The organism is Thermococcus aggregans (assembly GCF_024022995.1).
Lineage (GTDB): Archaea > Methanobacteriota_B > Thermococci > Thermococcales > Thermococcaceae > Thermococcus_A > Thermococcus_A aggregans.
In genome coordinates this window covers 443,101-666,708 of the sequence record NZ_CP099582.1, presented here as the reverse complement: position 1 = coordinate 666,708, position 223,608 = coordinate 443,101, and the positions used below count along the sequence as shown (strand labels likewise).

At 42.8% G+C, this 223,608-nt stretch carries 239 protein-coding genes, 3 tRNA genes, 1 other RNA gene, 4 pseudogenes and 1 CRISPR repeat array (2 of these 248 cut by a window edge); of the genes and pseudogenes, 99 read left to right on the top strand and 148 right to left on the bottom strand.

Going from position 1 to position 223,608, the window contains the following annotated elements:
- On the bottom strand, window positions 1-944 hold the 5' portion of the coding sequence (locus NF865_RS03775) for an HAD-IA family hydrolase (RefSeq protein WP_253305262.1). Its footprint begins 379 nt before the window's first position; 944 of the gene's 1,323 nt are visible here — the first part of the coding sequence; the start codon lies at window positions 942-944; its stop codon lies off the left edge, out of view.
- 78 nt (window positions 945-1,022) lie between these two features.
- On the opposite strand from NF865_RS03775, the gene NF865_RS03770 reads away from it, so the two are divergent.
- On the top strand, window positions 1,023-1,922 hold the full coding sequence (locus NF865_RS03770) for an MraY family glycosyltransferase (RefSeq protein WP_253305531.1): 900 nt from the start codon (window positions 1,023-1,025) through the stop codon (window positions 1,920-1,922).
- On the opposite strand, the gene cas6 is transcribed toward NF865_RS03770, so the two are convergent.
- On the bottom strand, window positions 1,891-2,628 hold the full coding sequence (cas6, locus tag NF865_RS03765) for a CRISPR-associated endoribonuclease Cas6 (RefSeq protein ID WP_253305261.1): 738 nt from the start codon (window positions 2,626-2,628) through the stop codon (window positions 1,891-1,893). The two genes, NF865_RS03770 and cas6, sit on opposite strands and share 32 nt — an antisense overlap.
- Before the next feature lie 198 nt (window positions 2,629-2,826).
- On the opposite strand from cas6, the gene NF865_RS03760 reads away from it, so the two are divergent.
- The 5 genes from NF865_RS03760 to NF865_RS03740 are packed head-to-tail and all read left to right on the top strand — an operon-like array spanning window position 2,827 to window position 6,688.
- Complete coding sequence (locus tag NF865_RS03760; RefSeq protein ID WP_253305260.1) at window positions 2,827-3,282, top strand: 30S ribosomal protein S15; 456 nt, start codon at window positions 2,827-2,829, stop codon at window positions 3,280-3,282.
- A gap of 33 nt (window positions 3,283-3,315) precedes the next feature.
- Entirely contained in the window at window positions 3,316-4,743 is a 1,428-nt protein-coding gene (gene gan / locus NF865_RS03755; RefSeq protein ID WP_253305259.1) for a GINS-associated RecJ family nuclease, read from the top strand.
- Window positions 4,733-4,978, top strand: coding sequence for a KEOPS complex subunit Pcc1 (locus NF865_RS03750; RefSeq protein ID WP_253305258.1), 246 nt, complete (start codon window positions 4,733-4,735; stop codon window positions 4,976-4,978). The genes gan and NF865_RS03750 overlap by 11 nt, the downstream gene beginning before the upstream one ends.
- Before the next feature lie 16 nt (window positions 4,979-4,994).
- On the top strand, window positions 4,995-5,597 hold the full coding sequence (locus NF865_RS03745) for a 30S ribosomal protein S3ae (RefSeq protein ID WP_253305257.1): 603 nt from the start codon (window positions 4,995-4,997) through the stop codon (window positions 5,595-5,597).
- A 35-nt stretch (window positions 5,598-5,632) separates the two neighbouring features.
- The gene (locus tag NF865_RS03740; protein WP_253305256.1) at window positions 5,633-6,688 is read left to right on the top strand and encodes an SPOUT family RNA methylase; all 1,056 of its coding nucleotides are present in this window, start codon (window positions 5,633-5,635) and stop codon (window positions 6,686-6,688) included.
- A gap of 46 nt (window positions 6,689-6,734) precedes the next feature.
- Here NF865_RS03740 and NF865_RS03735 read toward each other — a convergent pair whose 3' ends face one another.
- From NF865_RS03735 to NF865_RS03710, 6 genes are all read right to left on the bottom strand, one after another.
- The gene (locus NF865_RS03735; RefSeq protein WP_253305255.1) at window positions 6,735-7,439 is read right to left on the bottom strand and encodes a DUF92 domain-containing protein; all 705 of its coding nucleotides are present in this window, start codon (window positions 7,437-7,439) and stop codon (window positions 6,735-6,737) included.
- Window positions 7,440-7,527: 88 nt separating this feature from the next.
- The gene (locus tag NF865_RS03730) at window positions 7,528-7,977 is read right to left on the bottom strand and encodes an Lrp/AsnC family transcriptional regulator (protein ID WP_253305254.1); all 450 of its coding nucleotides are present in this window, start codon (window positions 7,975-7,977) and stop codon (window positions 7,528-7,530) included.
- A 110-nt stretch (window positions 7,978-8,087) separates the two neighbouring features.
- A complete protein-coding gene (locus NF865_RS03725; protein ID WP_253305253.1) occupies window positions 8,088-8,387 on the bottom strand; it encodes a MazG nucleotide pyrophosphohydrolase domain-containing protein in 300 nt (99 codons plus the stop codon).
- A 25-nt stretch (window positions 8,388-8,412) separates the two neighbouring features.
- A complete protein-coding gene (locus tag NF865_RS03720) occupies window positions 8,413-8,790 on the bottom strand; it encodes an ArsR/SmtB family transcription factor (RefSeq protein WP_253305252.1) in 378 nt (125 codons plus the stop codon).
- 64 nt (window positions 8,791-8,854) lie between these two features.
- A complete protein-coding gene (locus NF865_RS03715; RefSeq protein WP_253305251.1) occupies window positions 8,855-9,223 on the bottom strand; it encodes a Mov34/MPN/PAD-1 family protein in 369 nt (122 codons plus the stop codon).
- Entirely contained in the window at window positions 9,207-9,833 is a 627-nt protein-coding gene (locus tag NF865_RS03710) for a hypothetical protein (RefSeq protein WP_253305250.1), read from the bottom strand. The genes NF865_RS03715 and NF865_RS03710 overlap by 17 nt, the downstream gene beginning before the upstream one ends.
- A 71-nt stretch (window positions 9,834-9,904) precedes the next feature.
- Between NF865_RS03710 and NF865_RS03705 the strand changes: the two genes are divergently transcribed.
- Complete coding sequence (locus NF865_RS03705) at window positions 9,905-10,498, top strand: NTP transferase domain-containing protein (protein WP_253305249.1); 594 nt, start codon at window positions 9,905-9,907, stop codon at window positions 10,496-10,498.
- Here the strand turns inward: NF865_RS03705 and NF865_RS03700 are convergent.
- On the bottom strand, window positions 10,495-11,010 hold the full coding sequence (locus NF865_RS03700) for a biotin transporter BioY (protein WP_253305248.1): 516 nt from the start codon (window positions 11,008-11,010) through the stop codon (window positions 10,495-10,497). The genes NF865_RS03705 and NF865_RS03700 overlap by 4 nt on opposite strands.
- Before the next feature lie 176 nt (window positions 11,011-11,186).
- Here NF865_RS03700 and NF865_RS03695 point away from each other — a divergent pair, with 176 nt between their 5' ends.
- A complete protein-coding gene (locus NF865_RS03695) occupies window positions 11,187-11,975 on the top strand; it encodes an energy-coupling factor ABC transporter ATP-binding protein (protein WP_253305247.1) in 789 nt (262 codons plus the stop codon).
- Complete coding sequence (locus NF865_RS03690; protein WP_253305246.1) at window positions 11,972-12,730, top strand: energy-coupling factor transporter transmembrane component T family protein; 759 nt, start codon at window positions 11,972-11,974, stop codon at window positions 12,728-12,730. The genes NF865_RS03695 and NF865_RS03690 overlap by 4 nt, the downstream gene beginning before the upstream one ends.
- Here the strand turns inward: NF865_RS03690 and NF865_RS03685 are convergent.
- Window positions 12,722-13,372, bottom strand: coding sequence for a hypothetical protein (locus NF865_RS03685; RefSeq protein WP_253305245.1), 651 nt, complete (start codon window positions 13,370-13,372; stop codon window positions 12,722-12,724). The two genes, NF865_RS03690 and NF865_RS03685, sit on opposite strands and share 9 nt — an antisense overlap.
- 428 nt (window positions 13,373-13,800) lie before the next feature.
- Between NF865_RS03685 and NF865_RS03680 the strand changes: the two genes are divergently transcribed.
- The 9 genes from NF865_RS03680 to NF865_RS03640 all read left to right on the top strand — a co-directional run bounded on the left by NF865_RS03680 (window position 13,801) and on the right by NF865_RS03640 (window position 19,491).
- The gene (locus tag NF865_RS03680) at window positions 13,801-14,022 is read left to right on the top strand and encodes a hypothetical protein (protein WP_253305244.1); all 222 of its coding nucleotides are present in this window, start codon (window positions 13,801-13,803) and stop codon (window positions 14,020-14,022) included.
- Window positions 14,022-14,519 (top strand): DUF7344 domain-containing protein, encoded by a 498-nt coding sequence (locus tag NF865_RS03675; protein WP_253305243.1) that lies wholly within the window; start codon window positions 14,022-14,024, stop codon window positions 14,517-14,519. Before NF865_RS03680 ends, NF865_RS03675 begins: the two co-directional genes overlap by 1 nt.
- Before the next feature lie 162 nt (window positions 14,520-14,681).
- A complete protein-coding gene (locus NF865_RS03670) occupies window positions 14,682-15,257 on the top strand; it encodes a DUF1102 domain-containing protein (protein WP_253305242.1) in 576 nt (191 codons plus the stop codon).
- Window positions 15,257-15,802, top strand: coding sequence for a DUF1102 domain-containing protein (locus NF865_RS03665; protein ID WP_253305241.1), 546 nt, complete (start codon window positions 15,257-15,259; stop codon window positions 15,800-15,802). The genes NF865_RS03670 and NF865_RS03665 overlap by 1 nt, the downstream gene beginning before the upstream one ends.
- 66 nt (window positions 15,803-15,868) lie before the next feature.
- Window positions 15,869-16,375 carry a DUF1102 domain-containing protein gene (locus NF865_RS03660; protein ID WP_253305240.1) on the top strand — a complete coding sequence of 169 codons (507 nt, stop codon included), beginning with the start codon at window positions 15,869-15,871 and terminating at the stop codon, window positions 16,373-16,375.
- Entirely contained in the window at window positions 16,372-16,815 is a 444-nt protein-coding gene (locus tag NF865_RS03655; RefSeq protein ID WP_253305239.1) for a signal peptidase I, read from the top strand. Before NF865_RS03660 ends, NF865_RS03655 begins: the two co-directional genes overlap by 4 nt.
- A complete protein-coding gene (locus NF865_RS03650) occupies window positions 16,794-17,438 on the top strand; it encodes a hypothetical protein (RefSeq protein ID WP_253305238.1) in 645 nt (214 codons plus the stop codon). Before NF865_RS03655 ends, NF865_RS03650 begins: the two co-directional genes overlap by 22 nt.
- Window positions 17,435-18,439: a COG1470 family protein gene (locus NF865_RS03645; RefSeq protein ID WP_253305237.1), complete on the top strand. Its 1,005-nt coding sequence runs from the start codon at window positions 17,435-17,437 to the stop codon at window positions 18,437-18,439. Before NF865_RS03650 ends, NF865_RS03645 begins: the two co-directional genes overlap by 4 nt.
- 26 nt (window positions 18,440-18,465) lie before the next feature.
- On the top strand, window positions 18,466-19,491 hold the full coding sequence (locus NF865_RS03640) for a DUF5305 family protein (RefSeq protein WP_253305236.1): 1,026 nt from the start codon (window positions 18,466-18,468) through the stop codon (window positions 19,489-19,491).
- A gap of 178 nt (window positions 19,492-19,669) precedes the next feature.
- On the opposite strand, the gene NF865_RS10380 is transcribed toward NF865_RS03640, so the two are convergent.
- Entirely contained in the window at window positions 19,670-19,801 is a 132-nt protein-coding gene (locus tag NF865_RS10380; RefSeq protein WP_301281865.1) for a hypothetical protein, read from the bottom strand.
- A 208-nt stretch (window positions 19,802-20,009) separates the two neighbouring features.
- Between NF865_RS10380 and NF865_RS03635 the strand changes: the two genes are divergently transcribed.
- From NF865_RS03635 to NF865_RS03610, 6 genes and pseudogenes are all read left to right on the top strand, one after another.
- Window positions 20,010-20,801, top strand: coding sequence for a DUF63 family protein (locus NF865_RS03635; RefSeq protein WP_253305235.1), 792 nt, complete (start codon window positions 20,010-20,012; stop codon window positions 20,799-20,801).
- A gap of 93 nt (window positions 20,802-20,894) precedes the next feature.
- Complete coding sequence (locus tag NF865_RS03630) at window positions 20,895-22,466, top strand: M1 family aminopeptidase (RefSeq protein ID WP_253305234.1); 1,572 nt, start codon at window positions 20,895-20,897, stop codon at window positions 22,464-22,466.
- Window positions 22,460-22,600, top strand: a pseudogene (locus tag NF865_RS03625) (oligopeptide ABC transporter ATP-binding protein); the annotation flags it as partial. The gene NF865_RS03630 and the pseudogene NF865_RS03625, both read left to right, overlap by 7 nt.
- Before the next feature lie 43 nt (window positions 22,601-22,643).
- Window positions 22,644-23,177 carry a hypothetical protein gene (locus tag NF865_RS03620; protein ID WP_253305233.1) on the top strand — a complete coding sequence of 178 codons (534 nt, stop codon included), beginning with the start codon at window positions 22,644-22,646 and terminating at the stop codon, window positions 23,175-23,177.
- Window positions 23,155-23,916, top strand: coding sequence for an NAD+ synthase (locus tag NF865_RS03615; RefSeq protein WP_253305232.1), 762 nt, complete (start codon window positions 23,155-23,157; stop codon window positions 23,914-23,916). Before NF865_RS03620 ends, NF865_RS03615 begins: the two co-directional genes overlap by 23 nt.
- Window positions 23,917-23,928: 12 nt before the next feature.
- The gene (locus NF865_RS03610) at window positions 23,929-24,762 is read left to right on the top strand and encodes a DMT family transporter (RefSeq protein ID WP_253305231.1); all 834 of its coding nucleotides are present in this window, start codon (window positions 23,929-23,931) and stop codon (window positions 24,760-24,762) included.
- 8 nt (window positions 24,763-24,770) lie between these two features.
- Here the strand turns inward: NF865_RS03610 and glnA are convergent, their stop codons facing one another.
- Entirely contained in the window at window positions 24,771-26,093 is a 1,323-nt protein-coding gene (glnA, locus tag NF865_RS03605; RefSeq protein WP_253305530.1) for a type I glutamate--ammonia ligase, read from the bottom strand.
- Between the two features lie 223 nt (window positions 26,094-26,316).
- Between glnA and NF865_RS03600 the strand changes: the two genes are divergently transcribed.
- From NF865_RS03600 to rnpB, 4 genes are all read left to right on the top strand, one after another.
- Window positions 26,317-26,724 (top strand): DUF61 family protein, encoded by a 408-nt coding sequence (locus tag NF865_RS03600; RefSeq protein WP_253305230.1) that lies wholly within the window; start codon window positions 26,317-26,319, stop codon window positions 26,722-26,724.
- 17 nt (window positions 26,725-26,741) lie between these two features.
- Window positions 26,742-27,008, top strand: coding sequence for a hypothetical protein (locus NF865_RS03595; RefSeq protein WP_253305229.1), 267 nt, complete (start codon window positions 26,742-26,744; stop codon window positions 27,006-27,008).
- 43 nt (window positions 27,009-27,051) lie between these two features.
- Window positions 27,052-28,698 (top strand): COG1361 family protein, encoded by a 1,647-nt coding sequence (locus NF865_RS03590; protein ID WP_253305228.1) that lies wholly within the window; start codon window positions 27,052-27,054, stop codon window positions 28,696-28,698.
- Window positions 28,699-28,736: 38 nt separating this feature from the next.
- Window positions 28,737-29,053: RNase P RNA component (gene rnpB / locus NF865_RS03585), an RNA gene on the top strand.
- On the opposite strand, the gene NF865_RS03580 is transcribed toward rnpB, so the two are convergent.
- Genes NF865_RS03580 through priL form a run of 3 tightly spaced genes read right to left on the bottom strand, consistent with a single transcriptional unit; the run spans window position 29,050 to window position 32,115 of the window.
- Entirely contained in the window at window positions 29,050-29,907 is an 858-nt protein-coding gene (locus tag NF865_RS03580; RefSeq protein WP_253305227.1) for a DMT family transporter, read from the bottom strand. The genes rnpB and NF865_RS03580 overlap by 4 nt on opposite strands.
- Window positions 29,904-30,938 carry a DNA primase catalytic subunit PriS gene (gene priS, locus NF865_RS03575; protein WP_253305226.1) on the bottom strand — a complete coding sequence of 345 codons (1,035 nt, stop codon included), beginning with the start codon at window positions 30,936-30,938 and terminating at the stop codon, window positions 29,904-29,906. Before priS ends, NF865_RS03580 begins: the two co-directional genes overlap by 4 nt.
- On the bottom strand, window positions 30,922-32,115 hold the full coding sequence (gene priL, locus NF865_RS03570; RefSeq protein WP_253305225.1) for a DNA primase large subunit PriL: 1,194 nt from the start codon (window positions 32,113-32,115) through the stop codon (window positions 30,922-30,924). The genes priS and priL overlap by 17 nt, the downstream gene beginning before the upstream one ends.
- Window positions 32,116-32,317: 202 nt before the next feature.
- Between priL and NF865_RS03565 the strand changes: the two genes are divergently transcribed.
- From NF865_RS03565 to NF865_RS03550, 4 genes are all read left to right on the top strand, one after another.
- A complete protein-coding gene (locus tag NF865_RS03565; protein WP_253305224.1) occupies window positions 32,318-33,067 on the top strand; it encodes an ATPase domain-containing protein in 750 nt (249 codons plus the stop codon).
- A gap of 11 nt (window positions 33,068-33,078) precedes the next feature.
- Window positions 33,079-33,858 carry an RAD55 family ATPase gene (locus NF865_RS03560; RefSeq protein ID WP_253305223.1) on the top strand — a complete coding sequence of 260 codons (780 nt, stop codon included), beginning with the start codon at window positions 33,079-33,081 and terminating at the stop codon, window positions 33,856-33,858.
- A 119-nt stretch (window positions 33,859-33,977) separates the two neighbouring features.
- Window positions 33,978-35,180 carry a hypothetical protein gene (locus tag NF865_RS03555; protein ID WP_253305222.1) on the top strand — a complete coding sequence of 401 codons (1,203 nt, stop codon included), beginning with the start codon at window positions 33,978-33,980 and terminating at the stop codon, window positions 35,178-35,180.
- A complete protein-coding gene (locus tag NF865_RS03550; RefSeq protein ID WP_253305221.1) occupies window positions 35,159-36,319 on the top strand; it encodes a tripartite tricarboxylate transporter permease in 1,161 nt (386 codons plus the stop codon). Before NF865_RS03555 ends, NF865_RS03550 begins: the two co-directional genes overlap by 22 nt.
- A gap of 13 nt (window positions 36,320-36,332) precedes the next feature.
- On the opposite strand, the gene NF865_RS03545 is transcribed toward NF865_RS03550, so the two are convergent.
- The gene (locus tag NF865_RS03545; RefSeq protein ID WP_253305220.1) at window positions 36,333-36,647 is read right to left on the bottom strand and encodes a DUF5748 family protein; all 315 of its coding nucleotides are present in this window, start codon (window positions 36,645-36,647) and stop codon (window positions 36,333-36,335) included.
- A gap of 74 nt (window positions 36,648-36,721) precedes the next feature.
- On the opposite strand from NF865_RS03545, the gene NF865_RS03540 reads away from it, so the two are divergent.
- Window positions 36,722-37,924: a class I SAM-dependent rRNA methyltransferase gene (locus NF865_RS03540; RefSeq protein WP_253305219.1), complete on the top strand. Its 1,203-nt coding sequence runs from the start codon at window positions 36,722-36,724 to the stop codon at window positions 37,922-37,924.
- Window positions 37,925-38,022: 98 nt separating this feature from the next.
- Here NF865_RS03540 and NF865_RS03535 read toward each other — a convergent pair whose 3' ends face one another.
- The 3 genes from NF865_RS03535 to NF865_RS03525 form a co-directional block, all read right to left on the bottom strand.
- On the bottom strand, window positions 38,023-38,769 hold the full coding sequence (locus tag NF865_RS03535) for an RlmF-related methyltransferase (protein WP_253305218.1): 747 nt from the start codon (window positions 38,767-38,769) through the stop codon (window positions 38,023-38,025).
- 30 nt (window positions 38,770-38,799) lie between these two features.
- The gene (locus NF865_RS03530; protein ID WP_253305217.1) at window positions 38,800-40,068 is read right to left on the bottom strand and encodes a serpin family protein; all 1,269 of its coding nucleotides are present in this window, start codon (window positions 40,066-40,068) and stop codon (window positions 38,800-38,802) included.
- A 75-nt stretch (window positions 40,069-40,143) separates the two neighbouring features.
- Entirely contained in the window at window positions 40,144-41,406 is a 1,263-nt protein-coding gene (locus tag NF865_RS03525) for a M20 family metallo-hydrolase (RefSeq protein WP_436317664.1), read from the bottom strand.
- A 231-nt stretch (window positions 41,407-41,637) separates the two neighbouring features.
- Here NF865_RS03525 and NF865_RS03520 point away from each other — a divergent pair, with 231 nt between their 5' ends.
- A complete protein-coding gene (locus tag NF865_RS03520) occupies window positions 41,638-42,453 on the top strand; it encodes an MBL fold metallo-hydrolase (RefSeq protein WP_253305216.1) in 816 nt (271 codons plus the stop codon).
- On the opposite strand, the gene glmM is transcribed toward NF865_RS03520, so the two are convergent.
- The 8 genes from glmM to NF865_RS03480 all read right to left on the bottom strand — a co-directional run bounded on the left by glmM (window position 42,421) and on the right by NF865_RS03480 (window position 55,271).
- Entirely contained in the window at window positions 42,421-43,791 is a 1,371-nt protein-coding gene (gene glmM, locus NF865_RS03515; protein WP_253305215.1) for a phosphoglucosamine mutase, read from the bottom strand. The two genes, NF865_RS03520 and glmM, sit on opposite strands and share 33 nt — an antisense overlap.
- A 30-nt stretch (window positions 43,792-43,821) precedes the next feature.
- Window positions 43,822-44,238, bottom strand: coding sequence for a UPF0146 family protein (locus NF865_RS03510; RefSeq protein WP_253305214.1), 417 nt, complete (start codon window positions 44,236-44,238; stop codon window positions 43,822-43,824).
- Window positions 44,239-44,273: 35 nt separating this feature from the next.
- A complete protein-coding gene (locus NF865_RS03505) occupies window positions 44,274-45,392 on the bottom strand; it encodes an ABC transporter ATP-binding protein (RefSeq protein WP_253305213.1) in 1,119 nt (372 codons plus the stop codon).
- A 66-nt stretch (window positions 45,393-45,458) separates the two neighbouring features.
- Entirely contained in the window at window positions 45,459-49,487 is a 4,029-nt protein-coding gene (locus NF865_RS03500) for a glucodextranase DOMON-like domain-containing protein (RefSeq protein ID WP_253305212.1), read from the bottom strand.
- 10 nt (window positions 49,488-49,497) lie between these two features.
- Complete coding sequence (locus NF865_RS03495) at window positions 49,498-50,841, bottom strand: ABC transporter permease subunit (protein WP_253305211.1); 1,344 nt, start codon at window positions 50,839-50,841, stop codon at window positions 49,498-49,500.
- A complete protein-coding gene (locus NF865_RS03490; RefSeq protein ID WP_253305210.1) occupies window positions 50,838-51,740 on the bottom strand; it encodes a carbohydrate ABC transporter permease in 903 nt (300 codons plus the stop codon). The genes NF865_RS03495 and NF865_RS03490 overlap by 4 nt, the downstream gene beginning before the upstream one ends.
- A gap of 49 nt (window positions 51,741-51,789) precedes the next feature.
- Window positions 51,790-53,121 (bottom strand): extracellular solute-binding protein, encoded by a 1,332-nt coding sequence (locus tag NF865_RS03485; protein ID WP_253305209.1) that lies wholly within the window; start codon window positions 53,119-53,121, stop codon window positions 51,790-51,792.
- Between the two features lie 167 nt (window positions 53,122-53,288).
- Window positions 53,289-55,271 carry an alpha amylase N-terminal ig-like domain-containing protein gene (locus NF865_RS03480; RefSeq protein WP_253305208.1) on the bottom strand — a complete coding sequence of 661 codons (1,983 nt, stop codon included), beginning with the start codon at window positions 55,269-55,271 and terminating at the stop codon, window positions 53,289-53,291.
- Between the two features lie 84 nt (window positions 55,272-55,355).
- Here NF865_RS03480 and trmBL1 point away from each other — a divergent pair, with 84 nt between their 5' ends.
- The 3 genes from trmBL1 (at window position 55,356) to NF865_RS03465 (ending at window position 58,335) form a co-directional block, all read left to right on the top strand.
- Entirely contained in the window at window positions 55,356-56,381 is a 1,026-nt protein-coding gene (trmBL1, locus tag NF865_RS03475) for an HTH-type sugar sensing transcriptional regulator TrmBL1 (protein ID WP_253305207.1), read from the top strand.
- Between the two features lie 32 nt (window positions 56,382-56,413).
- Window positions 56,414-57,781, top strand: coding sequence for a glycogen/starch synthase (locus NF865_RS03470; protein WP_253305206.1), 1,368 nt, complete (start codon window positions 56,414-56,416; stop codon window positions 57,779-57,781).
- A 101-nt stretch (window positions 57,782-57,882) separates the two neighbouring features.
- Window positions 57,883-58,335, top strand: a complete 453-nt coding sequence (locus tag NF865_RS03465; RefSeq protein ID WP_253305205.1) for an HIT family protein — start codon at window positions 57,883-57,885, stop codon at window positions 58,333-58,335.
- Here the strand turns inward: NF865_RS03465 and NF865_RS10495 are convergent.
- The 3 genes from NF865_RS10495 to NF865_RS03450 form a co-directional block, all read right to left on the bottom strand.
- On the bottom strand, window positions 58,318-59,070 hold the full coding sequence (locus tag NF865_RS10495; RefSeq protein WP_253305204.1) for a YbaK/EbsC family protein: 753 nt from the start codon (window positions 59,068-59,070) through the stop codon (window positions 58,318-58,320). The two genes, NF865_RS03465 and NF865_RS10495, sit on opposite strands and share 18 nt — an antisense overlap.
- A complete protein-coding gene (locus NF865_RS03455) occupies window positions 59,060-59,347 on the bottom strand; it encodes a hypothetical protein (RefSeq protein ID WP_253305203.1) in 288 nt (95 codons plus the stop codon). Before NF865_RS03455 ends, NF865_RS10495 begins: the two co-directional genes overlap by 11 nt.
- Window positions 59,348-59,419: 72 nt before the next feature.
- Complete coding sequence (locus tag NF865_RS03450) at window positions 59,420-60,703, bottom strand: RNA-guided endonuclease InsQ/TnpB family protein (RefSeq protein ID WP_253305202.1); 1,284 nt, start codon at window positions 60,701-60,703, stop codon at window positions 59,420-59,422.
- 154 nt (window positions 60,704-60,857) lie between these two features.
- On the opposite strand from NF865_RS03450, the gene NF865_RS03445 reads away from it, so the two are divergent.
- On the top strand, window positions 60,858-61,115 hold the full coding sequence (locus NF865_RS03445) for a hypothetical protein (protein ID WP_253305201.1): 258 nt from the start codon (window positions 60,858-60,860) through the stop codon (window positions 61,113-61,115).
- A gap of 2 nt (window positions 61,116-61,117) precedes the next feature.
- On the opposite strand, the gene iorA is transcribed toward NF865_RS03445, so the two are convergent.
- From iorA to NF865_RS03410, 7 genes are all read right to left on the bottom strand, one after another.
- Window positions 61,118-63,004, bottom strand: a complete 1,887-nt coding sequence (gene iorA / locus NF865_RS03440) for an indolepyruvate ferredoxin oxidoreductase subunit alpha (protein WP_253305528.1) — start codon at window positions 63,002-63,004, stop codon at window positions 61,118-61,120.
- Window positions 63,005-63,080: 76 nt separating this feature from the next.
- Window positions 63,081-63,761: a DUF4152 family protein gene (locus tag NF865_RS03435; RefSeq protein ID WP_253305200.1), complete on the bottom strand. Its 681-nt coding sequence runs from the start codon at window positions 63,759-63,761 to the stop codon at window positions 63,081-63,083.
- A gap of 5 nt (window positions 63,762-63,766) precedes the next feature.
- Window positions 63,767-64,447 carry a diphthine--ammonia ligase gene (locus tag NF865_RS03430; protein ID WP_253305199.1) on the bottom strand — a complete coding sequence of 227 codons (681 nt, stop codon included), beginning with the start codon at window positions 64,445-64,447 and terminating at the stop codon, window positions 63,767-63,769.
- 61 nt (window positions 64,448-64,508) lie between these two features.
- On the bottom strand, window positions 64,509-65,591 hold the full coding sequence (locus tag NF865_RS03425; RefSeq protein WP_253305198.1) for an ABC transporter ATP-binding protein: 1,083 nt from the start codon (window positions 65,589-65,591) through the stop codon (window positions 64,509-64,511).
- Window positions 65,592-65,602: 11 nt separating this feature from the next.
- On the bottom strand, window positions 65,603-66,472 hold the full coding sequence (locus NF865_RS03420) for a carbohydrate ABC transporter permease (RefSeq protein WP_253305197.1): 870 nt from the start codon (window positions 66,470-66,472) through the stop codon (window positions 65,603-65,605).
- Window positions 66,469-67,410, bottom strand: a complete 942-nt coding sequence (locus tag NF865_RS03415) for a carbohydrate ABC transporter permease (protein WP_253305196.1) — start codon at window positions 67,408-67,410, stop codon at window positions 66,469-66,471. Before NF865_RS03415 ends, NF865_RS03420 begins: the two co-directional genes overlap by 4 nt.
- 11 nt (window positions 67,411-67,421) lie before the next feature.
- The gene (locus NF865_RS03410; RefSeq protein ID WP_253305195.1) at window positions 67,422-69,056 is read right to left on the bottom strand and encodes an ABC transporter substrate-binding protein; all 1,635 of its coding nucleotides are present in this window, start codon (window positions 69,054-69,056) and stop codon (window positions 67,422-67,424) included.
- A gap of 262 nt (window positions 69,057-69,318) precedes the next feature.
- On the opposite strand from NF865_RS03410, the gene NF865_RS03405 reads away from it, so the two are divergent.
- Complete coding sequence (locus NF865_RS03405) at window positions 69,319-70,470, top strand: inositol-3-phosphate synthase (RefSeq protein WP_253305194.1); 1,152 nt, start codon at window positions 69,319-69,321, stop codon at window positions 70,468-70,470.
- On the opposite strand, the gene NF865_RS03400 is transcribed toward NF865_RS03405, so the two are convergent.
- The 13 genes from NF865_RS03400 to NF865_RS03340 form a co-directional block, all read right to left on the bottom strand.
- The gene (locus NF865_RS03400; protein ID WP_253305527.1) at window positions 70,467-71,693 is read right to left on the bottom strand and encodes an alanyl-tRNA editing protein; all 1,227 of its coding nucleotides are present in this window, start codon (window positions 71,691-71,693) and stop codon (window positions 70,467-70,469) included. The two genes, NF865_RS03405 and NF865_RS03400, sit on opposite strands and share 4 nt — an antisense overlap.
- A 44-nt stretch (window positions 71,694-71,737) precedes the next feature.
- Window positions 71,738-72,382 carry a V-type ATP synthase subunit D gene (locus tag NF865_RS03395; RefSeq protein ID WP_253305193.1) on the bottom strand — a complete coding sequence of 215 codons (645 nt, stop codon included), beginning with the start codon at window positions 72,380-72,382 and terminating at the stop codon, window positions 71,738-71,740.
- A gap of 25 nt (window positions 72,383-72,407) precedes the next feature.
- Entirely contained in the window at window positions 72,408-73,796 is a 1,389-nt protein-coding gene (locus NF865_RS03390) for an ATP synthase subunit B (protein WP_253305192.1), read from the bottom strand.
- Between the two features lie 5 nt (window positions 73,797-73,801).
- Complete coding sequence (locus tag NF865_RS03385) at window positions 73,802-76,846, bottom strand: V-type ATP synthase subunit A (protein WP_436317663.1); 3,045 nt, start codon at window positions 76,844-76,846, stop codon at window positions 73,802-73,804.
- A gap of 5 nt (window positions 76,847-76,851) precedes the next feature.
- The gene (locus tag NF865_RS03380; RefSeq protein WP_253305190.1) at window positions 76,852-77,160 is read right to left on the bottom strand and encodes a V-type ATP synthase subunit F; all 309 of its coding nucleotides are present in this window, start codon (window positions 77,158-77,160) and stop codon (window positions 76,852-76,854) included.
- Window positions 77,157-78,266: a V-type ATP synthase subunit C gene (locus NF865_RS03375; protein WP_253305189.1), complete on the bottom strand. Its 1,110-nt coding sequence runs from the start codon at window positions 78,264-78,266 to the stop codon at window positions 77,157-77,159. Before NF865_RS03375 ends, NF865_RS03380 begins: the two co-directional genes overlap by 4 nt.
- Before the next feature lie 5 nt (window positions 78,267-78,271).
- Complete coding sequence (locus tag NF865_RS03370) at window positions 78,272-78,883, bottom strand: V-type ATP synthase subunit E (RefSeq protein WP_253305188.1); 612 nt, start codon at window positions 78,881-78,883, stop codon at window positions 78,272-78,274.
- Window positions 78,884-78,917: 34 nt separating this feature from the next.
- On the bottom strand, window positions 78,918-79,403 hold the full coding sequence (locus NF865_RS03365; RefSeq protein WP_253305187.1) for an ATP synthase subunit C-like protein: 486 nt from the start codon (window positions 79,401-79,403) through the stop codon (window positions 78,918-78,920).
- Between the two features lie 13 nt (window positions 79,404-79,416).
- Entirely contained in the window at window positions 79,417-81,402 is a 1,986-nt protein-coding gene (locus tag NF865_RS03360) for a V-type ATP synthase subunit I (RefSeq protein WP_253305186.1), read from the bottom strand.
- Between the two features lie 3 nt (window positions 81,403-81,405).
- Window positions 81,406-81,717 carry a V-type ATP synthase subunit H gene (locus NF865_RS03355; RefSeq protein WP_253305185.1) on the bottom strand — a complete coding sequence of 104 codons (312 nt, stop codon included), beginning with the start codon at window positions 81,715-81,717 and terminating at the stop codon, window positions 81,406-81,408.
- Window positions 81,718-81,888: 171 nt separating this feature from the next.
- Complete coding sequence (locus NF865_RS03350) at window positions 81,889-82,584, bottom strand: potassium channel family protein (protein ID WP_253305184.1); 696 nt, start codon at window positions 82,582-82,584, stop codon at window positions 81,889-81,891.
- 6 nt (window positions 82,585-82,590) lie between these two features.
- Window positions 82,591-84,111 (bottom strand): preprotein translocase subunit SecD, encoded by a 1,521-nt coding sequence (locus NF865_RS03345; protein WP_253305183.1) that lies wholly within the window; start codon window positions 84,109-84,111, stop codon window positions 82,591-82,593.
- Window positions 84,108-84,959 carry a protein translocase subunit SecF gene (locus tag NF865_RS03340; protein ID WP_253305182.1) on the bottom strand — a complete coding sequence of 284 codons (852 nt, stop codon included), beginning with the start codon at window positions 84,957-84,959 and terminating at the stop codon, window positions 84,108-84,110. Before NF865_RS03340 ends, NF865_RS03345 begins: the two co-directional genes overlap by 4 nt.
- A 140-nt stretch (window positions 84,960-85,099) precedes the next feature.
- Between NF865_RS03340 and speD the strand changes: the two genes are divergently transcribed.
- Window positions 85,100-85,516 carry an adenosylmethionine decarboxylase gene (speD, locus tag NF865_RS03335; protein WP_253305526.1) on the top strand — a complete coding sequence of 139 codons (417 nt, stop codon included), beginning with the start codon at window positions 85,100-85,102 and terminating at the stop codon, window positions 85,514-85,516.
- 2 nt (window positions 85,517-85,518) lie between these two features.
- Here speD and NF865_RS03330 read toward each other — a convergent pair whose 3' ends face one another.
- From NF865_RS03330 to NF865_RS03315, 4 genes are all read right to left on the bottom strand, one after another.
- Window positions 85,519-86,469: a transcriptional regulator gene (locus NF865_RS03330; protein ID WP_253305181.1), complete on the bottom strand. Its 951-nt coding sequence runs from the start codon at window positions 86,467-86,469 to the stop codon at window positions 85,519-85,521.
- Window positions 86,470-86,483: 14 nt separating this feature from the next.
- The gene (locus tag NF865_RS03325) at window positions 86,484-87,227 is read right to left on the bottom strand and encodes a KaiC domain-containing protein (RefSeq protein WP_253305180.1); all 744 of its coding nucleotides are present in this window, start codon (window positions 87,225-87,227) and stop codon (window positions 86,484-86,486) included.
- A 125-nt stretch (window positions 87,228-87,352) separates the two neighbouring features.
- A complete protein-coding gene (locus tag NF865_RS03320) occupies window positions 87,353-87,853 on the bottom strand; it encodes an NIP7 pre-PUA domain-containing protein (RefSeq protein ID WP_253305179.1) in 501 nt (166 codons plus the stop codon).
- On the bottom strand, window positions 87,843-88,358 hold the full coding sequence (locus NF865_RS03315) for a YkgJ family cysteine cluster protein (protein ID WP_253305178.1): 516 nt from the start codon (window positions 88,356-88,358) through the stop codon (window positions 87,843-87,845). The genes NF865_RS03320 and NF865_RS03315 overlap by 11 nt, the downstream gene beginning before the upstream one ends.
- A 63-nt stretch (window positions 88,359-88,421) precedes the next feature.
- Between NF865_RS03315 and NF865_RS03310 the strand changes: the two genes are divergently transcribed.
- Window positions 88,422-90,086, top strand: coding sequence for a M1 family aminopeptidase (locus NF865_RS03310; protein WP_253305177.1), 1,665 nt, complete (start codon window positions 88,422-88,424; stop codon window positions 90,084-90,086).
- 1 nt (window position 90,087) lies between these two features.
- On the opposite strand, the gene NF865_RS03305 is transcribed toward NF865_RS03310, so the two are convergent.
- From NF865_RS03305 to NF865_RS03295, 3 genes are all read right to left on the bottom strand, one after another.
- Window positions 90,088-91,854: a tRNA uridine(34) 5-carboxymethylaminomethyl modification radical SAM/GNAT enzyme Elp3 gene (locus tag NF865_RS03305; RefSeq protein WP_253305525.1), complete on the bottom strand. Its 1,767-nt coding sequence runs from the start codon at window positions 91,852-91,854 to the stop codon at window positions 90,088-90,090.
- A gap of 74 nt (window positions 91,855-91,928) precedes the next feature.
- Window positions 91,929-93,287 (bottom strand): tripartite tricarboxylate transporter permease, encoded by a 1,359-nt coding sequence (locus NF865_RS03300; RefSeq protein ID WP_253305176.1) that lies wholly within the window; start codon window positions 93,285-93,287, stop codon window positions 91,929-91,931.
- 1 nt (window position 93,288) lies between these two features.
- The gene (locus tag NF865_RS03295; protein WP_253305175.1) at window positions 93,289-93,543 is read right to left on the bottom strand and encodes a hypothetical protein; all 255 of its coding nucleotides are present in this window, start codon (window positions 93,541-93,543) and stop codon (window positions 93,289-93,291) included.
- A gap of 138 nt (window positions 93,544-93,681) precedes the next feature.
- On the opposite strand from NF865_RS03295, the gene NF865_RS03290 reads away from it, so the two are divergent.
- Window positions 93,682-94,440 carry a Nif3-like dinuclear metal center hexameric protein gene (locus NF865_RS03290; protein WP_253305524.1) on the top strand — a complete coding sequence of 253 codons (759 nt, stop codon included), beginning with the start codon at window positions 93,682-93,684 and terminating at the stop codon, window positions 94,438-94,440.
- Between the two features lie 62 nt (window positions 94,441-94,502).
- Here the strand turns inward: NF865_RS03290 and NF865_RS03285 are convergent, their stop codons facing one another.
- From NF865_RS03285 to NF865_RS03270, 4 genes and pseudogenes are all read right to left on the bottom strand, one after another.
- A complete protein-coding gene (locus NF865_RS03285; RefSeq protein WP_253305174.1) occupies window positions 94,503-94,829 on the bottom strand; it encodes a hypothetical protein in 327 nt (108 codons plus the stop codon).
- 73 nt (window positions 94,830-94,902) lie between these two features.
- Window positions 94,903-97,632 (bottom strand): alanine--tRNA ligase, encoded by a 2,730-nt coding sequence (gene alaS / locus NF865_RS03280; protein ID WP_253305173.1) that lies wholly within the window; start codon window positions 97,630-97,632, stop codon window positions 94,903-94,905.
- Window positions 97,633-97,693: 61 nt separating this feature from the next.
- Window positions 97,694-97,989 (bottom strand): annotated as a pseudogene (locus tag NF865_RS03275) (hypothetical protein).
- Window positions 97,990-98,116: 127 nt separating this feature from the next.
- A complete protein-coding gene (locus NF865_RS03270; protein WP_253305172.1) occupies window positions 98,117-98,254 on the bottom strand; it encodes a hypothetical protein in 138 nt (45 codons plus the stop codon).
- Between the two features lie 435 nt (window positions 98,255-98,689).
- Between NF865_RS03270 and NF865_RS03265 the strand changes: the two genes are divergently transcribed.
- Together NF865_RS03265 and NF865_RS03260 are read left to right on the top strand one after the other, a co-directional pair.
- Window positions 98,690-98,878 carry a hypothetical protein gene (locus NF865_RS03265; RefSeq protein WP_253305171.1) on the top strand — a complete coding sequence of 63 codons (189 nt, stop codon included), beginning with the start codon at window positions 98,690-98,692 and terminating at the stop codon, window positions 98,876-98,878.
- A gap of 6 nt (window positions 98,879-98,884) precedes the next feature.
- Entirely contained in the window at window positions 98,885-99,121 is a 237-nt protein-coding gene (locus NF865_RS03260; protein WP_366513853.1) for a DUF257 family protein, read from the top strand.
- A gap of 59 nt (window positions 99,122-99,180) precedes the next feature.
- Here NF865_RS03260 and NF865_RS03255 read toward each other — a convergent pair whose 3' ends face one another.
- A complete protein-coding gene (locus NF865_RS03255; RefSeq protein WP_253305170.1) occupies window positions 99,181-99,975 on the bottom strand; it encodes a nitrilase in 795 nt (264 codons plus the stop codon).
- Window positions 99,976-100,525: 550 nt separating this feature from the next.
- On the opposite strand from NF865_RS03255, the gene NF865_RS03250 reads away from it, so the two are divergent.
- Both NF865_RS03250 and NF865_RS03245 read left to right on the top strand, forming a co-directional pair.
- Window positions 100,526-101,182, top strand: a complete 657-nt coding sequence (locus NF865_RS03250) for a metallophosphoesterase (RefSeq protein WP_253305169.1) — start codon at window positions 100,526-100,528, stop codon at window positions 101,180-101,182.
- 55 nt (window positions 101,183-101,237) lie between these two features.
- On the top strand, window positions 101,238-101,570 hold the full coding sequence (locus NF865_RS03245; RefSeq protein ID WP_253305522.1) for a transcriptional regulator: 333 nt from the start codon (window positions 101,238-101,240) through the stop codon (window positions 101,568-101,570).
- Here the strand turns inward: NF865_RS03245 and NF865_RS03240 are convergent.
- The 4 genes from NF865_RS03240 to NF865_RS03225 form a co-directional block, all read right to left on the bottom strand.
- Complete coding sequence (locus NF865_RS03240; protein ID WP_253305168.1) at window positions 101,550-103,235, bottom strand: DUF4910 domain-containing protein; 1,686 nt, start codon at window positions 103,233-103,235, stop codon at window positions 101,550-101,552. The genes NF865_RS03245 and NF865_RS03240 overlap by 21 nt on opposite strands.
- Window positions 103,236-103,338: 103 nt before the next feature.
- Entirely contained in the window at window positions 103,339-103,761 is a 423-nt protein-coding gene (locus NF865_RS03235) for a hypothetical protein (protein WP_253305167.1), read from the bottom strand.
- A 6-nt stretch (window positions 103,762-103,767) separates the two neighbouring features.
- On the bottom strand, window positions 103,768-104,478 hold the full coding sequence (locus tag NF865_RS03230) for an RAD55 family ATPase (RefSeq protein WP_253305166.1): 711 nt from the start codon (window positions 104,476-104,478) through the stop codon (window positions 103,768-103,770).
- Between the two features lie 12 nt (window positions 104,479-104,490).
- Window positions 104,491-105,546, bottom strand: coding sequence for a glycosyltransferase (locus NF865_RS03225; RefSeq protein ID WP_253305165.1), 1,056 nt, complete (start codon window positions 105,544-105,546; stop codon window positions 104,491-104,493).
- A gap of 94 nt (window positions 105,547-105,640) precedes the next feature.
- Between NF865_RS03225 and NF865_RS03220 the strand changes: the two genes are divergently transcribed.
- Window positions 105,641-105,718: transfer RNA gene (locus tag NF865_RS03220), tRNA-Pro, on the top strand.
- A gap of 19 nt (window positions 105,719-105,737) precedes the next feature.
- Window positions 105,738-106,367 carry a hypothetical protein gene (locus tag NF865_RS03215; RefSeq protein ID WP_253305164.1) on the top strand — a complete coding sequence of 210 codons (630 nt, stop codon included), beginning with the start codon at window positions 105,738-105,740 and terminating at the stop codon, window positions 106,365-106,367.
- Window positions 106,368-106,369: 2 nt separating this feature from the next.
- Here the strand turns inward: NF865_RS03215 and NF865_RS03210 are convergent, their stop codons facing one another.
- The 7 genes from NF865_RS03210 to coaD all read right to left on the bottom strand — a co-directional run bounded on the left by NF865_RS03210 (window position 106,370) and on the right by coaD (window position 113,332).
- Entirely contained in the window at window positions 106,370-106,669 is a 300-nt protein-coding gene (locus NF865_RS03210; protein ID WP_253305163.1) for a DUF2103 domain-containing protein, read from the bottom strand.
- A gap of 70 nt (window positions 106,670-106,739) precedes the next feature.
- Window positions 106,740-108,455 (bottom strand): archaeosine synthase subunit alpha, encoded by a 1,716-nt coding sequence (arcS, locus tag NF865_RS03205; protein WP_253305162.1) that lies wholly within the window; start codon window positions 108,453-108,455, stop codon window positions 106,740-106,742.
- A gap of 3 nt (window positions 108,456-108,458) precedes the next feature.
- Complete coding sequence (locus tag NF865_RS03200) at window positions 108,459-109,361, bottom strand: coiled-coil protein (protein WP_253305521.1); 903 nt, start codon at window positions 109,359-109,361, stop codon at window positions 108,459-108,461.
- 182 nt (window positions 109,362-109,543) lie between these two features.
- Window positions 109,544-110,386 (bottom strand): SDH family Clp fold serine proteinase, encoded by an 843-nt coding sequence (locus NF865_RS03195; protein ID WP_253305161.1) that lies wholly within the window; start codon window positions 110,384-110,386, stop codon window positions 109,544-109,546.
- 113 nt (window positions 110,387-110,499) lie between these two features.
- A complete protein-coding gene (arcC, locus tag NF865_RS03190) occupies window positions 110,500-111,447 on the bottom strand; it encodes a carbamate kinase (RefSeq protein WP_253305160.1) in 948 nt (315 codons plus the stop codon).
- Between the two features lie 153 nt (window positions 111,448-111,600).
- Window positions 111,601-112,860, bottom strand: coding sequence for a phytoene desaturase family protein (locus NF865_RS03185; RefSeq protein WP_253305159.1), 1,260 nt, complete (start codon window positions 112,858-112,860; stop codon window positions 111,601-111,603).
- A gap of 1 nt (window position 112,861) precedes the next feature.
- Window positions 112,862-113,332, bottom strand: coding sequence for a phosphopantetheine adenylyltransferase (gene coaD, locus NF865_RS03180; RefSeq protein ID WP_253305520.1), 471 nt, complete (start codon window positions 113,330-113,332; stop codon window positions 112,862-112,864).
- Between the two features lie 75 nt (window positions 113,333-113,407).
- Here coaD and NF865_RS03175 point away from each other — a divergent pair, with 75 nt between their 5' ends.
- From NF865_RS03175 to NF865_RS03160, 4 genes are all read left to right on the top strand, one after another.
- A complete protein-coding gene (locus tag NF865_RS03175; RefSeq protein ID WP_253305158.1) occupies window positions 113,408-114,505 on the top strand; it encodes a CGP-CTERM sorting domain-containing protein in 1,098 nt (365 codons plus the stop codon).
- Between the two features lie 4 nt (window positions 114,506-114,509).
- Window positions 114,510-115,856, top strand: coding sequence for an acetate--CoA ligase family protein (locus NF865_RS03170; protein WP_253305157.1), 1,347 nt, complete (start codon window positions 114,510-114,512; stop codon window positions 115,854-115,856).
- A 12-nt stretch (window positions 115,857-115,868) separates the two neighbouring features.
- Window positions 115,869-116,384 (top strand): flavin reductase family protein, encoded by a 516-nt coding sequence (locus NF865_RS03165; RefSeq protein ID WP_253305519.1) that lies wholly within the window; start codon window positions 115,869-115,871, stop codon window positions 116,382-116,384.
- A 485-nt stretch (window positions 116,385-116,869) separates the two neighbouring features.
- Window positions 116,870-118,197: direct repeats of the CRISPR family, unit length 30 nt; unit sequence GTTCCAATAAGACTTTAGAAGAATTGAAAG.
- 93 nt (window positions 118,198-118,290) lie between these two features.
- Window positions 118,291-119,265: a bifunctional N(6)-L-threonylcarbamoyladenine synthase/serine/threonine protein kinase gene (locus tag NF865_RS03160; RefSeq protein WP_253305156.1), complete on the top strand. Its 975-nt coding sequence runs from the start codon at window positions 118,291-118,293 to the stop codon at window positions 119,263-119,265.
- Between the two features lies 1 nt (window position 119,266).
- Here NF865_RS03160 and NF865_RS03155 read toward each other — a convergent pair whose 3' ends face one another.
- From NF865_RS03155 to NF865_RS03125, 7 genes are read right to left on the bottom strand one after another with little or no spacing between them, the layout of a single operon-like run.
- A complete protein-coding gene (locus NF865_RS03155; protein ID WP_253305155.1) occupies window positions 119,267-120,100 on the bottom strand; it encodes an NAD(+) kinase in 834 nt (277 codons plus the stop codon).
- Window positions 120,101-120,104: 4 nt separating this feature from the next.
- Window positions 120,105-121,118 (bottom strand): flippase-like domain-containing protein, encoded by a 1,014-nt coding sequence (locus NF865_RS03150; protein WP_253305154.1) that lies wholly within the window; start codon window positions 121,116-121,118, stop codon window positions 120,105-120,107.
- Window positions 121,118-122,269, bottom strand: a complete 1,152-nt coding sequence (locus tag NF865_RS03145; RefSeq protein WP_253305153.1) for an RsmB/NOP family class I SAM-dependent RNA methyltransferase — start codon at window positions 122,267-122,269, stop codon at window positions 121,118-121,120. Before NF865_RS03145 ends, NF865_RS03150 begins: the two co-directional genes overlap by 1 nt.
- 8 nt (window positions 122,270-122,277) lie before the next feature.
- Window positions 122,278-122,790 (bottom strand): DUF3201 domain-containing protein, encoded by a 513-nt coding sequence (locus tag NF865_RS03140; protein WP_253305152.1) that lies wholly within the window; start codon window positions 122,788-122,790, stop codon window positions 122,278-122,280.
- 48 nt (window positions 122,791-122,838) lie between these two features.
- Window positions 122,839-123,735, bottom strand: coding sequence for an LEA/WHy family protein (locus NF865_RS03135; RefSeq protein ID WP_253305151.1), 897 nt, complete (start codon window positions 123,733-123,735; stop codon window positions 122,839-122,841).
- A gap of 38 nt (window positions 123,736-123,773) precedes the next feature.
- Window positions 123,774-126,461 carry a COG1361 S-layer family protein gene (locus NF865_RS03130; protein ID WP_253305150.1) on the bottom strand — a complete coding sequence of 896 codons (2,688 nt, stop codon included), beginning with the start codon at window positions 126,459-126,461 and terminating at the stop codon, window positions 123,774-123,776.
- Window positions 126,458-128,704 (bottom strand): hydrophobe/amphiphile efflux-3 (HAE3) family transporter, encoded by a 2,247-nt coding sequence (locus NF865_RS03125; protein ID WP_253305149.1) that lies wholly within the window; start codon window positions 128,702-128,704, stop codon window positions 126,458-126,460. The genes NF865_RS03130 and NF865_RS03125 overlap by 4 nt, the downstream gene beginning before the upstream one ends.
- Window positions 128,705-128,857: 153 nt before the next feature.
- Here NF865_RS03125 and NF865_RS03120 point away from each other — a divergent pair, with 153 nt between their 5' ends.
- The 15 genes from NF865_RS03120 to NF865_RS03050 all read left to right on the top strand — a co-directional run bounded on the left by NF865_RS03120 (window position 128,858) and on the right by NF865_RS03050 (window position 138,909).
- Entirely contained in the window at window positions 128,858-130,468 is a 1,611-nt protein-coding gene (locus NF865_RS03120; protein WP_253305731.1) for a B12-binding domain-containing radical SAM protein, read from the top strand.
- Between the two features lie 18 nt (window positions 130,469-130,486).
- The gene (locus NF865_RS03115; RefSeq protein ID WP_253305148.1) at window positions 130,487-130,801 is read left to right on the top strand and encodes a hypothetical protein; all 315 of its coding nucleotides are present in this window, start codon (window positions 130,487-130,489) and stop codon (window positions 130,799-130,801) included.
- Window positions 130,802-130,835: 34 nt separating this feature from the next.
- Window positions 130,836-131,237 (top strand): hypothetical protein, encoded by a 402-nt coding sequence (locus NF865_RS03110; RefSeq protein WP_253305147.1) that lies wholly within the window; start codon window positions 130,836-130,838, stop codon window positions 131,235-131,237.
- 290 nt (window positions 131,238-131,527) lie between these two features.
- A complete protein-coding gene (gene dmpI, locus NF865_RS03105) occupies window positions 131,528-131,731 on the top strand; it encodes a 4-oxalocrotonate tautomerase DmpI (RefSeq protein WP_253305146.1) in 204 nt (67 codons plus the stop codon).
- Window positions 131,728-133,338: a B12-binding domain-containing radical SAM protein gene (locus NF865_RS03100; protein ID WP_253305145.1), complete on the top strand. Its 1,611-nt coding sequence runs from the start codon at window positions 131,728-131,730 to the stop codon at window positions 133,336-133,338. Before dmpI ends, NF865_RS03100 begins: the two co-directional genes overlap by 4 nt.
- Before the next feature lie 142 nt (window positions 133,339-133,480).
- Entirely contained in the window at window positions 133,481-133,708 is a 228-nt protein-coding gene (locus tag NF865_RS03095; protein WP_253305144.1) for an Lrp/AsnC ligand binding domain-containing protein, read from the top strand.
- Between the two features lie 2 nt (window positions 133,709-133,710).
- Window positions 133,711-134,241, top strand: coding sequence for a GbsR/MarR family transcriptional regulator (locus NF865_RS03090; RefSeq protein ID WP_253305730.1), 531 nt, complete (start codon window positions 133,711-133,713; stop codon window positions 134,239-134,241).
- A 33-nt stretch (window positions 134,242-134,274) separates the two neighbouring features.
- Window positions 134,275-134,781: a CDP-2,3-bis-(O-geranylgeranyl)-sn-glycerol synthase gene (locus tag NF865_RS03085; protein ID WP_253305143.1), complete on the top strand. Its 507-nt coding sequence runs from the start codon at window positions 134,275-134,277 to the stop codon at window positions 134,779-134,781.
- 55 nt (window positions 134,782-134,836) lie between these two features.
- On the top strand, window positions 134,837-135,106 hold the full coding sequence (locus tag NF865_RS03080; protein WP_253305142.1) for a ubiquitin-like small modifier protein 1: 270 nt from the start codon (window positions 134,837-134,839) through the stop codon (window positions 135,104-135,106).
- A 2-nt stretch (window positions 135,107-135,108) separates the two neighbouring features.
- Complete coding sequence (locus NF865_RS03075) at window positions 135,109-135,807, top strand: ThiF family adenylyltransferase (protein WP_253305141.1); 699 nt, start codon at window positions 135,109-135,111, stop codon at window positions 135,805-135,807.
- Window positions 135,797-136,240, top strand: a complete 444-nt coding sequence (locus NF865_RS03070) for a molybdenum cofactor biosynthesis protein MoaE (RefSeq protein ID WP_253305140.1) — start codon at window positions 135,797-135,799, stop codon at window positions 136,238-136,240. Before NF865_RS03075 ends, NF865_RS03070 begins: the two co-directional genes overlap by 11 nt.
- Window positions 136,241-136,335: 95 nt before the next feature.
- On the top strand, window positions 136,336-137,298 hold the full coding sequence (locus NF865_RS03065; protein WP_253305139.1) for an SPASM domain-containing protein: 963 nt from the start codon (window positions 136,336-136,338) through the stop codon (window positions 137,296-137,298).
- A 12-nt stretch (window positions 137,299-137,310) separates the two neighbouring features.
- Window positions 137,311-137,799, top strand: coding sequence for an adenosine-specific kinase (locus NF865_RS03060; protein ID WP_253305729.1), 489 nt, complete (start codon window positions 137,311-137,313; stop codon window positions 137,797-137,799).
- Between the two features lie 42 nt (window positions 137,800-137,841).
- Complete coding sequence (locus NF865_RS03055) at window positions 137,842-138,402, top strand: XTP/dITP diphosphatase (RefSeq protein ID WP_253305138.1); 561 nt, start codon at window positions 137,842-137,844, stop codon at window positions 138,400-138,402.
- A 54-nt stretch (window positions 138,403-138,456) separates the two neighbouring features.
- The gene (locus NF865_RS03050; protein ID WP_253305137.1) at window positions 138,457-138,909 is read left to right on the top strand and encodes an Lrp/AsnC family transcriptional regulator; all 453 of its coding nucleotides are present in this window, start codon (window positions 138,457-138,459) and stop codon (window positions 138,907-138,909) included.
- A gap of 124 nt (window positions 138,910-139,033) precedes the next feature.
- Here NF865_RS03050 and NF865_RS03045 read toward each other — a convergent pair.
- Window positions 139,034-139,173: transfer RNA gene (locus tag NF865_RS03045), tRNA-Trp, on the bottom strand.
- Between the two features lie 270 nt (window positions 139,174-139,443).
- On the opposite strand from NF865_RS03045, the gene NF865_RS03040 reads away from it, so the two are divergent.
- From NF865_RS03040 to NF865_RS03020, 5 genes are read left to right on the top strand one after another with little or no spacing between them, the layout of a single operon-like run.
- Window positions 139,444-140,145, top strand: a complete 702-nt coding sequence (locus tag NF865_RS03040; protein WP_253305136.1) for an FmdE family protein — start codon at window positions 139,444-139,446, stop codon at window positions 140,143-140,145.
- On the top strand, window positions 140,135-140,578 hold the full coding sequence (gene tsaA / locus NF865_RS03035) for a tRNA (N6-threonylcarbamoyladenosine(37)-N6)-methyltransferase TrmO (RefSeq protein WP_253305135.1): 444 nt from the start codon (window positions 140,135-140,137) through the stop codon (window positions 140,576-140,578). Before NF865_RS03040 ends, tsaA begins: the two co-directional genes overlap by 11 nt.
- The gene (locus NF865_RS03030) at window positions 140,575-141,678 is read left to right on the top strand and encodes an iron ABC transporter substrate-binding protein (protein ID WP_253305134.1); all 1,104 of its coding nucleotides are present in this window, start codon (window positions 140,575-140,577) and stop codon (window positions 141,676-141,678) included. The genes tsaA and NF865_RS03030 overlap by 4 nt, the downstream gene beginning before the upstream one ends.
- 6 nt (window positions 141,679-141,684) lie before the next feature.
- Window positions 141,685-142,719 carry a FecCD family ABC transporter permease gene (locus NF865_RS03025; RefSeq protein WP_253305133.1) on the top strand — a complete coding sequence of 345 codons (1,035 nt, stop codon included), beginning with the start codon at window positions 141,685-141,687 and terminating at the stop codon, window positions 142,717-142,719.
- Window positions 142,716-143,471, top strand: coding sequence for an ABC transporter ATP-binding protein (locus NF865_RS03020; RefSeq protein WP_253305132.1), 756 nt, complete (start codon window positions 142,716-142,718; stop codon window positions 143,469-143,471). Before NF865_RS03025 ends, NF865_RS03020 begins: the two co-directional genes overlap by 4 nt.
- Here NF865_RS03020 and NF865_RS03015 read toward each other — a convergent pair.
- On the bottom strand, window positions 143,460-144,548 hold the full coding sequence (locus NF865_RS03015) for a VIT1/CCC1 transporter family protein (protein WP_253305131.1): 1,089 nt from the start codon (window positions 144,546-144,548) through the stop codon (window positions 143,460-143,462). The genes NF865_RS03020 and NF865_RS03015 overlap by 12 nt on opposite strands.
- 97 nt (window positions 144,549-144,645) lie before the next feature.
- Window positions 144,646-145,185: a GNAT family N-acetyltransferase gene (locus tag NF865_RS03010; RefSeq protein WP_253305130.1), complete on the bottom strand. Its 540-nt coding sequence runs from the start codon at window positions 145,183-145,185 to the stop codon at window positions 144,646-144,648.
- A 109-nt stretch (window positions 145,186-145,294) separates the two neighbouring features.
- On the opposite strand from NF865_RS03010, the gene NF865_RS03005 reads away from it, so the two are divergent.
- Both NF865_RS03005 and NF865_RS03000 read left to right on the top strand, forming a co-directional pair.
- Window positions 145,295-145,771, top strand: a complete 477-nt coding sequence (locus NF865_RS03005) for a ferritin family protein (protein ID WP_253305129.1) — start codon at window positions 145,295-145,297, stop codon at window positions 145,769-145,771.
- Window positions 145,772-145,883: 112 nt separating this feature from the next.
- Complete coding sequence (locus NF865_RS03000; protein ID WP_253305128.1) at window positions 145,884-146,186, top strand: ferritin family protein; 303 nt, start codon at window positions 145,884-145,886, stop codon at window positions 146,184-146,186.
- 13 nt (window positions 146,187-146,199) lie between these two features.
- On the opposite strand, the gene NF865_RS02995 is transcribed toward NF865_RS03000, so the two are convergent.
- The 24 genes and pseudogenes from NF865_RS02995 to trpY form a co-directional block, all read right to left on the bottom strand.
- Window positions 146,200-147,009, bottom strand: a complete 810-nt coding sequence (locus NF865_RS02995; protein ID WP_253305127.1) for a ZIP family metal transporter — start codon at window positions 147,007-147,009, stop codon at window positions 146,200-146,202.
- Window positions 147,010-147,068: 59 nt separating this feature from the next.
- On the bottom strand, window positions 147,069-148,403 hold the full coding sequence (gene rbcL, locus NF865_RS02990) for a type III ribulose-bisphosphate carboxylase (RefSeq protein ID WP_253305126.1): 1,335 nt from the start codon (window positions 148,401-148,403) through the stop codon (window positions 147,069-147,071).
- 200 nt (window positions 148,404-148,603) lie between these two features.
- A complete protein-coding gene (locus tag NF865_RS02985; protein WP_253305125.1) occupies window positions 148,604-148,951 on the bottom strand; it encodes a class II SORL domain-containing protein in 348 nt (115 codons plus the stop codon).
- Window positions 148,952-148,961: 10 nt separating this feature from the next.
- A complete protein-coding gene (gene rd, locus NF865_RS02980) occupies window positions 148,962-149,126 on the bottom strand; it encodes a rubredoxin (RefSeq protein ID WP_253305124.1) in 165 nt (54 codons plus the stop codon).
- 55 nt (window positions 149,127-149,181) lie between these two features.
- On the bottom strand, window positions 149,182-149,697 hold the full coding sequence (locus tag NF865_RS02975) for a rubrerythrin family protein (RefSeq protein ID WP_253305728.1): 516 nt from the start codon (window positions 149,695-149,697) through the stop codon (window positions 149,182-149,184).
- 87 nt (window positions 149,698-149,784) lie between these two features.
- On the bottom strand, window positions 149,785-150,876 hold the full coding sequence (locus NF865_RS02970) for an NAD(P)/FAD-dependent oxidoreductase (protein ID WP_253305727.1): 1,092 nt from the start codon (window positions 150,874-150,876) through the stop codon (window positions 149,785-149,787).
- 56 nt (window positions 150,877-150,932) lie between these two features.
- On the bottom strand, window positions 150,933-152,159 hold the full coding sequence (locus tag NF865_RS02965) for an FprA family A-type flavoprotein (RefSeq protein WP_253305123.1): 1,227 nt from the start codon (window positions 152,157-152,159) through the stop codon (window positions 150,933-150,935).
- Window positions 152,160-152,212: 53 nt separating this feature from the next.
- Window positions 152,213-152,631 (bottom strand): annotated as a pseudogene (locus NF865_RS02960) (peroxiredoxin).
- Between the two features lie 148 nt (window positions 152,632-152,779).
- On the bottom strand, window positions 152,780-153,430 hold the full coding sequence (locus NF865_RS02955) for a peroxiredoxin (RefSeq protein ID WP_253305122.1): 651 nt from the start codon (window positions 153,428-153,430) through the stop codon (window positions 152,780-152,782).
- Window positions 153,431-153,576: 146 nt separating this feature from the next.
- On the bottom strand, window positions 153,577-154,332 hold the full coding sequence (locus NF865_RS02950; RefSeq protein WP_253305121.1) for an N-glycosylase/DNA lyase: 756 nt from the start codon (window positions 154,330-154,332) through the stop codon (window positions 153,577-153,579).
- A 49-nt stretch (window positions 154,333-154,381) separates the two neighbouring features.
- Complete coding sequence (nuoI, locus tag NF865_RS02945) at window positions 154,382-154,999, bottom strand: NADH-quinone oxidoreductase subunit NuoI (protein ID WP_253305120.1); 618 nt, start codon at window positions 154,997-154,999, stop codon at window positions 154,382-154,384.
- Window positions 155,000-155,004: 5 nt separating this feature from the next.
- Complete coding sequence (locus tag NF865_RS02940) at window positions 155,005-156,180, bottom strand: NADH-quinone oxidoreductase subunit D (protein WP_253305119.1); 1,176 nt, start codon at window positions 156,178-156,180, stop codon at window positions 155,005-155,007.
- Between the two features lie 9 nt (window positions 156,181-156,189).
- Window positions 156,190-156,717, bottom strand: coding sequence for an NADH-quinone oxidoreductase subunit C (locus tag NF865_RS02935; RefSeq protein WP_253305118.1), 528 nt, complete (start codon window positions 156,715-156,717; stop codon window positions 156,190-156,192).
- Window positions 156,714-157,301: a NuoB/complex I 20 kDa subunit family protein gene (locus tag NF865_RS02930; RefSeq protein WP_253305117.1), complete on the bottom strand. Its 588-nt coding sequence runs from the start codon at window positions 157,299-157,301 to the stop codon at window positions 156,714-156,716. The genes NF865_RS02935 and NF865_RS02930 overlap by 4 nt, the downstream gene beginning before the upstream one ends.
- 10 nt (window positions 157,302-157,311) lie before the next feature.
- A complete protein-coding gene (locus NF865_RS02925) occupies window positions 157,312-158,241 on the bottom strand; it encodes a respiratory chain complex I subunit 1 family protein (protein WP_253305116.1) in 930 nt (309 codons plus the stop codon).
- A 3-nt stretch (window positions 158,242-158,244) separates the two neighbouring features.
- On the bottom strand, window positions 158,245-160,098 hold the full coding sequence (locus tag NF865_RS02920) for a proton-conducting transporter transmembrane domain-containing protein (protein WP_253305115.1): 1,854 nt from the start codon (window positions 160,096-160,098) through the stop codon (window positions 158,245-158,247).
- Complete coding sequence (locus tag NF865_RS02915; protein ID WP_253305114.1) at window positions 160,095-161,579, bottom strand: proton-conducting transporter transmembrane domain-containing protein; 1,485 nt, start codon at window positions 161,577-161,579, stop codon at window positions 160,095-160,097. The genes NF865_RS02920 and NF865_RS02915 overlap by 4 nt, the downstream gene beginning before the upstream one ends.
- A complete protein-coding gene (locus NF865_RS02910) occupies window positions 161,576-161,917 on the bottom strand; it encodes an NADH-quinone oxidoreductase subunit K (protein ID WP_253305113.1) in 342 nt (113 codons plus the stop codon). Before NF865_RS02910 ends, NF865_RS02915 begins: the two co-directional genes overlap by 4 nt.
- Window positions 161,917-162,627, bottom strand: coding sequence for a Na(+)/H(+) antiporter subunit B (locus NF865_RS02905; protein ID WP_253305112.1), 711 nt, complete (start codon window positions 162,625-162,627; stop codon window positions 161,917-161,919). Before NF865_RS02905 ends, NF865_RS02910 begins: the two co-directional genes overlap by 1 nt.
- Window positions 162,621-162,896 carry a DUF4040 domain-containing protein gene (locus tag NF865_RS02900; RefSeq protein ID WP_253305111.1) on the bottom strand — a complete coding sequence of 92 codons (276 nt, stop codon included), beginning with the start codon at window positions 162,894-162,896 and terminating at the stop codon, window positions 162,621-162,623. The genes NF865_RS02905 and NF865_RS02900 overlap by 7 nt, the downstream gene beginning before the upstream one ends.
- Window positions 162,889-163,302 carry a monovalent cation/H(+) antiporter subunit G gene (gene mnhG / locus NF865_RS02895; RefSeq protein ID WP_253305110.1) on the bottom strand — a complete coding sequence of 138 codons (414 nt, stop codon included), beginning with the start codon at window positions 163,300-163,302 and terminating at the stop codon, window positions 162,889-162,891. The genes NF865_RS02900 and mnhG overlap by 8 nt, the downstream gene beginning before the upstream one ends.
- Entirely contained in the window at window positions 163,299-163,547 is a 249-nt protein-coding gene (locus NF865_RS02890) for a monovalent cation/H+ antiporter complex subunit F (protein ID WP_253305109.1), read from the bottom strand. Before NF865_RS02890 ends, mnhG begins: the two co-directional genes overlap by 4 nt.
- Complete coding sequence (locus tag NF865_RS02885; RefSeq protein WP_253305108.1) at window positions 163,544-164,050, bottom strand: Na+/H+ antiporter subunit E; 507 nt, start codon at window positions 164,048-164,050, stop codon at window positions 163,544-163,546. The genes NF865_RS02890 and NF865_RS02885 overlap by 4 nt, the downstream gene beginning before the upstream one ends.
- Window positions 164,051-164,325: 275 nt before the next feature.
- Complete coding sequence (gene trpY, locus NF865_RS02880) at window positions 164,326-164,826, bottom strand: TrpY family transcription regulator (protein ID WP_253305107.1); 501 nt, start codon at window positions 164,824-164,826, stop codon at window positions 164,326-164,328.
- A 150-nt stretch (window positions 164,827-164,976) separates the two neighbouring features.
- Between trpY and NF865_RS02875 the strand changes: the two genes are divergently transcribed.
- Together NF865_RS02875 and NF865_RS02870 are read left to right on the top strand one after the other, a co-directional pair.
- Window positions 164,977-166,233: a radical SAM protein gene (locus NF865_RS02875; RefSeq protein ID WP_253305106.1), complete on the top strand. Its 1,257-nt coding sequence runs from the start codon at window positions 164,977-164,979 to the stop codon at window positions 166,231-166,233.
- A 47-nt stretch (window positions 166,234-166,280) separates the two neighbouring features.
- Complete coding sequence (locus NF865_RS02870) at window positions 166,281-168,461, top strand: alpha-amylase family glycosyl hydrolase (protein WP_253305105.1); 2,181 nt, start codon at window positions 166,281-166,283, stop codon at window positions 168,459-168,461.
- A 30-nt stretch (window positions 168,462-168,491) separates the two neighbouring features.
- On the opposite strand, the gene wecB is transcribed toward NF865_RS02870, so the two are convergent.
- Window positions 168,492-169,625: a non-hydrolyzing UDP-N-acetylglucosamine 2-epimerase gene (wecB, locus tag NF865_RS02865; RefSeq protein ID WP_253305104.1), complete on the bottom strand. Its 1,134-nt coding sequence runs from the start codon at window positions 169,623-169,625 to the stop codon at window positions 168,492-168,494.
- Complete coding sequence (locus NF865_RS02860) at window positions 169,622-170,908, bottom strand: UDP-N-acetyl-D-mannosamine dehydrogenase (protein ID WP_253305103.1); 1,287 nt, start codon at window positions 170,906-170,908, stop codon at window positions 169,622-169,624. Before NF865_RS02860 ends, wecB begins: the two co-directional genes overlap by 4 nt.
- Before the next feature lie 297 nt (window positions 170,909-171,205).
- Here NF865_RS02860 and NF865_RS02855 point away from each other — a divergent pair, with 297 nt between their 5' ends.
- The gene (locus NF865_RS02855) at window positions 171,206-172,294 is read left to right on the top strand and encodes a DUF354 domain-containing protein (RefSeq protein ID WP_253305726.1); all 1,089 of its coding nucleotides are present in this window, start codon (window positions 171,206-171,208) and stop codon (window positions 172,292-172,294) included.
- A 31-nt stretch (window positions 172,295-172,325) separates the two neighbouring features.
- On the opposite strand, the gene NF865_RS02850 is transcribed toward NF865_RS02855, so the two are convergent.
- Both NF865_RS02850 and lplB read right to left on the bottom strand, forming a co-directional pair.
- The gene (locus NF865_RS02850) at window positions 172,326-172,883 is read right to left on the bottom strand and encodes a stage II sporulation protein M (RefSeq protein ID WP_253305102.1); all 558 of its coding nucleotides are present in this window, start codon (window positions 172,881-172,883) and stop codon (window positions 172,326-172,328) included.
- On the bottom strand, window positions 172,873-173,160 hold the full coding sequence (lplB, locus tag NF865_RS02845; protein ID WP_253305725.1) for a lipoate-protein ligase small subunit: 288 nt from the start codon (window positions 173,158-173,160) through the stop codon (window positions 172,873-172,875). Before lplB ends, NF865_RS02850 begins: the two co-directional genes overlap by 11 nt.
- Before the next feature lie 70 nt (window positions 173,161-173,230).
- On the opposite strand from lplB, the gene NF865_RS02840 reads away from it, so the two are divergent.
- Window positions 173,231-175,165 carry an arginine--tRNA ligase gene (locus NF865_RS02840; protein WP_253305724.1) on the top strand — a complete coding sequence of 645 codons (1,935 nt, stop codon included), beginning with the start codon at window positions 173,231-173,233 and terminating at the stop codon, window positions 175,163-175,165.
- Between the two features lie 93 nt (window positions 175,166-175,258).
- Complete coding sequence (locus NF865_RS02835) at window positions 175,259-176,146, top strand: dihydrodipicolinate synthase family protein (RefSeq protein WP_253305101.1); 888 nt, start codon at window positions 175,259-175,261, stop codon at window positions 176,144-176,146.
- Here the strand turns inward: NF865_RS02835 and prf1 are convergent.
- The 3 genes from prf1 to NF865_RS02820 all read right to left on the bottom strand — a co-directional run bounded on the left by prf1 (window position 176,126) and on the right by NF865_RS02820 (window position 178,259).
- A complete protein-coding gene (gene prf1, locus NF865_RS02830) occupies window positions 176,126-177,373 on the bottom strand; it encodes a peptide chain release factor aRF-1 (RefSeq protein ID WP_253305100.1) in 1,248 nt (415 codons plus the stop codon). The genes NF865_RS02835 and prf1 overlap by 21 nt on opposite strands.
- 78 nt (window positions 177,374-177,451) lie before the next feature.
- Window positions 177,452-177,688 (bottom strand): hypothetical protein, encoded by a 237-nt coding sequence (locus tag NF865_RS02825; RefSeq protein ID WP_253305099.1) that lies wholly within the window; start codon window positions 177,686-177,688, stop codon window positions 177,452-177,454.
- Window positions 177,681-178,259, bottom strand: coding sequence for a HEAT repeat domain-containing protein (locus tag NF865_RS02820; protein WP_253305098.1), 579 nt, complete (start codon window positions 178,257-178,259; stop codon window positions 177,681-177,683). Before NF865_RS02820 ends, NF865_RS02825 begins: the two co-directional genes overlap by 8 nt.
- Before the next feature lie 153 nt (window positions 178,260-178,412).
- Here NF865_RS02820 and NF865_RS02815 point away from each other — a divergent pair, with 153 nt between their 5' ends.
- Window positions 178,413-178,703, top strand: coding sequence for a MazG nucleotide pyrophosphohydrolase domain-containing protein (locus NF865_RS02815; RefSeq protein ID WP_253305097.1), 291 nt, complete (start codon window positions 178,413-178,415; stop codon window positions 178,701-178,703).
- A 6-nt stretch (window positions 178,704-178,709) separates the two neighbouring features.
- Here NF865_RS02815 and NF865_RS02810 read toward each other — a convergent pair whose 3' ends face one another.
- The 3 genes from NF865_RS02810 to NF865_RS02800 form a co-directional block, all read right to left on the bottom strand.
- Window positions 178,710-180,038, bottom strand: a complete 1,329-nt coding sequence (locus NF865_RS02810) for an ATP-binding protein (RefSeq protein ID WP_253305723.1) — start codon at window positions 180,036-180,038, stop codon at window positions 178,710-178,712.
- A 118-nt stretch (window positions 180,039-180,156) separates the two neighbouring features.
- Window positions 180,157-180,333 carry a hypothetical protein gene (locus tag NF865_RS02805; RefSeq protein WP_253305096.1) on the bottom strand — a complete coding sequence of 59 codons (177 nt, stop codon included), beginning with the start codon at window positions 180,331-180,333 and terminating at the stop codon, window positions 180,157-180,159.
- Window positions 180,334-180,477: 144 nt separating this feature from the next.
- Entirely contained in the window at window positions 180,478-180,618 is a 141-nt protein-coding gene (locus tag NF865_RS02800) for a hypothetical protein (protein WP_253305095.1), read from the bottom strand.
- A 121-nt stretch (window positions 180,619-180,739) separates the two neighbouring features.
- Between NF865_RS02800 and NF865_RS02795 the strand changes: the two genes are divergently transcribed.
- Both NF865_RS02795 and NF865_RS02790 read left to right on the top strand, forming a co-directional pair.
- A complete protein-coding gene (locus NF865_RS02795) occupies window positions 180,740-180,967 on the top strand; it encodes a hypothetical protein (protein WP_253305094.1) in 228 nt (75 codons plus the stop codon).
- Window positions 180,948-181,394, top strand: a complete 447-nt coding sequence (locus NF865_RS02790; protein ID WP_253305093.1) for a PIN domain-containing protein — start codon at window positions 180,948-180,950, stop codon at window positions 181,392-181,394. The genes NF865_RS02795 and NF865_RS02790 overlap by 20 nt, the downstream gene beginning before the upstream one ends.
- On the opposite strand, the gene NF865_RS02785 is transcribed toward NF865_RS02790, so the two are convergent.
- From NF865_RS02785 to NF865_RS02775, 3 genes are all read right to left on the bottom strand, one after another.
- A complete protein-coding gene (locus NF865_RS02785) occupies window positions 181,376-181,753 on the bottom strand; it encodes a class III signal peptide-containing protein (protein ID WP_253305092.1) in 378 nt (125 codons plus the stop codon). The genes NF865_RS02790 and NF865_RS02785 overlap by 19 nt on opposite strands.
- 50 nt (window positions 181,754-181,803) lie before the next feature.
- Complete coding sequence (locus tag NF865_RS10430; protein ID WP_366513829.1) at window positions 181,804-182,271, bottom strand: class III signal peptide-containing protein; 468 nt, start codon at window positions 182,269-182,271, stop codon at window positions 181,804-181,806.
- Window positions 182,272-182,421: 150 nt separating this feature from the next.
- The gene (locus NF865_RS02775; RefSeq protein WP_253305091.1) at window positions 182,422-182,916 is read right to left on the bottom strand and encodes a class III signal peptide-containing protein; all 495 of its coding nucleotides are present in this window, start codon (window positions 182,914-182,916) and stop codon (window positions 182,422-182,424) included.
- Between the two features lie 80 nt (window positions 182,917-182,996).
- On the opposite strand from NF865_RS02775, the gene NF865_RS02770 reads away from it, so the two are divergent.
- Entirely contained in the window at window positions 182,997-183,533 is a 537-nt protein-coding gene (locus NF865_RS02770) for a helix-turn-helix domain-containing protein (protein ID WP_253305090.1), read from the top strand.
- 26 nt (window positions 183,534-183,559) lie between these two features.
- Here NF865_RS02770 and NF865_RS02765 read toward each other — a convergent pair whose 3' ends face one another.
- From NF865_RS02765 to NF865_RS02755, 3 genes are read right to left on the bottom strand one after another with little or no spacing between them, the layout of a single operon-like run.
- On the bottom strand, window positions 183,560-184,780 hold the full coding sequence (locus NF865_RS02765; RefSeq protein WP_253305089.1) for a site-2 protease family protein: 1,221 nt from the start codon (window positions 184,778-184,780) through the stop codon (window positions 183,560-183,562).
- A gap of 43 nt (window positions 184,781-184,823) precedes the next feature.
- Window positions 184,824-185,216 (bottom strand): DUF126 domain-containing protein, encoded by a 393-nt coding sequence (locus NF865_RS02760; protein WP_253305088.1) that lies wholly within the window; start codon window positions 185,214-185,216, stop codon window positions 184,824-184,826.
- Between the two features lie 9 nt (window positions 185,217-185,225).
- Window positions 185,226-186,386, bottom strand: coding sequence for an aconitase X catalytic domain-containing protein (locus tag NF865_RS02755; protein ID WP_253305087.1), 1,161 nt, complete (start codon window positions 186,384-186,386; stop codon window positions 185,226-185,228).
- A 224-nt stretch (window positions 186,387-186,610) separates the two neighbouring features.
- Between NF865_RS02755 and NF865_RS02750 the strand changes: the two genes are divergently transcribed.
- Window positions 186,611-186,688 (top strand) — tRNA-Met (locus tag NF865_RS02750).
- A gap of 43 nt (window positions 186,689-186,731) precedes the next feature.
- On the opposite strand, the gene NF865_RS02745 is transcribed toward NF865_RS02750, so the two are convergent.
- Window positions 186,732-187,550: an LAGLIDADG family homing endonuclease gene (locus NF865_RS02745; protein ID WP_253305086.1), complete on the bottom strand. Its 819-nt coding sequence runs from the start codon at window positions 187,548-187,550 to the stop codon at window positions 186,732-186,734.
- 131 nt (window positions 187,551-187,681) lie between these two features.
- Between NF865_RS02745 and NF865_RS02740 the strand changes: the two genes are divergently transcribed.
- The gene (locus tag NF865_RS02740; RefSeq protein ID WP_253305085.1) at window positions 187,682-188,506 is read left to right on the top strand and encodes a carbohydrate kinase family protein; all 825 of its coding nucleotides are present in this window, start codon (window positions 187,682-187,684) and stop codon (window positions 188,504-188,506) included.
- Between the two features lie 157 nt (window positions 188,507-188,663).
- Here NF865_RS02740 and NF865_RS02735 read toward each other — a convergent pair.
- Together NF865_RS02735 and NF865_RS02730 are read right to left on the bottom strand one after the other, a co-directional pair.
- Window positions 188,664-189,971: pseudogene (locus NF865_RS02735) on the bottom strand (RNA-guided endonuclease InsQ/TnpB family protein).
- Window positions 189,968-190,123 carry a hypothetical protein gene (locus tag NF865_RS02730; protein ID WP_253305084.1) on the bottom strand — a complete coding sequence of 52 codons (156 nt, stop codon included), beginning with the start codon at window positions 190,121-190,123 and terminating at the stop codon, window positions 189,968-189,970. Before NF865_RS02730 ends, NF865_RS02735 begins: the two are co-directional and overlap by 4 nt.
- A gap of 164 nt (window positions 190,124-190,287) precedes the next feature.
- Here NF865_RS02730 and NF865_RS02725 point away from each other — a divergent pair, with 164 nt between their 5' ends.
- On the top strand, window positions 190,288-190,782 hold the full coding sequence (locus NF865_RS02725) for a DUF2118 domain-containing protein (RefSeq protein ID WP_253305083.1): 495 nt from the start codon (window positions 190,288-190,290) through the stop codon (window positions 190,780-190,782).
- Here NF865_RS02725 and NF865_RS02720 read toward each other — a convergent pair whose 3' ends face one another.
- The gene (locus NF865_RS02720; protein ID WP_253305082.1) at window positions 190,783-191,070 is read right to left on the bottom strand and encodes a hypothetical protein; all 288 of its coding nucleotides are present in this window, start codon (window positions 191,068-191,070) and stop codon (window positions 190,783-190,785) included.
- Window positions 191,071-191,199: 129 nt separating this feature from the next.
- Here NF865_RS02720 and NF865_RS02715 point away from each other — a divergent pair, with 129 nt between their 5' ends.
- Complete coding sequence (locus NF865_RS02715; protein WP_253305081.1) at window positions 191,200-191,682, top strand: FKBP-type peptidyl-prolyl cis-trans isomerase; 483 nt, start codon at window positions 191,200-191,202, stop codon at window positions 191,680-191,682.
- On the opposite strand, the gene NF865_RS02710 is transcribed toward NF865_RS02715, so the two are convergent.
- From NF865_RS02710 to NF865_RS02690, 5 genes are read right to left on the bottom strand one after another with little or no spacing between them, the layout of a single operon-like run.
- On the bottom strand, window positions 191,668-192,588 hold the full coding sequence (locus tag NF865_RS02710) for a type II secretion system F family protein (RefSeq protein WP_253305080.1): 921 nt from the start codon (window positions 192,586-192,588) through the stop codon (window positions 191,668-191,670). The genes NF865_RS02715 and NF865_RS02710 overlap by 15 nt on opposite strands.
- A 5-nt stretch (window positions 192,589-192,593) precedes the next feature.
- Entirely contained in the window at window positions 192,594-193,655 is a 1,062-nt protein-coding gene (locus NF865_RS02705) for a type II secretion system F family protein (protein WP_253305079.1), read from the bottom strand.
- A gap of 11 nt (window positions 193,656-193,666) precedes the next feature.
- Complete coding sequence (locus NF865_RS02700; RefSeq protein WP_253305078.1) at window positions 193,667-197,008, bottom strand: ATPase, T2SS/T4P/T4SS family; 3,342 nt, start codon at window positions 197,006-197,008, stop codon at window positions 193,667-193,669.
- Entirely contained in the window at window positions 196,950-197,849 is a 900-nt protein-coding gene (locus NF865_RS02695) for a hypothetical protein (RefSeq protein ID WP_253305077.1), read from the bottom strand. The genes NF865_RS02700 and NF865_RS02695 overlap by 59 nt, the downstream gene beginning before the upstream one ends.
- A 5-nt stretch (window positions 197,850-197,854) precedes the next feature.
- A complete protein-coding gene (locus NF865_RS02690) occupies window positions 197,855-199,255 on the bottom strand; it encodes a DUF515 domain-containing protein (RefSeq protein ID WP_253305076.1) in 1,401 nt (466 codons plus the stop codon).
- A gap of 127 nt (window positions 199,256-199,382) precedes the next feature.
- Here NF865_RS02690 and NF865_RS02685 point away from each other — a divergent pair, with 127 nt between their 5' ends.
- From NF865_RS02685 to trm14, 3 genes are read left to right on the top strand one after another with little or no spacing between them, the layout of a single operon-like run.
- Complete coding sequence (locus tag NF865_RS02685; RefSeq protein ID WP_253305075.1) at window positions 199,383-199,715, top strand: TIGR04076 family protein; 333 nt, start codon at window positions 199,383-199,385, stop codon at window positions 199,713-199,715.
- Window positions 199,672-200,751: a YlqF/YawG family GTPase gene (locus NF865_RS02680; protein WP_253305074.1), complete on the top strand. Its 1,080-nt coding sequence runs from the start codon at window positions 199,672-199,674 to the stop codon at window positions 200,749-200,751. Before NF865_RS02685 ends, NF865_RS02680 begins: the two co-directional genes overlap by 44 nt.
- 5 nt (window positions 200,752-200,756) lie before the next feature.
- On the top strand, window positions 200,757-201,854 hold the full coding sequence (gene trm14, locus NF865_RS02675) for a tRNA (guanine(6)-N2)-methyltransferase (protein ID WP_253305073.1): 1,098 nt from the start codon (window positions 200,757-200,759) through the stop codon (window positions 201,852-201,854).
- 6 nt (window positions 201,855-201,860) lie between these two features.
- Here trm14 and NF865_RS02670 read toward each other — a convergent pair whose 3' ends face one another.
- Window positions 201,861-202,538, bottom strand: coding sequence for a fumarylacetoacetate hydrolase family protein (locus NF865_RS02670; protein WP_253305072.1), 678 nt, complete (start codon window positions 202,536-202,538; stop codon window positions 201,861-201,863).
- A gap of 229 nt (window positions 202,539-202,767) precedes the next feature.
- Between NF865_RS02670 and NF865_RS02665 the strand changes: the two genes are divergently transcribed.
- Window positions 202,768-202,908: a hypothetical protein gene (locus NF865_RS02665; protein WP_253305071.1), complete on the top strand. Its 141-nt coding sequence runs from the start codon at window positions 202,768-202,770 to the stop codon at window positions 202,906-202,908.
- Window positions 202,909-202,976: 68 nt separating this feature from the next.
- Here the strand turns inward: NF865_RS02665 and NF865_RS02660 are convergent, their stop codons facing one another.
- The 5 genes from NF865_RS02660 to NF865_RS02640 all read right to left on the bottom strand — a co-directional run bounded on the left by NF865_RS02660 (window position 202,977) and on the right by NF865_RS02640 (window position 207,800).
- Complete coding sequence (locus tag NF865_RS02660; protein ID WP_253305070.1) at window positions 202,977-203,588, bottom strand: HXXEE domain-containing protein; 612 nt, start codon at window positions 203,586-203,588, stop codon at window positions 202,977-202,979.
- Window positions 203,589-203,679: 91 nt separating this feature from the next.
- Window positions 203,680-203,886, bottom strand: coding sequence for a hypothetical protein (locus tag NF865_RS02655; RefSeq protein WP_253305069.1), 207 nt, complete (start codon window positions 203,884-203,886; stop codon window positions 203,680-203,682).
- Window positions 203,887-204,024: 138 nt separating this feature from the next.
- Window positions 204,025-205,176: a tryptophan--tRNA ligase gene (locus tag NF865_RS02650; protein WP_253305068.1), complete on the bottom strand. Its 1,152-nt coding sequence runs from the start codon at window positions 205,174-205,176 to the stop codon at window positions 204,025-204,027.
- 116 nt (window positions 205,177-205,292) lie between these two features.
- A complete protein-coding gene (locus NF865_RS02645; RefSeq protein WP_253305067.1) occupies window positions 205,293-206,369 on the bottom strand; it encodes a hypothetical protein in 1,077 nt (358 codons plus the stop codon).
- A 45-nt stretch (window positions 206,370-206,414) separates the two neighbouring features.
- Window positions 206,415-207,800 carry an acetate--CoA ligase family protein gene (locus tag NF865_RS02640; protein WP_253305722.1) on the bottom strand — a complete coding sequence of 462 codons (1,386 nt, stop codon included), beginning with the start codon at window positions 207,798-207,800 and terminating at the stop codon, window positions 206,415-206,417.
- Between the two features lie 404 nt (window positions 207,801-208,204).
- Here NF865_RS02640 and NF865_RS02635 point away from each other — a divergent pair, with 404 nt between their 5' ends.
- The 6 genes from NF865_RS02635 (at window position 208,205) to NF865_RS02610 (ending at window position 212,855) form a co-directional block, all read left to right on the top strand.
- Window positions 208,205-208,786 (top strand): winged helix-turn-helix domain-containing protein, encoded by a 582-nt coding sequence (locus tag NF865_RS02635; RefSeq protein WP_253305721.1) that lies wholly within the window; start codon window positions 208,205-208,207, stop codon window positions 208,784-208,786.
- A gap of 25 nt (window positions 208,787-208,811) precedes the next feature.
- The gene (locus tag NF865_RS02630; RefSeq protein ID WP_253305066.1) at window positions 208,812-209,117 is read left to right on the top strand and encodes a DUF211 domain-containing protein; all 306 of its coding nucleotides are present in this window, start codon (window positions 208,812-208,814) and stop codon (window positions 209,115-209,117) included.
- 14 nt (window positions 209,118-209,131) lie between these two features.
- Window positions 209,132-209,692, top strand: coding sequence for an ArsR/SmtB family transcription factor (locus NF865_RS02625; protein WP_253305065.1), 561 nt, complete (start codon window positions 209,132-209,134; stop codon window positions 209,690-209,692).
- Window positions 209,693-210,018: 326 nt separating this feature from the next.
- Window positions 210,019-210,756 (top strand): TasA family protein, encoded by a 738-nt coding sequence (locus NF865_RS02620; RefSeq protein ID WP_253305064.1) that lies wholly within the window; start codon window positions 210,019-210,021, stop codon window positions 210,754-210,756.
- Window positions 210,757-210,793: 37 nt separating this feature from the next.
- A complete protein-coding gene (locus NF865_RS02615; protein WP_253305063.1) occupies window positions 210,794-211,813 on the top strand; it encodes a signal peptidase I in 1,020 nt (339 codons plus the stop codon).
- A 4-nt stretch (window positions 211,814-211,817) separates the two neighbouring features.
- Window positions 211,818-212,855 (top strand): DUF5305 family protein, encoded by a 1,038-nt coding sequence (locus NF865_RS02610; protein ID WP_253305062.1) that lies wholly within the window; start codon window positions 211,818-211,820, stop codon window positions 212,853-212,855.
- On the opposite strand, the gene NF865_RS02605 is transcribed toward NF865_RS02610, so the two are convergent.
- From NF865_RS02605 to NF865_RS02575, 7 genes are all read right to left on the bottom strand, one after another.
- The gene (locus tag NF865_RS02605; RefSeq protein WP_253305720.1) at window positions 212,852-214,294 is read right to left on the bottom strand and encodes an NAD(P)H-hydrate dehydratase; all 1,443 of its coding nucleotides are present in this window, start codon (window positions 214,292-214,294) and stop codon (window positions 212,852-212,854) included. The genes NF865_RS02610 and NF865_RS02605 overlap by 4 nt on opposite strands.
- A 63-nt stretch (window positions 214,295-214,357) precedes the next feature.
- The gene (locus NF865_RS02600; RefSeq protein WP_253305061.1) at window positions 214,358-214,786 is read right to left on the bottom strand and encodes a hypothetical protein; all 429 of its coding nucleotides are present in this window, start codon (window positions 214,784-214,786) and stop codon (window positions 214,358-214,360) included.
- 49 nt (window positions 214,787-214,835) lie between these two features.
- Window positions 214,836-215,402: a [protein ADP-ribosylglutamate] hydrolase gene (locus tag NF865_RS02595; RefSeq protein WP_253305060.1), complete on the bottom strand. Its 567-nt coding sequence runs from the start codon at window positions 215,400-215,402 to the stop codon at window positions 214,836-214,838.
- The gene (locus NF865_RS02590) at window positions 215,392-215,877 is read right to left on the bottom strand and encodes a hypothetical protein (protein ID WP_253305059.1); all 486 of its coding nucleotides are present in this window, start codon (window positions 215,875-215,877) and stop codon (window positions 215,392-215,394) included. The genes NF865_RS02595 and NF865_RS02590 overlap by 11 nt, the downstream gene beginning before the upstream one ends.
- Window positions 215,874-216,836, bottom strand: coding sequence for an AAA family ATPase (locus tag NF865_RS02585; RefSeq protein ID WP_253305719.1), 963 nt, complete (start codon window positions 216,834-216,836; stop codon window positions 215,874-215,876). Before NF865_RS02585 ends, NF865_RS02590 begins: the two co-directional genes overlap by 4 nt.
- 95 nt (window positions 216,837-216,931) lie before the next feature.
- Complete coding sequence (locus tag NF865_RS02580; protein WP_253305058.1) at window positions 216,932-218,206, bottom strand: amidohydrolase family protein; 1,275 nt, start codon at window positions 218,204-218,206, stop codon at window positions 216,932-216,934.
- Between the two features lie 200 nt (window positions 218,207-218,406).
- Window positions 218,407-219,180, bottom strand: coding sequence for an S-methyl-5'-thioadenosine phosphorylase (locus tag NF865_RS02575; protein ID WP_253305057.1), 774 nt, complete (start codon window positions 219,178-219,180; stop codon window positions 218,407-218,409).
- A gap of 99 nt (window positions 219,181-219,279) precedes the next feature.
- Between NF865_RS02575 and NF865_RS02570 the strand changes: the two genes are divergently transcribed.
- Both NF865_RS02570 and NF865_RS02565 read left to right on the top strand, forming a co-directional pair.
- Window positions 219,280-220,002, top strand: coding sequence for a proteasome assembly chaperone family protein (locus NF865_RS02570; RefSeq protein ID WP_253305056.1), 723 nt, complete (start codon window positions 219,280-219,282; stop codon window positions 220,000-220,002).
- Window positions 220,003-220,011: 9 nt separating this feature from the next.
- Window positions 220,012-220,392 carry a DUF473 domain-containing protein gene (locus NF865_RS02565; RefSeq protein ID WP_253305055.1) on the top strand — a complete coding sequence of 127 codons (381 nt, stop codon included), beginning with the start codon at window positions 220,012-220,014 and terminating at the stop codon, window positions 220,390-220,392.
- Here NF865_RS02565 and nucS read toward each other — a convergent pair.
- The 3 genes from nucS to radA all read right to left on the bottom strand — a co-directional run.
- The gene (gene nucS / locus NF865_RS02560; protein ID WP_253305054.1) at window positions 220,389-221,141 is read right to left on the bottom strand and encodes an endonuclease NucS; all 753 of its coding nucleotides are present in this window, start codon (window positions 221,139-221,141) and stop codon (window positions 220,389-220,391) included. The genes NF865_RS02565 and nucS overlap by 4 nt on opposite strands.
- 127 nt (window positions 221,142-221,268) lie before the next feature.
- Window positions 221,269-222,021 (bottom strand): enoyl-CoA hydratase-related protein, encoded by a 753-nt coding sequence (locus tag NF865_RS02555; protein ID WP_253305053.1) that lies wholly within the window; start codon window positions 222,019-222,021, stop codon window positions 221,269-221,271.
- A 187-nt stretch (window positions 222,022-222,208) separates the two neighbouring features.
- Window positions 222,209-223,608 carry the 3' portion of a DNA repair and recombination protein RadA gene (radA, locus tag NF865_RS02550; protein WP_253305052.1) on the bottom strand. The gene runs 1,129 nt beyond the window's last position, so only the last 1,400 of its 2,529 coding nucleotides appear in the window; its start codon lies beyond the right edge, outside the window — the gene reads right to left on this strand; its stop codon occupies window positions 222,209-222,211.

Below are 223,608 nucleotides of genomic sequence, written 5' to 3'. Positions count from 1 at the left end.
ACCCTTAGAGCATCTTCAATCAAATGCTGGCCGTCGGCGTCAAAGGTTATTATCAATTCAGCTCCTTTGAGGAGGGCATATCTTATCCCCGTCCCCAGCGCTCCTCCTAACCCTCTGTTTACAAGGTGATTTAAGACGACGACACCTTTTCCCTCTGCTATTTCTCTAGTTCTGTCTTTACTTCCATCATTTATCACTACGATTTCCTCTTTCTTGAAATATTGAAGCAAGTCTTCTAAAACATCGCCGATGGTTTTTTCTTCATTGTATGCGGGCACAACGACATATGTTCTAAGCAGTCGTTTGAACAGCTCAATGGCTTCTTTAACATTTGCTACTTCAAAGTTCGCCTCTTCTTCAACTTTAAAACTCATTCTTCCGCTTTCGTTGGAGGTTATAAGCACACTTATGCATCCCAATTTTTTTGCGGGAATTAAGTCGTATCCATGATCTCCAACAACAAACACTTTTGTTGGTGGAATGTTAAAATGATCAAGTATCTTTTTTAAATGGCCGGGGTTTGGCTTTACGTCTTCTGGTGCCACGTCATCTCTGGTAACAACGAGATCAAAAAACTCCTCAATTCCATGTTTTTTTAAAACATATTCTGTGGCCTTTCTAGAGCTTCTCGTCATAAGGGCTATTTTTATTCCACTTTTTCTTAACAGCTTCAGAAGATCTCTAGAACCTTCAAATAAATAGCTCTCCTTAGCCCTTTCCACTTCCAGTTCAACAAGGAATGAGTGCAACTTATTGAAATCTATACCTGTGGCTTGAGATATCTTAATAAGGGTTTCATACATGGGCGTTAAATCGCCAATAAGCTTCTTGGGTACCCCTTCCTTTTCTAGTCTTCCTCTTAATCTCTCCTTTATCTCCTCAAAGTTCATTGGAGCACCTACGAGTGTTCCATCGAGATCAAAGACGACCAGTTTGATATCCATGCTTTTCCACCCTGTAGTATTTCTTGTGGTAGCGGAAGAGTTATTAAGTCCTTACTTAACTTGCCCTTGGTGGTTATAATGATAACGCTTATTGTGGGTTTTATCCTTTCGCTCATTCTAACTCCTTACATTGGTGCACTTATGAGGAAAGCTGGCATAGTCGGGAAGGATATTCACAAATTGGAAAAGCCTGAGGTTCCAGAAATGGGGGGTATTGTTCTTTTGCTCGCGTTGCCCTTAAGCCTTGTCTCTCTCTTAAATGATGCCCTTGCAAAAGCTCTGGTGATATTTCTTCTGTTTGGTGTTATAGGCATAATAGACGACATAACACGGCTTAAACAATCTCACAAAGTTTTGTTGTCTTTGTTGGTTTCTTCCCTTGTTATCTCACTTCCTGTAAATACTGGGTTAGATATTCTTCTGGCATCCATGGAACTGGGGGTATTATACTACCTTTTTGCAATACTTTTCATAACCGGCTCTGCTAATCTGGTAAACTTGCTGGCAGGGTTCAACGGGTTGGAAGTGGGGACTTCGGCCATAGCCCTTCTCTTTTTAGGGTTAATAACCTCTGGCAGTGCCCAAATTTTAGCATTGACTGGAGCTGCTGTAGCCTTCGGGTTCTTATGGTGGAACAAATATCCTGCTAAGATCTTTCCCGGGGATACTGGAACATTATCTCTCGGAGCTCTAATAGGGCTCGTTGGCATTTTAGGCAAAGTTGAGATCTTTGCAGCGTTCCTATTGTTGCCCCACTTTGTGGATTTTCTTCTTAAGTCGAAAATACGATTTAAAGGCAGACCATTGGGGAAGACGGAGGTTTTGGAAGATGGGACGTTAAAAGCTCCACCTTATCTAAGTTTTTTGGGCTTATTAATGAGAATAAAAAAAGTGAAAGAGCCCCAACTCGTTGCAATGGTTTGGGGGATAGAGACAGTTTTAGGACTTATTGTCCTTCTTCTTCATCAATTACTTTGACCATCCCAAAACCATAGCTGGTCTTATTTCCAAAACCGTTTTCATATCCAAACTTTGCTATTTCTTTTGATCCATAGTAGCGGAAAACCATGAGAGAACCTCTATAATAACTCTTCCCTACTTTTATTCTGGCCGGCTTGAACTTTATGACATCAAGGTGAAACTCAGTATCTTCTGGGAGTTTGCCATTCATTTCCGAAAACTTTGTGAGCATTATTTTCCTAAGCTTGTCTTGGAAGTCCTCATTACTTGGGTAGAGGTCCCAAATTTTTACCTTGTTGTCTTCAAACTTGGCTGTTCTCACGACTATAGGGCTTAGCGTCGAAAAAAGCGTTCCATCCTTTATCTTTGGCTCCCGGAGTATCTTTATGTCGGCCATATGGAATGTAGCATCTCCCACTTTTAGGACGGGATTCGAGATAAATCCTTCTGCAATAGCTTTTATGATTTCAGTAAGAGAAGAAGAGACGTAGAGTGATACGTCTTCTGAGAGCACTTTAATTCCCTTATCTGGGATAATTTCCCTCTCCCTAATCATTATTCTGGAAAAAGTGAAGTAATCTTTGTATTCCGTTTTAAGCATTTCTGCCAAATCTGGCACTGCAGTGAAAATCTTATCGAGTAACTGGTCGTGAATTTCACCGTTGTAGTTAAATGGTACTATAACATTCTTATTTTCAGGTCTGAGTTTGATTTCAATCCTCATTAACTGACCCTCCGCTCTGAATAATATATTCGCCTTTGAGGTTAATAAGAATTTCGTAATGTAGATTATCTTGTCCCTTATCCTTTGAAAGCGTAAACCGTGTAGGGGCAAACTTTTTAAAACCCTTTTATCACCAACTACTGGCAATCCTATAAGGGGCGGCTGGCTGGAGCTGGCCGTCACCGGGAGGTGTTGGAAATGGCAAGGTTGCACGCAAGAAAAAGGGGAAAATCTGGATCAAAGAGACCACCGAGGACTGCTCCACCTACATGGGTGGAATATACAGCCGAAGAAGTTGAGAATCTTGTTGTTAAGCTCAGGAAAGAAGGCTATAGCACCGCTATGATAGGCACGATTTTGAGAGACCAGTACGGAATTCCCAGTGTTAAACTTATCACTGGAAAGAAAATAACCAAGATACTTGAAGAGCACGGTCTTGCTCCAGAAATTCCCGAAGACTTAATGTTCCTCATTAGGAAGGCAGTCAAGCTTAGGAAACACTTAGAGCAGCACCCCAAAGACCTTCACTCAATGAGAGGCCTTCAGCTTACTGAGAGCAAGATCAGAAGGCTTGTAAAGTACTACAGGAGAACAGGAAAGCTACCTGCCAAGTGGAGATACGATCCAGAACAAGCGAAGCTTCTCGTTCGCTGATTTTTCACCTTTTTCCTTATTACAGGTGGTATAATGGATAAGAACGCATTTTTAGAGAAGGTTAGAGAAGGCACGGAACTAATAAAGATGCACATTGAGTTAGGCCATACTATCCGAATTGTTTCGCACAGGGACGCTGATGGCATAACTGCTGGTGCAATTCTGGCAAAAGCATTGGCTAGAGAAGGTGCAGATTTTCACCTTAGCATAGTGAAACAGCTTGGAGAAGACATATTAAAAGAACTTGCAGAAGAAAAGCAGAAGATTTATGTTTTCAGCGACCTTGGAAGCGGCTCTATAAAGTTAATTGAGAATTATCTGAAGGATGCCAGTGTTGTTATAGCAGATCATCACCCTCCAGAAGATAGTGAAATTGAGCAGGAAAATCACATACTTGTAAATCCAACTCAGTTTGGGGCGGACAGTGTTAGAGATCTGAGCGGTTCTGGAGTAGCGTACTTCGTAGCGAAGGCGATAAACGAAAAAAACAAGGATCTTAGCTACCTAGCGTTGGTTGGTGCAGTTGGAGACATGCAGGAAATTGATGGACAATTTCATGGCATGAACCTCGACATAATAGAAGATGCAAAAAGTCTGGATCTAATAGAGCTTCGTAAAGAGCTAAGGCTCTTTGGGAGAGAAACTAGGACTTTAGCTCAAATGCTTGCTTATGCTTCAAATCCTGAACTTCCTGGAATTACAGGAGACCTAAGAAATGCAATAGAATTCCTACGCAGCAAGGATTTTGATCCCGACATGAAGTACTGGCAGCTTAAAGAAGAGGAAAAGAGAAAGCTCCACGATGCTCTTGTTATCCACCTAATCAAGAACAATGCCTCTAAAGAAGATATTGACAGACTTATTGGGGATGTTGTGCTGATTAAGCTCTATCCCGAAGGAGACCCAAGACATGAGGCAAGAGAATTTGCAACCCTTCTAAACGCCACAGGAAGGCTCAACATGGGCACTCTCGGAGTTGCGATATGCCTAGGAGACGAAAAATCTTTCAAAGAAGCACTGAAGCTCGTAGATGAGTACAAGAGAGAGCAGATAGAAATGAGGAGATACCTAATTCAAAACTGGAATAGTGTAATTGAAAAAGAACATGCTTACATATTTTATGCGGGCAAAAATATCAAAGATACAATGGTAGGGATAGCAGCAACAATGGCAATAAATTCTCAGCTCGCAAATCCTGAAAAGCCTGTAATTGTCCTAGCAGACAGCGAAGAAAATGGACTTGTAAAGGGTTCCGCAAGAACAACGAAAAGAGGAATTGAAAAAGGATACGACTTAGGGGAAGCCTTAAGAAAAGCTGCAGAAATCCTAGGTGGAGAAGGAGGAGGGCATGCAATAGCTGCAGGAATAAGAATTCCAAAGGACAAAGTAGACGAGTTTGCTGAGCTAATAGACAAACTTCTTGGAGAGCAGAATTCAAGCGGTGGAGGGCATGAAAATTAAGGCCAAAGCAGAGATAATCTGGGAGTATGGAGACGAAAGCATTGCTAAGGCCATTGCTGGGGCTGTTGAAGTGGACAATTTAAATTTACCAGAAAACTTTAAATTTAGAACTTACTGGGAAGATGGTAGAGTCATAACAAAAGTTAAATACCTTGGTGAGATTGAAAGCTTGATAGTAGCGCTAGATGATTTGGTGTTTTCAATCAAGATCGCTGAGGATGTCATAAAGAAATGAAAGTGGAGGTGTTGAGATGGCAAGAGCCAACCCAAGGAAAAGGGCTGCAGCTGCAAGGGATAAGTGGAAGCTTAAGGAATGGTATGTAGTTTACGCTCCAGAGTTTTTTGGAAGCAAAGAAATAGGTTTGACCCCCGCAGATGACCCCGAAAAGGTAAAAGGAAGGGTTATTGAGACCACTTTGAGGGACTTAACTGGAGACTTCACAAAGGGTCATGTAAAGCTTTACTTCCAGGTCTACGACGTTAAGGGGCAAAATGCCTACACCAAGTTTAAGGGTCACAAACTGGCAAGGAGCTACATAAGAAGCCTTGTCAGGAGAAGAACCACAAGAATAGATGGAATCTTCAACATAACCACAAAGGACGGTTACAAGCTCAGAGTTATGGGCATGGTTATAGCAATAAGAAGAATACAGACAAGCCAAGAAAGAGCCATTAGAGAAATAATGGAGAAGATCATACGCAAGAAAGCCGAAGAGCTTAACTTTGCAGACTTCGTGCTTGAGGCAGTTAACGGAAAGATGGCAGCAGAGATAGCAAAAGAAGCCAAGAAAATATACCCACTCAAGAGGGCCGAAATAAGAAAGATAAAGGTTCTTGCAGAGCCAGAGGCTTGATTGTTTCTCTTTTCTCTTAACTTTCGGTGATTCTTATGAAGTTTTTGGTTAAGACCCAGAGGGGAATGGAAGCCGTTGCTGCCAACTATATTAAAGAGCTTCTCGAAGATGCCAAAGTTTGGATAGCCCCCTATGGATATTCTGGTCTTGTCCTTGTAGAAAGTGAGGATAAAGATGCAGAAAAGAAGCTTTTTGAGATTCCTGAGATTGAGAGGGTTATTCCAGTTCTCTTTGAAACTTCTGCCACAATTGAGGACATTTTAAACCTTGCGGAAAAAATAGCCTCCCACATAAAAGAAGGAGAAAGCTTTGCGGTTAAAACCAAGAGAAGGGGAAAGCACGAGTTCTCAAGTGTTGACGTCAATGTTGCCCTCGGAGGAAAAATAAAGGAGCTGACAAACGCTGAGGTTGACTTAACTTTTCCCGATAAGACAGTTTTAGTTGAAATTATTGGGGATAGAGCTTACATTTCTATTGTCGGAAAAGAAGAGTGGAAAAAGTATACTCCCGATAAAATTGATGCCAGAAAGCTTTTCAAAAAAGTTACAATTGTCCAGATGCCTTATTGGGGCGATTACAAAGCCTGCAGGAATTTTGGCGAAAAAATCGGAAGGGCTGCCCAGGCTTTTGAGGTAAAAGAGCTTATTATAGCACCAAAAGAAAAGATAGACGCTTACGAGCTGATGGAATTTATAAGGGGGGTAAAAATAGGCCAAGAGTCTAGGCACCAAATTCAGCGAGAAGCTTATCCTTGGAAAGTTGAAAAGGTTCCAGTTAGCGTGTGGGATCTTTACCAAGTTATAAGGGACAAAAGACGAAATAAAAGGCTTCTTATAATTACGGACCCAAAAGGACACAGCATTTCTGAGATAAAGGAAAATCTGGCAAAAGACCTCTACTATGCTAAGGAGGTTGTGGTATTTATAGGTTCAAGAGAAGGCATCCCACGGGGACTTTTTAGGTATGCAGATTATGTTGTTGATCTCGCGCCATATATGACCTTTGCAACAGAGCACGGAATCCCAGCAGTATTGATAGCCCTTTGGACAGTTTATGAAGAGGAACTAAGGAAAAAGGAAGAGAATGAATAGCTCAGATCCTAAGGTCGTCATCACGACTCAGCAATCCGCCATTTCATCACAGCAGGGAAAGGAAAATTGCTCCTCCAATTATTCCTCCTAAGAGGGTAGCTAAAAAGTTTGTGTGATGGTTGTTTACAATTCCTCTATTCTCTAATGTTGCACCAATTAAACTGTCGATGTTGCACCCTATAAACCCACCGAGGGTTACCGCGAGGAGCATTTCAACTTTTTGAGTGGTTAAAAACACTGCAAAGATGCTTATTATGAATGCCCCGATTAACGCTATGATTTCACCTTGCCATGAGACTGCTCCGTTTTCTCCTACTTCCGCAGGTTTTAGGGTGGTTATCATTCTTGGAACTTTGCCAAACACCTTTCCCAGCTCACTGGCGAGCGTGTCCGCATTTGCGGTTGCTATTGAAGAGAACGTAGCAGCCCAAAATACATCTTGCTTGGTATAGTATTCAATTAACAAAAATATCACAGTTGCGAGACCGTTTCCAAGAACATTTTGCCAGCTTCGTATTCCTTTACCCTCTTGAGCAATTCCTTTCTTGATTTTCTCAGCAAGACGGTACTTTGTAGCAAGAACCCCAAGAAGAACAAAGGTAAGTAAGGCTAAAAACGGGAAAACACCCCCAAATACAATGGTTGTCGTTCCAATCAGCACTGCAGCTGAGACCCCTTTACCATCGAGGGCCTTTACTTTGTATGCCAAAGTCCCCAGTAGTGCAATCACTGCAATAGTGGTAATGTCCATCGTTCTCACCGTCTGTAACTCTGCTTGTCTCTTTTTTCCCTGGCTTTTATTAGCTTTTCTTTCACTTATTGCCGAAAAAGAAAAAATTTCAGACGAGCTCAAATTTGGCGATTTCTGTTATGAATGTAACATCAACTTTCTCAACATTTTTGAGTCTTCCAGTTATTTCGGTTATTTTTTTCTCAACTTCTTTCATATCCTTGGGCACCAAGATGTGAACTACAAGGTTGTGGGTTCCAATCGCTCTTTCTACTACTTTGACACTTTCATCGTTTTTGAGAATCTCTATTTGTTCCTCCAAGGGGGTTCCCGGGGTCACAGTTATCCCAAGCACCACATATATGTATCCAAGTTTGTCAAAGTCCGGGATGATTGTGTACTTTTTTATTATTCCTTCTCTTTCTAACTTCTCTAGGCGTCTTGAGACTCTTTGACGGGTTGTACCTAGGTATTCCGCTAGTTGTCTATAGTTTAGTCTTGCATTTTTCGAGAGCAGTTTTATTATCTGTAAATCAAATTTGTCAATTTTTTTCCTCATATATGCTCCCCTCATATATTTTTTGTTACCAATTTATATAAGTATTTCGAAAAATCCCTAACAGAGTGCTGAATGAATAAATACTTTATTGACTAATAAGTTGTAGAGATTCAGTCTTTATTGCACCATTTATTTTGGTCTCTTGTCGAGTACTTGGAGATTGTATCGAGAAGAGCTTTTTCTACGTCTATTCCGTAGTAGTTAGCAATGCACAAAAGAGCAAACAGCACGTCGCCAAGTTCTTCTTTAACTTTATCTTTTTCTCCTTTTTCTTTAATGCCTTCCAGCTTCAACATCTCTCTGGATAGCTCTCCAAGCTCCTCAACGACTGCAGCTAGCATTTCAAAAGGTTCCCAGTATCCACCAAAACTTTTTATTACCCTGTCTACCTCTCTTTGAAGCCTCTCCATAATCCTCACCAAGCAAAATAAAATTTTAGAGGAGTTCCTTTTCTAACATATCAATGTACTTCTTAAGTTCCCCGAGGTTTGTCCTGTAGAATCTGAGTTTTCCTTCTCTCCTCTCGTGCAGAAGGTTCATTTTCTTGAGGGTTCTGAGGTGATGGCTTATAAGGGTCTGATCTTGGTTTAGCGCCTTTGCTATTAAACACACGCACATCCACCGGTTTTTGAGCATTTTCAGTATTCCTGCTCTTATTGGGTTTGATAACACTTTTATGAAGTCCATTAAATCCCTAGAAAGTTCAGTCTCGATTTCTTCTTCCAAGTCCAATATCTCACATGACTCTAGGCATTTTTGGACAGTTCTTTTTTGCTTTTCATTTAAGCTCTCGAGGAGTTCCCTAACTTTCATGGACTGTCACCAGAGGTATTTAAGAGGACCACTATTTATAAAAATTTTCATATGAATTCTAACGTCATTCAACTATCTCCATCTCGACTTCTTTTCCTTCGCTGTTGTAGGCTTTTACGCTCTTTTTATCAAAGGGATATGCAATTATTATGTGGATTCCCCCAAATTTTGAGAAAAAGCTTACATCTGCTTGGGAAGGTCTGAGAGAAGGAATTGGATGCGAGTGAACAGTTCCCTTTATGTTCTCGTCGTGAGGCAGCAACCACGTATCAAAATAAATGGATTCCTTGCCGAAGTACCCCCTTGGAATTATCAAAACTTCCTCAAAAATCCCATCTTTTTCTCTTAAAAATCCTCCAAATTCATTGGGATAAAAATCTCTTGCAAGCTGGAGGAGATATTCTAGAAGGCCCTTCCTAATTTTTACTTTCATTTTTTCTTTCCTCCAACATATCAAGCGGGGAATAGAGAGTATACCCCTGTTTTCCCCTTACAAGATGACATGCCTTGTCTACCTCTTTTTTAATTCCACTCCATAACTCGGGGTTTTTCTTTTTAAACTCTTCCAGCAACGCCTTGAGCTTTTCCTTATACTTTATAACTTCCGGGTCGCTTCTCAGTTTTTCTGGCTCTTTCTCTTTCAGCTCTTTTTGAATTATGTATGTCCCCAAAAATGCGGCGGGAAAGCTTGATACTGGAAATACAAGGAACAAGGCGGAATGAAGAGGCGTAGGTGTGTATTCGCTTATTGAGTTTAAACCCTTTCCTAGCACTCCGTATCTCTCTGGAATTGGCTTTTTTCTCGTGAATATTACACTCTTTCCGAACAGTCTTTTCTTGACTTCTAGCTCTATGTACCCCTCATGGAGTAGCTCTGCGAGCGTAGCCCCCACAACAGAGTAAGCAACATCATACCCGTCATATCTCTTCTGCCACTCGAAATACTTGACACCTTTCTTAATCGAGGGATTCTCCCTTGCAAAGTCTTCGAGAAACAAAAGTACAGTAAGTGCTGGACTGAGTTCTTCCATGTTTCTCCCCATATATATCTGACAGACTAGCCCTATAAACGTATCCCAAGAAGGTTTTTAAAGCATCTTCTTTACCTCTACCCATGCGGGCATACATACTCGGCTTTCGGGAGAAAAAATGGGAGAGCTACCTGACTCCAATACTTGAAGAGCCTATGATAAGAATAGTGGAGAGAAGACTTTTAAATGCAAAAAGAATTGATGAGGTCTTTACAATTGTCAGAAAAAGTGACTTGAAAAAGTTCTCCCTTCACGTTTCAAATCCTATTGGCGTAAATGCTAGAAATAAACTTGAAGCTCTTCACAAAGCTTTGCCCTTCTCGGGCGATATTTTCCTTGTAGAGGGAAACATGCCTTTGGTGATGCCCTTCTTGGTAAATTATCTCTCAACGCTGTTTTACGAAAGCTACGCCGATGCCTTGATTCCTATGTGGGCCGATGGGAGCCTTGAAGTTACCCACGCTTTTTACAACGCCAGAGCCCTAAGAAAAGCTGTTGAAGCATGCTTGAGTGAAAACGAAAGAAGGATAAGCTGTATTGCAGAGTACCTTGATTATGAGACGGTTAGCATAGAAGAGCTTATTAAGAAAAACCCAAAGGTTTCGTTGAGTTTCCTAAAAGTGAAAACTCCCTTTGATATAAAATTTGCCGAAGAAAATTTAAAAAGTGGGCTTTAGGCCTTAATCGCTTTCTTCACTCTATCTGCAATTACCACAGCTAAGGCTCCTTTCACCAAGTCTATAGGAACAAACGGAGCCACTCCTACTAAGAACGCCTTTTCAAAGTTCCCTTTCATAAAAAGTCCTAACCTAAGCCAGCCAAGAAGGTAGATTACGATTATTCCAACTACAACTGCCAAGATATACCCCACAATATTATCTTTTTTCTTGGCCAGAAGGCCCACTAAAAAAGCCGCTATCGGAAATGCTATTAGGTATCCTCCCGTAGGGCCGTAGACATGAGCAAAGCCACCGCTAAACCCGGCAAACACTGGAAGTCCAATCGCACCCATGAAAACATATATTGCTTGGCTCAAGAACCCCAAGCGAGCTCCCAAGATAAGTCCGCTCAGCAGTACGAAAAGCACCTGAAGGGTTATTGGAACGGTACCAATGGGGATTGATATCTGGGCACCTACTGCGGTTAGTGCTACAAAAAGTGCTGAATATGCAACTTCTCTTGCCCTCATTTTACCACCTACGTTGTAACCATGTGTTGACTTTTATAAAATTTTTAGAGAAAAGATCGAGGAAAAATCTGAGGTTCTCAAGAGACTGATTGCTTGAATTCAGAAAGAAGCTTTCCAAGGAAATTCGTCGTAACATTTCAGACAATTTTTTAAGCCCTTTCTCCAATCCTTGAAAGATGATAAAGGTAAGAAATCTGTGGCATGTCTACGAGGGGAAAAAAGAGGCCTTAAGAGGAGTCAGCTTAACTTTCGGAAACGAGATTGTAGCCCTAGTTGGACCTAACGGCTCTGGAAAAACGACCCTCGCAAAACATTTGAACGGACTTTTAAAGCCAACGAAAGGAGAAGTCATAGTGGATGGGATGAATACCAAAGAGCATACCGTTGCCGAGCTTGCGAGGGTTGTTGGTTACGTCTTTCAGAATCCGGAGCACATGTTCTTTGAGGAAAACGTATTTAAGGAAGTGGCCTTTGGTCCTAAGAACCTCGGTCTTTCGACGGAAGAAATTGAAGAGAGAGTCAAGTGGGCATTAAAGCAGGTCAACCTTGAAGGTTATGAGGATCGCTCACCTTATTCTCTCAGTGGTGGAGAAAAGCAGCGTCTGGCAATAGCCTGTATCTTGGCTATGAAGCCCAAATATCTAATTCTCGATGAACCCACAACCGGGCTTGATGAAAAAAATGCCGAGAGAGTGAAAGATATAATCAGAAAGCTCTACAAAGAAGGTCACGGAATTCTCTTAATAACCCACGAGATGGATTTTGTTCTTGAACTGGCGGAAAGGGTTGTGCTTTTATATAACGGAAAGGAGGTTTTTGATGGAGATGTTGAAGGGTTTTTTGAGCTCGATTTGAGAAAGTATGGTCTGGATCATCCGAAGCTTCTTACAATCAGCAAAGAAGTGGGTTTGGGATTTGTCAGGAGTGTTGAAGAGTTCGTAAACGCTTTGGAGATGAGAACATGATGTACACATTATACCTCAAGAGGGACTCGCTCCTTCACAGCCTCGACCCAAGGGTTAAGATAGTAGGCTCCCTTCTCAGTGTAGTCGTCCTAATTCTCTTTAACTCTCCAGTTTTGCTTTTTTCTCTTTTCCTCCTCATAGTACTTACCCTTGTTACCCTTGGTAAGATAACCCCTAGAGAAATCTTCAAGGTCCTTAAACCCCTCATTCCGATTTCGGTAATTGCAATGATTATATGGCCGTTTATCTTGAAGCCCTGGTATTTTGGTCTCTTTATAGGTTTCGGCTATGGAATAAGACTTCTTTCCGTTGCCCTAGTCACTTTAGGCTTGATAATGACAACCCCACAACGGGACCTAATCCTTGGTTTCATCAAAATGGGAATGCCGTATGAAATCGGTCTTACCTTAACAATAGCCCTCCGTTACATACCAACCCTTTACATGCTGGCACAGACGATAATGGATGCTCAAAAGTCCAGGGGACTTGAGCTTGAAAGGGGCAACTTCATCCAAAAGGCCAGGAATACAATCCCGATTCTAATTCCCTTAATAGTAGCATCAATAAAAACCGCCCATGAACTCAGCATAGCGCTGGAAAGCAGGGCATTTGGTGCGAGCAAAAGGAGGACTTTTCTCCACAACATTGAAATGAAGACGAAAGATTACATTGCTTTGGGAATAACCCTTGCCTCATTCCTCTTTGCAGTTTACATGAGGTACTTCCTCGGCATCGGGTACATCAAGCTATTCTAAAATCAGCTTTATCTTTGAGTCTATCGGTATGCTGTGCTCCCCCGTATTTTTCACAAATTCTGGAGGAGCTTTAAGAACGCTTAAATTTAACCTGTAGTGGCCCCTATAGCCACTGACTCTCATTACTAAAAGGTGCTCAAAAAGTTCGGGGATGAAGAAGAGCCTTCTAAACTCCGAGATTAAATTTAATTCGTTTATCTCGAGGGCGTTATGAGAGAGTACCAGGAATATGCCCCTCCTATCGACGATTTTTCTTAACTCCAGCATGCCCTTTTTGTCTATCTCCTCAAGGATTCCAAAGTTTGAAACAAAAACAAATGAGTCATCAAGAACCATCTCAAGTGCATCGAGAAGGTCTCCCAGAGTATAGACCTTACCCATTAAGACATTCTCGCTTTTCTCTGAAAACTTGTTGAGCATCTTAAGGGAAAATCCATTGGTGGGTTCGAGGTAGTAAGTTGGGATTTCTAAATTCAGAGCGTTTGCAATGGCGGAATACTGGATTAGGGTTTGAGCAAGAGCGTCCGTCGTTATAACCCCGGCTATGCTGCTGTTCTCTAATCCACCAACTAGTGGAGTGAGCTCTTCCAGTATCTCAATAACCTTTTTTTGAGTGTCACTTGGCCTGAAAAACATCGACATCAATAAAACTTTGATGTCTTAGTATTTATATTTTTTGAGCAGAAATTTGGCATTGGATATTTTCTAACTTTCTACTTAATAAGTCTTAGAGTAAGTTGATTGGAAGTGCTGCAGTGAACACAGTAGGGCATTTTGAGAGGGTCGGATTTGGAATATATGTAAGTTTTAGTAGTTTTGATAAAGTATTGTGCAATGACCAAAAAGGACTTAAATGACTTTAACGGAGATTACGCCTTTTCTGAGACTGTTAACATAACAACAAACTTCTTTGCTCTATTTGGGGTACAAAATGCCAAAATACTTGAAAATCGAACTTTTCCGAAACGTTTATATACCACCAGCACCTACAAGTTCCAAGTGGCTGTTGTAATTTGACCTATTTTTAAATCAGTTTGTTTAACTTAACATTCGTCAGGAGATGATATTTCATGGAAAAAATACACGTTGGCATTGAAGAAGAGATTCTTCAGCTTCTTAAGGAAAAAGGAGAGCTCACGGTTTCATTCCTAACCCGCTTTCTCAATGAGAGAGGTGTTGAATGTACAAGACAGAAGGTTGAAAGGACCCTAAGAAGGCTTTCACAGGCTGGAAAAGTTGAGTTTTTCTATAGAAACGGAAACCATAGAAGACACTACCGGCTGGTGGGGTAATGAACACCATTCCAGGAGGGATCGGAGTGAAGGGAGAGAATAATACAATGAGCCCCTCCTCAATGATCTTGGGGAACGATAGAAGAATGCTTCTTCTGGAGTTTCTCCAAAATAACAACGGTAAGGCTGAGTTAAGAGAGATTGTGGACTTTATAGCTGAAAACGAGGGACAAAACAATAGAAAGCACAGAAAGAGCGTTTATGTAAGTCTGCTCCAAACTCACCTTCCAAAAATGGAGAGAGCAGGGATAATAAAATTTGATCACAACTGGGTAACTTTGCTTAGGGTTCCGGAGGATGTAGATGTTTACATGGAAGTAGTTTCAAAGCATGACATAAGCTGGAGTACCTTTTATTCAGGAATTTCGGTTCTCTTTGCCCTTTTGGGCCTCTGGCTCAACAACGTGCCCCTCGTGATAATTTCAGGAATATATTTCACTTTGTCAATTATTCAGCATTTCAAGACTTACAAAGTTATCAAGAGATCTGGCGACTAATAAAATGTAGAAGTTTATAAAGTAATGACAGACTACCCGAAGGTAAGCCGGAATTAACTATATACTCAAAGGGAGTAAGAGAGTAATGAGTGCCTCATGTCAATGGGGCACCCTTCGAAAAAATTGGAGGCGAAAGATTTGAAAAAAGTTTTAGCACTTGGAATGTTAGGCCTGTTAGTGGCCTTTGCAGCCGCCTTAGCCACCAGCGCAACGTTCAGGGACTACAATGCAAGCAGAAGCGTTCACTGGACGATTGTAACAGACGATACGGAACTTATTGACCTAAACCCACTTCAGCCATATGCATATATAAACAATGGCGGAGTTTTGGTGATTGACTTCTCAGCAAACAATCCAAAATATCCCGGATACGGAGACGGAATCAGCCCATCAAGCGAGTACAACTTCGATGAAGTCTTTGAAGTGAGCAATGATCTGTGGGAAGACACCACCATAGTAGTAAGGATAACGTCAAACCTCTCGAACATAGAGTTCTACGGGCATGAAGGAGGAGTATATGCAGTTGATGGTGGAGCTCTGGCGACAGCCTCAGACAGCGCAAGAGATGATGTATGCTTCATTTTGAACAGAGGAGAAGCTAAGAAGATAGGCATAGACCTTAGCGCAGATGGTGACAGCCCAAATGACGTTTGGAACGCAAAGATGACAATTAAGGCATACAGGTTGGGTACCGAACCCCAAGAATTACCATCAGGATGCCATGGGGGTGGATCATGATGAATAAACTAATAGGATTGGCAATACTCTTAATCGGCATGATGCTGGCAGTGGGGGCAGGTGCTACCTTTAGGTACTATGAGGCAGATAGAGGTATAACTGTAGCAATAGTTTCAGATGAGAATGAATTTATTGATTTAACCCCAGCACAGCCGTATGCATATCTCAACAACGGCAAACTCACAATTGAGATCAGCACAAACAACCCGAACTACAATGAAACTTTGGGATTTGGTAGAGGTCTGAGCCCAAACACCACCTACGTGTTTGAGCACATGTTCAATGTAAGCAACGAGCTTTGGGAAAACAATGAGACCGACTTTCCAATCTGTGTTCAGATCTCAATTACTCAAGGAAGCGGCGTTGAGATATTCGAGGGAGATTGGGCTGAAACTTCAGGTACTCAGCTTCAGTTCACAGTATACCACAACACCCCAGTTAGCGTAGGCATGGTATTTGATACTTCAAATATGGGACTAAGTGTCAACCCCGGTGATATACAAGTTCAGATGAGCATACATGCATGGAAGGGTACATGCGATTGATCTAATTTAACCTTTCCATCTTGGAGCCTTTGCTCCTTTTATCTAACATTTTAGGGGGAGAAAAAAGTGAGAAAAGTTATTAAATTTGCTGTTCTGCCGATCATATTAGTTATGATGTTTTTTATGTGGGGAGTTTTTGTTGTGAAGCCGATTCCCGTTGTTCTTGCTGTTGATGATAACACCTCAGTTTCTATAGAAAACCCTCTTCCACCTTATGCTTTTCTAAGCAACGGTTATCTAAAGATCGATATCAGTAACCAAAGTCCCCTTTATCCGGGTTTTGGAGAGGGTCTTTCGCCCGATACTGTCTATGTTTTTAATGATGTTTTTGAGATATACAACAACGAAACTGAAACGGGGGAAAGTGTGATATGCGTGAGTGTAACTTCTCCAACTCCAGCTATTGGACTTTTTGTGAGTCCCTATACCGGCACCTGGAGCCAGAGCATAGAGTTTGAAGTCCCAGCAAATCAAAGTGTAAAGGTAGGAATGCGGTTCGACACTGCAGGATTGCCCTTGGGAGATTATAATCAACACATCACGATACAAGCCTTTGGAGGCTCATGTGAATGAAGAAGCTCATTGAATATTTCCTAATTCTGGCGGTTACCGCTTTTGTTGTGGGGTCTATCGTCGGGGCTCTTCTTGATAGACCCGTCTTCATGTCTTATGTTTCTTCAGAGAGTATGACCCCTGCGTTGAATAAGGGAGATTTGTTCTTTATAAATCCTTTCTCAAGGAGTGCGGACGTTGGGGATATAATAGTTTTTAACTTAAGAGGCAGCTGGACTGTTCATAGAGTTGTGGCGATTGTTGAGGATGGATATATCACCAAAGGCGATAACAACGTTGCAACCGATCAGCAAGAAGGTAGGGCAAGTCCAGTTTCAAAAGATAAAATAGCGGGAAAGCTTATTACTATTGGCAATTCCCCCTTAAAGTCCCACAATTGGGCACTTACATCCAGAGGGGGATCTCAGGGAGGAATAAAATGTTCCTTGCGGCTGCCATGATAATTATTGGTGCCCTCGCGTTTACTGGAGAGCCGAAGCACAAAAGAAAAAGGCCAAAGTTCATCAAGATCAAGTTCAAAACGCTTTACATCTTGACATCAGCCTTTCTCTTAATAATGCTCTCGGTTTCGATATTCGCTTCGTGGCAGATGTTTCCAATAGAATATGCAGTAACTTCAGCCGGAGGGCAGAGAGAAGGATGGGTTTTGCCGGGTTCTACGTTTGAAAGGGAGATAACAATAAAAAACGGGAACTTCTATCCTATGATTTACTACCTTGAGCCCCAAACCGGGGGGATTTCAGGCATATCAAAGACCCAGCTCGAATTGGGACCTCAAGAGGAAGAGACGGCTAAAGTTACAATAAGCGCTCCCGAGGAAACTTCCCTGTTCACAGATAAGGTTAGGGTAAACGCCTACATTCCACTTCTTCCTGAATCGATTATAGGTTCCTTATACAGAGTAAATCCTGTGTTGCCTGTTTTTGCAATCCTTTTTGAGACTTCGGTATTTCTTGGAGTTCTATACTTCATCTCGGGCATTGGGAATGAGGACGTATTGAAAATCAGAAATAAAAGATCCAGCTTATTGAGGCAAATCAAAATGGAGGTGTTTGGAAGATGAGAAAACTTATTCCAGTTATACTTTTGATGCTTCTCTCATCACTGATAGTCATCGGTTCAAGCGGGACTTTCATCTACTTTAATGCGGAAAGAGAGGTAAAAGTTGCAGTTGTTCCTCATGACAGAGAATACATAAGCTTCATGTGCTACGATGGATACGCAGCTACGGTAATAGTTGACCAGAACAGCGAACTTACTTTTGATGCATTAACAATTGGCAACTACTTAAATGAACTTAAAACCGTCAATATCTGGCTTGATCCGGATTACTCTAACCTTCCAAGTGGTGTCGAAATGTGGATAGAGAGTGAAGATGGTATAACAAGGCCGATTGATTCCCAGGAATACTATACCTTCTGGGGCAACATCAGCGTTGGGAATGCGGATCCGGGGACTTATGAAGTTCCTATAACTCTCTATGCTACTTGGGATGGAGGGGATGCAGTAATAGAAACCTGTTCAATAAAAGTGGTAATCCTAAGCGGGCCGAAGATTAGAAAGGTTCTCTTAAGCGGGAATACAACTAACATTCCATTGAAAACCTACCAAGAATGGGTGTTCCAGATAGAAGTTAACAATTCGGGAACACCGAGAAACCTAACCATAAAAGACGTGATCCCGGGAGAATTCGATGTAGATCTAAGCAGAACAAGCGCAAGCAAAGGGAATTATACCTTTACTAGGCACGGAAAGTCGGATCATTTAGAATGGAATGTTGAATTAGGCCCAGGAGAAAGTGCCCACATGAATATAACCATCTCCACAAGATGTGTGAAAACTGGACCTTGTGGAAGATGTAGAAAATGGGAATTTACCTCCTGCGGTTCATACTACCTTAATGAGGGTGCAGAGATAGTTGGTTATGGGATAGTTAGCAACAATATTACGGTAGAGGCAAATGTTGATTGCGAAGATAAGGATAGATCTACTGGAAGCGGTAACACTACAGAAGTCAGCGGCAATCGGACTGAGGGCGGAGAACGCTCTGGTAGAAGAGGTTAAATATTATGCGTATGGAGGAAATTTAGATGAGTGGAAGTATTGATAAAGAAAAACTGAAAAAATGGGTAACTAGAAGAGAAGTTCTCGCAGTGTCGCTTGTTCTCTTCTTGTTTTTTGGATTTTATTCAATAAAGTTAATGGGAGTTAGCTCTGTCGTAACGATCCAGCAGACGGTTGGTGAATATACTCAGGAGGGGGAGCTTATTCATATGGCTTTGTTAAAGAACAACACGCTTTATGGAGAAACACTAAGAAGGGAGGAATACCCCATTCCCCTTGTAGAGAGCTTTGTGATCACGTACAGCTATCGTTTTACTCCCATGACTTCAATAAAGGGAAGCTATGTGACTCAGGGGATAGTTCAATATACCGTAAATAAGGGTAGTGAAGAGGTTGTCTTATGGGAGGAAAGGCTCTTCGAGAAATCGGGAGAGCTAAAGGATGGTAAATTTACCGTACAGTATGAGCTCAATTTAACCAAACTTGCAAACAGAACTAATGAGATAATAGAGCAGCTTGGCTTAAAGAGGTTGAACCGAAAGATAACGTTTGTTACGAAGGTTAATGTTGAAGGAAACGTTTATGGGAGAGAGATAACTGAAAGCTTTGAGCACAGCTCGTCTTTAGTTAAAGATTCAAGCTCTGGTCTTTACTACTTCACCAATGAGAAGGAAAGCACGCAGAAAACGGTGGTAGAAAAAGGAACAAAAAAGACGATAGTGAGGATTGCTGGGCTGCCCTTCTACGCCGATACTGCAAAGAAAGTGGCTCCAATATTAGCATTGCTATTCTTAACACCCCTTATAGGAGGAGTTTATACAATCAGGGCTCAGAGACCCAAGAATGAATTTAAGGATCTAGCTCCCTACATTACAGAAGGAGCCCCTGTTGAAGTAGAGAAGAGAGTTATCTTAGCTACAAAAGATGATCTGAAGAAGACTTTCGATCTTTTAGACAAGCCAATTCTCCATTACACAGAAGGTGGAGAGGACATTTATGTCATAATCGACGGTGGCATAGCATACGAATACAGACATAAGAAGAGCAACTGACTTTTCTTTTCTTATTTTACTTAACAATAAAAATTAAAAATCAAAAGAGTGCCACACCAATGCCTAAGAGTACCATAAAAGCAAACATTACTATTGTTTCTAACTATTGTCATGAGCCAAGCTATTGTTGCTTTTCCCCAATCTGTGTTGAACACTGTTTTTATTACCCAAATATACACTAAGTATTCTTAGTATCCACCCTATGATAGGTATCCATCCTGTAAGCAGGCCAAAATTCCCCGCCAACGACGGCTATCATGGATTTTCCAAGTGTCACATCCCCTATTCCAGCAAGTTTGGCTCCAAGCATCAGGAAAACCCTGCAATCACAAGAGCAATCAATATTGCTATCACTGCCATGGATCCCATTGCAGCAAAAAGTCCAGGAACAATTGGTGGCCCCATTGGCATAATACTTCACCTTAACTGACTTATTAGCGATATTTTCTTATTAGCCTTTTCACTCTTGGGTAGAAAAAGCTTTAAGGGAGCAAAGAGAAGCCTTCTGGGGATGTAAAATGGAATCAGTAGAGAGGTTTTTATGGGAGTATTTTATAGAACCGATGTACACGAGAGAGGGATATAACCCTTACAATACCATTGTTTATGCGATCATTCTTGGACTGGCGATTATCTACACATACAGGTGGATAATAAAGCCCCTCAAGATAAAGGTTGATGAAAAGCTCTTCTATGCCGTTACTCCAATGATTGTTTTTGGAGCAACTGTTAGGGCACTGGTTGATGGGGGGGTTTTAGAGCCCCATCCCCTCATCTTGACTCCCGGGATATTCTTTACTGCATTTTTCTTGATCTTGCCGGCTCTCTTTGCAGATTCAAAGCTAAAAACTTATCCAAAAATAACCGTTGGATGGGGAACAATTTTAGCCCTCTATGCGAACTATCTTCTTGTAACACATGTTAAAAGCTGGAGGCCATATGAACTGACGCTTTTCTATACTGTGATCTTTTTCCTGCCGATTTTGGCCTATTACAAGTTCAGGCCTTTTGAGAAGTTGTACCTTTTCCCTGTATTTGCCCACATCTTTGACATAGGCTCGACGGTGGTGGCCATCCATTATTACGGCTACAGAGAAGTCCACTGGATTGAGAACCTTCTTGTTCAAAAGTTCGGAGCGTTTGTTTACTATCCTTGGATAGTGCTCATATTGGCTGTCGTCTATTACGGGCTGAGGTATTTGGTGCCCGATGAAGAAGAGAGAAGGTTTTGGTATCTGGCAGTCTATATACTCGGATTGGGGCCGGCGATAAGGGATCCGGCGCAGATGGTTTTGCAGATTGCTGGTTAATAGTTTAATTCTTCCTTAAATCCTAATTTTTATAAGTAATTGTTGCGTAGTTATACTCACAGAAGTATACTTAGGACTATCTGGGGGAGAATAATGTCGAAGAGAAAGATGCTCTTTGCAGTTCTTGTACTCCTTATTCTTTTCGTTGGTTGGATAGCATGGGATACTTCTCCAGCTATGGAAAAACATAATATTCCTAAAGCAGAGAATTTAGAACTTCGTATTTTGTATCCAGAAAAACCAAGTGCAAAGGTGTCATATGGATCAGTTATAACAGAAGTTTTTAGGGATCTTTCCGCTAATTATACCTATCACCCCTATACTGTTGTTGGAAATCTGAGTGCTTTAATTACACCCGATCTTGTTAAAATTAAGTGGAGTTTTTTGATTATGAACAGAAGCCAGGAAAATACAACGATTTACATTTTATCCCCAAACTTTGGCAACTTGAGCTTGGTAATTAAAGACCAACCAGTTAACTTATCAAAGCTGTCTCACTACTCGTTACCTTACTATGAAGCGAAGATACTGTTTCTGAACGTGAGTTATCCAAAAGACAAACCGATACAGGGAGTAATAGAATACGAAACAAGAACAAATCTCCTGCTTGCTTACTTGCTCCCACTTTCCAGGCAATTTTTGGGAGGTTTTTATTTCCCACAAAACTATCCTCACGTGATATACTTTTCGCAAAACTTTGTTTTTCCAATATCTCCCGTGGGAATTCTTGGACTCTATTCTAATGGAACTCTCCTTGTTACCTTCCATTCAAAATACGAGGTAAGGTCTGAATACCCCTTGAAAGTGGAGTATGTGAATGATAAGACAACTTTAAGGCTTGATATCTCCAAACTGAGGGGCTCTGTTTATATCTACGAAAGAGGCTTTTTCCAAGAAGCTGAATTCACTATGAATAACACCAAAGTAAAAGTTTATGCTCCAAAGAATACGATGTTAGGCTTTAGGGAACTATCAAATGTCACCATGGAAATGATAAAGAGTTACACAGAACTCCTAAAAATCGTCCCGTACTCTGAAATCAACGTAATTTTTTATCCAGATTTACCTTATGGAAATGGGGAGGAATTTGAGGATTTTGAAGAGAGAGGAGTTGCAATAGTTGGTATTCAAGGTAGTGTCGGGGTAGCGGACTTTCTATCAACACTTGGACATGAGGTTGCCCATGTATGGTTTGGAAGCTATACTCATCTTGGAAAGATAGAAGAAAGTCTCGCCACCTATATGACCATCAGTTTGGAAGATTCTACCAGGTTAGATTCAATTGAAGGGGATATACTGACTTATTTTCCCATCTATGGAAAGCCGTTGGCTAAATCATATGAGGAGGGTATATCTAATCCAGATGTGAGGAATAGTGTTAGATACTATGGAGGTGCTTTCATCTTCCGTTCTCTGCAGTTTGTTCTTGGAAACGAGGCCTTCTTTAATGGTTTAAGAGAACTTTTGAGGGGGTGTCATGGTGAAGAATGCAATTTAACGGACGTTCAAAACGTTTTCGAGAAAGTTAGTGGGCAGGACTTAGACTGGTTCTTCAAGGAATGGTTTTACACCCCAAAAGTGCCTGATTATGAAGTAAGAAACTTAAGTGTAACTCAGAGGGATGATAAATACTTCCTAACTTTTGAAATTGTTGACGTGCTGTGAATATACCTCCTGGATGTAGGTTCCATCCAAGGTGTCTCTACATGGAAAAGGGGCTTTGTGACGCCAAACACCCGCAATTGGTAGAGTACGAACACAACCACTGGGCAGAATGCCACCTAATAGGAAAATACTGAGTTCGCGTAACTTTTTTATTCTCTTACTTAATTCTTTTATGTGTTGTTGAAGGTGATATCAATGAGTAGCTTTAAGGAGGGTCTTACTTATCCACCAATTAGAACAGGACTACTATTGCTGTTCTTGGCTCTTCTGATGTCTCTAGGAGCTTCTTATAATGTCCCTAGAGAAGAACTCCAAACAGGTGTTTGGGGCCCTGGAACTTACGTTATTGGGGACGAAATAGAAGCCTCTGGGGATATCATGAGTATAAGTCTTGAAATTTCCTCAGACAACGCATCAGTTAAGATAATCACAAATGGTATAGAAAACACATACACTTTACTGGGGGACACTAAGACACTGGAATTTACTTCAAAGCCCTCAGTTTTGGTTGAAAAGGGGGATGTTAGGTATTCATATACCATAAAGTGGGTTGATTATCCATACACGTATCTCAGCTTTCCGGCATTTTTTATCATGATCGTGGGGAGTATCATAGCTTTTAAGGGATATTTAAGCTTCTTAGAGTCTCTCAAGGAAAAAGCTGTAGCAAAAAAGAGGAGGGAGAAAAATGAGAACCATAGACTACGATAAAGTCATAAACAATATAGTGATGTTCACAAAAGAAAAAGTCAATGAGGCTGGAGCAAATGGTGTGGTGATTGGAATCAGTGGTGGAGTAGATAGCGCAACGGTTGCTTATCTTGCAACAAAAGCTCTTGGAAAAGAGAGAGTTCTAGGCTTAATAATGCCGTATTACGAGAACCACGACGTTGAAGATGCAAAACTCGTCTGCGAAAACCTTGGAATTGAATACAAACTAATAAGCATTAAGCCCCTCGTGGACGAGATTGAAAAATCCGTTGGGGGACTTGATATCAAGAGCAAAGGGAATGTCATGTCCAGGATAAGAATGGTCTTGCTGTATGCCCATGCAAACTCAAGAAACTACCTCGTTTTGGGCACTTCTAATAAAAGCGAATTTTTGACAGGGTATTTTACGAAATGGGGCGACAGTGCCAGTGACTACGCTCCCCTCATAAACCTTTACAAGACTGAGGTCTGGGAAATTGCTAAAAGAATTGGAGTCCCAGAAAAGATAATAAACAAAAAACCAAGTGCTGGATTATGGGAAGGGCAAAGCGACGAAGATGAACTAGGAATTAGCTACAAGCTCTTAGATGAAATCCTCTACAGATTGGTAGATTTAAAAATGGAAAAAGATAAAATTGCTGAAGAGTTAGGCATTCCAGTTGAGAAAGTTGAGTACGTCGAGCATCTAGTCAAAAAAAGCGAGCACAAGAGAAGACTCCCCATAGGACCAGAGCTCTGAGGGTGAAGCAAGTTGAAAAAAGGATATATACTTGTATTTTTAGCCGCAAGTATGTGGGGAACTCTCGGTATTTTCGCTAAATTGCTCTATGGATTTGGATTAGACCCTTTCACAATAACGTTTTATAGAGCCTTAATAGCATTCGCCCTTCTCCTTGTTTACAACATTTTCAAAGGCTTCCAGATTAAAAAACACAGACTGCCTTTCTATGCATTTTACGGATTTTTTGCAGTATTCTTGTTTTACATACTATATTTCTACACTGTCAAAATTTCGTCGGTATCTTTGGCAGTCCTCTTGCTGTATTCCGCCCCAGTTTATTCCACGATACTGGGATACTTCATCTTTAATGAAAGAATCACGTCTATAAAGCTCATAGCACTTGTAATGGCAATAACAGGAGTGCTTCTAGTTGTCAACCCCAATGGAGAGAACGTAAGCAAAATAGCTATTGCACTAGGGCTTCTTTCTGGATTTACATATGCTCTCTATGGGATTCTAGCAAAATTTGCTGTAAAAAACGAAAGACCAGAAGAAGCCCTTCTTTACACAATAGGTTTTGGAGCTATTTTTCTGCTCCCGTTTTCAGAGTTTAAAATTCCCATCTCAGCTCTCCCATATCTTTTCGGCCTCGCATTCTTTCCAACGTTTTTGGCGTATATCTTATACAACACCGCACTCAAGGAGATAGAGGTTAGCAGGGCATCGATAATTGCCACAGTAGAACCAGTGGTCGCTCTAGTCCTTGCTTATCTTATATTCCATGAAACTTTAACGACCAAACAAATGATTGGAGCCATGCTGATAATCTTAGGCTCTCTCATCTTGCATGTAGAAGAGAAATAATGAAAAAGTTAAAGATAAAAGTAGCGCTCAAGCTCCCATTCTGTAACCTTTGTTGTTTTCTTATCAATCCCTTTCTTTTCTAAATATTTCTGATAGTCCTCCCATTCTCTTGTCTTGTATTCTATAAAGTTGTGGTAAGCCCTCCCAAGAGTCTCTTTGATCACCTTGTCTTTCTTTAGTTCTTCGAGGGCCTCTTCTAAAGTATCTGGCAGAAGGTCTATCCCCAAAGAATCCCTCTCTTTTTCTCCCAATTCATATACGTTCTCTTCCACATAGGCAAACGGCTCAATTTTGTGTTTTATCCCATCCATACCGGCCATTAAAACTGCCGCAAACGCAAGATATGAGTTTGCACTTGGATCCGGGCAGCGATATTCTATCCTCGCTCCATTTCCCGTATAGGCAGGAACTCTTATCAGTGTACTTCTGTTTTTGTATCCCCATGAGACATATATCGGAGCTTCATATCCCGGCACAAGACGCTTGTAAGAGTTAATAGTAGGGTTAGTTATCGCTGTTAAAGCTCTCGCGTGCTTTAAGATACCCCCTATGAAGTAAAGGGCTTCGTCACTTAGGTCATTCTCTCCTTTAAAAATGTTCTCCCCATCTTTCCAGAGGCTTATGTGTAAGTGCATTCCATTACCAGGCTTACCAAAAAGGGGCTTTGGCATAAAGGTGGCGTAAAGGCCATAGCTTTCTGCCACTGCTTTAACTAAGTACTTAAACTTGACTATATTGTCGGCAGCTGTTAATGCATCTGCAAAGCGGAAATTTATTTCATGTTGTCCCGGCCCAACTTCATGATGCAAAACTTCTGGAATTAGCTTAAACGCGGGCATATAACGGGCTATAACCCTCTTTATCTCTCTCGCTTTATCCAAACCAACAAGGTCAAAATAACCTCCCCCATCGGGAAGCTTGAGCTCACACGAGCCGTTCTTTTCAAAAAGGTAAAATTCTGGCTCGGGGCCTATATATGCTGTTATTCCCTTCTCCTTCAATTTTTCCACAACTGCTCTTAATATTCTCCTGGGATCAGCATGGTAGGGTTTATTATCTTTGTAGATATACCCAAACACCTTTGCTATCCCTTCCCAAGGAACTTCCACGTAAGTGGTTGGGTCTGCTTTAAAGATAAGATCACTGTCCTCTATTCCCTGAAATCCTGAGATTGAAGAGCCATCAAAGGATATCCCATCAGTCACTGCTTCCTCGTATCGTTCAATTGGAACTTCCATTCCCTTTGGAATCCCGTTTATATCAACAAAAACCAGTTGCAAGAACGCAGGTTTTTTCGGACTATGGTCGATAAATGGTTTAACTTTGTTCATTTTTATCTCACCTTTTTTGATGATATATTCAGCATTAGGCACGTAACTTTATACAATGTTTACAATATAACTTTTTCTGATGAACTATTGACAAAATGTCAAATAACCCCAGCTATGCCAGATTTATGTTTAAATATTGCAATGTTAAGAAGGAATTTTGATGCTTTCTTGTCAATGATACATCAAGAAAGTTTTTTATTCTCCTCTAAAGAAAAACCAATATATGATCAAAGAAGATGAACTAATCCAAAAAGAACTCTCGCGGCTAAATTCTCACTTACCTAAAAGCAGAAAGACCCTCAAAACCCTCCTTGAGGAGGATGACCCGAAGGTAGAGCTTAGGGATGGCCAGTTTCATTTTTTTAAGCAAAAAGAGCTGAAGTATCTTAGCAGTTTACTCGACAACGATGAATACAACTCCCTTTATCTTCCTATAGTACTTGAGATTACACCAACATGGCATGGATATTTCAGAGTTAAAGGAAAGATTGCAGTCAAGGTTATTGAAAAGGTACTTGGGATGTATGATCCACTCGAAGAGAAAAGTGAAGCAATCTTTCCCCGCTATCTAATTCCACAAATCCGAAAAAAGTTGCCTACAGCGACAACTTACGCGTTTATAATAGAGTAGGTTTAGGAGTGATAAAAATGGACGAAAACAGAACCCTGATTCACTACTATATGTTCACGATTCCCCACATAACTGTCTTTGCTGGGGCAATTCTAGCTATTCTTCTCATATTACACATCGATTTAAAGAAAGCACTCGGAGTATTTGCCACTTTTTACGGAATTCTGCTCATTATAATAGCTGCAATAGTTAAAAATCACTTTTCAAAACTGTCACTATACCGAATAAGCCTGTTGCTTTTTATAATGTTCACACTCTTAGGTATTCTATTGCTCATAATGTGAAACTTTATATTTATTGAACTGCAAATTATTCAGGGGAAGAGTTATGAAGAAGGTTATCCCAGCAATCATAACATTGCTAATGATTTCATCGTTAGTGGCCTCTCAACAATTATTTTTCTCGACAATAGAAAGCAATATCCGTGTAGTGTCTGGGGACTATAAGGAGGGAACTCTCACTATTGTAAATAATGCTGACAAGGAATTCCAAGTAGTAAGCTATCGGAGGTATTATGTGGTCGATGAGAACCATGAAGAAGTTTCTGGAATTAAGCTCGAGGTTTATAAGCCCACAGGAGAACCGGTATCTTCTGGAGTCATCTATACATATTGGAAATCTGGCGAAAAGAAAACCTTGCGGTACAAAATTTATGTCGATGAAAGTGTAAAACCCGGAAAATACACCCTCTTCATAGTTCTCTGGGGATTCTTAGAATCGGGAGAAATAAACATTATCACAGTTCCCGTTCCACTTGAGGTTACTGATATCCCGCTAATATTCAAAGAAATCCATGTGCAGATAAAAGAACGCGGTGTTCCAGCATTCCACGTACTAAATGGAGAGACCCTAGAAGTATATTCAACAATCTACAATCTCAAAACTTCTCCTGTATCTATAAAAGGGAGTGTGTATTTGGAAAAGGACGGAAAACAGTACCTTAAAAAAGACATTGCAATAGACTTAACTCCAGGAGAGAACTCAGTTCAGATAACCCTTCCAATTCCCTATGATCTCCCTTCTGGACAGTATAAGCTGGTATATACCCTTACGTATTCAAAAGGTACTTATTCGTTCTCAAAAGAAATCTACGTATCTTTTGGAGTTGATTTAGTTGAAATTTCTCTAGAAAAAACCCAAATAATGGAAGATGACTCCAATACCGCGTATTTTACAATATTGTCCGAAAGGGTTATTCCAGTGAATCTCAGCATTGAGGTGTATGGAATCAACAACGAGCATATTTACAACCAAACCAAAGAAATCACACTTAATAAAGGCAGCAATGTTGTGAGAGTAACTCTCCCACCTTTACCGCCCGGCTACAAAAAAATAACAGGAAAAATATCGTTTAGAGACATAATACTCGACCAAGACTATTCCAGTTACGATGTACTAGCATATCCTAAGATTGAAAGCATCTCATACAAAAAACTCCCTACAGGAGAGGTTAAGTTTCTGGTAAAGCTTAGCAACAAAAATCCTTACGAAATTCGTGGAATTCTTTATTATAGCTTTTTTGGTGTTAATGGCACAGTACTAAAGGCTTCCAAAGACCTCATATTGGCACCAAGAGAAAACGAAGTAGAGTTCGTTGTAAAACTCCCTCTAGGGAAAATCGAATATGAGATTTCTCTGGAAAGCTATGGAAAAGAACAAAAAGTCTATGGGGCCCTAAAACTAGAATCTCCAACCCCATCAACTACATCTTCAACTCAAAGTTCTCCTTCATCAACAAGCTCATCCTCCAGCTCCAGTACAGTCCCTCTTGAGGAAAGCTCAACAAAATACTATGCTGTTGCAATAGCTTTGTCTTTACTGCTTCTACTAGCTCTAGTTGGTTATTATTTGAAATCCCAAAAATCAAAAAGAAGAAGGAAACGTCCTAAACCAAGGAGAAAATCCCCGTTAGGCAGATTTAAAAAGCCAAAGGAGCCTGAGATTAGAGAGTACAAAGAATTGCCCAAGAAATGACCAAATCTTTATAATCTCTTTTTTCTTAATTTAACAAGGTGAGGGGGCTGGGGCTGTCCGCAAGGAGGAAGTTCCGCCCACCGCACCGGGGCCGCGGTGCCGTGAGGCACCTCCCGAGAGGGAGGGCAACGGCGCAGAAACGACACGCCCCTCGGGGGGTGTGGATGAAAGCGGTGAAGGCTCCCGGTGACGGGAGCCGAGTTAACCCGCAGACAATCCCGAGGGGAGCGGTGAAACGGCCGTCCCGCGGGGTGCAAGGCCAAGAAAGGGCCGATGAGTTCCCGGTGTGAGGCCCGTGGTAGGCCGCTTAGTCGAATGCCCCGAAAGTACAGAAGGCGGGCTATAGCCCCCTCACCTACTCTTTAAGTCTAAAAGAGAGGCTAACAAAATCAAACTCCCTCCAATTATCGTTCTTATCGTGGGTACTTCCCCAAAGATTACTAGAGCATATATAACCGCACTGAGAGGGTCAATATAGCTTAAAAGCGCTACCTCATTCGCTTCTACTTCCTTGAGGCCATCCATATAAATTAGAAGAGCAAATGAAGTATGAACTACAGCGATAATTCCAACAACTGATAAAGAATAAAGAGATATTGCCAATCCCTCAAAGGCTTCCACTAATGGGAAAAGAATCAGCGTAGCAAAAAAGAGTTGAAAAAATGTCAAATACGAGCTTTTGATGTCCCTTAAATACCTGCCCAGAATAGTTACGCTGGCATAAAATAAAGCCCCTAAAAACGCAAAAATCATTCCCAAAAAGTCCTTGCTCTTAAGAGAAATCCCCCCCTGCGTTCCTATTATAAACGCCCCCAAAAGAGCCATGGAGATGAGAATTATTCTCCTTGTTGTTATTTCTTCCCTAAGAAATATCGCAGAAAACATGACAACTATTATGGGTGCCAAATAATAAATGAGAGTTGCCTTTGCTATGTCCGTGTATAAGACAGCCGAAAAGAAAAACACCCAATTCAACCCAAGCACTGCCCCCAGCAGAAACACCAAATGAACTTTGGGCTTTATTTCTGAGAACGCTTTTTTGACCCATCCGGGATCCTTGAAAGTATATAAAACTAGGAAGATCAAGCTACCCAAAAGCACTCTGTAGAAAGCTAATTTCAAGCCGCTTAAGTTTGAATACCTCGCAAAAATCCCCACGCTTCCCCATATAGCCATGGAGAGTATTACTTTAGCCCTTCCATACATCATGTGTGCTCCTCCATCTCTTCTTTCCATAACTTGTAGGCTTCTTTGACTTCTTTTTCCCTAAATTTGGGGACAGCATCTTTAAGTGGGTCAAAAGACTGAAGCTTTTTCTCACTACTTCCTATGTACGTCGCAATAAGGCCCACTTTCGAGTGCAGACTTGAAGGCAGGCGGAGGATTCTCTTAACGTCCACGGTAACTCGCCCGTCAAAGTATGCTTTTGAAAATACTGTAGATAAGCCAAACAGCCTTAAAAGAGTCTTGTACCCAATGCCCTGCGGGAATGCCGTTAGTATGGCTTTTTTTACGAAATTCTCATAAATTTCGTCTCGGTTTTCCATTATTAGACTTATCTGCTTTCTATTCAATCCAATGTTCCTCAAGTGGTATTCTGAGATTCTCTTAATGAAATAGCCAAATCTCAGTCTAAAGACTCTATAGTAACCTGAAGACAACAGCACTTTCCTCTCTTGGATGTCTTCAAATGTAATTTCTTCGGCACTTGAAGTATAGCTCAAAATTCTCTCCCTGGCTTTTGAGTCCAACTCCAAGGCCCAATCATCAAGAACTCTAATATGGTACCCCCTACCAGAATAAACAACGTGAATGTCTTCAAACCCGAAGTCTTCTCTCAGGATAACAAGAGTATCCTTAGCCAATTCCTTGGCATCTTCAAGGCACAAAGGACACACAGTCCCAGCCTCGTGGTTACACCTTTTTAAGGGAAGATCCTTTGCGTCTATATCAAAAACAAGCTCCGCCCCAAGCCACCCGCTCATGTTTTTTGGATCCTCATACAAGGCTACACTGGAATAGATTGAATAGGGGGCCGTAATTTTTACGTAATCTTCAAGATCTTTAATATCTTGGAAGACATTTTTCCTGTCGTTGGGACCTTCGCCAGTATGATCAAACCCAAACTCTCTATTTTCTAAGGTGTCAAGGATAAACTTCGGGATTTTCTTTGAATTCCATTCTTTTGAATAGTATTTTACCCTCTCCTCTTTGGTGGCCTCCCTAAACAGACTGCTCATTCTTTTCACCTTGGCTCTTCTTACTCAAATACAGTTTTCTGAGATAATAAGTTAAGGGGTTTTTAATGTATCTACAGTCTTTATCCGGCTTACAAAGAGAGGGGGCGCTGGCTCGTATTTTCTCGCAATTAGGGGGAAAATACCACGTTGAGTTTCCGCTGTCTTCTAAAGTTGGTTCTAAGGTGTAACCAAAGCCTAAATGGTACCATATGTTCTTGATCTCATTCGGCTGATCTTCAAATAAAGGAGGCTTGCATCTGTTGCCTGCCTGAATTATCAGGGGCAATATTTCTTCTTTTATTACCCTAAGGTCGTTTATACAGTCTTTAACTCTAACATCCCTTTTGGGAGGATTTGGACATATCCTGGCATAGCTCAAGAAAGAAGTCAGCAGCACCGTTATAGCGTAGTTTCTTAATCCGCTCGGAACGCCCCCTAGGGCTATTTTAACACAAGGAGGAAAGAAATCAAAATGCAATGGTTGAGCGGCTGTGCTGAATTTTTCAATCCTTTCTTTGAAATATTCCCGAGCAAGCTCACTTAACCTAGAATAAAGCTCCACGTAGTATTGAGGCAGTTCTTCTCGAATATCGTAGAGAATGTTAACTGCCTTTTCGAGGTTTTTCTCAAAGCTCTTTTTCCATAATTCTATCACTTGTGTTTTATTTAAATACACGTACCCATTTCTTATGTAAAATTCCTTAAGAGACCCCTCGTTTAAGGATAAAAACGTCTTCAGAGGCATTTTATATTTAAGGGTAATTTCCTCTTTTTCTTCAGGGGGTAATTCCTTATGAAGAGTTTTTTCAATTATTGTTCTATCCCTTTTTGGAATTTCATTTTCTGAGGGTTTTTCTAAGGGAAGCGCAAGTTCATCAAAGTTTTCTGACGATTCTATCTTTGTCTGATATATTTTCAGATTTGCCTCCTTAACAAGTTCCATCTCTACTCCATAAGGGGAAAATGCCAAAGCACCTAAGAGAGCATAAAAACTCATCAAGTCCTTCAAATCATCTAAAGTCAACAAATGATCAGGGATTCTACCAGTATTTACCCATCGAACTCTCTCAAGAGCTAGCTCCATGTCTAAATAGCTAGGAATAGTATCAAGTAGGTCGTTAATAGTTTCAAATTCATTTAACAGCTCTTGAGCTCGCTTCCCGAATGGATCTAACATTGACTCACCTTTTAGAATACTACCCATTTTACAATAAAACTCTTTTGCCGACAGATTATCATGAAAATTCATCAATTTGTTAAAAATTTTACAACATCGAAAGCATAGTATGGTATGAATTCCAAAAACCTTATATTTTAAGAGGTAGTAACTTTAGTAGACAAAAAGTGTGAAGTATTATGATGATACAAGGTGAGTCATTATGATGGACGATTTTTCTAAGAGAAGGGTAAAAAGCGGGATTCCGGGGTTTGATGATCTAATTGGGGGAGGATTCCCCGAAGAATCAACAGTCCTTATCACAGGTAGCACTGGAACTGGTAAAACTACTTTTGTAGCTCAATACGTATACAAGGGTGCAGAAGAATATGGAGAGCCGGGAGTGTTAGTAACCCTAGAAGAGAGGGCAAAGGACATCAGAAGAGAAATGGCCCAGTTTGGATGGGACTTCAAAAAATATGAAAAAGAGGGATTAATTGCAATTGTTGATGGTGTTAGCGCAATTTCTGGAATACCGTCTGAAGAAAGATTTGTTCTGGAGGATACCCTCAACGTAGATAGCTTCCTGAGATATATATACCGAGTAGCCAAAGCGATAAATGCAAAGAGAGTTGCTATTGATTCTGTACCCTCAATAGCTTTTAGACTTCAAAATGAGAAGGATATCAGGGGCGTACTCTTAAAGTTGAACACGATTCTTCTCGAGATGGGTGTTACAACACTCCTCACTACAGAGGCTCCAGACCCAAAAGCAGGGAGGATAAGCAGATACGGAATAGAGGAGTATATAGCAAGAGGTGTTGTTATCCTTGATCTTCAGGAGAAAAATATAGAGCTTAAACGTTATCTTTTAATCAGGAAGATGAGAGGAACCAAGCATTCTATGAGAAAGTATCCTTTTGAGATAACCGATCATGGAGTTGTTGTGTATCCCAGTGGTGAAATTTATTAGAGGGATGCAAATTGAATCTAGGTATTTCATCCCAAGGAGAGATAGAGGAAAGGGTAGAACGAGTTCCTACAGGAATTATTGACTCCTTAGTAGCGGGCGGGATACCAAAGGGCAGTGTCGTCCTCATCCTAGGGGATCCCAAATCGGGCAAAACAACTTTTATAACCCAGTTTATGTACAATCAACTAATTTCCGGAGCAAACGTTATCGGACTTCTCATTGACGTATCCAAGTATGAATTCATAAGCAATGCACTTGATTTTGGATGGGGGCTAATGGGTTATTTAAACGACAAGCTTTATATTCTCGACGCATATACTCAAAGACTACGTGGAGGGCCCAAATTCTCATTTACGGAAGAAGTAATACCAGATATCAGGGACACCTCTCAAGTAATAGACGTAATAAAAGACATAACCACCAAAATAATCCTAAACAACCCTCATGTTGAGAATCCCCCAGTCATTGGTATAGTTTCGTCTTTAACCCCAATGTTCTTTGAAACCGAAGAAAAGCAGATATACAAATTCTTAGAAGATTTAAAGGCATTCGCCCACAAAAACAAGCAAGTATGGATACTGGAAATGAACTCCGGTGTAGAAAAGCCGCATGTCGAAACTATAATTAAAGCAATAGTGGACGGAATCATAGAGATGAAGCTATTTGAAGAAGAGAAGACTTTAAAAAGATACCTAAGGGTCTATGGAATGAGAAGAACGCGTCATGCTCTTTCTTGGGTACCTTACGAGATAACAGAAAGAGGAATTATATTACAGAATCAAAACTTGTGAGCTCTTAGTATTATTCTCTTTTTTTGTTCAGCTTTGAGCGAGCTTATTGCTGATTTTACAACATATAACAAACCTTACACCCAAAAACTTTTTAACCCCCACCTTTATTACTACTAATCATGATTAAATTAATGAAACTTGGAATAGTTTTAATGGTGACCTCTCTTTTCTCTATTTTGCTACTCTACTTAATAGGGACAGAGAGCACTAGCCCAGTATCATTAGAAATAGCAGATGAAGGGGACTTGGTAAATTTTACAGGACTCTGTGTTTATTCACAAGAGGGCTTCAGCGTTTTATACAATGGAGAGGATACAATTGTTGTATATGAGACGTTGGATATGGATAAAACTTATGAAGTCATGGGCAAACTCCTCGACGAATCAAAACATTCTGTAGAAGTCTTTGAGATAAATGAAACGTCTCACAGCACCCTAATCCTAGAGTCGCTTCAAGGAGCTTTCTGGATCGATTATTCATGCTATCTTTTAACCCCCCAGAAAATCAAACTTAGCAAATGCCTAAACGCTAACAAGGGTGAAATGGTTGATGTCTATGGCCTTTTCTACGGAAGTGAATTCCATGTTGTTGATTACATTCCCAAGGGATTCTTGAAAACTCCAATGGATAAGATGCCCTTTAAAATCAAAGGAGTTGTTATTCGAAATACGACTCCAGCAACAATATGGAACGGCAGCAAAGAATTCAACGTATATCTACCCTACAAAACCAAGCTGGCACTTGGCGATAAGGTCGAAGTACTGGGAACTGCAAGGCTTTACTCAACGCTGACAATCTATGTGAACTCTCCCGAAGACGTGAAAGTCATTGGAAAAGCAAAAACCGTACCCATTGGAAAGGAAAGAATTGGTGAGATAGCACATGGAGTATGCCAAGTTACGAAAACGGGCGTTTCTTTAAGCTTAAACTGCACGGAGTTGAAATTGTACGGGTTCTCAGCTAACTTTGGAGACATCATAGAGTTCCATGGCATAAGAAGGAAAAACTCCCTTTATTGCATTAAATGCACGGTAAAAATTCCCAGAGAGAAACTCCCAAATTCAATCTGCTCCCCTCTACCTAATGTCCCCCTTAAAATACAGGGGAAAGTGGAATGGGTAAAACAGTACAAAAACGGCTTCGGACTTGCCAATGTTACAGATAAAAACTGTTGGATTTTACTCAAACTCCCCAAATCCCTAGGAATCTCCTTAGAGACAAACCAAACAATTACAGCCTTTGGCTTTTATACCACTTATCGAGAAAAACCTGCCTTTGAAATACCTTCAAGGGATGATATATGCTTAAATGGGTCTTGTTAGGCATTTTGTTTGGGACTGTAACAGGCATTACGCCTGCCTTACACGTTAACACCCTAGCGTCTATTGTTGAAACCCTCTTAACCTCGCCGGGAGGGTTCTCATATGTGATGCTTCTCTATTCAATGGGTTTGACACATACATTCTTGGATGCATTCCCTTCAACGTTTTTCGGGATCCCAGAGGAAGAAACGGCAGTAAGTATCCTTCCAGCCCACAAACTTGCCCTTCACGGACAAGGGCTTGAAGTCATCAACATATCTCTAAAAGCAAGTCTCTTGGCAGTAGTGTTTGCTATTCCTTTAGCTTTCCCCTATGTTGTGTTGGCGGAGCATTACACCAGCGCCTTTGGAAAGGTTGCCGTGTTTGTGCTCGCTTTCCTTCTCATAATCACAGAAAAAGGCGTAAAAAGAATATACGCCTTGCTAATTTTCCTTATTTCTGGCATCTTTGGACTTGTTGTTGATAGGCTTCCCCTTAAGGAGCCATATTTCCATGTTTTTGTTGGGCTATTTGGAGTCTCCGCCATAGTGTTTTCCCTAAAAAACAACCAGAAGATTGAAATAGGAAACGCAGATATCCAAATGTCAAAAAGAAGGTTTTTAAAGTTCTCCTTTATCGGCACATGTTTTGGGATGCTTGCTTCTCTTTTACCAACGTTTACGTCATCGCAAGCAGCACTTTTGGGGAGTTTCTTCTCAAAGGATGAGCGGACGTTTCTAACAATAGCTTTCTCAGTCAACACTTCAAATTTCGTTTTCAGCTTGGTTAATTTTTATGCAACTGGAAAAACTCGAAACGGCATCTTAGTTCTGATTAAAGACCTGTACTACCCTCTAAGCTCTAAAGAACTAATCATCCTGCTCCTTGTAACTATAATAACGAGCAGCATTATTAATCTATATGGCTTGTCACTCTCAACAATAATTGGGAAGGCGATATCAAAAATAGACTACACAAAACTAAATCTGGGAATACTGCTTTTTATAGCAACTGCGTCTCTTTATTTTGACGGGATACTTGGGTTAGGAGTTCTTCTAACGGCCGCAACAATAGGGATTAGTACCAGTATCCTTAAGGTAAAACGAACAACCTGTATGGGCGTTTTAATGCTCAAAATAATGATAACTAATAATTCGTAAAAAGATAGAAGAGCTAAAGCTCCTCTTTCTTTTCTTTTAATATCTTCTGGAAATCTGCATAATCAGTAACAATTTTAACCCCTTCAAGTGTCTCGAAATATGCCTTTTTAATTTTAATCTTCCTAACATCGGTATACTTCATCTCAGGAGGGTCATATGAACCGGGCTCGACAATTTCGTCTTCTATTACGTACGTTTTAATTTCTGGCTGCCCTACATACTTCCAAACTTCATAAAAAACCTCTGGGGCTAAATGGATCTCCCCATCTACCTCTGTATAGTCTGCCCCAATTGCATCCAGAAACTCTTTTATTACTTCTAAGTTCATAGAACTCACCCCATATTATATATAGAGGTCAAGGGTTAAATACCTATCGCCTCAACTCTGGAAGGGTGAGAAAAATGAGCAAAGTAGGGGGTAAAGTGTATGTTGACGCTCAAGCTTACAGGGCAATTGAGAAAGGAGCGATGATTGTTTTCAAAAAAGGTGTGATACGAACAGAAGGCGAGATTAAACCGGGAGACATAGTGGAAGTCTACTCCAGAGGCGGGAAATTCCTAGGAAAAGGATTTGCCAACCCCAATTCAAACATAATGGTCCGCTTAGTTACAAAGGAGAGAGACGTAGAGATAAACAAAGAGCTGTTCAAGGAGCGCATAAGAAAGGCAAATGAGTACAGAAAGAAAGTTTTAGGATATGACAAAGCCTACAGAATGGTGTATGGAGAAGCAGATTATCTGCCAGGTCTGATCGTGGATAGGTTTAACGACATAGCATCTCTCCAGATTTCAAGTGCAGGTATGGAGAAATTCAAGCTTGAGGTTGCAGAGGCAATCCTTGAGGTAGAACCCGAAATCGAAACTGTTTTTGAGAAAAATACCGGAAGATCAAGAAGAAGAGAAGGCCTACCTGAGATAGAAAGGGTCTTGCTTGGAAAAGAAAAATACCGCACGATCATCGAAGAAGGGAACGCAAAGTTCATTGTGGATATGAGGGGTCAAAAAACTGGGTTCTTTTTAGACCAGAGAGAAAACAGAATCGCACTGGAAAAGTACATTAAGGGCGGAGAAAAAGTACTTGATGTCTTCACATACACAGGCGGTTTTGCAATTCATGCCGCAGTTGCAGGGGCAGAAAAGGTTGTTGCAGTTGATAAGTCTCCATCAGCAATAGAACAGGCAAAAGAGAACGCCAAACTTAACGGTGTTGAAGACAAAATGGAATTCATTGTCGGATCTGCATTTGGAGTTATGGAAGAACTGCAAAAAAGGGGAGAAAAGTTTGACATTGTGATTTTAGACCCTCCGGCGTTTGTACAGCATGAGAAAGACCTTAAGAGAGGCCTCAGGGCATACTTCAACGTAAATTATCAAGGCTTAAAACTTGTCAAGGACGGAGGCATCTTGGTAACAGCTTCATGCTCCCAACACGTTGACATGCAGATGTTCAAGGATATGATAATAGCCGCCGCAGCAAAAGCTGGAAAGTTCCTAAAACTCCTTGAACCCTACAGAACCCAAGCACCAGACCATCCGATATTAATGGCGTCTAAAGACACCGAATATCTGAAGTGCTTGTTCCTTTATGTAGAGGACATGAAATGATTTGGCATCAGACCGTGGGCGTATCTTCATCGCAGTGCTCAGTGGAGGTGCTTTCTCCTCATTTGCCATACTTTTTGTGCTGTAAGTTCAATATAAGTCTATCGTTTAAAGAATATCAACGAGTGCCGATATCTTGTTCCTACTCTAAATTTGATATCACGGTATGTATAGCCCAGCTCCACACCCCTTTTAATTACTGCTTTGAGCAAGCTTGGCTTGTCCGGTAGAAACAGCGCCACTTTTCCATTTTTCTTCAAATATCTCCATCCCTCTTCAAGAATTCTTACGGAAAAAGCCTCCCCATACTTGCCTCCACCCAGACCTTCGCGCTCTGTCAAAACACCTTTTGTAGGTTTCTCGTAGTACGGAGGAGCAGAAAATATCACATCAAACTTCTCACCTTTTGGGATTATCCCCTCGATAATTTCTCCATTGCTTTTTATAAGCCGCACTTTGGAACTGTTTGCGGAAATGTTGGCCTTTGCATACTCAAAGAACTCTTCATCCACTTCAGTTGCCCACACTTCGCAGTTGAAAAGTTTATCCGCCATTATTGCCATTAAAGCAGAATGCCCAGTCCCTATTTCCAGGACTTTTTCTCCCCCTCTCAGAAAAGTTTTTAGAAATATAAAGCGGGAAATTGGTGTCGTGATAAGCCCTTTAGGATGATATTTGACCTCAATACCAAAAACAGCTCTAGCGATTGCTTTGTTATACAGAATTCTTGCCCTTCTGTTTGATAAATCCAACCTGCCCTCATCATCAAGATATTTTTCAAGCTCGGGGAAAATTTTAACCGCTTCTCTAACTGGCAGTCCAAGCTTTCCATCTTTCCACGAGGGCATAAAAAGGATTGGAAAAAGAAGCTTAAAAGTTTAGCCTCTTGGATCCATCAGCCTGCCGATGAATAAAACTGCTCCTGTTTCTCTGTCCCTAATGAGAAATATGAAAGGATGATCTGCTCTGAAAACCTTGGGATGCTCCTTGCTTGATGGAGCAGCAACTGTCATGCCTACCCCTGTCGCAGCAGCAGCTTCAGTGCCACTTTCAGCGACCCTAATGAAGGTCTTGTGAACAACGACACTTATCATAAGCTTATCTTCAGCTATCCCAGAAAAATCAGCTTTATTTGTAAATGCTTCCCGTATTCCCATCTCCTGAAGAACATCGTTCAAAATGTAAGATTTTTCAAAGCTAAATTTGGGAATAACAACCTCAACTTTTTCCACTTTCATACTGCTCAGAATATTCTCCACAAATTCTGAAGTGAGCTTTTCTTCGAGGACACTTATATCATTCTCTTTCGGCAATATTATGAGCATCGAAAGTCTATTGTCTTTATAAGGCATTTCTAAGGCTTGGAATTCTTCAGTTTCCATATAATTAAAACTGTTTACTTGATGCATCATTTCGACTTTTATCTTTTCACCTGAAGTAAGTGTAAAGGTCTCATTGTACGTGTTCTCCGGCTCAAATTTACTTGACCAGTTAGCCTTGAAGTAAATCGCATTGGTTATTACGAGCCTTGTAAATTCGTCGATAGCACCTGGAGGTATTAGGTTGGCAATTTTTCTCTCAGTCTGTCGTTCAACCCACTCGTTTATAGTCTTTCTTGACCCTTCAGGGTCTTCTGAGAAGTCAAGCTCTCTAACATCAGCAAAGTAGTATCTCCTTATGACATCGATGTAATCTTCCTTGATGGAATAATCCTTCTGGATCCAGAGAGCACTTGCAGTTCTCAAGATATATGCATCGCTTGCAGGGTTGTTGATCCTCAAAATCAGGTATCTGAATTCCTCTCTTCTCTCCAAATCATCTTCCGGAAGATTGAGAACTTCTCTCATCTCATTCCTCGTCGTACCTTCGGCTCCTTCGTACAGCATTGCAAGAGCCGTCAAAATGCTGTAGGGCGATAGAAAGATGTTGTCTTCCTTCTTAGGGAGATGGTGATAGAGAAGAAATGCGAAGTCGTTAACGGGCGGTATTTTATACCTAAGAGTGTCATTGTGCGTGTACGGAACAACAGAGGTTGATTCCGTATAACTAAGGGACGGAAAGTTAGTATTGATGCAGCCGCTTGCAAACATTATACCAACAAGAATGAGCACCAGTAGTGGGCTTATAATTTTTCTCACTAACCTCACCATAAAAAAGTTAAGTGATCACGTATAAACTCTTTTCCATTGTTCCAAATAATTTTAGAGAATAGTTAAGAAAAATCAGAGAAGGGCTAAGGCGGCCATTATCTTTGCATCTTCGACCATGTTTTCAATCTTGGCGTACTCATTGGGCTGGTGGGCAGTCTCATCAAGAGTGGCCCATACAACCGCAGGAATTCTGAGCCTTCTGAAGTAGGCTGCAAAAGTTCCCCCGCCTATTCCTCCAACTTTAGCCTCCTTTCCCCTGAACTCCCTTATTGCCCTCTGCAAGAGCTTGACAATCTCACTATCCTTGGGAGTTGGTGCTGGAGCATCAAGTCTCTGTAAAACCTCTATCTCTATCTCGGGCAATACTTTGCCCTCGATCTCCTTCTTGTATTTCTCCTTAACCTTCTCAGCGAGATCTTGGGCATCACTTAAAACCTCATCCAGCTTGTATTGGGGTAATACCCTGCAGTCAAAAACAACCTCATGCTCTCCCGGAGCAATGTTCGGAGCATCGCTTGGATTACCTCCCATTGTGGGTTCAAAAGTGCTCTCTGGAGGATCAAAGAGCTCATCCCTTGCATTGTACTTCTCATGGAGGAAATCATCAAGGGCTTTCGCATAATCAATGGCAACCCTGTGAGCATTTAATCCCAATCCCGGCATGCTTGCATGAACCTGCTTGCCCTTAACCTTAATCTTCATCCAGAGAATGCTTTTCTCAGCAATTTCTATGAATGTTCCCTCTTCATTTCCACCGTCAGGCACTAGTACTAGGTCGTCTTTTTTGAAGAGTTCCGGGTGGTTCTTCATCAACCATTCTATACCATATTTACTCCCAGTTTCCTCATCACTCACGAAAGCGAGAATTATCGTCCTCTTAGGCCTTATCCCAAGGTTCATCAAAGCCCTGACAGCATAAAGTGAAGCCACTAAACTCTGACCATTATCCTCACTACCCCTGCCATAAACTTTACCATCCTTTACAACAGGCTCGAAAGGCTTTGTAACAGTCCACTTGCTCAAATCTCCTGGAGGAACGACGTCCAAGTGCGTAAGAATCCATAATCTCGGGCTTTCTTCGCCTTGTTCACCATAATAGTACGCTAGAATGTTTGGCCTTACACCGTTCTTTGCTCTTGGGTCGGGAGCATCATAGCGTTCAATTTTGTCAAACGGCCAGTCTTTTATTATTTCGAGTAGCTTCTGAGCCTTGTCATATTCGCCCTCCCCACCACTATCCGGACTAATTGCCGGGATTTTAATAAGCTCTATCAAAGTATTCACCATCTCATCCCTAAAAGACTCAATTTCCCTAAAAACAGCCTCCATATTCATTTGCACCACCATTTTTAATTTTGAACTCTCCTTAAAGTAATTTTTGGTTCAAACTTGTAGTATGCAGGCAAAGTTGATATAACAACTAAGAAAAACACTTCAAGAGGTTACTGAAACAGATAACAAAAATCAAGTAATGTTTTCAGTGTTCCTCAATGGTGTTATCCATAGAACTTATATAGGCATTTACTCCAACTATTAATATCGCTAAAAAAGCGGAGGGAGGGGACATTGGTAGAAATAATTTTTTTGGGAAGCGGTGGCGGAAGATTCATTACAATAACGCAGTTCCGACCTACCGGAGGGTTTTTTATAAACTCAAGTAAGAGGATATACATTGACCCCGGTCCCGGAGCGTTGGTTAGAGCATGGAGATACAAGATAGACCCAAGAAAAATAGACGTACTTTTTGTTTCCCATAGACACACTGATCACTGCAACGATGCCGAAGTTATGGTAGAAGGGATGACAGTGGGGGTTACAAAAAAGAGAGGTGTCCTTATAGCATCGAAAAGCGTAGTTTATGGAGACGAGGACCACACTCCCGCAATCTCCAAGTACCACCTAAATTCATTAGAGGAAGTCCATATCCCAAACCCGGGAGAAAGAATACAGCTCGGAGAGGATGAAATGACAATAACGCCTACCGTGCACTCAGATCCAACCACAATAGGCTTCATCTTAAAAACCCCAGTAGGGAAGATTGGGTATATCCCGGACACAGAATATTTTGAGGAGTTGAAACACATATACAACGGTGTTAGGCTGCTAATAGCTTCAGTGACAAGACCAACAAACATGAAGATTCCCTACCATCTCTGCACTGAAGATGTAATTTACATGCTAAAAGAGATGAGCCAAAAGCCAGAAATGCTTATAATGAGCCACATAGGCATGAAAATGCACTTTGCAAACCCATACAAAGAGGCCAAGTTTATAGAAAATACTACAGGAGTAAAGACTTTGGTCGCAAAAGAAGGATTCAAGGTTAAAATGGAAAAAAACGATATAAAACTAAGAACTCTTAGACCCGCTAGAGAACTCTGAAACCAGTTTGGTAACCAAGTTGTATGCCAAGTTAAATAGCTCTTCTCTTCTTTTTTCTGTGGTTCCTTCTACAACGACCCTTATTTTTGGCTCGGTTCCACTTGGCCTCACCAGCACCCAAGATCCATCTTTAAGGTTTAACCTTATGCCGGAAATCGTGATAACTTCTTCAATTTGGTCTTTCAAGAGCTCTTGCAACTGTTCTTTTACCTTCTCGACAACTTGATATTTTATTTCATCCGGACACTTGACATTCTTTTTAATCATATAGTATTTTGGAATGTCCTTAACTATCTCCGAAAGGGGTTTTCCTTCTTGGTCTATTATTTTTATCAACAGCCCAATTGTCACGAAACTGTCAATCCACAGTCCAAACTTGGGGTGGATAAATTTCCAAGGTTCTGATGCAAATATTGCATTGTATTTCTTTATTCCATCGTGAAGCTGACCCAAGGGAACCCTGTATACTTTTCCGCCTTCTTCCTCAACAACCTTATCAATTCTAAAGGAGGTGTTTATTGAGACTACAATGTTTCCTCCTCCGTGCTCTCTAGCGTAAAGCCTTGCAAAGAGGGCTATTAAGGTATCCTCCTCTACATAGTTACCCTTCTCATCAAATACTGCAATCCTATCCGCATCTCCATCTTGGGCAATTGCTAAATCAAATCCCAGTTCTCTCACAAGATCACTTAAATACGCGATATTCTCATATCTCGGCTCGGATTTTCTACCGGGGAAGTGCCCATCAGGATGAGAATTTAACGTTACAACTTTTGCCCTCATCTCTCTCAATAGGTAGGGAGTTATCAAACTACCAGCTCCGTTCCCCATATCCAGGAGAACTTTCAATTTAGTCTCGTGATTTACATAGTCTAATATGTCCTTAATGTACTGTTCCCTTAGGTCTAACTCTTTTACGCTTCCAATTTTGTCCCATGAGACCGTTTTGTAGCTCTTAGAGAAAATTATTTTTTCTAATTCTTCTTCCTGCTCCAAGAAGAACTCTATCCCTCTCTCGTTAAACACTTTAATGCCGTTATCACTGGGCGGATTGTGAGATGCTGTTATCATTACACCGGCATCTCCAAGCTTATTTGTAGCCCATGCAAGCATTGGAGTTGGGACAAGGCCGATTCTAACAACGTCCACACCAGTACTCAGCAAGCCACTAACCACGGCACTTTCAAGCATTACACTTGAAGTTCTTGCATCTCTCCCGACAACTACTGTACCGTGATCGATATACGTACCAAGAGCCTTTCCAACATTTAAAGCGAGCTCTGGAGTAACTTTTGAGTTAATAGGACCCCTAATCCCTGCAGTTCCAAACAGCCTCATCGTATCACCATCTAAATCTTAGGTGCCAATTTATATATCTTTTTCATATGGCTTCCAAGTGTAAATAGGCAAGCCCCCATAATTTTCAAGCCTTAGAATTCTGGGCATGGAATCAAGAGAAAATGGCAAAATGTACATGGGAATTTTGAGCAGTTGAGCTAGTTTTAAAATTGGCTTAACAATTTCCGGGGTTGGCCGAATAGAATAGATAGCAACGGCGTCTCTATATATTTCCAAATTCGGCGAAAAAACATTATCAACATAAGCTTCCAGCCCAAGTTCTTTGGCCTTTTTAACTGCTTCTGGATTCCAATCCACAACTAAAACGTCTCTCCCAAGATTTTTTAATTCCAACGCTACCCTAAAGTTGAACCCCACTCCTATCTCTGCGAATTTCCCAGTTGGATGTCTCTCAATTAGAAACCTGGCAAGTTTCTCAAGACTCATGGGAGATACAAGAAAAAGAGAAGTTAAAAAGTTTTTCAAAATACTGCCTTTTTGGTGTTTTTGTCAAAGATGTGAATCTTCCTCATATCAAAGACAACATCTACTTCCTGACCCTCCACGACCTTGGACTCTGACCTGAATGCACCCAAAAACGTCACTTTCCCAACGCGGAGGTGGACTATCTTCTCGTTTCCCAAGTTCTCTATTATGTCAACCATTGCCCTGACCATATTCTCCCCGGGAATCTTTACCTGAGCGAACATCGCATCATAGAGGTCTTCTGGCCTGATACCAAACACCACCTCTTTCCCAACATAGCCCTTCTCTTCCAGCACTTCAAATTGGTCTGGCAGAAGCTTAAGCCTGAATTCTCCAAAATCTACGAAGCCGTCCTCGGTTATAGTAGCATCAATGAAGTTCATCGGCGGCGAACCTATGAACCCAGCGACAAACATGTTCGCAGGCTTGTCGTAGACCTCTTCTGGAGTTCCAACTTGCTGAAGCACACCAGCATTCATCACAGCAATCCTGTCACCCATCGTCATGGCCTCAACTTGGTCGTGCGTCACATAAATCGTCGTGACTCCAAGCTGTCTCTGAAGCTTCTTCAACTCAGCACGCATCCTAACACGAAGCTTTGCATCAAGATTGCTCAACGGCTCATCCATCAGAAAGACTTGTGGCTTTCTCACGATTGCCCTGCCAAGAGCAACGCGCGGCCTCTGTCCGCCAGAGAGTTCTCTTGGTTTTCTGTTCAATAGTTCGCTCAAGCCAAGCAGCTCAGCGACTTCCCTAACCCTCTTGTCAATCTCCTGCTTCGGAACCTTCCTCAGCTTGAGCGGGAAGGCAATGTTATCGTAGACAGTCATATGCGGGTAGAGAGCATAACTCTGGAAAACCATTGCAATATCCCTATCCTTTGGTGGGACAAAAACTCCTTTCTCGGGGTCTGCAACGAGTTTGTCACCGATATAGATTTGACCTTTTGTTGGTTCTTCAAGACCAGCTATCATTCTGAGGGTTGTAGTTTTACCACAACCCGAAGGTCCGAGCAAAACCATGAACTCGCCATCCTTAACTTCCAGATTCATGTCTCTAACTGCAACAAACTCACCAAACTGCTTCCAGACACCCACAAGCCTAACACCAGCCATTTAAATCACCCCTTGATTTCCAGTTTTTTGCTGATCTTTTTAAAAATAATTATAAAAAGGGAAAACTCAGCTCCTCCTTCTTCTTAGTAAGGGGATTAGTGCCAATCCCACGAGTGCTGCTGGTCCACAGATTCCTCCAGTTTCTGTTGCGCTTGGAGAGCTTGTTGGACTCTCTGTTGGGCTTGGGGAAGAAGTTGTCGGGCTTGGAGAGGTAGTTGTTGGGGAAGTTTCACTTGGTGTTGGACTTTCAGTCTCAGTTGGGGTCTCAGTTTCGGTTGGTTTTTCTTCAACCCCAATCAGCGGTGTCATTTTCACTGTTGCCCTCTTTCCATTCTTTGCGTCGTAGCTGCTTAACTGCTCCTCTTGTGTTGGTTTAAATCCTTCTGGAACTAAGAGATCGTAAACTCTCGGAACTACCCCAGCAATTACTGCATCAGCTGGAGCTCCGCCGCCCTTCCACTCTTCGGCATCAACCGCAACAGGCCTCCACTTATCAGGGCCATAGCCATCTTGAGAACCAACTAATACAGCCCCATACACTTTGCTGTCTTTGCTGATCTCGAGATATTTCTTGGGAACTTCTACTATAATTGCGTTTTTAGTTGGATCGGCTGATATCTTCATTTCTCCTTGGTATACAGTGCCGTCTGAAAGGATTATTATGTTTCCGTAATCCCAACCTGCTATCCTAAGAGCTACATCCCATGGGTGTTCTGGGTCGAGATCTACGTTGCTTCCCGGCCCGTCAGGGAACATTTTGATTGCCGAGGTGTTTCCACCTTCCTTAAAGTCGAAGTACGCTTCAATTATCTGCAAGCTAAAGCCATTGGGGCCGTTCCATGGATTACCGCCAAGGTCTGCAAAGTAGAATTCCAAAGTATAGGTCTCTCCAGTGTCAAGCATTCTGAATTTGAGTAAATCCAAGTGTCCGGGAACAAAGACCTTATTGGTTGGATAAGTGTATGTTCCAAGCCCGTGATCGTCTCCCTGTATGTCGTTAACTTCCACTACTACATTGGTAGCTGCTGTTACTGGTACCATTTTTACTATTGCCCTCTTTCCACTCTCTGGATCGTAGCTACTTAGCTGCTCTTCTTGTGTTGGTTTAAATCCTTCTGGAACTAAGAGATCGTAAACTCTTGGAGCAACTCCGGCAATCACCGCTTGTGGATCAGCTCCACCACCCTTCCACTCTTCGGCATCAACCGCAACAGGCCTCCACTTATCAGGGCCATAGCCATCTTGAGAACCAACGAGCACTGCCATGTATTCCGGTACTTTTGGAAGATATTTCTTCGGGAGCTCTACCACAATCGCATTTCTTGCAGGATCGGCTGAGATTTTCATTTCTCCCTGGTAGCTGGTGCCGTCTGGAAGCACAATTATGTTTCCATAGTCCCATCCAGCAATTCTTAGGGCTAGATCCCATGGGTGTTCTGGATCAAGGTCTACATTGCTTCCCGGTCCATCGGGGAACATTTTGATTGCTGAAGTGTTTCTACCTTCCTTAAAGTCGAAGTACGCTTCAATTATCTGCAAGCTGAAGCCATTAGGTCCATTCCATGGGTTATCGCCGAGATCCTTGAAGTAATATTCAAACACATAGGCACTTGGCTTTTCGATGATTCTCACTTTGAGCAAGTCTAAGTGTCCCGGAACAAAGACCTTGTTAGTTGGATAGGTATAAGTTCCAGGCCCATGGTCGTCTCCTTCAACGTCCTCAATCTCTGCAACTACAACTCCCTCAACCTGCTTTGGAAGCTTCACTTCTATTGGAGTCGTTATTGTTTTGAGTTCTCCTTGGTCATCTACCGTTGACACTGCAAAGTAGAAGTCAGAGGGACTGTCCAAGTAATCAAATGGAAGGACAACTTCAATTCCTTCGTCCATTTGCTTGACATCCAGTTCACCAATTTTTTCATAGTTCTCGTAGTCTGTAGCCTTATAAACTTCCGCTTTTCCGTCTTTCACGAGGATGTGGGTTGTTATCATAAGGCCAACGCTGTCCTTGCTGAATGGGAAGATATCATATCTGAGCTCACTTGGTTTGGTTTGAAGAAGCGTGAACGTATTGCCCATAATCTTTCCAGGCTCAAATATGCTTATTTCAAAATCTTTTGTGGTTTTAACGACAAAATGCAGCCCTTGCTCGTCAAAGTAGAGTTCAACTCCAGCGGCAAGTGGGGATAAGCTTGACCAGCTCTTTTTCTCCCCCTCTAACAATCCAGTGAGTTCCCTTGTTATATACGGCTCTCCATTGGGGAAGTAGTTTCCAAAGAGATAACTTGGCACCTCTAATCCTGCGAACTTGTACATCTCATAGAGATAAGTCTTAAGATAGCGGTCAAATGTATAATCCTGGCCGCTGTCTTGATCGCTTCCATACCACCAGAACCAGTCACTCGCCTCTGCCCTCAAGAGATACTCGTATGCGGTATCCCAATCTGCAACTTTATCCTTGTTCTCAAATAAGGTCTTTCTAGCCAGATAGAGCCAATACCATCCTAAGTTCTCCTGGGGTTCTCCTATCCAGGTAGAAAGTGTTCCGTCAATCCAACTGGATTCCGGCCATTGCATGTTCTCTTCAACGCCAACCATCTCATAGAGCTCGCCAAGGCTCTGAGCCTCTAACAGAGCATTGACTTTTTCTTCTGTTGTGAAATCTAGCCTCTTCATGAGCTTTGGAGTGAGCTTGTTTGCTTTGTCCCCGTACATCTGGATGTACTCACTTGGGGTTACAGTCCTTATCAGACCCTGGTTTTGAAGCTCGGTAAGCTTCTTGTACAGCTCTTCAAGGAATATCTTGCCATCAAATGGGTAGTGCTCCCATGGGTTCTCTCCATCAAGGGTTACAACATAAACAAGGCTTCCATCATAGTTCTGCTTTTGTATCTTGAGAAGCTCATTGACAAAGTCCTCAACTGCTTCATACTGGTTCATTCCTGAGTACCTGAAGCCAACCCTATCGCTCAGATCGTGGTTTCTTGGGAAGAGGTATATTTTCTTACCATTGAACTCAGCTACCCATGGTTTATAGTAGTTTTCAATCGTATTGGGAATTCCAAGAATGTCAAGAACCATTTGGTCAGTCATTACCCACTTCCATCCATTGTTAGCCAGTATCTCAAGAGTCTTGTCATTTAGTGCACTTTCTGCAGCCCATCCTCCTTGAGGCCCAACTCTGTTATCTCCCAGATACTTCTTATAGAGCTCGTGGGCTTTCTTTACGTGGGCATCAAAATCCTCGTACCATCCGAAATCGTTGAGAATTGGGCCGATTGGATGAGCGTAGGGAACTACAGTAACTTCAACATTTCCATTCCCGAGGAGGAAGTTTATCTTTTCGTGCTCCTCAAACGTGTGGTTGAGAAGCCACATTTGGTGTTTTAGGACGATGGCAGCGTCTTCTCTTGTATATCCTCCCACGTCGACTTTATCGTAAAGCGCTTTAAGTTCTGGGGTGCTAACAATATAGTTGTAATCAGTCCAAGCCAAGTTGAACAAAACAGCTAGGTCAATGTAGTCTTGCTCCGTAAACTCGCTAGTTATTTTTACTTTTTGCTCCTCTAGCGGCAAATTGGCGTACTTCTTAAAGACACTGTTTCTTTTCTCTTTGAGTTCCGTATATCTGTCCCACTGGTCTCTATAGGGATTCCCGTTTTCATCCGCAACGGGCTCTCCATCCCAAGGTATTGTGTGGTCAAAGAATCCTCCGGGAGCTTGAAGCATAAACCATTTCTCTTCAAGTGTTAGGGGTTCGCCATTTGCTATTTTCTCCGTAACTATTTGATAGAGATCCTTTTTTCCGTTCATGTAATCGGCGAGCTGAGCAATTAGAGAACCTGACAGGTCTATAGTAACATGTACATCTGGGTATTTGCTGAGGTAGTTTGCCATTTTCCAATAATTATTGGCTGCATGTAATCTTACCCAGGGTCTAGTGTAAATGCCTTGAACTGGATCGTAGTAGTAGGGCTGGTGCTGATGCCACACGATAATAACGTTCAGTGGCTTCGGTTCTTCTGCCTTCACACCTACTTCAGCAACACTTAACGCAACTAAAAATATAAAAAACATTGCCAAGCCTTTTTTCATTTTTACCACCTCATTCCTTTAATCCTCCAAGGGTAAGCCCGCTTCTTACGTAGTTTTGGGCTAGTAGGAACATTATAAACACGGGCAATGCGAATATCAACGCAGCCGCAGCAAATTGATTCCATGAAATAGACCTCAAATTCGCAAGCATTGTGTATAGCCATACGGTTAGAGGATAATTTTCCTGGTTAAGGAGCAAGTTAGCAAGTATGAGCTCTGTCCATCCTCCAATGAATGCGAATATTGTCACAGTAGCTAATCCCGGAAGGGCCATTGGAATAAGTACGTGCCTTATAATCTGCAGGTATCCTGCACCATCAACCAGTGCTGCTTCGTCAAAATCTGGAGGAATTGAGTCCAAGTAAGACTTTAGGAGCCACGTGTTGAAGGGGACGTTCCCAGCTGCATAGATTACGGGTAAAACAAAGATGTTATTTGTTAAGTGAAGCTTTACCAGCATACCGTACAAGGCAACCAATCCTGCTATTCCCAATCCTCCTGCAACTTGGGTGAACATCAAGTAAAAGTAAAGTATATGTTCCCTTCCAAAGAACTTAAGCCTTGAAAACGCGTATGCTGAGGGAATTACGAATAGAAGTGTCAAGATAACTGTAAGGCTGGCTATCAGCAGGCTTCTCTTCATGTAATCTGGAACCTCTCCTCCCACTTTTGCTAGGCGAATAAACGCAAAGTTAGTGGCGGTGAACGTAGCTTCTTCAGTTGATATTACGCCTCCGTCTTTTATGACCATTTCCACATTTTGGGCTTCGTAGGTATTCTCATCAATTTTGTTAAAGTTAGAGAGGTCTAAAGGCACTTCATTGGGCGAACTGACTGTTATTATCACTTTTTGTGCAGACAGCTTGAGGTTTTTAACACCGCCAGTGCTCTCAATACGCTGGGCATTTAGCTTTATTGATTCGCCTCTAACAATGATTTTAGTGCCATCTGGCTCTTCTCTATCTTCTCCTCCTTTCCTTTCAAGTATCTCTGTGTCTATCAACGTAAACCTGCTCGAATAACTTCCCGTAATTTTAGCATCGTAAATCTCTATCTCGTATCTGTTTAGGGAATCCTTTATAGTACCCTTTTTAGCTTCTATCTCAAAATTAGTTGTTTTTATCAGTCCCTCGGTGTGACCAAAGAGTAATTCTTTGTAATTTGAGAGAGTCACTTTATCTGGAATTAAGTCAATTTCAGTAGTGGCAAGGGTTCCAGAGGGCTTAACTGATAGCATCGCCATGTAATACACTGGGAAAAGCAGAATTGCCAAAACAAAGAGAGCTAAGAGAGTTAGCGCAAATGACTTTAATAACTCATCTTTTCGCTTTGGTAGTTCAATTTTAAGCTTCATCCCTTAACTCCCTCCTGCAGCCTTGTTATCTTCATGTTAACAAACATGTAAATCGCAAGAACTATTGTCGCAATGAGCAAAACGGCCGCTGCTCTTCCATAATGGGGCACCGAACTGCCGAAAGCTTTTCTATATCCATAAAGAAGCAAGAATCTGTCTTCGAACAGGCCTGCATTGTAAATGAACGGCACAAGGAAGTACTGAAAGCTTGCCGCAGAAGTTAGAATCGTGGCAAAGGCAATGGGTTTGCTCACAATGGGTATAACCACTTTTGTCAACCTCTGCCAGTAGTTTGCTCCGTCAATAATCGCTGCCTCAATGAGGGTGTCCGGAACACTCTGGAGAGCTGAAGTTATAACTGTCATCATAAATGGATAAGCCAGCCACACTTCAATTATGTTTAAAGCGATAAACCCCCAGGTTACATCCGTCATCCAGTCTGGCGGATTCGATACTCCCAAATCCCTTAAGATTATGTTAATTGGGCCAACAACAGGATCAAACATAAAGCGCCACACCATAACAGAGAAAAGCAGTGGTAATGCCCACGGAATTATTAGCAATGCCCTATAAAAGAACTTGCCCTTTACGTATTTGTTATTGTATAGGACGCTTAAAAGAATTCCAACGACGACTTTCAAAGTCACGCTGGTTGCTACAAAAACCCAAGTCCACACAAAAGCTGACCTGAACTTTGAATCGCTCAGCGCCCACTTAAAGTTCTCCAATCCCACAAACCTCAATGGCTCAGCGTTAGGAGCCTGTATTGGGAAATTACCTAACTTAGCGTTTGTGAATGCAATGTAAACAGAGTACAAGATGGGATATATGTTAAAAAACAGGAACGCTATCATACCAGGTAATATCAAGGCGAGAGCAGCTATTGTTTTTTTGTTCATTTACTCACCTCCCAAGAATCTGAAAATAGAAGAAAGAAAAGATAATACATCAGCTACCACTTAGAGCATCAAGTATTTCTTTTTGCGCATCTTGGAGAGCTTGTTCAATGGTCTTCTTTCCGGATATTATGTCTGTAATTGCAGTTGACACTGGGCCCCAAACGGCACCCATTTCTGGGCTCTTGGGCATTGGAATTGCATACTGGACTGCTTGACCAAAGCCGTAGAGCACTGGGTCGCTTTGGATTTCTGGATCATTGAGGACTTCAGTAAGAACTGGGATATATCCGTTCTGGAGTGAAAGGGTCTTTATGACGTCTGGGTTTGTTGTGAACCACTCAAGGAATGTCCATATTGCATCTTTCTTGCTTGGATCGTTGAGCTTTGCAACGTAGATAAGTTTGACTCCACCGTATGGGTGAGGTCTGTGCTGGTCATCGATAGGTGGTAGTGGAACAACACCAAAGTTAATTCCTGCTTTCTTAACGTCAGGAATGCTCCATGGACCATTGACCATCATTGGGGCCTTTCCATCGTGGAAGATGCTGACTTGAGCGTTGTAGTCTTGAGTCTTAGCTACATAGGGGAATATCTGCTCAAAGAAGAACTTGAAGCCTTGCAAGGTTTCAGGCTTGTCAAGACCTGGGGTCTTGGTCTTATCATCAAAGTAGTAGCCACCAAATGCGTGAACCCATCCTGAAATGAAGTACGGATCAATTGGAGTAGCAAGACCATAAGTTCCTTCAGCTTCATTGTAGTACTTCTCCATGATTGCCTTCATCTCATCAAAGGTCTTTGGTGGGTTTGGAACCATGTCCTTGTTGTAAATTAAAGCCACAGTCTCAGCTCCGTAGGGCATCGCATAGTAGTGCCCGTCATACTCAATAGCCTCTTGGGCCATTGGGCTGAACTTGCTTAGAACTTCAGAGGTTATGTATTCATCAATTGGTTCTAGAAGACCAGCTTCAGCAAACTTTCCAATCCAATCGTGAGCCCATATAAAGAGGTCTGGACCTTGGCCAGCAGGAATTGCAGCTTTAAGAGAAGTCTCCAAATCAGCTTTCTGCTCAAGCTGAATATCAATGTTTGGATGCTCAATTTCGAACTCGGCAATTAAGTCTTCAAACGCCTTAAGCTCATTCGGACCAATTGCATGCCATATGACAATTGTTACTTTTTTCTCTTCGGTTGTTGTAGTCGTTGTTTGAGTTGGAGAGCTTGTAGTTGTTTGGGTAGTTTGTGTTGTTTGTGTAGAGCTTGAAGTAGTAGTCGTTTGCGTTTGAGTAGAGGTAGTAGTTGTTTCACCACCAATACATCCGCTTGCAACCACTCCAATTGCCAGCACTCCAACCAACAATAAAGCAAATAGTGCCTTCTTCATGAATATTCACCTCAGTTGGATATTTCAAGCTTAGTATCATCCTCAGTGATATATATACCTTACGCTTTATTGTCCAAGAATTGACAAATGCATTAAAAAGAACAGCAATGTCAAATAGATGAGTAAAAAAACTAAAAACATCACAAGAGCTTTAGCTGGATAACAACTCACAGCTCTTTAATAACAATACTGGAATACGGCCCTAGCTTGTTGGTTGCTTTATCAAATGAGCCACTCTGAAACAATATTTCGAAGGAACTAAGCAAAGGCAAGTGCTCCTCGTGCCTTGAATAGTTGATTCCCACTAAAATCCTTTCCCCATTTAGCTCTCTCCTGTATAACAACAATCCCCCTCTAAACTCTAAGGGCACAAATGCTCCTATCTGCAGCGCTTTGCTAGTCTTCCTGAGTTTTATTAGCTTTTTAACGGAATAAAAGATGTCCATATCCCACTTCTCCATATCCCACTCCATAGGCGCTCTTGAACGCTCCATAAAAGGGGCATCCGCATTTTCCATTCCAATTTCATCCCCGTAGTAAATGGCTGGGATTCCCCTATACGTAAAAAGAAAAACCAATGCGCAAAGGTATTTTCTCTTGTTCTTCAGTAAACTAAGCATTCTGTCCACGTCGTGGTTATCTAAAAAGTTGTACATCACATACTCCACAGGGCCGTAGTAGGCGCTTAAAAGCTCAAGCCAATTAAGGAATTCTCTTGCATCAATTTCTTTCTCGACAAAGAACCTTAAGATCGCTTCGTACAGGGGATAGTTCATAGTCCCGTGGAACTTGTTGAATATCCACAATCTTGCATCGTCCATTACTTCCCCAACTAAATAGACATCGCCAGGCAATTTTTCTCTAACGTCCTCCCATACCTCCGGCGGGACACCGTGTGCAACATCCAATCTCCAGCCGTCGGCTCCTTTTTTAATCCAGTACTCCATGACATCCCTAATGAATTCTCTCACTTTTTTGTTGTCGTGGTTTAAACGGGGCATTAACCATACGGAATAAAAGCTTTCGTAGTTCCGTTTAATTGATTTAAGTCGCTTATACTTTTCATCCCAAGGAAGTTCCGAGGCTAGAATGTCGAGAAACTCCTTTGTAACAACTGGAAATCCGGTTATGCGGTAAAAGTCTTTGTACTCACTGTTTTCTCCGTTTTTCACTACATTCTGAAAATAAGGGTGGAAAAAGCTTGTATGGTGAAATACTCCATCAAGAATGAGTTTTATATCCCTTTTGTGCAGTTCTCTTGTTAATTCTTCAAAAGCCTTGTCTCCCCCAAATTTCCGAGCAACATGGTAATAATCCACCACATCGTATCCGTGATACGTCATTGACTCAAAGATGGGGGTTAAATAAATGCTGTTTATTCCCAGCTCGGTTAGATAATCAATTTTTTGAATTATTCCCTCCAAGTCTCCCCCATAGTGATGAGAATTTTTAAGATCTATTGGATCTGTTTGGTCGTTTTCTGGGTTTCCATTGAAGAACCTGTCAGGCATTATCTGATAGAAGACCCTGGTTAAAATCCACGATGGTATTTTGTATTTTTTCTCATGCTCTTCTATATTGACATCAAAGTCCCCATACTCTATTGTCCCGCTTACTGTTTGCACCCTAAAGTAATAGTTCAGGCTCTCTTTTTTTGGAAGCCTTACCTCGAAGTAATCAAAAAGCTCATCGCTAGCTTTTTTTCTCATTTCCCAGTTCTTTTCTTCAATTAGAAAAGCCTTTTTGACTACTCCTCTAAGCGCTCTAAGGCGTATATAAGTGTAATCACCAATAGAATACAAATGAGTGAGACAAGGATAATGATAAATTTCTTCCCCTGAGAAAATTTTTGCAACGCTGGCTTCTCTTTCGGCTTTGTAAGATAATCTTCGAAAGTACGTCTTTTCCTTATTTTCTGGGTCGAGTATCTGCTTGCCATCAACTGAAAAAGCATAATACCAAATTCCTTCCGGAAGTGCAACTGTTATGTGCCACCTATCTCCTTTTTCTTTCATTCTAAAGCTTCCTTCATTGAATGCGTTAAAATTTCCCAAAAGGTAAGCATAAGAACCCGCTTTCGGTATGGAAAACTCTATGATTCCAACCTTCCCGAAGTAATCGTCCTCTTTAAATCCGAAAATTTTATACATATTAAACACCTCTAATGATTGAGTATCACCACCGATGTTTAAATTATTGGAAGTGAATATAAAAATTCTTTGGGAGGAGAAACAATGAGAGAAGAAGAGATAATTAAAATGCTCCAAAAGCTTGGTTTAACAAAATATGAAAGTTTGGCATACATTACTCTTCTAAAACTCGGAACAAGCAAAGCAACAGACCTTACAAAAGAAAGTGGAATTCCTCATACCAGAATATACGATGTCCTAAGCTCTCTCCACAGAAAAGGGTTCGTGGACATTATGCACGGAACCCCAAGAATGTATAAACCAGTAAATCCAGAGATAGTTTTCAAAAGGCTTGAGGAAGAGCTCCTAAATGATATAGAATCCGTAAAAAATGCCCTTCTTGAACTTTACAAGTCCGTACATGGAGAAGACATACCAGAAATCTGGACTATCCATGGATTCGAGAACACTTTAGAGAGAGCAAGGTATATAATAAGAAGTGCAAGGAGAGAAGTCTTAATAAATGCTCCTTTTGAGTTTCTAAGGTTGCTTAAAGACGATATCAAAAAGAGACGAGATGCCATATTCGTAATTGTAAGCAACTTTGAAGAAATTCCCGACTGGCTTAGCAAAGAAAACGTGATTTTAGCTAAAAACGGAGGAGCTCCGTGGTTAATGGCAACCTGGGTTATAGGAGACGTAGATTACGCACTCTTTTTCGGAGCACTTCCAAAAGACAAGAGAAAAGAGAAGTTCTACTCCTTCTGGGGCAAATCTCCAAAGTTAATCCAGAACTACATGCATTGGTTCTACACAATGTACTTTGACAACAGCGAGGTCATAAAACCTGTTGAATACGAGAAGCTCAAGAAACCCTTTGAAATAGCCAACATAAGAACCCTTATAACGATTCTCAAACAAGCAGGGCTGCCAAGAACGATAGAGGTTATAGGCCACTTCGTAGATACAAGAGAAGAGGCAACGCTAAAAGGCCAAGTTGTTAATTACGAGTACACATCGCTGACGGCCAACATAACGCTTAAAGACGAGAAAGGGAAAGAATGGAAAGTGGGTGGACTGGGAAGTTACTTTGAAGACATCGAAGGGGAGAAATTCATTTTGTTGGATTAAAGATTAAATTAGATTAAAATGGGGGAAACGGTATGAAAATACTAATGCTTGGCTTTGAGTATTTGCCAGTAAAGGTTGGAGGACTTGCGGAAGCTCTCACCAGTATTGCCGAAACTTTAGCAAAGCTTGGCAACGAGGTCTGGGTTTTTACACCCTCTCATGGCCATATTGAAGGAAAAAAACTCCTCGAGCTTGAAATTAAGGTTTATGGCGGTAAAGAAAAGGTGAGTGTATACGAAAGAATTCAAAACGGAGTTAGGGTATTTGCCCTAAGTAGCAGCTTACTTGACAACAAGGACGTTTATGGCCCAGGATGGGAGGGAATACTCAGCAAAGCCGTGCAGTTTGGAAAAGCAAGCGTTGGTCTGTTGAACTTTTTGATAGAAAAGGAAGGAAAACCAGATGTGTTGCATTTCCACGACTGGCACACCGTCTTTGCTGGGGCATTGATTAAAAAGTACTTCCAGATTCCTGCGGTATTTACGATCCACAGACTCAACAAATCAAAGGTTCCAGCTTACTATTTCCACGAATCCCATCTTAGCGAATTGGCTCCCTACACTGATATAGATCCAGAATACGTGGGAGCTTATATAGCAGATGTTGTAACAACCGTAAGCAAAAGCTATCTCTGGGAAGAATGGAACTTCTACAAAAACTTTGAAGGAAAAGCTACCCACATTTATAACGGAATAGCACGCGACTTCTGGAACGAGGAACTGCTGGAAAACAGAGACTTGCCAAGGGAAGAGAGAAGAAGAAAGATCCTAGAAAGCTTAGGGTTAAGTGATGGAACCACGTTCATGTTTATTGGAAGGTTTGATAGAGGACAAAAAGGGATTGATACGCTCTTAAGAGCAATCGAACTTCTTGCGCAAAGCTATCCGTCCGAGTTTTCAAAAATGCGCTTTTTAATAATCGGAAAAGGAGACCCAGAACTCGAAAGCTGGGCTCAATCCTTAGCAACGAAATACCCAGAAAACGTCAAGGTAATGACTGAAATGTTGAAAAGAGAATTCACAAGGGAGCTCTACGGCAGTGTTGACTTTGTGGTAGTGCCATCGTACTTTGAGCCCTTCGGATTAGTCCAGATGGAGGCCATGTGCTTGGGGGCAATCCCCATAGGATCAGCCGTGGGTGGAATAAAAGACACCATAATAAGCTTAGATGAAGACGAAGAAAACGCCACAGGCCTGCTAGTTCCCCCAAGAGACCCAAGCGCTCTCGTGCAAGCATTCTTAAGAATGGCTAAGCTCAAGGAAGAAAATCCGCAGCTAATAGAAAAAATGCGCCAGAATGGAAAGAGGAGAACAGCTGAGTTCACGTGGGAAAAAGCCTGCAGGAGATACATGAGGGCATACAAAAACGACATAGACAAAGCAGTTGATTTCCTCAGATAGGCATCAGCACCGAGATTTATCCTCACCACTCGGAAGCGGCCAAGCTCATCATCTGCCAAAGTTTTTAATTCTTTTCCCCTTATAACATTAGAGGTGAAAACATGGACTGTCCATTCTGCAATCCACCTGAAGATGCTCTGCTCTACGAAAACGAATACATTAGAATACTCATAGATTCTTATCCCGCAAGCAAGGGGCATCTTCTTGTAGTTCCAAAAAGGCATGTTGAAAGCCCAAAGGAACTTAAAGAAGATGAAAAACTAGCCATAATGAAAGGAGTAGAGCTGGCAATCAACAAGCTGGAGGAGGCTCTGAAACCAGATGGGTTTAACGTGGGAGCAAACCTCGGAGAAGCAGCAGGCCAAACGGTGAGCCATCTCCATATTCACGTGATCCCTAGGTATAGAGGGGATACCAACTTTCCGAGAGGAGGGATAAGAAAAGCTGTTTTGAACGTTGAGGATGAAAATTTGAACCTAAAAGAAAAATGGGTTAGAAACCGCCTCACATCTCAAGAAAAAGAGAAGTTGAGAAAACTATTCGCTCACATCTAAAACCTCAGCCTTCTGGAATTCTACGATTTTCCTCGGACTTAACTTGCTCAGCCTAGTTATGCTTCCTCCTCCGCCAATTACGAATTCTTTTTCAAGAACCTTCTTATCCACAACTGTCTTTATTGGAATTCCCACCGGGGGAACTTCTCCAATCTTATAACCGGTTATCTCTTCCACTTCCTTTGGTTTCGCCATTCTGACGTTTCCAAAAATGTTTTTCAGCTTCTCCAAGCTTGCCTTTGATTTCCCATCAACTATGACCAAGAGAGGCTCGCTCTCGTTTACAATGAAAACCAGAGATTTGATTATGTTCTCGGGCTTAACACCCAAGAGTTCAACAACTTGGCTTACGCTTTTTACTTCTCCTTTGGCATCTATAATCTCTCCTCCCAGCTCCTTAACAATCTCCTCCACTCTTACCACCTTCGCAGGATACTTCTCCTCATTCTTCTTCAACTTCCTTGTTAGGGCTTCATCGAGGTCAATACCGAGTTCATGCGCCAGAAGAGTGAGATATATTATTACGTCAGCAATCTCATCTGCAATTTCTTCTTTCTTCTTCGGGTCTTTGATGCTTTGAAGTATCTCCTCGTTAGTATCCCATTGAAAGTGTTCCAAAAGCTCTCCAACTTCAACAGCCAGTGAAATCGCAAGATTTTTTGGAGTATGATATTTTCCCCAAAAACGTTCATCCCTAAATTGGACTACTTTCTTTTCTATTTCTTTAAAATTCATGGGCCCTCATCTCCTTTAAAAGTGTCAGGTATTCCAGTAACTCCTTCAGTTCTTCTTTTGAAAACCTTTTCCCAGCATCTTCCTCCGGCTCAAGTGATGATAAATACTCCCGTATTTTGTTCAACCTATTAAGCTCATCCTCCAGCTCAAGAGACCTCTTGGTGAACTCCCACGAAGTGTGCGGGCTCTCAAAAATCCTCTGCTTGCTACTGACTATAGCTATCTTTACATTTGCTATTGCTTCATCAACCAATTCTAAAAGTTCTTTTATCTTCATCTTTCACACCATTGACAAATAATCAAGTAAATTATTTAAAGTTGAGTCTGACTTCCTTCCCGCCTTGGAGGGTTAACCCCCCGCCATTGGCAGGGAGGTTTGAGGGGTCGGGAACCCCTCTGGCCGGGTCTTCGGCCAGTTACCCCTACCTCCCGCTAAAGCGGGGAGGCTCGGGGTTATCGTTTTTACTACCTTCTTTAAAATGTTGAAAGCACCAACCAAGTTGGCATTCATTACAACGCCCTCTCTACGGCACTTGAATAAACCCCTAAAGAGTCTCCCATTAGCATGCCGCTGACCACAGAGAGGGCAAGTTTGAGAGGTAAAGGCTTCATCAACAAGCAATACTTGAATACCACACTCTTCGGCAACTTCCGTCAAGCGTTTGATAACGTAGTTAAAATGCCAGACGTGAGAGAGGATAAAATTCTGCTTTCTGCCCTTGTTAGACTCTCTTGCAATATCCTTAGGATATCCAACCACAATCTTGCCAACCCCTAACTCGTAAAGCCTTCTAACGGTCTGCCTGACTGCAGTGTTGATGTAATGCCTCGCTTGTAATTTAGCCTTCTCGTGCATTTTCCTGAGTTTTCTGCTCGTTTTACATCCAGACTTGTTGAGTTTTGACTGGTATTCTGCAATTCTCTTTTGCCAGTAAAAGGCAATGCTCTTCAACGGCCTCCCATTTACGAGAAAACTCTCTCCATTTTCCACGTAAACGGCCATTAAATTGTTTACACCCAAGTCAATGCCAGCCGTGAGGTCTCCTTTGGGCTTTCTTGGGAGTTTGATCCAAGAATCCCTCTCCAGTCTTTCCCCAACAGTATAGCTGACGTGAGCATACCATTTCCGCTTGACTTCATCGTAAACAATTTCCAGCCTTCCCTGTTTACCCCTCAAGTGTATTCTCCCCTTGAACTGGATTCTTAGCCTTCCAAACTTTCCAAGGCGTCTTAACTCGATGATATTCCCTTCAATCTTGTATTGGTCATTCCTTAGGGGGATGATGAAGAGCTTTCTCTCATGCTTTTCCTTGATGAATTTTGGCAGGTTTGGCTTGAACCATTCTGGAAGCTCTCCCGATTTTTTCTTTTTGTTTAGGGAGAAGAAGCTCTGCCAGGCTTCGGCGTTTTTTCTCGCCAGCTGCTGGACTGTTGAACCGCCAATCCAGTTTTTGAAGGTGTGGTAGGCTTGTTTTTCTGTTGTTGCGAAGTCTATTTTGCCGAATTTTTTGAGTTGTTTTAGCCTCTCATAGTTGATTTTATTCCAGATTACTGCCGTGGGTTGGGCTAACTCGAAGAGGATTTTCTCTTGCTCCTTTGAGGGCTGGAGTTTAACTATTACCGTGTGTTTCATATTTACTGTCCCTCATCGTTTTTATATAATGCTTTTGTGTTTAAATACTTTCGTTTCACTTTTCTAGATAGTTGCTATTCTTTCGAATATCGCACCCAGCCCTGAAGGGCGATGTTTAAAAAGAGAAAAGTCAAACTAAAAGTGGGGGGATCTCATGGACTTTGCTCTATTTATGGAAAGGTATGGGTACAAAATCCTTCTAGGAATAATGGCAGCAGTTGTTATAGGCATTTTTGCAATACCAGTCCTTGGACTTGTGAAGGTCATGAAATTGTACGGGCTAGAAGTTGGACTTGTAATCATTATAGTATCAGCACTCTATGGCTTTACTGTCTGGAGAAGGTATGCGAATGCCTATGGGCAAGCCCAAGGAAAGTACTTCTATGACGATAAATGGTATAAAAGAAGGTGAAATCACTTTTTACCCGGATAGGCTATTGCATCAAATGGACAGAGCTGTTCGCATAGCCCACAGCCCGTACATATGAGCGGGTCAATTCTCATCTTACCCTTTTCTTCGTCGAATACTAGCGCTGGACACCCGGTTAGAAGGGCACATGCCTTGCAGCCTGTACACTTGTCTTCTATAACTACCGGAATTTCTCCGATCTCCCCTCTTCTCAGCACTGGAATTACACATTCCCTCCTTGCTATTATCACCGCTGGCCCCTTGACCTGCATAGCCTCCTTTATGGCCTCTTTTGTTGATTTCAAGTCATAGGGATCGACTGTTTTTACGTACTTCACCCCTAATGCCTTTACAAGGCCTTCAATGTCTATCTCATTGAAGTTCCTACCTGTTTCACTCCCCCCAGTTCCAGGATGTGGCTGGTGCCCAGTCATTGCCGTGGTTCTGTTGTCAAGGATCATCACGAGGACGTCAAGATTCTTATAAACCGCATCAATCAGAGGCTGGATTCCATTGTGGAAAAACGTGGAGTCACCTATCGTGGCAATTATCTTCTTGTTCATAGCTATGCTCTGACCGTTGGCTAAGCTAATGCTTGCTCCCATAACGTATTCTGTCCATATGGCCTCAAGAGGCGGGAGAAGGGAGAGAGCATAACAGCCTATATCTCCGTGAATTGGCACTTCATCCTTTTTGAACTTTAACTCTCTAAGGGCATCGAGCAGAGCTCTGTAGGAGCCCCTATGTGGACAGCCGGGACACATCGTGGGAGGTCTAGATGGAGCTAGGTTTTCAGCCTCTTCGACTTCTTTGGGCTTTACGTAGTCCTCACCCTTCTTGCCGAGGAGTTTTAAGAGGGCGTTCTTAACTAACCTGGGAGTTAGCTCCCCTTCCAGAGGTAAATGCCCAGTACGTTTGCCGTATATAGGAACTCTTATCCCTTCTTCATAAGCCACTATCTTTACTTCCTCCTCCAAAAACGGTGCGCCATCCTCCACAACTATTGCTTTTTTGACCCCTTTTAGGAACTCCACGACAAGTTTTCTCGGAAGAGGATGGGGGGTTGAGATTTTAAGGATTTTGAATCCCCCTCCAAGCTTTGAAACAACCTCTTTTACATAGTTGTAGGGAGCTCCCTCAGCTATAATTCCAATTTCTCCTTCTCCCTCAACCCGGTTAAAGCTCAAATTCTCAAACTCAGCCTCAATTTCCTTTAGTGTTTTATTTAGCCATTTGTGTCTCTCGAGATTGCCCTTCATCGACGCCCTCACGTATCTTGGAATGTCCTTCTCAAACTTTGGCTCCCTCTCAAGCTTAACGAACTCTCCAACCTCAACATCGGCTGTAGTGTGGTTTACTCTTGTGGTCGTCCTGAAAATAACTGGGACTTTGTACTTCTCACTTAACTCGTATGCATACTTTATCAAGTCGTGAGCTTCTTGAACATCCGCAGGCTCTAAAACAGGCAGCAGAGCAAGTTTTCCGTAGTATCTATCGTCTTGCTCCGTTTGAGAAGTGTGCGGCCCAGGATCATCGGCAACTAAGATAACCAAACCGCCTTCCACACCAGAATAAGCGAGACTCATTAGAGGATCGGCGGCAACGTTAAGACCAACACATTTCATTGTCACAAGTGCCCTAAGACCCGTGTAGGCAACACCTGCGGCTTCTTCAAGTGCCACTTTTTCATTTGGTGCCCATTCAGCGAAGATCTCGGGATTCAGCCTCGCTATTGTCTCAATAACTTCAGTAGAAGGTGTTCCCGGATAGCCCGTCGCAAATGAAATCCCGCTTTCGAGTGCGCCATATGCAATTGCTTCGTTTCCCATTAGAAGCTTTTTATTCGATTGCTTGGGAGAAGTTATTGAGGAGCTTGAATTAACGGTTTTCATATTCACCACCATAATTTCTTCGTTTTAAGTCTATAAAATTTATAGTTCGAAGAAAAACTATGAAAATCGAAAATATTTAGAATCTAGCCTCAAAAACCATAAATGTTCTCGCTATTGGATTCGGATAAACTTGCCACTCGAAATCTTCCTGTTCTATAGGCACTTCTCCGTAAAGGCCACCCTCTCTTGGATCAAGGCTCTTCCCCAAAATTTTGGATTCTAATATCCCAACTGTCATGTACCTTGGCAGTCCAATTCTCACAAAGCCTTCTTTCATTGCATATTCAATTCCCCACTTCACAGAATAAATCCCAGCATAAAGCTCCGCTATTCTGACGGCAACGCTTTCCTTTCCTATGGCCAAGATTTCAATCCCTGTTTCTTCCCAAAATCTTTTAGCCAATGGCTGTAAATCTTTGCTAAGTTCGTGCCATACGGCCTTTCCTCTATCGGAAATCCTCAACGCGTCTATGGTTGGATCGTCGAGCTTCCTAACTTCTATTCCTCCCAAGGTAGAGTCAAGATGGATAACGTCAGGCTTTACTTTTTTTGCAAGCTTTAACGCCAGAAAGGCTTCATCTCTCAGAGCCCTGCTTCCATTAATATCGTAATTAAAAGGGTCGGAATACTTTACTATGCTCATCTTGGCGGTTCTATAGGGCTTCTCAACGAGAACGGCCGCTGTTGCTATTAAGCCAATTGGGTTATAGTTTTCATCCAATAATGCTCCTCCAGTGTCCGCTGAGACTATCCTCATAGGTATCACCCTTTCGGTTCTAAATGGGCCTTTTTAACTCTCAAAACCCCAGAGGCAGTGTAGGTATCCCACTTCTTTTCGGTCTCATCAAAGACAACCTTTGCTTTGAAAAATGGTGCATCCCTAACAAAAGTTTCAAACTCTCCGCCTTCCCCGGCTATGTGAACTCCGTATTTCTTGTTGAGTGTTTTTAGCTCTTCAAGGGCTTTTTCGTCTATTCGTCTTCCCAACCATCTTTCATCCAAACCATAGGCTGAGACGCCCACTATAACTACATCGAAGCCCTCAAGAATTAGAGTTCTCATATATTCTTCGGGGTCAGCTTTCCAGAAGGGTACAAAGACCTTTACTCCAAGCTCCTTTGCAACTCTCTCAACTCTCTCTTTCTGATATTGACTGGCTAATGCTCCGGCAACGACACCATCTATTTTCAATCCCTCAAGGACTCTCTTCAAATCCTCGACTTCCCTTTCCTTCTCACCCTTTGTGAACCCCTTAACGAGTGGAATTCCAATGGCCCTCGCCTGGAGCTCTGTGAGATGAACGTTTGGGACATGGTACATGTAGCTCTCTTCATTCTCAGAATGCATTGTAACGAGATATTTAACCTCAAAACCTTCCTTTAATGCCCAGTAGAGGGCATATGTAGAGTCCTTCCCTCCAGAAAAAAGTACTGCAACTCTCATTTTTAACCCTCTTCGCGTTTTTGAGAATAGTTAAGCGAGGCATTTAAAAAATTTTGGAAAATCAGAGATACTCCAAGGCCTTTTCCGTTTTCTTGTCAAAAAGAACTATTTTGTCTTCGTCCGGCACTACCGTTACTTTTTCGCCGAATCTAAAGTGTTCTCCTTCTGGTGCAAACACTTTAACGAAAACATCGCTATCGACTGCCACCGTTACAATCTGCTCCCTTCCCAATGGCTCAAAGGAGTAAACTTCTCCCTTAATGCCCTCTGCTTCTCCTCTAACTATCTCCGCGTCATGTGGTCTAAAGCCAAAGATTACCTCTGTTATGTTCAGTTTTTTAATGATCTCCCTGTAGTGCTTCGGCACTGGAATTCTGCTGTGGTATATCCTAAGCATATCTCCCTCTACTTCTGCCTCAACAAAGTTCATAGGTGGGCTTCCCAAGAAGCCTGCCACAAACTTATACATAGGTTTGTAGTAGACCTCATCGGGGTCTCCAACTTGCAGGATTTTTCCATCTCTTATTATCGCTATCCTGTCGGCCATTGCAAGAGCCTCAGCCTGATCGTGGGTAACGTAAACGGCAGTAATCCCCAGTTCTTTTTGCAATCTCTTTAGCTCAGCCCTAACTTCCAACCTCAAGAGGGCATCCAAGTTGCTTAAAGGCTCGTCTAGGAGCAGAACATCAGGTTCCTTAACGAGTGCCCTTGCTATTGCGACTCTCTGCTGCTGTCCACCGCTAAGCTGCCATGGATATCTGTCTAAAAGGTGATCTATGTGGAGCATCTTTGCTACTTCCCTTACTTTTTTCTCTATCTCTTCTTTGGGGACTTTTTTAAGCTCAAGAGGGAATGCAATATTTTTGAAGACCTTCATATGGGGATAGAGTGCCCAGTTTTGAAAAACTAACCCAACGTTTCGGTCTTTTGGTGGAACCTCGGTAACATCTCTTCCATCAAAGTATATTCTTCCGCTTGTAGGCTTGTATATCCCAGCTATCGTGTAAAGCAAAGTTGACTTGCCGCTTCCGGAAGGGCCAAGCAAAGCAATAAATTCCTTGTCCTCTATTTCTAGGGTGATATTGTTAAGCGCCGTGAAGTCTCCAAATTTTTTGGTTATTCCGTCGAGAGTTATCTTCACCATTTCCCCTCACCTCATCCCTTTATTCCACCTGAATAACCTTGAAGGAGCAACTGCTGGGCTGTTAGGAAGAATACTATCGTAGGCAGGAGATACAGAGTTCCAGCTGCTGCTATTAACGGCATGTGTGAATACTCAGCCTCAATGTTCGCCTCAATAAATGTTGCAAGTGTTTGGTCAATTAGGAAGGTTCTAACGTAGATTAGATCCTGCCAGCCAGCTAAAAAGCCAAACAATGCCACCGCAAGTATTCCCGGCTTTATTAAAGGAAGCATTATTTGCCACCATACCCGTATCCTTGAAGCACCATCGATTATTCCGGACCACTCAAACTCCCAAGGGATTGTATCAAAGAACCCCTTCATAAGCCAGACGGACATCGGTATCTCAAGTGCCGCTCTGGCTAGGATTACGTAAAAGAAGGAGTAAAACCTAACAAGAGAGGGCTCTTGGGGGAAGGTAAGCCTGTAAAGCAGGTAAACGCCCACTATCAAAGCAACTCCCGGAAAAGCGTGAAGCATTAGAAGGAGAAGCATCATTAATTTTCTTCCTTTAAACTTCATCCTCGAAAGGGAGTATCCGGCAAGCGTGCTTACTAGCGTAACTATACCCGAAACTCCAAGGGCTACTATAAGGGTGTTTAAGGTTATTTTCAAGATGTTCTGCCTTATTCCTCCAGTTATTGCCAATTTTCCTTGGAAAACGTTTATCCAGTTCTCAAGGGTTAGTCTAAAAGATTCAGGACTTAGATTGGTGACCATATCCTTGCTGAAGCTCGAAATGACCAAGAGCGCAAATCCCAATATTAGGGGAAGGCTCGCAAGGAGTATTGCAGAGACTATTATCCACTCCCCTTTCTTTGGTCTTGTTTCAACGTCCTTCATTCTATATCACCCCTGGGCTCGTGAATCATTTTCTCAAACTGTAGCACTTTTAATGTAACAAACCCTCCAATAATGCCTAGTATGGAAAGCAATACTGCTGCCGCAGCTGCTAAACCTTGATCTTGCTCTCCTCTTCCAAATGCGGTGTTGTAGACGTAAAGGGCAAGCGTTGTTCCGTAGTCTCTGCTTATCAGATCCCACTGGACGAGGAGGAACAAGTGGGGGTAGGTTGTTAATAAGCTCAAGAACTGCCAAGTTAACACGTAGAGGAAATGCCATTTCATCATTGGAACCAAAATCCTTTTGGAAATCTGCCATGCAGAGGCTCCATCAACTCTCGCAGCTATAATAAGCTCCTTCGGTATCTGATTTAAAGCTGAGGTAAATACTATCATACCAAAGCTAACTCCTACAAGCCCATTAACAAAGATAATTATGCTCCAAGCTCCCCAAGGAACTATTTGACCCCAGGGGATGGGCTGAGATATCACACCAAGCTTCATAAGAATTGAATTTAAAGTTCCAATTTCGCTACCATGGAAGAAGTAGTACCATACCAGACTGTAAACGGCTATGGGAGACATTCTAGGCAATAACCAGAGAAGCCTAATTGCTGATGCCGAGCTTTCGTTTATAAAGAACGTTCCCAAAGCTAAGAGAAGTCCTCCAAAGACGTTTATAATAAGAGTTATGCCAACAAAAACGACGGTAGTTAGAAGGACAGTTCTCATTAGCGGGTCATGCTGAAACATGTGAAAGAGCCTCTGGTAGTTGTAAAGCCCAACAACTTCGGTTAAATACCTTTCAATATTCCAGTTCCTCATCTTTGTAAAGCTTATGTAGATTGTAAACACTAAGGGAATTAAATAAAATAGGCCAACCATTATCACCATTGGGGAAAGAAAAAAGGAAAGGTTTCGAAGCTTTTCCCCTTTCATTGCCCATCACCTCATGGGAATTTCCAGTCTTTTGGGATTTCCCCCACTATTTCAACGTTTTGTGCCAATTCTGGGTCCGCATTGACCTTTTGAATGATGTAGTTAACGCCTTCTTCTGGTGTCATTTCTCCCCTTAATACTTTATCCACCGCCTCTTTGAAGATATCAGCCAACGCTGGATACTTCGGATGTGCTGGAGCCAGCTTCGTGTATTCAAGCATGTAGCTTACATCGGCAAGGAATTTAGCGTTTATTGGGTGCACCGTTGTGGCAACGATGTCCTTTATGTTTTCTTTTACCTTGGGATCAAGCTTAAGGTTGAGGTTCTTCAGGTCGTTGAGCCACTTTTCGTCACTAATCAGCTTTGCGGCCTCTTTCCTAACCGGTAGGTGAGCGCTTATCACGCTGTGGATGGCGTTTATGTCCGGATCACTTGCCTTTATTACCATTAAGAACGCCAGCTTGTGGTAGAGATCCTTGAGCTCCTCGTATTTCGGATTCTGCTGACCGGCCTTGGAGTTTATCATCCAAACGAATGGCTGGCTAAGTGTGACGGGCTTTAGGCCTTTTTCGCCAGCAGGGAATAGTGTGTAAGCGAACCAAGCTTGGACTTCTTCTGGTTTCAAAGGCCTTGGGGTACCTTCTTTTCCATAGTACTCCTTGGTCTGCCATTCTGTCCAGTACCATGTACCTCCAATGTCAAACAGAGTTCTTCCTTCAACTATTGTAGGATGAATTTGCTTTGCCCAATCCCAGCTCATTATGTCCTTAGGAAGCAGCCCATCTTGGGCGAACTTCCATTCAACATAGAGCCACTTGTAGATTGCTGGAACATCTACTACAAGCTTTCCGGAGTCTTCGTTGTACAGCTTGCCACCGAAGGCAAAAATGAATTGAATCAAGTCTGGATGTGCGGATCCTTTTCTGTGAATCAATCCCCACTCAACTACTCCGCTTTCCTTTGCTTTTTTAGCCCAGTAGTAAACATCGCTCCACGTGAATTCTCCATCCTTAACTTTTTCTTCAATTCCCTCCAAGTTAAAGCCAATTTTTGCTGCAACGTCCTTCCTTATGTATAAAGGCCTAGCCTCTGTATCCTGAGGCAGACCGTACAATTTGCCATTGAATTTTGATGCTTCTATGAGTGAGGGGTAGAAGTCGTTTATCACGCTTCCATACGCGTTTGCGTATTCGGTTATATCCAGAATGTAACCTTCATTCGCAAGAGTCGATAGGAACGCGTAAGAATTAGCGAAGAAATCTCCAGCTTGTCCCAGAGGTTGTTTGCTGAGATATTCTTGATAAGCATCTTGGAAAGATGCAACATAGTGGGTATCCGTTATCGTTATCTTCACATTAACTCCATTTTCTTCCCAAATTTTGTTTATCCTCCTCGCTGCTTCCACGATTCCATAGACTCTCATCACGCTATTGGGGTCTCCAGATCCCCATGCGGAGAACTTTACTTCATTTATCCCATTGCTTTCAAGCGCCTTGCCTATTGCCACGACATCCTTTACAAAGTCTCCTGTTAGCTCAACGCTTGTCGTTTTGGTTTCTGAAGTCTCCTGTGAGCCAATGCAGCCACTGGCGATTACTCCAAAAAACACCACTGCCACCAATAGTACTCCCATCTTCCCCTTCACAGCCACCACCTCGAAAAAGCTCTAGGATTCAAGATGCCAAAAGCGGCATTGAGCTTATTATATTAAGAACGTAGCAGCGGAGCTACCGACGATATTTTGGACATTAAATTTTATAAACTTTATGTGACTTAAATTTTATTGGGACTTTTGTCTGCTTGGCATGTGCGCCATCAAAGGTTGTTGGTGTATATCTGCATAAAATATTCACAGACAAAAAAATATTTAATACACATAAAACAATAAACAACGAGGAGGTGAAGACATGGTTCGTGTTGTGATACTTGGCCAAGGGTATGTGGGGAGCATTTTTGCTCTCGGAGTAGAGAGAATAAAGGCAGGAGAGCTCGGCTACTATGGAATTCCCCTTCAGAACGAGCTTCCAATAAAAGTTGAGAACATAGAAATCGTCGGAAGCTACGATGTTGACAAAAGCAAGATCGGAAAGTCCCTTTATGAGGTGGTGAAAAACTACTGGGACGGCGAAATTCCAGAAACCTTGAAGAACGTGACCATAAGGAAAGGAATTCATCTCAGAAGCCTAAGAAACCTCTCCATAGAAGCTGAAGGACTTGAAGACGAAATGACTCTTAAGGAAGCCGTTGAAAAACTCGTTGAGGAATGGAAAGAACTCGATGCAGATGTTATAGTTAACGTTTGTACAACCGAGGCTTTTGTTCCCTTTGGCAACAAAGAAGAGCTTATAAAAGCAATCGAAAATAACGAAAAAGAAAGATTGACCGCAACTCAGGTGTATGCCTACGCTGCAGCCCTTTACGCAAAGGAAAGAGGAGGAGCAGCTTTTGTAAACGCCATTCCCACTCTAATAGCCAACGATCCCGCGTTTGTTGAACTTGCTAAGGAGAGCAACTTGGTTATTTTCGGTGACGATGGAGCAACCGGTGCAACTCCATTAACAGCAGACATCCTATCTCACTTAGCCCAGAGGAACAGATACGTTAGAGACATAGCACAGTTCAACATCGGAGGTAACACCGACTTTCTTGCTCTTACTGACAAGGAGAGAAACAAGAGCAAGGAGTTCACTAAATCAAGCGTCGTTAAAGACATACTTGGCTACGATGCTCCGCACTACATTAAACCAACCGGATTCCTCGAACCTCTCGGCGACAAGAAATTCATTGCCATGCACATAGAGTACGTCAGCTTTAATGGGGCAGTTGATGAGCTTGTAGTAACTGGAAGAATCAATGACAGCCCAGCCTTGGCAGGACTGCTAGTTGACTTAGTGAGGTTGGGCAAAATGGCAGTAGAAAGAAAGGAATTTGGAACAGTCTATGAAGTCAACGCCTTCTACATGAAGAACCCAGGGCCAAAAGAAAAGTGCAACATCCCAAGGATAATAGCCCACGAAAAGATGAGAATGTGGGCAGGATTAAAGCCAAGATGGCTTTAGTCCTTCAGCTTCTCTTTTATTATTCTTTCCGCCACTTTAAGTACTTCTTCTGGCTTTGCCTTGAATCCTCCTCCTCTTGCCAAAACGTCGCTTCCGCCTCCACCACCACCGACTTCTCTGAGCACTTCTTTAAGAAGCTCCTTCATAGAAATGCCTTCTACATTCTTGTTCTTTGCAAAAATGACATAATTGCTCCCAACTGCCAAAACTATCGTGTTGGGGTTCTTATCCACGAGGTATACAATAAACGCCTGCGCGTCTTTCATATCCATCAATTCAACGTAGGAGACCACCTTTACCCTACCAATCTCATAGGCATTAGACAGCAGAGCTTTACTTTTCCACTCCCATAGCTCCCTTCTAAGTTCTGCTTTTTGTTCTTCAATTGCCTCAAGCTCTTTCTTTAGTTCCTCTACCCTTTCAATTAGAGGTCTGTTTTTGTTGTGCATCCTGTCCAAGCTTCCCCAGTAATCCTCTAAGAGCTTGTCTAGGTATATAAGCGCTCTATACCCGCAGGCAAACTCTATACGCCAGATGTTTTTGGTTTTTCTGTAGAAGTTAAGAACCTTTATGAAGCCAACTTCTCTGGTGCTTTTTACGTGGGTCCCTCCGCATGGAATTAAATCAACGTCCCCTATTTTCACTATTCGAATTTTTCCCGACACCTTTTTGGGCAAAGCTTTCCTGAGGGCCGAGCTTATTTCTTCGGGAAGTTCGTCATATTCCTCAACCTCTACAGGGATATCTGCCCAAACAACTTCATTTGCCTCAAGTTCTGCAGCAAGAATATGCTCCCAAGTTAATTCTCCATCAAAATTGATCTCGATTTTATTGTAATCGGGGAAGATCTGGAATCCCGTGGTATCGCTGTTGTACATTCTTTTCAGGATTGCAGAAAATATATGCTGACCAGTATGTTGTCTCATGTTTTCGTATCTCCATTCCCAGTCAAGTTCAAGCTCAACTTCCTCCCCTTTCTTAGGAGATCTGCCTATAAGCTTTCCCTCATGCCAAATTTTATCTTTTCCCTCTACTTTTTCGACTTCAATCCTAAAACCCTCTCCTTTTATTACCCCTCTGTCGCTGGGCTGTCCACCACCTTCGGGGTAGAATATCGTCCTATCGAGCAATACCCTAATTCTACCCCCTTCAACCTCAACATCCTCTACCTTTGCAGAAGCTTCCCTTAGGTATGGGTTCAAGTAGAACAATTTAAGTGTCATAGTTCTCACCACAGAAGAGTCTCAATAAAAAGATAAAAAGCTAACTAAGTCTGAGCCTTAGCCTCAAGAAGCGCCTTGACTCTCTTCAATCTGAAGAAGTTTTCCCTTTCCATCTCATCCAAATGCTGGCTTATATACCTCACAGTTTCCTTCATTCTTGGGATGATAATGTATTCCAGAGCGTTAACTCTTCTTTTTGTCTTTTCAATTTCCTTGGCGAGTCTTTTTAATGTCTCCTCCACTTCTGCCAGCTTTACAGCCAGCTCAAGAACTTCTTCAAATTTTTCCGAAGCGATATCTACTTTGGAAGAACTTGAGACAAAAGCATACCCCCTCTCACTGGGGTTCCTTTTAAACTCCTCCGCCTCAATTAAAGGCACAGGCACTCCCATAATGTTTCTCTTCTTAATCTCTATCTCTTTATTTGGCTTTACACTGAGGGCTATTTCATTAAGCCTGACAACTCCAGTATCTATCTCGGCCAATCTAAGCTGTTCAAATGCTTCCGCTATTTTCTGATTGAGCTCTCTTCTCAGTGCCAGAGCCTCATCGTATATTGTGAAGAATTCCATTATAAGGGCATCCTGCTTTTCCTTGAGGATTTTATGTCCCTTTTCAGCTAGTTTTATCCTTCTCTTTAGTCTCAAAAGCTCCATTCTGGTTGGCTTGACCTTCAGTATCTTCGTCATTTAACTCACCTCAAAATAAAAGAGGTCAAGAGGAGCGCCTGTACTTTGGATGGTACTTCTCTATGTACTTCCTCTCCACTCTCTTGAGCTCTGACTCTGGCAGTATTGAGAGGAGTTCCCATCCAAGATCGAGAGTCTCAAAGATACCTCTGTCTTCATCATAGCCCTGAGCGACGAACTCTCTCTCAAACCTGTCTGCAAATTCGAGGTACTTTCTATCAGTCTCACTTAGGGCTTCTTCACCTACAACCGCTACAAGGTCTCTCAAGCTTCTGCCCTCAGCGTAAGCCGCATAAAGCTGCTGGCTTAGCTGAGAGTGGTCTTCTCTTGTTCTTCCTTTGCCTATACCGTCCTTCATCAATCTGCTAAGGCTTGGAAGAACATCAATTGGTGGGTAAATGCCCTTTCTATGAAGGTCTCTGCTCAAAACTATCTGTCCTTCCGTAATGTAGCCCGTAAGGTCTGGGATTGGGTGGGTAATATCGTCGTCGGGCATCGTTAGGATGGGCATCTGGGTTATGCTTCCTTTTCTTCCCCTAACTCTACCGGCCCTCTCATAAATTGTTGCCAAGTCAGTGTACATGTAACCGGGATAACCTCTTCTTCCTGGAACCTCTTCTCTTGCTGCCGAGATTTCACGCAGAGCTTCACAATAGTTGGTCATGTCTGTGAGGATAACGAGAACCTGCATGTCGTAATCGAAAGCTAGGTATTCCGCAACAGTAAGGGCCATTCTTGGGGTAATAATACGCTCAATGGCTGGATCATCTGCAAGGTTAAGGAACAGCACTGCTCTCTCAATTGCTCCGGTTTCTTCAAAGCTCTTCTTGAAGAAGTTTGCCTCTTCGTAGGTGATACCCATTGCGGCAAATACTACAGCAAACTGCTCCTCTTCACCTAAAACTTTTGCCTGTCTTGCGATTTGAGCTGCAAGCATGTTGTGTGGCAGACCGCTACCGCTGAAAATTGGGAGCTTTTGACCTCTAACCAAGGTGTTCATACCATCTATCGCAGAGATACCGGTTTGAATGAAATCCCTTGGATATGCTCTCGCTACGGGGTTGAGAGGTGCACCGTGAACGTCTCTCCTGTCCTCCGGGATTATCTCCGGGCCGCCGTCAATTGGCTCACCGATACCGTTGAATATTCTTCCAAGCATGTCCATTGACACTGGAACTTTAAGCGTCTCTCCAGTGAACCTAACCCTTGTTGTCTTTACATCTAAATCTCTGGTTCCCTCAAAAACTTGGACGATAGCCAAGTCCTCTCTAGCCTCTAACACCTGTCCCTTTCTCTTTTCTCCGCCCTCTACTTCTATTTCAACGACTTCACCATAAGCCACTCCTTTAACTCCCTGAACCACCATCAAAGGACCGTAAATCTTGCTTATTGTGGAGTATTCCATTCCGGGCATTTTTATCACTCCCCGTATTTCTTAAAGAGTTCCTTAAACTGCTCTTCTGTCTTTTCTATTAACGAAGCTATCTCCTCAATGTTTGGATTGTACTTCATTCTTCCTATCTCTTCTCTAACAGGGAGCTTCGCAATTTCTTCGACTGGGATTCCAGCATCTATTGCTCTCATAGTGTGGCGGTAGAAATTCAGAATGACTCTCATCATTGTTATTTGCTTCTTTGGTGGACAGTATGTATCAACCTCGTGGAACGCATCTTGCTGGAGGTAATCCTCTCTTATCATTCTTGCCACAAGGAGTATAGCCCTCTCCCTCTCCGGTAATGCATCTGGACCCACTATTCTAACTATTTCTTCCAATTCGGCCTCTTTCTGCAGAAGTTTCATTGCCTCATCTCTCATAGCTTTCCATTCTGGATCAACGTTCTTATGCCACCAATCCTTTATGGAATCCACGTAGAGAGAATAACTCGTAAGCCAGTTAATGGCCGGGAAGTGCCTTCTTCTTGCCAGGTCAGCATCCAATGCCCAGAAGACTTTAACGACTCTTAAGGTGTTCTGAACCACAGGATCGCTTAGATCACCACCTGGCGGTGAAACGGCACCGATAACACTTACGCTTCCAATTCTATCGTCACTTCCCAACGTTCTCACTCTACCAGCTCTCTCGTAGAACTCTGCTATCTTAGACGCAAGGTATGCTGGGTAACCTTCTTCACCAGGCATTTCTTCAAGTCTTCCAGAGATTTCTCTCAAAGCTTCGGCCCATCTTGAAGTTGAATCTGCCATAAGAGCAACATTGTATCCCATGTCTCTAAAGTACTCAGCTATTGTAATTCCCGTATAAATAGAGGCTTCTCTCGCAGCGACTGGCATGTTGGATGTGTTAGCTATGAGAACAGTTCTCTCCATAAGGGGTTTACCCGTGTTTGGATCAGTCAGCTTGGGGAATTCCTCAAGGACATCTGTCATCTCGTTTCCTCTTTCACCACAACCAATGTACACAACAACCTCAGCGTCGCTCCACTTGGCTAACTGGTGCTGGGTGACGGTGTTGTGGAGGAAAGTTGGCATGTTACCCCCAATAAAGTTGTGGGTTTCAGTAGTTACATCATAAACTTCCTGGGGCTCGTCTATGTACCTTATCTCAACGATCTCATCGAAGAGAACGTGGCTAAGATGATTCTCAGCTATTTCCTCCATCCCGATGAACTTTGCAAACTTCTTGAAGGTTTCATAACTCATGTTTTCTCCTGAGAGGTAGTTGTGTATCTCTATTCCAACCCCCTTGAGCTCTGCATACAGCCTTCCAATAGCCTCATAGAGATCCTCAACATCCACTGGGATGACGTCGATGCTTGTGTATCCCCTACCTTCCCTCTTAATTCCGAGCTTCTCAAGGTTTGCCTTGCCGCTTATAATTACCCTGTAGTACTTCCTACCCTTGACTTCCTTCTCCCTTGTTATGGCATATATGCCGAGTTTGGCAAGGAGGTAGCTCAGACCATAGGCGGCTTCTTCTGAGGCAGTTGCTATCTCTACCTTCCCTTTCTTCTCGTTGTAATGGCCGTCACAGGCTATGTAGGCCTTAATGAATGCATCAACTACACTCGGCTTGCTCATGAGAAGCTCCTTAGGAACTTTCCAGCTTCCCGCCTTCTTGATCCCAGGAACACCTAAAGCCTTAAAGAACTCAACTAGAGCCTTGCTGTGTATTAAGAGAGCTTTTACAGTTCTATCCTGTACTATCTTTCCTTCAATGCCGAAGAGCTCCCTGGCGAGATCATTAGCCCTCTTCAGAAGAGACTCATCGTTGTTATATATTGCGACGGTTCTCGGCTTAAGGGTTCCGTCAGCAAGTAGGTAGCCCAAGAACTCAGCTAGCCTCTCATCGAGGACTTCCGGAATTCTGACTTTCTTTGGAGATCTAACGGTGACACTAATGTTCAGCTTAGCATCTTCCCCCCCATCTATCTTCTTTGCAACTAGAATTCTATCTCCCTTCTTCAGGTGCATTGCCATTACTTCCTCTATAACTAGCCCATCTTTGGTTACCCTGCCAGTGAAGAGCTTGTGTATTGGGGTAACTTTTATTCTCCTTCCTGTTCTAGTCTTTATCTCAATCATCCCCTGGGAATAGCCCTTGTACACGTGAGTTGCCTTTATCTCTACAATCTTTCCATCCTTGTATCCATAGAGCGTTATTGGTTCATCAAGCTCGGTCCACTCTTCTCCCTCTCTAACGGTCTTCTTACCTTTTCCGTCGAGCTTCTCGTAGAGATCCTTTATCTTTATCAGTCCAAATTCCTTCGTTAGAACTAGGGTATCACCATCAACACATTTTCCACTTCCGAAGGGTCCTGGAATAGCTGCAGTTCCACCTTTTGCCTGCGGGAAGAAAGTATCAATAATCCTCTGCCCGGTAATAAGCGGAACTTCCGGAGGAAGCTTCTCCTTATAGGGTCTCTTTTGCCTAACGGGCCACTTTTGGTACATTTTGAGTTCTTTAATTTCCCCGCTTGGAGTTTTGACTTTTGCAACAACTTCTTCTATTGTGTACTCTCCTTCTTCGACAATCTCTACTATCTCACCCTCAATCCCTGGGGGAACCATTATTTTGTGCTCTATGATGCTCGTTTCAGGGACAACACCTATTATGTCTCCACCCGTAACCTTGTCGCCAACCTTTACTTTTGGAGTGAAGTGCCACTTTTTGTCTCTTGGCAAAGCTGGAGCAGTAAGACCTCTTCCGATGAAATCTCCGCTCTTTTCTCTCAAGATTTCTAGAGGTCTTTGTATTCCATCGTAAATTGAAGTTAACAACCCTGGCCCAAGTTCAACACTCAAAGATGCTCCCGTTCCAATAACTGGTTCACCTGGCTTAACACCTGCAGTTTCCTCATAAACCTGGATAACAGCTTTGTCACCTTCTAATCGGATTATCTCTCCAATAAGTCCAAGTTCTCCAACTCTAACGACCTCATACATCCTTGAGCCTCTCATATCATCAGCAACAACTAATGGTCCGGTAACTCTAATTATCCTTCCCATATTTTTCACCTCTTTATCTCTACACCTATGGCTTTTCTAACAATTTCTTTCAGTTGTTCCTCACCATAGAGGGATCCATACTTATCAGGAATTGGGAGGATTATCGGGAAAGTTACATCGGGAATTCCAATTTTTTGAGCCAGTCGTTCTGTTATAAGAATCACACCAATATCTTCCCTTTCTATAAGTTCTTTAAGTTTATTTTTTGCCCTTTCCAACTCGTGGGTAGTTTCTTCAAACGAATACGCTTCATGAACCCCTGCAAGTCTAAAGCCGAGTGCAGTGTCTTTATCACCAAGAACAACTATCTTCATGGTAACTCACCCACTGCTTTCTTTATGAGCTCTGGTTTTACGCCATCCTCCACGAGCTTTGCTATTGCTTTGAGCTTTCTTATTTCACTTTCTTTTTGGAGAATGTAGCTCAAAGGTACCGCAACGCTCAGCGGATAAAATCTTGTCAGCTCTGCCATCCTCTGAAGTATGTACCTGTCAAATGCCCTCTCAAATGCCGAGATGTCCTCCAGTATCTCTTCCCTATGTTCTCTTATTATTCCCGAATACTCTGTGGAGTCCAATTCCGCCAGAACCATTTCGACGTCTTCCATATTTGCAAGGGCTTCAAGGGTTTTTCTTTTTATCTTACCGCCGGGTATAAGAGAATTCCTAAGTTTTTCTGCTCCTAATCCGTGGGCTTTCCCTCTGAGTATCGTGCTTAGGTTTATCTTATCAATTTTTAATCTTACAAACTCCTCCAAGATAAGCTTTTCCTCATCTTTTCGTGAGGCTGCGTAGTTGGATAGCTTTAGGTAATGGTTTTTGTACAGTTCCGTCTCGAACTCTTCTGGGGTTATCTCGTTTAATAGGAGCTTCTGATAAGTTTCCTCGTATTCTGTTCCTTCAAGTATGACAAGTATTTCTTCGAGGGTCTTTGCCTCAGCAATTGCCTTCACTTTTTCAACCATTGTGCCAATTTCGTTTATGTAATCTCTAGCAACTTCTCCCCTAAGCTTTGCTTTCACAGCAGAAGATATGTTCCTAATGTCCCATTCTTCAAGAAGAAGTTTGAAGAACTCTCTGGTTCTCTTGGGGAGAATCTTAATCATGAGCTCGTATACATCTGCCAATGCCTTATCAAGAGCCCTATCTATGTTCTCAGAGTTCAAAACTGGGAGAGTAGTGAGGTAGGGCTTATAATCTGTATCCTCCAGGTTCATGACAAAGTTATTTAGGGTTTTTGATTCCGCTAATTCATTGAACTTTTGCTCCGTGAAAAGCCTTGCCTCCATCGCCCTAATTCTGGCATTCGGGTATGAATAGGGAGTATACTTCCACAAGATTTGTCCGGTTTTGTAGGCTACCCACGTGAATATAATTGCCAAGCTTGTATCAAGGATCGTCGTTATGGTGTTCGCTTCCACTTCCCTCACCTAAACAGAATTTTTGCTATTCTAGAGCGAAGCTCACTTTGGAATCTCTCAATTCTGGCTTCAAAGGTGTTGTCTACCCTTATGCTTCTATCGGGGTTGTATATTACTGCTCCACCTATGGTCTCGATTGGTTCTCCTATTTCTATTTCAACGTCCCTTCCAAGTTGCTCTTTTGCATACTCCTTAATTTCTTCCAAGTGCTTCTCTATGAGAGATAGTGTTTCTTTGTTGGAGGACACGACTACCTTCTCTTCCCCTAGTTCCTTAACCCCTTGAACAATCAATTCCTTGATAATCTCGAGGTATTCCTCCTCTGGTATTGAAGCTGACCTCTCCTTTAATGCCTCCAACACCTCATTAATGAGTTCCTCCTGAAGCGCAAGCCTCTTCCTCCTAACCTCAAGCTTTGCATTGGCGATTATCCTCTGTTTCTCAAGTTCTGCCTGCGTTTGGGCTTTTCTAATCATCCACTCGGCCTTAGCTTTTGCTCTTTTTTCAGCCTCTTTTCTAAGTTCTTCTGCCTTTTTCTCTGCTTCCTCTAAGATGTACTTTATCTTTAACTCTGCCTCCCTGTTAATCTCCTCGATAATTAGCTTTGCTCCTTCCATTGAAGATTCCTCCTTGAAATAATAGGGAGAAGGCTCAAAAGCCAACTCCCGTAATTATGAGGATCAACGCTCCAACGAGACCAAAGATAGCCATTGTCTCAGCCATAGCTGCGAATATAATCGCCTGGGTGAATGTCTTGGGGTTCTTTGAAACTGCTCCAATTCCAGCTGAGGCAATTATGCCCTGGGGAATTGCAGATAGACCCGTCAAACCAACTGTCAAGCCAGCACCAAAAAGAATTGCTGCTTTAATGAGATTTCCAGTTGTAGCTTCTGCAAACTTAAATCCTCCTCCAAGTATGCCCGAGACGAGGGCAATTAGGAACAAAGTTATCAATCCGTAAATGCTCTGAGTCATAGGAAGACCCTGCAACACTAGAGCATTTCTAAAGTTTTTCTCATCCTCTGCAACCGCTCCTGCAGCAGCAGCTCCAGCAATTCCAACACCAAATGAGGAGGCTGCTCCAGCTATACCTGCCGCAAGTGCGGCACCCAATGCAACGTAAACTATTGGTTCCATCTTTTAACACCCCCTAAATTTCTAATTCAAGTTCAGATACTTCTCTTTTAGCTTTAAACGGTTCAAATTTCTTACCTTCACCTGAGTAAAAGGTTCCAAAAAATTCAACATAATGTAAACGCAAAGCGTGAACGAAAGCCCCTAATGCGTTTATTGCTGTTGAAAAGATGTGTCCGCCTATGAATACCACCAAACCAACTGCTACGCCTAAGGGTATTGGACCTATCCTGATACCCCAGATCATCTCGACTATTATGTTTACTACCATTGCTATTCCAGCTGTTGCCAACGCCAATGCCATCAGCCTAGCGTAGCTTAGCCAGTTGCCAATGAATCCAAAGAAATCTGAGATCGTCATCAACAGCCTCATCAGTATTGGCAAGTCACTTCTGATCTCAGAGATTACAAAGAGAACAATGCCCGGCAGCAAAAATGCTTCTCCTACTTTAATGCTCGTAAATCCTGCCATTGAAAGGGCAAGGAAGATTACTCCTAGAATTATAAGCATCCACGGAAGCTGCTCCAGTACTGCATTGGTTATTTCTTTGTTCTTTACCTTAACTATAAAGCCCAGCGTGTAGCCGATAAAGAGGTGGAGCAGACCAATTACCAGTGCCAACTCCAAAACAACTAATGCTCCCCTCATTGGGTCTAAGAGCGCTGGCACATTGATCCCTACCCTCTGAAAGGCATCTCCGAAATAACTGCCAAAGAGTATTCCCATTACCATGGTGAAAATTGCGCTCCAGAGCAGAATATTCGAGAACTTATAAACGCCGTCATTAAGCTTTTTGTGTCCCATTGCAAGCAGTGCAGCCACTATCGCTATTATAAGCCCATACATAAAGTCAGTTAACATAAATCCAAAGAAAAATGAATACGTAAAAGCTAATATGGGGGTTGGGTCCAGCTCATTGTATTTTGGAACACCGAACATTTCAGTAAGCATTTCAAAAGGTTCAATGAATTTGGGGTTCTTCAGCTTTATAGGTATTTCATCGAGCTCCTCCGGTGTTGGAGACCTTACGTTTACGTATATTTTGCCGTGAGATATTTTCTTAAGCCCCTCTATTATTTTTGGGACATCCTTCTTTGGCAGCCATCCAGTAAGGGCAAAAGTCATATTCGTCCTTATTAGATTGCTCAATATATTTGCTTTTTCTCTCTCATTTTCCATGAGTTCCTGGTAGAAAACTAACTCATCGTGGTATTTTTCGGCAAGAGCCTTTGCCTCTTTTTTCGTTGCTTCTAACTCCTCGTTGAGCTTTGTTATCTCTTTTTGGAGCTCTTTCACAGCATCTTTTGGTTTTCCTTTTACTTCAGGTACCTCAATTCTTTCAAAGGAATATTTTGCAAGGATAGGATTAGCCTTATCGTAGTCTTTTTTCAGCAGGGCGATTACAACAAGGGCCTTTCCCTTCAAATCCCTTGAGACATACACCAACTTATCATTGAGAGCTTTTTTCAGTTCTTCAATCAGAGACAAAAATTTGTCCTTTTCAACAAAACCGACAACTATTTCAAGGTTTTTTGTAGGTTTGAGATATTCTACCTCTATGTCCAACGCTGAAAGCAATTCCAAGATCTCTATTTCTGTTTTTAGTCGCTCTATTTCAGCATTCAAAGAATTTATCTTACTTTCAACGCTTTTTATTTCCGGTTCGGCAGTTTCGAGAAAACTTTCAATCTCCTTTATTAGCTTTTCAATTCCCTCATACTTGTATTTTTTCTTTGGTTTTAGTTCTGGAAAAATGAAGCTCTTAATACCCCCTTTTGTCTGCTCCTTGTAACCTTTCAAGAAATCTATGAGACGAGAAAGACTAATGCTGTACGACGCGGCCTTTCTGTAAAACTCATTGGGAGCATCTTTTTGGGCAAATTCTACATCGATTTCTCTGATCTCTAGAACACCTTCCTCATGGAGATAAGTCAAGATAGAATCCTTATATCTGTTTAAGCTTAACACATCTATCTTGACTATCTCTTCCGGTTTGAACATCTTTCATCTACCTCTAATGAGCTTTATTGCTTCTTCAATTGCCTGCTCAAAGTTTTGTGTCGCTCTAACCCTTATTTCCTCAAGTTCTTTTTCCCCTTCTTCAAGAATCTTTTTTGCTTCCTCTTCTCCCTCAGCTTTCTTCGCTTCTATAAGAGAATTCGCTTTTTCTTGGGCTTCTTTTAATATTTCCTCTTCAATTTTTTTAGCCTCTTCTTTTGCACGGTTTATTCTCATTTTTGCTTCTTCTTTTGCCTTTTCAATCCTTTCTTCAGCTTTTTTCTCGGCATCCACAATTTCTTTAATGATCGTCTCCATAAGAAGCCCTCCAATGAATTTAAATGAAAGTGACCATTACAAAGGAATTGTCAAGTAAGTGCCTTAAATAATTTGTGCTCAGAGGTGCACAAAGGAGAACAAAAAAGATGAAAGCTTTTGCATGAATGATAGAAAAATATAATAAAGATTCAAGGATAATTTGGACAAAATTCAATCTTGTTCTTCATCAGTTTTCTTCTGTTCAAAGATTTTTTTAATCTCATTTAAAACCGAGGTCTTAGCAAAAACGACCACTTCACCCTTTTTGGGCAGCTTTGTATCACCAGAGGGAATTATTAAGTTCCCCTTCTCGTCGTATACTGCTACTATAAGGGAGTCTTTTGGCAAGTTGAGCTCTTTTATTGGTTTTTCTGAAATTTCGCTTTTATCATCCAAGCGGAACTTAACGATCTCTGCCCCCTCTCTGGGGAACAGAACTCTATCGAACCCTGGAGTCGTCAAGCTCCTGAATATGTAGTTAGCTGCTATTTCTTCTGGGCTTATGACCACATCAAAGTATTTTTTCAAATCCTCCACTCTTTCAAAGACTTCCTTATTTTTCGGCTTGCTTATTCTGAGAACTGTCTTTATTTCGGGATTTAGATGCTTTGCAAGGATACACCCCAATATGTTTGCATCATCTCTTCCAGTTAACGCCGCAAAGGCATCTGCCTGCTTCACGTTGGCTTCTTCCAAGGTTTTATGATCCGTAGCATCCCCTTCGATTACGAGACCATTAATAAGGAAGGAGAGCTCTTTAGCTCTCTCCTTATCTATGTCAATTATTGTAACGTCATGTCCCTCATTTTCCAGCATCTTGGCCACAAGGTACCCAACCCTTCCAGCACCCATTATCACAATAAACATCTGCCTTCACCTCTCTTCGCTGAGGAGCACCTTAGCGATTTCGGCATACGCTGGCCTTGTTATTAATATTCCAATGAGCACGCCCAGTATTGTAGTGAAGGCAAAGCCTCTCAGACCTCCTACGAAGAACTTGAACAGAAAGCTCATTGCAACTATTGTAGTGGTTGCCGAGGCCCAGATAACAAAGAATGCTCTACCCATTCTCTTCAGTATTCCACTTCTCTTCGTGATTTTTTCTTTCCTCTTTCCACCTAAGAGCTCGTCTGTTATGACTATTTGCTGATCAACTCCAGTACCGATGGCGGCTATTATGCCCGCTATACTCGGCAAATCGAGGTTCCACCTTATCAATGCCGCGACTCCCAAAATTGCAATGGCCTCGCTTAAACTTGTCAGGACTACTGGAATAGCTATTTTCGCCTTTCTGTAGTGGAGATAGACTATTAAGCCAACTACTATCAAAGCTGCTATTCCCGCTTGCACTACCTGTTTTCTAAACTGCTCTCCCAGGGTAGGAGGAATGTAGTTAACGCCCTCTACAAAGACTTTTACCGGAAGTGATCCACTTCTCAAAACTACTGAAACGACCTGCGCTTGTCTCATTGCTGCAATGTCTTCTTTAGAACCTCCAATTGAAATCGCCAGCTCAGTATGAGGTTCACCAGTTGTAAGTCCCTCCTGAAGCCTATAGGGACCATAAAGGCCCAATATCCTCCTAATAAATTCATCTGCGGTTTCTCCAGCCCTTGGTTCCCTCTTTTCGACTTTTATTCCCAAGTTCTTCAAGCTTGACTCAAGTTCTCCATTAACTCCAATGAGGATAACTTTTTCTTTTCCTTGAGCAAGCTTAGCTATTTCTTCAACGCTTTGATTTGTGTAAGGAATGATACCAATATTAAAGGCTTCCTTAAGTCTTTGAGGCAACGGTTTGGCATCTGGAACGAATTGGAACTCATTCGAGTTCATAATTGTGTATATCTCCTCTGAAACTATCAAAGTTGAATTCACTGGAGGGTCAAGGAAGATATCCACAGGGTAGCCAACTTTTCCCAAAGCCAGCTGTGCGAACTTTTCCGCGGCTTCTTTAGATATTGAAAACGGAACAATCCAAGCTCCTTCTCTTGGGTCATAACTTACCTGATCTACCCTCTTTATGTCTGCTCCAGTTGCAAATATAACACCGTTGAATTCAGCATAGAAAACACCTTGGCGGTTTATTGTATCTATAATGCTGTTTGCTTCCTCCTCTGTGACATTAGCAACTCTTATTTTTATTATTTGATCGCCCCATGGTTCCAGCGTAATATCCTTAACTCCAAGGGTATTCAATCTGTTCTCAAGGGATATTCTAACTTCCTCCATGGTCGATTGGTCGACGGGCTTTTCAAGCTGCACAGTTATTTCAACACCACCACTTATGTCCAAACCATAGGTTATCCCTTGAGCAAGTATTGTTAAAATTGACCCAATAATAACGAGTATGAGCAGAAGCACCCTGCCGTTAAGGAGAAGCTTCTTCAAATTCATTTCTTCTCACCCCTTTGAATGTACCATTTTAGCACACCTGCATTGAGTATCCACGTGTTCATGAAATCAGCAAGCAATCCGAAAATCAATACCGCGGCTATCATGTCTATAACTTCCGCCTGCGAGATTATCCACAGTGAAGCTAAAGCCCCTAATGTGGTGGTGCTCATAGTGAAACCCGTAGAGACCGCTGAGAGATAAGCTTCCTCAACGGATTCCTCTTTCCTCCTCAAAAGCTTGGTGGTAAGGAGTATGTTGCTGTCTACTGAATAACCTATAAGCATCAAAAGAGCAGCAATTGTCGCTTGAGTTAGCTCCAAGCCAGATATGCTCATTAGGGCAAGGGCTATTGTCATATCGGAAAGGGCTGAAAAGATCACGGTCAAGGACGGAACTGGAACTCTAAAGAACAAAAATACAACGACAGCCATTCCAAGAAATGCCAAGGAGATTGCTTTCAAACTTTGTTCTTGAGCTGTTCTTGATAAGCTGGGCCCAAATTGTGTCTGCGAAATTGCAGCATTTGGATATTTCGACTTTAGGAGTTCGATTATTCTTTGTACGTTCACATCGGTAGATGCCCTTATTTCCACTCTTGTGTCTCCAGTAATGCTCTTAATTTCCCTGACTGTCACTTTAAAGTTCTCCGCTTTTAACAAGCTCTCAATATCTTTCGCGTTTGCATCTACTCCGTAAATAGTTATAACAACTCCTCCCTTAAGATCCGTTCCGAGAGTTGGGAAATGAACTGCCAATACTAAAAGCGCTGCAAGAAAAACAATTAATGGATAAGTTATCATTTTTTTAGGGTCTGCAGTTGCAAGTTTTTTGAGAACATTTTCGAGCATTGTGTTCACCTCTACGGATTTTTAATGTACTGTTTAGTCTTTTTAAATACTCCCCCGTAGCATTTAAAAATCTATTCAATAGGCACTATAAAAGACAAGTTTTAAAACCTAAGGTGAAAAAGTGAATTAAGGTGATGCTCATGGACACCATTGGATATCACTATGTAGTTGAAGCATCTGGCTGTGATCCAGAAGTTCTAAAAGACCCAAACAGAATAAGAGAGATCTTCTTGGAGGCAGCAAAAGCAGGGAACATGGAAGTCAAGGCGAGTTACTTTTTTAGGTTCTCACCAACGGGAGTTAGCGGAGTTGTTATTGTTGCCGAGAGTCATATTTCCGTTCATACATGGCCAGAGGAAGGGTATGCAGCGCTAGATGTTTACACCTGTGGCGAGAAAGCAGATCCAGAGAAGGCTGTTGATTACATTCTTGAGAAGTTCAAAGCCCAGTACGCTCACGTATCAGAAGTCAAGAGAGGCATCAAGGAAGAAGAAGGCACATTTACTCACATGATCTTAACATGGGAAGAAAAACTAGACAGGAGAAGCGAGAAGTGAATTCACTCCAACAGCTTCTCTAGTTCTATCTTTATTTTCTCTATCTTGTTTCTGAGGTTCTCAAACTTTATCTTATACTTTTCAAGCTCTTCAATTCTCTGCTTGAGTTCATTGTTCTCTCTTGTTAATTCCTCGATTTTCTTCTCAAGCTCTTCCTTCTCTTTTCTGAGCTCATCGGCAAGGCCTTTAAATTCTTCAACCTTCTTCTCAAGCTCCAGCTTTTCACGGGTTATCTCGTCAACTAGCTTTTCTAGTCTGCTGATTTCCTCTTCCTTTGCTTTGAGCTTTTCTTCAAGCTCCTTAACCTTTGTTTCCTCAACTCCCTTGCTTTGCAGCTCCATGATTTTTACTTTTGCCTCCGCAAGCTCTTTTTCAAGCTCTTTCTTTTCTTTTCTGGCTTTTTCGAGTTCTGCTTTCACAGCTTCCAACTCTTCCTTCAACTTCTTTATCTCTTCTCTTGCTTTTTCTAAGCTCTCAAGCTCAACTGTCTGCTTCATCTTCTCAAGTTCTGCTTTGACTTTTTCATATTCAATCTTGAGCTTCTCGTATTCTTGCATAAGTTTTTCGTACTCTTCTTTGGCAATTACTTCTTTAAGGCCGCCTTTTTCAATCATTTCAATTGTTTTAATTAGCTCATCGAGCTTTCCTTGTTTTATTAGCTCGTAAGTCTCTCTAACAAGCTGTCCAGCTTTGCTTTCTCCCTTAAGGTGTTTCCTTATTGTTTGCTCGGTTCTTCCAAGCTCTCTTGCAATTTCGCTTATTGTCATCCCTGCTTTTTCTCTTGCTATTGCTCCAGCCGCAACTGCCAAGCTATCAACCCATGTTAACCTCTCTGCTGGGTTTTTTATGAGCTCAATGACCTCCGGCCTGAAGAGTGTTGCAAATAATAAGATGCTCTCCAATTGGTGAATCTCCTGCCTTCCGACTGGATTGAGTGGAATTTCAACTGTCATTTGCTCTCACCTCCTCAAATTTCTACAATCCCTCTCCTCTTCAGAACTTTATCTGCATGTACTACTATTCCTTTGTCAGTGATCTCAAATGGGTGTCTCCTCATTGAATGGCTGGTACCTCTCATCTTCCACACTATGAGGGAGCGCTTGAGTTCTCCATCAATCTCATCAAGGTCTAACCTTATAATACCGTCAACACCGTGCTCCACTCCAGGCCCACCGAAACCTCTTTCACCAACGCTTATCTGACTCACAAAGATGCTTGTACATCCAGTTCCAGCCAAAACTCTCTTAAGCTGGAGGATTATGCTTCTGGCCATTGCTGGCTTGTTTATATAGAGCGTTGTAACAGAATCAACAACAACTCTTTTGGCGTTGATTTCTTTTATCGCCTGCCTCAACACATCAATAAACTCTCTGAGATCGGTTAGATCATGAACTATGTACTTCTCGTACTCTTTGGACTTCCCGATTCCCGCTGTAAAGGCATCTATCATGGCAAACATTCCCTGCTCCTCATAGGGCTTTACATCCCACCCGAACTGAGCCATATTTTGTCTAACTTGCACCGGGTGCTCTTCGAGAGCAACGTAGATTCCAGGCTCACCCATCTGTAAGCCGTTCCATAAGAACTGCTGGCTGAATATTGTCTTTCCTGTTCCAGGCCCTCCACTGAGCAAAACTACGTTTCTTTCTGGGATTCCACCATGAAGTATTTCATCCATCCCCGGAATACCAGTTTTCACTCTCTTAACCACTTTCTCACCCCCTAAACCAGGTTTTATCTGATTTAAGCGAGGTTGGAGAGAATAGTGATTTTAGTTACTAATTGGAATTATATACCGAGAATATTTAAAGTTTACGGTGGAACCTATAAAAAACGCTACTTGTGTCGTCTTATAAACTCTCCAATGTCCGTGATGTTTTTAATAAACTTTCCATTGCTTTTTGGGTTTATGAGACCTAACCCAAGGATTACACCCTCTTCATTTAGGATAACCAGCTTTTTACTTCCCTGCCAGCTGTACTCTTTAACTCCATTTTTGGACACGTCTTTGCCGGTTGTGAAGAGGAAAGCTGTTTTTGCCTTTAGAACAGCAAAGTTCTTTTTAATATCGACAAAATAGAAAAACTCAATGTTTGGATAGAATTTTTCGACAAGGTTTTTGTCGACCTTTATTGTACCCACAAAAGTTCCAAATGCGTAGGGTTTTATTCTGAGGTTTTCTATTTCTCTCCAAACTTCCTCGTTTACAGCATAAACATCCCTGAACTTCCCCTCAACTATTCCAAAAAACTCGTGCTTTAGCTCCCCAAACTTCTCCGCTTCCTTCAGTATCAAATCAAACTCCCAGGAGGAAACCCTTCGGTACTTAAGTTCCATGATTTTCACCGCTTAAAAGCCGGTTCAGACCATCCAAATCAGTCTTTTCAAACTCCTTCTGAAACTTCAACCCAAGCTCAGCTACCTCTTCCCTCGTTATTGTCCCCTTTCCTTCGCCAATTCCAGGGCAGCTTTCATCGTAATACAACCAGACCTTTTCTCCCTTGTATTCAAAAGGCTCCTCACCTTCAATTCCAAGCGGCTTGTGAGAGACCATGAAAGGATAGATTTTGCAGATTATTGGATTATAGGAGTGGATTTTGCACTTCCCGGTCTCTGGGTCATGGAAAATACACCCAAGATCCCACTCTCTGTAAGCCAAAACAAACCTTATTTTTCCTCCTTCAACAGTCATAAGAACAAAATCCTGCGGATCGTGGCCATGAGCCATAATGTTGGCTATATCCGAAAGAGTCAGATAGATAAACCTACCCCTACAGCAGTCGAGACAGAATTTGCACTCAAATTTCACATCACTTTTCAGCGGTTTTGGTTTGAACCTCATTATCTGCCCCCAATGAAAAGCTATCCTCAAAACTTTTAAATCTCTCGGAATAAAATCAAAATTATGAGAGCACGTTTTGTTGTGGCGGTCCTTTTAGCAGCTCTCATAGCTATGTGCATCACCCCTGCGTATAAGCTCGATAAATTCCAATTTTCAAAAACAGACAATGTCAAGTTCCTTTTTGAAAGAAATAATGAGCCTATTAGAGGCAATACAAGTGTTTCTTTATCCATAACTTTCGATGGTTGGAATACCACAATTAAAGGGATTCAAGAGATTGAGCTTTCTCTAAGCTCCTCAGCCACAATCCCTCTTCTCTTAGAGAATTCATCCATTTTAAACTTTGATATCGAAAAACTTGAAGCTTATGGTGCGAAAGTAAGCGTAGAAGGACTTTATGATGGAAAATATGGCCTCTTGCTACTTAAGGTGAGTCCCAGTAAAAGTAGACAGAAGATAAGGATTCTCTACACTTCGCATTATCAACCTCTTTTAGACATTGAGGAGAGGGATATAATTGAGTGGCACATGAAATCAACTAAAGATTACTTCTACCTTCCTCCGGAGGCTTATATGCTGATCCCCAAGATAGATGGGGATGTTACAATCAGCGTGGAATCTTATCCAGCGAACTACACGCTTGTTGGTATTTTAAAGCTCCCAAACAACAAATACAAACCAATTCTTCCAGAAAGAGGAACTTTTTACGCTAATGGTGGAAGATTTTACATCCTTCTTGGAAGATGGAATATTTACAAGAAGAACATCGTGATTGATGGAAAAAATGTAGATGTGATTGCTCTTACCGATGAGGGAAAATGGGTTGTTGATGAACTTGCGAAAATCCTTAAAATATATTCATCCCGGCTTATCCCATATCCCTATGATGAGCTAATCTACATACGCTTCAAAGGACATAGAAGCGAAACTGAGGGATTTGGACTCTATGGGGGAGCAGCGGGAACACAATTCAAGAGTGTCATTCCTCATGAGGTTGCTCACAATTGGTTTGGAATTTATGCAGAGCTTGGACTTTTGGATGAGTCCTTCGCAACATACACTTCTGCCTTTTACAACATGACATCTGAGCAACTGGACTATTGGGAAGGAATGTGCCTCAGCTCAAGGGATTCAACCCCAATAGTCGATATCAACGCTGTTAGAAAACACCAAACCAATCTCTATCAGAGAGGTGGCTTTATTTTCCGCTCCTTACAGTTTGTTGTGGGAAACAAGACATTCTTCGAAGGGCTTAGAGAAGTTCTCAAGATCTGCCATGCGAGAGGGTGCACTCAAACTGAAGAGACACTAAACTTGATCAAGGAAATCTATGAAAATCTAACCGGCCAAGATTTAGATTGGTTCTTCAAGGAGTGGTTCTATACGGCAGATTATCCAAATTTCACAGTTTCAAACTTAAAGATCGCTCAGAATGACAGCTATTACTCTCTGATGCTCAATATAACTGAGGAGAATGGTTTTGCAATGCCCCTCGAAGTGAGAATTGCAACAGTGGCAGAGAACATAACTAAGAAAATCCTTGTGAACGGTTCATCTCTTCTGGAGGTTAAAACCAAGGAGAGGCCCATAATGGTAATCCTAGACCCCAACGACTGGATTGCCAACATTAACGGCTCTTCCTATAGGGTTAACTGGGAAAAGTTCACATTTGAGAAAATTGGAAAAGAAGAACTTGAAATCAATGGAGTTAAGGTAGTTGTGAACTAACTTAAGTGTTCAAGTGCCCATCAAACTCTTTGGTTTTTGCAAAGTTGGCGTATCCTTTTTTATCAAGTCTTTTGCTTACATACGGCCCATCTTTTCTGTAGCCGAACTTTCTGTAGTACTCTCTTACGCCAACACCGCTTATCACGAGCATCTTTTTCACATCAAACTCTTCCCTCGCTATTCTCTCTGCCTCAGCTAAGAGCTCCCTTCCGTAACCGCGGTGCTGCCACTCGTACTTCGGCTTTCCACCTATAGGCACCAGTGGTCCGTAAACATGGAGCTCTCTGACTATAGCGGACGGACAGCAGTTTATTTCCTTCCTGTGGGCTTTTTCACTTGGAATTCTAAGCCTTAAGAATCCAATTAAGATATCGTTCTTCACGTCCTCGAAGCTCAGGAATATCTCGTGACCTCCACTTGCCTTATAATCCTCTCTAAGAAGTTTGATGTGCTCAACCTCTGGCTGGACTCCAAACTTCTGCATCTGGTGCCCGACTTCCCTGAACCTTATCTCTCTTGGCCTTATGCCCCTCTTTATGAGTTCATTAATGACCAGTTGGCCAAGATTGGAGTGCTTTACACCCGCTTCAACGAGCTGAACGGGGATGTCCCTCTGAATCCTCATCACTCTAACCCACTTAGGAAGCATCTTGTAAACTTCAACAAGCAGTTCAACAGCCTCTTCGGTTGTATAAGGTCTGTATTTTCCCTCTTTATACCACTTGTAAAGGATCGTATCCCTAGTAACTAGAGTGGGGTAAATCTTGAGCATATCCGGCCTGAAGCGTTCGTCCTCAAAGATTATTTGAAATGCCCTTAGGTCTCTCTCAAAGTTGCTCCCCGGTAAGCCCGGCATCATGTGGTAGTTTATCTTGAGGCCAGCGTCTTTGAGGAGCTGTGTAGCCCTTACAGTGTCTTCAACAGTGTGTCCTCTCTTAACCCTCTCGTAGATGAAGTTAAACACTGTCTGAACGCCAAGCTCAACTCTCGTTGTTCCAAGCTTCAGCAGTCTGTCGATTTGCTTTTCCATAGCCCAATCAGGCCTTGTTTCAATCGTCAACCCTACCATCCTGACCTTTGCCTTTTCGTTTTTCCTCTGCTCTTCCTCAAGGTAATAATAGGGCTTTCTGTGAGTCCTCTCCCAGGCTTTTCTGAAGAGAGGGTCGTCATCAATCTCACCAAAAAGAACAGCCTTTCTGATTTTTTCCTCAAGGTTCTCAACGTCCTTAAAGTAGGGGAAGTCGTTCATGGCTTTAAAGGCCTCTTTTATGAACCATTCTTGATAATCCAGATCAACAGCCGGGAAAGTTCCACCTTGGATGATTACTTCAACCTTGTCTATGTCGTGGCCAATATCGTAGAGCTGCTTTAGGCGGTTCATCATTATGAGGTAAGGGTGGTAAGCGTTTTGAAGAGCTCTAAGAGCAGAGGGTTCTTTTCCGGTATAGCTCTGAGGAGAACCTTCACTCGGTCCTCCAGGGCAGTAAATACACCTGCCATGGGGACATGGGAAGGGCTTTGTCATCATGGCTACAACGGCAACACCGCTTATCGTACGAGTCGGCTTTTTCTTGAGGAACTCCTTAAACTTCTCTCTCTGCTCTTTGCTCATTACCCTGAGGATGTCCGAGTTAGTAGGAAGCTTGCTTAGATGATAGTTCCTAGCTATTTTAACCTTAAACTTGTTAAGTTGATCCCTATCCTTAATCTCGCCAGATATTATCGCCTTTGCAATTTCCTCGCAGGCCTTTCGATATTTTTCCTCCATCATCATCACGGTTATAGAAGCGAAACTGCCCTTTAAAAGCATTGACATTAACAAGGAATAAAGAAAACAAAAGATCAGAATAACAATCCCACAAGATATGGCGCCGCAACAAGCACCATGAAAAGTATGCCTATCGAGACTCCATTTCTAACGAATGTGGCTGAGATAAGCCCTACCAATATTGAACCGAAGATTCCTGCGATTCCTGCGTCGTTGTATGCCAAAACCATTACTATGGCCAAGAAAGTAGCGTACAAAGCTTCTGCAGGCACTTTTTTAAAGACAAATCTTGTTAATTGCTTTGAATACTTGATTAGTATCAGATATGCTAAAATTGCAGCGAATAGAGTCGCATAAATTGTCACAAGCATTATTGTGGATGTTGAATACCTTTGGAGAAGGACATCCCTTGGTGTTGAGCCGCCGAAGGCAGCGAGCTCTGCAAAGAACGGATGCGCTGGACCGGCTGACATAGGCCCAGTGGGAACACCCAACGCAATAAGGGGAATCAGAGTTCCTCCGATATAGGTAGCGTTCTTTATGGCATCTCTAACTGCATAAGCCATGAGGGAACCCTTGAGTTCGTCTTTCTGACTTTCTTTTACGAGATCTCCGAAGAGAACTGTTAACCCAACTGGGCTCATAAAGGTCGCAAGAATACCGCTTAGCCCAGCTAATAGTGAAGACAAAGCAACTTCAACTTTCGTGAGGTGATGGAGTGGATTCAGTGAAATCTTTCCTGTCCTTACAAGCTTAATACGGGCGTAGTCTTTACGTTTTAGGTGGTGGTTATTGGGTGAGATAAGTGTTAAGAGCTCATAGAGTATCGGTCCTACAGTAATGGCCAAAAAGATGCTTATAAAAGCTGAGTGGCCGTACAGTCCTCTAAGACCTTGAACAAGCATCGCAAATGGGAATATAGCCAATAATGCCAAGATTTTGGCTTTTGACATTATTGCCAGCAGCAATGTCCCTGCAACAATCAGATAAACCCATCCCGGCCAATTTAAAGGACCTATCGGGTTTTTGAGAAGATCTCCCAATGGGGCTAAGTAGAAAGAGAGCGGTAGTGTTATTGCTATGGCCACTATCGTTCCGATGACACTTGCTGTAATTCCCTTTCTCAAAAGAATCTCTGAGTACCCATATTTTCTAGCCACCAATGCATCTGGAACTTGAGGTACGGCCATAACTCCACCCGGAATTGCTGCTAAAGCTGTTGGAACCGCGTCAGCAGCTTTAAATGCCACTATTGTACCCATGAACCAAGCAAGGACAAGGAGCGGGTCAAAGCCAGCTGCTAAGAATGCCAAAGTTACTGGGGCAATTGTGGCGGTTTCATCGGTCCCGGGTATCATTCCAATTATTATATACAGCAGAACCGAAAATGCTGTTAGGAAAGTGACTTGAATTAAAAGGGTTGCAATGTCCATTTTACTCCTCCTCCACGATTCTTTTTGGTTCAATAATTGCCGTTGAGATTATGAACCCCAAAAATGCACCAAGAGCGCTTAAAGTTACCCTTAAAGCGTTTAACAAGTCTTCTCTTCCAAGCATTTTGACTATTTGTGGGGCGCTAAAGTACATTAAAAAGGCCAATGTAGCCGTAATTAAAAATGCCTTTAGGAAGTCACGTTCTGCTATTACTTCTCCGAAAATTTCATACAAATTTTGACTTACTTTATCCATGCTGGTTTCACCAAAGGGCATTGTTTACACTTTTTATATTTAAGAGTTTCGGCTATAGCTGGTAGGCGTTTAGATAATTGCCGAGCATTACGGGAAAAGTTTAAACACGCTAAAGGCAATTACCAATGGGTGAACAAAATGGCAAGCAGAGATGAAATTGTCGCGTTCCTTAATGAATACCTAAACATAAACTCTTTTCCCGATAAATCCCGCAACGGTCTGCAGGTAGAAGGAAAGGAGGAAGTGGAAAAGATTGCCTTTGCTGTCGATGCCTGTATGGACACCTTTGTGAAGGCCAAAGCTTTGGGAGCGGATATGCTAATAGTTCACCACGGCCTTATATGGGGAGGCATAGACTACGTTAGGGGACTTGTACAGAAAAGGCTCAAGTTCCTTCTTGAGAACGAACTGAACCTCTATGCGGCTCACCTTCCCCTTGATCTTCATCCCGAAGTAGGAAACAACGCACAACTTTTGAAACTTTTGGGATTGGAGCCAAAAGAGCCCTTTGGAAGTTATAATGGCTTAAGCATAGGCTATATGTCTGAATTCGATGAACCAAAACCACTACCTCTGGTTGCTCAAATACTCGTGGAAAAGCTGAAAACCGACTACGTGAAGGCCTATGAATTCGGGGTTGAGGAAATAAAGAGAGTTGCCGTTGTAAGCGGCAGAGGCGGGTTTGCTATACCAGAGGCAATAGAGAAAGGAGTGGATTTATTCATAACGGGAGAATTCTTACATGACGACTACCATATAGCAAAGGAAGGAAGGCTAAGCGTTATCGCTGCTGGACACTACGCAAGTGAAACCTTAGGAGTTAAAGCCCTGATGCCCCTTCTAAGAGAAAAGTTTGGAGTCAAAACAGTGTTTATTGACAATCCGACTGGATTGTAAAGCCTTTTTAAACTTTTTTTGAACTCTAGCTCTGGTACCCGATTTAAGAATTAAAGATTGCCTTACTCCCACATAAGACTGGCTAAAAAGTTTCTAACTTTTTCTTCCACTTCTTTAGGGTGGACAACTTCAACTTCAACTCCAAGCTCCTCTATAAAGCTTTCAACCCAGCTGTTTTGTAGGGGTTCGTTGTTGAAGGGATACACAACCCAAAGTCTGCTGAATCCATCCCTATGGACCTTTATTGCATTGTAAAGAATCCTTTGCTTTATCCATTTGTAAGAGTTCTCGAATTCAACTGCAAGGATTCTCTCGTCTTCTCTCAGAAGAGCTAAATCTACCCTTGTATTGTCCCTCGTAGAGAACTCTTTGACAGCTTTGAAGCCCATCTCTTGAGCTATTTTGCTTAACTTTTCAGTGAGAGCTTTTATTTTAATCTTAAACCCTCCAAAAAATTGGAAATTAAAGGGCCTTCTTAAGCTCTTCAAGAGCTTCCTTGGCCTTTAGGATGTTCTTTATTTTTCCTTGGGCGAGGTCCTTCTTACCTCCACCGCCTCCGCCTGCAACCTTCGTGATTATCTTTATCAAATCGCCAGCCTTGTAGTCCAAGTTCTCGCCAACTGTTACAACGACTGCGTTGCTGTCCTCACTTATTAAGGCAACGACACGGTTCGGCTTCTTGAGCTTGAGGGCGGCTTCTCTTAAGTGGTCTATCTCTCCTTCAACTATGGCTCCAATGAACTCTATCTCCCCTATCTTTTCCACTTTGTTCTCGAGATCATAGATAAGAAGCTTTGCAAGTTCCTTGTTGAGCTTCTCTACTTCCTTCCTTGCCTGCTTCCACTCCTCAAAGAACCTCTCTGCAGTCTCCGGCAGCTTTTCTGGAGGAACTCTGAATACTGCACTCGTTCTGTTTAATATCTCCCTCTCCTTCTGCCACTCTTTAATGGTTGCCTCACCGCAAGTGAAGATTATCCTCTCAACACCGTCCTGTATTCTCTCAGTCCTTAGTATCTTTATGGGACCTACTAAACCAGTTCTGGGCAAGTGAGTACCACCACAAGCCTGCACGTCCCAGTCTTTGATGTTCAAAACCCTAATTACCCTTCCCGGCACAACTCCACCTTGGTAGAGCCTAAAGCCGTATTTTTGTTCCGCTTCAGTCCTCGGTAGCCACTCCCACTTTACCTCTCTATCCTCCATTACGACCCTGTTTGCCAAAAGCTCTATCTCATCGAGTTCCTCCTCACTGATGCGCTTGTAGTGGGTTATGTCGAGTCTTGCCCAGTCGGTGCTTAATTGTGAACCGGCCTGCCAGACGTGTTTTCCAAGAACCCTAACAAGGGCCCCCATAAGGACGTGTGTTCCTGTGTGGTGCCTCATGTGCTGTATTCTCCTCTGCCAGTCGATTTTTCCATGAACAATGTCCCCTTCTTTGAAGACTTCGGGCTTCTCTACCTTATGGAGGACTACCTTTCCAACCTTCTGGACGTCAAGCACTTTAACTCCGTTAAGCTCGCCCAAATCACAGGGCTGACCACCGCCTTCGGGATAAAACGCCGTGGCATCCAGGATAACCCAGTCGTCTATTACCCTAAGGACTTTTGCATCAAATTCCTTCATGAACGGATCTTCATAATAAAGTGTTCTCGTATCTGGTAAGTCTTGAACAAGCTCAAAGTCTATCATTTTTTTCTCCTCTTCTTTCTTGGCTGTCTTTTCAGCTTCTTTGGCAACTAAGCTGTAGAAGTTGTCTGGAACCTTAACTTTCATACCTTCTTTTTCCGCAATCTCACTGACTATCTCAGGGGTTAAGCCGTGGCTTTCATAGAAGAGGATAAGCTTTTCAAGCGGAAGTTCATTAATACCCTGCTTCTTGAGCTTCTCAATTTCCCTCTTGACTAATCCGCTTCCTCTCTTCAATGTTTCCGCGTACTTTTTCTCTTCAACGTTGATCATGTCAAGGACAACATCTTCCATCTCTTTGAACTCTGGGAAGGTCTTGTGGAGAGCTTTTATGTGCAATGCAACTATTTCACTGAGGGGAATCTCCAGACCAAGTTCTCTAAGATGCCTTATGCTCTTTCTTATTAGGAGCCTTGCAAGGTAGCCCGCTTTAACGTTAGACGGCACAACACCGTCGGAAAGCATAAAGGTTAATGCCTTTGTGTGATCGGCTATAGCGTAGATCAGCTCGTATGGCCTAACGAGTCTCGCAAGCTCCTCTGGATCAATTCCAAGCCTCTTTGCAACGGTTTCCCTCAATACTCTCAAATCGCCCATATCTTCAATATCGAACATTCCAGCCAATCTTGAGTTCTCCATGAGAATTCTATCATCTATCTTCTCGACTCCTGCCATCTTCTTAAGGGGCTCGATTACGTAATCCAGCACTGCATCATAAGCCGTTGGCGTTCCTTGGCTCATCCACACAAGTCTTTCAAGCCCATATCCCGTATCCACGACCTTTGTATCCATTGGGACGTATTTGTTTCCTTTTATTTCCACAACTTGAGAAGGATCAGCAACCGGAGGTGCCAGCTTGTACTGCATGAAAACCAGCGTAGCCACCTCTAATCCCTTGTATAGCACTTCAAAAGCCGGACCAGCGTTTCCTCCTCCTGCCCACGGGTTTTCCTTAAAGGTTATGTCCCCCCCTTTCATGCCGAGGTCTTTAGTGAAAAACTCGTAGGCGTATTCAACGGTCTCATCCATCCAGTAAATTGGCTTCCCTGGATAGTTAAACGCATGATGAGCCATCATTTCAAAGATCGTAAAATGCCTGCCCGTTATTCCGACGTTGTCGATATCGGTAAACCTTATGGACGGCTGGCTTATTACAAGCGGGTTCGCCGGAGGATCGGCTTCGCCGCTTATGACCCACGGCTGGAAGTCCATAATCGATGCTCCAACTAAAAGAACGTCGTCTCTCCACCTAGGCAGAACGGGATAGCGCTTAACCCTCCCGTGTCCCTTTCTCTCGAAGAAGCTCAAAAACTTCTCACGCATCTCATCAAGGGTGTATTTCTTCGGTATGCCGGGGTTTCCTATAAACTCGTACTCATCACATGGAGGATCGCCACAGGTTTCTCTATCCGGATCCAGCGTCCAAAAAGGCTTTCCACAGACCTTACAGGTTTTTCTTATCCATCCTTCTTCTTTAAACATCCTTGTGCCCATGTCCATGATCATCACCATCCTTAAGTCTAACCTAAAAGTTGAGTTTCATATTAAAAAGTCTTTGTCTGAAGGTTCATTCATAGATTTTTGTTTGCCTATCAATTTCCACGTCTTCAAACTCATCCTCATCCACAACAACAAAGGGAATTTTCATCTTCTTAAGCATCTCAATAAGCTGTTTGTGAGTTTTTCCAGCATTTCTATTTTGTGTTTCAGGCTTTGGTTTTCAATATAAAGGCTTGTTGCTTCTTCAGTTTTCATATTTAATTGGGTCTTTAACTCAATTATCTGCTCCTCAAGTTCTACAATAGAGCATTCAAGCCTCTCAATTTCCTCACAGAGATCTTTACAAAGTCTTCTTTTTATCACTGGGGTCAGCCCCGCGAAACTTCCTCACCACTCAGGGGGCTCCAGACTCATCATCCCACTACCAAGTTTTCATCCCCACTCTTAACCTTATCTTCTAAGAGTCTTTGTCTCAAAAGCTCTTCTCTTTTCAAGTCAATGCTTCTAAAAGCTCTAACTCTATCATCAAGGCCTTTTCAAGAGGCCTACTTAAGTTTATGCTCTTGTTCTTTGTTTTTTGGTGAAGTTCTTTAGGGATAAGCACAGTTGTCCTAAACTTTCTCCCCATAACAACCACATAGCGTACATATTACTGCATTCCATTGATCCCAAACAATTATCCAATGCCCTCCAAAACTTTTTCATATTTTTATAGTCTGGCATTAATGAACCAACAATTAGGCCATAATTTTTTTTAGTGTGTCTTATACAAACATTTTTTCAATCAACAGTTAAGCAAAAAATTCGTAGTTATAAAAAGCCTTAAATATTAGGCATAGTGAATAACATTAGAAGGTGGTATTATGTTAGAAATCTTTGACAAGCTAAGACCGGGGGAGATTGTGTTAGTAGAGTATTCGTCCAAAGATGAGCCTTGGTAATCGCCCATAAAGTATTAGAGTGGAGTGAGTCCAATGACTACCAAGTACTTGTGACTGATTTCTTTGATTGTATAGAGTTCCGCCTAAAGCAACTGGAATTATACCCCGCTTATTTTGAATTGATGAAAGAGGGGCTGAAAAAAGCAAAATTCGTTGAGACTGGATATCGTGAAATACCAGGAGTAAACATGGTTGGATTTTTGAACGGAGATAGAGAGTTGCCTGCATTGCTCAGTGAATACCGCCAGATTTATGATAAGATAGTGAGTGAAAAGTTTACAGTTGTGTTTGCCGTTGGAATAGAGAGATGAAGTGTTATAAGGGGAGAGGAATTACCACTTATCAATGCGCTTGGAACATTTTTAGGAGACACTCGTGGAATCTCTTTCTACTTTGTGAACCGGGATATTCTAAATGCAACTAAGCCAGAAGTCCTAGCTTTACTAGAAGAATTAGCCACAACCATTATAGAATTCAAAAAAGACAAGAGAAGAAAGCTTGTGGTTACTAAAGCCCTTAACAGGGAATTAGAAGACTATGAAGTGGAGCTGTAAGGGTAGCAAAGTTAAGGTCATTTCATTGTTCTCATCAGCAGGTAAACTTCTTCACTCCTCTAAAGGGAATAATATTCAGGTCTTCTGTCCTTAAAGATGTCGTTAAATTCGTTGAGCTTCTTGTTCCTTGCCTCCTCGATGTTTATCTCAACAACACCTACTTCCTCTTTATCTTTGCTCGCCCTAAGCAGTATCTCCGCCTTTGGAGAATTTATCTGGCTCATACCTATGAATTTCAACCCTCTCTCTTCGCCAATCCTGTTTGCCGTTATGCTGAATACCCTATTCTCAAGGCTTCTTATTGGCATTGCTCTTGGAGCATAGGGGAGAACGAGGTTAGCTGGATGCGCAACAATATCCGCCCCTTTAAGGGCAAGAGTTCTCATGGCTTCAGGGAAAAACCAGTCAAAGCATATCATAATTCCAACTTTCGCCATGTCTATGTTGAACACATGGAACCCGAGATTTCCTGGCTCAAAGAAGAGCTTTTCTCTATAGAAAAGGTGAATCTTCCGGTATTTTCCTATGTAGCCCCACCCTATTGGACCGACAATAACAGCGGAGTTGTAAAGCTTTCCTTTCTCATCTTTTTCTGCAGTTCCAGCAACTATGAATACCTCATTTTCTCTTGCCTGCTCGACAAGAAATTGGGTGGTCTCTCCATCTGGAATCTGCTGGGCTATTTCCTCAACTTCCTCTTTTGTCTCAAAATTGTAACCAGTATCAAAAAGTTCTGGAAGAACGATTAGTTTGGCGCCTTGGTTTGCGGCTTCTTTGATTAATTTTTCGGCTTTGCTCAAGTTAGCATTAAGATCCAGAAGCTTCGGTTCCATCTGGACAAACCCAACCTTCATTTTCAATCCCTCGTTAATACCTAAGGCTTTCTCAGTTAATAACTTATCGAAACTACTTTTGTCCGAGTTTAGCCTTACAGAAGTAGAAAATCTTGAGTACAGAATATTTATTGACAATAAATGGATTTAAACAAACAAAATTTCTCCAAATACTTAAAAAGTTTACGAAATCATCACAATGTCCATCATGGAGTTTATTTTAACTATTGAAGAGCTGTAAATCCACCAAAACCCTTCGTAAGATTCTGACCAGAGAAAAAGCTCTGCTTGACCAAATTTTCCTTTAATCGGGTTTATTTTGTTCTTTTTGTTTTTGCTATTTTCTAATCCCTTTTGATAGAAAAGCTTAAAAACAAAGCAAAGGGAGCTTACTCTGGAACGATTATCGGGGTGATGATCATGAAGAGGAGACCAAGGAAATGGAAAAAGAAGGGAAGAATGAGGTGGAAATGGATTAAAAAGAGGATCAGAAGATTGAAGAGACAGAGAAAGAAGGAGAGAGGAATTATCTGATTTCTCTCCACCTTTATATTCATTTTAAGTGGTGGTTATGCAGAGCTTTTCTTATGATGAGCTTTCCCTTGAATTGGAAACATCTTCTGGAAAAGCCCTTGTTTTCGCGGATCCACATATAGGTTTTGAGCTTTCGAGAGGACTAAGAGTAAGGACGAAGTTTGAAAAAAGCCTCGCGGAGTTCATAAAAGAAAAAAATCCCGACTTGGTAATTATCTTAGGTGACGTAAAGGAACCTATCGGAATGAACAGATTCGTTAAAAAGCTTCTTATAGAGTTCTTTTCTGAGATTGAAGAATACAACGTTGTTATAACAAAGGGGAACCACGATGGGAAAATAGAAGAAGTCACAAAGGAATTTAAAAACGTGAATGTGGTAAACCACTTCATCATTGACAACATGCTCTTTCTGCACGGCCACCAAACTCTTCCGGAAGTTAAGTTTGAGAGGGCCTTTTTGGGTCATATCCATCCGGCAGTTAGTTTAAAAATCGGAGAAACCCTCAAGAAAGTGAAATGCTTCTTTAAAGTCAGAAACTTTCTGATTTTGCCTACAATAAACCCCTACATAGAAGGGTTTGATGTAAGAGAAGGCATAAAGATGATCCCATTTTTAAAAGATTCTCCATCAGGAGAAACCTTTCTTGGAGACGGGACTTATATTGGTGAGATCGAACTAAGCCGCAAGGCTTAAAAAATAAAGACTCTAAGAATATATGAAGATAAATATTCAGAGGTGTGAGAGAAAAATGAAAGACGTATATAATAAGCTCGAGGGGCTCTTGAGGACATTAGGGTTCAAGAAGAACGAGCTTAGGATATATCTCCTGCTTTTGGAAAAGAAAGCCCCCATGAGAATAACTGAAATAAAAGAAGAGCTTGGAATAAGTGAGAGAAGCGTTAGAGAGCACGTTCTTAACCTCTATAGAAGGGGAGTCCTTAAAAGGGAGCTAATTCAAAGGGGCTGGCTTGGGTATGCATACTCCGCGGTTTCTCCCCCAGAACTTCTGGTGAGACTTAGGGAAAACATCGTCAAAAAAATAAATGAAATTGAAAAAGAGCTAAAAAACAACGATATCTAAAGACCTTAATATTTCGACTGCCTTTTCAAGCTTTTCTTTCTCGAAACTTCCGTACTCCTCTTCCAAGGCTTTAAAAGCTTCTTCTTTTGACATCATTTCTCCGAGTATCAGCAACTCATGGAGCAAAATGGACACTCTTTTTCCTTCCAGTATCTTTTCTAGCTCTTCCCCTTTCTTTTCGTCTATCTGCTTTATTGATCTCGGTGATATTAAGCCTTTTTTCTTCCACTTCAGCCAAGGTTCAAAGGTAAACTCGTGACCAACTTTTAGTCCCAAAAACTTAGAATCCCTTGACAATCCAAGCATTACGAGCTTTTCCGCCATTTCAAGATCCCTTTCCATGCCAAGCTCCCCCAGATACTTCATTGCAAATCCCCTAGCAAACTTCTCAAGCTCCTTTTTCTTTCCTTTTGCGAGGGCCAAAGCGGTAGCTAATACCGCCTTTCCTATTATTTCGAGGCTCTCTTTGCTTATTTTTTCCACACTGTCCTCGCTTGAATGGTAGAACCTGTCAGGCCAGGTTATGGGCATTATACTCGGAACCCCAAATAAGTTGAACACATCATGGTCGCTTCCGAGCTCATAGGGGTAGCTCTTGCTCTTCATTTTTGGCAGTGGACTTCCTCCAAAGCTCTCCCCACCAGAGTTCGCGAGGTCTATGAAATACTCCAGAATACCGGAAATTATTGAAAACCTCGAGAGAGGAGTTCTAATTACCATTATTGTTGAATTAGCCCTGTCTTCACTTCCTCCAACCATGTCGAGGTTTATCACAGCGTAATAATCTTCAAGCTTTGCGTATTTTTCCACAAATGCTTGCGTCCCATAATGCTCCGGAATCCACAGAAATGCGAAGCCAAAGCGAAATGAATCATTGTAAAGATTGTTGAGCACCTTAGCCAGCTCAATAAGCATGGCAGCACCGCTTGCGTTATCGTTTGCCCCCGGCTTTGGATGACATATGTGTGCCGTAAACAGAACATAAGGAGGCTTTCCTATCTCTGCATAAACCATTGGGAGGATTTGATTTTCTGATATTACAGTCTCAACTTTTATTTTGGCTTTTACTGGCTCTCCCTTTTTTACTTTCTTGAGGATCTTGTTTGCAATCTCTTCACTTACTGCAACAGCAGGGATTTTTGCCCACTGCAGGTCTTTTTTAGTTAGAAACAGACCTATGTATGGAAACGCCTTGCCCGTTCCCTTTCTGTAAGCTATAAAAGCAAGAGCACCGTTCTTATTTGCCTTTTTGTAGTTCTCATGCCACTTCTCACTTACCATAACAATCTTGCCCTTTGCCTTTTCCCAGTCTTCCTCTCTTTCTATGGGGACAACTTCCCCCTCTGCTTCTCCCGATGGAGAATGGGCCATCACAACAAGAGGCGTTCTGGAAGTTGTTACCTTGGTTCCTTCTATCTCGATTTCCCCGTAAATGAGATCCCAAGCTATTGGGGAAGCAAGTGTTAGGTACCACCGCTCTCCATCGTAAACCTCTTCGAGAAGCTTTGCGTTTATCCCACTTATCCTGAGCTCTTCAGCTATGTATTTTGCAGCCTCAACCAGCTCTTTGGAACCTTGTATTCTGTGAAACTTGCTAATTTCTGCTATGTATCCCAAAACATTCTCGGCATTAAATATTTCGGCTTCTTTTAAGAACTCCTTCATAAACAACACCTCCAAGAAATAATCAAAAGAGCGAATAAATTTTACTCTCAACCACCATAACTTCAAAACTTAGCAATCAATTATTGTTGCATTGATGGAACAACTAATCTTCTCTGGTAAGGATTTTTGGGAGAGACAGCATTTTTGGAGGTTCTAAAGATTTCATAATTGAGAGTATTTTTGGTGGTTCAATGATTTTAGGTGTAGTTAAAAACTCGGAGAATTCCTTTTCAAGCTCGTTTTCGAGCCCTTCATCTCCTTCTTTCTGTTTAGGTTCACCTTCCAAGCTTGACGTTAACAATCCCGAAGATATGTCCTTTAGCCTCTTAGCCTTTCCGTCTTTTAACCCTTCCTCATAAGCCATTTTTACTTCTTCGAGTATCCCTAACTCTTCCGCTAAGCTGTAGATATTTACCTTTTTCTTAGAAACCCATGAAACCCACTCTGTATGTCCCCTATACCCAACAAAATACCCGAATCGATAAGCTTCTTTTATGAGGTCTTTTTTCTTCATCTCATCAGACATCAACCATCACCACGGAGCTTCATTATATACCACTACCCCATCCTCTGTAATCCTCATCTTTTTCATGTTTGTATCGTGGGCAGTTCCTCTCATTTTAAGTATTTGAATTGCCCTTATCATTTGGTATTGCCTCATAAAGTGGTGCATAACTATAACACCGCTGGCAACATACTGGTCATCAGTATACTTATCGGACTCAAGCATTTCAGTTATCGTGATCGCAGTTACCTTCATTGTCGAAAGGAGCTTAATCAACCTTGTAATTTCCCGTCTTTTGTTCTCTGGATCCTCTACTAAGAATTCAAGGGGAGTGAATGAGTCTATGACGACCCTTTTTGCATTTTCTTGGAGGATTATCCTTTTTATTTCATCCAGAACTTCTCCCCATGTTGGCTTCTTGTTGCCTTCTGAGATAAAATTGCTCAAATCATATATCACGATTTTCTTACTTTTTAAGTAATACAGCAGGTTAAACTTAAAATGAAGCATATCTTGAATAATCGTTCTTGCATCATCCACAATAGAAATATACACCCCCTTTTCATTATGCTTTGCACCTTCAATGAGAAACTGAATACCTAAAGTCGTCTTTCCACTTCCTGGAGGCCCCGTTACTACATATACTCTCCCTAGAAGAAGGCCTCCTCCCAAAAGCTCATCCAACCCTTTTACCCCAGTTGAAACCCTCTTATAAACCAAATCCAACTCCCGCTCCATTTTAACCTCCCCCTACCCCCATGTGATGTTTCGGTTAAAAAGGAATCTGACCAAAAATGAAAATGCTATGCCAAAGAGATTCGCTATTAAGTAGTTAACACCTAAATACAAAAGAACCAAGTAAATACCCCATTGGACTAAAGCCCCCGTAAACGCCGCAAGATGGAAGTTGAATAAGCGTAAGTAAACGGGATTTTTCTTTAAGTCTTTAAAGGTCCACAGATCGTTCCAAATGAAATTGTTCAAAATAGAGAGCTCTGTTGCAGGAATTACGGCAAGCCTTTTGTCCCATCCCAAAGCTTCAACAAACCCCAGAAGAGAGCCCTCATTAACTACAACACCGCTTAGACCAACGATAGAGAACTTTACCAGCCTGTCTATCTCCCCTTCCCACTTCATGAGCCTATAAAGATGGCGCAGATAATTTAGTATTTGCTTGTTGCTCAGCTTACTTTCTCCAGAGTTCCTTAATCCAAAAGTAAAGGGAATCTCCACAGCTTTTGAATACCTGCCCTTTATGAGAATTTCAAGGAGTATCTTAAAGCCAATCGGGTTGAGTTCAACACCTTCAATGACCTCTCTTCTTAAAGCAAAAAACCCGCTAACAGGGTCTTTTATACTTCTTATTTTTGGCAAAGCCACTCTACCTATCATTATGGCACCTTTTGAGATGAGCTTCCTCCACCAGTACCAGTTTTCAACCTTTCCCCCTTCAACGTATCGACTGGCTATGACTATATCGGCTCCGTTTTCGATTGCCTCAACTAACCTCGGAAGGACTTCTGGAGGGTGTTGCAAATCGGCGTCCATAACAGCGAGTATTTCGCCCTTTGCCTCTCTGAATCCTCTAATAACAGCAGAAGAAAGCCCTCTCTCATTTCTCCTTCTAACAACTTTGGCGGGATATTTTTTCGCAAGCTCTTCAGCTTTTTCCCATGTTTTATCTGGAGAATCGTCATCCACAACTATTATTTCAAATTCTCTCCCATCTAAAGCCCTCGCTATCCTTTCAAATAGCTCCTCAAGGTTTTCCCGCTCATTATATGTAGGCACTATTACAGATATCATCTCTACCCTTATAGCTATGCTCCTCGGAGTTTATATCTTTTTGTTCAAAGTGCTGGGAAAGATTTATAACCAGATGCTTGAAAGTTAGCGCTGGGGGGCCGTGGGGTAGCTTGGTCTATCCTTCCGGCTTCGGGAGCCGGAGACCCGGGTTCAAATCCCGGCGGCCCCACCATAGGTTTCTGGGTGGGAAAATGCCGTACTTAGTAATAGAGCATCTCGAAGAGCTTAGAGAGTGGGTTCTGCTCGAGTATAAGCATGCAAGCGAGTGGTGGGGAGATAAGCTCATATTTACAAACGTTGGAGAAGACGAGAGAGAAGAGCTCGCTAAGCTCGGGGGAGTCATTCCTCAGAGCGTTACCGAGTTTCCTTTTGACCGCTCAAAGATGATAATCCTTGACCCATTTGCCGAGGAAGAGCTTAAGCCAGAGGACATAGAGGAGGATACGATTATAGTTGTCGGTGGAATCCTAGGGGACATTGAGTTCACCGGCAAAACAAAGAAGTTCATAACCGACAAGATCGAAGGTGCAAAGGCGAGGCACATAGGGAGCGTGCAGTTTTCTATAGATGGCTCGGCAATAGTTGCAAAGCTTATAGCGGAAGGAAAAAGGTTAAGCGAGATTGAATACGAGGAACATCCAACAATAAAGCTTGATGAGTTCAGCGAAATAACCCTCCACTATGCCGTTCCCAAGCTTAACGGAAAGCTCCTCCTCACGCCAGGTTTAATAGAGCTTCAGAAAAGAGAGCTCGGCTACGGAGAAGACGACGTAAGCGATGAGGAGCTAATCGAGTTCTTTGAAGGAAAAAGAGAGCTTTAAGATTATAATTTCTTCCACTTCTCTCCGAGTTTTTCTATCTCTTTCCAGACAAGCTCCCTCTCAGACTTATCAACTACGAGAAATATCTCCTGCACAGAGCCGTCGCTCTTTGCAACGAGCTTTAAACCACTCTGAGTTTCTCGCGTTACTTTTATCTCAAATCCTCTGGAATCACTGGCATATATCCTACCCGGAATTACCTTCTTAACACCTGGAATGCTAGCTATCTCTTCAAGAGGCTTCTCAATGTCCTTAAGGAAATGGTGCTCCCTCTTGACGCCTTTTCGAAAATGCTTGGGCATGGTGTTAGATAATGGAAGAGCATTAAAAATTCTTTCGAAGCCAAGGAGGATATAGGGAAGTTCCAAAAATTCATGCCTTCTTTCTAACTTTAACCGCAACTCCCCTCTTTGCTTTTACCATTTCCTCTCCGCTTAGAAGGGCTTTTCCAACACCTACGACTTTTTCATCCCTTACGACACCAACTATGTCATCAGGTCTTATCTTCTCATCAGCCTCGTTAACTCCAACAGCAAAGACGTCTCCTCTAAGGTCAAAGTCAATCTTCACGTAGTAGCTCCTAGTTGCTTCGTAAATGCGCTGCATACCAAAGGGCGTTACGCTTATCACGCCATCTTGATAAGTCCCAGTCTGCTGGTTGTCTATGAGAATGCGGAGCATTTTGGAGCCTATGATCTTTGCATCATCGGGAAGAACTGCTTCACCAGCGCCCAAACCAAAGTAGAAGTCAAAAACCTTCCTTATGTTTTCGTAGAAGCGGTATGTCCTATCTTCTTTTCCAGCAGCAACTTCAAAGCCAAGCTCTTTTATCGTCCTCTTAAGCCCTTCCAAGCTTTCCCTGCTCGTTGTGCCGTCCTTAACCGGGGTGAATATTATCTCCCTCCCGCTGATCTCACTGGCTCTTTTTGCAACCTCTACGTAAGCCTCATCCAAGTGAGCTATCACTGGAATTTCCTTAGGGTACTTCTCAAGGGCTTTTGCCAAAAGTTCAGCTGCAGAGTTTATCTCTTCCTCACTCCAATGGCCTGTAACGACGATATCATACTTGGCTAACCACTCCCATTCCCTCGGAACGACTCCAAAGGGTGAGGTAAGGATAAGCTCATGGATTTTGTAAATTCCATTTCCAAGGGCTTCTTTTAGGGCTTTTCTGAAGAGGGTATGGGAGCGTGAGTGAGAATAGGGCTTTTTAGCGGAGCAGGGGAAGAGCAAGAGTGCTTCAATGTTTTCAGGAGGCTTAAATCTCTCAACAACTCTCTGCCTCCACCTCACAACTTCCGGTCTGTTCTGGGAGGCGTCGCTTATGAAGTAAATGGTGTCCTTTTGTATGGGTGTGTATTTTTCAAGGTAGTCCCAGTTTTCCTTGTCAGCTATCCTCAAGATTCCGGCGTGAGCCTGAGTATGGAAAAAGTTCTCGACAAGGTAGCGGAGCTTTCCTTCTTCAAGGGCTTTCCTAACGAGCCTTATAGTTTCCTTGGCGAATTCAAGGGAATTTGCATTTTCATCCCATAGTATAGGAGAAAACTGTGTGAATCCCTTCTTGTGGAAATCGTAAAGCTTCAATGAACGGGTATCAAAAGCATCAATGCCGAGATAAACGGCTAATGGATAAAAGAACGGTTCGATGTCAGTGATGAGGAGCAAATTAGGGTCTTTTTCCCTAATAAGCCTGATAGCCTGAACGAACCTGCGGTAGTCCTTCACAAAGATTTTTGCATTTCCTATATAGAGGGCATCAAAAGAGTACTGGGAGAGGACATTTTCCAAAAATTCATCAACGTATTCAAGATTTCTCACGACGGGCACATAAAGGGCGTTGAATTTTGAATAATCAACACTATACAACTTATCCAGTGCTTTCTCTACTATTTCCCTCGGAGTATAAAAGCTAAGAGGAATTGAAGGGGCGAGGTTGAAGTCGTATTCCCCGAAATCCTTGGGGTAGAAGTAAGAATTAAACGGCGAAATGGTAAAATCTACTCCAGCTAAAGCAGGTGTTTTGAAGGTTTTTTCCTTAATTCTAACTAACCCGAGCCTTCCCGGACCCTCGTGTTTTATAATTTCCATTCTTCACACCAGATTATATCTCTGGAGCAGTAAGAGCTCATCAAGAGTAAGCTTTTCACCGCGCTTGAACTTTTCAAGTGCCTCAACTGCCCTTTCAAAGGTGGCATCTTTCTTTGCTCTCATCTTTGCAACAAGCTTGTATGCTATTAACTCCTTGTGCTTCTGGTCGTATTCGAGTATCTTCTTTTCTACTTCCCTGAGCTCCCTTCTAACTTCTCTAATCTTTTCTCTAAGCTCAACCACCTTTTGGTGGTATTCATCGGCTTCTTTCTTAATTTCATCTGCCTGCTGGTAAGCCTTCAACATCTGCTCGTGGAACTGCTGGCTCTGGTTTGCAAGCTTTTGTATTTCCAAGCCTATTGCCCTTCTTGCTTTTTTCAGGCTCTCTATCTTCTTTCTTGTTTCTTCTAGCTTTTTGTGGAACCTTTCAGCCTGCTGGAGAATTTCAAGCTCTGTAGCTAAAACCTGGATTTGATCAACTATTTGTTTTTCCCTCTCGGGGGTTATGTTGGGATTGGTCTGCAGCTCCCATTCGAGCTTTTCGATTCTCTCCTCTATCTTTTCCTTCGGCATCTTTAGTCTTCTCAGCTGTCTGTACTCGTTCCTCTTTGTTCTGTACTCCATGGCTTCTTGGTAGAGAAGATCAAGTTTGGCATTTATCTCATCTCTGTTCTTTTTAAGTTCTTGGATCTGCTGGTTGATTTCATCTCTTTTTGCTTTATACTCTCTTGCTTTCTCTCTTAACTGCTTTACTTCCTTATTTTTCTCATCTCTTTTTTGTATCCAAACATTCAGCTCCTTCTGGAGCTGCTCCAATCTCTCTTGAATTTCTTTTTTCTCTCTTTCTAAAGCCTCTATTTCGGCTTTTATCCTCTTAATTTCCTCTGGGTCTACTTTCACTTGCATGGTCTCTTCCCCTTCCTTCATTTTAGAATAGTTGATCATAATCTCACCCTGATTTGAGCCTCACTAAAGGGATGTAAAAACTAAATAAAAAGTTTTTGGCTGAGATGTGAAATTATTCTTTAGAACCAAGAACTATCGTTTAACTTTTCAAAAAGGAAATGAACAAACAAAAATCCACCTATCTAATCTTTCCCCTGTTGCTTTACTGGGTAAGGCATAAATTCCACAGTGCCTCTTTGCTTTATAGGTTGCTTATAGAGCTCCATAAGAGCATAGACTTCCTCTGGAACCTCCGTTTCAACGTGAAGACCAAGCTCTTTTGCATGCTCAACGGTGATTGGATAGTCATGAGTCCACCTTCCCTCAGTGAGTATCTGAGCTAACTCCCTAGCCTTCTCCTCCCCATACTTGTCCTTAAGGAGGTTGTAAACGAACTCTCGAACTTGGTTTATTGCTTTCTTTGCAACATCGGCAAGAATAAGGGTTTGATCGTCAACTTTCTCCGCACCTTTTTGCTCAACAGCTCTTATTATACTCGGGGCAGGATATTGGCCTAGCTGGGGATCAATTGGACCCAAAACCGCATGAGGATCCATTATAATCTTATCCGCAGCCAAGGCTATCAAAGTACCACCGCTCATTGCGTAGTGCGGCACTATTACTCTCGTCTCTGCCGGGTGGTCTTTCAAGGCTTTTGCTATCTGCGTTGCTGCCAATACTAATCCTCCCGGCGTGTGGATGATTAAGTCAATTGGCTTGTCTTTTGGAGCCATCCTTATTGCCCTTAACACTTCTTCGCTATCTTCAATGCTTATAAACTTGTACACTGGGATCCCAAAGAAACCGATGCTCTCCTGCCTGTGAATCATTGTTATAACAGTGGAATTTCTTTTTCTCGCGATCTTCTCCAGTAATTTCGCCCTAGCAATTTGCAGTTGCCTGTACTGAATCTGGGGCCCCATGAGCAAATAGAAGAACAATATCCACCATATCAACGAACCTATGAATCCGCTTAATGGATCCATGAAGTCACCTCCACGATATTCCTAAAGAGATATTACAACATTAATGTCTTTAAGCCTTTTGGCAAACGAAATTGAACGAGAGTTCTAACGAAAGAATAGAAAATAGATAAAAATCACTTAACAACCTGAGTGCCTGTTTTTCCTTCTAAGGCTTCAACAGCTTTGTCCAAGGCGGCAATTATTGCTCTCTCTCCTCCCCATTCAACAAACCTTATGGCAGCGAGAACCTTTGGCCCCATGCTACCCTTTTTGAAGTGTCCCTCTTCGTAGTATTTCTTAAGTTCATCAACCTTAACTTCTCGGAGCCACTGTTCATTTGGCTTGCCGTAGTTGATTGCAGCCCCATTAACATCGGTGAGAATCATAAGAATGTCAGCGTTAACTTCCTCAGCAAGCTTTTCTCCAGCCAAGTCCTTATCGATTACAGCCTCTACTCCTTTAAATTCACCATTCTCCTCAATAACCGGAATTCCTCCGCCACCAGAAGCTATGACTATAAAGCCTTTTTTAACCAAATCCTGAATTATTGGAGCCTCAACGTGCCCCTTTGGGTCTGGACTTGGAACTACTCTCCTCCATCCCCTTCCGGCGTCCTCTATAACTACCCATCCCTTTTCTTTGGCAAGCTTTTTGGCAGTTTCTTCATCGTAAAATGGGCCCACAGGCTTTGAAGGGTTCTGGAACGCCGAATCGTTTTTATCAACAATAGTCTGAGTAATTACCGTCGCCACCGGCTTGTTTATGCCCCTCTTCCTTAATTCGTTAACTAAAGCCTGCTGGATCATATACCCTATTTGACCCTGACTCATTGCACCGCAAACATCCATGGGTTGCGCTGGAATACCGTACATGTGCTCTCCAGCATCCTGCTGCAGCAAAATTGCCCCCACTTGAGGCCCATTCCCGTGAGTAATGACAACTTCATACTCGTTATCAAGAATAATATCGGCAATCTGTTTTGCAGTCTTTCTCACATTTTCCATTTGCTCCTCATAAGTACCCTTTTGCCCTCTCTGCAGAATAGCGTTCCCACCCAAAGCTATGACAACCCTCTTCTTCATGCTACTCCCTCCAACACTGGTGTATAAAGTTAGACCCCAGCGAATTAAAAGGGTTTCTTAGCCATAAAATAGTCCTTTTAGAAAAAACTTCGAAGAATAAGTGAAAGAGATTGCAAACTTAAAGATATTAAGGGGATTTCTTTGCTGTTTTAATTAGAGGTACCATTCACTAAACCGCCCAATGCCAAGGCTTTCGAGGGTTTTCATGACTCCCAAGGCTATTCCTTCAACCTCTATGCCACCTTCTCCCTTGTTTGCGTCCCCAACTATGTAAACGTTCTCCATCGGAAAGTCAAGATGCATTCCAGAGGCTACTCTGTTGACTGGGTTCCCATCTAAATACGTCTGAACCATCAGAACTTCTCCATCTTTGTCGAGATCTGGGAAGAGATAGGAAAGATCCTCCAATCCCAATTTTTGCTCCTTCTTTATGTTTTTGCTCCTCAAAGCCTGATGTGTCATGATAAGCGTATATCCTTCCCTTGCGAGCTCTGGAGTTAATGCGGAGGGCTCGTTATATCCGTTTATCCTTTGAGTGTCCAGGGTAAAGACAACAGTGTTGCCTATTCTCGGCTTTCCCCTTAAGGCTACGTTAATTTTAATTCCTTCCGCAGGCTTTAGGGCATCCACTTTTTTCAGATACTCTCTATCAAACTTATCCCTTCCAAAAAGCTCCACCGTTTCTTTTATTCCTATGTTCGAGATTAATACATCGTAGCTATATTCCTCCCCATCTGATGTCATCACTTTGCCGTCATCCACTTCAATCGCTTTCTTTCCGGTTATTATTTTTCCTCCGTTTGCTTTTACAATTCTCGCAAGCTCTTCGCTTACGGCTTTACATCCGCCCTTTATAAGTCCGGGGCCGCCCCACTTCAAAGTGGCTTTTATTTCCTTGGCAAGCTCAATTGCCGGAACTTCCTCCGGGGTTAAGCTAACCGCCCACCCGAGAAAGCTCTTTATGAAAAGATAAACGAACTCGTTATCGCCGATTTTTTCTTTGAGCCACTCCCAGGAGTTCATGTTTGCCTCTTCTCCTTTTGGAAGCTTGTTGGCCTTTATCTCTGTGAGAAGCTTCATGGCCTTTGCCGTTTCTTTAAGCGACAAGTAGTCCCATCCCTCTCTGTAATGGTAGAGGTTTCCATTCATGAAAAACTTGCCCTTCGGATTTGAGTTTACTATCTCCACATTAGCCCCCAGGAGCTTTAGAAGGTGAGCCAAAGGACCATTTTCTCCATGAGGAACCATGTGGAGAGCCCCAGTGGACAGCTGAAAGCCTTTGTAGTTGAGGTTTGTAAACCTACCACCTACAAAAGGAGCTTTTTCCAGAACCGTTACCTCATGACCTGCTTTGGCTAAAAAGGCACTTGTTAAAAGCCCTCCAAGTCCAGCTCCAATCGTGACCACTCTCATTTTACCACCTCTTTGGATTTCCAAAAGGGTCTATAAGACCAGCCCTTATTAAGGAAGAGCTTATTTTATCCCCAAGTTTGCTTTTGATCAGCTTTATGACAACTATGTCAAGGGGTTTTAGCCCCTTTTCTTCCCTCGCCTTGTTTACCAAGAGAGCCCCTTTATATGTTTCCTCGCTAACAACTATTGCGTCTAAGCTCTTTATCCTGTCTGCAAACCCTATTGCACTGTGTATCTTTATTACCCTGTAGTTTTTGTAGCCGTTAACCTCAAAGAACTTTAGCAAATCCCTTAATCTAATCTCATAGGGGAGAATTTTTTCGGCGTATGGCTTGTTCTTTATCATTTCATCAGAAGTCAGACCTATGTAAACGTACTTGCCAACTTCAAAAGCCTTCCTAAGCAAAGCTTTATGTCCTAAATGGAGCCTGTCAAACGTACCTCCAACCACGACTTTTCTGTACTTCTTCATCGCTATCACGCTTTGCCATTAATGAACCAATAAATTTTTGTATTTGCTAATTGAAAAAGTTTTGGAGGTGGGAACATGAGGAAAAGTGCGTGGATTATCATCACGTTTATGCTACTGGCATCGTTTTCTCAGGTTTACGCTTATGAGGATCAACATCTCTTCAACATAGACATTTATATGACCGTGTATCCGAGTGGGACGGCATTCGTTAAGATTAACGCCCAGCTCAAAGACCCGTCTTATTTGGACTATTTCGAGGAGCTCTCCCAGACAAATCCCCAAAGAGCAGAAAAGGAATTCCATGACTTTGTTTACTCGTTGATATATGGCAATTTCAAAAGAGAAGTAGAAGAGCGATCTAAAGAAGCTTTGGTTGTTGTACCAGAGGAAGGGCCCGTAAACTTGGGAAAAAACTGGACTGCAGTTGTAACTTTTAAAATATACAATTACCTTGTGGAGAAAAACCAAACACTGCAGAGCTCAGTTTATGGACCAATGCAATTCTTCTTTAAAAACAAGATTTTTGAATACAGCTGGAGAAAGCTCACAATAATTCTCCCAAAAGACGCTTATATTATCAATCTAGCTCCAAAACCGAAGGAGCTTGTAGATAATGTCGCCTCATGGGAAAACGGGTACTATCTTCCAATAGTTGTTATAACCTTTGATTCCTCCGTCTATGAAGCCATTATGAACAAGACAACAGAGAATACTACTAAGTTCATTCCTTTCGACGAATTTCTGGCAAAAACTACAAAGAGCATCCAGATTTACTATGACCCCCTAAGCGGACTTGTCCAGTTTAACGCAACTTTCGAAGGGATTAACGCTACAAGCTACCATGAAATAAAAATTAGAGAAGAGTTCAACAAAACTATGGATATTCAAGAGATAAACTCCAAAATTGAGGACAGCAGAGTACTCGTATGGGGTGAGGCAAAGCCAAAAGTTGACTATAAAGAGAGTCTCACCAAGAAAACTTGGACTGCAAATATAACCCTACCGTTCGAGTTCGATAAGATAAGTGTTAAATCCCCAACCACTGTGGAAATAAAGTCGCAGAAAACGGACGGTAAAACTGTAACTATTGTGGTAGAGCAGAAGAAAGGCATCTGCGGGCCAGGAATTGTCTTGTTGATAGCAATACTTCCACTCTTGACAAGACGGAGGTGAGCAAATGGACTTCTTCTTTTATCCCGCCTCTGTGGCGGTATTTGGGTCATTTAAGAGGGGAGCAATAGCATACGAAATTCTGAGAAATATAGTTGAAGGAGGCTTTAAGGGCGAGATTATTCCCGTGAATCCTAAAGGGGGAGAAGTTGAAGTAGGGGGAAAGAAACTTAAAATCGCAGAAAAGCTTGAGAAAAATGTTGACGTTGCCATAATAGCAATTCCCGCAAAGCTTGTTCCGTCCTTAATCGAGGAAATTGGAGACAAAATTAAAGGAGCTGTGGTTATAAGCGCAGGGTTTAGCGAGATCGGTAACGTTGAACTCGAGAGAGAACTCGTTGAAAAAGCCCGAGAAAAAGGAGTAAGAATTATTGGGCCAAACTGTGCCGGGATTTTTGGTGTTCATGCTGACTTTTTCGGCTCCTTTGAAGTTAGGGTTAAGAAAGGAGGCTTAGCGCTGATCTCGCAGAGCGGAGCATTTGGCGGTGCAGCTTTGGCTATGGGAAATGAGGAAGGAATAGGATTTTCAGCTTTCGTTTCTTACGGCAATGCTGCCGATTTGACGGAGAGCGACTTTTTGAGGTATTTTGCCGACGATGAAAACACCAAAGTGATAGCTTTGTATATTGAAGGTGTAAAAGACGGGAAAAAGTTCGTGGAAGCTTTGAGATACGCCACCGCTAAAAAACCCGTGATAGTCCTCAAGGCAGGAAAAAGCAAAAGCGGGAGCAAAGCTGCTCAGAGCCACACCGGAAGTTTGGCGGGCAGCTATGAGATCTACAAAGGCGTTTTTGCCCAGTTTGGAGCCATAGAGGTTGAGGAAATGGAAGAGCTTTTTGATGCGGCAAAAACCTTCGAGATGTACGAAAGCGGAGGGGGGAGAATAGCCATAATAACAAACTCCGGCGGTCCTGGAGTTTTGGCAACCGACAAAGCCGAGAAGTTGGGGCTAGAGATTGCAAGGCTTGAAGACAAAACAACAGAAGATCTCAAAAGTTTTCTGCCTCCTCAATGTTCCATCAAAAATCCAATTGACCTTATAGCGGATGCAGATTATGAGAGATACAAGAAGGCTATAGAGGTAGTCTGCAGAGATAGAAACGTCGATGCCTTGCTGGTTATCTGCGTTCCACCAATATTCATTCCGAGCGAAGAGATTGCAAAGGCTATCATAGATGCCGAGTGCAACAAGCCCATAATTGTCAATTTTATGGCCGGAGAACTCGTGAGAGAAGGTGTGAGAGTTTTAAATGCCCACGGAATAAAGAATTTCCCAACCCCTGAAAGAGCCGCCAAAGCCCTTTACTGGCTCAGCTTAAGAAGGGCTTTTAAAGAGCGTAGTATAAGATATTAAGGGGTGAGAGAGATGTACAGGCCGATTTACCCGATGAGGACCTACTTAATAGTCTCAGGTCAAGGAGAGGAAACAAACGTTATGGCAGCGGACTGGGTGACGGTTCTTTCCCATAAACCCCCGCTAGTAGGAGTGGCAATTTCTCCTAGGAGATACACCCACAGGTTAATCTCCAAATACAAAGAGTTCGTGATCAGTGTTCCAAGCTTAGAGATGCTTCGAGACGTCTGGATTGCTGGAACAAAAAGTGGACCCTCAAAGCTCAAAGAAATGAACATAACCCTTATTAACTCAACAAAGATCGTCACGCCAAGCATAAAGGAGGCATTGGCAAACATAGAGTGTAAAGTCGTTGATGCAAGGGACTATGGTGATCACACGTTCTTTGTGGGCGAAATTGTGGGCTACACATACAAAGAGGAAGCCTTCAAGGACGGAAAGCCAGATATCATGAACGCAAACTTTCTAGCACATGCGGCATGGACAGACTTCGTAACATTTGAAAAGAAGATATACAAAGCAGAATGAAGGATAAATGCCCCCATTATCACGTTTAGGTTTCTGTTTTTTGCTTTTAATCGTTTTTGAAGGCTTCTTTTTGAATTTTGGATTCTAAACTTGGTTTGGAAGTCTTTAGTAACCAAAAGTTACTATCTGACAAAGAGTCGCAATATCCTTTGAATTTTGTAACGAAATTTTTTCGGAATTTTGAACGGGGCAATACTAAGCTTCTTTTATATATTATCCCAGCAGAAATCGAACCTTTCTTCCTCAAATTTGGTTTTAGGAGGAAATTCTTAATTTAACCCTCTGTCTTCCCTTTGGAGATCTCGTGTATGGAGCTGTGCATTGCAGAATTGGGAGAGTTTCACACGGGTTAGAGCACAAAAGTCCTTTCTTGCGGTCTTAATTTGGAGCTTGTGAGGGCTTTTTTATTGACCCTTTGTCGAAAGGCTTATAATGTTCAAGCGCTCTAATGGTTTTATAGGGGATTTGGAGGAAAATTCGCCCCTGTTCCAATAAGACTTTAGAAGAATTGAAAGCTGGGGTTGTTCTATGCAAGCAAGCTCGACACTGTGGGGTTCCAATAAGACTTTAGAAGAATTGAAAGGATAATTTCATACTCAGCTTTCACACCCTCGGCGGCTAACTCCCAGTTCCAATAAGACTTTAGAAGAATTGAAAGATTGAGGACGATGTTTCAACAAGCAAGAGTGTAAAACGCAAGTTCCAATAAGACTTTAGAAGAATTGAAAGGAAGGAACTTTTGATTTTTTTATTCAAAATTTTTTGGGGTTCCAATAAGACTTTAGAAGAATTGAAAGTAGGACCGCTAAGAGGGTCATTGCCCACAAAGCTTTAAGTTCCAATAAGACTTTAGAAGAATTGAAAGTCGACCCGAGCAGAGTTGTCCTTATTGACTTAAACCGTGTTCCAATAAGACTTTAGAAGAATTGAAAGTTTGGTGAGAAAACTTTTACCTCGTGCCTCTTCATCTCGTTCCAATAAGACTTTAGAAGAATTGAAAGCTCACCAGCACGCCATAAGCACCGTTAGTAATTTTGAGTTCCAATAAGACTTTAGAAGAATTGAAAGGATACAACTTAACAGCTGATCTAAACGACATCGGTGGAGTTCCAATAAGACTTTAGAAGAATTGAAAGTAAGAATAATGCCGATTTTGCCCCCAGCCAACGAAGTAGTTCCAATAAGACTTTAGAAGAATTGAAAGCTGTATCTTCCGTTACCATCTCTTTGTAGCAGGGCCTGGTTCCAATAAGACTTTAGAAGAATTGAAAGCAGCATTTATGGTCGTTCTTGGAGTAGTGAAAGTTATGTTCCAATAAGACTTTAGAAGAATTGAAAGATCGAAATGATTCTCCAACGGAAAGGTAGATATTAAACGTTCCAATAAGACTTTAGAAGAATTGAAAGCGGCAGAGGATACAGACAGCCAGAATAATTACGGGCTGTTCCAATAAGACTTTAGAAGAATTGAAAGTCTTCACTATATCGAATGTTTGCGGCTCCTTTCCAAAGTTCCAATAAGACTTTAGAAGAATTGAAAGATTGAGATGTAGCTAAGCTTTTCTTTGAAGAAATCAGCGGTTCCAATAAGACTTTAGAAGAATTGAAAGTTTCTTGAACTCTTTTGTCTCCTCATTGAACTCCTTGGTTCCAATAAGACTTTAGAAGAATTGAAAGACCCCGCAGCGGAGCCCCCAATAAAACCATAAGGGCGGGTTCCAATAAGACTTTAGAAGAATTGAAAGGTCGATCCGTGGACTAAGAAGTACATTTACATGGATTGGTTCCAATAAGACTTTAGAAGAATTGAAAGCTTTTGCACTAACGCCAGTTCCAATAAGACCTCAAAAAGACTAAGAGAGATTAAAAGACAAGGCTTTTAAATCCTCCTCAGTAATCTCTTCTGATGATAGCCCTAGGGATTGAAGGCACAGCACACACACTTGGCATAGGAATTGTGAGTGAAGAAAAAGTTCTCGCCAATGTATTTGACACTCTCACGACTGAAAAAGGTGGTATACACCCAAAGGAAGCCGCGGAGCATCATGCAAAACTCCTAAAGCCTCTTCTAAAAAAGGCTCTCAAAGAGGCTAAAATTAGCATTGAAGACGTAGATGTAATTGCCTTTTCTCAGGGGCCGGGGTTAGGGCCAGCTTTGAGAGTTGTGGCAACGGCTGCGAGAGCTTTGGCTATAAAGTACAACAAACCCATTGTTGGAGCTAACCACTGCATCGCCCACGTGGAAATTACAAAAATGTTTGGAGTAAAAGACCCAGTTGGCCTATATGTAAGCGGCGGAAACACCCAAGTGCTAGCATTAGAAGGCGGTAGGTACAGGGTTTTTGGAGAAACTCTGGACATAGGCATAGGCAACGCCATAGATACCTTTGCCAGAGAGCTCGGCTTAGGGTTCCCAGGGGGGCCTAAGATAGAAAAGCTCGCTCAAAAAGGGAAAAAGTACATTGAGCTCCCCTATGCGGTTAAAGGCATGGACTTAAGTTTTTCTGGAATTTTGACGGAGGCCGTTAGAAAGTACAAGACCGGGAAATATAAGGTTGAGGATTTAGCGTATTCCTTCCAGGAAACAGCTTTCGCCGCTTTGGTTGAAGTCACAGAGAGAGCCGTTGCACACACAGGGAAAGAGGAAGTCGTCCTCGTGGGAGGAGTTGCAGCAAACAACCGCCTGAGAGAAATGCTCAAAATAATGTGCGAGGATAGAGGAGTTAAATTCTTTGTCCCCCCATACGATTTGTGCAGGGATAACGGAGCGATGATAGCTTATACTGGCTTGAGAATGTTCAAAGCGGGCATAAAGTTTGACCTTGAAGAGACAGTCGTCAAGCAGAAGTTTAGAACTGACGAAGTAGAGGTAATCTGGTAGTCTAGAACTTCTTCTTTATCTTCAGGGTGTACCTGGGGTAAATCCTCTTTGAGAACCTCACAAACTTTGTTTTTCTTGGAGACTTTTCAATCCTTATTTTCAAGTGAGGAGGAAGTTGTGTGTAAAACTGCCCATCAACGGTAAGAACGATATCCCTTTCCGTCAATACTTCTATGTCGATTGACGAAGAGTCAGGGACAACGAGAGGTCTTGCCGTAAGGGCAACTGGAGCCAAGGGGACTAAGAGGATGGCATGCAAGCGAGGGTCAACCAAAGGACCCCCAGCAGAAAGGGCATAGGCAGTTGAGCCAGTAGGCGTTGATATTATCAGCCCATCAGCCCTTATTTCCTCAGCAAGCTCCCCATCAATGTAATATTTGAGGTGGGTTATCTTACCGGGAATTCCGGTCAAGATGGCCACATCATTAAGTGCATCGGGTATGTTGTCAAACCCTTCTACAAAAGTCCTAAGCTTCATCCTTTCGTCTATAAAATAATCCCCTTCTAAGACCCTTGAAATAGCAAAAAAAGTTTCAGCGGGCTCTACTTCAGCTAAAAAGCCCAAAGTACCCATGTTTATCGCCAAGATAGGAATTTCTTTGGGAGTTTTATGTTCCACTCTTAGAACCGTTCCATCTCCCCCGATAGCTATCATCATATCAACGTCCATTTTCTCAAGGGGGATAACATCTTCGAGAGAGAAATAGGGGAAGTGCTCATGAGCTTCCTCATCAACGTAAACCTCGTAACCGCTAACTTTGAGAAAGTCGTATACCCTATAAGCAAGCTTTAGGGCTTCCTCACGATCCCTTCGGGCTGCGATTCCAAACTTCATGCTCTCACACCTTACCTTTGCTTAGCTTTGCACCAAGATAAACGCTCAATCCCCCTCCAATAATTGTTGGGAGCCAGAAAGATATAAACCTATCTAAGATAGTTGCAGTTACGGCGAGGCTCTTATCAATTCTCAGACTAAGATAGAGGGCTGAATTAACTGCCTCTGTTATTCCAACACCACCGGGGAGGATGCTTATCATTCCAAGAGCAATACCAGCCATCTGAACCATCAGGATTTTTTGAATTTCAAGGTGATATCCAATGCTCTCAAAGACAAAGTACGTTCTGAAAAGCATTAATGTCCAGAGAGCTAAAGAATAGAACAGTGTCTTGCCCAACACAATTGGATCTTTGGAAAGTTCCAGAAAAGTATTTCTAAAGTCTATTATGGATTTTTTAAGCTTGTCTTCAAGTGTCTCTTCCATCCCTCCAAACTTCTCCGGGAATATGCGTCTTACAAGGCTGGCTATTTTGTTAAGTACTTTAAAAGCCAAGGCCTCGTTCAAAGAAACCAGAAGACTTGTAGTCACTATCAAAAGAAGCACTACAGTTGAGATAGATAGAACGGACAGCAGAAGCTTTACCTTTAACGAGAGGGCGTACTTGAAGGCAACAAGGGTAAAAAGCAGAACCGGAATGACGTCCAAAATCCTATCGGCCATTATAGTTGCAAACACCTGCCCATAACCACTGCTTGACTTCTTGGTTATTAGGTACATCCTAGCTGGCTCTCCACCTGCCCTGGCGCCGGGAGTTAGGTTGTTTGCAAATATTCCCACTATAGTGGCCATTACAATGTCTTTTACTTGAACTTTCACTCCAGCCCTCTTTAGGAATATTCTCCACCTAAAAGCCCATGCAAGGGTTGCAAGAATTTGCATAAGCAGTGCCAGAAGAAGATATTCCAATTTAACTTCTTTCAAAAGGTTTAACGTTTCCTTTATTCCAGCCCACCATATGAGCAGCGCTATAACTACAATCCCTACAAAGATTAGGAGGGAGTCTCTTTTTTTCATCAGCTCACCTTCCTTAGTTTTGCAATAAAGAAGCCTTGGGTAAGATGCTTGTGGGGATAGAAGCGCTGCACTTCACCTATTCCCAACCCAGGTGAGCCTATAAAGATTTTCTGCTCTTCAAGTTTTAGACCTTTCTTTATCATGTACAGCACGTTTCCTTCATTTTCCTCATAGCTTAGAGTACATGTAGAATAAACAAGCACTCCGCCCTTTTTGAGGCTCTTTATTGCGGCATTTATGAAATGTCTCTGGTACCTTGCCGTTGCCTCAATGTCCTTTGGCGTTTTCGTCTCCCAGAGCTTCGGTCGTACCCCTAACGCTGTACATGGGGCATCCAAGAGGATTTTGTCTGCCTTAATTCCAAGGTCTGGCAGATTTCTTGAATCCATGTGGACAAGCTTGACGTTTTTCACGCCAAGCCTCTTAAGCTCTTTCTCCATTTTGGCAAGCCGATTTTTCGATTTGTCTATTGCTATTATCTCCCCCCTGTTTTCAAGGAGCTGAGCTATGTGGGAAGTTTTTCCTCCGGGGGCAGCTGCCATGTCAACTATGAGGTCCTCTTCCTTTGGTTCCAAAATATGGGCAACGAGCATAGAAGGAAGACTTTGTGCATAGAAATAGCCCTTCTCATAGGCTTTTAATTCATTTAAGCTCGGCAGCTTGAATTTTGGAAGGGTTACTTCAACCGCTATTCCCCGCGTAGAAATTATCATTTCCTTGGCACTCATCCTCGCAATCCCTATACCAACAAGAAGCCCCCGCGGGTCTCTGATCTGAACTTCATCTCCTTCCTTTATTCCCTTATCTGCCTTTAGAACACCCGGAGCGTAAAGGTGTGCCCCTTGGTAAACACTCTCGGCTGCAAATTTATTTGCAACTACCCTCGGTAAGTTGGGCTCGTAATCGTCGGGAAAATTCGGCCCTTCCCTCTCAAAGTATATTCCCTCTTCAAGGTAAGGACTCCTCTTTGGCTTCAGCCCTTCTTTTCTAAGCTCCTCCATGAGCTTCTCTCTGCTTATTTTAAGCGTGTTGACCCGTATGTAGTACTTCTCTACCGGCTCTCTCAGCTTTTTCATTATCTCCTCAGCTTCTGCCCCAAAAAGGTTGTAGTAGTATTTTTGCAGCTCTTCTGGAAACGCTTCCTTGTACATGGAACCACCTATAGATCAAGGACTTTATACTTTTTCGCCAGCTCTATAAATTCAAAGAGCTTGTTTTCAAGTTCTTCACTATCTTTGGCCTCAACTTCGAACTGGAAGACCTCTTCTTGGCTTTTTTCTATTTCTCTGTAAACTTCCTCGGGGTTTCTAGGAGAATTGTGATTGTATATGTCCTCCAAAAAGTTCTCTGTTCCATAAATATAGCTTTGCAGGAATTTCTTGAGGAACTCAAAGACAAAGTCTCTGGTTATTTTCTCCTTGGGGATAGCAAACACAAAGTAAAAGCTCTGAATCGTCGCTCCAACTTCTCCCTGAGGCTTTATCTCAAAAGCTGGATGGGGATAGACCATCTCTCTCCATTCACCCTCAAGGAAAATATAAGCATTGAAGACTTCCTCTACAGGCTCTACTTTAAAGCCTAGAGGTCTAAGCTTTTCTCTCAACACTTCATTCAGCCTAAAAATCTCGCTCCAGATTCTGTTTAAATGATTGTGAATTTCAATCAGTTTCATACTCTTCACCTCTAAGGAAAGATAGAAGAGAAAATTTAAAGCTTTAGGTCATCTAAGGGCTAAGTTCAACTGCTCGACTATGTTTGTCTCAACGGTTTTCTTTATCTCTGGAAGCGGCATTTCTATTTCGCGGTTGAGCACTTTCACAGCCAAGACGAGCTTTAAGGATAGTTCACTCCGTTCTCCCCTCTTTATATGCTCCGCGATTACCTTGGGGAGAATGTTCGTGTCGACTATTGTCCTTATTTTTGCCGTAGCTCTACCATTAGCTGGAATTACAACATTCTCAATGAGTTCCCCTTGAGCTACTTGGTATCCATTGGCCTCTATGTTGTACTTGATTCCAAAAAGAGGCAGGGAAAAGGGATTTGGATTGTAGAGCTTTACATCGCTCAAAATCTCAATTCCGGTTTCATCAACTTTTCCCCACTTGGAGGGCATTCCTTCGATTGCTGGCGTTTTTATTAAGTCTCCGGAGCTTTCTATTGTTGTGTTGCTGATGTAGGAGAGCAAATCTGTCTGTAGCGATTTTGAGAAGCTTCCCCGTATAATCGGGATTCCAAATATTGATCCTCTTACTCGTATCTCAAGGTTGCTCTGTTCTCCATTTTTTATATGTTCCTTTAGAGCTTCAACAATTTCTTGGTTTTTAAGAACAAGCACTCCCCTCGCACTGTCCTTTAAAAATCCAACCTTTAGGTCTTTTACCGTACCTACTTCTATCCCAGCCCAGTATAAATCCGCTTCCTCAATGTTTATGGAAACTGGAAGGGGCTTACCGAAATACACTGTTGTATCAAGCTCTATCGTGTTCTCATCCACGTATCCCCATCCAGCCTTTACTTGAGGAGTTAGCGTAAGCAGTGCATACCCCAAGTAAGCCGCCCAAAGAAAAATTACAAGTCCTATCACTCCAAGAACCTTGCCTATTCCCACAGCTCTCACCTAAAAAATTGAAAGAATTAAAGGCTTAAAAGGATTTGTCATTTCTTTTTACCTTTCCGGTATGTCCACAAGATTACTACCAAAGCCAAAATTCCCACTATGACGCCAAAAGTTCTCAAGCTGCTTTTTGTCTTTGTATTTTCTTTAACCGGGATCGTAATTGACTCTTCAAAGATGTATACGTTGTCGTCTCCGCTTTCCTTATCACCAACTGCTCTAATCCTTACCTGAATGGTGTAATCTTTGGGAATAGCATCGTTTGCAATGCTTAGCTCCAAGACGCCTTCTCCTTCCTGGCCTGGATCGAGGGTTCCAATGTAGTCCGATCTTTTTGAGAGTGTGAACGGCTGGTCAGCTTTTACGACACCTTCTATTATCACGTTTTCAGCCTGCTCTCCACCGATGTTTTTGACCTTTATGTGCACGAGCACTTCTTCGCCCTGCATGGGCGTTTTGTCAAAACTTACTTTTTCAACGGTTATTTTTGGTTTCTCGTTTACGATTATTGGTATCTTAATTATGTCCTCCTTAGTGTTGCCCGAGGCATCTTTGTATTCTATTTTTACCGGAATTTCGTAGGTCCCCCCTCTTGCATCCTCTTTGACGTTTACTTTGAATGTTGCCTTTGCAGAATCACCCTGCCGTAGAGTCCCTATGTTTATTATTTGTTCACTTGTTTCGCTTAGCTCGAAGGGGTCTTCTGGCATGGGCTTTAGAATCACATAGCGAGCACTTCCAGTGCCGATGTTCTCTATCTCAAAGTTTATCTCTACGTTGTTCGTTCCAGACAAAACCCTGCTTGGAGACGTTGAAACCTTTGAAATGATTATGTGCTCCCTTCCAAGAACTGGCACACCGATTAGTCTCTCGTCTGTTAGCTTATCATCGTTTGGTGTGCTCAAGTATTCCAGCGAAACTTTTAATGGATAAACTCCGTTCTCAAGTCTTTCGCTTGCCTTTAGATGGAACTCAAGAACTCTCTCTTCACCCGGACCTAATTTAGATAGGTATTTTGTGTTGTCTTCTCCGATAGGCAGAAAAGCATTAATGTTTTCTCTAGCAAGCTGTTCCATTAGCTGGTTTAAGACAAGCTGGAGGTTTTCACTAAGGCTTTGGCTTCCTTGGACGGGGAGGTTCTGGAGAGCAGAGAGGTCAACTTTCGTGACTTCTCCAGGCGCATTGACTTCACTCGGCTCTATCCTAAAGGAAAATGCTTTTGCCGTTTCATCCCCAACGTTCTTCACTTTTACCCTGAGCACGAATTCGTCCCCAGGCTCTATTGCCTTTGGATCCATCTCAACACTCTCAATTTCAACAAATGCCTGGTTCCTTCTCACTACCTGAATTGAGAAGTCAAACGTCTGCTCTCTTTGATCCTTTGAATCGCCGCTGTAGTATGAGACCTTTAACCTCAGCGGATAGCTTCCTGTGGATGCGTCTTCACTTACGTGGAGCCTGAACGTGTATCTCATAACTCTGTTAGTATTTATGGTGTAAGTGAAGTGCTGTTTTGTTGCATTGTCAATTAGTATTGCTCCCTTCTGGAATTCCAAGGAAGGTGAGAGATCAACAAGTATTTCCTTTGCAGGTTCTAAACCAACATTCCGAAGATCAACGGTTATCTCAAAGTCTTCCCCGGGATGAACTACTTCCGGTTTTTCAACATTCTCTATTTCAAAAGTTGCCTCACCTTCGCGAATTACACTTACAGAGAAATAATCAAAGCCCTGCAGCATTTGCAACTTCTCTCCTGTCTGGACATAATATGCAAGCGAAATATAGAGGGGGTAAATCCCCGGATCAATGTTTTCATTTACCTTGAACCTGAATTCAACAACTTTTTCTTCTTTTCCATCCAAATATTCTATGTATTTCACGGCACTATCCACGGGCAGAAGAACGCTCTGAACTACTCCACTTTGAGATGCAATCTGAGCTATTGCTTCTGCTCCCCCGCTAGAAGGTACAAAAGATACAGGTGTCGGAGACACAACTACTGTGATAAACTTTGCCTTTAAAGCCCCTTCATTCTTTATATGGACTTTAATAGTGATCTCATCACCAGGTCTCACCTTTTTTGGTGTTTCGGCCCATGCCCGGAGGTATGCCGGTATCATAGAAGCCTTCCACTCGGAGGGGCCACTTATACTTATTTTTGCACCATTTGGGTAAATCTGAAGTGCCGTAATAGTAACCTTTTCCCCATCAACTTCCACTTCTATGGTCTCATTTTCCCCTACGAGTTCAATGTTTGGGTAAGTAATCGTCATCAACAAGTCTTCTTTAGATATTCCCAGCTCTGGATGTTCCTCAACGGTTTTGAACACTGCATCTAAAATCTCTTTTTGAGATGCGCTGTTGAGCCAGAGATAGAATTGAGCAAGCTCTATGGGATTTGCTGTGTTATAGCCAAGTGTCTTTGCCATTGCATAGAGAAAGGTGACGTTTGTGAGAAGCTTTTGTATTTTTTCTGGATTGGGAACTTTAACCGAAGTGTAGTTCATGTTCAGTACTTTGTTATCCCTAAGGATCAAAATCATGGCTTTGTATTCGTTCTCTTCATAGTCTTTCTGGACATCTTGAAGGACAACTACAAGCGGACCCACAAGTATTGAGTCTCCCTTGTTAAGGTAGCCCTCAAAGAGGAGTTCTTCTTCTGCTACAGCAAGATTAACGCTACTCATGATTAGCAATAGTCCCAGTATAAATCCAAAGGGTTTCCTCATTTCTCTTCACCCCTTATCTTTTTTCCATAAAACAGTTGAAGTAAGGCCGGTGTCACAGTAAAGGCCGCAAACATTGAAGCAAAGATTCCAATTGCCAAGGTTTTTCCAAAGTCATGTATTGCAGAGAGCTCCCCGCTAAGCAAGGCCAAAAATCCTCCGGCCGTTGTTAATGCTCCTACCAAGATCCCAGGACCAACGCCTTCAAGGGCTGATATTATGGGATAGGGATTGCCCTCTTCAAGCTCCTCCAAAAACCTGTGGGTGAGGTGCATTCCATAGTCCACTCCAAGACCGACTATCATTGAGATAACACCGGCTAGGGTTTGGTTAAAGGGTATTCCAGCAAGCCCCATATAGCCAACGGTCCAAAGGGCTCCAAGGAACATTGGTAGTATCATTGCAATCGAAACTAATGGCCGTCTAAAGAGCACTATGACGACCAGCACGACAAGAATGCTACCATAGGTTGATATCTTGTTTAACTCCTGGTCTATGAGGTTACCTAAGACATAGTTTAGGTAGGACTCTCCGGCGGGTTTTACTTCAACTCCAGGTGGAAAATCCGCGTTCTTTGCCTGCTCTTCAAAGTAGCGCATGATAGCTCTAAACTCATCTGGCCTAACCCCACCAAAGTTCCCCTTTAACTGGATTAGAGTCATTGAGTAGTCATCGTTTACAGGAGCTCCCCCTTCTTTTATGGCTTCGTTTATTTTTTCCTTGTCTTGGGGGATGTAACCATATTTCCTGACAACCACATCCGCTATGCTGTTGGCCTCAAAGACGTTGTTGTAATAGGAATCGGCGAGTATCTCCTGCTCAAAGCGATAAATAGCTCTAACCACATTCGGATCTCTTACGTCATCCGCTCTCACAACTAAGTCCACTTCATCTTGACCTCCAAACTCATATCTAACGTCCTTCATTGCCTCAATTTCGGGTATGCCTTCGGGAATCATTTTCTCAAGCCTAACTTCGGTTGTTACCTGAGTCAATCCATAAAGAAACACAAGGGTCACTAATGACACAACAAACAGTGTTGTTTTTGGATGCCTCTTGATGAGCCTTCCAAGGGTGTTAAAGGATTTAGCAATGAAACCGGAGTGTGCCCTTATCTCAGGTATTTCGTGTTTTCCTTTAATTTTCTTTAGAATATCCTCATAGAGCATTATAAGGGAAGGGGTTATCACAACAGCATTTATCGCCGCCAAGCTGAGACCCATTATTAAGACAAAGCTCAACCTCCTAAGAGCAGGTAAAATGGAAAGAGCCAACGCAGAAAATCCGGCTATAGTTGTTAGAGCGGCTCCTAGTAATGCCTTTCCAGTCTCCGCTACAGCCTCTTCCGCTGCTTCTTCAATTGGTCTCCCTCTCTTTCTTTCTTCAAAATACCGGTTAGTTATATGAACGCCATAATCAATTCCCATACCAACTATCATAGCCCCAACCACTGTCGTTACCATATCCATCGGGATCCCGAGAAGCCCCATGAAACCAAGGGTCATTGTTACACCAAATACCAGAGGTATCAGAGGGAGCATTGCCCTAAAAACCGATTTGTAAAAGTAGATTAACAAGAAAGCCACTAATATAAACGCAATTGTCATTGTTCTATTTAAATCGCTTTTGATCATCGCCAGGATTCTATACGCGATTCCAATACTCCCGGTCTGAATAACCTCCACGTTTTTTGGAAAGCTTACTTCGCTTATATCTCTCTTAATGTCCTCATAAATCCTCTGCACAGCTTGAGAACCAGATGAAGATGTTAAAGTGGCTATTACAAGAGTTGTCCTGTAGTCGGAGCTCATTAACCCTTGCAATGCCTCTGGGGGGAGAGTATTTAAAACGAACCTAACTTCCTCTTCGTTCTCAGGCAATCTGCCGAGGATTTGAACAAAAATATCAGCAATGCTCATTGTGTCCGTTACATACTCATGTTCCCTCAAACGTTCCTCAAGCTCATATATTGCCCTTATTACTTCGGGGTCTCGGATGTCGTAAACTCCCCCCTCCTCAATAGATGTCACTTTAACTATTATGAGGACAGAATCGCCGCTTTGAAATTCGTTTTGGAGTGTTAAGTAGTCCTTAACGGCGGGCAAGTCTTGAGGAAGCTGTTTAGTAAGATCGCTTTCAAATTCCAGCATCTGTATTCCATAAACAGAGAGAACTAACAAGAACAAGGCTACCAGGGAAAATGCTCCTCTGTATTCTACTATTATTCTCGCAAGCCTTTTGAGCATCCTCTCACCTCTGAACTTTCGGAACTTTCCGAAAGATTTAGATGATCTGCATTTAAAAGCTTTGTGAGAACTTCTTCAAAACCGGCAAACCAATAAACTTAAATATGCAATTTTTTTTACATATGTATGAAGGTGTATATGGAGGTGATAACAATGACAAGGATAGTGCTGAGCACTGATGAAACATTGACAAGCACGTATCACGATGTCCCCTTATTGGATTTCTTAGGTTGTGCTCCCGTCGATAAGCTGCCAAGCTGGGTTTTTAGAATTCTTGATTCCCAGGTTCCAGACAACAACGGAGTCCTAACTATGGCGCCCTATGGACTGAGGAAAATTGAAGCCGCGCTGCTCGCTCAGGGATTCAAAAGGGAGGAAGTTGTAGTCGCTCATCCAAGGAAGATAGAGCAGTTTATAGATGAAAAAACAACAATTGTAGCACTTTACGAGATGGATCCTATGGGTCTGGGCCCGGTAAGTATGATGTTTACAAACGGAGGAAAATGGACGAACTACACGAGCGTCAAGTTCAAGGAACTCGTTGAGAGAATCAACAGGGTCAGGGAGAGAAAAGGCTACAAGTTTAAGCTCGTCGTTGGAGGCCCGGGATCCTGGCAGATTGACTTTAAACGAAAGGAACGAGAAAAGCTCAAAATTGACCACGTGGTTATCGGAGAAGCTGAACATGTTGTTGGGGAAATCTTTAGAGACATAGAGAGTGGCAATGCCGATGAAACGATACACATTAAAAGCTGGCCAAAAGTCGAGGAAATTCCGACCATAGTGGCACCTTCGTATAAAGGCATCGTAGAAGTGATGCGTGGCTGTGGAAGAGGGTGCCGCTTCTGCGAGCCCAACTTAAGAGTAGCCCGGTACATTCCTCTCGAGAAAATTGAAGAAGAGATAAGACTTAATATAAAAGCGGGCATAGACCACGCATGGCTCCACAGTGAGGACATCTTCCTCTACAAAGTCGAGGACAAAAAGAACTTCTATCCAAACGCCGAAGCAGTAGTTGAGTTGTTCGAGATGGCCAGGAGGCACACACGTAACGTAAACCCGACCCACGGGGCTGTAGCTGGAGCCTTGGCAAACCCAGGGATGATCGAGAAGATATCAAGAATTGTGGGAGCGAACGAGAGACATTGGATTGGAATCCAGGTAGGCCTTGAGACCGCTTCGCCAGCTTTAATTGGAATGTACATGGCGAATAAAATGAAGCCCTTCTCTCCTGAGGAATGGCCTTGGGTTGTGCTGAATGGCACTTATGTCTTCAACAAAAACTACTGGTTCCCAGCTTACACAACTATCTTGGGTCTCCCTGGAGAGACTGAGGAAGACGAGATAATGACTGCTCAGCTTATAATAACGATGGAAAAAGAGCTCGAAGAGAAGCTTGGCAACAGGGCACACTTCACAGTAACACCATTGGCATTTATCCCTATGGGCCTGCTTAAAGATAAGGAGTTCTTCAACGTTGAGGAGATGATGACCGAAGGCCGCTTCCTGCATCTCTACCATGCTTGGAGGCACCTCTATAGGGAAGTGGTTAAGGGCCTACCGATGGTTATGCGGGGCAATCCGTTCTTGCTTCCATTCTACCCATTAGCAAGGGTTGGAGCGCGTTTAGTCGTTGAACACCTAAGAAAGTGGGGAATCAAGCACGGATTTAATCCAGACAAAAGGCTTGAGCCGTTGGAGGTTAAAATCGATGTTGATGAACACAAGTGGCACTCAGTTCCATCGTTAATTGAAGCGTATTAGAAAAAGGGGGTGTTGGCTATGCCGAAGGTGGAGATTGAGAAAGAAGAAGGAGAAGTAAGAATTGCCGTAGATAAAGCAACACTCGAGAAGCTGGAGAAAGCCGTTGAGACACTTGAGGAGTTAAAGAAGCATGTGCCAGAAATTCCAAAACCCAAAATAGAGGAGGTCATAACCTCCATTGTAGAGGCAAAGGAAAAGCTGCTTCCAAAAGTGGACATGGAGAAAATTATTGAAACGGTCAAAGGCAGTGAAACAGAGCTTCACATCAAGTTTGACAAGCTGACCTTGGATGGAGAGGTTACAATAAAATTTGCTCCACTGAAGAAGGAATGATTTCTCCCTTATTTTATTTTTTAGGGTGAGAGTGGTGAATGCGAAAACCCTTGTAGAAATGCTTTCCAGGCTTCAGAGCTTAATAGCAGAGGGTTCACTTGAGATAAAGGTTGGAGACAATTTTATTACAATAAGCAGAGATGAGGTAATTGCGGATATATCAAGCCCGGAGGAGATAACCAAGCTTGCAAAGGCACTGAAGGAGAGTATGAAGAGTGACATCACAAAGACTGTAAAAAGCATCCCGGACGTCATGAGACTCATAGCAGAGGTTGGAGAAGAGCTAAGCGAAGAGAGAAAAACACTCATCATCAAATATCGGGGTAGGGATGTTGTGATAATGGGCTTTAAAGCAAATCCCGGCATTCTTGGAATGAATAACGTCGAAATTAAAGATAAGCTGGGGCTAATGAAACTCCTCTCTGCTCTCCTGTGATACCATTCCTCCTTCAACTCACCAGGCGAGAAGTCCCCTTCCGAAAGGGGATACACAAGGGGAATAAATTAGCAAGGTTTAAATCCTCTGAGAATACAGAATATAATGACCTTACCTTATATAACAGACAAATAGCTGGACAGCCCGCAAGGACTGGTGTAAAGTAATCGCGGAGGATAAGGAGTGAGGTAGTGTGTGAACCGGCCTGTAAGGGGCAAACTCCCCATAAAGCCCCCTGCGTAAGCAAGGAGTGGATTATACTTCAACCCATTTTCGAGTGAGGTGGTAAAATGCCGACCATACTTGTTGAAGGCCCACCAATTAGTGTTGAGAAGAAAAGGAAGCTCGTAAAAAGACTTACTGAGGTAGCATCAGAGGTTTACGGGATAGAACACATAACTGTTCTTATAAAGGAGAACCCACCCGAGAACGTGGGTATTAATGGGGAGCTTCTACTGGACAGAAAACGAAAAACAATGAGGGGAGAAAAATGAGAGTTGCACTTGTTAGGACAAACCCCGGAGAAAGCGGATACGCCTCAGCTTATGGGTACATTGCTCCCCCGTTGGGCCTTGCATCCTTAGCTGGAGCCGTTAGAGACATCGCAGAGGTAAAGATAATCGACGCGGAAGCGAAAAATCTCAGTGAGGAGGAGACTCTGAAAGAAATAGAGGCCTTCAACCCCGACGTTGTAGGTTTCACAACCATAGCGTCCACATACGTAAATCCCTCTCTGAGGATTGTCAGAAAAATGAGGGAGAGAGGAGTTGAATCCCTTGTCGTTTTTGGTGGGCACCACGCAACGTTCACTTACCCCCTTGTGTTGAGAGAGAGAGTCGACGTTGTTGTCGTCGGAGAAGGAGAAAGCACGTTTAGGGAGCTCGTTGTGGCGCTGAAAGAAGGGAGGGATGTTAGCAACGTTAGGGGTATAGCATACAGAGATGGTGAGAAAGTTAACGTTTCTTATCGCGGACCCATCCTCAATCTTGATAACCTGCCGATGCCGGCTTACGATTTACTTGATCCAAATGCGTATAAGGCAACAATTGTGGGAGAAAACGCGAGGATTGCGTCAATAGAAACCTCCAGGGGATGCCCCTACAACTGTGAGTTCTGCAGTGCCTCCGCCATGTGGGGGCATGCGTGGAGGTTTAAGAGCAACGAGCGTGTTGTGGAAGAGTTAAAATTCGTGAAGAGCCTCGGATACAACTGGGTGTTTTTTGTTGATGACAATTTTGTTGTTCCCTACAAATATGAAGAGAGAATTAAGCTTCTCGATTCTATAATAGAAGAAGGACTTAACGACATAAACTACATAATTCAAATAAGGGCGGATATAATCGCAAAACACCCAGAACTTGCAGAGAAGCTTGCAGAAGCTGGAGTCAAAGTGGCTTTTATGGGCATTGAATCCGGTAGCGAAGAGGTTTTGAAGGCCATGAGAAAGGGGTTGAGAAAAAACGATACCTTCAGAGCCATCCAACTACTCAGCGAACAGGGAATAGTCACTTACGGCGGGGTTATAATCGGGGCACCCTATGAGTCTAGGGAGGATAGAAAAGCAACTTATAAGTTCGTCCAGATGCTTGGTGACCACGGGCTTGACGCGGTTCAAATCTCCATATACACCCCTCTACCAGGCAGTGATTCCTTTTACAGAGCGCTTAAGGATAGACTAATTCTAACCTTTGACTGGGATTTATACGACGTTCTGCACCCAGTAATGCGGACAAAAGAAAAACTCTGGAGGCTCTACTTTGAGAGCCGGGAGAAGACGTACATGTTTTACTTCAAAAAGTGGCTTCACGGTATCAGAGGAAAGTCCGAAAAGTATTCAAAACCAATCCTGAGCACAGGTAAGAGATACGTCATCCGTAGGCTCCCGCATTACATAAAGAATTTCTTAAAGCTCCCCGTGGAGAGCTTTTTAGTTCAAAGAAAGATTCTAAACTCAGCAAAGAAACTCGATGAGTATACAATCAAAATCCTCGAAGAAGTATACACCAAGCATTTATCCACGTATCTGAAAATATTCCACGAAGCCATAAATCAGAATAGAACACAAAAACTTGAAAATAAATCATCCAAACCAATCATTTAAGCCTGCGGGGGCTACTACTTTAACATCTTTAATCAGTTTTATCAAATGGCACGTAAAGATGGAATCACTGGGATTCCACAACTTTCGGAAATTTCCGAAAGTTTTATATGTTGGACATTCCAAGACAAACCCAGGGGGCACTATGAAAGTTTTCATGATCCTGGTGACTAACTCAAGATATGATTTCGAGATCCTGGAGTTTTTAGAAGGTCTTCCTCAGACTCTCGAAGTACATCGACTCTATGGAGATTATGATATACTCGCTAAACTCGAAGTCAGAGATTTAAAAGAACTCTCAAACATTAAAAATGAGCTTTTAAGGAAGGGAGGCATATTACGTACTGAGACGCTTATTGCTGAGGAGGGATGAAATTGAGCGTGGAAAATGCCAAAAAGATCATGATGGAGCACTTCGCAAATACTGCAAGGAGATTTGGATTAAGTGAGCTTTATGGGTATATCTACGGCCTGCTCTTCTTTGAAGATGAGCCCCTAAGCCTGGGAGAAATTGCCGAGAGGACGGGATACTCTCTTTCTCATGTAAGTACGGCTCTCAAGCTACTGGAAAATGTCGGCTTGGTAAAAAGGATCAAAAAACCAGGAGACAAAAAAGCATACTATACCGCAATAAAGAACATTCGAGAATGGAGAAAAGAAGCGTATTATAAGAAAATAGAGGAAGACATAAGGCAAACTCGGGAAAACCTTTTGAGAGCGTTAAAGGAGATAGAGAACGACGAAAGCGAAGAGGCAAAAAAAATTAGACAGAGAATAGAATTTGCTCTCAGAAGAAACGCTATTGCAGAGAAAATTATAAACATCTTTTTGAAACATGAAGATGAAGAGATCCTACAAGCGCTCTTAGAGTGCCTTGAGAAAAAGCTAAACAGTAAAAACCCTTAAAAACAAGCTTAGATTAATTAAGGCGGTGGTTAAATGAATGAGCTAGCTGAAGCCTTATGGTACATCCTCCCAGCATATTTTGCAAACGCCTCTCCAGTAATCTTCAAGGGCAAAACTCCAATGGACTTTGGAAAGAAGTTTATTGACGGAAGGAGAATTCTTGGGGATGGAAAAACTTGGAGGGGATTTTTCGGGGGCTTATTTACCGGAATTCTAATAGGGATCATCCAGTATCAAATCAAACCAGATTTTTACGGCTCGTTCTCAGTTGCCTTAAAGCTAAGCTTTGCACTCTCCCTTGGGGCTCTTCTTGGAGATCTCATAGGAAGTTTTGTCAAGAGAAGAATAGGCATGGAGAGAGGCTATCCAGCAGTCGGTCTTGATCAGTGGGGCTTTTTGATTTCTGCACTGATTTTAGCGTATCCAATAAAAACCATCACAACGGGACAAGTATTGTTCCTTTTAGTTGTAACTCCATTTATCCATTGGGGAGCAAATGTTCTCGCATATAAGCTAAAGTGGAAAAGCGTTCCTTGGTGAGCTTATTAACAAACATTTTATAAGATGCACCGAGTAATTTTTGACTGGTGAGAAAATGAGAGTAAAAGTGAGATATTTTGCTCGCTTTAGGGAGCTTGCTGGAACAGGAGAGGAGGAAATCGAGCTTCCAGAGGGGAGCAAGATAAGAGACCTCATTAAAAAGATAAGGGAGCTCCATCCAGAGTTTAAAAATGAAGTTTTTGGTGAAGACTACGACGACAATGCAGATGTAAACATGTCAAGAAACGGCAGATATGCCTCTTTTGACGAAGAATTGAAAGATGGAGACGTTGTAGCACTATTCCCTCCAACAAGTGGTGGATGACAATGTTAACGGAAAGAGAGCTGGAAAGATATGATAGGCAGATTAGAATTTTTGGTATTGAGGGGCAAGAAAAGCTCAAAAGAAGCAAAGTGGCAGTGGTGGGTGTTGGCGGCTTAGGAAGCCCGGTAGCGTATTATTTAGCCGCTGCAGGGGTAAATCTCTTGCTTATAGATGAACAACTCCCAGAGTTAAGTAATTTAAACAGGCAGATTCTCCATTGGGAAGAGGACGTAGGCAAAAACCCGAAGCCAATATCCGCAAAATGGAAGCTTGAGCGCTTTAATTCAGACATCAAGATAGATACCTTTGTAGGAAAGCTCACAAGGGAAAACATAAGAGATGTTCTCAAAGACGTTGACGTTATAGTTGACTGCTTGGACAACTTCGAGACGAGGTACTTGCTAGATGAATTTGCCCACGAGAAGGGTATTCCCTTAGTTCACGGAGCCGTTGAGAGCTTTTATGGACAGGTAACCACTATAATTCCGGGAAAAACAAAAAGCCTTAGAGAAATCTTTCCTGCCCCGCCGAAGAAGAAAGAGAACTTTCCGATTGTGGGGGCAACAGCTGGAGTTATTGGCACAATACAAACGGCGGAAGTCATAAAGCTGTTGACCGGTAAAGGAGAAGTGTTGGCAAATAAGCTGCTTATCGTTGATTTGATGCACAATTCCTTTGAGGTGATAGAGCTTGAAGATTAAGCTGTTTAAAAAACCCGAAGACTTTGACATTAATGAGGCAATTGAGTTAGTTTCATCTCCAAAAAGTGGAGGAATTGCAATATTCCTCGGAAAAGTTAGAGAGGAGAGCCACGACAGAAGGGTTAAAAAGCTCATTTATGAGGCCTATGAAGAAATGGCGGTAGAAGAGATGAAAAAAATTAGAGAAGAAGCGTTGAAAAAATTCCCCATACTGGACATGGTTATATGGCACCGCTACGGAGAGCTTGGAGTTGGCGAGAACACAATTCTTATAGTTACCGCTGGAAAACACAGAAAAGAAGCATTTGAAGCTTGCATATGGGCTGTAGATGAGGTAAAAAAGAGAGTTCCCATCTGGAAGAAAGAAGTAACGGATGAAGGCGAATTCTGGATTGAAGGAGAAAGGGTAATACCGAGCAAAAAGACACATTAAGGTTTCTTTTTAACTGCTATTTGCTGTAATTTAGATAACTATGCATTATGGTAAAATTAATAAAGTCTTCTTATCGTGTGAATAGCGGTGGTTAGATGAGAGCAAATAGTAATGATGGGATTTTTAATATGGCTCAACCCATCATCACTTTTGCCAAACCACCATGGGTAAAGAACGAACATACTGGAAAGCTTGAAAGGCTTATACTCCAGCTGGGGTCGGGAAAAGGAGAATTTTCAGAGGTAGAGGGGATACCAAGATCAATAGGGTGTATTGGCAACAACAAGTTTGTTCTCCGAGATAGTCCTATGGAAATCAAACGTATGAAGGAAATAGTAAGAGAATTCTCACTAATTTGTGGTAAAGATCTTTATTTGACAAACTACGATGACCTATCTCTTCTAGAGGAAATTTCTTGCTTCTCCGCTATGCTTCCAATTGAAAATATTTATCCCGTCGTGAGACTTGAAGACTTCGATAGAGTGAATCTTCCTTCCAATGTAAAACCCATTGTAGAGGCAAGGTATTCCAGTAAAAACATGAAAAAGCTTCAAAACATTGAAGATGCTTATGCCGTGCTTCTTATGATTAAAGGGAGTGAAATTGAAAACCTTGAGAATCTTGCACTTCCCTGCAAAATTTACATCGATGTACTCTTTCCCGGTTCACTAAAAAGAGTGGATTTCGATTTAATGAAAGCAAAGAGAGCGTTTAAGGCCCATACCAAATTTCATCCATGTCTATGCGGGACTTTGGCTATAACAAGGGACGGCTTCGCTCTTCCTTGTCCTCTTTTGCGGAAGTTCATAGTGGGAAACGCCAAAGAATTAAGCCTAAGACAGATACTCCGAAAACGTAGATTGAAAAGATTCTGGAAATTAACGAAGAAAGACATAGAAGGCTGCAAACTCTGTCCATTCAACTCTACATGTCATGACTGCAGGGCACTGGAATATTATGCCTCCGGTGACATAATGGGAGTGGAATACTGTCCGCTGGATCACCCTCTAGGGTATAATGTCCAAAAAAGTTTTATGGATAGAAAATTAAAATTATGAAAGGTGGTGGAAATGGTCAAAATAGAAGTTGTAGATGTAGAGAAGCCCGAGGGAGTAGAGTGCATCATCGGTCAAGGGAACTTCTCAATTTTCACAGTTGATGACCTAGCTAGAGCTCTTCTCACAACAGTCCCCGGAATAAAATTTGGTATTGCCATGAACGAAGCAAAGCCTCAGCTAACAAGATACACAGGAAACGACAAAGAACTCGAGGAATTGGCTGCAAAAAACGCCTTGAAAATTGGAGCAGGTCACGTGTTTGTTATACTTATGAGAGAGGCATTCCCAATAAACGTGCTCAATACAGTCAAAAACCACCCCGCAGTCGCTATGGTGTATGGGGCAAGCGAAAACCCCATGCAGGTTATAGTTGCTGAAACAGAGCTCGGAAGATCTGTTTTGGGAATAGTGGACGGAAAAGCTGCAATTAGAATCGAGACCGACGAGCAGAAGAAAGAGAGAAGAGAGCTTGTTGAAAAAATTGGTTACACTATAGACTAACATTTTTAATCTTTGCATTTTTATTTGTTTGGGTGAAAAACAATGCGGCTAGTGTTTGTAACTTCTAACAAAGGCAAAGTAGAAGAGGTCAAGAAGTATCTCTCCCCTCTGGGTGTAGAAATCGTCCAAAAAAACATAGAATATCCCGAAATACAGGCAAACACTCTGGAAGAAGTCGTAACCTTTGGGATAAACTGGTTAAAGGAGCGTATAGACGAGCCCTTTTTTATAGACGATTCTGGCCTTTTTATTGAGAGCCTGAAAGGATTTCCCGGGGTTTATTCTGCTTATGTTTACAAAACCCTTGGAAACGAAGGAATTCTCAAGCTCATGGAAGGGGCCAACGACAGGAGAGCGTACTTCAAAAGCGTAATAGGTTACTATGATGGAGAGCTTCACATGTTTACGGGGGTTGTACACGGAAAAATAACCAATGAGAAACGCGGCAATAAAGGGTTCGGGTTTGATCCAATATTCATGCCCGAGGGCTACAGTAAAACGTTCGCAGAAATGAAAACAGAAGAAAAAAACAAAATTTCCCATAGGGGACTCGCCCTTAAGGAGTTTGCACAATGGCTAAAAGAAAATCTTAAAAAGGATTGAATGACAATAAAGGTTGATATCTTATTGAAAATTTGACAACAATAGGGGATCTGTATGAGCGAGGTATTGGATACAATTGATTTAAAACTGCTAAAAGAGCTTAAGGAGAACTCAAGGGAAAACATAGCCAGCTTAAGCAAAAAGATAGGAATTCCAAGGACAACTGTCCATTACAGGATAAAGAAGCTTGTAAACGAGGGTATAATAGAGAAATTTACCATTAAGCCCAACTACAAAAAGCTCAACCTAGGAACTACGGCATTTATTCTTGCTAGGTATGAACCCGATTCGGGACTCACACAGAGAGAAGTCGCTAAGCGGATTGCCCAGATTGAAGAAGTTTATGAGGTTCACATAATCGCAGGAGAATGGGATCTCCTTATAAAGGCCAGGGCTCCTTCGGCTGAGGACATTGGAAAAGTCGTTATTGACAAGCTTAGGGAGATAAAGGGCGTTGGACAAACCGTAACCATGGTTTCGTTTGTTACCGTGAAAGAAGAAATTTAAACAAGGCGATGATTGACGTTCTCCTTTCTGATTTTATGATGAAGTAGCAAGAAATGAGCCTGTAGAACTTTTTTATTTTTTGTGTTTGTATTTTTCAAGAACCGTCAATTCTGCTAGAAGGAAATGGTGGGGGCGCGGGGATTTGAACCCCGGTCCGCGGGTTTCTCCGGGTCAGAGCTCCAAAGGCTCATCCCCAATCAGCAAACCCGCTCGTCTTCACACCTCTGGAGCCCGCGATGATGGACCAGGCTACACCACGCCCCCGTCAATAACACTAAAGCCAACACCGATTTATAAATTTTACTATGATCGCATGATTTTTGGGTTAGGTAGTACAAAAGAAAACTCTTGCTGTTATTCAATCATTTTATAAGGCTATTTACTCAAAATTCGTTTCTAAAAGGGAAGAAGCTCGATGTCCCATTTATACGCTATTTTCTTTAATCTCTCTTGGACAACAGTAACCTTTGGTTGATAACACCAATATTTAGAAAGCGTTTAAAACGTGTTATCATTTTTGGAATTGGTGATACTATGCTCACCCTTAACCGACTCGTCAAGGAGGGTAAAGTGGAGGAGATACTCGAATACGCGAGGGAGTTTCACGGGCACATATGCCCCTACCTGGCCCTTGGAATACGAGCTTCACTCATAGCGATGGAGGAACTTGGAGTAGGGCGGCTCGACCATTCTGGTAGCGTGGACGAGAGCACTTTGGCGATCGTTGAAGTAAACAGCTGCTTCACCGACGGCGTCCAGGTCGCCACGGGGTGCACGCTCGGCAACAACTCCCTGATTTACTTAGACCTTGGCAAGACCGCGCTGACCCTCGTCAGGCGCTCGACATGGGAAGGGGTCAGGGTGTATATCGATGCCGAGAGGCTTGAGAAATACTATCCGTCGGGGGCAATGGAGCTCTTCAAAAAGGTCATACGAGAGAGGAAGGGAACCCCGGAGGAGAAAAAGCGTCTAAGGGAGCTCTGGGAGAGACTTGCAAAGACCATGCTCCACTTACCTAGAGAGGAGTTCAAAATAGAGCGGGTTAAGGTTCCCCCAATTGAGCTGGCCCCTATTTTTGAGAGCATCCGGTGCTCGAAGTGCGGGGAACTGACAATGTCGAGGAGAATCGTCTACATCGATAGAGAGCCCCTCTGCTACAGGTGTGCCGGGGAAGCGTACCACGCGGTAATTGGAAGGGGGATCGTTAAAGTAGGAGGGTCTGGCAGTGGAGCTTAACCTCAGGCCGATTGGAGTGATACGGTCTCCCTACAAGAGTCCTTCGGAGTGTCCCAGACAGGGGAGGCTCTCGGGGGAAATATTCATAGTGGAGGTCTTTCCCGAGTTCGAGGAGGGATTAAAAGACATAGAAACCTGCACGCACCTGATAGTTCTGTACTGGCTTGACCGGGCCAAAAGGGACGTTTTAACCGCCGTCCCGCCGCACGACGGCAGGGAGCACGGGGTTTTTGCGACCCGCTCTCCCCACAGGCCGAACCCGATAGGATTCGCCGTTGTGGAGCTACTGGAACGGAAAGGTAGGAAGCTGGTTGTGAAGTGGCTCGACGCCGTGGATGGGACTCCCGTTATTGACATCAAGCCGTATTCTCCCGCTATGGACTGCGTGGAGAACGCGAGAATTGGATGGTTTGAGGAGGTGGACCGAAAATGAAGAAAGTCCTCTCGCTCGTGGTCTTACTTGTCCTCGTGTCCGGCTGTCTGCAGGGTCAGACCACGGAGAAAGCTACGATGGTCGTGAAAGACCTCGCCGGCAGGGAAGTGGCCGTTCCAGAAAACGTCGAGAGGGTGGTAGCGGCCGGCCCCGGCGCCCTGAGGATTATCGTGTACCTAAACGCAACGGACATGGTGGTGGGGGTTGAGGACTTTGAAAAGCAACATTCGGGGGGCAGACCCTACATTATAGCCCACCCCGAGCTCAAGGAGCTTCCAAGCATTGGCCCCGGCGGGCCTGGAAAGCTCCCCGACCTTGAGGCGCTGATAGAGCTCAAACCCGACGTCATCTTCATGACTTACGTGGATGCCAAGACTGCCCAGGACATACAGGAGAAAACCGGAATTCCAGTCGTGGTGCTCAGCTATGGGGAGCTGACGAGCTTCGAGGACGAAAAGCTCTTTGAGTCCCTTGAGCTGGCCGGAAAGATTTTGAAAAAGGAAGCCCGGGCGCGGGAGGTTATCAACTTCATAAGGTCGGCTCAGGAGGACCTCCTCAAGAGGACGGAAAATGCCGAGAGCCCAAGCGTCTACGTTGGAGGACTAGGCTACAGGGGAGCCCACGGGATAGAGAGCACAAAGGCGAAGTATCCCCCGTTCGTCGTGCTCCACGCGAAAAACGTCGCCGACGAGCTTGGGGAGGGTCACAAATTCATAGACAAAGAGAAGCTCCTGGAGTGGGACCCGGATTACATCTTCATTGACGAGGGCGGGCTGAAGCTAGTGCTCGACGACTACAGGAAGAACCCCGGGTTCTACGAGTCCCTGAAGGCCGTGAGGAACGGCAACGTTTACGGAGTCCTGCCGTACAACTACTACTCCACAAACATCGGCACGGCGATGGCAGACGCGTACTTCATCGGGAAGGTTCTCTACCCGGAGCGTTTTGAGGACGTTGACCCGGTTCAGAAGGCAAACGAGATATACGAGTTCCTCGTAGGCAGGCCCGTCTACGAAGAACTCGCCGAGCAGTTTGGCGGGTTTAAAGAGATAGACCTCTCCACTGAAGAAGCGGAAAACTCACTGCCGACTTCGCCGTGATGCGGTATGGAGTACGAACGGTACGTTGCAACTAGGATTGCAGTGGGAATCTCTCTCCTAATCCTTATATTTTTGGTTAGCGTGTTCTCTATCTCCCACGGCGGTTATTCCCTTTCGATGGAAGAGGTCTTCCGGGCACTGGCAGGTAGAGGCGACGACAGGGCCCACATAGTAATCTGGAACATCCGCCTCCCAAGGGTGCTTGCCGGAATCCTCGTGGGTGCCTCGCTAGCAATCTCCGGAGCCGTTATGCAGGGATTTCTTAGGAACCCCCTCGCGAGCCCGTTCACGATGGGAGTCTCCCACGGGGCTATGTTCGGGGCCTCGATTGCCATCCTGCTCGGGGCAGGCTATTCCGAGAGCTCCGGGAGAATCGTCGTGGACAACCCCTATGCGGTTGTGCTGTTCGCGTTCCTCGGGGCAATGAGCGTCGCAACTACTATCCTGCTCCTGGCGGGGCTGAAGGGACTGAGCCCTGAAGCAATAATCCTCTCCGGAATCGCGATGAGCTCACTTTTCACGGCCTTAACCACCCTCGTGCAGTACTTTGCAGACGAGCTCCAGCTCGCCGCGATGGTCTACTGGAGCTTTGGAGACCTCGGAAGGGCGACTTGGAGGGAAGACCTCATCCTCGGGGCAAGCTTTGCGGTGGTTTTTGCTTACTTTGTTATGAAAAGGTGGGATCTGAACGCCTCGGCCCTTGGGGACGAGGTCGCAAAATCCGTCGGCGTCGAGGTTGAGAGGACGAGGATAATTTCGACGTTTCTGGCGACGTTTTTGACGGCCGTGAGTGTCTCCTTTGTTGGGGTTATTGGTTTTGTGGGACTTGTGGCGCCCCACGCAGTCAGGCTGCTCTTTGGTGGCGACTACAGGTTTCTAATGCCCCTCTCCGCCTTGATGGGTGCCCTCCTGCTCCTTACCGCGGACACAGTTGCGAGGCTTCTCTTTTCACCGACGGTCCTGCCGGTTGGCGTCGTGACGTCGTTTCTAGGGGCTCCGATGTTCATCTACCTGCTGGTGCGCATGGAGGGAGGAGAATGAAGGTTCTGAAGGTTAAAAACCTGAACTTTGGCTATAACGGCTCACAGATACTGCACAACGTCTCCCTGGAGGTGGAGAGGGGGGAGCTGGTGGCGATACTGGGGCCAAACGGCGCCGGAAAGAGCACCCTCATGAAGTGCCTCGCCGGAGTTTTCAAGTGCAAGAGGGTAGAGGTTTTTGGAAAGCCCATAAACGAGTACTCTCGCGAAGAACTCGCGAAGATCATAGGTTACGTGCCGCAGGCCATTGTCCCTGGCTTCATGAGGGTATTTGACACTGTGCTCCTGGGCAGGAGGCCCTATATGGGGTTGAGGCCTTCAAAAAAGGACATTGAGGCCGTTAAAGCCACTTTAAAAATGCTGAAAATTGATCACCTAGCTATGAAGCCCTTAAACAGGCTCAGCGGAGGAGAACTGCAGAAGGTAAACATAGCCAGGGCGCTCGCACAGGAACCCGAGATACTTTTAATGGACGAGCCAACCAACAACCTTGACCTGAGGAGCCAGGTAGAAGTGATGAAAATAGCGAGAGAGTTCGCAGACTCAGGTAAAACGGCTGTGATTATAATGCACGACGTCAACCTGGCACTGCGCTTCGCAGATAGGTTTGTCTTTATGAAGGGTGGCAAGATAATAAAAGACGGCGGCAGAGACGTCCTTACTCCGGAACTTTTTGAGGAAGTCTATGGAGTCCGGAGCGTTATCGCGGAAGTCCAGGGCGCCCCTGTTGTGATTCTGGACTTAGAGAGCTGATATATGGAAGAGACTCTCTATTAACCTTCCGAAAAGATAGCTTAGGAAAGCCGCTCCAAGTCCAGTGGAAGTCATTTCAAGGACTTTCTTTCTTATTGATATTCCCGAAAGTATTGAGATGACACTCGCAACTACTGCCAGAGCAGTTCCAGCTAGAAGGATCGAGAAAGGTAACGCCACCAGTGAAGAGGAAGCAATGAAATATGGCAATACGGGAAATATTATTCCCATTAAATAAGCCAGACCAGTATAGAGAGCCGAACGAAGTTCATTCTCATTTTCTTCTTGCACAAGAAGACTTATCATTGCATTTTCATTGGAAGAAAGCTTTTCTGCAACTTCTCTTGCAACATCCTCCGGCATACCGCTTTCCAAGAGCCTGTCAATAAGCTCTTCCTTCGCCCTCTCCGGAGAGACTCTAAAAAGTACCTCCATTCTTTGTTTTACGCTTTCCTTTACCTGTCTTTGGGATCTAACAGAGATAAAAGCACCTATTCCCATAGAAAGCGCCCCTGCTACTCCAACTATCAATCCACTAATCCCCACTATCTTTGGATTATGAACGTAAACTGCTGAAAGCCCAGTAACAGCTCCCAAGAGCTCTACAAGACCATCATTCATTCCGAGAACAAAGTCCCTTATGTTTTCCACGTGGAAGCGCCTCTTGCTTTCATAGAAAAAGCGCTCATGTTCAAGCTCATCAAGAATTATTCTCGAAATCTTTTCTTTCTCTTCATTGCTAAGCTTGTATTTTGTTAAAAAGTTAAAATACTTCTGAATCGCCGAGTTTTCTCCCATTTCGAGTAAAGATACAACGGTTCCCGGCCCTAAAAGCTTTCTAAGCACTTTCACGAAAAAGAAGCTTAGCCTACCTATTTTTACTTTTTTCGGCTTTTTACCCCTTTTAGTCAAAAAATCATACCAGAACTTCGCATGATTAGATTCGATATGTGATAACCTCAAAAATTCATCCCTCAGTTTGAGGTCTCTTTCAATCCTGCTCAGATACCCATAAAGAACGAAGTCCTTGTATTCATCCTCGTAAAATTGACCCGCTAATTTCAGCATATCTTCCATTCTCACTCACCAAAGAATGTAAAAAACTCAAAGGTTAATAAAGCAAACGGAAGTTACCCACAAGAAGTAGCAACGTCTCTTCGAATGAGATAAGAATTTACCAATTTTTACTACTTTTCTTTAACACCACAAATTCCTTGTAGTCCATTACCTTGATAAATCCCTTTCTAAGGTAGTAGGGATATGCCTCAAGCTCAGGGAAGGTTATTACATACGGCTCCTTTCCGAGCTCCTTAAGGCGCCGAATGGCAAACTCCAAGAGCATTGAACCGTAGCCTTTGCCCCTATAAGCTGGATCAACCATGAAAAACTCAATGAGGCCCGTCTTTTCGTTTTTAATCTTTTCAGGCACCCACCATGCTTCCTTGCCTTCGAGGTTGTAGACCAGTGCTACGGTTCCGATTATTTCTTCATCCTCGTTTCTAAGGACATAAAGCTCGTCGAATTCCTTAATTAGCCTGAACTCAAGGAAAGGCTCATAAACCCTTTTAAATCCCTCAAAATCGTCCGTTGATGGTTTATTCTCTACCCACTCCAGCGCTGGATAGGCACCATTAGTTCCCTGATATACCTTGAAGACGAATCTAAGAAGCTCTTCTTTCAAGGAAGGGGGATTCTCAACTTTTACAATTTCCATGGCACATCACGGAATATAAAACCCCATTTTCCTAAAAAGGGTTACGGGAAGTGTTCGAAGAGATCAAAAAGTTAATATTTTTGGAAAACCAAATTTAAACGGGGATTATATGAAGGAAGTTAATGCACTTGCACTGGCTTTGGAAGTTGAAAAAGCAGAGCTCAGGTTTTACATTGAGATGGCCAAAAAGGCAAAGGATGAAAGGGCAAAGAGTATGTTCCTCTTTTTGGCCAGAGAAGAAGCAGAACACTGGGACGTTTTTGAAAAGAAGCTCGTGGAAAAACTTCTACAAAAACCGGAAGCTCCACAGGTCAACAAAGAGCTTTTAGAAAAACTTACTCCAAAATATGAAGGCGAGATAAGTGAAGTTAAAGCCGTGGAATTGGGAATGGAGCAAGAAAAGCTCACATGGGAGTTTTATGAAAAAGCAACAGAAGAAGCGGAAGATGAAAACCTCAGAAAAATCTTTGAGGAGCTGGCAAAGGTAGAAAAGAGCCACTACGAGTTACTCAAGGCCCAATATGACTCTGTGATGAAAACAGGGATATGGATGGACTACCAAGATTTCAGTCTTGAGGTTAACTGAAAATACCTATACCAAGGTCAAACTCAAACTCCAAAGAGACTAATTCGTCTTAAAGTCTTCAAGGTGAAAAGGTTATTAACATCCGGATTGGAGTAGTATTTATGGTGGTACCATGTTAGCGAAATATCCGTTTGAACTTCCAAAAGATAGGCCCCTCTCAAAGAGGGAAATAGCTCAGGCCCTCCGCTGGGCGATTGAAGCTGAACTCGATGCGATAAACTTCTATGAGCAACTGGCTGAAGTTATAGAGGACGAGAGAATAAAGCACATCTTTTACGATGTTGCCAACGAGGAGAAAGAGCACTTTGGAGAGTTTCTGGCGGCCCTCTTTGAGGTCGATAAGGAGCTCACAAAGTACATGAAGGAGGGCTTTGAAGAAGTTGAAGAAGAGACAGGAATAAAGGTCGAACTCTGAAATTTTCTTTTTGCTATCCGAGCATCGAGTCGAGGAAGAGCATCACATAAAAGCCCAGAAAGAAACCTGCAGTTACAATGAGCTCGTTCTTTTCGTTTTTGTATATTTCTGGAATCATTTCCTTTACTGTCACGTAGAGCATGGCACCTCCAGCCAGTCCAAGGCCGTAAGGCAGTAAGCCATGGAATATGGAGAAGAAGAACGCCCCCACAAGAACCATAACCCACTCCGCAACTCCGCTTAAAGCGCCCATAAGTATGGGGCGAAGTTTCTTCCTTTGGAGTGCGGCGAGCGGCAAGGAAACGACGACCCCTTCAGGGAAGTCCTGTATTCCTATAGCTATCGCCGTTACAAGACCGGTTTTGATATCAAAGACAAGGGAAGTTCCAACAGCCAGGCCTTCGGGGAGATTGTGTATTATGACTGCCAGAACTATTAACCAGACAACTCTAAGCTTATCCCTTAGCTCTTCTGGTCCCTCGTATCCTCTAACCAGATGCTCGTGGGGTACAAATTTATCAATGGCATATATGAGGGCTACACCAAGCAAAATCCCTATTCCTACGGATAAGAAACGCCCAGAATATTCAATTCCCGGCAATATAAGGCTCGCAAAGCTTGCAACAATCATAACACCCGCAGCAAAGGATAAGCTAAAGTCCACGCCCCAATAGGGCATCTTATTAGAGAATACCGCAAGCAGAGAGCCAAGAGTCGTCATTAGAGCCACAAAAAAGCCAGCATAAAAAGCTACCATCATAATGTTCCCTTTGGAGAGAACTAAAAGGTAATCACTAATAGATGTGATGAAGTTCTCCAACACAATTAGGTCACCCTAATAAACTACCAAGCGGAGATATATAAAAATTGTGGAGAGAAAAATCAAACAGGTGTAATGTGTCCCCACTTCTCTAAGGCTCTCGCAAGCTCCCTGTGAGTCTTTGCATACTCGTCTAGTGAGATTCCCTGCATTATTGCATCTATTGCCTGCCTCACAGCTTTTGCACCTGCAGCTGGCCCATCTGGGTGTCCAAGAGTTCCACCACCAAGCTGGAGGACTATATCGGTTCCAAGAGCCTCTATGACTGGCTGGATATTGCCAGGGTGCAATCCACCCGAGCTAACTGGGAAGGCTGGAGTTATGTGATAGAACTTCTGCTCAAGGTGGAAGACGTCGTTTTCATCTGGCTTGTAGTGCTTCTCCCTCAAGATTCTTGCGTTTTGGATGACATCCCACTTTCCTCCCTCAAGCTTTCCTGCACCAGCTGTTCCAACGTGGAGCTGGTCGATACCTATAAGCCTGTAGAGCTTTGCCAAAACAAACATTGAGATGCCGTGGTACTTGTTTCTTGTGAAAGCAGCGTGCATTGCCCTGTGTCCATGGATAGCGAGGCCATAATCTGCGGCCAAGTCCCTTATATACTCCAAAGCACCCCAGCCGGTTACAACGACGTCAACCATTGCATGTTTTAGTCCAAGATCTGCCAATATTTCGAGCCTCGTTTCCATTTCCCTTATGTCTGCAGTTATGTTGGCAAACCATGTCTTCTTCTCGCCAGTCTCGTTCTCGACCTTGTCAATTATTTTTGCCATTATCTCGGCTCTCTCTTCGAAGCGGTTGTACCACGGGCTCGTCATGTTTTCGTCGTCTTTTATGTAATCTGCTCCAGCGGTAAGGAGCTCATAAGCAAGCTTCTCAAACTCCTCTGGAGAGTAGCCAACCTTGGGCTTAGGAACAACACCATAGATTGGCCTGTCTTTGATTTCAAGCATCTTCCTTACTCCTTCTATACCAAAAGCAGGGCCATTGAACTCTCTAATGAGCTTCTCAGGGAAGTAAAGGTCTTCAAGCCTAAGTCCCTTGACGCGCTTCATTCCGAAGACGTTTCCGGCTATGCTAGCAAGAAGTCCCGGTAAATTGGCCTCCTCAAAGGCATGGAACGGGTAAGCTATCTTTACTATCCAGCTACCGTCACCCATGTCGTGGAAATCGTAGGCTTTAGCTGAGAGGTCGGCCCACCTTTCCTCTTCATACCATAGATAAAGAGTTGTCCAGGTTCCAGTTGAGCTCTCCGCGGCAACTCCCCCTGCCGCTTGCTCAATTGTGTATCCCTCAGCAGGAGTAATCCTAAAAACAGCTATTATGTCTCTCTTTTTGTTAGGCTCGTAGCTCTTATCCACATAGTAGTCATATATTTTGTCAAACTTTTCAGTCATTCTCACACCTCCTTGTTGAGTTAGGTTTTCCTAATTATTAAGCCTTTCGTTGGTGGGCGTAAAATAGAAAAGCAAAAATTATTAAGGTTTTCGGCAGTTTAAAAATCAAGATAAAATTTGAAAAACGGTCTCACAGGCCAACGTACATTCAAAAATTAACTGTAGAAAGCAACAGAAGAGAAAGAAGATTATAACGGAAATTACTCAAGCTCTACCTCGTTCTCCCAGAGGCCATGAATGTTGCAGTAGCTCAAGGCATAGAGTTTGCCCTTCTTAGCGGTCTTGAAGAAGAAGACAGCTCTTGGCTCAGTGAGCGGGTCGGTGTGGTTGGCGAACTCCACTCTACCAACAAGAATTGGGAAGTTTTCCCCCTCAGGGTGGAAGTAGAGCTCAAGCCACGCTATATGGTGCTCCGGAGTGTTCGGGTGTGGTACCTCCTTGCCGACGCTGACCTCGACTTTAACGAGGTCACCCTCCTTCTCGCACTCTATAACGGGGACGTGCTTTTCTCCCTTCCAGTCCCCGCTTTTTATAGTTCCGCTAATCATATCAATCACCTCAATCCTTTATCTTCTCAAACATGTCTTTTGATGCTCCACAGAGCGGGCATACCCAATCATCCGGGAGCTCCTTAAACTTTGTTCCGGGCTCTATTCCGTTATCTGGGTCTCCAGCTTCTTCATCGTAGATGTATCCACAAACTGTACACTTCCACTTCGCCATATTTCCACACATCCTAATATTGTTACCAAACCAAATAGAGCAAAAAACGAAAGAATTACTCAAACACCACGAACTTTTCTCTTGGAACACCACAAACTGGACATTTCTCTGGGGCTTCATCAACTGCTGTGTAGCCACAAACTGGGCAGATGTAAACCTTTTTTATTTCCATATCCTTTTTCTGTTCCGCAAGCTCCTTTGCCTTTTTGTAGAGCTCTGCATGAATCTTTTCAGCCTCTAAGGCATAATGAATGCTCCTAATTGCCTCCTTCTCACCTTGAAGCTCAGCAACAGCTTTGTAAGCAGAATACATTTCTTCTACTTCAAACGTCTCACCGTCTATCGCCGCTTGAAGGTTGTTTGGGGTATCTTTAACATTGCCCAAAGCCCGATAGTGGTTTTTCGCGTGAATAAGCTCGGCAAAGGCTATAGCCCTAAAAAGCTTCGCAATATTCGGGAATCCTTCTTTTTCAGCAACTTCTGCAAAAATCATATATTTCATATGTGCTTGGCTTTCTCCTGCGTATGCATCTTCAAGAAACTTTTTCGTCATTTTCCTTTCGACTACCATATCTATCACCCGAAATAGCATTATTAATTTTCGATAGCGAAATATAAAAGGCTTTCTCCCCGATATTTATAAAACGAAATGAGAACACTACAGCTCATTTATCCTAACCTCAGCTTTTATCTTTCTCTCCAGCATCATTGCCTTTCTTACGTCTCCAATAACAACAACCCCAACGACTTTCTCTCCTTCGAGGAAAACTCTTGTTTTCTCATCGAGCCATTCTCCTTTACCTTTTGTTTTCCCTATTAGCGCAATTGGAAAGTCACCAAATTTGAAAACCGTAGAGCAGAATTCAAAATCGTACCTGTCCTCTTTGCCCCTTAGATTATTGGCAAGAACCCTTGCATGTTCCATAGCAGCTTTTGCAGTACCTCCAATTATCCCATTATATTCGGCACAGTCTCCAATAGCATACACGTTTTCAGCCGAAGTCCTAAAATGGTCATCGATCAGTATACCCCTTCCAGTGTGAATGCCACTTTTAACTGCTATTTCATTGTTGGGAATAACTCCAAGAGCACATACCTTGACTTCGCCTTCTACGTATCCCCTATCTGTAAAAACTCCGTTTTCATCTGCTTTAAGAGCATTTGCGTTGAGATAAAATTCCACTCCATCGCATTCGAGCTTTTCTATTATAACCCTTGTCAGCTCCTCATCAAGCCCAAGGAGATTGCTCCCTCTGTGAACAAGCCTCACTCTATGGCCTGCTTTCGCAAGATTTCCCGCAAGCTCAAGTCCTATAAATCCACCGCCGAGTATTAAGGCATCTCCATATTTTTCTATTTGCTCCTTGATTCTTTCAGCATCTTGGAGGGTTCTGAGAGTTTGTACGAACTCCTTGCCCTCAAAGGTAGGTTCCCTTGGCCTAGCTCCGGTAGCTATGATTAAGACATCGTAAGGAATCTCGTCATCGCTTGTTATCAGCCTTTTTCTGGCCCTATCTATCACCTTAGCTTTTATTCCTAGATTCAGGACTATTCCCTTATTTTCGTACCAGTCGAGAGAGTATGGAAAGAGCTTTTCCTTCTCAACAAATCCTGCTATGTAACGGCTCAACATTGGTTTGCTGTAATGAGGAACGTTCTCACGCTCAATTATCGTTACCTCGTGTTCCCCGGAAAGCTGATTGGCTAATTCTACTCCTCCAGGCCCGTTTCCAATTATAACAGTTCTCATAAGCATCTCCAGCCTTGGCTCCATAAAGGATTAAAAACTAGAAAGGTATGAAAAAGTCACCTTCCGAGTCTTTTCGCAAGTTCTCTGACTTCTTCCCTAATTTTTGCTTCATCTTCATCCGTAGTTCTGCCCTTTACCTCTATGGTACCCACATGATCAAACTTCGATTTCTTGAGGAGGGCTTCTATTTCTCTTCCAGCCACTCCTGCCCATCCAAATGTTCCCAAGACAAGCACTGGCTTCTCATAGTTGGCCTTGTCGAGGAGCTCATAAAGAGTGTGTCTTATGCGCGGGTGGACGTTTGCTTCATAGGTTGAAGCCCCTATAATGAGCGCTTCACTATCTGGAACATCTCCGAGGATATCGCTCACTGCTAGAGCTTCTTTGTCAGTAAACCTATAAACTACCGGCTCGAAGCCCAGCTTTTTCAGTTCATCAACCGCTATTTCGACGCTTCTTTCGACAAAACCGTACATCGAGTCATAGATTACCAAAATCTTGCCTTTCTTTGAAGCCCCTAATCCAACGTTTGCATAGTGCTGCAAAATCTTTTGGGGATTTTTGTGCCATATCAGGCCATGTCCGGGAAGAATCATCTTAACATCATCAACTATGCCGAGATTCTTTATCTTTTCGGCATTCTCCAGCAAGTATTTGCGATAATGGCCGATAACAGTCACTATATACTTGGTAACATGGGGCAAATATCTTTCAACAACGCCTTCATCACTGTCATCTACTCTCTCTGGAATTGAGTACCCACCCCAAGCATCACATGAAAAGATTATCTTATCCTCGACCAAATAGGTTATCATCGTATCCGGCCAGTGAAGCCACGGAAGTGCAATAAACTTCAGCGTCCTGTTCCCTATCTTCAGCTCCTCTCCATCTTTTACCGCACGAACGTTCTCTTTGATGCCGTGAAGAGACTCCAAAAGCCTCTTTGCAAAAGCAGTACCAATAATCTTGGCCTTATATCCATTCGCTTCGAGAACTTTTGGCAGAGCTCCGCTGTGATCTGGTTCCGTGTGGTGGACAATTATGTGAGTTATATCTTTTGGGTCAACTATGCTGGATAGAGCTTCAAGGAACTTATCGGCGTAGTCTTTCTTCCATGCATCGAAAAGAACAACGACATTGTCCGACTTCATGAGATAGGCGTTGTATGTTATCCCTTCCGGTATGTCCCAAGTGGCCTCGAAGTACTTCACCTGATCGTCGTCAATTCTCAAAAGATAGAGCTCGGGCTCGTCAAGAAGTTTTTCAATCCAAACCTTTGGCATTTAACATCACCCGTACTGGTTTAAAATTTAGAAATCAAAGATATAAAAGGTTTTCACCTCTGCAAAAACTCAAATATCTCCTCAAGATTCGGGAGCTCCCTTATTGGGTACACTTTGAAGAAGATTATTTTCCCCTCTTCATCCATCAATATGTTTGCCCTCTCCGAAAGGCCCTCTTTTTCTCTAAAAATGCCGTATAACCTTGCAACTTCCCCATGCGGCCAAAAGTCGCTTAAGATTCTGAGTTTCTTAAGTCCCATGTGCTCTGCCCAAGCTTTTTTGCTTGGAATTGCATCAACGCTTATACCGACCGGAACAACGTTCAAATTTTCGAATTTCTCATAGTTTTCTTCAAGGGCTTTCATCTGTTTTTCGCAAACGCTCGTCCATGCCAGTGGATGGAAAGAAAGAAGTACTTTCTTCCCCCGAAATCTGAAAGCCTAAACTCTTCCCCATCTTGGTCTTTTAACACAAAATCGGGGGCTTTTTCACCAATTTTCAACTTTCCCACCTCAAACCTCAAAAAGCTATGTAAGTCAATTTTAATCTCCAAAAAGGTTTATATAATTTTCCATTTTTTCCTCAGCTTGCCCCACGAAAATAGAAAAAAGATTGAAAAATCACTCGAGCTTCTTGTAACAGAACCACCAGTCGTAGCACTCAATTTCGCCCTTCGCTTTTGCTTCTTCGCGCTCCTTAACTCGGTCAACGGTGCTTGCAGGTGGAACAATAACCTTGTCATCAATGAGCTCGTTGTTAGGCCACTTGTGTGGCAAAGCCACGCCTTTCTCGGTGCTAATCTTGAGGGCTTTCACAAGGCGGAGTATCTCGTCCCAGTCTCTGCCAACTTCGGCAGGATAATAAACTATCGCCCTTATTACGCCCTTATCATCAACTACAAACACAGCCCTTGCTGTGGTTGTTGCACCGCTTGGAATCATGCCGAGCTTCTCAGCAAGCTCACCGCGGTCATCTGCTATGACTGGGAAGGTTATCTCTTCGCTTAAGTTTTCCTTTATCCACTCCATCCATTTAATGTGGCTGAACACCTGGTCAACACTCAACCCTATAGGCTCAACACCAAGTTCTCTGAACTTATCTACCCTCTTCTGCATAGCGTAGAACTCAGTTGTACAAACCGGAGTAAAGTCCGCTGGGTGGCTGAAAAGAAGGAACCACTTGCCCTTCTCAGCGAAGTAGTCTGGGAGCTTTATTACTCCGTGGGTAGTCTTAACCTCAACCTCTGGGAACTTTTCTCCAATAGCTACCATTTCCCATCACCTCATATACCGTTTTCTATTACAAACTATATAGGTTCGGACATATAAATTTTTTGGTTCGCCTAACAAAATTCGTAATCCCTAATCAGTTTTTGATTTTAACAACTTTCCATTACTAACTTCGAAAAGGGAACAGATTAAAGGGATACAAACTCCAAAACCAGTTCGTACTTTTCGCAGTGTTTTTTCAACCTCTCCATGACTCTCTTATCTCCCCCAAGAACTGGCCAGAGAATCGAATCTATATGCAACGGAGGGATTTTAACTTCCTTTGCAACTTCCCTCCAGAAGGCTATAGGATTTCCCTCTGTGAACCTTTTCGTGTACTTTTCAATTCTAAAGTCTCTCGGAATGTCAATCTCCATCGGGTAGGGAAGGAACTCCCCAAAAGCTATTCTAGCTGCATAGCCAAACATTTTAACGGCAAAAACGATTGTTTTTGCATCTTTCTTTGCGTTCATGGCTTTAGCCAAATGATCCCTAAACTTCAGCATGTTATGGTAGTAATTTCTTAAATCTTCAATCGTTAATGAATTCAGAAAAGGCTCCAGCTTTTTAAGACGATTCAATTTCGGCTGGATTAACCGCTTATTATTTTTTGACGCTGGCAGGAAGTCGGAATAAGCCCTTACAATGCTCCCCGTCGGAGGATTTTTTGAAAAATACCTTGAAAACTCCCACCACCAGTTTTCCCCTTTCCCCGAAAGCTGATAGCTCACAATTGAGTTCGCTATCACGAGCTTGAGGAAAAGTTCATCGTCATTAAGGTTTTTGTGGAGGTTCTCCAAAGCTGAAAACTGCAGATCAACTTTCTCCTCAATAATCCTAGCGCATTCAATGCCGAGTTCTTTGAGAATGGTTTTGAGAGCTTCGACTTTCACTTTTTCCACCAAAAAGAAATAAGAGCGGAGATTTATAGAATTTGTGAAAAGATTAAAAAGGCTATTCAGCCTTCTTTTCTTCCTCAGGCTCTTTCTTCTCCTGTGCTTTGGGTTTTGTCGGTGGCTTAAGGCCATAGCCAAGAATCCTGAACTCCACTACCTCACCATCTCTCAGGGTGTATCTCACTTTGCCGTCTTCAAGGTACTCTATTTTTGCCAAAGGATGCCTGTAGTCCTTGAACTTCCTTACCTTTTCCTCTGGCAGTGGAACCCAGTCAAAGAGCTGAAGCTCCTCCTCTTTCCACTCTGTGGTTAATATGTAGTGCTCAACATGGCCTAATGCTCCAGTAGGACATACATCGACACAGAACTGGCAGAATGTGCACCTTCCGTAGTCTATCTTTGGATGTGCTCTTTTTTCTCCCTCAATCCACGTCATCTCTATAGCCCTTGCGGGACATATTTGCCCGCACATATTACAGCCTATACACTTTTTCCAGTCGAGCGTGTGGAATCCTCTATACTTCTCTGCTATTTGGGTTTGCTCATAGGGGATTTTAATGGTAATAGGCTTTTTGAAGAGATACTTGAGCCCAAGCCAGGGCTTAAGGAATGAAGGTCTCTTTTTAACCTTCTCTTCGGGGGCAACTTTAAATTCAATCCCTTTTGCGCTCTCCATTTTTATCACCTGTCTATATCCGGTGGGCAGTTATCAAGGCTCACCAAGATCACGGGCACATCTGCTATCCTTGCTCCCACTAAAAGCTGCTCTATCACTCTAACTCCATGGGCTATGCTTGGACCTCTTAGCTGAAGCCTGTAGGGCTTGTTGCCTCCGTCGCTTACAACGTAAGCTCCAAAGTCACCCTTGCTTGACTCTACGTGGGCGTATGCATCTCCTGCCGACACTTTGAACCTCGGAAGAGCTTTAAGGCCGGGATGGTCAACCTTGTAGGGCCCACTTGGCGGCCCCATTTCGAGGAGCTGCTCAAGAATGTAGAGATCCTGCTCAAGCTCAAATCTTCTTACGAGGACTCTCGCCAATGCGTCTCCCTCTTTAAGCACTGGTACCTCAAAGTCAAGCTCCGGATAAAGGAGGTACGGATCAAGTTTTCTGACATCTGCTTTAACTCCAGTTGCCCTGAGGTTTGGTCCTGTTACACCTTCTTCCAAGGCAAACTTCTTGTCCATAACTCCAATTCCCTCAAGCCTCCTGTGGGCAATGTAATTTTCGAAGAGGATGTTGTCGAAGTCTTTAAGCTTGTCTTTTAGGTACTCCACAGTGTCTTTAAGCTGCCTTAACCACTTGTCTCCGGGTATGTCCCTTCTAACTCCTCCGGGGATCGTGTAGATGTGGTAAACTCTCGCTCCAGTAAGCTGCTCAAAGAGTGCCATGAACCTTTCTCTATACGCAGCAGCCCACTGTCCAGCGGTGTAAACTCCCAGCTTGAATGCAATTCCCATCGTCCAGAATAAATAGGCACTAACCCTTGCCATTTCAAGAACGGTCGTTCTGATCCATTGAGCTCTCTCTGGAACTTCCCAGCCCATAAGCTCGTCAACGGCCATTGAGTATACTGCCTCCGGTACATCCGGCTCTGGAACACATACTCTCAAGAGGAGTGCTATGTTTGTGTACCAAGGCCTGTACTCGGCTAGTTTTTCAAAACCTCTGTGGAGGAAGCCGGGGTTTGCTATGGCCTTGACGACCCTATGACCGTCCATTTTGAGGATTAAGCTGTAGTTTTCGGTAGCCATGTGTTGGGGTCCAAAGAATAACTCGTAAGTGTCCTTCTCAAGAGGCAGTAACTCCATACCATTCTCTCTCGCTTCCCTAATCAACTCTTGTTGTGAAACCATTTTCTCACCTCAGATTACATAGTTTTCTTTATCTTCCTCAAACCTATCAAGCAGTTTGTACTTCCTCTTCACGTATCCAAGCATATCGAAGTCTTTTCTGTGAGAAACACCCGCTTCCCTATCCTCATCCTCAAGAATCCACGGCATTTCAAGCTTATCGTTGCCTTCAAACGTCACTTTATAGAACTCGTGGACATCTCGCTCATAGGTTTCGGCAACTGGATAAATGTCCCTAACGCTCGCCACTTTGGCTTTATCAACGTCCCTCGGGATTCTCGTCTTTACAAACGCATGGACACCGTGAGTGTAGCTCCACATCTGGTAAATGAGCTCTATCTCGCCATCTTTTAACCAGTCAACTGCCGTTATCTGCATCATTGATTCAAAGTTGTTTTCCTTGAGTAAGACCAGAAAATCCCGTATTCTATCAGGAGGAATGTGAAACTCTATTCTTCTCTCCCTTCTAACCTTTCCCTCCGCGTATGGTGCCTTTTGAAGGATTGTATCTACAATTTTTTGCTCTTTTTCGAGGCTCATTCTTCTCCTCCCCCGATTTCTTTCCTTTTATCCATTAACCATGGAATCCATCTTCTTGCGGTTTTTTCTCTCCAGCCCTCGCCAAAGAGCTCGTCTTGGTTCTTCTTGTAGTATTCGTAGTTTTCCTTGTAGCGCTTCCATCCATCCGCTTTTCCTGTTTCAATGAGCTCCATCATCTTCTTTATCCCATCCATGACGGCTTCAGGTCTCGGCATGCAACCGGCTATGGCTACATCAACCGGTATGTACTTGTCGAGGTGTTTGATAGCATTGTAACCGTCCCAATAAATTCCACCGTTTAACGGACAAGAGCCGTGGGCAAGTACGTACTTCGGATCAGGCTGCATCTCGTAGGTTATGATAATTCTCTTGAGCGTCTTTGGGGTAACGTAACCGGTAATAAGGAAGAGATCAGCCATTCTAGCTGCTGGGTTAGGCATTATACCGAAGCGCTCGAAGTCATAGCGAGCTGTTGCCAGCGGCGGCATCTCTATACCGCCGCACCCAGTACAGAACGAAACAATCCACATGCTCCTTTTTCTCGCAAAGTTGATGAGCGGTTCATACAATCTCCAGTCCACCATCTTTTTCACCTCACAAACTTGCTAATATCGCTCCGAGAGCGGCTATTATTGTTGGCCACTTCCAGTAGAACTTCGCCGCCTGGTCTATTGTGAACCTTGGGAATATTGCAGCCATAAAGGTGGCCACGAGGAGCACTGCTATCTGCTTGATTAGGAGTATCACTAAGCTTGCCAGTGTGTTTAATATTGGACTTGCAAATGCCGTAACTGCTGCTCCGCCTAGGAAGATGTTGCTGAAGAACAAGGTCTCCGCGAAGAGGGCTATGGCGTGCTGTATCTGGAGTATTCCCATGTGCTTGCCGCCGAACTCGACCATTGGTCCCAAAGAAATTTCACCCGGAGCAATCATTATGTCAAAGGGCTCCTTTCCAAACATTGCCTGCAGGACAATATCGTAGGCTATCGCCGCTAAGAGCAGCGGTAGATGGAATATGCTCCATCCCATCGTCTGCTGTGCCATGACTATCTCATAGGTGCTGAAGGTTCCGTAAAATTCAGCCAAAGCAACTATGGCGAAGCCAAGGGGCACTTGAATGGCGAGCATTGTGAGCAGTGCACGCTGGGCACCTATGCCCGCGTAAGGATTTCCAGAGCTCATTGCGGCAAACATCATGCCGAGCATTGGTATCTCAAGGAGGAAGGTGATGAGGACGAGATCACCGTAAGCTCTGAGCACACTGATACTTCCGAGAGGAATGAACACAAGGGCCAGTATAGTCGCTCCTAGGGCGTAGATTACTCCAAAGTCATAAATTAAACCGTGGGTTATGTTGCTCTTCTTTGAAAGGAGCTTTATGGTATCGAGGATGGGCTGGTAAACCGGAGGTCCAACCCTCCTGTGAATTCTTGCCGTGACTATTCTGATTATTCCCATGAACATGAAGCCCACGAAGGTTGCATAAATTAAAATTAGGAAAGCCTTCAAAGCAGTCTCAATCATTCTTCACACCCCCCATAATGCAAGGATTAGTAAGACTACTGCCAGATACCACGCGTAGCTCTGAACATTCCCATTGTAGACGTAGTTTCTCAAAACTTCTGCTAAATCCTCGACCCAAGCTCCTATGTCTTGATAGAGCTTGTCGAAGCTTATTCTGAGCCAGAAGGCGAGGGTCTCTTTAAGTGGCAGGAAGAAGTTCCTCCTTATCGTTAAGTTGTACTCCATTGTAACAGGGTTACCCGACTGGTAAGTGTCTGTAACAGGCACTTTTCTGACCTTTGCACCCATAAAGTAGATTATTCCGGCTATTACAATGCCCACTACGAGGTAGATGAGTATTGCCAGCGCGTTGTACCTTCCAAAGCCTAAGTCAAGCACAAAGAGGTTTCCGCCGATAACTTCCTTTCCAAATATCTTGTTAAGCTCCCTAGCGACTAATCCTGGAGCTATGCCCAAGACGACGTTAAACAGTGCCAAAATTGCCATTGCTGTCGCCATTGGCAGTGGGGCATCCTTTGTGTTCTCTAGCTCACTCGGCCTCTGTCCGAACCATACTGCGTAGGTGAACCTAATGAGGTAGACAAAACCTATGGCGCTTCCGAAGAACACCATACCTCCAAGTATCGGGAGGTTCTGGCTTATGACCGCTTCAAAGAGAACCCACTTGCTAGCGAAGCCAACCAATGGTGGTATTCCCGCTAAGCTGAGGATTGCCACGAAGGCCATTGCGAAGGTGAAGGGCATCTTTTCCGCCAAGCCTCCCATATCGGCGAAGGTTGTCTTGTCCGTCCTGTAGACTATCGTGGCAACTATGAGAAAGAACAACCCCTTGAAAAGTGCGTGGCTTAATGCGTGGAAGAGAGCGGCTTGCATGCTTAAAGCCGTTCCCACTCCTATACCCACTAAGATGTAGCCAAGCTGGCTTATACTTGAGTAAGCAAAGAGCTTTCTTATATCTTCTTGGAGAGCCGCTAAGAGACCACCCACAATTATCGTTAGGCCTCCAAGGAACGCTATTATGTAGCCGAATTTTGTTGTGCTTCTAAATCCTCCAAATTCAATTGCTAATCTAGTGCCCATAAGGATGTACAGCAGTACGAAACCATAAACTCCAGCCTTGCTTAGAACTCCGCTGAACATTGCGGCATAGCTCTGATTGGTTTCTGAATATGCATCTGGTGCCCATACGTGTAGAGGGAACATTCCGGCTTTAACTCCAAACGCTATGAGGAAGAGCAGGTATATGAGAGCACTTTCACCCTTGCTGAAAAGGGTATCGGCTCCGAAAGCTGTCGCATAGGCTTCCTTGTACATCGCCTGCTGTATCTGGGCAAAGTCAAAGGTACCAAGTTTTGCGTAAATAATTCCCAGTGCGATAAGCATTGCATAGGCTCCAAAGACGCTCAGCAGGAAGTACTTGAGCGACGCTGCCTTGTTGTAGTGTAGAACCATCATGAAGCTCGCAAATGTCATTATCTCCCAGAAGATAAAGAACGCCATTAAGTCGTTTGCAAGGAAAACACCAAGTACGCCGCTGAGGCTCATTAACGCAAACAGCCACTCGTAGCTGTCTCTACCTGTAGATACTAACGCCAAAATTGCTGCAAATCCCACCAAAGCTCCTATTCCGAGGAAGAACCAATTTAACGTGTTCAGGGCAAAGGTTAGCTTGAAGACTCCCAGGTTGAGGACAAAGCTAAGGCCCTCACCCGTTTTTTGGTAGAGCAAAGCGGTGTATCCAAGTGGCACTGCGGCACCCAAAACGCCAACGATCTCTCTGATTCCCTTAACATCAATAAGCCATGCAAATGCGCCGGCTATTAGAGGAGTAAACACAATTAATGCTAATTCGTTCATGGGTTCACCCCCAGTAGAGGAACGTTCTTAACGTATTGGGCAACGTCAAAGATGTCGCTTCCAGCCTTTTGCATAGCATTCCAGAAGGGTTCTGGATAGATTCCGATGACTATTATCAAAGCAACCAGTAAGAGCATCACCAGTGCGAGCACGTTGCTCTCTTTCACCTTTTCTCCCTCTCCTTTGAACCACATTGCATGTATCAGCCTTATGTAATAGGTAGCCTCCACGAGACTTGCGCCTAGGATCAACGCTACCACCCAAGTGTACTGAGCGTTTAACGCTGCCAGAATAAGCTGCACTTTGCTCCAGAAGACGTTGAAGAGCGGAATTCCTATGATGCTTACTGCACCTACGGTTATGGCAAACGCGGTAATTGGCATCTTCTTTCCCAAGCCCTCAAATTTGCTAATCTCTGCTCCTCCAAGCTCTAATGCAACGTAGCCAACTGCCAAGAACATGAGAGCTTTAACTATTGCGTGGTTGAACATGTGGAATACGCTTGCACTTAAGCCGGCTTGAGTTCCAAGGGCTAAACCCACGGCAATCAGTCCTACCTGAGCTATGCTGGAATAAGCAAACATCCTCTTAACGTTGCTCTGTCTTAAAGCGCTCATCTCGCCTATTATAACGGTAAGAGTTCCCAAAATTATCAGCAGCCTTAGGATTGAGTCCCATCCTTCAACAGCACTTAAAATGTAAATCACTCTGCCCATGGCATAGAGAGATGCCTTAACCACGAAGGCGGAAAACATTGCCGTTACCGGATGAGGGGCTTCTTGATATGCATCGGGCGCCCAAGCGTTAAGTGGGAACTGCTCTGCTTCAACTGCCAGTCCAAAGATAAGCAAAGCCAACCCAGCTTTTGCAACGGTTGGATTAACTAAATGTGCCAGCTCTGCGATGTGAGCCATGTTGAGTGTTCCAAGGCTTCCGTAGATCAAGGCCACACCAACAAGGAAAAAGCTTGAGCCAATTCCTCCAAGGACAATGTATTTGAGTGCCGCTTCGCTTGCCTCTCCGGTTTTGTTGTAGGCAGTCAATGCGTAAGCACTAATTGCGGTAATCTCCATAAAGACGAAGAGGTTGAAGATGTCTCCAGTGGAAATCATGCCGGTTGCACCGAGCATTAGAAGGAGAAACAGCATTGCATATTTGTCCTTTGGTTCAATGCTAACTGCTCTAAGACTAAAGACCGCCATTAGAAAGCTGGCAAGTGCGATAACCAGGACAAACAGCGCCGCAAAGTGTCCGATGTATAGGTTGATTCCCACTGGTGGCTTAAATCCGCCAGCTAGGACTATTATGGGCTTCCCAGTTGTGTAAACTTCATTAAATACCCACGCCGCGATTCCAGTCTGGATTAATGTTACCAAGACCAAGAAAGGCATTACTGCATTCTTGCTTGTTCTCTTGAGTATTGGGATGAAGAATGCACCAAACAACGGTAACGCGATGAGGAGTGAAGCGTACTGACTCATCCCCTCAACCTCCTTATCTCTTCTACGTTAAGGGTTTTGTACCTCTCATAGAGGTTTATAACAACGCTTAAGGCCATTGCAGTTGTTGCAACGCCAATAACAATAGCTGTAAGCACCAACGCCTGAGGAATTGGGTCAACTGCCCTATCCGGAGTTATCCCCTCGCTAAGTATGGGCGCACTTCTGCCGCTCACATAACCAACGCTGATGAGCAGTAAGTTAACTCCCGTCTCCATTATGCTGAGACCAACCAGTATCTTGAGGACGTTCCTTTTTGTTAGTACGGCATAAAGCCCAATAAGGATTAAAGCGATTGAAGCAAAGTAGTACGGGTTCATTACCCTCCCTCCTCGGGCTCTTTAATCATGTTGTCAACAATTCCCGTGAGCTCGGTGCCGACCTTGATCCCAATCAGGGTGTAAATTATGGGTATGAATCCTGCACTCAGAAGCCTTCCCACGTTTTCTCTTCCGATTCCCCATGTTTGCCATATCCAGTCAAAGAGGAAGTATCCACCTATTGCCAAACCTATAAGGCCAACTGTCACATAGCCAAGTCCCGCAAAACCCTCAAGGGGCTCAAAGATCTTGTGGTCTATCTCGTAGACCGTGAAGGCCAAGTAAAAGAACAAGAACGCTGTTGCGATTGTTGCTCCACCGGGGAATCCTCCGCCCGGGGTTAAGTGCCCATGGATGAATATGTAAGCTCCGAAGAGCATTATAAACGGCAAAAGAAGCCTCGCACCTGTCGTTAGGACAATGCTTCCTTCTGTTTTGGCAGTCCTCTTTCTCTTCTTCCTCCATAGAAGTGCCGCAACGCCGGTAGAGGCTATAAAGAGCACGGTAACTTCTCCTAGAGTGTCAAAACCTCTGTAGTTAACGACCACAGCGGTTACAGCGTTTATGGCACCTGTGTCTTCAGTAACATGCTCAAGGTAGTACTTGCCCACGAGCATCCTGTCCTGTCCAAATGGAATCTGATCAAGTGCTTTTGCCATCCAGAAACCGATTATTAGGATAAAGACTATGGCAAGGATTCGCTTTACCATCTCGCCCACCATCCTGTGCCTTCTTCTTCGCTCTCGTACCTCTCAGTCCTCTTTATTGCAAATATAAACACGGCAGCGCTCAATGCAGCACCTATTGCCGCCTCTACCATAGCCACATCGGGTGCTTGGAGGAAGAAGAACGCTATCGAGGCAAAAAGACTCACTGCAGCCATTCCAATGACTGCCGCTAGGAGATCCCTCCATTCAACTGCGAAGATTGCGGAGATTACCATGAGAGCGGTTATGAAAATCGCGACCCAATCATTCATCCTTTTCACCCTCCTCCAAAGCCTCTTCTAAATTCCCTTTTATCCCCTCTACTCGCTCCAGAGACTTTTCTGCCTCCTTGTACTTATCAACGACGCTGCCTTCCCATAAGGGCACTCCGCTCCTGTAAGCAGCCCTAATTAGTGCATGTGCGGATATTGGATTAGTGAGGAGCAGGAATATGGCAATTACCAGTGTCTTTGGAATCCAAGAGTAGCTTCCCACCTCTCCAATAGCCCATATTCCAGCGCCTATGATCACACCCAGAGAACCCAGAGTTGCACTTTTTGTTGCAGTTTGCATTCTGTTGTATACATCTGGCATTCTAATTAAACCCAGCGCAGATACCACATAGAAGAAAGCTCCAATGAGTACAAGAACCTGGCCGATTAGTGATGCAATGCTCATAAACCTCCCTCCATGTATCTGGCAAAAGCTACAACTCCGACAAAAGCGAGCACGGCATAAACCAGCGCTACATCAAGGAATATTGCTCTCTTGTAGTAGAGGGCAAACAGCACCATCAAGCCGGTGGTTAAGGTCGTCATTATGTCTACTGCTACGATTCTATCTGCTGTAGTTGGCCCTCTGAAGAACCTGTACATGCTCAAAACAACGGCAGCGGCAATTAGGAATAGATAAACCGCTATCATTCGAAGATCACCTTCAGGAATTTTTCAAAAGGCTTAGTTATTTTCTCAGACGCACCTTCTACACTTTCGTCCTTCACATCAATCCAGTGGATGAAGTAGCGATTTCCTTTAACGTCAAGGGTAATTGTACCTGGAGTCAAAGTTATTGAATTGGCAAGAGCCAGTTTTCCAACGTTATTTGTGAGAACTGTTTTGCATTCAACAATTCCTGGGTTAATGGGTCTTTTTGGATGCAGAACACGGTACGCAACGTCTAGATTTGCCTTTATCATTGCCCAAAGGAAGTAAGGTATGTACGCTATGAAATAAAGCACTCTCTTCGGGCTAAGATTCCCTAAGCCCCTCTCCGTGAAAACCTCATAAGTCAGCGCGCCAACGATTAGTGCGAATATTGCTCCAATTGCAACTTCTTGGGGATCAAAACTGCTCGTTAGAAACAACCAAATAACAAACAATGTCAAAACGGTGTAAATATATCGGCTTATCCTGCTTGCTTCTCCCATTTAACAACCCTCCACAAGTCAAGGTTGAAATTTTTTACACCTAATGTTTCTAACTATTATTGCGAAATCAATATTTATAAACCTTATTGAGATGCCAAGAGGTTAACAACCAATGGTTAAAGAAATAGAACTTCGTTTTTTCAAATTTGACAAAAAGAAAAGTTTCTGGACTAAAGTTGCGAAGAATCAAAAGCAAAAATTAACTATAGTACCAAGCCGATATTTCAACCATGTAACCAACGTCAATATAAAAAAGTTGAAAAGAAGCTCAGTAATCAGTAAATAGAAATACGCTTAACACCTTCAAGCTTTGAGAGTTCGTTTATTAGATCGCCAGGAATCGGCTTCTCGGTGATTATTGTTAAAGTGGCCTCAGGATAAAGCTCGGGATCCTCTGCAACGACCTGTACAATGTTTATTCCCCTTTCTGCAATCTTCGATGCAACTTTTGCCAGTATTCCTATAGCCCTTGGCTCTGGTTCTATTTCTATGACTCCATAACCGACGTGCCTTCCGACATACTTCATGTGCACTGTTGGCTCAAGGTTTGTGTATATCTCTCTAAGTTCAGGGATTTTTAGTATCATGGCAACGGTCTCTTTGACGACTCTTCTATCTACATCAAGAGCTTTGGCTATTTTGGTATATGGAACCTCTATCTCACCGCATTTGATTTTCATGTCATCTGAAACCTTGAGGCCATATTTCAATAACAGTTTTGCTATTTGCTTTCTCACTGGATACTCGTCAAAGTAGTGCTCAAGTTTGCCCCACATTTCCCTCACCTCTCCCACATTTGTCCACAGTAGTCCATCATTAGACTATATATCGCATAAAGTATTAAAATGTTTCCATGCGGAACTGTGTTCTATTATGTTTTATAAGCTTTGCTAAAATTTTAAAAGACCCCACCCTTAAGGGGGAACATGATGAGAATAAAGTTCCCAAATTCCTATTTCGAAGAAGTGGACACTAACATAAGACTGGTTTGGAGAAACACTCTTTATGCTGATTTTGAAAAATCCCTTCTTGAAAAGGCAATTAGAAGGAAATTCAAAATTAAACCCGAAATTAGTGTTGAAAATGGATACCTTGTTGTAAACACAGAAAACGAAGAGATTGAGAAATTTATTGCTTTTTTAATTCAGAGCCACCTCGGAGAATTTTTGAAAAACAGGTACACAAGAAGAAAAGTGCTGTACATCCACGAAGGAATGGAAGTGCCCCTCTTAGGCTACAACGGGTTCGGGCTAATAGATAGGGGTACAAATTTAATCCAAGTTAGAGGATCAACAGGGTGCAACCTCTCATGTATTTTCTGCTCTGTTGATGAAGGGCCCTATTCAAGAACCCGACTTCTCGATTACGTTGTTGATGTTGACTACCTGCTAAAATGGTTTGATGAAGTTGCCAGATTTAAAGGCAAAGGGCTTGAGGCACATTTAGATGGACAAGGAGAACCACTACTATATCCATTTATTGTGGAGCTGGTTCAAGGGCTTAGGGAAAACCCAAACGTCAGCGTAATTTCACTGCAGAGCAATGGAGCACTGCTAAACGACAAGCTTGTTGAGGAGCTAGCAGAGGCAGGGCTGGATAGGGTGAACCTCTCAATTCATTCCCTTGATCCCGAAAAAGCAAAAATGCTAATGGGAATGAAGGACTACGACCTTAACCACGTTTTGGAGATGGCAGAGGCGCTTATAAATGCCGGGATTGATGTTCTTTTGGCCCCGGTAATAATCTTCGGAATAAACGACAATGAGGCAGAAGCATTTATAGAATTCGTCCGGAAAATTGGTGCCGGAAAAAGATGGCCCGCTTTGGGTTTCCAGAATTATGTCCCCTACAAGTTTGGCAGACGTCCCACGGTAAAGTTCCTATCGTTTAAAGAATTTTACGCATGGCTTAGAGCTTTAGAAGAAAAAACTGGGATGAGGCCTCTTGTTCTAAGGCCAGAACACTTTGGAATGCACAGAAGGAGGTTCATCCCTCTGCAGTTCCACGTTGGAGAAGTTGTCAAAGTAAAGGTTATCCTCCCCGGAAGAATTGAGGGAGAAATGCTGGGAACTGCGAGAAATAGGTTGATAGAGATTATAAACACGAATGCAAAAGTTGGAGACGAAATCAAGGTAAAGATTGTGAGAACAAGGCACGGGATTTACGTTGGAACTCCAGTTTAGAAAACTTAATATACATCACCAATGATATCACTTTCGGTGATACTTAAATGAGACGGCGCTTTGGGGCTCTTCTTTTGCTAATGTTCATGTTAAATATAATAGCATCAGGATGCCTTCAATCACCCACAACCCAAGAGCTAAAACTTCCCTCAGGAAACTATCCCCCCATCTACATAAACGAAAAAAGCCAAAATATGTGTCCACCAGGTAAAGTGCCCGTCACGTTCAGATACCAACCAGAAGAAAACGTTACTTCTGTGAGTCTGCGAGGAAGCTTTAACGACTGGGGAGAACTGCCCATGAAAAATGAGAATGGAACATGGGTAAGGACAGTATGCTTAAATCCCGGCAGATACGAATACAAATTCTTTGTAGATGGCGAATGGATAAAAGATATGTCAGCAGTTGATCCCACAGCAGATGCTTACGTAGATGACGGATTTGGCGGAAAAAACGCCGTTAAAATCGTAAAAGGGGAACAAGGCCTGATAATAGAACACGACCCTAAGAACCCCGCTTATCTATCGATTGCCGATAATAGAACGGTAATTAGGTTCAAGGTACAACCCAACCAGATACAATCGGCATTTCTCGTGGCTTCCAATGGAGAATACAAAATGGAGCGTCAGCTATGGTGGGGGTCTGGAGAAGTCTGGAGAGTGGAGATTCAAGAGGTAAGCCCCATAGAATACTACTTCAAACTCACAACAAACAATGGAGAGGTTCTCGTCCTTAATACCTCCAAAAATCCATTCTTCACCTTTGATGGGATAAACAGGTTCCCCCAAGTGGAGTGGGTGAGCAAAGGAATAGGCTACCAGATATTTCCGGATCGCTTTAATAACGGTGATCCAAGCAATGATGCATTAGCTCTCCAAACCGATGAGTTTTGGTTTAATGAGCTTATAAATGAAAGGCCCATTCTATCAAATTGGAGCGACCCAATAAGCCCACTTCACTGCTGTCACCAGTACTTTGGAGGAGATATAAAAGGGATACTCGAAAAGCTGGATTACCTTCAAGAACTTGGGGTTACTGTTATCTACCTAAACCCGATATTTCTAGCTGGAAGCGCTCACGGTTACGATGTATACGACCATTACCGCCTCGATCCACAGTTTGGAAGCGAAGAAGACCTAAAGATTCTCATTGAAGAAGCTCATAAGAGAGGTATAAGAATTATCTTTGACTTTGTCCCCAACCACAGCGGAATTGGACATTGGGCGTTTCTGGATGTGGCATCAAGAGGAAAGAAAAGCCCTTACTGGAACTGGTACTTTGTGCAGAGATGGCCATTTAAGTTGGGAGATGGAAAAGCATATCTTGGGTGGTGGGGACTCGGAAGTTTGCCCAAGCTCAACACAGCCAATCCAGAGGTCAAGGAATATTTAATAGGTGCCGCACTGCACTGGCTTGACTTTGGCTTTGACGGCATTAGGATAGATGCGCCACAAGAGCTCATAAACGCCGAGGAATTTTTCTCCGAGCTAAGGAAAGCCATCAAGGAAAAGCACCCCGATGCATACATAGTGGGCGAAATATGGGAGCTTTCTCCGAGATGGGTGCAGGGAAACATGTTCGACTCCCTCATGAACTACGCTCTCGGAAGAGATATACTCCTTGCTTACGCAAGGGGAGACTGGAATGGAGAAAGAACGCTGGAGCTTTTGGGCAGATACTACGCAAGCTACGGAGAAAACGTCATTGCCATGGGTTTTAATCTGGTAAGCTCCCATGACACTTCAAGAGTCCTTACAGATTTAGGAGGTGGCAATTTAGGAGACACACCAAAGCCAGAAGCAATTCAGAGACTAAAACTTCTTTCAACGCTCTTATACACTCTTCCAGGCATGCCCGTAACTTTCCAAGGAGATGAAAGAGGCCTCCTAGGGGACAAAGAACACTTTGACTCCCATAGATACCCAATACAATGGGATACCGTGAATGAAGATGTGTTAAACCATTACAAGAGCCTCGCAGATTTAAGAAAAAGCGTTCCGGCGTTAACAAGCAGCAAAATAAAGTTCTACACCTCAAAAGAAGGCGTCCTAGCATTTTTCAGGGGACATGATGACGAGGTTCTTGTAATTGCAAACAACGTCCCCAAAGACACATCTATTCCCCTTCCTCCAGGCAAATGGAAGCAGATATGGCCAGAAGGAGAGAAAATATTTGAGAAAGAGATAACAGTTCCAGGGCTGGAAGTTCTGGTACTCGTAAAGACATAGCCTTTTTTATTTTGTTTATTTTTTAACCATTCAAATAAATCTCGAACTTTTCACTCTCAATTTCCCCTTCTCATAAAGATCCAAAAGAATCTCGGCAATTCTTTCTCCCGCTTTTCCATCCCCAAAGGGGTTCTTAGCATTTGCCATCCTTCTGTAGAATTCTTCATCGTTCAAGAGCTTCTCTACGTAGTGGAGAACTCTGTCTTTCTCAAGGCCAACTAAAACGTTCCCTCCAGCTTTTATTGTCTCCGGTCTTTCCGTGTTGTAGCGTAGAGTCAAGCACGGGACGTTAAGGATTATGCTCTCTTCTTGAATTCCACCTGAGTCAGTTAAAACAATTTTAGCGTTTTTCTGCAGCTTCAAAAAGTCAAGATAGCCAAGGGGTTTTGTGAGAATCACGTGTTCCTTCGCTTTCAGCTTTTCCCATAAGCCTGAGGCTTTTAGCCTCTTTTCCGTTCTTGGGTGTACCGGATACACTACAGTTATCGGCAAGGAAGTTATTATTTCCACGAGTTTTTTGAGGTTCTCTTCACTATCAGTGTTTTCAGCTCTATGAGCAGTCAAAAGAGCATATTCTTTTGGCTTTAACCCCAACTTTTCCAGAATCCTGCTTTTCTTTTCGGCTATTTCTGAATTCTGGAGAACGGAATCAACTATTGTATTTCCAACGACATACACCCCTTCAATTATTCCTTCCCTCTCAAGGTTTTTCTTTGCATCCTCAGTTGGGGCAAAAAGGACTTCACTTGCATGATCTGCTAAGATTCTATTTATTTCTTCCGGCATTGTCCTATCAAAGCTCCTAAGACCGGCTTCAACGTGGGCAACAGGAATTTTAAGCTTGACACTCGCCAAGGCACCAGCTAAGACTGTGTTGGTGTCCCCTTGAACTAATGTAACATCCGGCTTCTCTTTCATGAGAACCTCCTCTATCTTTATCATCGCCATTCCCGTTTGATATGCCTGGGTTCCAGAGCCCACTTCAAGATGGTAGTCAATTTTGTGGAGCTCCAGCTCTTCCAAAAAAATCTTGCTCATTTCGTAATCATAGTGCTGTCCCGTGTGGATCATTAGGGGCTCAATACCCCTTCTTTCGAATGCCCTTATCACCGGTGCAAGTTTTATTATCTCTGGTCTTGTACCGAAGACAAACGCCGGCCTCAATACTCGCCCCTCCCGATTCCCTTAAATACAAACCCTTTCGGAGGATTCTTCACAACATGTCTCCCGTCTATAAGAATTTTGTTCCTCATAAGCCTTCCCAGTGCCTGCCAGTCCAGAGTCTTAAATTCTGGATGATCAGTCGCTATCACAACGGCGTCTGCTCCCTTTAGGGCATCTTCAAGGTTCTCATGCGTTCCCTTTACATAGGGGTCGTAAGTTCTCACTTCCATAACGATATCTTTTATCTCTTCAATAAACTTAAGGGCTGGTGAATTCCTTGTATCGTCTGAATAACCCTTGTATGCCAGTCCCAAAACCACTACAATCGCTTCTTCTACAGGAAGGTTAATTGTTTTCAGGGCATCTATAAGAAGATCCTTTGCAAAGAGAGGCATGTCTTCATTGATTTCTCTTGCTTTCTTTATCAATCCAAAATCTTCTTTTGCAGAACTGAGAAGCAAATAGGAGTCTTTTGGCAAGCAATGACCGCCAACACCAATTCCCGGCATGTGTATTTTAACTCTCGGATGGGTATTAGCGAGCTCAATAGCCTCGAAAACATCAATTCCATATTGGTGAGCTAAAAATGCGAACTCGTTTGCCAGAGCAATGTTCACATCTCTGAAGGTGTTCTCCATGAGCTTTACCATTTCACTTGTGGTAGAGTTCGTCTTGAAAATCTGACCTTTTACAAAGGTTCTGTACAAAAGTTCAGCTAGTTCGGCGCTTTCTTCGTTTATTCCTCCAAGTATTCTGGAATTATAAACGAGCTCCTTGAATATCCTTCTCGGCATGACCCTTTCGGGAGCATGAACCATGTAAAAGTCCTCTCCAGCCTTAAACCCGGTTATGTCTTCTATAAGCTTTGCCATTCTTAGGGTCGTCATGGGGGGAACAGTACTCTCTATGATCACGAGAGAGCCTTTCTTCATGGATTCAGCAGTCGTTCTGACGGCGTTTTCAAGATAACTTAAATCCGGAGTTTTATCTTCTTTCAGGGGAGTCTGGACACATATTATGTAGACATCTTTACCCGCTATCTCTTTTTTATCCGAGGTGGCTCTCAAATTTCCGTTTTCAATTGCCTTCCTTAACATATCCTCTATTTCGGGCTCAATTATATGAGAAGTTCCAGAATTTACTTTTTTCACAACATCTTCCCTTATTTCATACCCTACAACTTTGAATCCAGCATTGGCAAACATGATTGCCGTAGGGAGACCGATATAACCTAAGCCTATAACAGCAATCTCAGCGCTTCTGTCAGCTATTTTTTCTCTCATGCGTTCTCACCAAGGAGAAAGATTGAACATCAAAATTTAAGGTTTTTCCACGAAACAATTTCAAGTGGTAATCCCGAAGATTTCTCAAGAAACTTCAGGAAAATTCGCCCAAAACACATTTATTGAGGGAGATTTGACAAATTACTTTGATTTTATGCATTATTTCAAGAACTGAAAGCGTAATAAACGATTAACAAAACAAAGAACCATACTGTAGCTTGAGAAGTTAAGGTTAGAAAACCGTTTTATGGAAACCCTTTTAATGGACAAGGCTGTTCATAACAATGGGTGAAATTCGTGAAGATATGGATAGATATTGTCAACTCACCTCACGCTCACTTTTTCAAAGGTATAATCAGGGAGCTCGAAAAGAGAGGGCACGAAGTGTTGGTAACTACAAGGGAATTTGACGGCCTAACTGGAATTTTGGACATGTTGGGGATAGATTACTATGTTGTGGGCAAACACGGCGGATCAACTCTTGAAGGAAAGCTTATAGCAAGTACCGAAAGACAATACAAGCTATCCAAACTCATAATTGAGGAAAAACCGGATTTGGCCCTCTATAAAAATTCTCCCGAAGCTCCAAGGGTGGCTTTTGGATTGGGAATTCCCACAATTGGGTTTGCCGACAACGACACTGCCGTAGCTGTCAACAAGCTCATGCTGCCCTTCACGAGAAGATTAATCTATCCAAAGGCCATAGACGCATATGAACTCATAAAATGCGGGGCAGATGTAAATTCCCTTAAGCCAATAAACGGCATTCCCGAATTAGCCCACATCTATGGCTTCATCCCCAGCAAAAAGCCCCTAAAAGAACTCGGCTTATCCCCATACAGCTACATTGTAATGAGAACCGAACCTATAAAGGCCAACTACTTTAACGGCGATGCCGAGAAGAGTGTCCTCGAAAACGTGATTCCCTTACTCCCCGAAATTCCCATAGTTCTATTCCCAAGAACGGAAAGTCAAAAGAAGCGCTTTGAACACTTTGAGAACGTCATAATCCCAGAACACGTTACAGACAGCTTGTCTCTCCTTTACTATGCAAAGCTGATGATCGGTGCAGGAGGAACAATGAACAGAGAAGCCCTGGCTTTAGGAACTCCGACCATTTCAACTTACCCAGGCAGGCTTTTGGCAATCACAAAGTGGCTTATAAGCCTTGGCATTAAGTTCCACTCAACAGACCCCATAAAGGTTTCAGAAAAGGCCTGGGAGCTTATGAGAAAGAACGGGGCGTTTAGGAAGCATATTAGAAGTGTAATTGCATCCATGGAAAACCCAATAGATGCATTCTTAAGAGAAGTCGAAATTTACGAGGAATACGGCACCTTCCCTGCTCCAAAAGTTGCCGCAGGAGAGCTAGTGGACAAAAGATGAAAGTTAAAATTACTTTTTCTTTGATTTCATTTTAAACAACCGAAGCGATAACTGGAGTGACATAAGCTTCAACAAATGCTGCCACTAGGAGCATTATCAAAGACAAAGCAAGCATTTTCATGGATTTTCTGAATCCGCTCAAGAACCTCTCTCCTAAGCTTCCTTCTCCGTTAATTAGCTCAAGATACCACTCCACCCCACCAAGGCCCGCAACTGCAAAAGCCGGGATCTCTATTATTCCATGGGGGATAATCGCCAGAAGGATTTTTGCCAAGCTTTCTCCCTGCGCGTTGAAGTATTTGATCACTATACCTACTATAAAGCCATTAAAGAACAGTATCCCCGCGGGAACTATGCCAAAAAGTAGGCCGCCAAGAGCACATATCACTGCAACTCTCGAATTGTTGAGAAATATAAAGGCGAAAAGGCCAAATTTGTCGGTGTTTTCCTCCACAACTCCTCCAAAAAACTGCCTAAGGTTTGAGAATAAGTTCTCAGCGGAGCTCGGACTCAAAATAGAGAATACTACCCCAAAGAGAACTCCAGTGAGAAAGACTCCAAGAAAAGCGTAGAAGACTTTAGTTCTCATTTTCACCACGCAGAGCATTTTTAAGGGCGACCTTAAAGTCCTCAACGTTTATGTAAGGCATCTCAACGTCCAGCCTTACCGCAAAGAACTCTTCTATTGCTTTCTCAAGTTCCTCAAGCCGTTTTCCCTTTAAGGCGTTCTCAAGTTCGCCGATTGTCTCCTCTGGATAGACAAAAAAGTCGCCGGTAATCTTTACGTCTTTTGCAATGCCGTCTTCATCCTCAATTTCAAACCTTATAAGACCTTTTTTGGCTTTGTGCTCACCTATCCTTTTCATACCCACCACAGACAAATTTAAAGCGGGTAGTTTTTAAAGGTTTATGAAAAATGGGAAGCGGGTGGTAAGCGTGGCTTACGATGATGTGAAGAGAGAGGTCAAAGAGATATTAGAAAATGTCATTTTAGAAATGCTCGAAAAAGAGGGCAAAACGTGGGAAGGAGAGATTTTATTTGATGAAACACCCAGCATGGAGCTCGGTGACTTTGCTACCACTGTAGCTTTTCAGCTCGCAAAGGTATTGAGAAAAGCCCCAAGGATGATAGCCCAAGAGATTGTATCAAAACTGGAAGGAAAGCTTCCCGAGTACATCTCAAAGGTTGAGGTTGCTGGCGCTGGATACATAAACTTCTTTTTAGACTATGAAAAATTCGGAAGGATTATCACAGAGGAAATCCTTGAAAAAGGCGACAAATTCGGGGAAAGCAACATAGGGAACGGAAAAAAGGTTATAGTGGAGCACACCTCCGTAAACCCAACCAAGCCACTCCACATGGGGCACGCAAGGAACTCCATTCTTGGAGATACGGTCGCCAGGATTATGAGAAAACTCGGCTACAAAGTTGAAGTGCAGAATTACATAGACGACCTCGGAGTCCAGTTCGCTCAGGTTTTGTGGGGCTACCTTAACTTAAAGGACGAGTTTGAAAAAATCGTTGATGAGCTCAAAAAGAAAGGACTTTCCAAAGGCGAGGTAATTGATCACGCCTTGGGTTTGCTCTATGTTGAGGTTCACAAGAGGATGGAAGAAAACCCAGAAGTGGAGAAGCAGATAAGGGCGCTTATGAAGAAACTGGAAGAAGGAGACAATGAAATAGCCGAAGAGGGTAGAAAATTAGCAGAGAGGGTCGTTAGAGCTCAAATGGAGACCACTTACAGGATGAATATCTTCTACGATTTGCTCAGCTGGGAAAGCGACATAGTGAAAAGCGGCATATTCGAAGAAGCATACGCCATGATAGAGAAGAACGAGCATTTTGAATGGGCAAAAGAGGGCAAATACAAAGGAGCATTCATTATGAAGCTTGGAGACCTCTTTCCAGACATGGAAAACCCAGATATGGTGCTTATAAGGAGCGACGGAACGGCAACGTACACTGGAAAGGACATAGCCTATCACCTATGGAAGTTTGGCAAAGTTAAGGCAGATATGCGCTACAAGCTCTGGGACAAGAAGGACGACCATGAAACCTGGACCACGGCGAAGGAGGGCGAGAAAATGCCTGGCAGGTTTGCAAACGCCGATATAGTGATAAACGTCGTTGGTTCCGAGCAGAGGTACGAGCAGAAGGCAGTTGCATATGCTCTCAAGCTTCTCGGTTACGAAGAGGCGTACAAGAACTTCTACCACCTAGCCTATGAACACGTCGTAAGGCCCGAAGGGAAGTTCAGCGGAAGAAAAGGGACTTGGATAGGATTTACTGTAGATGAGGTGCTTGATGAGGCTGTAAAGAGAGCCAAGGAACTCGTGGAAGAGAAAAACCCAAGCTTGAGCGAAGAGGAAAAGGAAAGAATAGCAGAGGTAGTCGGGATAGGCGCAGTAAGATACAACATGCTAAAATACTCACCAGAGAAGATAATAACCTTCAGATGGGACGATGTGCTGAACTTTGAAGGCGAGAGCGCCCCGTATATCCAGTACGCCCACGCGAGGTGCTGCTCTATCATAAGGAAGGCCAAAGAGGAAGGAATACCTGTTGAGGCAGAAGAACTGCTGAGCAAAGCAGACTTCTCAAACCTCGACTTGAAAGAAAAAGAGCTCATAAAAGTCCTCTCCAAATTCCCAGAAGTCATAAAAATAACTGGAAGGGACATAAAGCCCAACCTAATAGCAAATTACGCAAACGAAGTGGCTATGGTCTTCAACAGATTTTACATGGCACTGCCAGTTCTAAAAGCTGAGGAAGGGATAAAGGAGACGAGGCTCCTCTTAGTCTTGGCTACAAAGCAAGTTCTCAAGAACGCCCTTGAGCTTATGGGAATAGAAGCCCCAGAGGTTATGTGAGCCTTTTTCTTTTTCTCTTCTGAAAGTTTCAGGAAGAATATGAATATTCCACAAACCTAAAATATCTTGAGCCCTATTTATTTTGGTGATTCAATGAGAGGAGTTATAGTTCCGCTTGTAACACCTTTTAACGAAGACTACTCCATAGACCTGCAAGCATTGGAGGAACACATAAACTATCTCCAAAAAGCCGGAGTCCACGGGATTTTTATCAACGCAACAACCGGGGAATTCACAAGCCTTAGCTTTGAGGAAAAGAAGTTTCTCGCGGAGAAGGGGAGAGAACTCGTAACTTCGACGTTTTATCTTGTGGGGACGGCTTCAACAAACACCTTTGAAGTTATTGAACTTACCAAGCACGCTCAAGACATTGGAGCGGATTACGTCGTCATAGCTCCCCCGTATTACTGCCCGCTCAGCGACGAGGCACTTTTCAACCACTATTCATTAGTTGCCGAAAAAACGGACATCCCAATAATCCTTTACAACATCCCGAGCTGTGCTAATTCATTAAGCGTTCCACTCATCAAAAGGCTCGCCATGGAGTATTCAAATATAGCGGGCATAAAGGAAACCATAGACAGCATAAACCATGTGAGAGATGTCATCTTTGAGGTTAAAGGAGAAAGAAAAGATTTCAAGGTTTTCACTGGTTTGGATCAGCACTTCCTCAACACGCTTATCCTTGGCGGAGATGGGGGGATAATGGCATGTGCAAACTTTGCCCCAGAGCTCCACCTCGCTCTTTACAAGGCCTTTGAGGAAAAGAACTTTGAAAAGGCTGTTGAATATGCTAAGAAGCTCGCAAAGCTCTCAAAGGTTTATAACATTGCATCCTCATTCAGCTCTGCAATAAAAATAGCAATGAGCATAAGAGGCTTTTCAATAAAACCCGTCCTCAGACCACCGTACACCATGGACGGAGAAGAAGTGAGGGAGAAGATAAGAGAGCTACTAGCATCACTGGATCCTGTACCTTAGAATCGCTCCAAGTCCTCCGAATGCCCTGTAGAACTGCTGGCCTTCCTCAGTGTCGAGGGAAATTACTTCCACGTCGGCACCGCTTTCTTCTGCCATTTTTATTAACTCCTCAGCGACGTCCCATTTTTCAAAGCTTATGTTTTGGCTTCCGCACTTGGGGCATGTTTTGAGGTTTTTCTTATAAGTTTCATACTCGCTTTCAGTCATTGTCTTGAGTTCTTCCCAGCCACAGTGGTTGCACTTTGCCCTAACGCGAACCCTATCGTAGCCCTCGCTTATCAAGAGCACATCAACAGCCCCAAGCTCCAAAGCGTTTCTTACTTCCTTTTCTCCATAGGTTATAAGACCTGTGTCCTTAACCAAGTGCCTGAAGAACTCTTGAACGAGTTTCCTCTCCTTAACTACCTCGTGCTCCTTTAGTATGTCACTTGCTTTTTCAACGAGCTCTCTCAACCCGTATTCGCCGTGGTAGCTTATATCAACAACGCCTATGATTTTCTTCTTAAGCTCGTGGTGGAGGTAGTCTCCCTCAACGAATTCCTCCTTTGTAGGTCCGGGACCGCCGACGATGATTCCTTTGAGTTCGCCTTTTTCAAGCAGTGGAAGGAAAGCTTCCGTTGCATGTTCCCCTATTCTCTTCATGAATTCATGAGTCTCTTGCTCCCTAATCCTCTCATATCTTCGTGCCGACTGACCACCGGCTCTTGTCTTTCCGGGAACGTTGGAGGTAAGCTCCTCAATAACCTCTATCTTTTTGCCCCTCAGAAGGCCTATCGTTGCCTCGTTCTTTTCGACTGTTATCAAGCCATAAGCGTCCTTAACTCGAAGCATCTCCTCAAGGGGCTCGGTTACAAAAGTTTGGTCACATCGATAGAGCCTGACGTTTAAGGGCTCAGGTGGTATTATTGCAAAAAGCTGTATGTCTGTTACACCCTCTTGCTCGCTAACGTTACCAACGAACAATGCTAAGCCCGTCTCTGGGGTTTGCTTGTAGAGCTTTAGGTGCTGCATTGCCCTTTCCAGAGCCCCAAGGACGTTTTTTCGAGTTGTCTTTGATTTAATGTTCTGTGCCGTACCATACTCCTCTCTAAGCTGCTGCATGACCTTATTTATGTCATATCCGGCAGGAATGTAAAGAGATACAAGCTCAGTACCTCGGCCTCTAATCTTTTTAAGCTCTTCAACCTTCTTTTTAAGCTCATACATCTCTGCTGATTTGTGAGACATGAACATCACCTCTAACAACTTATTTTCTCTCTCCCTCAGCATTTTTAAAAATTCGACTTTATAAAGGTTTGGAAAGGACTAAAGGAAGGACAAGAAAGCCAGAAGAAAAACGCCCAAAATTCCGCCTACGGCTATTATAAGGAAGTTTATGAGGTTGAGCTCTATATGTGTAACTCCGAGATAATTTAGAACCCCTACGAGGATTAGACCCACTACAGCGTTCATTGCCATCCATCTGAGGACAGCAAAGGTCAGCTTAACCACTATTACCGCGGCAATTATTAGTAGTACAAGGAATACAATGACGTTAATCATTTACACCACCCCCAAGTTCTTTTATAACTCTATCTGCTATCTCCCCAAGGGGCACCCATTTAATGCCCTCCAGAGGCAAAATCACGGCATCACTGACGTTTTTTAATTCCTCTATTAAAGGAATGGCTTCCTTCACTTTAAGCCTCCCAAGCATTAGAATTGCAAAGGCCTTTCTGTTCTTATCACCCACCTGAAGAACATCAAGTAGCAGGGACGCTATTTCATTCCTAAACTTCTCTCCAACCCATGGAAAGTACCTCAACATGATTTCAAAAGTCTGCATCGCGTTTTCTTTAACGTAAGGATCGGGGTCATTTACAAGCGAAAGCACCTTTAAGGGAAGCCCTTCTTCAACGTACGGCATCATAAGGTCTCTATGCCTGGTCGTAAGCTCGCCAACAAGCAAAAGGACATCTCCCCTTATCCCCGGGTTTTCCTCAGTGAAGAGCTCCACAATGGCATCTACGTATTTTGGATCTTTCGCTGCAGAGCGGAGAATACTCTCAGTGTCTCCCTCTGAAAGCATCTTGATGACCTTATTCTTTTTTGAGCCAAAGGAGAATAATCCCATAATCCATCACTAAGCTATTTTCTACTTCAAACCTTAAATGAGTTTTGGCTAAGGTTTAAAAATCTCCTGAGAATTTAAAGCTGGGCAATGAGGAAAGCGAATTGCGCTGAATTGTGATGAAACCTCAACCCGAGCCTTCATAGAGGTGAGAACATGCACATAAAGGAATTCCAAGAGTTGATTAGGGAGCTTTACTTCCACAGAGATGAGAAAAGGGGCTTAGAGAAGACTTTTCTCTGGTTCAGCGAGGAGATAGGCGAGCTAGCGGAGGCTTTGAGGAAAGGAGATAAGGAAGCAATGGAAGAGGAGTTTGCCGACGTTCTAGCATGGCTCGTCAGCTTGGCTAACATAGTGGGTATTGACGTGGAAGAAGCCGCTAAAAAGAAATACCCCGGCGTCTGCCCCTACTGCGGGAAGAATCCTTGTGAGTGCGAGAAGGAGTGAAAAAGACTAAAGCACCAGAATATCCTCTAAGTCAAATGCATAGAAGCCCTTTTCTCTAAGATCATTCTTGTTTTTCAGCGATTTGGCTATTATTCCATAGTAGAAATCCCCATCAAAATCAAGCAGTCTGGCTTTCTTCTTCAGAGATCTCAGGACAGCTTCAGCTTTTTTTTCGTCAAGATCGCTCCACTTCACCTCAAAGAGGTAAACTTGGCTTTCTCCAATGGCAACTACATCTATCTCCTCTCCCTTAAACCACCAGCGTCCAACCTCCTTGAAGTCAAACGGCCTCTTTAATATCAAAAACTCCTTCGCAACTTCCTCAAATTTTCTCGAAAAGAGAGCTACTAGTGCATTTTTATCAACTTCAGCCCCAATCGGTATCTTCCCCCAATTCGGGTAAACTAATGTAAACCATGAGAGAAGGAGGCTATCTCTAATTTTGTACAAACTTCTTTTTTTCTTTCCAAGTATGGGAGTTTCCTTTTCAACAAAACCTAAGCGTATTAGATTTTCCATGTAAGGGTAGATGCTCCTTGCGGGCTTTCCCACAAAGTTGGCAATCTCTTCAAGTCTCGTATTTCCATGGGAAATGGCACTCAGTATTGAAAAGTACATCTTAAGCTCTCTGAGCTCTTGAGAGAGTAGTATGTATGGTTCATTGTAGAAAAATCCCCCATCGCTCAAGAATTCCTCTGTTACAAGATCTTCAATCGTTCTGTATCTTTTCGCCACGTTGAGATACGTTGGTATCCCTCCAACAAGCATGTAAACTTTGAGACCATATTCCTTATCTTCAAAGAATTTTAGGGCGTTTAAGTAGTCGAACTCTTTAAGGTGGATGTCCCTTGTCCTTCTACCATAAAGAGGAGAAGCATAGCTCAAAATATCGTCCCATATCATTCCAAGCAAAGACCCGGAGATTACGAGCATGACATCTTTTCTGGTTAACTCGTGATCCCAAACCTTCTGAAGGTCACTCAATACCTTCTTGTCACTTTTTATGGCATAGGTGAACTCATCAAGGATTATTAGGGATTTTTCTGGAAGTTTATCGGCCATGTATGTGAAAAGCTCCTTCCAATCATTGAGTTCAAGCTTTTCGAGCCATTTATCATTGAGAAATTTTGCGAGTTCTCGTTTGAACTCTTCAATTTGGATCTCCTTAACTGTTTGGGAGAACGTGAAGAAAAAGGGATTTTTGTCTTTGGAAAATTCTTGGAGAAGTCTTGTCTTCCCAACTCTTCTTTTACCGTAAAGGACTACGAAGGAAGGCCTGTTTTCCCATTCCTTCTGGAGCAGAGCCATCTCTCTTTCTCTATCTACAAATTTCATAATCACCACCACAGTTATCTTTGCTTCAAAAATATAAATGTGTTTCGACTAATCATAATTAGATATAATCTAGATTATACAAAAGAGAAACATCCAAGTGGATTATTAAGCACTATCTTCATTTTTTGAACTGCTCCAAGAGCTTCTCAACGGCTTCTTTTTCCAATCTGGTCTCTTCCTCGTCCAAGAAGGAATAGTCTATTTCAAGAAGATCCAGTATGAAAACGAGTTTTTCCACATCCATCTCAAGGAGTTCAGCAGCTTTTTCAAGGGTTATCTGATGAGAGACTAACAACCCCAGTACCTTGAAATCTTTCCTTCTCCCCGTACGTCTTGAAGAGTGGAAAGTCCCACAGGATCTTTTCTATTTCCCCCATAAATACCACTAAAAGCAATACCTCTAAGGAAAAAAGGATTATGGTGAATCAATAACATGCCTTCAGGATAAATTATCCCAGTCTTCTCTCTCGCTAGCATCTTCTTCAAGTTCCAAAACTCCTATCGTGTCCCAAATTGGATCCTTTTTAATTAGTTTCCCCATCTCTTTTTTATTTTCCCTTGCACGTACCTTCGGATCCATAATAAACCCCTCGACATTAATTAAATATCATAATACAAAAAACTTTGGACTTTCCTAAAGTTATGGCATTCCGCAACGCTTATTAACTTACCAACGTGAATAATCATTAGCGGTGGGACTTATGACTGAGATCGTGATAAAACTCCCAAATAAAGTTGATAAAAGCCTAATCCGCCTTATAAGACGAGCCGTTAGAAAAGAACTCCTTATAGATGCCCTATTTAGGGAACTCGAAAAAGAATTAAAAAACTCCGAATTAACTGATGAAGACATAGAGCAACTTGAAAAAAAAGTAAAGAATGAGAGAAGAGCCTACTGGAGGGAAAAGCTTGGAATCTCTCGTAATTGACACAAATATTCTCTTCTCCTTCTTTAAGTCAGATTCTACCACGAGGAAGATAATATACAAACTAAGAGGGTTTTTGGACTTATACACTCCCGAATATGCCTATGATGAACTTCAGAAATACAAAGAAGTAATAATCAAAAAAGCTGGAATCAGCCCCGAAAAATTTGAAGAAATTTTAGGACTTTTATCCCATATTATAATCCCAATTCCAGAAGAGGAGTACATAGACACAATTCCCGAGGCACTTAAAATTACACCCGATTTAGGAGACATAGACTTCATAGCACTGGCAATTAAACTCAACTGTCCAGTATGGAGCAACGACAAGAAACTCAAGCAAATTAAAAATGTTAAAGTCATGAACACTAGTGAAATTATAAGCCTCCTTTCAGCGCTTGAAAAAAGCGATCAATCCCCAAGAACATAAACTATCGCTTTGCATGAATCGAGGTCGTTCTCGTAGATGCACTTATTATAGGCGTTCTCAAGAGTATCCGAGTAGGAAAACGTGGAATCGTCTATACTCTTTGTCTCACCGTTGAAGGTGCATTGAGAGTTTGAGCAGGAGATGGTTTCATTTTTGAGGAAGTTCCAGGATTCTGTGGCTTCATAGTTAGATTTTATAACTTCCACACTGTTTTGATACTGTAAAATCTCATTTTGCTTACTTGATTGTATCGCCTTTGGGACGACACCTTCACCGAAGTAAAAAACCGCAACTAGTATTATCACAAGGATAAGAGCAATCATGGCAGAATACTCAAGAGAACCTTGAGCTTTTTTCATTAATCTTTCCCTCTCACAAATTTGAAAGAGTTAAGAAAAGAAAACAAAAATCAAGTTCCACCAAGGGCCGCTAAAACTTTACAAGCGTCTGCATTACCGCCCATACATGCATCATATAGGTTGTCTAAAGTATCTGCACCAGTAGTTCCATCAACATCAATAAAGCCGTTTGAATCAGTATTCATATTTTGTATATCCGTCAGATACTCACTACCTGATATATCTATAGTGGCTACTGGACTACTAGCACTGGTACTAGCATATATTTCTAGATTATTGCCATTAACTTTCACCACATAATTATCATCCCACCAGTCTTTTGCTTGCAGTGAGGATTTTCCAAGTTCTGCTTGACTTTGTAGAGCAGCTATATCGCTTTGTGATGTAGCCTGTTGCCCACTGCTTGATATGTACCTAACAACCACAAATATTATTATCAGTGCTGCTGCAATCATGAAGAGGTATTCCAGCGCACCCTGACCTTTCTTCCTTTTAAATAACTTTTTCAGGTTTATCATTTCACCAACACCTCCGAAAGGATATCTTCAAAAACAAATTACGTCAAAGACCTATAAATATCTTTCCCCACAATTTTGCATATCCCTCCCTCAAAATTGTCCATTCGCAATGTAAAAAAGAACCAGTGGTGAAGATACTTAAACCAAACTTTAGGACTGCCCATGTTGAATCCAAGAAGATTCATCAAGGGCAATTATTATCTTGCATGCCTTCTCGTCGTTTGCAAGGCAGAGGTCATAAAGCTCTTTTAGGGTTTTCAGCTTGTAGTTATCGTTATCATAGAGGGCTTTAATTTCATCTCTGTACTCTGAGCCGCTGTAATCAACGTAATAGAGCACTTTGTCATTTTGATTGCACTCGCCATTTGGACCTTTATCCTTTATGCTTATCCCGTATTCGGAACCGACCTTGTCTTGAGCATACGAAGTAGAAAGAATGTAAAAGCAGTGCTCATCGTTCCAAAAGCCTTTGGCTTGTAGGGAAGACTTTGCCAGTTCTGCCTGAGCTTGTAAAGAGGCAACTTGGCTTTGCTCACTTGCTTTCACGCTGTTTTCTCCCAGATAGTGAACCACAACAAATATTATTATCAAAGCTGCTGCAACCATGAAGAGATACTCCAAAGAGCCTTGACCTTTCCCCTTCATGTTTGATCAATTTTTGGATAAAGAATAAATATCTTTTTCCCCAATTCTGCCTATGTAATAACCAAATCTGCGTGATGGAAATGCTGGTCTTTATAGAGTGCGAATCATCTAGCGTTGAAGGCTGTTTAAAGGAGCTTAGAGAAAAAGCCCAAGTCCTAGATAGAATTCCGGGAAAAATAGATAAAGCCAAAGTTGAGCTCTCGTTTGGAGCCTTCATGAGCATTAAAATAGCCCTAAGCGTAAAGCCGGACAAAAATTACGATAAGATCATAATAGCCGAGTACTCCTCGGGGAAAGACGTCCTTGAGAGGCTCCAGGAAAAGATGGGGCAGAAAATAAAAAATGCTGAGGTAGTTGACTTCGCCTTTGGAACCTACACGATGCCCATAACGAGAAGAAAATACGCCGTTGGAATAGCTGTTGCAAACGTGCCAAGAGAAAGGGAAAACCTCGAAAGCTTGAGCATTGAGGAGAGAAGGGCAATTTTGAGAAAAGCCCTCGAACTTTTTGAATGGAATCCAAAAGCGCTAAACATCTCTGAGATAGCAAGGCTCTTCAACGTTTCAAGGGATTCCATTTACAACGACATAGAACATATCTTGAAGGAAAGGGAGTAAACTAAAAAGAAAAAGAAAAAACAAAATCACTCAACAACGCTTATAGGCACAGGCGTTGCTGACAAAACAAATATCACAAGCACAATTAAAGTTAAAGCAACTCTTTTTGGAGATATTGGACTTACCTCATCCAGCGCACCGGGGTTGCCTATTCTTCCCATAAGCAGAATTATGAACCCCCAAATGAGCCACCCTGACCAGAGAACGCTCAAGCCTATCATAGCCAAGCCCAGCACAAAAGTTAAAATGGAGTGAAGCTTTTCTCCGAGGAAGGCTCTCGCTATATGCCCGCCGTCGAGCTGCGCTGCGGGAATAAGGTTTAGGAAAGTCACCAGTATTCCCACCCAACCGGCTATTGCCACAGGATGGAGGTAAATCACATGGTTTTCGGGAATTTTAAAGACGTACTGTTCAAGGATATGCATTATTAGACTCTGGCCAAAGGCTATTCCGCCTTCCATCTGAGCTGCAGAAACTGGCAGGGTCGGAGAAAGCCTTAGCCCTATAAACAACACTGGAATGGCAACGATAAATCCAGCAATGGGACCGCTCGAGCCGAGATCTATGGCAGCGTTCCTCGTTGGTATGGGAGATTTAACCCTTATTACAGCACCAAGAGTTCCCAAGATGTTTGGAAAGGGTATGAAGTACGGAAAAGTCGACTTTACTCCGTGAAGAGTAGCCGCTATTTTGTGCCCCATCTCGTGAGTGCCCAAAATCGCGAGAACACTTATTGAAAACGCTAAAGCATTGAGATATATGTTCCTTATTCCCGGAAGATTATACTGGTCGAGAAACGCTATATAAGAGCTTGAAAGCCAGTAGCCCGCAAAAAGGGTGCTCAAAACAGTGGCTATGAAAAGCCCTATACCTATGAGGGGGTTTTCCTCTTTAACTGGCTGCGCCGGAAAGACGAAAAGAACTATTTTCCCTTCCCTCTTCTTTAAAGCCGCCCAGTAGCCGAGCTCTTCAAGTTCCTTAAGAACCCTCTCAAAGTTAGTTTCCTTTATCTCCAGAACTTCAAAAGCCATGACACCTCCCTTAACCTGCATCTCTCCTAAGGAGTAAAACTCGCTGAGCTTCTTCATGAGCTCCTCGTCATGAGTTTCCTCAACGGGTTCAATCTCAAAGCCAACAAGGACCATGTCAGAGCCGCACTTTGGACATGAGTTTTCCATTAAGGCGACGTTAGAGTCTCTAACTTCCCTATGGCCACAGCTAATGCACTCGTAAATACCCTTTGCCATTTTTCCCACCACTAAAAAGACTTAGGAGGAGAAGCTTTAAAAACTATTCTTCTACGTGAACTTCCCCTTTGTCCGCATCAACTTCAACGATCTGGCCGCTCTTAATCTTGCTTATGTCCACTTTGTCCACCATTGGAATTTCCGCTATGATTGCACCCGTAACAACAATGGTCTCGGCTTCTTCAACTATTATGGCTTTTGGAGCAACACCGTTCTTTTTAAGCTGATATAGGACGTAAGAACCAACCGTCGATCCCTTACCCCTTGGAAATACGAGGATTTTATCCTTTATGCTCTCTCCCCGAATATCGCTTTCAATGTCCTTTACTATCCCAGTTTCAGGGTCGACACCACCTAAAAAGGAGAGAGGCTTTCTGGAAACTAATGCGACGCCTTTTGCTTTTCCTCTCGTGATTTTCCTTCCTTTGAGTTTCATCTTACCACCTCACGGGGCTTCGAGAATAAGCTTTTCGGTATTCTCAAGCCTCACCTTCAGTCCGGCTGAGGAGAAGTAGAAGCTTGCCTTTCCGCTGTTAGTGGCTATTCCTTTGTACCATTTCTCAACTGGAGAGACTATTAAACAGCTGTCGGCTATTATTCTTCCATTATAGCGCTCTATGACATCAGTGTAGCCCAAGGCATCAGAGAGAGCCTTTACAGCTTTGCTTGCAGTTATTAAAAGCGGTATTTTCAGAGGCTTCTCCCTCATCTTTAACAGCTCGGCAACCTCTTTTACCTCTTGAATCGAAGCGTGAGGACAGCCTAGGACTATCGCGTCTATCTCCCTCCACTCTGCGTTGAACTTCTCCTTAACCTCTTCAAGTTCTTTTTTATCGACCTGAACTTTCTCAAGCTTGTCCTCTATGGCGTACCTATACTCTGGGGTCTCGCCCTCCACGTGATAGAGGGCTATTGATCCCGTTGCCGCCATGGAAGCACCGAGTTCTTTGAGGTAGTCTGTCTTCTCAGGTTTAAGGTTTTTAAAGTAGGGCACATCGTTCTTCAGATTTTTTCCGAGGTAATAACCTAAAAAGCTGTAGTCTGCAAAATCCTTAAGCTCTGCCTCCACTTCAACAACTACTGTCGCCTTTCTGTTTTCTTCAAGATGAAGGCCGTAGTTGGGAGTTTTACCAACTATCGCCGCTGCCAAGCTGGAGGGTCCGCCCTCACGGTTTGTTCTAGCTCCAAGTATGGAGTTCGCAAAAATTACGGCCGAGCTTTCGCTCCACGCTACATGATCACCGAACTTTGGAAGGTTTGCACCATAATAGGGAGTACACGTGGAAGTAATCTCTACTCCCATGGCTCTATAGAGCTCAAGAATCCCCCTCTGCTTTTCCATGAAAAGCTCATCCCCTATACCAGCTGGGTTGAGAGTTGTATAGACACTTACCTTAGCCCCGGAATTAACAAAGTCCTTCAGAAACTCTATTCCCGCATCGCCAATGTTCTTATACGAAACTCCCGCAATTTGGGCACTTTTTATAGGGATAAGCCTGTCAGCCTCGTAGATCTCTCCAAGGGCAACGAGAATTTCCATTGCCTTTTGCAATGCGTAGCCGTATTCACCGGTAAGTATTAACTCTTCTTCTTTTGTAAGGTACATCTTACCACCAGAATAAAATTGAAGTACTAAGTTTAAAGGGTTTTTCAACGTTTCATTAAAAATCCTCAATCGTTAGGAGTCGTCATTTTAGAAACCCCAAGGATACTCAAATATCAAAAAAGCCCCTTATGGAGTGTTAAATATTATAATCGAGTAGGGACTGCTTCAAAAAGGAACCGTAAACTTTATAAACCGACTTTTTATTAGTAGATAATGGGCCGAGCAGCGGGGTGGGGCAGCTAGGAGTGCCCGCCGGGCTCATAACCCGGAGGTCGGAGGTTCAAATCCTCCCCCCGCTACCAGTTCATTTTTGTGCATTGGTGTATATAGTTGGACATTAAAATTCTATGGTAGCTCCAAGTATTCTTTCAAAAGTTGCTGCTTTCTAAGTATAGTGAACCCTATCAGCTGATAGAACTTTAGAATGTTCTCTTTCCTGTAAATACGTATCTCATAAAGGTCTGAGGAATACTCGTATTCCTTTCCCCAGATTTTTACCTTTGTCCCTTTCTTTTTTGTTAGCGTGATGCGACTCTCTATGCCCAAATCTTTTAGAAGTTCCCTACAAAATTCCAAAACCCCCATATCATAATTTGAAGCGCTAAGATACCCATAGCGCCGCTTACTATCGAAGTTAAACGTTCCTTCACTGTCAAAGAAACCCTTCAAAAATGCAGTCGGGTGATTTCTGGCAATTTCAAATAGAACCTCTTTGGAACGTTTTAACAGTTGGTACAACCCTTTGCTAGTAGCTTCGGTTACAAATCTCTTCCTTCTGCCATCACTTTCTTCATAAATCATAGGATTAGCACCAATTTCCCTAAGAGCTCTAGCAAATGCCTCTGCAAATTCCTTGTCAACAACCTTTAATCTAAGTCTGTATTTGTAGTTTCCGTGAACACCTATGCCAGCATCTCCAAAATAAACGCCTATGACATAAGCTAAAGAAGGGGAGGGCTCTAGGTTAACGGGCTTAATCTTATTAAAAGGATTATGCTGAGCTTTACACCATCTTAAGACCGTTGCTTTTGACACCTTTATTCCTTTCTCTTCCAGAATTCTCTTTGCTATTTTAGAATAGCTTAATCCTCTTTTTCTCAAATCTTTAACGCACTCTACAAGATCTTGAAGCTCTTCTTGGTTAAGCTCTCTAATAGTCCGCATGGATAATAGTAGGGCATATCATTTTTAAAGTTTTGTTGTAATTTCTATACAACTATTTGTAATTAGACATCAGGGCGCTCATGAAGCAACTTTAATAAACCATATCCAATTAGCCCAAAGAGGGCTTTGTCATGGATCTGGTAGTTTTGGGGCATGTTGCGATTGACCACATAATCTTTCCCAATAAACGCGAGATAATCCTCCCGGGAGGAGCAGCGGCTGCCGTAGCGACTTCTGCAGCTTTGAGCGGGGCAAAAGTCGGCTTGGTAACGAAAGTAGGAAAAGACTTTCCCAAGGAATGGTTAGAAAGCCTCAAGAAAATTCTTGACATTAGGGGAGTCCAAATTCTCGAAGGAAAAACAATGCACATCTATATGATTTACCACGAAGACGGGAGCGTGGATGCACCCGTAGAGATGGGAGTGGCAGAAAGGATGGGAGAAACACCAATTCCGACAGAGTACTTAAACTCAAAAATATTTCACATCTCTCCAATACCTCCAGAAGAGCAACTAAAAGCAATGAAAAGGTTAGGAGGGAAGAAAATTAGCGTAGACTTCAATCCAACATATATGGAGGATTACAAGACGAAAAGAGACCTCATGAAGGAAATAGTCTCAAAGGCCGAGATAGTCTTTCCAAATGAAAGGGAAGCGATGACAATAACGGGAGAAAATGACATCAAAAAGGCAGCCGAAAAGCTTCACGAATGGGGGGCTAAGATCGTCGTGATAACCAGGGGAGAAAAGGGAGTCTTGCTATACGATGGAAGCAGTTTCAAAAAGTTCAAGGCACTTCCAATAGAAAAAATCGTTGATCCAACCGGAGCCGGAGATGCCTTCGCTGGCGGCTTTCTTGCCTATTACGCTAAAGGAAAAGGTCTCGAAGAATGCATAGCGCAGGGATTGCTGAGGGCAAGAGAAGTGTTGAAGAAAAAAGGAAGCTGGAGCATCTAATCACTCAAAATACCTCGATTTAGTTTCTTTTTAGCCCTAAAGCTTATTACCAAACTTGTTAATAGAGACATTACCGAGTATATTTCCCACAAGCTTATGTATTCGTATGGAACTATCTGACCTCCTCCCCGCCCTAAAGGACGAGGGTTCCAACGAATTAACCCCTCGCCACGGGCAAGAAGGTTCGAGGGGCTTCATTCAAGCCCATTTTAAACGGGCTTCTCAGTCCCTCTGGGAGGGTCTTCCCCCGATTACCCCTACCTCCCGACAAAGCCGAGAGGCTCGGGGTTATAGTTTTTACAACCTTCTTCAAAATATTAAACGCTCCAACGAGGTCAGCATTAAACACAAGCCCCTCTGTGGGACACTTGTACAACCCATGAACAAACCTCGCCCCTTTATGGGGCTTCCCGCAAACGGGGCAAGTCTTCAAAGTGAAAGCCTCGTCAACAAGTACAACCTGAATACCGTACTCTTCCGAGACTTCTTTTAGACGTTGAATTACTGTATTGAAACGCCAGACATGAGAGAGGAGGAAATTCTGCTTTTTACCCTTGTTAGAGTTTCTTGCAATTTCTTTGGGATAGCCAACTACAATTTTGCTAACGCCTAATTGGTAGAGCCTTTCAATAGTCTGCCTCACAGCAGTGTTAATGTAATGTCTCGCTTGAAGTTTTGCCTTCTCGTGCATCCTCTTGAGCCTTCTACTCTTTTTACAGCCAGACTTGTTGAGTTTTGACTGGTAATCGGCAATCCGCTTTTGCCAGTAAAAGGCAATGCTCTTCAACGGCCTACCATTTACAAGGAAGCTTTCACCATTTTCAACATAAACAGCCATCAAGTTGTTTACCCCTAGGTCTATCCCTGCGGAAAGACTTCCCTTTGGTTTTCTCGGAACTTTAACCCAAGAATTATTCTCCAGCTTTTCCCCAACAGTATAACTAATGTGGGCGTACCACTTGCGTTTAACATCATCGTAGATAATTTCCAAGCGCCCCTGCTTTCCCTTCAAGTGGATTCTGCCTTTAAACTGGACTTCTAGCTTTTTAAATTTGCCAAGGCCTTTTAGAATTAGCTTGTTCCTCTCAATCCTGTACTGGTCATTCCTCAAGACTATTAATGGTTTTCTCTTTCCACCTTGTTTTTGATAGTCCGGAGGTTTTGGCTTCAGCCACTTGGGAAGTTCACCTTTCTTTTTCTTCTTTATGAGGGTGAAGAAGCCCCTTCACGCTTCAGCGTTTTTTCTGGCTAATTGTTGAACTGTCGCAGAACCGATTTCCCGCTTGTATTTCTCATAAACAATTTTCTCGGTCTTGTTAAAGTCCACGGGTTCGTGATTGAAAAATTGTTGTCTGCGGAGGTAATTCACCTCATTCCAGACTTTGGCCCCAGTATCAGCTAACTCGAATAGGATTTTCTCTTGTTCTTTTGAGGCTTGGAGTTTTACTGTTACGCTCCTCTTCATTCTTCCTCTTCCTCGACTTTTTTAATCCAGTCTCTGATTGCTTGTTCCACGGCTATACTCAAGGCGCCCCTTCTGTTCCCGTACTTTCTCCTAACGATTTCTCTAAACTTTTTGTCTAGCTCGTCGGGGATGTATACGTCGAGCCTTTTCACTATTAACCACCCTATGGTGTATTATGGTGTTAATGGTTTAAATATTTTTCGCTTTCATGATGGGGGGCTTGTTTTAGAATTACTGCATCCCCTCCCTAAAGGGCGAGGCTTTCAAAAGAATAGGTTTAAAAAGCATTACAACTTGGGAAAAGGTGGGTGAGAGTATGGAAAAACTTCCACAATTATTCGTTGAGGCAGACTTTGAAGAATGCTTTGAGGGAGAGCGGGCAAAAGTGGACTGCATAATAATCCAAGATAACATTGAGGTTAGAGTGAAGAAGGGACAAAAATTTCCGGAATTCATAGATGTTAAAAAAGCAAAGTTTCTAAGAAAAGAGGTTTACGACAGGTTTCACTTTTATGTTGACAAATATGAGCATAAGATGCTATGTGATGCGAGAATAATTCTCCCAGACAGAAGAACCGAAATAAGACTCTACAAAGGAGACGAACTTATGCTACTCCCAGTAGAGGGTTTTGTATCCACAATAATAGCAGGTGTTGGGAATAGGGTTAGAACAAGCGACGCTTTTGCTGCGATAACAACTAGAAAAGGAGAAGTACACTATCTAAAGCCCCCAAAGAACGGAGTGGTTGTCTACATAGATGAGTTCACTAACAGGCCTCACTACATCTATTATATCCTCCCGGAGGAGTAGCTAAAGTCCTTCTATTATTGCTCTTACGTTTTCTTTAATTCTCATTTTCAAAGTGTCCAACTTATCCATTCCTTGGATAGTTCTGGTATTGTTTGCGCTTGTTATTATCAATGACCATCTGTGGAGATCACGTTTTTTAGGCTCGTCTTGGAACATTACAAGAAACCTCGATCCCTTTGCATCAACTTCAAGTATTTCAACACTCCTATCGCCCAGCTTTGTTGAGTATATCTCCCTCGCTTCCAACCCGCTAAATTCTCTTCTAAGCATCTCCGCAAACTCTCCCATACGAAATCACCTGTCTATTGTTGGTCAAAGAGGTATATATACTTTATCACAAAATTGTATAACGCTGACCAAAAATGTTTTAAAGTCCACAGGAGAGTTAAGCTTGAAGAAATTTAGTTGGTGAAAGGAATGAAAGTTGAAAAAGGAGATTTTGTGGTTTTTAACTACATTGGAAAGTCCGAAAATGGGGAAATATTCGATACAACTTATGAAGACGTCGCTAAGGAAGCAGGCATTTACGTGGAAGACAGAACATACGGACCCCTCGGAGCAAATGTTGGTGTCGGTGAGCTCATCCCGGGAATAGATGAAGCCCTCTTGGGAATGGAAATCGGGGAAAAGAAAACCATAACGATTCCCCCCGAAAAAGGATACGGAATGCCGAGGGAAGATTTGATAATTGACGTTCCGGCAAGTGAGTTTGAGAAGGCAGGCATAGAGCCCGTAGAGGGAGCATACATAATGACTGATAGTGGAATAGCAAGAATATCTGCAGTAAACGAAGAAAACGTCACTTTGGACTTCAACCACCCACTTGCGGGCAAGACACTGATATTTGAAGTGGAAGTAGTGGATATAGAAAAAGCAGAATCAGAATCACATAAAGCTTGATATCTGAACTCTAGTGGCCACGAGGAATATAACAACTCCAAGCATAACGAGCATTGCGCTGTACTTGAAACCTGCAGAGAACTTTCCTTCTCTTATTATTCCAATTCCCAGCCCCGAAACTATGGCTTGTACAGCAACAAATGCAAGAGAAATATTTTTTATTGCTTCTAAGGGAAGGTTAAGTCCTACTTCCGGAGTGCTCATACCTCCCATAATTTGAGAAACAACTCCTAAGATAAAGGGGCCTATGAATCCACTGGCAATTATGAAAAACATTGCCTGCATTCCAGTTGAAGCTTTCCTCTCCTTTTTTATCCTAAGTATCTCACGGACATCGTTTGCAACTGCCACAAGGACATCAGCCATTGGCGCTCCTCTCTCATATGCCTCCAAAATAATCATTGTGGAACGGTAGATTACTGGAGACCTCTTATTTCTTATTGCGAAAGCCCTCAAGGCTTCCATTGTTGACCTGCCTTTCTTTATCTCCTGAACTGTTCTCTTGAATTCTTCCGTCAAAGCCCCAAACCTCGCAGTTGAGGCCTCTTCTAGGGCTTCAGAGAAGGAAATTCCCGCTCTCAAAGAGCTCGCAATGTAAAAGAAAGCATCGGGCAGGTTTCTCTCCATATCCTCCGTCTTCTTGCTCACCAAGTAATAGGGATAAACAAATGCTATTCCCAAAAACAGACCCGGAAATACCGGAAGAGCATAAATCTTAACTGGGGACAAGATGAAAGCTATCACACTAGCTACTCCCGCCAGTAGCAAAGACACCACTAGAAACTCAAGCGCTGAAAATGATATCCCCGCCGAATACAAGAAGAGCTCATATCTCTTAACCCATTTTTGGGGAAGTAGTTTTTCAAGAGGTTTTGCAAGGGACTGCAAAAATTTAATTTTGGCCAATTTAATCACCTCGGCTCACTACGTTTTATCATAAACACAACAAGTGTTGACATAGCAGGGAAGCCAAATAGCAGAATAACAGCCAACCCCTGAACTGGCATTATCAACGCTCTAGACATAAGTGAAGCTGCCAATATTGCCACAACGAACAATGTAGGCATTATTATGGTTATAAACATGTAAACAAAAGCCACACCATTTACCTTTTGAATGTACTCAACAAGCTTCATTCTGTATTCGAAGGAAAAGTCCTCTGCAAGTTTGTAAAGAATATCTGCTAAGTTCCCGCCGAATTTTGTAGCTCTAAGGATTTGTTTTACAACTCTGCTAACGTTCTCGGATGCCATTCTTTCCTCAAACCTCGTTAGCGCGTCTTCAAAAGATGTTCCACCATGCATTTCTCTTATCATGAGCTCGAATTCCTCGGATATGGGGCCATAGTCGGCATTGGCAACGGAAACCATTGCCTCAGCTATACCGACACCAGCGCTTAGGAGGGATGCCAAGTGCCTTAAAACGTACGGAAGGGCTTTTTCCACTTCTACAACCCTTCTCCGCCAAACTATTCTTGGATAGTTTCTCATGTACAAGAACCCGCCAACAAAGCCCAGTAATCCTAGCATCAGGGAGATATCGATAGGCATTAGAAGAAGAATGCCGATTAAAAAGGCAAAAATTGCGGCAAAAATAGAAACACCCAGCATTAATGCAACGAACTGCTCTTTACTCATTCTAATATTCGCCCTTACGAGGTCATAGTCAAGTCCCTTTAGAGACCGTGTAAACGACGCTACTGGGCCCCTAAAATGCCTCAGTATGAACTCCGAGAATCTGTGAGTAAAAGATTCCTCCAGTTCTCTTTTTCTCCATTCAATAATTTCCTCAAGTTCTTTTTCATACTTCTTTTCTCTCTCCTGTGAAACTTCCTCTTGGAGTTTTTTCAGAAGCTCAAGTCTTTCTTGAAGCGTTAGAGTTTTAGGAATTCTCGAAATAGGGCGCTCGCTAACCTCTATAGTTTTTTGACCTAACCTTTCAAGGAATTTGAGTATTTTTTCTTTTATCCCCAACTCTTCCCCACCTAAATTACTGTTCTAGCTTTTTCAGTTAGCTCAGCCGAGGCATCTCTTTCTATCTTCCTCAGCAGCTCTTCGGGATCAATGTAAAATTCTCTAATGTAGTGGCCAACCTCGTCTATGCTTCTTATTCCCTTCTCTACCATCCACTGGAGAACAACTTCTCTTTTCACTCTCTCCTCTAGGAGTTCGTCCATTGTTAAACCAGTATGCTCGGCAAGCTGGTTCATAACCCTACTTGGCACTCCCGTGTGGTAAAGTTCGTCCTTTGCTGGATTGTACTTGTAAATGGTGTTCAGCTGAACACTTTCCCCTTCTATTCCCGAGACTTCTGCTATCTCGGTGATCCTTCTTATGGTTCCTTTCTTTCTGTTGTTAAACCTTACCTGCATTATGATAACATCAAGAGCAGGAATCATAATTCTTGGAACGTTCATTGGCGGACTCTCAAGCCTTACGATTGTTTCTCTCGCAGAATTGGAGTGTATTGTACCCATACAATTGGACACCAATATTCCATTGGCTACATAATTGTGGTCATCCTCAACGGTGAGATCATAGAGGTACTTAATCCCCAATTCTTCTGGATCAACTTCTTCAACACTTATAACTTCATCCCAGTAGACATCCCCTTCGGCTATCAGCTGGAGTCTTTTTGCCATTGTCCAAGCTTCTTTGTCCCCAACATCCTCTGCAACCTGCTGAAAGGCAAGGGCAATTCCTCTAAGTGCAGAACGTCTTATTTCTCCGACTCTTCCTTTTTCCACATGCCTGATAAGGCTCTCGGATACTTTCTCCCCGGCATAATGTGAAGCCAGCTTTGAAAGCTCGACAATCGTTAATCCCAATCTCCGACGGATAGGAGCTATCATCTCACCTGAGATTGGAACCCGATACGTCCTTCTTCCGCGGTATGATTTCTTAGTCCTTAATATTTCCTCAAGTTTAGCCCTTTTTCTTGAGTGGTGCAGAGGTATGAATCTGGCAAATTTATTCATATCTTCAATCCCGCTTATAATTACCCTAAATATCTCTCCATCTTTGAAGCCCCTGTTCTTTACACGTGATACTGTGCTTATTATCCCCAGCCTCTGGAGAGCATACCATATCTTTCTTGCTGCATTCTCGCTTTTTGTAGTCAGGATTATTGCTAGGCTACTCTCATCAACGTAGCCGTCAGCGTCGTATAATCCCGCTATAAAGTATCTCATGAGGTCATCGTTTGAGAGGACCACATCCGGAACATCCCATATTTCAGACTTTCTGCCCTTAGGTATTCCAAATATCCTCGAGAGCATTTCGGCGAAAATTTTTGAACCAATTGTTACAACAGTGCTTTTTCCATTGTTCCTTATCTGCGGGGCATAATTCAATATAAAATTCGATACAGCATCCACAAAGGCGTCCATATACTCCTCGTCGTCAAATGTAGCTGAAATGTGGTATCCATTCGAAGAAATATACCCATCGCCGAGAATCACTCCGGCAATGTATGCAAGACTACCATCAATTTCCTTGACCAGCTTTACAGGATGTGAATTTACAGATGCCAGATATTGGGCTTCTTCTGGCGGAAGGCCATCATTTGGAACTTTTATCATGCCTTTACCATTGGGGACGAGATAGTAGTCACTTATTTTTGCATAAACGCTGGGATCCACGATAGCCTTACGCTGAGGTGGAGTAGGTGGACGCATCATCACTGCAACTCTATCTCCCACTTCAAGTTTTTCCGCCTCTTTCCTGACCACATCCCCCCGGGAAAAGACAAAAAATGGATGAGTCTTGGTTAGTATAACCTCATTACCCGTCCTTGTTCTTATACGCATCAGCTTTTCTCCATCTCTAACTTTTCTTCTCCATACTCTCGAGACTACGTGCTTACCTGCCTTAAGGTCTGGACCTACACTGACAACCTCAAAACGGTCTTTTTCATCGAGCACTATATACTCAAGATCTTTATATGTTTCAACTCTATTCGAGTATTTTTTGAAAAGTTCCTCTACCAAATCTCCTATAAGGACAAATTTTCCGTTAGAGAGCTGAATAACAGAAAAATCATAGAGAGCCCCATTATGTCCCGTATTCATTGCCGTAAACATCGTCCTTGCCTCAGGGCCTCTAACCTCACCAACGATAATTCTATCCGGACGCATTCTTAGAGTGTTTTTCACGAGGTCATCCATGGTTATTTCTCCCCTTCCTTCTATGTTTGGAGGCCTTGTTTCCAACCTTACCCAATGCTCTATTGGCAGCTGAAGCTCTGCTGTATCCTCAATACTTATGACACGCTCGCTAGGAGGAATAAACATTGCCAATGCATTAAGGGTAGTTGTTTTACCTGAACCTGTTCCTCCAGCAACAAGGACGTTTGCAGGCTTAACTCCGAGACCGTCAACAAAAACCCAGAGCAAAGAAGCTACCTCCAAGTTGAAAGTGCCATACTTCAGGAGATCAATTATCGTGAGAGGGTCTTTTTTGAACTTTCTTATGGTTAACGTGGGCCCATCTAAGCTAATTGGCCTAATAGTTGCATTTACTCTACTACCATCCGGCAAACGAGCATCTAAGAGCGGAGTTTGCTGGTCAATTCTTCTTCCAACCTGCCTCGCTATACGTTCAATTATGTTCAGTATTTCCCTTTCGTCATCAAAAACAATATTCGTCTTGCACATGTAGAACTTTCTATGCCACACATATACCGGTTTTCTCGTCCCTATTACCATAACTTCTTCCAGATTGTCGTCCCTAACAAGGGGGTCAAGTCTTCCATAACCTATCATATTCTGAACAACCAAATTTACGAGAATTTCCATTCTCGCCTCAGAAAGAGCAGGAGCAAGTTCACGCATTATGTTTTTTACGGCTCTTCCAAAGATCCTCCTCCTTTCTTCCAAATCAGGAATGCTTTCAGGATCTATCTGTATTTCTGCAATTGCTCTATCCCTAACTATTTTTACGAGTTTTTCTTCTTCCTCGCTTAATTGTGGAAGACGGATCTCATAAATTGGAATCGGCTCTCCTTTGACTTTAAGGATCCTCACATTTCCGTATACATCAAGAACCTTTACCTCTTCACCTTGATACATAGGTGTGGGAACTTTTGCTGGACTTTTCGCGGACTTTAATATGTCCTCTAGACTAGTTTCCGGTGGACTCTTAGCTGATAAAGGCCTTGAAGGAGTCTTGATCTCTGGTAGGATTGAGGACGGCTCCTCTTCAATTGTAGTGGGTCTTTCTTCCCCTCTTTTTCCTTCTTTTATTATATCCTCTAAGGGATCTGCTCTCTCACTTAATATCTCTTCTATCCATGATAAACCTAAACGTTTTTTCTTTTTCTCCTCCAAATTCGCTCACCCTCATGAGGTTTTCCCACTTAACATCATATGTAATTTCAAGGTTATCACCTAAAAACACTATCCAAACAGGATAATCAAATTTTAATTCGGGCTTTTTATATACCCTACCCAATAATTCCGGCCCTTCTTTGCTCCTTGAGAGTAAATCAGTCCCAGAGGAAACAATTATTCTAGAAGAAAGCTCTGAGAGAGTGTTTGTACTACTTTCAGAACTTCTGTCCAAGTACTTTGGTGTATACTCCTTAACGTATTGAGCATATTGAGAAAGAATTGTACCAACGTATTCGCTATATTTCATGGTGTATTCTGGAGTAAAACCACTTACTTCAGCCCCTTCAAAGAGTATTGGTAGCCCTATAGCGATGTATTTTGAAGTTTCAGGAGATGGGTTATTTATCGTAACTTTAACTGTTCCGCTGTATTTAACCACTTTTACGTAGCCATCTGAAATAAAGAACGTGTCAACCGCATAATACTTCTGCGGATAGAGAATCAGCTGAGGATAAACAGGGTTGTAAAACGGATTTGAACCTTCTACTCCACTAATAGTGCCTGTTGATAACGTTTCATTAATCTTCACATTTACCTGGAGCGTCTCATACGGGGCAATCCAAAATCCAGGGTTGTTCACAGTTTTAATCTCACTATCTTCTCTAAGCAAGGTGTATTCATAATTAGGGTTTATTAAAACGAACTTGTAAAACGGACCAGCATTCACTAAGGTAACATTTAAATCGACCGTGGCGGATGCACTAATACTTTCTTGTGCATTAACAAAACCTGAAACTAACAAAACAAGAAAAAGGAGTGGAAGTGTCCTTTTCAGCATTCCACTCACCCAACAATCTTTGTTATGTAGAGGGCATCTTTGTATTTCAAGATATCCTCAACGAATTCCGCCGGGACTTCGACTATGACTAAGACCTTGGCACTAGGCTCTGTGGCCAATAATCCCATATTCTGCTCAAGGTCGAACAATTTCCACTTATACCTTGCAAGCTGTTCCTTAACTTCATCAGCTGCAGCAATCTTGTTAGCTGCGATGGCCTTTAATATCTCGTTTAATGCCACATTGTAAGTATAGGAGGCGCTTATTGTCTGCGAGCTTGATTGGCTTGTGGAGTGGCTTTCGTCTACACTTTGTTGATAAGAAATTGGCTGGTCTCCAGGAGCATAGGCTTCAGAGTGTTGATCGGAATAAGAAGTTTCTGAAGAAGTCTCAATCTTTTTGGTTTCCTGCTGGGACTCTGACACTGAAATTACACCAGAGTCTGATAGGAAAAGAACCATGTTCACATACCCTTCATCTGCTATCTTTTGAATTGTCGTTGAATTTATTTGAGCAAATATCTTTATCTTGTCTCCTGACGAGAGGAAAGCACCATTAACTTGCTCTCTTGGCAAAATTAATGCAACTTGAACCATTTCAGCTTTTTCTATTGTGTACTGGAGAAGTTCAGTGAAGTCTGTAATTTTGCTAAGCACATACTTTGCTTCTGCCTTTGTGTATATACTCTTTTCTGTACCTTTCTTGAGGATTACCTTTTGCGTTGGTATGTTATCTATGAGGTAGTAGTAGTATTTTCTCCAAAGCTCAAGAAGGTACGGATTGGGGTCAATTAAAGCTACTTCATCTTTCGTCTTTGCGGAGTTTACTTTCTCTTTTAATTGGTTCAAAATCTGAACGGCCTCACTTTTTATGTCCGCGGGGAGAGGCTGAGAAAGGAGCAACCCAAAAGATTGCTCTATCTCCAACAATTTCGTTTCCTTTGCCTGTTGGAATTCCCTCTGAAGACGTTCTTGTTCCAATTGGGCTTTTCTTTGCTCTGCTATTGCCTTAACATCTATTTTTTCAAGCTCTTCTATGCTTTTTGCCTGGTTAATCTGATTTATTAATTGGGCTTTCATGGGATCATTCTCAAGCTCACCAGTGAAATACTTGTTAACTTCTTTAACCTTTGCAAGTTTGGCTTCTTGAAGCTGTTTCGCAGCACGATTTTGATAAGTTGTGTATACTCCTATAATAACAGCGATGAGAACAACAGCTATAATCGAAGCACCTATGATAATTCTCTTACGTCTCTCCCTTTCCCTAAGCTTTCCCAATCTAGAAGGCTTTCTGGGAGAGGAAGGTCCCGGAACCCCTGGGCCAGGGGCTTTCTCTTCTTTTTCTTCAACAGAAACCCTACCCAACTCCCTCAAGCGCCGTATTTTTTCTTCAATATCTTCCGCCACGGTCAGCACCACCAGATAACATTTAACTCACGGCATTAGATAATTATTTAACTTTATCCTTCATCGAACTAAGAGTTCTAGTAAATATTTTAGCCTTTATTCCTTATTTACCTTTTGGTGGTGAAAATTGGAAATATTAATAATAAGAGCCGTGAAAATTAAAGGAAAGTGCCCAGTATTTAGAGTGGGAGACAAGATAGTTATAGAAGGGCCAAAAGTCAATTTAGAGGAAACAGATGCAATCTGCACCCACGCGTTTGCATCGTTCCTCCCATACATAGTGGCACTCCGAAAAGGAGTTAAACCTTCAGAGATAGGATTGGGTAAAGAAGAAAGGGCTTATGTTCAATGCTTAGATCCCGGCCCCCCATATACAGACGGAGGAACAGTAATATTTGAGATAACGGTGGTAAGAGATGAAGCAGAAGAAAGCATGGAGAATAGTGAGGGAAGCGATTAAAGAGGGAGACATTGTAATAGAGGTAGTCGATGCCAGAGACCCGATTGGGACAAGAAACCCAAAAGTAGAACGACTTGTCCAAGAGGAAGGAAAAAAACTCCTCATAGTGATGAATAAAGCCGATCTAGTCCCAAAAGAGTGGGCTGAAGAGTATAAGAAGAAACATAGAGACGTGCCAATAGTATTCATTAGCGCAAGGGAGAGAAAGGGAACCAGGATTCTAAGAAAGGAGGTAAAGAAACTCGCAAAGGAGCTCTTCGAAGAAGGGAAAGAGAAAGTGAAAGTTGTTTTAGTGGGTTATCCCAACGTAGGAAAGAGCACAATAATAAACGTGCTAAAAGGTAAGCACGCCGTTGGAACGGCACCAATACCCGGTTATACCAAAGGGAAGCAGCTCATTAGACTTTCAAAAAAGATATGGCTTGTTGATTCTCCTGGAGTTGTCCCGATTGATGATTTTGACGAACTTGTTATTAGGGGCGGCTTTCCAGCAGATAAGATCGAAGAACCTGTCAAACCAGCGTTAAAGCTCATATCCAGAATCCTTGAGACGAGAAAGGAAGCGATAACCGAGAAGTTCGGCATAAAGGAGTTCGAGAGCGAGGAGGAAATCCTGAGGCAGATAGGAGAGAAGAGGGGCCTCATAAAGGCCGGTGGAGAAGTGGACCTAGAGGAGACCGCAAGGTGGCTCCTGAGGGAGTGGCAGACCGGAAGGTTTACCCTCTTTGCGAGCGAGGAAGAGAGGAACCGGGACTTCGCCTGGGACTTTGAGGACGTCCTTGAGGGCGTTGAGAAAGAGCTCCTCCTCGACCCGAGGAGAATCATCTGGCGCTTCGGAGACGAGCTTATGGAAAAGCTGGACAACCAGAAGAGGGCAGGCGTGAGGGAAATCGAGGGCATCACCGTCGGCATAGCGACCGGCTTCAAGAAGTGCGACTCGGCGGTTAAGTTCCTTGAGGAGCTGACCGGGAAGAGCGTCATAGCGAGCGAGTGCTTCGGGAAGAAGTGGAAAGGAGTCATAGCGATACTGGAGTGATGAGTATGAGACTGCTCCTGACGACTTCACAGGGGATTGAAGACCTGGCAAAAGCTGAGGTAGAGAACCTTCTCAGCAGACTTGGAGTTCCATTTCGAGTGGAAGAAAAACCCCTCGGTGTCGAGGGGAGGGTCTTAGCGGAGGTCCGTGAGGCCTTCTACACCGACGAGAAGGGACGGAAGAGGGAGCTAAGCGTTTCAACATATCTGAACGAGCGTTCAAGGCTCCTCCACCGCGTAATAGTCGAGATAGCGAGTGAGAGGTTTGAAGGGATTGGCGAGGAAGAACCGGAAAGGGCACTTAAGAGGATCGAGGACTTCGTTGCCTCGCTTCCAGTGGAAAGATACGTCAAGGTAAGCGAGAGCTTCGCTGTCAGGAGCTTCCGGAAGGGGGAGCACCAGATAACGAGTGTTGATATATCGAAAACCGTTGGAAAAGCCATCTTCGATAGGCTCGAGCGCTTTGGAACCCCAAAGGTGAACCTCGACCATCCTACAGTAATATTCCGGGCCGAACTGGTTGGGGACGTTTTCTTCCTCGGAATAGACACCACAGGCGACAGCTCGCTCCACAAGAGACCTTGGCGCGTTTATGACCATCCAGCACACTTAAAGGCCTCAATAGCCAATGCAATGATAGAACTGGCTGAGCTTGACGGTGGAAGCGTTTTAGACCCTATGTGTGGGAGCGGAACAATTCTAATTGAGCTGGCTCTAAGGGGTTACGAAGGAAGAATCATCGGTATCGAGAAGTACAAGAAGCATCTGAAGGGCGCTAAGATGAACGCCCTCGCCGCTGGAGTGCTTGATAGAATCGAGTTCATCCATGGCGATGCAACAAAGCTTTCTCAATATCTCGAAAGCGTTGATTTTGCCATAAGCAACCTCCCCTATGGATTGAAGATAGGTCGCAAAAGCGCCATTCCAGAGCTTTACATGAAGTTTTTCAGCGAGCTCTCAAAAGTCCTCGAAAAAAGAGGAGTTTTCCTAACCACAGAAAAAAATGCAATAGAGAACGCATTGGAAGAAAACGGTTTCAAGGTTGTCCACCATCGCTTAATTGGACATGGGGGCTTAATGGTTCACTGCTATGTAATAGAATAAAAAAGGTCAGCAGAGGATCGAGCGCTCGGCAAGCACTTGCTCTTTCAAAACCCCAATTCCCTCTATCCAAGCCTCAACAACATCGCCGTGCCTTAAGGGGCCAACCCCTTCGGGGGTTCCAGTCGCAATTATGTCTCCTTTTTCTAGGGTCATTATGCTTGAGACGTACTCTATGATCTCATCGATTTTGAAAATCATCTTGCTCGTCCTTGAAAGCTGTCTTACTTCCCCATTAACCTTTAAGCCAATTTCGAGGTCATCCACATTTATTTCCCTCTTGTCCACTATTCTTGGCCCTATGGGTGCAAAGGTGTCAAAACCCTTGGCGACAGTCCATGGAAGGCCTTTTTTCTTTGCCTCCCACTGAATATCTCGAGCGGTTATGTCCATAAGAATAGTATAGCCAAGCACATGATCCATGGCCTTCGCCCTTGGAATGTTCTTACCGCCCTTCCCTATGATGACCGCAAGCTCCACTTCATGATCAACGTGATTGCTTTTTCTTGGTAAGATTATAGCCTGATCTGGGCCTATTAAAGCTGAAGGAGGTTTAAGGAAAATTACAGGCTCTTTAGGGATCTCGTGGCCAAGCTCCTTAGCATGCTCAGCATAGTTTCTTCCGAGACAGATTATTTTGCTCGGACTAACCTCATAAAAGCCATCTCTAAAAGGTAAGCGAATCATAGGATCACCATTGTGTATTGAACCCCAGCACTTATAAATCTGCTCAATGCCCTTTCATCCTACATTTTTAGAAAGTAACGTGAACTTTCTCCCTTCTGATTAATGTTCCCATTGTTAAACGTTGAACAAACTAAACGCTTAAAAACTTTCAGATCGAAAATAAAAAGGATAGGTGAGTTCAATGCGCGGTCCTTTTCCTGATCAGAAAACTATTAAAGATTCTGAAACTATGGCAAAAGTAAAACAAAAAGAATTTCTCAGCCAGAGCAGAGAAGTTAGAGAGTACTCAAAACTCGAGACTGTAATAGCAATACTCCTTGGAGCGATTGTTATAGGCTTTGTGATCTTTGTACTGAGCAATTACTTCTGACGTGCTTTCTTCTCCGAAAATTCAAAAATTAAAGGGATTACCTCTTCAGAGGCTCCGGAATTTCCTTTTTACTCCCCTGGTGTTACCTTTGCCTTCATGAACTTCAGCCCCCAGACCATCAGTGCCCCCTGGACTGCCAAAGCGACTAGGAAGCCGACAACATGTGCACCCGGCGACAGCGGGTGACTGGTGGCGAAGTAGTAAACCGTGTAAGCGCCGATGGGTATGTTGAGCAACGCGCTCGCCACGAAGCCGGGGTTGTAGCCGTGCTTAAAGAACATGCCCACGTGCGAGAGGGCATTTAGGATCGAGAAATAGGCCGTCCATAACCCGATTGAGATATCAACCAGCCCCGCGAGGACGGCCGAGAGTGGGAACGCGACGAAGATTATAGGAACGTTGATCCAGAGGGAGTGTGTTTTTGTGAGCGGCCAGTCGTCCCGCTTTGAACCCAGGACTTTTCTGTTAAAGAACTCCACGAAGCCACCGGGGCAGATGTACTCCTCGAACTGGTGCACCCAGTAGACCGGCGTCTGCAGCCAGATGAGGAAGAGGGCGAAGTTCTCCTTGAGGACGAAGAGAATCAGCACAACCGTTATGTACACTGCGAGAAAGGGCGTCGAGACCGGCCAGTACTCTTCAAGCCACGCCATTATCGAACGTTTTTTCGTGGACTCCATGACAACCACCTGTTAGGATAACGTTTCTGTGGGATATATTCTTAACGGTGCCATCTCGGAGCCGGACAGAGTTATCTAAGAGAACTCCCCGTCACCAAATGACGCCAAGGGCCGCTAAAATCCCGAGGACGGTTATAACGGCTCCGACAACCTGATAGAACCTGTGGACGTCCTTGCCCCAGAGCATTCTGGAGCGCGCGACCAGGAGCCTGTAAACGATGAAGTTGCTCTTGGATGTACCAGAGGCCAGCATGAAAAGGCCCACTGCGGCCATGATAATTCCCCATATCGGACTCATGTTTTCACCCAATCACTATTGGCGAGAGCGGGTTAAGTACTTTTCCCAACTGGTATCGTTGAGGAAACGGCAAAGGACTTAAAGAGTTGGGAAAAGACAAAACGGAGAAATGAAAGAATATCACATGGTCAAGCTTGTTCAGCCTCTCAGAGGCTCAGGAATTGCTTTGTCCCACTGCTCTCTTGCCAGCTTTCCTGTGTACTTGAACTTCTCAACGAGCTTTTTAGCTTCTTCTCTCTTCTTCTGATGCTCTTTCAAGAAGTTCTGAACCTTTCCTATGAGGTAGCGCTTGCACTCACCGCACAAGAGCTCTCCGTTCTTGCATGCATGGTACCTCTCAAGCAGGGCTTTATCGTCTTCCTCAAAGAATATCTCAAGCCACTTGAAGACCACACACTTCTCTGGCTGCCCTCCTTTCTCACGCTGCTCTTTTGCAGTTGCTCTTCCCCCAGTTAAAGCATATTTCCATATTTTCCTGCCGGCTTCCTCTGGGTCATCGGTTAGGTAAATGGCCGTTTCTGGTTTTGAGGCACTCATTTTGCCACCAAGACTTATCAATCCGGGAACGAATTTTGAGTGAAGTGCTGCTGCTTTGTAGTAACCCAAACTCTCGGCAAAATCTCTCTGTATTCTCCAGTATGGGTCTTGGTCTATTGCCGCAGGGATGAGAGAGCGCCTCTTCTCAAAGAAAGTAGGAGCTGCTTGAATCGCCGGGTAGAATATCATCCCTATTTTACTCTGCTCGTTGAACCCGAAAACAGCTCTCGCCATGGAGTAAGTTACCTTCTTTGCTATTGGTATTGCCATTTCGTATATCTTTGTGAACTCGCTGTCCTGGAAGATGAACGTTTTATCGGGATCAAAGCCGACCGCTATGATGTCAAGAATGTTTTCATACGCCCATCTCTTAGTGTCCTCAAATGTTAGGTTGGGCTTGAAAAGGAACTTCTCATCGTCAGTTATTTGAATGTAGAGGTTAACTCCAAACTTTTCCTGGAGCCATTTCGTTGCGAAAAAAGGAACGATGTGACCTATGTGCATCGGCCCGCTTGGACCTCTCCCAGTATAGAGGAAAAAGCCCCTGCCTTCTTCGTAGTCTTTGAGAACCAAATCGTAGTCCCTGTGAGAGAAGAAGAACTTCCTCCTAAAATACAACGGGAGTTCACTTTTGGTAAGCTCTTTGGTCTTTTCCAACAGTTCCTCAGTAAGCGGTGCTGTTCCAAATTCCTTGATAAGCTTGTCATAGTCAACTACACCCTTAACTTCCCATGGAGTTACCTCAAATTCCATTCAGAACACCTCCATAGATTAAACTAACCAAAAAAGGATTGGTAATAGCGTCACCAAAGCCAAAAGCAATCACCGTGCATGATCTAAAACTGGAAAATAAAAATATAAAGTTTTCCCTAATGAATCTTCTGATGCTCCCTCTTTCCGAGTAGAAAGATATTTTTGGAAAGTCTCAGCAAGTCGCTTGAATTTCTTTCCTTTGCCTCTTCAAGGAGCTCAAAGGCTAAAAATTTCAGAAGTCTTCCGAGCTTGTAAGGACTTGTATCCTTAAACAGCTCACTTAGGAACTTTTCATCAATTCCACCAATTAGCAGAATTGAATAGGCAGCGCTTAATTTAAGTGCCGGATTAAAGATTCTAAGAGCATATTTCTTTGCTTTTTCAACTTCGTTCCTCTTTAAATAGAATTTTACAAGCTCACTTGCCAAATAGTCTGCACGTCCCAACTTCTCCAAGATTTCTTCTGCTTTCTCGATATTCCCTTGGTTAATGTATGTTATACCAATTTCCTCTAAAAGGTAGGAAGCACAGGGATCGTCAACTCCTTTAGCAAGTTTTTCTGCTTCTTGAAGTTGGTTGGTGAGAATTAGCCTCTCAATGCAAGTGGAAACGCCTTTTAAATCTTGATCTTCTTTATCTTCCTTTTCCCCAACCACAACTCTCCTGCGTTTTGTAGGGTTTTCAGAAGTGAGAACCTGGATTTTTGCTTTCCCCGTTATCCTGTGGATCTCCGCATCAGTTAGAAACTTCCCATCTTTATACTTAATGTTGCCTGGAAGAGGCATTAAATACTGGATATCCTCTTCTCCAAGGTTAAACTCGCTTAATCTGACTTCTTTTGCACTACTTTCTATTATTGCCCTCGCAAGTGCGTTACTTATTCCCCTGAACGCTTTTTTTCTAAGGTAATTGTTGTTTATTAGTTTCGCGGCCTCTACTGCCTCTTTAAACTTCCTTAACTTCGCAAGTTCATATGAAAGAAGCAACAAAGTTTCACTTTTTAACGTCTCTATCTCTATCTTTTTTGCAATTTTTATGGCTCTTTTAGGATTCTTAACAACAACGCTCTCAGCAACCCATTTGAGTGCATATCCTCTCCAGTAGGAGTCAGGTATCTGCTCTGCAAGAGCATAGGCTTCTTCTATTCGCTTATGAGCCAGCAGCTTTCTGATTTGTAGGAGTACTCCTTCCATGAAACTCTCCTCAGGAATAATATAAGGCTAAAAATGTTAAAAAGTTTACATGGTATCCTCAAGATACTGGCCGTATTTCACCAGGGCGTATACCGCATCAACGCCGTCTTCAACGGTTTCAAAAACCGGCACTCCAGTTTTCTCTATCCTCCTCGCCATCTTCTCCGGAAACTCACCACCAGGAGCAACAAAAACTATCGGCTTCCCATACTCCTGCATTCTACCAACCGCCTCCACAATACCCTCATCCAAAGCCGGACTCTGGAAGAGTGCTATGACGACAAGGACATCAACGTTTTCATCCTCCAAGGCATAGCGCATTGCAATTTCGTAACGACTTGAGGGAGCATCTCCGATTATGTCTATCGGGTTCTTGTAGCTCATGTGCTCCGGCAATTTGCCCTCCTCTATTGCCTTTCTGAACTTCTCATTAGTGGTCTCGCTCAACTCGGCAAGCTTCATGCCACGCTCAAGCAAACCATCACTCATCATAACTCCAGCACCGCCACCGTTCGTGACTATTGCAACTCTATCTCCTTTTGCTGGTTTCTGCATTGCCAATGCCTTAGCGTAGTTGAAGAGTTGCCTCATGCTTCTAGCTTCAAGAACTCCAGACTGCTCAAAAGCCGCTTTATAAATAGCATAAGAGCCCGCCAAAGAACCCGTATGAGAAGCAGCAGCCTTTGCTCCGGCCTCTGTTCTGCCGCTCTTAAGAATTACAACGGGCTTCTTGAGGGTGACCTTTTTAGCGGTGTTAAAGAACTTCCTTCCGTTCTTCACGCCCTCAATGTAAGCAGTTATGACACTCGTTTTTGGATCTTCGCCAAGATAAGTCATGAAGTCGCTTTCATCAAGGTCTGCCATGTTGCCGAGGCTAATGAACTTACTCATGCCCACTTCGTGTTTTGCAGCCCAGTCGAGGATTGCCGCACCGAAAGCACCACTCTGGCTCATAAATGCTATTCCACCAAATCCCGGTCTTGCCTGCCTTTCTGGAGGATTGAACGTACAGTCAAAGCCGTTTTCAATGTTTGTAATTCCCAAACAGTTGGGCCCCACTACCCTTATGTTCCATTTTCTTGCCACTTCGACGAGTTTTTCCTCAAGCTCCACGTTTCCAGCTTCTTTAAAGCCCGCGCTTATCACTACCGCACCTTTTACTCCCTTTTGACCACACTCCTCAACCACCTGCGGCACAAATTTTGCCGGGATAGCTATGACAGCAACATCTACATCATCGGGTATCTCTAAAACGCTCTTATACGCTTTAAGCCCCATAACCTCGCTTTCTTTAACGTTTACTGGGTAAATCTTGCCTTTAAAACCAAAGTTCATTAGATTTTTCATTATGGCATTTCCAATCTTTCCCTCTTTGTTTGATGCTCCCACGACAGCAACACTTTTTGGATAGAATAAGAAGTCCAAATTCATAGTTCTCCCTCCGACAATAATGATCGTGTCTGTTGTCTGATGTGAGATTTTTGCATTTATAAAATTTTCCAGAAGCATAAGATTCTGCATTTTGATCATCACAGGTCTAAGAGAGCTATTTTCGAGAAATTCCGCCGAATTCCTTAACAAATACAACGAAATTTCGCAACCCTTGAAAACTTTTTGGTTGTTAGGTATAGCACTCGAGATTATCCTCTGTTTCCATAATATGCTCTACCGCTCCCAAATAAGCATAGCAACTCATTTAATAGCCGGAGCCATTTAGCAATCCTTAACGCGGTACATTAGTCCATTAACAATTTGTTCCAATATTTAGACAATAGAAAAGGTTATATTGATGGAACGCTTAAATTCTGATTAGAACGTTAAAATTGGTGGGAGCAATGAAAAAGAAGGTTAAAGTTATCACAGATCCGGATGTTATAAAGCTAATGCTCGAGGATACAAGAAGACAGATATTGAAGCTGCTCAGAAACAGAGAAATGACGATTTCCCAGCTTAGTGAAATTCTCGGCAAGACACCGCAGACAATATACCACCACATTGAGAAGCTGAAGGAAGCTGGCCTTGTAGAGGTAAAAAGAACTGAAATGAAAGGAAACCTGGTCGAAAAATACTATGGAAGAACTGCAGATGTATTTTACATAAACCTCTACCTTGGAGACGAAGAGCTTAGGTATTTGGCTAGATCGAGATTAAAGACAAAGCTCGATGTTTTCAAAGCCCTTGGCTATAAGTTCGACGAGGAAGAACTTTTGAACACAATGGACAGACTCCTAGAAAAAGAACACTCATATACAGCAAAAATTTCTGCAGAAATAGAGGAAAAAGAAGAGACCCTCAAGGAATTTTCAAATGAAGACATAATCCATGCCATTGATTGGCTCACCATGGCTGAAGTTGGGAGAGATGAGGAGGCAATAGAGCTTTTGAGAAAGCTCGGGGAAATACTTAAAAAGGAGTAAATTCAAAGGGGAAACGGGATAGAAGATGGCAAAAGGCATTAGACTTCTCGTGTTGGATGTACTTAAGCCTCACCAGCCTATGGTCACTGAACTGGCTTTGGGGTTGAGTGAGCTGAAAGGGGTGGATGGAGTTAACATTACCCTTGTGGAAATAGATAAAGAAACGGAAAATGTTAAGATAACCATCGTCGGGGATAATCTGGATTATGAGGAGATTGTAAGAACTATAGAGGAGTTTGGCGGGGTTGTGCACAGCATAGATATGGTAGCCGCTGGAAAGAAAATTATTGAAGAAAGTGAAACCCCCCAAGATAAGCTGGAAGAATTCTAAGAGTTAGAGGAGTTATGAAAGAAGTATTGATCATTACGGATCCCGAGAAAATTAAGCTATTAGGGGATAGGACGAGGCTTGATATAGTTAACTTACTCAGAGAACGCGCTATGTCTGTTTCTGAAATTAGTGTTGTTCTGAAGAAAAATCCTTCAACAATATACCGACACATAAACCTTCTTGAAAAAGCAGGATTTGTAGAAAAAGTCGGAAGAGATGGAAACGAGACCTTATACCGAAGAAGTGCGAGGATCTTTTTGATTACGCCCTATCAAGATAGAGACGTAACAACGCCCACAATGAGGGCACTCCGCCAGCAAGAAGCAGAAACAATGTACAAACTCTTCAAAGACGCTGGGTTTAATATTGAAGACAAAAAGGCATTCATAGAAACAATTGAAAAATTCTTAACAACGGTAGAACGGCTTTCAAGAGATTTGATTAAGAGATTAGCAGGACTTAATTTAAATCCGATAGAGTTTATCCATCTGATGAACCTCTTAGTGTTGATAAACTCTCCTAAGCTACAAGAAGAAGCAAAAAAATTAAGAGAGCTTCTAGGATTGAAAGATTGAATGTTGTTACTACTAGGCATCTTAGGTATGAAAAATCAGTTAGAATGATATTATAGTATTCTGTCAAATTATAATCAATAAACATCCCAATTCTTACATAAAAGTTCAGTAATTATGTAAACATTTAGAAAATGGCCAAGTCTCGTTTTTGTGTATTGGCATATTACTAAAAGATTATATGATTGTTTGGATATTTACAAGCAAAACCTTTATATACAACAAGTAGTACAATCAATATATCCAATCAATGTAAAGACAATTCTATAATTATGACGTCTCTTTAAGTAAGGATCGTGGAATCATCAAAAAATATGGAGGAAAGAGAGATGAGAAAAAAAGTTTTGATGCCCATGCTTCTGGGCATGGTGTTGATGCTGGTAGCAGGTGTATTGGCAGGTGCAGGAACTCTAGCAATATTTACTGATACAGAAACAAGTCATGGAAACGTTGCCACCGCTGGAGTTTTAAGTCTAAAGGTAAAAGGTAGCAGCTGGGATGACGATCCAAATATCGTGCACATGACTATAGACAATATGAAGCCTGGAGAAACTCGCCTTCTTGGAATTTTCAAACTGAAGAATGCTGGAACAATTCCAGGAAAACTCACTTTAAAGATTAAGAATCCTGTAAGCCACGAGAACGGCCTTGAAGAACCTGAGATTGCGGCTGGAGACCAGCCCGGGATGGAAATTGATCCGACCGGATATGATGCTAATGACGGAGATGGAGAACTTTGGGACCAATGTGCAATGACAATCTTCGTGGATGAGAATAAGGATGGAGTATTCCAATGGGATGAACCCGTTATCTACAGCGGTTCTATGGGACTGGATATGACTGAATATTACAGCATCCCGCTGGATACCAATCTTTTCCCAGCAACTCAAGGATTTGATGAGACTCTGAATCCAGGTGAAGTTGTATGGATAGGGGTATTCATTAAGTTTTTCGATGATCAAGAGTCACCTATGACAACACAACCTCAGTACAATGGTCTTACCAATAATATGGCTATGGGGGACAGCATTGAATTCGACATCGAATTTGGTTTGATACAGACTTGATTCTTTAAACTTTTTATTTTTTTGTGGAGGGAGTCCTTTGAGAAGAACTTCCAAGGGAGGTTTTCCAATAAAATTCATGCTATTTATGATCCTATTAGTCCTTATCATCCCGGCTGTTATATATGTTCATCCAAGAATAATCGGTGTCGATAATGCTTATATCGTTTTAAGTGGAAGCATGAAACCCGCAATATATCCGGGAGACCTGGTCTTTGCACGTGCCGTTAATCCGCAGGACATCATAGAAGGGGACATTGTCGTTGCTAACATGAGTTCCAGTTTTTATACCCACAGAGTCATAGAGAAGATAGATTCTGGTGAAAACATTCTTTTTAGATTGAAGGGAGATGCCAATGAGGATCCGGATCCCAGCTATATAGAAGAATCTCAAATTATTGGGAAAGTTGCTCTCATCCTTCCCACAAGATATTTCTACACTAAATCCTCGTACCTTGTATTTGTGCTGATTCCTCTAGTATTGCTTGTATTTTATCAAGTATTTAAAATTTACATGATTCTCACCTATAACCCTAACAAGAGAAGGAGAAAAAGAGGGGTAGCAGCATTAATCTTTAGAAACAGCAGAAACAGGCACACCCCTATCTTAGATACAACCGTATTGTTACTCCTCATGATATTGCTCGTAAGTACTGCATGGTTTATGCTTCCCCGTTTTGCTTCGAATAATTTAGGTTCTTTTTATGACAAGGAATCATTAAGCGTGAGTGCTAAGGCTGGAGAATGGAAAAATCCAAGCACAGTAACATGTTTTATAGTACCTAATAACACGACATACTATCTGGGAGATTTGATCATAATAACTGGTTCAGTTTCCCCGATTCATCAGAAAGTCAACTTAACGTTGAAATATACTATAAATGGAAGCGAAATAACTCAAAGGATATCTACAGATTCCGCGGGTACATATAGCTACGTTCAGAAGTTAGATCAGCAAGGAACATGGAAGATTGAAGTTAAGTGGGATGGAAACAGATATTATTATGGAGCAAGTTGCAAGGAGCTGTCTTTTAAAGTGTTAAATATAACAGAAGGGTGAAAATATGAAAGAAACTGAAAGTAGAACAAGAGATTATTTAATAACATCATTGTTGCTTCTCCTTCTTATTCTAAGCCTTTATGGTGTTTACTACTCTCAAAAAATGCCGGAAAAGGAGATTAAATTTGTCCCCACATTTAATTATTCCCAAAAAGCGGTATACGATTATAGGGTCATAGTAAAACCAAATATTGTTTATGACAACAGGAGTGTATTAAGACCAAATGAAACCCCATACATTTCATTGGTAAAGTTTGTGAATGTATCCTTTACATACTGGTTTGTTGTAGAACCCAAAATCATGGAATCGACTAATATAAGCTATGACATAACATGCTATTTGGAATCTCCAAACAACTGGAAAAAGATTTATCTCACGATACCTCGAAGGACATTAACTAGGGACTCCCCAAATGTCCAAATCTCGGAGAGTTTAAGTTTTAACATGACTAATATAACCAAACTAATAGAAGCCATAAGGGAAGAAACAGCGGCCTTTTCCGAGGTTTATTATCTAAAAATAGTTCCCCATATCTCCGTGAGTACTAAAATCGGATTAAAACCAGTGCATGAGGAATTCATTCCGACAATGACGATAAGTTTGCTTTATTCCAAAAATCGTCTTTCTTTTGAGGGATTGACCCATAATGATAGGAAGAGCATTGGGGAATACCAAACCATATACCTCACTAACGTCAGATATATCCGATTCGCCCTCTATGTTTTGTCCACCGTTTTCTCAATAGCTTTTATATATCATCTCCAAAAAATACGGAAGAAAAGGAGCAGAAAGAGTTTGATAAATAGTTATCTAAAGAAGTACAGTGATATCATTGTTGAATCGGAAGACACAGTAGAAAAAGGGCCGGAGAGAACAATTGTAAGAGTTAAATCTTTTGAAGATCTGGTTAAAATATCAGAGGAGTCTGTTAAGCCAATAATACACCAAGAAGAAAATGGCAAACACATATTTTATGTGCTTGATATAGATGTAAGATATGAATTCTCAATCGAAGAAATGTCAAAACAAGAGAAATCTTAGAACTCCAGAACCCACTTGATCGCATACGGGACTTTTTTGGCAACCTCCAGTGCTGTAAAGTTTTCTCCAAGCTCGCCTTTTACCATGTCTCCTGCAAGACCGTTGAGGAAGGCACCAACGCTTGCCGCCCTTAGAGGCTCGTTGCCAAGCGCGAGGAGTGCACCGACAAGACCTGCAAGCACATCTCCGGTTCCTCCAGTGGTCATGCCTTTGTTTCCAGTTTTGTTGTACTTCCATGTCTTGCCATCGCTTATAATGTCGTATGTTCCCTTAAGCAGAATTGTGCCACCTATTTCTTTTGCTTTCTCCGTTACAATTTTTGCTTTCTTATATGAACTTCCTTCGGGCTTCTCTCCAAATAGAATCTTAAATTCTCCAGCATGAGGAGTTAAAACGAATTTCTTGCCTCTAAGAACGTCTAAATTCCCTGAAAGTGCTTTTAGGGCATCAGCGTCTATGACCATTGGCTTTTCACAGCTTTTTATGAATTTCCTAATGAAGCTCTGAGTTTCATCTTTCTGGCCAATTCCAGGACCTATAATAACGGCATCAACGCCTTTTGAAAGTTCGAGAGCCTTTTCAAGATGCTCTTCACCAAAGTTTTTCCCTTCAAAGGGTCTAAGAATCATGTCTGGGTCGCTAATGCGTCTTGCTGGATATTCGGGCATTGCCAGATACACTAAATCCACTATATAGCTTGCGGCCTTTGCAGCCAAATAAGGCGCTCCAAAATAATCTTCACTTCCCCCAATTATGAGGAGCTTCCCGTTCTGTCCCTTGTACTCTCCCTTCTTTTGCAGGGCAAACTTAGCATCTCCTGGCCCTACGAGGTGGTAGAGCTCTTTAGGATAGCCAATCTTGACCACAACGCGTTCAAAGCCTTGGTACTCTTCCTTGTCCCACTGGAAGGTTACCGCAAAGTCCGCCTTAACGCGAACAGCTGATGGATACCCGCTAGGAAGGTCAACGCTTACTATTTTTGCCTTTCCAGCGTATTCGTTTATCTTCTCCACAGCAGAGCGAACTGGCTCCCTGGGCTCTCCTTTTGTTCCGGCACCGAGGAGAGCATCCACTATAACATCAAAGCCTTCAAGGTTGAGAGCCTTTATCTGGCTTGAGTCCTTGAGAACCTTAATCTTTACAAAGTCAAGCCTCTTGAGGATTTCCCAGTTGTGCTTGGCTTCTTCACTCCTGATTTTTGCTTCATCCCCCACAAGGAAGAGTGTTACGTCGTTTTCAAAGCTTAAATGCCTAGCCGCAACAAAACCATCGCCGCCGTTGTTTCCTGTTCCAGAAAAGATCGCTATTTTGAGCCCATTGCCGAATCTCTCTTCTATTACCCTCGCGACTCCAGCGCCAGCGTTCTCCATGAGCTGATAAGGAGTAATCCCGAGCCATTTAGCATTTATGTCCCAGACGTAAACGTCCTCAATTTTCATAAGCGTCACCAATGAGAAGATTGGAAAAGGAGAATTAAAGTGTATCGCTTAGAAAAGATTCTCTTATCTCCTACGTACCAGTACGATGTTACGAAGTTCATTTAAAACCAAGCCAAACCCAATTATCACACTTAAATACCATGGGAGAACAAAGAGCTTTAATCCCAGCGAGTCTGCACTTAAAACGGCATAGGGCAACTCAAAAAGGAGCGCTGTAATGAAATAGACGGCCAAGGCTGTTATAGGGAATACTCCCTTCCTAAGGGCAATAACAAGGTAAACCTCCAGAGCGCCCATGAGGAGGATATATCCTGGAAGAACGAAACGGGGCATGGGTAGCTTCATGAAAAGGGAAACATTGTAAAAGAGGACAATGCCAAGTGCATTCATGACCGAAATGAGCCGAAAGGCAAGTCTGAGCATTAAAAGAAGTGAAAGCCATGTACGACTTTCGGGAGAGTTGTTCTTTTTGAGTTTTTTGTTCACTTTCATTGAGACACCATCTTAAAGGGTCTTTATCTTTCGCAACTTCAGGAGGATGCTAGCCTCCTAAGACTTTTAATGCTTGTTCATAGCTATCTCTGGAGTACAGCACCAGATAAACTTCCTTGACACTCTTAGCCTCTCTTGAGAACTCTTCCACAGTCTCCTTGAAGGTTTTCACGACCTCTTCAAAGGGGCATCCATAGATACCGGCACTTATGGCTGGAAATGCTATTGTCTTAACGCCCAGCTCGTCAGCTTTTCTCAAAGCGCCGAGGATTGCTTTCTTCAGCTTCTCCTTCTTATCCTCGTCCCATCTACCGCCACAGTAAGGCCCAACAGTGTGGATGACGTATTCAATCCCATATTGCTCCATTTTCATAGCTGGAGTGACAACTACTTCTCCATGCTCGATGTAGTCTCTCCCAATCTGTTCTCGCATAGCCTCTTTGCTTATCCTTATGTACTCTCTCACATCTCCCGCGGCGGCCTTCGCTATTGCGTAAGCAACTCCTCCACCGTGTTCGAGGTATTTGTTTGCAGCATTTACTATTGCTTCTGCAGGAAACTTGGTTATGTCCCCTTGGGCAACTTTAAACCTGAGAGAACCAAACTCAAATTCCATCACCTAACCCTCCTAAGAGATAATCCCTCAGAGCAAGAAGTCTATCACTTTTATCGATAAGCTCATCTAACAGACTTTCAAATTTAGTAAGGTTACTGTTTATAATCTTGTGTAGCTTATTCCCGTCCTCAGGAAGGTTATATTTTCTAACATCAATCTTAGCCTCTCCAGAAGCCTTTATTATCCACTCTTCAAGTCTAGGTGAAAAGACTATTATATAATTGCTTCTTGTTTTATCGAATAAAACCCTAATGCCAAACTTTTGTGAATTTTCAAGAATCTCTAATTTCTTGATATAACGTGGCTGAACACTAAAAGGATCTTCATCAATCAGACCAACACTGTTCGTCATTTTCTTTTCGAGCCTTTTGCAGACTTCACTCTTTGATCCAGCATGGAGGATACTTTTCTTTGGAACTCCCAACTTTCTTACCAATAGTTTATCTGGATTGCACTCCACAAGGACATATCTCATTCTTGCTCCCCCAAGAATCTGTCAATGTTAAAGAAAACATCGAGTTCAAGATCCATAATTTCCTCTAAGTTACCTTTACTAAGCCTTTTTACTTTCGTTTGGTAGTCTTCAAAATAAACTACAAATACGTTGATATCCTCCAACGGGGTCTTTTCAAGAACTGAAAGTAGAAAATACGGATTATGAGTTGAGATGAAATATTGATTGCTGTTATCTAACGCTATTCTCTCAGCCAAAAACTTAGTGTAGTAGGGAAAAGCATGGGCTTCAGGTTCTTCAAAAGCCAAGATTGAGTCCTTATTGGACTCAATAGCAGCTAAGTAAAAGACTACTCTCTGCAGAGTGTCCGAAACTAGAGAGTAGGGATAGCCTATGAGGATGTCCTCAAAAAGCTTCACGACTTCAATTTTGTTTTCTTGAGGCTTGAGAGCTATTCTCAACCCATAAGATTTGAATATCTCTGCAATGGTTGATTTAAGTTCCTTGTGGGTTAGCAAAACAGTTAAAAGATTCCTACCGTGTGGAGGCAACAGAAATTCTAAATTGTGAGATCTGAATTCGCGCAATTTTTTGAAACGATAAAACTTGAAAGGCCTTAAGTCCTTGACGGGAATAGTACCACCAATCCGCCTCCCATTATATTCAAACCCGACTTCATTCGAATCCCCGTATCTACCGACAAATACCGAACCGTCAAACTGCATTTTAAACTTGTTAGACTCTGCAGAAATTTCAACTGGTTCATTTACATCGTTGTCGTAGAATAGGTTTCCAATGTTCTCAAACCTAACAAAATCACTCAAACTCCCGCCATAACCACCAAAAGAGAGTATTCCAATTGCTTCCAAAATGTTGGATTTTCCCACATTAGGCTTTCCAATGAAGATGTTGATCCGTTTACACCCCAGTTCAAGATTCTTAATTGACTTAAAATTTTGAATCTTGAGAGTTCTAATCATAACACTCACCAAGGAGATTAACGATGTCAGAATATTTAAGATTTTATTATCCGCCCCCCTTTTGGATTATTTAAAAGGCTAAAAGGATCAAACAGTTAGCGAAGCTCGTCAATTATCTCCTGAACCTTATCAAGAACTTTTTCCTCATCAACAGTAAGAACTTCCCTGTCAAGCATTACTATTTTCCCGTCGATGATTGTAGTCTCTATATCACTGCCGTTTGCCGAGTAAACTATGTGGGAGATCACATTGGTTATTGGCCTCAGATGTGGCTTGTTGAAGTCAAAAATTACAATGTCCGCAAGAGCACCTTCTTTTATGACCCCAGCGTTCAGATTTAGCGCTTTTGCACCGTTTTGGCTGGCGATCTTGAATATCGTTCCCGCATCAGCTACTGTTGGGTCTAAATCGTGAACTTTGTGGAGAAGAGAAGTCAGTTTCATCTCCTCAACCATGTCCAAGTTGTTGTTGCTTGCTGCCCCATCTGTGCCAAGAGCCACGTTAACTCCCGCATCGAGCAGCTTTTTTAAGGGCATGACACCGCTTGCCAGTTTCATGTTGCTTGCAGGGTTGTGAACTATTGTAACCCCTTTTTCAGCAAGGATTTTAACTTCTTTATCGCTCAGCCAGACTCCATGGGCAGCTACAACATCATCTTTCAAAAAGCCAAGCTCGTCCAAAAATTCTACCGGAGTTTTGCCGTATTTTTCCTTTATCTGCCTTACTTCATCTCTCGTTTCACTTATGTGGATAGTTATTTTCTTTCCTGTTTCATCGGCTTTTTCCCTAACCCACCCCAAAAGCTCTGGAGAACATGTGTATGGGGCGTGAGGACCAAAGAGAAACTCTACCCTAGGAGAATCCAAATTTTCGATGAACTCTAGGAGCTTGAGAGTTTCTTTAATCTCGGTGTTTCTCTTTTCCTCATTTCCAAGGTCAGCCATGCCATAACTCAGATAAGCCCTCATTCCAGCCTTCTCGACTGCTTTGGCAACTTCTTCCATGTGAAAATACATATCAACAAACGTGGTTGTTCCACTCTTTATCATTTCCAGAACTCCAAGAAGAGCACCCCAGTAGATGTGATCAGGTTTTAGCTTTCTCTCTATTGGCCATATATGGTTCTGAAGCCATTCCATTAACGCGAGGTCGTCTGCAAGGCCCCTTAGAATAACCATCGGAGAATGAGTATGAGCATTTATAAACCCCGGAGAAACAACTTTTCCCTTCGCATCGATAACGTAATCCGCCCCAACATTAAGGTCTTTGCCAATTTTGGAGATTTCGTTATTCTCAATATAGACATCAGCCTTAATAACCTCAAGATTATCCCCATAAATTACGTAGCCATTTTTTATGAGAATGCTCATGGCAATCCCCCCTTTTGAAGCGGTGTGTTTCCAATGGAAGTTAAAAAGATGTCGGAAAAAGCTTTGAAATAAAAGCGTTTTTAGGACGCCCTTTGAGCATCTTGGAAAAATAAGATAGCTACCGGAGACAGTGTGTCAAATTGTCCTTAAGTTTGGTGCTCTGCTTCATGGTGTATCAAAGAAAGTTAAAAATATCAAAATCAAACAAACATTGTCTTAAGCACATCTGCACAGCCGCATTTTCTTTCCTCAGGAATCTTGGGGACTCCAGCCTTTAGGAGCTTCCTTACCTTCTCGTTGTTCTCGGCCATAACTCTGAGAACTTCCTGAGCATCTACTGGCTTCTCTGCCCACACATCGTAATCAGTGATCGCAGCGATGTTAACATAGCACATTCCAAGTTCTCTCGCCAAAACCACTTCCGGCACAAGGGTCATTCCAATTATGTGGGCGTGTTGTCTGAACATCATTGATTCGGCCCTCGTTGAGAACCTTGGACCCTCAATGCAGACGTATGTACCTTTTTCATGGACAGGGATGTTTAATTCTTTAGCAGTTTCGTAGAAGATTTTCCTCATCTCTGGACAGAATGGATCGGCCATTGAAACGTGGGCAACCCTTGGACCGTTATAGAAAGTGTAGTCCCTCTTCTTTGTGAAATCAATGAACTGGTCGGTAATTACGATGTCACCGGGCTTGTATTCTTCTCTAAGGGAACCAACGGCTGTAATTCCTATAACCCTCTCAACGCCAAGCTCCTTAAGGGCCCAAATGTTCGCCCTGTAAGGCACTTCATGGGGTGGGAACTCATGGTTCTTTCCGTGCCTTGGAATAAATGCAACTTCGACTCCTTCTATCTCCCCTATTTCCACTGGAGCTGATGGTCTTCCATATGGAGTGTGCACTTTAACGGTCTCTTTTGGCTCAAAGACACCATAAACTCCAGAACCACCAATAATTCCAATCTTCGGCATCGACATCACCAGAACAAAAATTTTTGAAGAAACTATTTAAGGGTTGCCAACGAAAAATTTAATAACTTTTGATTACTAAATTATTGTAGGGGTGATACCATGGAAAAACCCGTCAAGCTGATACTCCCAAAAATTGAAAGACCTATTTTCATTGAGGGATACCCCGGAATAGGGCTTGTTGGACACATAGCAGCCAATTTTCTAGCAAAAGAACTCAATATGGATATGATAGGCTATGTTGAGAGTCAATTCCTACCACCGATGTCGCTAATTCTTGAGGGAAAGCCAAACCCACCGCTGAGATTTTACGGAAAGGACAACATAATCATTGCAGTTGCAGACATATACATACCTCCAACGCTGGTAAATGAAATAGCAAAGGAAATCATCAACTATCTAAAAGAGAACAATGCTGAGAAGGTAATTTCGCTGGGTGGAATGGGAATTGGCTTTTTCAAGGAGCAGATGGAAGTCTGGGGCGTAGGCGGGAGTGAAAACGAGAACAAGGACTTGGAGAAACTGGGAGTCAAAATACTAAAATACGGCTCCATAATGGGAATGAGCGGAAAACTCTTATGGGAGGCAAGTAAAGAAAAGCTCAAAGCATACGCCCTTCTAGGAGAGACTTTTGGGGACAGACCAGATCCGAGAGCGGCAGCCAACGTAATTGAGGTGCTCAAGAAACTCGTCCCCATGGAAGTTTCAACGGAGCCCCTGCTAAAGGAAGCCCAAATGATAGAAGAACAATTAAGAAAAATGCATGAACAAATGGAGTCTGCGAGAAGAAGGGCTGAAAAAGAATATGAAAGCGTTTATCTATGAGGTGAGAGTATGGAGCTCCCTGTACTTGGTGGGATAGCCCGGAGAGCTCTCGATCAACTTTTGAAGAATCCTTACAGGACAATAGAGGTGAGAAGTGCAAGAAATGTTATCGTGGCTAGAAGATTAAAGGCAAGAGAGAAACTATTTTTAACATATGAGACTCCCCAGGACATAACCAGAGGGACAGAAGGAATAATAGCAGAGGTTATGAAGATTGAAGAGATGGAGCAGAGAATACCATGGGAAGAAAGCGATGAACGGGAAATCACTGTGTGCAGAATACAGTTAAGGCTCGTAGGGCTTGGAAAGGTAATCGAAGTTTCAAGCGAGGGCGATGTGATGAAAGTAAAGGTTAGAGAAATGCTGCCGCATGAGATGGCAATGAGCTAATCAAAGAGTGTCTTTTGGATTCCCCGCTTAGATTTTTCTCTTTTTGGAGGCTCAAGTTTTCTGAACTCCAAACCCTCTTTTTCCAGAAGTTTTTTGGCACCAGATGTCAAAGATGGAGCAACCAGAATACCACGAACATTTTCATACTCTTCCCTCATAGCCTCAACATACCTCTTAAGCTGGCTAACAGCGTGCAAATCTGCCCTTCTGCGCTTAAGCTCAAGGATAACAATGTTTCCGTCTTTATCTTTCCCCAAAACATCCACGATCCCGTGTTTTATGGGCTTTTCCTTGAAAAGAGGTTTGAAGCCTTCCTCAATTAGAGAGGGGTTCTCAAAGATTAAATCGGCCATCTCAGCTTCGCTACCCGTTAATGCCAACTCTTCATAGTCTTCCGCCTGAAAATAGGAGATAAGGTAGACTTTCAGAAGCTCTACTTCAAGAATTTCCCGGGGCTTTCGCCGAATGCTCTTTAAGAACAGCTTCCCATCTTTTATTTCAAGCCCAACTGAGCTCCCCGGTGGCTGCCAGTTGACGGGCTCCCGCTTTTCTTTCTGGTGAATTAAAAAGGAACCGTCGGGCTTTATTATTATCACCCTATCCCCTGGACCAAGCTCGCTTTTAGCCCTTCCATCGTAAAAAACTCTACAATGGGCGAATATATTCACTATGGCCTCTTTTGAAAGTGCCCGGTTAAAGATGTCTACAATTTCTTCTGGAGTGGGATCTAACTTTGCTTCTACTTTCATAGGTCCTCAAAGGAAATTTAAAGAAGAGTTTAAAAAGTTAAAGGAGCTAAACTTTTGAAGCCATAGCTCCTTCCCTAATAGTTAATAATATAAGTCTGCATTTGAAAAATAGGGAAGAATAGAAGCTTTACTTCTTCTCGAGAAATGCCATTATGCCTTTCTTTACCTCCTCCGTTTGAGACCAGAGGATAATCGTCTTTGTAGCATATTCGAGTGCATTTTCCCAATCTAAGTCCAATTGCCTGTAGAAAAACTTCTTTCCAGTTTCTAGAACACTAAGGCTGTGCCTCGCTAGCTTCTTTGCCAATGCCATCGTTTCTTCTTCTAGCTTTTCTTTTGGCACGACTTTGTTGACTAGACCCCACTCCAAGGCCTCTTGAGCCGTTATCATTTCCCCTGTAAATGCCATCTCGAATGCTCTCTTAGCTGATATATTCCTACTGACAAATACAGTTGGCGTAAAGCAAAAGAGGCCAACGTTAATACCAGACAACGCAAATTTCGTTTCTTCGGATGCTACGGCTAAGTCACAAGCCGCAACTAGCTGACAGCCTGCTGCCAAAGCATACCCATGAACTTGGGCTATTACCGGCTGGGGTGCCTCTCTAATAGCAATCATAACTCTCTTGATGTTCTCAAATGTCTCTTCGGCGTCGTGTAAATCACTGTTGAGAACTTCTTTGAGGTCATGTCCTGAGCTAAAGCATTTTCCTGCGCCTTTTATAATAGCTACCTTAACCCTTCTTTCGTCAGCAATCTTATGCAAAATATCCGCCAGCTGAGAAAGCATACTCTTTGAAAGAGCATTTCTCTTTTCCGGCCGGTTTAAGGTTATTATCCCAATCTCTTCCCTTTCCTCATAAATTACCTCATTCTCCATTTGCCATTCCCTCCCCATTTCACAAAGGTGCTAACCTCAATCTAGTAACAACTACGATTTTCAAACCTTTTGTGTCTCTTAGTCTTTCAATTTCTTCCTGACCTCCTCCTCGCCCTAAAGGGCGAGGCCTGAAAAAAGAAAAAAGTAATAGACTTAGAGTAATCCTAAACTCTAGCTACACAGAAGACTAATCCTCGACTCCCTTCTCTGTGATTCTAAAGGCTGCTTCTCCTTCAGGCAGGTGGGGAGAGTCTATAAGCCTTGCAACTCTCTTTCCAGCTTTTCCTTTTCTTAGGTAGACTCTAACAGTGGCTGAGTGAGCCAGGATGTGACCACCTATTGGTCTTGTTGGATCACCGAAGAAAGCGTCAGGCCTTGCTTGAACTTGGTTAGTAACGAACACTGCTATATCGTAAAGGTTTGCCAAACGATGTAGATCTGCCAGATGCTTGGCAAGCTTTTGCTGTCTCTCCGCTAAGGTTCCTCTTCCCACATATTCTGACCTAAAGTGTCCTGTAAGGGAATCTACTACAAGAAGTTTAACTGGTCTATCGCTCGCAGCCTTTTGTTTAATTATTTCCTCGGCTTTTTCTACAAGGAGCATTTGGTGATTGCTGTTGAAGGCCCTGGCAACGTAAATGTTCTTTAGTACTTCATCTGGATCCATGCCCCTGTTCTCGGCTATTTGCTTTATTCTTTCAGGCCTGAAAGTGTTTTCTGTGTCAATCCATATTACTGAACCTCTGAGCCCTCCTTCTTCGGGCGACTTTTGGACCATAACGGCAAGTGTATGAGCGAGTTGAGTATTGTGCAGGACAAGACCGTTGGGAGCAATGAAGTTGTGGGTCTCGGGAACCACGAGATCGTAAACCCAGTCGTTATAGTCAACCAGCTCGACGGACTTCACTTCGTAAAACTCAAGCTTTTTAATGAGCTCAATGAATTTAAGGGCATCTTTAGCCGTCCTCTCAAGCTCTTCAATCTCCTTCATAAGAGCAAAGATAACTTCACTTCTCCTCGGCTCACGCTTTGGAAGTCCCCTCGTGCGGTAGTTGGAAATCTGCCTATCATTGAACCCGTACTTTCTGAGGACAGTCCAAGAAAATGGCAGTTTTGGAGTTTCTCCAGTTTCAATAGCTTTTCTAGCGAGCTCAAGTCTCTCAAGCGCGTCCTTGAAGTATTCGGCAATCCGTTCAAGGGTTTCCTCAGTGAACCAGACATCCTTGTTACGGGTCAATATGTGATAAGCAGTTTCACCGTCCTTCTTTGGGAGCCTAAACCTCGTGTAGAGCTTTGAGAGATACTTAGCAACTGCCGGTGGATACCTTCCAACGCCTCCGGAAGGTATTTTCGAGTTCTTAAGGAGGGAAGCAGGGAGAACCCTCTCAAAAGCTGCTCTATCCTCCCCCGTTATGAAAATTCTATAGTAGGTTTCCTCACCAACTACCTTCTCGGACACAGTTGGTGAAATGCCAATGCGCTTCAGGAGGAACACAAGCCCTTCAGCCAAGCTTCTGCTCTTTGTAACGAACTCCACGTTGGACTTCGAGACGTGCCCGTCACCGTCGAGGTAGCCCGCGAGAAAGC

What these genes read in the sequence shown, in the direction of transcription:
- NF865_RS03770 (WP_253305531.1), top strand. Translation starts at nt 1,023, where the DNA reads ATGATAACGCTTATTGTGGGTTTTATCCTTTCGCTCATTCTAACTCCT.
- cas6 (WP_253305261.1), bottom strand. Translation starts at nt 2,628, where the DNA reads ATGAGGATTGAAATCAAACTCAGACCTGAAAATAAGAATGTTATAGTA.
- NF865_RS03760 (WP_253305260.1), top strand. Translation starts at nt 2,827, where the DNA reads ATGGCAAGGTTGCACGCAAGAAAAAGGGGAAAATCTGGATCAAAGAGA.
- gan (WP_253305259.1), top strand. Translation starts at nt 3,316, where the DNA reads ATGGATAAGAACGCATTTTTAGAGAAGGTTAGAGAAGGCACGGAACTA.
- NF865_RS03750 (WP_253305258.1), top strand. Translation starts at nt 4,733, where the DNA reads ATGAAAATTAAGGCCAAAGCAGAGATAATCTGGGAGTATGGAGACGAA.
- NF865_RS03745 (WP_253305257.1), top strand. Translation starts at nt 4,995, where the DNA reads ATGGCAAGAGCCAACCCAAGGAAAAGGGCTGCAGCTGCAAGGGATAAG.
- NF865_RS03740 (WP_253305256.1), top strand. Translation starts at nt 5,633, where the DNA reads ATGAAGTTTTTGGTTAAGACCCAGAGGGGAATGGAAGCCGTTGCTGCC.
- NF865_RS03735 (WP_253305255.1), bottom strand. Translation starts at nt 7,439, where the DNA reads ATGGACATTACCACTATTGCAGTGATTGCACTACTGGGGACTTTGGCA.
- NF865_RS03730 (WP_253305254.1), bottom strand. Translation starts at nt 7,977, where the DNA reads ATGAGGAAAAAAATTGACAAATTTGATTTACAGATAATAAAACTGCTC.
- NF865_RS03725 (WP_253305253.1), bottom strand. Translation starts at nt 8,387, where the DNA reads ATGGAGAGGCTTCAAAGAGAGGTAGACAGGGTAATAAAAAGTTTTGGT.
- NF865_RS03720 (WP_253305252.1), bottom strand. Translation starts at nt 8,790, where the DNA reads ATGAAAGTTAGGGAACTCCTCGAGAGCTTAAATGAAAAGCAAAAAAGA.
- NF865_RS03715 (WP_253305251.1), bottom strand. Translation starts at nt 9,223, where the DNA reads ATGAAAGTAAAAATTAGGAAGGGCCTTCTAGAATATCTCCTCCAGCTT.
- NF865_RS03710 (WP_253305250.1), bottom strand. Translation starts at nt 9,833, where the DNA reads ATGGGGAGAAACATGGAAGAACTCAGTCCAGCACTTACTGTACTTTTG.
- NF865_RS03705 (WP_253305249.1), top strand. Translation starts at nt 9,905, where the DNA reads ATGCGGGCATACATACTCGGCTTTCGGGAGAAAAAATGGGAGAGCTAC.
- NF865_RS03700 (WP_253305248.1), bottom strand. Translation starts at nt 11,010, where the DNA reads ATGAGGGCAAGAGAAGTTGCATATTCAGCACTTTTTGTAGCACTAACC.
- NF865_RS03695 (WP_253305247.1), top strand. Translation starts at nt 11,187, where the DNA reads ATGATAAAGGTAAGAAATCTGTGGCATGTCTACGAGGGGAAAAAAGAG.
- NF865_RS03690 (WP_253305246.1), top strand. Translation starts at nt 11,972, where the DNA reads ATGATGTACACATTATACCTCAAGAGGGACTCGCTCCTTCACAGCCTC.
- NF865_RS03685 (WP_253305245.1), bottom strand. Translation starts at nt 13,372, where the DNA reads ATGTCGATGTTTTTCAGGCCAAGTGACACTCAAAAAAAGGTTATTGAG.
- NF865_RS03680 (WP_253305244.1), top strand. Translation starts at nt 13,801, where the DNA reads ATGGAAAAAATACACGTTGGCATTGAAGAAGAGATTCTTCAGCTTCTT.
- NF865_RS03675 (WP_253305243.1), top strand. Translation starts at nt 14,022, where the DNA reads ATGAACACCATTCCAGGAGGGATCGGAGTGAAGGGAGAGAATAATACA.
- NF865_RS03670 (WP_253305242.1), top strand. Translation starts at nt 14,682, where the DNA reads ATGTTAGGCCTGTTAGTGGCCTTTGCAGCCGCCTTAGCCACCAGCGCA.
- NF865_RS03665 (WP_253305241.1), top strand. Translation starts at nt 15,257, where the DNA reads ATGAATAAACTAATAGGATTGGCAATACTCTTAATCGGCATGATGCTG.
- NF865_RS03655 (WP_253305239.1), top strand. Translation starts at nt 16,372, where the DNA reads ATGAAGAAGCTCATTGAATATTTCCTAATTCTGGCGGTTACCGCTTTT.
- NF865_RS03650 (WP_253305238.1), top strand. Translation starts at nt 16,794, where the DNA reads ATGTTCCTTGCGGCTGCCATGATAATTATTGGTGCCCTCGCGTTTACT.
- NF865_RS03645 (WP_253305237.1), top strand. Translation starts at nt 17,435, where the DNA reads ATGAGAAAACTTATTCCAGTTATACTTTTGATGCTTCTCTCATCACTG.
- NF865_RS03640 (WP_253305236.1), top strand. Translation starts at nt 18,466, where the DNA reads ATGAGTGGAAGTATTGATAAAGAAAAACTGAAAAAATGGGTAACTAGA.
- NF865_RS10380 (WP_301281865.1), bottom strand. Translation starts at nt 19,801, where the DNA reads ATGCTTGGAGCCAAACTTGCTGGAATAGGGGATGTGACACTTGGAAAA.
- NF865_RS03635 (WP_253305235.1), top strand. Translation starts at nt 20,010, where the DNA reads ATGGAATCAGTAGAGAGGTTTTTATGGGAGTATTTTATAGAACCGATG.
- NF865_RS03630 (WP_253305234.1), top strand. Translation starts at nt 20,895, where the DNA reads ATGTCGAAGAGAAAGATGCTCTTTGCAGTTCTTGTACTCCTTATTCTT.
- NF865_RS03615 (WP_253305232.1), top strand. Translation starts at nt 23,155, where the DNA reads ATGAGAACCATAGACTACGATAAAGTCATAAACAATATAGTGATGTTC.
- glnA (WP_253305530.1), bottom strand. Translation starts at nt 26,093, where the DNA reads ATGAACAAAGTTAAACCATTTATCGACCATAGTCCGAAAAAACCTGCG.
- NF865_RS03600 (WP_253305230.1), top strand. Translation starts at nt 26,317, where the DNA reads ATGATCAAAGAAGATGAACTAATCCAAAAAGAACTCTCGCGGCTAAAT.
- NF865_RS03595 (WP_253305229.1), top strand. Translation starts at nt 26,742, where the DNA reads ATGGACGAAAACAGAACCCTGATTCACTACTATATGTTCACGATTCCC.
- NF865_RS03590 (WP_253305228.1), top strand. Translation starts at nt 27,052, where the DNA reads ATGAAGAAGGTTATCCCAGCAATCATAACATTGCTAATGATTTCATCG.
- NF865_RS03580 (WP_253305227.1), bottom strand. Translation starts at nt 29,907, where the DNA reads ATGATGTATGGAAGGGCTAAAGTAATACTCTCCATGGCTATATGGGGA.
- priS (WP_253305226.1), bottom strand. Translation starts at nt 30,938, where the DNA reads ATGAGCAGTCTGTTTAGGGAGGCCACCAAAGAGGAGAGGGTAAAATAC.
- priL (WP_253305225.1), bottom strand. Translation starts at nt 32,115, where the DNA reads ATGTTAGATCCATTCGGGAAGCGAGCTCAAGAGCTGTTAAATGAATTT.
- NF865_RS03565 (WP_253305224.1), top strand. Translation starts at nt 32,318, where the DNA reads ATGATGGACGATTTTTCTAAGAGAAGGGTAAAAAGCGGGATTCCGGGG.
- NF865_RS03555 (WP_253305222.1), top strand. Translation starts at nt 33,978, where the DNA reads ATGATTAAATTAATGAAACTTGGAATAGTTTTAATGGTGACCTCTCTT.
- NF865_RS03550 (WP_253305221.1), top strand. Translation starts at nt 35,159, where the DNA reads ATGCTTAAATGGGTCTTGTTAGGCATTTTGTTTGGGACTGTAACAGGC.
- NF865_RS03545 (WP_253305220.1), bottom strand. Translation starts at nt 36,647, where the DNA reads ATGAACTTAGAAGTAATAAAAGAGTTTCTGGATGCAATTGGGGCAGAC.
- NF865_RS03540 (WP_253305219.1), top strand. Translation starts at nt 36,722, where the DNA reads ATGAGCAAAGTAGGGGGTAAAGTGTATGTTGACGCTCAAGCTTACAGG.
- NF865_RS03535 (WP_253305218.1), bottom strand. Translation starts at nt 38,769, where the DNA reads ATGCCCTCGTGGAAAGATGGAAAGCTTGGACTGCCAGTTAGAGAAGCG.
- NF865_RS03525 (WP_436317664.1), bottom strand. Translation starts at nt 41,406, where the DNA reads ATGAATATGGAGGCTGTTTTTAGGGAAATTGAGTCTTTTAGGGATGAG.
- glmM (WP_253305215.1), bottom strand. Translation starts at nt 43,791, where the DNA reads ATGAGGCTGTTTGGAACTGCAGGGATTAGGGGTCCTATTAACTCAAAA.
- NF865_RS03510 (WP_253305214.1), bottom strand. Translation starts at nt 44,238, where the DNA reads ATGAGTCTTGAGAAACTTGCCAGGTTTCTAATTGAGAGACATCCAACT.
- NF865_RS03505 (WP_253305213.1), bottom strand. Translation starts at nt 45,392, where the DNA reads ATGGCTGGTGTTAGGCTTGTGGGTGTCTGGAAGCAGTTTGGTGAGTTT.
- NF865_RS03500 (WP_253305212.1), bottom strand. Translation starts at nt 49,487, where the DNA reads ATGAAAAAAGGCTTGGCAATGTTTTTTATATTTTTAGTTGCGTTAAGT.
- NF865_RS03495 (WP_253305211.1), bottom strand. Translation starts at nt 50,841, where the DNA reads ATGAAGCTTAAAATTGAACTACCAAAGCGAAAAGATGAGTTATTAAAG.
- NF865_RS03490 (WP_253305210.1), bottom strand. Translation starts at nt 51,740, where the DNA reads ATGAACAAAAAAACAATAGCTGCTCTCGCCTTGATATTACCTGGTATG.
- NF865_RS03485 (WP_253305209.1), bottom strand. Translation starts at nt 53,121, where the DNA reads ATGAAGAAGGCACTATTTGCTTTATTGTTGGTTGGAGTGCTGGCAATT.
- NF865_RS03480 (WP_253305208.1), bottom strand. Translation starts at nt 55,271, where the DNA reads ATGTATAAAATTTTCGGATTTAAAGAGGACGATTACTTCGGGAAGGTT.
- trmBL1 (WP_253305207.1), top strand. Translation starts at nt 55,356, where the DNA reads ATGAGAGAAGAAGAGATAATTAAAATGCTCCAAAAGCTTGGTTTAACA.
- NF865_RS03470 (WP_253305206.1), top strand. Translation starts at nt 56,414, where the DNA reads ATGAAAATACTAATGCTTGGCTTTGAGTATTTGCCAGTAAAGGTTGGA.
- NF865_RS03465 (WP_253305205.1), top strand. Translation starts at nt 57,883, where the DNA reads ATGGACTGTCCATTCTGCAATCCACCTGAAGATGCTCTGCTCTACGAA.
- NF865_RS10495 (WP_253305204.1), bottom strand. Translation starts at nt 59,070, where the DNA reads ATGAATTTTAAAGAAATAGAAAAGAAAGTAGTCCAATTTAGGGATGAA.
- NF865_RS03455 (WP_253305203.1), bottom strand. Translation starts at nt 59,347, where the DNA reads ATGAAGATAAAAGAACTTTTAGAATTGGTTGATGAAGCAATAGCAAAT.
- NF865_RS03450 (WP_253305202.1), bottom strand. Translation starts at nt 60,703, where the DNA reads ATGAAACACACGGTAATAGTTAAACTCCAGCCCTCAAAGGAGCAAGAG.
- NF865_RS03445 (WP_253305201.1), top strand. Translation starts at nt 60,858, where the DNA reads ATGGACTTTGCTCTATTTATGGAAAGGTATGGGTACAAAATCCTTCTA.
- iorA (WP_253305528.1), bottom strand. Translation starts at nt 63,004, where the DNA reads ATGAAAACCGTTAATTCAAGCTCCTCAATAACTTCTCCCAAGCAATCG.
- NF865_RS03435 (WP_253305200.1), bottom strand. Translation starts at nt 63,761, where the DNA reads ATGAGGATAGTCTCAGCGGACACTGGAGGAGCATTATTGGATGAAAAC.
- NF865_RS03430 (WP_253305199.1), bottom strand. Translation starts at nt 64,447, where the DNA reads ATGAGAGTTGCAGTACTTTTTTCTGGAGGGAAGGACTCTACATATGCC.
- NF865_RS03425 (WP_253305198.1), bottom strand. Translation starts at nt 65,591, where the DNA reads ATGGTGAAGATAACTCTCGACGGAATAACCAAAAAATTTGGAGACTTC.
- NF865_RS03420 (WP_253305197.1), bottom strand. Translation starts at nt 66,472, where the DNA reads ATGAAGGACGTTGAAACAAGACCAAAGAAAGGGGAGTGGATAATAGTC.
- NF865_RS03415 (WP_253305196.1), bottom strand. Translation starts at nt 67,410, where the DNA reads ATGAAAGGGGAAAAGCTTCGAAACCTTTCCTTTTTTCTTTCCCCAATG.
- NF865_RS03405 (WP_253305194.1), top strand. Translation starts at nt 69,319, where the DNA reads ATGGTTCGTGTTGTGATACTTGGCCAAGGGTATGTGGGGAGCATTTTT.
- NF865_RS03400 (WP_253305527.1), bottom strand. Translation starts at nt 71,693, where the DNA reads ATGACACTTAAATTGTTCTACTTGAACCCATACCTAAGGGAAGCTTCT.
- NF865_RS03395 (WP_253305193.1), bottom strand. Translation starts at nt 72,382, where the DNA reads ATGACGAAGATACTGAAGGTCAAGCCAACCAGAATGGAGCTTTTGAGA.
- NF865_RS03390 (WP_253305192.1), bottom strand. Translation starts at nt 73,796, where the DNA reads ATGCCCGGAATGGAATACTCCACAATAAGCAAGATTTACGGTCCTTTG.
- NF865_RS03385 (WP_436317663.1), bottom strand. Translation starts at nt 76,846, where the DNA reads ATGGGAAGGATAATTAGAGTTACCGGACCATTAGTTGTTGCTGATGAT.
- NF865_RS03380 (WP_253305190.1), bottom strand. Translation starts at nt 77,160, where the DNA reads ATGAAGATAGTTGTTCTTGGTGATAAAGACACTGCACTCGGCTTTAGA.
- NF865_RS03370 (WP_253305188.1), bottom strand. Translation starts at nt 78,883, where the DNA reads ATGGAAGGAGCAAAGCTAATTATCGAGGAGATTAACAGGGAGGCAGAG.
- NF865_RS03365 (WP_253305187.1), bottom strand. Translation starts at nt 79,403, where the DNA reads ATGGAACCAATAGTTTACGTTGCATTGGGTGCCGCACTTGCGGCAGGT.
- NF865_RS03360 (WP_253305186.1), bottom strand. Translation starts at nt 81,402, where the DNA reads ATGTTCAAACCGGAAGAGATAGTCAAGATAGATGTGTTAAGCTTAAAC.
- NF865_RS03355 (WP_253305185.1), bottom strand. Translation starts at nt 81,717, where the DNA reads ATGGAGACGATCATTAAAGAAATTGTGGATGCCGAGAAAAAAGCTGAA.
- NF865_RS03350 (WP_253305184.1), bottom strand. Translation starts at nt 82,584, where the DNA reads ATGTTTATTGTGATAATGGGTGCTGGAAGGGTTGGGTACCTTGTGGCC.
- NF865_RS03345 (WP_253305183.1), bottom strand. Translation starts at nt 84,111, where the DNA reads ATGAATTTGAAGAAGCTTCTCCTTAACGGCAGGGTGCTTCTGCTCATA.
- NF865_RS03340 (WP_253305182.1), bottom strand. Translation starts at nt 84,959, where the DNA reads ATGCTCGAAAATGTTCTCAAAAAACTTGCAACTGCAGACCCTAAAAAA.
- speD (WP_253305526.1), top strand. Translation starts at nt 85,100, where the DNA reads ATGGACACCATTGGATATCACTATGTAGTTGAAGCATCTGGCTGTGAT.
- NF865_RS03330 (WP_253305181.1), bottom strand. Translation starts at nt 86,469, where the DNA reads ATGACAGTTGAAATTCCACTCAATCCAGTCGGAAGGCAGGAGATTCAC.
- NF865_RS03320 (WP_253305179.1), bottom strand. Translation starts at nt 87,853, where the DNA reads ATGGAACTTAAGTACCGAAGGGTTTCCTCCTGGGAGTTTGATTTGATA.
- NF865_RS03315 (WP_253305178.1), bottom strand. Translation starts at nt 88,358, where the DNA reads ATGAGGTTCAAACCAAAACCGCTGAAAAGTGATGTGAAATTTGAGTGC.
- NF865_RS03310 (WP_253305177.1), top strand. Translation starts at nt 88,422, where the DNA reads ATGAGAGCACGTTTTGTTGTGGCGGTCCTTTTAGCAGCTCTCATAGCT.
- NF865_RS03305 (WP_253305525.1), bottom strand. Translation starts at nt 91,854, where the DNA reads ATGGAGGAAAAATATCGAAAGGCCTGCGAGGAAATTGCAAAGGCGATA.
- NF865_RS03300 (WP_253305176.1), bottom strand. Translation starts at nt 93,287, where the DNA reads ATGGACATTGCAACCCTTTTAATTCAAGTCACTTTCCTAACAGCATTT.
- NF865_RS03295 (WP_253305175.1), bottom strand. Translation starts at nt 93,543, where the DNA reads ATGGATAAAGTAAGTCAAAATTTGTATGAAATTTTCGGAGAAGTAATA.
- NF865_RS03290 (WP_253305524.1), top strand. Translation starts at nt 93,682, where the DNA reads ATGGCAAGCAGAGATGAAATTGTCGCGTTCCTTAATGAATACCTAAAC.
- NF865_RS03285 (WP_253305174.1), bottom strand. Translation starts at nt 94,829, where the DNA reads ATGGGCTTCAAAGCTGTCAAAGAGTTCTCTACGAGGGACAATACAAGG.
- alaS (WP_253305173.1), bottom strand. Translation starts at nt 97,632, where the DNA reads ATGATCATGGACATGGGCACAAGGATGTTTAAAGAAGAAGGATGGATA.
- NF865_RS03270 (WP_253305172.1), bottom strand. Translation starts at nt 98,254, where the DNA reads ATGGGGAGAAAGTTTAGGACAACTGTGCTTATCCCTAAAGAACTTCAC.
- NF865_RS03265 (WP_253305171.1), top strand. Translation starts at nt 98,690, where the DNA reads ATGAAAGAGGGGCTGAAAAAAGCAAAATTCGTTGAGACTGGATATCGT.
- NF865_RS03255 (WP_253305170.1), bottom strand. Translation starts at nt 99,975, where the DNA reads ATGAAGGTTGGGTTTGTCCAGATGGAACCGAAGCTTCTGGATCTTAAT.
- NF865_RS03250 (WP_253305169.1), top strand. Translation starts at nt 100,526, where the DNA reads ATGCAGAGCTTTTCTTATGATGAGCTTTCCCTTGAATTGGAAACATCT.
- NF865_RS03245 (WP_253305522.1), top strand. Translation starts at nt 101,238, where the DNA reads ATGAAAGACGTATATAATAAGCTCGAGGGGCTCTTGAGGACATTAGGG.
- NF865_RS03240 (WP_253305168.1), bottom strand. Translation starts at nt 103,235, where the DNA reads ATGAAGGAGTTCTTAAAAGAAGCCGAAATATTTAATGCCGAGAATGTT.
- NF865_RS03235 (WP_253305167.1), bottom strand. Translation starts at nt 103,761, where the DNA reads ATGTCTGATGAGATGAAGAAAAAAGACCTCATAAAAGAAGCTTATCGA.
- NF865_RS03230 (WP_253305166.1), bottom strand. Translation starts at nt 104,478, where the DNA reads ATGGAGCGGGAGTTGGATTTGGTTTATAAGAGGGTTTCAACTGGGGTA.
- NF865_RS03225 (WP_253305165.1), bottom strand. Translation starts at nt 105,546, where the DNA reads ATGATATCTGTAATAGTGCCTACATATAATGAGCGGGAAAACCTTGAG.
- NF865_RS03215 (WP_253305164.1), top strand. Translation starts at nt 105,738, where the DNA reads ATGCCGTACTTAGTAATAGAGCATCTCGAAGAGCTTAGAGAGTGGGTT.
- NF865_RS03210 (WP_253305163.1), bottom strand. Translation starts at nt 106,669, where the DNA reads ATGCCCAAGCATTTTCGAAAAGGCGTCAAGAGGGAGCACCATTTCCTT.
- arcS (WP_253305162.1), bottom strand. Translation starts at nt 108,455, where the DNA reads ATGGAAATTATAAAACACGAGGGTCCGGGAAGGCTCGGGTTAGTTAGA.
- NF865_RS03200 (WP_253305521.1), bottom strand. Translation starts at nt 109,361, where the DNA reads ATGCAAGTGAAAGTAGACCCAGAGGAAATTAAGAGGATAAAAGCCGAA.
- NF865_RS03195 (WP_253305161.1), bottom strand. Translation starts at nt 110,386, where the DNA reads ATGGATCCATTAAGCGGATTCATAGGTTCGTTGATATGGTGGATATTG.
- arcC (WP_253305160.1), bottom strand. Translation starts at nt 111,447, where the DNA reads ATGAAGAAGAGGGTTGTCATAGCTTTGGGTGGGAACGCTATTCTGCAG.
- NF865_RS03185 (WP_253305159.1), bottom strand. Translation starts at nt 112,860, where the DNA reads ATGAGAGTGGTCACGATTGGAGCTGGACTTGGAGGGCTTTTAACAAGT.
- coaD (WP_253305520.1), bottom strand. Translation starts at nt 113,332, where the DNA reads ATGAAGAAGTACAGAAAAGTCGTGGTTGGAGGTACGTTTGACAGGCTC.
- NF865_RS03175 (WP_253305158.1), top strand. Translation starts at nt 113,408, where the DNA reads ATGAGGAAAAGTGCGTGGATTATCATCACGTTTATGCTACTGGCATCG.
- NF865_RS03170 (WP_253305157.1), top strand. Translation starts at nt 114,510, where the DNA reads ATGGACTTCTTCTTTTATCCCGCCTCTGTGGCGGTATTTGGGTCATTT.
- NF865_RS03165 (WP_253305519.1), top strand. Translation starts at nt 115,869, where the DNA reads ATGTACAGGCCGATTTACCCGATGAGGACCTACTTAATAGTCTCAGGT.
- NF865_RS03160 (WP_253305156.1), top strand. Translation starts at nt 118,291, where the DNA reads ATGATAGCCCTAGGGATTGAAGGCACAGCACACACACTTGGCATAGGA.
- NF865_RS03155 (WP_253305155.1), bottom strand. Translation starts at nt 120,100, where the DNA reads ATGAAGTTTGGAATCGCAGCCCGAAGGGATCGTGAGGAAGCCCTAAAG.
- NF865_RS03150 (WP_253305154.1), bottom strand. Translation starts at nt 121,118, where the DNA reads ATGAAAAAAAGAGACTCCCTCCTAATCTTTGTAGGGATTGTAGTTATA.
- NF865_RS03145 (WP_253305153.1), bottom strand. Translation starts at nt 122,269, where the DNA reads ATGTACAAGGAAGCGTTTCCAGAAGAGCTGCAAAAATACTACTACAAC.
- NF865_RS03140 (WP_253305152.1), bottom strand. Translation starts at nt 122,790, where the DNA reads ATGAAACTGATTGAAATTCACAATCATTTAAACAGAATCTGGAGCGAG.
- NF865_RS03130 (WP_253305150.1), bottom strand. Translation starts at nt 126,461, where the DNA reads ATGAGGAAACCCTTTGGATTTATACTGGGACTATTGCTAATCATGAGT.
- NF865_RS03125 (WP_253305149.1), bottom strand. Translation starts at nt 128,704, where the DNA reads ATGCTCAAAAGGCTTGCGAGAATAATAGTAGAATACAGAGGAGCATTT.
- NF865_RS03120 (WP_253305731.1), top strand. Translation starts at nt 128,858, where the DNA reads ATGACAAGGATAGTGCTGAGCACTGATGAAACATTGACAAGCACGTAT.
- NF865_RS03115 (WP_253305148.1), top strand. Translation starts at nt 130,487, where the DNA reads ATGCCGAAGGTGGAGATTGAGAAAGAAGAAGGAGAAGTAAGAATTGCC.
- dmpI (WP_253305146.1), top strand. Translation starts at nt 131,528, where the DNA reads ATGCCGACCATACTTGTTGAAGGCCCACCAATTAGTGTTGAGAAGAAA.
- NF865_RS03100 (WP_253305145.1), top strand. Translation starts at nt 131,728, where the DNA reads ATGAGAGTTGCACTTGTTAGGACAAACCCCGGAGAAAGCGGATACGCC.
- NF865_RS03095 (WP_253305144.1), top strand. Translation starts at nt 133,481, where the DNA reads ATGAAAGTTTTCATGATCCTGGTGACTAACTCAAGATATGATTTCGAG.
- NF865_RS03085 (WP_253305143.1), top strand. Translation starts at nt 134,275, where the DNA reads ATGAATGAGCTAGCTGAAGCCTTATGGTACATCCTCCCAGCATATTTT.
- NF865_RS03080 (WP_253305142.1), top strand. Translation starts at nt 134,837, where the DNA reads ATGAGAGTAAAAGTGAGATATTTTGCTCGCTTTAGGGAGCTTGCTGGA.
- NF865_RS03075 (WP_253305141.1), top strand. Translation starts at nt 135,109, where the DNA reads ATGTTAACGGAAAGAGAGCTGGAAAGATATGATAGGCAGATTAGAATT.
- NF865_RS03065 (WP_253305139.1), top strand. Translation starts at nt 136,336, where the DNA reads ATGAGAGCAAATAGTAATGATGGGATTTTTAATATGGCTCAACCCATC.
- NF865_RS03060 (WP_253305729.1), top strand. Translation starts at nt 137,311, where the DNA reads ATGGTCAAAATAGAAGTTGTAGATGTAGAGAAGCCCGAGGGAGTAGAG.
- NF865_RS03055 (WP_253305138.1), top strand. Translation starts at nt 137,842, where the DNA reads ATGCGGCTAGTGTTTGTAACTTCTAACAAAGGCAAAGTAGAAGAGGTC.
- NF865_RS03050 (WP_253305137.1), top strand. Translation starts at nt 138,457, where the DNA reads ATGAGCGAGGTATTGGATACAATTGATTTAAAACTGCTAAAAGAGCTT.
- NF865_RS03040 (WP_253305136.1), top strand. Translation starts at nt 139,444, where the DNA reads ATGCTCACCCTTAACCGACTCGTCAAGGAGGGTAAAGTGGAGGAGATA.
- NF865_RS03030 (WP_253305134.1), top strand. Translation starts at nt 140,575, where the DNA reads ATGAAGAAAGTCCTCTCGCTCGTGGTCTTACTTGTCCTCGTGTCCGGC.
- NF865_RS03025 (WP_253305133.1), top strand. Translation starts at nt 141,685, where the DNA reads ATGGAGTACGAACGGTACGTTGCAACTAGGATTGCAGTGGGAATCTCT.
- NF865_RS03020 (WP_253305132.1), top strand. Translation starts at nt 142,716, where the DNA reads ATGAAGGTTCTGAAGGTTAAAAACCTGAACTTTGGCTATAACGGCTCA.
- NF865_RS03015 (WP_253305131.1), bottom strand. Translation starts at nt 144,548, where the DNA reads ATGGAAGATATGCTGAAATTAGCGGGTCAATTTTACGAGGATGAATAC.
- NF865_RS03010 (WP_253305130.1), bottom strand. Translation starts at nt 145,185, where the DNA reads ATGGAAATTGTAAAAGTTGAGAATCCCCCTTCCTTGAAAGAAGAGCTT.
- NF865_RS03005 (WP_253305129.1), top strand. Translation starts at nt 145,295, where the DNA reads ATGAAGGAAGTTAATGCACTTGCACTGGCTTTGGAAGTTGAAAAAGCA.
- NF865_RS03000 (WP_253305128.1), top strand. Translation starts at nt 145,884, where the DNA reads ATGTTAGCGAAATATCCGTTTGAACTTCCAAAAGATAGGCCCCTCTCA.
- rbcL (WP_253305126.1), bottom strand. Translation starts at nt 148,403, where the DNA reads ATGACTGAAAAGTTTGACAAAATATATGACTACTATGTGGATAAGAGC.
- NF865_RS02985 (WP_253305125.1), bottom strand. Translation starts at nt 148,951, where the DNA reads ATGATTAGCGGAACTATAAAAAGCGGGGACTGGAAGGGAGAAAAGCAC.
- rd (WP_253305124.1), bottom strand. Translation starts at nt 149,126, where the DNA reads ATGGCGAAGTGGAAGTGTACAGTTTGTGGATACATCTACGATGAAGAA.
- NF865_RS02975 (WP_253305728.1), bottom strand. Translation starts at nt 149,697, where the DNA reads ATGGTAGTCGAAAGGAAAATGACGAAAAAGTTTCTTGAAGATGCATAC.
- NF865_RS02970 (WP_253305727.1), bottom strand. Translation starts at nt 150,876, where the DNA reads ATGAGAACTGTTATAATTGGAAACGGGCCTGGAGGAGTAGAATTAGCC.
- NF865_RS02965 (WP_253305123.1), bottom strand. Translation starts at nt 152,159, where the DNA reads ATGCCAAAGGTTTGGATTGAAAAACTTCTTGACGAGCCCGAGCTCTAT.
- NF865_RS02955 (WP_253305122.1), bottom strand. Translation starts at nt 153,430, where the DNA reads ATGGTAGCTATTGGAGAAAAGTTCCCAGAGGTTGAGGTTAAGACTACC.
- nuoI (WP_253305120.1), bottom strand. Translation starts at nt 154,999, where the DNA reads ATGGAGAGCGCAAAAGGGATTGAATTTAAAGTTGCCCCCGAAGAGAAG.
- NF865_RS02940 (WP_253305119.1), bottom strand. Translation starts at nt 156,180, where the DNA reads ATGGTTTCACAACAAGAGTTGATTAGGGAAGCGAGAGAGAATGGTATG.
- NF865_RS02935 (WP_253305118.1), bottom strand. Translation starts at nt 156,717, where the DNA reads ATGAGCCTCGAAAAAGAGCAAAAAATTGTAGATACAATCCTTCAAAAG.
- NF865_RS02930 (WP_253305117.1), bottom strand. Translation starts at nt 157,301, where the DNA reads ATGGTGGACTGGAGATTGTATGAACCGCTCATCAACTTTGCGAGAAAA.
- NF865_RS02925 (WP_253305116.1), bottom strand. Translation starts at nt 158,241, where the DNA reads ATGATTGAGACTGCTTTGAAGGCTTTCCTAATTTTAATTTATGCAACC.
- NF865_RS02920 (WP_253305115.1), bottom strand. Translation starts at nt 160,098, where the DNA reads ATGAACGAATTAGCATTAATTGTGTTTACTCCTCTAATAGCCGGCGCA.
- NF865_RS02915 (WP_253305114.1), bottom strand. Translation starts at nt 161,579, where the DNA reads ATGAGTCAGTACGCTTCACTCCTCATCGCGTTACCGTTGTTTGGTGCA.
- NF865_RS02910 (WP_253305113.1), bottom strand. Translation starts at nt 161,917, where the DNA reads ATGAACCCGTACTACTTTGCTTCAATCGCTTTAATCCTTATTGGGCTT.
- NF865_RS02905 (WP_253305112.1), bottom strand. Translation starts at nt 162,627, where the DNA reads ATGGTAAAGCGAATCCTTGCCATAGTCTTTATCCTAATAATCGGTTTC.
- NF865_RS02900 (WP_253305111.1), bottom strand. Translation starts at nt 162,896, where the DNA reads ATGAATGATTGGGTCGCGATTTTCATAACCGCTCTCATGGTAATCTCC.
- mnhG (WP_253305110.1), bottom strand. Translation starts at nt 163,302, where the DNA reads ATGAGCATTGCATCACTAATCGGCCAGGTTCTTGTACTCATTGGAGCT.
- NF865_RS02890 (WP_253305109.1), bottom strand. Translation starts at nt 163,547, where the DNA reads ATGATAGCGGTTTATCTATTCCTAATTGCCGCTGCCGTTGTTTTGAGC.
- NF865_RS02885 (WP_253305108.1), bottom strand. Translation starts at nt 164,050, where the DNA reads ATGGGAGAAGCAAGCAGGATAAGCCGATATATTTACACCGTTTTGACA.
- trpY (WP_253305107.1), bottom strand. Translation starts at nt 164,826, where the DNA reads ATGTGGGGCAAACTTGAGCACTACTTTGACGAGTATCCAGTGAGAAAG.
- NF865_RS02875 (WP_253305106.1), top strand. Translation starts at nt 164,977, where the DNA reads ATGATGAGAATAAAGTTCCCAAATTCCTATTTCGAAGAAGTGGACACT.
- NF865_RS02870 (WP_253305105.1), top strand. Translation starts at nt 166,281, where the DNA reads ATGAGACGGCGCTTTGGGGCTCTTCTTTTGCTAATGTTCATGTTAAAT.
- NF865_RS02860 (WP_253305103.1), bottom strand. Translation starts at nt 170,908, where the DNA reads ATGAGAGAAAAAATAGCTGACAGAAGCGCTGAGATTGCTGTTATAGGC.
- NF865_RS02850 (WP_253305102.1), bottom strand. Translation starts at nt 172,883, where the DNA reads ATGAGAACTAAAGTCTTCTACGCTTTTCTTGGAGTCTTTCTCACTGGA.
- lplB (WP_253305725.1), bottom strand. Translation starts at nt 173,160, where the DNA reads ATGAAAAGGATAGGTGAGCACAAAGCCAAAAAAGGTCTTATAAGGTTT.
- NF865_RS02835 (WP_253305101.1), top strand. Translation starts at nt 175,259, where the DNA reads ATGAGAGGAGTTATAGTTCCGCTTGTAACACCTTTTAACGAAGACTAC.
- prf1 (WP_253305100.1), bottom strand. Translation starts at nt 177,373, where the DNA reads ATGTCTCACAAATCAGCAGAGATGTATGAGCTTAAAAAGAAGGTTGAA.
- NF865_RS02825 (WP_253305099.1), bottom strand. Translation starts at nt 177,688, where the DNA reads ATGATTAACGTCATTGTATTCCTTGTACTACTAATAATTGCCGCGGTA.
- NF865_RS02820 (WP_253305098.1), bottom strand. Translation starts at nt 178,259, where the DNA reads ATGGGATTATTCTCCTTTGGCTCAAAAAAGAATAAGGTCATCAAGATG.
- NF865_RS02815 (WP_253305097.1), top strand. Translation starts at nt 178,413, where the DNA reads ATGCACATAAAGGAATTCCAAGAGTTGATTAGGGAGCTTTACTTCCAC.
- NF865_RS02810 (WP_253305723.1), bottom strand. Translation starts at nt 180,038, where the DNA reads ATGAAATTTGTAGATAGAGAAAGAGAGATGGCTCTGCTCCAGAAGGAA.
- NF865_RS02800 (WP_253305095.1), bottom strand. Translation starts at nt 180,618, where the DNA reads ATGGATCCGAAGGTACGTGCAAGGGAAAATAAAAAAGAGATGGGGAAA.
- NF865_RS02795 (WP_253305094.1), top strand. Translation starts at nt 180,740, where the DNA reads ATGACTGAGATCGTGATAAAACTCCCAAATAAAGTTGATAAAAGCCTA.
- NF865_RS02785 (WP_253305092.1), bottom strand. Translation starts at nt 181,753, where the DNA reads ATGAAAAAAGCTCAAGGTTCTCTTGAGTATTCTGCCATGATTGCTCTT.
- NF865_RS10430 (WP_366513829.1), bottom strand. Translation starts at nt 182,271, where the DNA reads ATGATAAACCTGAAAAAGTTATTTAAAAGGAAGAAAGGTCAGGGTGCG.
- NF865_RS02775 (WP_253305091.1), bottom strand. Translation starts at nt 182,916, where the DNA reads ATGAAGGGGAAAGGTCAAGGCTCTTTGGAGTATCTCTTCATGGTTGCA.
- NF865_RS02770 (WP_253305090.1), top strand. Translation starts at nt 182,997, where the DNA reads ATGCTGGTCTTTATAGAGTGCGAATCATCTAGCGTTGAAGGCTGTTTA.
- NF865_RS02765 (WP_253305089.1), bottom strand. Translation starts at nt 184,780, where the DNA reads ATGGCAAAGGGTATTTACGAGTGCATTAGCTGTGGCCATAGGGAAGTT.
- NF865_RS02760 (WP_253305088.1), bottom strand. Translation starts at nt 185,216, where the DNA reads ATGAAACTCAAAGGAAGGAAAATCACGAGAGGAAAAGCAAAAGGCGTC.
- NF865_RS02755 (WP_253305087.1), bottom strand. Translation starts at nt 186,386, where the DNA reads ATGTACCTTACAAAAGAAGAAGAGTTAATACTTACCGGTGAATACGGC.
- NF865_RS02745 (WP_253305086.1), bottom strand. Translation starts at nt 187,550, where the DNA reads ATGCGGACTATTAGAGAGCTTAACCAAGAAGAGCTTCAAGATCTTGTA.
- NF865_RS02740 (WP_253305085.1), top strand. Translation starts at nt 187,682, where the DNA reads ATGGATCTGGTAGTTTTGGGGCATGTTGCGATTGACCACATAATCTTT.
- NF865_RS02725 (WP_253305083.1), top strand. Translation starts at nt 190,288, where the DNA reads ATGGAAAAACTTCCACAATTATTCGTTGAGGCAGACTTTGAAGAATGC.
- NF865_RS02720 (WP_253305082.1), bottom strand. Translation starts at nt 191,070, where the DNA reads ATGGGAGAGTTTGCGGAGATGCTTAGAAGAGAATTTAGCGGGTTGGAA.
- NF865_RS02715 (WP_253305081.1), top strand. Translation starts at nt 191,200, where the DNA reads ATGAAAGTTGAAAAAGGAGATTTTGTGGTTTTTAACTACATTGGAAAG.
- NF865_RS02695 (WP_253305077.1), bottom strand. Translation starts at nt 197,849, where the DNA reads ATGCTGAAAAGGACACTTCCACTCCTTTTTCTTGTTTTGTTAGTTTCA.
- NF865_RS02680 (WP_253305074.1), top strand. Translation starts at nt 199,672, where the DNA reads ATGAAGCAGAAGAAAGCATGGAGAATAGTGAGGGAAGCGATTAAAGAG.
- trm14 (WP_253305073.1), top strand. Translation starts at nt 200,757, where the DNA reads ATGAGACTGCTCCTGACGACTTCACAGGGGATTGAAGACCTGGCAAAA.
- NF865_RS02670 (WP_253305072.1), bottom strand. Translation starts at nt 202,538, where the DNA reads ATGATTCGCTTACCTTTTAGAGATGGCTTTTATGAGGTTAGTCCGAGC.
- NF865_RS02665 (WP_253305071.1), top strand. Translation starts at nt 202,768, where the DNA reads ATGGCAAAAGTAAAACAAAAAGAATTTCTCAGCCAGAGCAGAGAAGTT.
- NF865_RS02660 (WP_253305070.1), bottom strand. Translation starts at nt 203,588, where the DNA reads ATGGAGTCCACGAAAAAACGTTCGATAATGGCGTGGCTTGAAGAGTAC.
- NF865_RS02655 (WP_253305069.1), bottom strand. Translation starts at nt 203,886, where the DNA reads ATGAGTCCGATATGGGGAATTATCATGGCCGCAGTGGGCCTTTTCATG.
- NF865_RS02650 (WP_253305068.1), bottom strand. Translation starts at nt 205,176, where the DNA reads ATGGAATTTGAGGTAACTCCATGGGAAGTTAAGGGTGTAGTTGACTAT.
- NF865_RS02645 (WP_253305067.1), bottom strand. Translation starts at nt 206,369, where the DNA reads ATGGAAGGAGTACTCCTACAAATCAGAAAGCTGCTGGCTCATAAGCGA.
- NF865_RS02640 (WP_253305722.1), bottom strand. Translation starts at nt 207,800, where the DNA reads ATGAATTTGGACTTCTTATTCTATCCAAAAAGTGTTGCTGTCGTGGGA.
- NF865_RS02635 (WP_253305721.1), top strand. Translation starts at nt 208,205, where the DNA reads ATGAAAAAGAAGGTTAAAGTTATCACAGATCCGGATGTTATAAAGCTA.
- NF865_RS02630 (WP_253305066.1), top strand. Translation starts at nt 208,812, where the DNA reads ATGGCAAAAGGCATTAGACTTCTCGTGTTGGATGTACTTAAGCCTCAC.
- NF865_RS02625 (WP_253305065.1), top strand. Translation starts at nt 209,132, where the DNA reads ATGAAAGAAGTATTGATCATTACGGATCCCGAGAAAATTAAGCTATTA.
- NF865_RS02620 (WP_253305064.1), top strand. Translation starts at nt 210,019, where the DNA reads ATGAGAAAAAAAGTTTTGATGCCCATGCTTCTGGGCATGGTGTTGATG.
- NF865_RS02610 (WP_253305062.1), top strand. Translation starts at nt 211,818, where the DNA reads ATGAAAGAAACTGAAAGTAGAACAAGAGATTATTTAATAACATCATTG.
- NF865_RS02605 (WP_253305720.1), bottom strand. Translation starts at nt 214,294, where the DNA reads ATGAAAATTGAGGACGTTTACGTCTGGGACATAAATGCTAAATGGCTC.
- NF865_RS02600 (WP_253305061.1), bottom strand. Translation starts at nt 214,786, where the DNA reads ATGAAAGTGAACAAAAAACTCAAAAAGAACAACTCTCCCGAAAGTCGT.
- NF865_RS02595 (WP_253305060.1), bottom strand. Translation starts at nt 215,402, where the DNA reads ATGGAATTTGAGTTTGGTTCTCTCAGGTTTAAAGTTGCCCAAGGGGAC.
- NF865_RS02590 (WP_253305059.1), bottom strand. Translation starts at nt 215,877, where the DNA reads ATGAGATATGTCCTTGTGGAGTGCAATCCAGATAAACTATTGGTAAGA.
- NF865_RS02585 (WP_253305719.1), bottom strand. Translation starts at nt 216,836, where the DNA reads ATGATTAGAACTCTCAAGATTCAAAATTTTAAGTCAATTAAGAATCTT.
- NF865_RS02580 (WP_253305058.1), bottom strand. Translation starts at nt 218,206, where the DNA reads ATGAGCATTCTCATAAAAAATGGCTACGTAATTTATGGGGATAATCTT.
- NF865_RS02575 (WP_253305057.1), bottom strand. Translation starts at nt 219,180, where the DNA reads ATGCCGAAGATTGGAATTATTGGTGGTTCTGGAGTTTATGGTGTCTTT.
- NF865_RS02570 (WP_253305056.1), top strand. Translation starts at nt 219,280, where the DNA reads ATGGAAAAACCCGTCAAGCTGATACTCCCAAAAATTGAAAGACCTATT.
- NF865_RS02565 (WP_253305055.1), top strand. Translation starts at nt 220,012, where the DNA reads ATGGAGCTCCCTGTACTTGGTGGGATAGCCCGGAGAGCTCTCGATCAA.
- nucS (WP_253305054.1), bottom strand. Translation starts at nt 221,141, where the DNA reads ATGAAAGTAGAAGCAAAGTTAGATCCCACTCCAGAAGAAATTGTAGAC.
- NF865_RS02555 (WP_253305053.1), bottom strand. Translation starts at nt 222,021, where the DNA reads ATGGAGAATGAGGTAATTTATGAGGAAAGGGAAGAGATTGGGATAATA.